Genomic DNA, 230,075 nt, shown 5'->3' with positions numbered 1-230,075 from the left:
CCCTGCCACGGCGAATGCGGCCGCCCCGGACACGGCGTGTACGACGCGTCGACCGATCCGCGCCGCATCCGCGAGCTCTTCACCGCCGCCCCCTGGGCCACCGGCTACGGCATCGCGTGCGGGCTGCCGCCGCACCGTCTGATCGGCATCGACCTGGACACCAAGTCCGGTACGGACGCTCCGGCGGCCCTGCGGGAACTGGCGCTGCGCCACCTGTTCACGATCCCGGCCACGGTTGTCGTGGCGACCCCGAGCGGCGGCCGCCACATCTGGCTCGCGGGTCCGCCCGATGCCGTCATCCCCAACTCGGCGGGCCGCCTCGCCCCCGGCATCGACATCCGGGGCGCGGGCGGCTATCTCGTCGGCCCCGGTTCGCGCACCGAGCACGGCGTCTACAGCGCCGTGGCCGGCACCGCGCACCTCCCTCCGGCGAACTGCCCGCCCGCCCTGCTGCGCCTGCTCACGCCGCCGCCCCGCATCCACCAGCCCGCGCTCCCGCATACGCCGGTCCCGGCGCCGGTCCAACGGGGCCAGGGCCTGGTCCAGTTCGTGCTCGCCGCGCACGAGGGCCAGCGCAACACCCGCCTGTTCTGGGCCGCTTGCCGCGCCTACGAGAACGGCATCGGCGAGTCCCTGACCGAGGACCTCACCGATGCCGCGCTCCGGGTCGGCCTGACGGAGCGCGAGGCGCGCTCGACGATCGCGTCGGCGGCACGGCTGACGGGACACGCGTAACGCGGACGCCCCTCAGCCCCTAGCCCCCTAACCCTCTAGCTCCTAGCTCCTAGCTCCTAGCCGAGCAGCGAACGCACCGCCGCACGGTCGATGTTCGTCAGCGCACGGACCAGCTTCGGGGTGAGGAAGACGATGGCGAGGCCGACCAGGGACGCCCCCGCGATCTGCACCGGCGACTCCAGGTAGAACGCGTGGCGCTCACCTCCGGAGGTGTAGTCGAACAGCCGGTAGCCGGGCCAGTCGACGTAGCGCGGGAACACCCAGGAGTACGCCGGCAGGAGCGCGACCACCCAGCCGGTGACCAGGAACGTCACGCCGAGAACGAAGGACACCACCCGCGACGGGAACATCACGAACTGGAAGAGCAGCGCACGCCAGCCCGCACCGTCCGAGAGCCGTGCCCGCATCCCCTCCCACGCACCCGCGTCCCGCGGCCTCTCCACGGCGGCGGGACCGGCGGCCTCAAGCCCCAGCTGCGTCCGCGCCCGCCCCCGCTCGGCCGCTCCGAGCCCTCGCGCCCCGGCCAACGCGGCCGCGAGGACCGGCAGTCCGAGCACGGTGACGAACAGGCTCACGCCGAGCGCGAACATCGTCACGGCGAAGGTGAAGCCCACGACGGCGATGGGCAGCGACGTCACCGTGTAGCCGATCTCCCGGTACGTGGAGGCGGCGAACGGCGCACGCCAGAAGCCCGGGGACTCCGGGACCCCCGCGGAGCTCACAGGCGAAGGAGCGGTGGGAGAGGAGGGGGCAGTGGGAGCGGTGGGAGCAGTGGGAGCGGCTGCGTACGGCAGTGCGCTGGTGCTCATGACGGGCCTCGAATCTTCGCGGTGGGGACGTTGCCGGGGAGTGCCGTGCTGACGTCCTCCACGTTCGCGAATCCGAGCGGCCCGCGACATACGGTGACCCGGCCTCTCGGGGGTGTCGCTGGCACCACCCCTCAGTGCCTCTCACACGGGAAAAGGGTGCCTCTCCATGAGAGACACCCTTTCGCTGCGGCAGAAACCGTCAGCCGTTGAAGCCGAAGCCGTGGAGCGTGGTTCCGTCCCGGTGGCCACCGTCCGCCTGACCGCCGGTGGTGATCCCGTAGGGGCCGCCCATGTTGGTGAAGGTCTGGCCTGCGTAGCGGCCCTCGCTGAAGGTGGTGCCCGGGTCGTCGGCGACGGCGGTGCCGGCCGCCAGGAACCCTGCGACGGTGGCCACGGCGAGGGCGGATGCGATGCGCTTCAACACGAGTGTCTCCTCTGAGTCGGATCCAGTGATCTCCGCGGAGAACGACACCGCACTCGGCCCGCACCTCCACCTAGGCTCGCCGGGCGGCGCCCACGTGGAGTAGCCCGGTTTCATCCAGCCGCAGGGACGCGAAAAGGGGAGAGCCTCCGACCGATGTTGCTGGTCAGAGGCTCTCAACCACTGCGGTGGGTGTGGGATTTGAACCCACGGTGACTCTCGCCACGACGGTTTTCAAGACCGTTCCCTTAGGCCGCTCGGGCAACCCACCCCGCACCGCCGATCAGGGCGGTGCGGGGACAAGAGTAGCGGGTCAGCTCTCGCCCTTGCGCTGGCCCAGGACCACGTCGACCTTGTGCTCCTTGCCGTCGCGCTTGTACGTGATCTCGACGGTGTCGCCCGGCTTGTGGGTCCAGATCTGGCCGATCAGGGTCGGACCGCTGTCGATCACCGTGTCGTCCAGCTTCGTGATGACGTCGCCGGGCTTCAGGCCCGCCTTGTCCGCGGGGCCGTTCGGGGTGACCGCCTCCGAGCCGCTCGCGCCTTCCGGGGAGATCGTGGCGCCGCCCGTGCTCTCCTCCAGGGAGACCGAGGCACCGATCACGGGGTAGACCGCCTGGCCGTTCTTGATCAGCTGCTGTGCGACGTTCTTGGCCTGGTTCACCGGGATCGCGAAGCCCAGGCCGATGGAGCCGGACTGACCGCCGCCGCCACCGAGGCCGCCGCCGCTCTCCGCGGGCTTGATCGCGGAGTTGATGCCGATGACCGCGCCACCGGCGTCGAGCAGCGGGCCGCCCGAGTTGCCGGGGTTGATGGAGGCGTCGGTCTGCAGGGCGCTCATGTACGAGCTCTTGCTGCTGGCGCCGTCGCTGGAGGTCACCGGGCGGTCCTTGGCGCTGACGATGCCGGTGGTGACCGTGTTCGAGAGGCCGAAGGGGGCGCCGATGGCGATCGTCGAGTCGCCGACGGCCACCTTGTCGGAGTTGCCGAGGGGAAGCGGCTTCAGGTTCGAGGGCTTCTCCTTGAGCTTGATGACCGCCACGTCATAGCCCTCGGCGCGGCCGACCACCTCGGCGTCGTACTTCTTGCCGTCCGAGAACGTCGCCGCGAGCTTCCCACCGTCGGCCGCGGAGGCCACGACGTGGTTGTTCGTGAGGATGTGGCCCTGCGTGTCGTAGACGAAGCCGGTGCCCGTGCCGCCCTCGCCGTTGCCGCCCTGAGCCTCGATGGTGACGACGCTGGGCAGCGCCTTGCCCGCGATGTCGGCGACCGTGCCGGGGTCGCGCTTGAGGTCGGCCGGGGTGTTCGACGCGGACACCGTGGTCGAGCCCGTGCTGTCGTCGTTCCGGTCGGCCGCCCAGAAGCCGATTCCGCCGCCGACACCGCCGGCGACGAGGGCGGCCACGAGCACCGCGGCGATCAGACCACCGCGCCTGCCCGCGGGCTTGGGCCCTTCCGGGTGCTGCGCCGCGTACGACGCACCCCACCCGGAGCCTGAACCTCCACCCTGGGCGTACGAAGGAACAGCGGGCGGCTGGGGAGGCGGCCACGCCCCGGCGCCGGAGGCCTGCGGGGGCGCGCCCGCGGTGCCACCGGCGTGCGCGGGAGGCTGGTGCGCCGCCGGTTCCTGGGCGAACGCCGCGGAAGACGGCTCCGCGGGGTCGGGGGTCGAAGCGGGCGCTACGGGCTCGGCGGAAGCAGCGGGAGTTTCCACCGGCACAGGAGGCGCTGACGGGGCCGGGGGTACCTCGTTGCCCTCGTTCTCGGTGCTCACAGCTCTACTCCTCGGTCCACGCTGTCGTTCTCGGTCACGGCCTGGCTGTGCCCAACTGTGCATGTGTCTGCAGTCAGCTTTTCCCATGGGCTGTCAGGGCACCATAAGCCGATCCTGTGGATCCGGCGCTGCGTGCGCCACACCGTGGGCACACCTGCGGGTACCCCGTGATGGCACCATGACGCGGTGACCCTCGCACGACAGCACCAGATCCAGGTCGTCGCCCACCGCGGAGCCTCCGAAGACGCCCCCGAGCACACGCTGGCCGCGTACAAGAAGGCGGTCGAGGACGGTGCCGACGCCCTCGAATGCGATGTACGCCTCACCGCGGACGGGCACCTCGTCTGCGTCCACGACCGCCGCGTGAACCGTACGTCGAACGGCCGAGGCGCCGTGTCGGCCCTGGAGCTCGCCGACCTCGCCACGCTCGACTTCGGCTCCTGGAAGAACAACCACGGTGAGGCTGACGAAGGCCCCGACTGGGAGGACACCTCCGTCCTCACCCTGGAGCGGCTCCTCGATCTTGTGGCCGAGAGCAACGCTTCGGGGCGCAACGTCCAGCTGGCCATCGAGACCAAGCACCCCACCCGCTGGGCGGGCCAGGTGGAGGAAAGGCTGCTTCTTCTACTGAAGCGCTTCGGTCTGGACGCCCCGCCCGCCGGCGGCCCCTCTCCCGTACGCGTCATGAGCTTCTCGGCGCGCTCCCTGCACCGGGTGCGGGCCGCGTCCCCGACCCTGCCGACGGTCTATCTGATGCAGTTCGTCTCGCCGCGCCACCGCGACGGCCGCCTTCCCCAAGGCGTGCGGATCGCGGGACCGGGCATGCGGATCGTCCGCAACCACCCCGCCTACGTGGCCAAGCTCAAGCGCGCGGGCCATCAGGTGCACGTGTGGACCGTGAACGAACCCGAGGACGTGGAGCTCTGCGCCGAACTCGGCGTCGACGCCATCATCACCAATCGCCCCAAGCAAGTGCTGTCCCAGCTGGGACGCCGCTAACCGTCATCACGGCGGTTACGGGGTGTGCACCGGCGCGTTCGGTCCGTATTCGATCGTTACGAGTGCGTCACCGCACAAGGATTGGCCGGTTTCCGGTCCAGTCCATTGGGGCATTCACACCGTGGCGTGGGGCGAAGGAGGTCTCGGGGGTGGCGTTGGTGGTGGCACGGGAGGTGCCCGCGTCGTCGAGCATGGCCGTACCCCATGGCCCGGCGGGCGTGGGAGAAGCAAGGCACCGTATGCGCGATCAACTGCGCGGGAACGGAGTGCCGGAATCGGTCGTCGACGATGCCGTACTGATCCTTTCGGAATTGCTCAGCAATGCCTGTCGGCACGGCAGGCCGCTGGGCGAAGGAATGGTGGGCGACGGTGATGTCCGGGCCGCCTGGCGCGTGGACGCGGCAGGACGGCTGACAGTCGAGGTGACGGACGGGGGCGGCCCGACCCGCCCCGTTCCGGCCACACCCTCGGTCACCGCGCACGGCGGCCGTGGACTCAACATCATCACGGCTCTCGCCGATGCGTGGGGCGTGCGTGACGACACCCATGGCGAGGTCACGGTGTGGGCCGCCGTACATGCCGGCCACCGTCATGAGGACTTCGCTACGCGCGTCGCGGCCCCCTCGGGTGCCGCGATAGCCGACTCCGCGTACGCGGACCCCTTCGACGACCTCGACTGAGTCAGGCCGACCGAGGCTGAATCCCGACGCCCTTTGGGTGAGCGGCTAGGCTCGCGCCCGTACGCCCAAGACGTACGAAGAGCCACGCTGGAAAGCCGCATCCGGGAGACACCCAAGATGGCCAAGAAGCGCCCTCAGACCAAGGGCAAGCAGCCGCAGCTGACGGACGGGCAGGTTCCTGTCGTCGGTGCCCGCGAACCCTGCCCCTGCGGTTCGGGCCGCCGTTACAAGGCCTGTCACGGCCGGGCCGCCGCGCACGCGGTGACCGAGCTGGTGCACCGCCCCTTCGAAGGCCTGCCCGGCGAGGGCGACTGGGTGGCTCTGCGCGAGCTCGTCCCGGCGGCGACCGTCGAACTGCCCCTCAAGGGCGGGCTGCCGGACGGCGTGCCCTCCGTCTCCCTGGCGACCGTCCTGCCGATGGCCTGGCCCGCGCTGCGCCGCGACGACGGCTCGGTCCTGCTCGGCCTGCAGAACGACACCGCGTCCGGCGACATCAGCCGCGACCTCGCCGACACCCTCCAGCGCGCCCTGACCGCCGAGCCCGGCTCTCCGGTCCAGGCACGCCGTGCCCCCGCCGACGGTCCGCGCCTTCAGGACGTCCTCGACGCCGACGGCGCATTCGAGCCGATCGTGCACGCCGGCTTCGAATTCTGGGTCCCGGATTCGGAGAACGCGTCCACGGAGGTCTCCGCCTCCCTGGAGCGGGCGAACGCCGCCGCGATCCCCACCGTGAAGCTCTCCGGCGTGGACTCCGCGTACTGGTGCGAGACCCCGGAGAAGAACCACCTGCGCTGGGTCATGCCGCACCCCGAGGAGCAGCTCCTCGACGCGCTCGCCCGGCTGCACGCGGCCGGTACGTCGAGTCTCGGCGAGGGGACCCGGCTGGTCGGCTCCTTCCGGGCGCACGGTCTGACGGTGCCGGTGTGGGACCTGCCGAGCGGAATGGGCGCCGAGGACATCGAGAAGCCCGCCGCCGAGTTCGCCGAGCGGCTCGCGGCGGCGCTCGCCGTCGATGCTCCGCTCACGCCGGAGGAGCGCCGGGCGCGCGGCGGTCTCACCAACCGCCAGGTGACGCTTAGCTGACCCACCAGTCAGTCGGGGAACGGGTGACTCCTGTCACAACTCCCCGTCGTCGCAGGTAAATCCCTGTCTGGATATCCGAGATCGAATTTGCCCAGAGCAGATCTCTTGTTACCGTTCAGGTAGCCCGGTTGCTGGTGCATCCCCCGTCGCCAGCAACCGGGCCCTTCCATGCCAGGCCCGGTGTCCGGTCTGACCTGCGTTCTCAACTGGCCTTCGGCCGCGCGGAGTTGCTCCCGGAGCGCAGGAGCAACGGCCCGCCACTCCCGTCGGCGAACTCCACCACCGCCGAATACGCATCGGCATCCCCCGTCGTACGCTCCCGCGGCGTCTCGCACGCCCCCGGCTCGTCGGCGGCGCCCACCGCGCAATGCATCTGGACGGTGCGTCCGCCCGGACCCATGACGGTCAGTACGGCGCTCAGCTCATCACCGGTCGTGTTGCGGTAGTACGTGCGCCCCCAGGTGTCGTGCCCCTGGGTCAGAACGCACGTCTGGGCCTCGATGCCCTTGGGGGATGTGAGTTCGGGGCCGCACTGGGCGGCGCTGTCGAGGCCGAGCCCTGTGAGGAGTGACGCGTCGTCCGAGGACCGGCCGTCCGAAGACCGGCCGTCCGAAGTCGCGCCCTCCGTAGAGGACCGCTTCGCATCCGGCTTCTCCGTGGAGGGCTGTTTCGCGTCGGGATCCGGTGCCGCCCCCGGTGCCGCGTCCGCCGACCGCTCCGACGGCTTGGCTTCGGCGTCACCGTCGCCCACGGGCCCCGCGGACGCGCCGGCGAACGGCAGGAGAACCGTAATGGCCACGACGCCCATGAGCGCGATCAGGCGGGGGTTCATGGTCCCTGACACTAACGACGATTGACGGGCGCCCGGCTCGCCGCGCGCCCATTTCCCCTACAACTCGGGCGCGCTCACACCCGTACGAGTGAGCGCGTCGACCACCGCGTCCACCACGGCCTCGACATCGGGCACCCACGGCGCCGCCGAGCCGGGCAGCGGAGCCCGCTCCCAGCGCACCGGTCCCTGGCCCGTACCGGAGGGCGGCAGCGCGAGATATCCGCCCTCTCCGTGGAAGCGCAGTGAGCCCGGCACGAAGTCCTTGGCGTACAGCAGTTCGCCCAACTGCTCCATGGAGTACGGCGCGACGAGCAGGAAGAGACGGGTGCGGGTCGCGACGACCGGGCCGAGCCTGATGCCCATCTGGTCGAGCGCGGCCAGGGCACGCGCGCCCGCGATCGCGGGCAGGCTGACGGCGCAGGGGGCGCTCGCGCCGGTCGCGAGCACGATGGGCGCGTCCGGGCGGTTGGTCCACCACCAGCGCACCATGCGCTCGTCGGTCGTCGCGGTCAGCAGACCGGGGTCGAGCGGATGAGCTCCTGGCACCGTGCAGTCGGGGTCGGGGCAGGCGCAGCGGGTGCCGTCTCGCCGGTCGAGTCCGACGCCGGGCACCACGGGCCACTTCCATGCCGTCGCAAAGGTCAGTGCCGCGCCGATCAGACCAGGACTCTGGTCAGACTTCCTGCCGGTGAGCCGGGACAGGAGCCTGCGTCGCCTTCCGAGGATCTCGCGCATGAGCGCTCGTTCCTTTCCGTTTACACGCCGAGGAACACGGCGGGCCACATCACACCATGTGTGGATCACTTCGCTGTGCGTAGAACTGGCGCATCACACCCCAGCCTGCGGCATGGGGAACCCCTAGGGGGCCGAGCGTTAGCGTGGCGTGGGGTGGCGGTGCCTGGCGTTTGCTGTCCCGCGTACTTATTCGCCGCCTCCCCCACGGGAGGATGGGGCACGGTCGTCGTGAGTTAAGACGCCCGGGTCCGTCACCAGGTTCCGGGCTGATCTCAACTGCCCCTGGTCATCACCGAGTACGTACCCATCACGGCCGCTGTGACGCGCCTCCCGTGCCTGAGGGCCCGGGAGTGCCCCTTGTTGAACAATCCCAGTCGATCGCAATAGGCCGTCGCCTCAGGCACTTTTGAGCCAAGTTACCAAGATCGCCTAAACGCCACAGAATTCCCACGGACACCAGGAATCCCGGCGGGACAATGCTGGACATCCCCTCATCAGTGCGTGTAGATGTGGAGAACATTGCTAGCGGCGCAGAATGACATGGGGGTTTGCGATGCTATTGAGCAATACGCACCGGCCGGAAAGCCGTCAGCCATGAACGCTCCGCACCTCCCGAAAGTGGCCGGAATCGATTCAACTGTTCCGCCACAAGACCACACTGTCGCGCCCGCCCCGCAGGCCCAAAGCGCACCGACCCTCATGATCCAGGACCGGCTCGCGGGCTGGGTCTCCGATCTCACCACCCTGCAGGAGCTCACCGAACGCCTGGCCCGCACGGCCACGCTCGACGAAGCCCTGCACGAACTGCTGCGCGCCGGAGCCGCCCTGGTCGGCGCCCGTCGCGGCCTGCTCGTCCTGGAGCCCGCCGACGGGCTCGGACCCGACACCACCATCGGCCTCGGCCTCGCCCGCGCCGACCTCGGCCACATCGAGACGGTGCCCCGCGCCGCCACCGCCTTCGGGCGGCTCCTCGACGCACCGCCCGCGCCGCCGGGCTCCGAGACCGAGATCGTCAACGCCGACCTGCTCGCCGACAGCACCCTCGACCCCCGCCACCGCGAGGTCGCCGCCCGGCTCGGCTACGCCGCGAGCTACGCGCTGCCCCTGTCCACCGAGGCGGCGGGCCGGATCGGCGCCGCCGTCTGGCTGTACGACGAGCCGGCGGAGCCCGGCGAGCGCCAGCGGCACCTCGTCGGCCTCTACGCACGCCAGGCCGCCGAGCATCTGGCGCGGCTGATCGAACTGGAACGCGCCCGCACGACGGAGGCCACCCTGCGCGAGGAGCTGCTGCCCTCGCGGCTGCCGCGGGTCGCCGGAGTGCAGCTCGCCGCCCGGCACCGCACCTCCGCGCGTGGAGGCGGCGACTGGTTCGACGCGCTGCCGCTGCCCGACGCCGCGCTCGGCCTCGCGGTCGGGTCCGTCACCGGGTCCGGGCCGAGCGCCGTCGCCGCGATGGGGCGCCTGCGGGCCTCCTTGCGGGCGTACGCCGTGATGGAGGGCGAGGACCCCGTCGCCGTACTGTCCGATCTGGAGCTGCTCCTTCGGCTCACCGAGCCCGCGCGGTCGGCGACGGCCCTCTTCGCGTACTGCGAACCGGCGCTGCGCAAGATCGTCCTTGCCGGGGCAGGGCACAGCCCGCCGCTCGTGATCGGCGAGCGGCGCACGGAGTTCGTGGAGACCTCGCTCTCGGCGCCGCTGGGGATGCTCGCCTGCTGGGAGGCGCCGAGCGTGGAGTTCCAGCCGGAGCCGGGAGAAACGGTGCTTCTCTATACGGACGGGCTGCTGCACCGCACCGGGGACGCCATGGACCGCGCCTTTGCGCGGCTGCACGCGGCGGCGGCGAGCGTGCCGAAGTCGGTGCGCGACGACCCGGACGCGCTCGTCGATCACGTCCTGCGGACGGTGCTGCCGGACGGCCTTGACGCGGCCGACAGCGACGAGGACGTGGTTCTCCTCGCGGCCCGTTTCGAGTGACCTCCGCAATACGGCATGTAATGGGCCTTCCGGCTCTGGGCCCCCTTCCGTACGCCCGTACGATGGAGGGGGCCCAGTGTCGTACATAGGAGGCAGATCGTGTCGGAGGAGCTCATTCCGGAGAACCCGGAGAACCCGGAAGACCTGGAGATCGAGTCCGAGGAAGAGCCGATCAAGCAGCGCAAGAACGGCCTGTACCCGGGCGTCTCCGACGAGCTCGCCGAGAACATGAAGTCCGGCTGGGCCGACACAGAGCTGCACGACCTGCAGCCGATCGCCCAGGCCGAGCACACCGCCGCCCGCCGTGCCGCGCTCTCCGCGCGCTTCCCGGGCGAGCGCCTCGTGATCCCCGCGGGCAATCTCAAGACCCGCTCGAACGACACGGAGTACGCCTTCCGCGCCTCCGTCGAGTACGCGTACCTGACCGGCAACCAGACCGAGGACGGCGTCCTCGTCCTGGAGCCGGCGGACTTCGCGGACGGCACGAGCGGCCACGAGGCCACCATCTACCTGCTGCCGCGCTCCGACCGCGAGAACGGCGAGTTCTGGCTGGACGGCCAGGGCGAGCTGTGGGTCGGCCGCAGGCACTCCCTCACCGAGGCCGAGACGCTGCACGGCATCCCGGCGTCCGACGTGCGCGAGCTCACCGGCCGGCTGCGCGAGGCGACCGGCTCCGTCCGGGTCGTCCGCGGTTACGACACCGGCATCGAGGCCGCGCTGACCGACAAGGTCACCGCCGAGCGCGACGAAGAACTGCGCGTCTTCCTCTCCGAGGCCCGTCTGGTCAAGGACGAGTTTGAAGTCGGCGAGCTGCAGAAGGCGTGCGACTCGACCGCCCGTGGCTTCGAGGACGTCGTACGCGTCCTGGACAAGGCCGAGGCGACCAGCGAGCGCTACATCGAGGGCACGTTCTTCCTGCGCGCCCGCGTCGACGGCAACGACATCGGCTACGGCTCGATCTGCGCCGCGGGCCCGCACGCCACGACGCTGCACTGGGTGCGCAACGACGGCGCCGTGCGCTCCGGGGAGCTGCTGCTGCTCGACGCCGGTGTGGAGACCCACACGTACTACACCGCCGACGTGACGCGGACGCTGCCGATCAACGGCCGCTTCAACGAGCTCCAGCGGAAGATCTACGACGCCGTGTACGAGGCCCAGGAGGCCGGCATCGCGGCGGTCAAGCCGGGCGCCAAGTACCGCGACTTCCACGACGCCGCGCAGCGCGTGCTCGCCGAGAAGCTCGTGGAGTGGGGCCTCGTCGAAGGCCCCGTCGAGCGCGTCCTCGAGCTGGGTCTCCAGCGCCGCTGGACCCTGCACGGCACCGGCCACATGCTCGGCATGGACGTCCACGACTGCGCCGCCGCGCGCCGTGAGACGTACGCCGACGGTGTCCTTGAGCCGGGCATGTGCCTGACCGTCGAGCCCGGTCTGTACTTCCAGGCGGACGACCTGACGGTGCCGGAGGAGTACCGCGGCATCGGCGTGCGGATCGAGGACGACATCCTCGTGACGGCCGACGGCAACAAGAACCTGTCGGCCGCGCTGCCGCGGCGTGCGGATGACGTCGAGACGTGGATGGCGGAGCTCAAGGGCTGAGCATCCTGTCGATCCTGTCGATCAAGAGCTGAACCGTGAACCGGGCCCCTTCTTTAAGAAGGGGCCCGGTTTAGCGTTTCTGGAGTTTCCGGAACCTAGCGCTCGTCCTCGCCCGCGATCTTGGCGGTGCTCAGGGCGATGCGGTTCCAGGTGTTGATGGTGAAGATCAGGGCCAGGACGTGGCCGAGCTCCGTCTCGTCGAATTGCGCGGCCGCGCGCGCGTAGACGTCGTCCGGTACGCCGCCCTGGTGGACGAGCGTGACGGCCTCGGTCAGGTCGAGGGCCGCCTGCTCCTTCTCCGTGAAGAAGTTCCTGGCCTCGCGCCAGACGCCGACCATGTGCAGGCGCGCCTCGTCCTCGCCGGCCTTGCGGGCGTCGGAGGTGTGCATGTGGAGGCAGTACGCGCAGCCGTTGAGCAGCGAGGCACGGATCTGGATCAGCTCGACCAGGGCCGGGTCGAGTCCGTCACGTGCGGCGGCGTCGAGCCCGATCACGGCCTTGAAGGCCTTGGGGGCGGCCTTGGCGAAGTTGAGGCGAGGGGTGTGCGTGTGCATCTGTGCGGCGTTCTCGTTGTTCGTCATGACCATGAATCTACGGGCGGAATAGACCTCGGCTAGGGTGCATTCCCATGGCGGAATCATGGGTCAATTTGGCCGAGCGCATCGGGAGTGACCTGCACCTGGAGCTCTCCGGGGCGGGCGGCCGCCGCGCCGTCCTCATCCGCGCGCTGCGCGACGCCGTGCGCGAGGGGCGGCTCGCTCCGGGGACGCGGCTTCCGCCCTACCGCTCCCTGGCCGCCGATCTGGGCATCGCCCGCAACACCGTCGCCGACGCCTACGCCGAGCTGGTCGCCGAGGGCTGGCTGACCGCGCGGCAGGGGTCCGGCACGCAGGTGGCCGACCGGGCGGCGCCTCCCGCGGGCACCCGTGTCCCCAAGCGGGCGCCCACCCGGCCCGCCGCGCCCGCCCCGCCCACGTACGACCTGCGGCAGGGTCAGCCGGACGCCGCCTCCTTCCCGCGCACCGCCTGGCTCGCCGCGGCCCGGCGCGCCCTCAACTCCGCGCCGAACGAGGCCTTCGGGCCGGGCGACCCGCAGGGGCGCATCGAGCTGCGCCGGGCGCTCGCCGGCTACCTGGGGCGCGCCCGCGGGGTGCGCACCGACCCGGAGCGGATCGTGGTGTGCTCCGGGTTCGCGCACGCCCTGCGGCTGCTGTTCGGGAGCGGGGGAGGCGGGATGCTGAAGGGGCCGCTGGCCGTGGAGTCGTACGGCCTCGGTTTCCATCGCTCGATCCTCTCGACCGCGGGCGTACGGACGGTCCCGCTCGGCCTCGACGAAAAGGGCGCCCGGATCGAGGAGTTGACCGGGAGTCAGCGGGTCAAGGGCGTCCTGCTCACGCCCGCACACCAGTTCCCGACCGGAGGCCCCCTGCACCCGGCCCGGCGCGCCGCGGTGATCGACTGGGCACGCACCAGCGGCGGCCTCGTCCTGGAGGACGACTACGACGGCGAGTTCCGTTACGACCGGGAGCCGGTGGGCGCCGTACAGGGCTTGGATTCCGAACGCGTCGTCTACATGGGCTCGGTCAGCAAGAGCCTCTCTCCGGGGGTGCGTCTCGGGTGGCTTGTTCTGCCCGAACACCTCATCGACGGGGTGCTCGCGGCGAAGGGCGAACGGGAGGCGTGGGCGAGTGTCGTCGACCAGCTCACGCTCGCCGACCTCATCGAGTCGGGCCACTACGACCGGCACGTCCGCCGGATGCGTCAGCGCTACCGCCACCGCCGCGATCAGCTCGTCGCCGCCCTCGCGACGCACGCCCCGCACATCAGCCCGACCGGAGTCGCCGCTGGCCTGCACGCCGTCCTGCGGCTGCCGCCCGGCACCGAGCAGTCCACGGCGAAGGCGGCCGCCTGGCAGGGCCTCGCACTGGAGGGTCTCGCCGATTTCCGCCACCCGGAGGCCACGATGCCCGCACCCGACGGTCTGGTCGTCGGCTATTCCACGCCGCCGGAGCACGCCTACGGAGCGGCGCTGGATGCCCTGTGCAGGGCGCTGCCTCCCGGCTAGCGGGCTCGCCGCCAACGGGGCCGGGAAGGGGCCGACAGGCGGCCGGAAGGGCTCTCAGGCCGTGACGAGCGGTGCGTCCTCGCGCCACTTGAGGATCTTGTCGAAGCTGATCACCGCGCCGCCCCTGCCGCCCGGCCTGTTGCCGAAGTGCACATGATCGGCGAGCTCCTGGATGAGATAGAGACCCCGTCCGTGCTCGGCGGTGTCGGAAACGGGCTGCGCGACGGGGACGAATCCCGGTCCTGAATCGGCCACTTCGATGCGGCACTTCTCGCCGTCGAGGTACGCCGTCACCCGATACGCCCCGGCCGCACCCTCGGGGACCGTCGCCCCGCCGTGCTCCACCGCGTTGGCACAGGCCTCGCTGAGGGCCACCGACAGGTCGTACGAGACGTCGGGATCCACCCCCGCGCTCTCCATCGTGCCGATGAGCAGCCGACGGGCCAGTGGGACGCTCGCAGCTTCGCGCCGCAAATGGAGAGACCACCACATGCTCATGCTCCAGCCTCCTGGCCGCGGCTCGACATACCGATACGTATTGCCGCAAGCGCCCGTGTATAAGCGCGCAGTTGACGTGATGCCGCCCATACGGCCGACGCGCGGACGGGTCGGGACGGTGTAGACACGTCCCCCACAAGCCACTTTCGAGCCCTCCTAAAGACACCCATTCGGTGCCCATCGGCATCGATGGGCACCGATCGGCATCCATGGGAGCTTGCGGACCTGCCGTATGCGGCGGGTAAGCCCAGTGCAATGATGTTCCGGCCATGACTGCCCCCCACCAGCGTGAAGCGCGCGCCGGAGTCGACCTCCGGCTGCTGAGAGCCTCGGTGTTCGCCGTGCTCTGCGTCGTGCTGTCCGCCGGGGGCCATGTGCTCGCTTCCTGCGCCGCCGTCCCGCTGTGGACGCTCGGCGTCGGATTCCTCGCCGTCCTGGCCGTCGCGGCACCGCTCGCCGGGCGTGAGCGCTCGCTGCCGGGCATCGCCGCGGCGCTGGCCGCCGGGCAGGTGGGCCTGCACGTTCTCTTCGGAGTCGGCCAGCACGGCGGCGGCACGGCGACGGCCGCCGACCCCTCCCTGGTGGAGCGGGCCGCGCGTCTGGTGTGCGGGGCGGGTGCCGCCAACATCAGCCCGGCCCAGGCCCATCGGATCCTGTCGACGGCAGGCATGGAGCCGGGCGGCGGTGCCGCGGGGCACGCCGTCCATCACAGTGCCCCGGCCACGGCGGCGGACTCCGCGATGGACTCGATGTCGCTGCTCCCGTCGCTTCCCATGCTCCTGGGGCACGTACTCGCCGCAGTCGCCGCCGGATGGCTGCTGCGCCGCGGCGACATCGCGCTGCTCCGGCTCGTGCGGCTCTCGGCGCACGGGGCGTATGGAGTCGCCGAGGGGGCGCTCGTGCGTTCCCTGCGCGGTGCGCTCGCTCTCGTACGCGCCCTGCGCGCCGGACTTCCCGGGGCGCCCGCCGCGGGTCTGCGCGCGCCCCGTACAGCGTTCTTCGGACCGCTGACGCCGCACACCACCGCGCTCCAGCACACGGTGATCAGGCGTGGCCCGCCGGCCACCGCCGCACTCGCACTCGCTGCCTGACGCGACGCACTCCTACCGCAGCACTACGGAGAGGTGTTTCACGCCCGGCGGCGTCCACGCGCGCGTGCCCGCTCGGTTCGTCGCCGCGCGCACTCTCCCCTGATCACCACTGCCGACCTTTCGGCACTGCTGATCATCACCGCTGAAAGTGGAGTGTTTCTGCCATGTCTGTTCTGTCTGCGCTGTCCACCGTGAAGGCCTCCCGCGTCTCCGTCGTCGGTGGCGTCGCCGCCTCCGCCGTCCTGCTGCTCTCCGTCCCCGCCTTCGCGCACGTCAGCGTCACCGCCGAGGGCGAGGCCGCCAAGGGCGGGTACGCCACGGTCAACTTCAAGGTGCCGAACGAGATGGACGACGCCTCGACCAACAAGCTCGAGGTGTCCTTCCCCGAGGACCACCCGCTCGCCTCCGTCATGACGCAGCCCGTCCCCGGCTGGACCGCGAAGGTCACCAAGACGAAGCTCGACAAGCCCCTTGAGATGCACGGCGAGAAGATCGACGAGGCCGTCTCCAAGGTCACCTGGACCGCCGACGGCAAGGGCGTCCAGCCGGGCACCTTCCAGAAGTTCCCGCTCTCCCTCGGCGCGCTGCCCGAGGACGCCGACGAGCTCGTCTTCAAGGCCGTCCAGACGTACGACAACAAGGAAGTCGTCCGCTGGATCGAGCCGCAGCAGAAGGGCCAGGAGGAGCCGGAGCACCCGGCGCCGGCCCTCGCGCTGACCGCCGCGTCCGAGGACGGCCACGGCGCCGCCGCCTCGCACGACGACGCCAAGGAAGACGCGAAGTCGGACGAGAAGAGCGAGACCGCCTCCTCCGACAGCAGCGACTCCACCGCCCGCGTCCTCGGCATCGTCGGCATCGTCGTCGGCGCGGCGGGCGTGGCGTTCGGCGTGCTCGCCGGCCGTCGTCGCGCCAACAGCTGAGCCACCCTTCGGGCCGCACCGGGGGCGTTTCACCTGCCCCCGGTGCACCCGGCCCCCTCACATCTGGGACATTTTCGTATGCGCAAGAAGAAGCTGCTCGCCGCCGCCATGCTGGCCGCGGCCACCCTCACCCTGTCCGCCTGCGGCGGCGGTGACGACAGCAAGAAGCCCGTCGCGGACGTCTCCGTCGAGTCCAACGGCGACAAGGCCGCGACCATCCTCGACAAGCCCTTCGAGAAGCCGGACCTCGTCCTCACGGACACGCACGGCAAGAAGTACGACCTGCGCGCGGAGACCAAGGGCAAGCCGACGCTCATCTACTTCGGCTACACCAACTGCCCGGACGTCTGCCCCCTGACGATGAGCAACATCGCCGTCGCCAAGAAGCAGCTGCCCAAGGCCGAACAGGACGAGCTCCAGGTCGTCTTCGTCACCACCGACCCGAAGCGCGACACCCCCGAAGCCCTCGGCAAGTGGCTCAAGGCCCAGGACACCGACTTCATCGGCCTGACCGGTGACTTCGACACCATCCAGGGCAGCGCCCGCACCCTCGGCATCAGCATCGAGCCCTCCAAGAAGGAGAAGGGCAAGGTCGTCTCGATGCACGGCACGCAGGTCATCGCGTTCTCGCCGAAGACCGACGCCGGGTACGTCCTGTACGGCGAGGACACCACCGTGGACGACTACACCAAGGACCTCCCCAAGCTCGTCAAGGGAGCGACCCCGTGAACCGCCGCACTCTCGTCACAGGGGCCATGGCGCTGACGGCGGGCCTCGCCCTCGCGGGCTGCTCGGACTCGTCCGGCGACAAGGACGCCGACAAGACATCCGACAAGCCCGAGCTCAAGGTCGCGGGCGCCTTCATGCCCGAACCCGCCATGGACTCCATGGCGTCCGGGTTCTTCACCGTCACAAACAAGGGCGCCGCCGACAAGCTCACCTCGGTGACCAGCTCCCTCGCGCAGAAGGTCACGTTGCACAGCACCAAGGGCAACGCGATGAAGGAGCAGAAGTCGTTCGACGTACCCGCGAACGGCGAGCTCGACTTCGCGCGGGGCGGCAACCACCTCATGTTCGAGGAGCTCGAGCACAAGCCGAAGCAGGGCGACAAGGTCGCGGTGACGCTGCACTTCGAGAAGTCGGACCCCATCGAGATTGAGGTTCCGGTGAAGGCCGCCACGTACAACCCCAAGCCCGGCAAGCACGCGTCGCACTGAGGGACTGATCGCTGATGCAGACCATCGCTCCCCGCTGTGGAGCTCGCTCCGGGGCCGCCGCCCGCTTCGGGATAACACCCGGCGTCGGACGGCTCCTGCTCGTCGTCGCCGTCTTCTTCGGCGCCCTGCTGGCCACGGCGGCCCCCGCCTCCGCCCATGCCGCGCTGACGGGCAGCGACCCCAAGCAGGGGGCGGTGGTCGACACGGCGCCCGCCCGCGTGTCGCTGACCTTCTCCGAGAAGGTCGCCATGTCCGACGGCTCCGTACGGGTGCTCGACCCGGCCGGCAAGCGCGTCGACACCGGCAAGACCAGTGACCTCGGGTCCAACACGTACGGCGTGAACCTGCACAAGGGGCTGCCCGACGGCACCTTCACCGTCGCCTACCAGGTCGTCTCCGCCGACAGCCACCCCATCTCCGGGGCCTACACCTTCTCCGTGGGCGCGCCGTCCGACACCAAGGTCGCGCTGCCCGACCAAGAAGTGGGCGGCGGATTCGTCGGCGGGCTCTACGGCTTCGCGCGCTACCTCTCGTACGCCGGATTCATCCTCGTCGTCGGCGGGGCGGCCTTCGTCCTCGGCTGCTGGCCGCGCGGCGCCGGGGTGCGGCCCGTGCAGCGCCTCGTGGTGTCCGGCTGGGTCACGCTCACCGCGTCCACGCTCGTCATGCTGCTGCTCCGCGCGCCGTACACCGGGTCGGGGAAGATCGCCGACGCCTTCGACATGGCCAAGCTCGGCGACGTGCTCCAGACGAAGACGGGAGCCGCGCTGGTCTCACGGCTGCTGCTGCTCGCCGCCGCCGCGCTCTTCATCGCGGTGCTCTTCGGTGCGTACGAGAAGCGGACCGACCCCAAGGAGCGCAAGGACCTCACCTTCGGGCTCGCGATCGGCGGAGGCGTCGTCGCCGTCGGACTCGGCGCGACCTGGGCCATGGCCGAGCACGCGTCGACCGGCATCCAGGCCGGGCTCGCGATGCCCGTGGACGTCGTGCACCTGCTCGCCGTCGCCGCCTGGCTCGGCGGGCTCGCGGCGCTCGTCGTCGCCCTCTACTTCGCGCCGTCGGTGGAGGCCGGGGCGGTGCGGCGCTTCTCGCGGGTCGCGTTCTGCAGCGTCGTCGCCCTCGCCGCGACCGGGCTCTACCAGTCGTGGCGGCAGGTCGGCTCATGGTCGGCGCTCACCGGTACGTGGTACGGACAGCTGCTGCTCATCAAGGTCGGCCTGGTGGTCGTCCTCGTCGGCATCGCCGGGATCTCGCGGCGCTGGACGGCGCGGATCGCGGGCCAGGCGGGCGACCTGGCCCCGGAGGCCGCGGCGGCGACCGTCGTCGAGAAGCGCGCGGAGAAGCGTGCCGCGGCCAAGCGCGTGGAGAAGAAGCCGGTGGCGGTGCCCGCAGGGGCCGCCGGAGGGGACTCCAAGCGCTCCGCCCAGCTCGCCCGCCAGCAGGCCGCCATGAGCACCGCCCGCGAGAAGCGGATCCGCGACGCCGACCCCGACCGGTCCGGCCTGCGCCGCTCCGTGCTCGCCGAGGCGGGCGTCGCCGTCGTCCTGCTCGCCGTCACCACGGTCCTCACCTCCACCGAGCCCGGACGCACGGAGGAGGAGGCGGCCGCTTCGAAGACGGCTGCCGCAGCCGCGCAGCGGTCGGGACCGCTCACCCTCAAGTTCCCCTTCGACACGGGCTCCGACGACGGCAAGGGCACCCTCCAGCTCGACCTGGACCCGGGCCGCACCGGCAGCAACGAGATGCACATCTTCGTGAAGCGGCCCAACGGCAGCGCCTTCGACATCCCCGAGGTGAAGGTCTCCTTCACCCTCAAGTCGAAGGATGTCGGCCCGCTGCCCGTCTCGCCCGACCACATCGCCACCGGACACTGGAGCTCCAGCGGGGTGCAGATCCCGATGGCCGGCAAGTGGAAGATCGCGGTGACCGTGCGCACCTCCGACATCGACCAAGTGACCGTGAACAAGAACGTGCAGATCGGCTGAACGGAACCACCATGGCGGACAACGGGATCTCGAGGCGGCGGCTGCTCGGCACCGCCGGCGCCACCGGCCTCGCGCTCGGCGCGGCGGGCGGTGCGGCCGGGTACGCCGCGGCGCCCTCGGACGCCTCTGAAGGAGCCGCATCCTCCCGTGCGGCGTCGCTGACATCCCTTGGCGCGGACACGGTCATGTTTCACGGGAAACATCAGCCGGGCATCACCACGCCCGTCCAGTCCCGCGGCCATCTGGTGGCCTTCGACCTCGCGCCGGGCGCGGGCCGCAAGGAGGCGGCGGCCCTGCTGCGCCGCTGGTCGGCGACGGCCGAGCGGCTGATGGCGGGCAAGGCCGCGGAGGGCGGGGACACGGATGTCGCCCGGGACGCGGGTCCGTCGTCCCTGACCGTCACCTTCGGTTTCGGCCACAGCTTCTTCGGGCGCACCGGCCTGGAGAAGCAGCGCCCGTCAGCGCTCGACCCGCTGCCGGACTTCTCCTCCGACCATCTCGACAAGGCGCGCAGCAACGGCGACCTGTGGGTGCAGATCGGCGCGAACGACCCGCTCGTCGCCTTCCACGCGCTGCGCGCCCTCCAGAAGGAGGCGGGGGACGCGGCACGGGTGCGCTGGCAGATGAACGGCTTCAACCGCTCGCCCGGCGCGACCGCGCACCCGATGACGACCCGCAACCTGATGGGCCAGATCGACGGCACGAACAACCCGAAGCCGTCGGAGGACGACTTCGACCGGCGGATCTACGTGCCCGCCACGGGGGACCCCTCCTGGATGGCGGGCGGCTCCTACGTCGTCGTACGCCGTATCCGGATGCTCCTGGACGACTGGGAGAAGCTCGGCCTGGGGGCCCAGGAGGCGGTCATCGGGCGCCACAAGTCGGACGGCTCACCCCTGACCGGCGGCACGGAGAACACCGAGCCGAAGCTGGAGAAGGCAGGCGCGGACGGCAAGTACGTCATCGCCCTCAACGCCCACGCCCGCATCACCCGGCCCGACCAGAACGGCGGCTCCGCGATGCTGCGCCGCCCGTTCTCGTACCACGACGGCTTCGACAAGGACGGGGAGCCGGACGCGGGCCTGCTCTTCGTGTGCTGGCAGGCCGACCCGCTCCGCGGCTTCGTGCCGGTGCAGCGCAAGCTCGACCGGGGGGACGCGCTGTCGGAGTTCATCCGGCACGAGGCGAGCGGCCTCTTCGCGGTGCCGGGCGGTGCGGCGAAGGGCGAGTACGTGGGGCAGCGGCTCCTGGAGGCGTAGGCGCCCGCGCCCCTTTCGTACGAGGCTGAGCACCCTTTTTTGCGCGCGGGCCGAGCGCCCCTTCGCGCGCGGGGCGGGCGCCCGTGGTGGTGCGCGGGAGCGGGCGCCGTCCGTTGACACATGCGCGTACCTGGGGCGGGTGCCGCTCCGTGAGACGCGTGAGCCATGCCACGTACGGGCCATTAGGGTGACGGTATGTCGGCGATGCGCTACACCTATCTCGGCCCCGAGGGCACCTTCACCGAAGCCGCCCTCCGTACGCTCCCGGAAGCGGCCACCAGGGAGCTCGTCCCGATGGTGTCCGTGCCGGCGGCGCTGGACGCGGTCCGCAACGGCGATGCGGCCGCGGCACTCGTGCCGATCGAGAACTCGGTCGAGGGCGGCGTGACGACCACCGTCGACGAGCTCGCCAAGGGCGAGCCCCTGATGATCTACCGCGAGGTCGTCCTGCCGATCGCCTTCGCGCTGCTCGTGCGGCCCGGCACGCAGCTCAAGGACATCAAGACGGTGACCGGCCACCCCGTGGCCCAGCCACAGGTCCGCAACTGGCTCGCCGCGAACCTGCCGGACGCCCTGTGGGAGTCGGCGGCCTCGAACGCGGACGGCGCGCGCCTCGTCCAGGAGGGACGCTTCGACGCGGCCTTCGCGGGCGAGTTCGCGGCGGCGACGTACGGCCTCGAACCGCTGGTCAGCGAGATCCACGACGCGGCGACCGCCGAGACCCGCTTCGTCCTGGTCGGCCGCCCGGCCCGCCCCGCGGCACCGACGGGCGCGGACAAGACGTCCGTGGTCATCTGGCTCGGCGACGACCACCCGGGCGCCCTGCTCGAACTGCTCCAGGAATTCGCGGTGCGCGGGGTCAACCTGATGCGGATCGAATCGCGGCCCACCGGCCAGCGCATCGGCAATTACTGCTTCTCGGTGGACGCCGAGGGCCACATCACCGACCGCCGCGTGGGCGAGGCGCTGATGGGCCTCAAGCGGATCTGCCCGCAGGTGCGCTTCCTCGGGTCGTACCCGCGGGCCGGGGTGACGACCGATGACGTCCGTCCGCTGCGGCCGGGGACGACCGATGGCGAGTTCCTTGCGGCGTCGGACTGGCTGACGCAGTGCCAGGACGGCCGGTTCTGAGCAGTCTTACCTGCTGATTTACGTTGTCCACAAAGTTATCCACAGGCACGCTTCTCGACCTGGGGACAAGTCGACAACGAAGCACGACATGGTCGACAAATCGGCCTACAACCCACAAGTCCGTCCACAGTCGCGCACGTCACCCCTCGTCCACCCTTTTCCATTGATCAACTCTTTGGAGCGAACCATTTCCACTCGAAAGTGGGTGTGAGGGTGGTTTGGGACGGGAATCCTTCGTCGCGCATGCGGCTTTCGGAACGATCTCTTCCGGTGTCCACAGATCTTTCGCACAGCCTGTGGATAACTTTTCCGAAGGGGATATTCCTGTGGACAACCGGGGCCTCAAGTCCCGCCCCCCACAAGGGGATCGGGTCAAGGGGGCGCGTCCCCTCTGCCCCATTTCGGGGAATGGGACCCTTTTCATTGACCCGGAACCTGCGAGTCCGGAACGACCGGCGGCCGCCACTCGGCGACTGCGTGACGGCTGCCCGATGACTGCTCAGTGGCTCAATTCCGTCGCGCCGCTTTCGGGAATTCCCATTCCGGCAAATCGGCCATAACGCCACAGAGTGGAATATCGAGTCGTGAGCCGGAACCGCTCGACGGTAGCCTGGTGGGGTGATTGACCTTCGCCTGCTCCGTGAGGACCCCGACCGTGTTCGCGCCTCCCAGCGCGCCCGTGGAGAGGACGTCGCACTAGTCGACCTCCTGCTCTCCGCCGACGAGCGGCGCAGGTCGTCCGGGCTGCGCTTCGACGAGCTCCGTTCCGAGCAGAAGGCGCTCGGCAAGCTCATCCCCAAGGCCTCGCGTGACGAGAAGGCCGAGCTCCTGAAGAAGGCCGGTGAGCTCTCCGCCGCAGTCAAGGCGGCCAACGCCGCCCAGGACGAGGCGGACGAGGAGACCAAGCGTCTCCTCGGCCAGCTGGGCAACCTCGTGCACCCGGACGTCCCGGTCGGCGGCGAGGAGGACTTCGTCGTCCTCGACACCATCGGCACCCCGCGCGACTTCGCGGCCGAGGGCTTCGAGCCCAAGGACCACCTGGAGCTCGGCGAGATGCTCGGCGCCATCGACGTCGAGCGCGGCGCGAAGGTCTCCGGATCGCGCTTCTACTACCTCACGGGTGTCGGCGCCCTGCTCGAACTGGCCCTGGTGAACGCGGCGATCGCGCAGGCGACGGAGGCCGGGTTCATCCCGATGCTGACGCCCGCCCTGGTCCGCCCGCGCGCCATGGAGGGCACGGGCTTCCTCGGCCAGGCCGCCGAGAACGTCTACCACCTGGAGAAGGACGACTACTACCTGGTCGGCACCTCCGAGGTCGCGCTCGCCGGTTACCACATGGACGAGATCATCGACGCCGACAAGCTGCCCCTGCGGTACGCGGGCTTCTCGCCCTGCTTCCGCCGTGAGGCCGGCACGTACGGCAAGGACACCCGCGGCATCTTCCGCGTGCACCAGTTCGACAAGGTCGAGATGTTCTCGTACGTCGACCCGGCGGACGCCGAGAACGAGCACCAGCGGCTCCTGGAATGGGAGAAGCAGTGGCTGACCGGCCTCGGCCTGCCGTTCCAGGTGATCGACGTGGCCACGGGCGACCTGGGCTCCTCGGCTTCGCGGAAGTTCGACTGCGAGGCGTGGATCCCGACGCAGGGCAAGTACCGCGAGCTGACCTCCGCGTCGAACTGCGACAGCTTCCAGTCCCGCCGCCTGTCGATCCGGATGCGCGACGAGAGCGACGGCAAGAAGGTGACGCAGCCGCTCGCGACGCTGAACGGCACGCTCTGCGCCGTCCCGCGCACGATCGTCGCCCTCCTGGAGAATCACCAGCAGGCCGACGGCTCCGTGTGGGTGCCCGAGGTACTGCGTCCGTACCTGGGGGGACGAGAGATCCTGGAGCCCATCAACAAGTGAGCCACCCTGCTCCTGCCACGCCGTCCTTCCCGTACAAGCTGGTCGCGACCGACCTCGACGGAACGCTCCTGCGCTCCGACGACACGGTCTCGGCGCGCACGCGCGACGCGCTCACCGCGGCCACCGCGGCGGGCGCAGCGCACATCATCGTCACCGGCCGTGCCGTGCCGTGGACCCGGCACATCCTCGACGACCTGGGCTATGACGGCCTGGCGGTGTGCGGGCAGGGCGCGCAGGTCTACCACGCGGGCGAGCACCGGCTGCTCACTTCGGTCACGCTCGACCGGCAGCTGGCGGGCCTCGCCCTGGCCAAGATAGAGGCCGAGATCGGCCCGCTGGCGCTGGCCGCGAGCCGTGACGGCCTCGACGGCGAGGTGATCGTGGGTCCTGGGTACGCGGTCCAGGACGGCCCGCTGCCCGCCGTCCCGTTCACCGATGTCGCCGAGCTGTGGTCGGCTCCGCTGAACAAGGTGTACGTCCAGCACCCGGGCCTGAGCGACGACGAGCTGGCCTCGGTGGCGCGTCAGGTGGCGGGCGGTCTGGTCGGCGTGACGATGGCCGGCGAGGGCATCGTCGAACTGCTTCCCCTCGGCCTCTCCAAGGCGACAGGGCTCTCCCTCGCGGCTCGCCGCCTGGGCGCGAAGGCCGCGGACACGATCGCCTTCGGGGACATGCCCAACGACATCCCGATGTTCGGCTGGGCGGCACATGGCGTGGCGATGGCCAACGCCCACGAGGAACTCAAGACGGTGGCGGACGAGGTGACGACGTCGAACGAGGACGACGGCATCGCGGCGGTGCTCGAGCGGTTCCTGGCCTGAGGAACGTGGCCGGCACGCCGGCCGTGGCCAACGCACTGACGTAACCAACGCACTGGAGCCGGGCACCGAGAGATTCGGTGCCCGGCTCCAGTGCGACGTTGGGTGGGCGGCCCGCGCAGCGAAGTGCGCGCTCGAAGCGGCCGCCCCGGGCGACTCTCCCGCGGGCGGGGCTCTACGGAGTGAGTAACTACTCCGAAGCCTGCCGCGGGCTGCCCTGCCGGGAACTCGACGGACTGGTGATGGACACGTCGGCTCCTCTCCCGGTAAGCGGGCGCCAGGCTCGTGGCGCGGTGACACAACTACTGTGCCCGCGCCCCGAATCGCCCGCCACTGAATTAATCACTCCTCCCCGGCCAGCGTCAGCGACCGCAGCTTCTGCCCGGCATACCACGTGGCGAGGACCGTGACGCCGACCAGGAGCACCGTGGCGACCGGGAGGCCTACGTCCGAGGTGACCAGGTCGCCGCCCGCGGTCTTCTGGGCGACGGCGAGCGACCACTGCTGGACGCTGAGCGTGCGCGCCCCGGCGACCAGCGATCCGAAGAGCGCCTCCCACACGAGGGCGTAGACGAGTCCGAAGACCACCGCGTGCCGGGTGATCGTGCCAAGGAGCAGGAAGAGCGCCGCGTACGCGATCGAGGCGACCAGGGCAGCGATGGTGTAGGCCACCGCGATCTGCTGGCCGTTGCCGTTCAGGATCATGCCCGCGATGAAGGTCGGGATCGCCGAGAAGGCCATGGTCACGGCGATGGCGACGGTGAGCTTGGTGATGATGATCGTGGGGCGCTTGACCGGCTTGGAGAGGAGGTAGACGACGGAGCCGTCGTCGATCTCGGGGCCGATGGCTCCGGTGCCCGCGATGACGCCGATGATCGGCACCATCGTGGCGAGCGCGAACCCGCCGAGGAGGTCGGAGGCGACCTGGTCGTCGGCGCCGCTGAATCCGCGGACCGCGGCGGAGATCACGATCAGCAGGACGGGCAGGGCGAAGAGGATCAGAGCCCGGCGGCGGCCGAGCAGGGCCCGGTAGGTGAGCCGGGCGACAGTGGGGTCGTACACGATGGCTCCCTTCAGGCCGCGACGAGATAGGAGAAGACCGACTCGAGGGACTCGTCCGAGGGCGAGACCGTCAGGAGCCGGATGTCGTGATCGCGGGCGATGCGTGGCAACAGGGCGGTGAAGCGCCCGAAGTCGATGGCTTGGATGCGCAGGGCGCCTTCCTTGAGGTCGACTTCGATTCCTGCCGTCGACGGGTCTGCGATCAGGGCGGCGGCCAGGGCGCGGTCGTCGCTGGAACGCACCAGGTAGCGGTGCGGGCGGTCGGTCATCAGGCGGCGGATCTTGCGGAAGTCGCCGCTGGCCGCGTGCCGGCCGGCCACGATCACCTCGATGTGCGAGGCCAGTTGCTCGACCTCTTCGAGGATGTGCGAGGAGAAAAGGACCGTGCGGCCCTCGTCTCCCATGCGCCGCAGCAGGTCCATGAGCTGCATGCGCTGGCGTGGGTCCATGCCGTTGAACGGTTCGTCGAGCAGGAGCACGGACGGCTCGTGGACGAGGGCGGACGCCATCTTCACGCGCTGGCGCATGCCCTTGCTGTACGTCGAGATCTTGCGGTCCTGCGCGTACTCCATCTCGACCGTGGCGAGGGCCTTGTGCGCCGCCCGCTCGTCCAGTCCGTGCAACTCGGCGTTGGCGACGACGAATTCGCGTCCGGTGAGGAAGTCGTACATCGCCTCGCGCTCGGGGACGATGCCGATGTCCTTGTAGATCTGTTCGTTGCGCCAGATCGGCTTGGCGTCGAGGGTGACGCTGCCGGTGGAGGGGGCGAGGAAGCCGCCCATCATGTTGATGAGGGTGGACTTTCCCGCGCCGTTCGGGCCGAGGAGACCGGTCACGCCGGGGCCGACGTTCATCGTGATGTCGTTGACCGCCACCACGTTGCCGAACCAGCGGGAGGTGTGGTCGATGTTGATGGTGCTCACAGCCCGACCTTTCGGTAGCGGCGCAGCAGTGCGCCGTAGCAGCCCGCGATGAGGGCGAGGACGACGATCACGTAGACCACGCCCGTGCCGGACGAGGGGCCTTCCCCTCCGGGGAAGGCGGAGGTCGCGCCGAGGAAGGCGGTCTGTACGCCGTCGATGAGCGTGATCGGCGAGAAGAGGCCGAGCCAGGCGATGGCGTCGGTGCTGCCCTGTTCGTAGGCGATGGCCTGGACCGTGGACACCGCTCCGTAGCTGATGGTCAGTACGGCGATGACGGCGGCGATACCGAAGCCGCGGCGGGGTGTGATCGCCGAGACGACGAGGGCGATGCCGGAGAAGAGGAGCGAGAGCAGCGCCACGGAGACGAGCCCCTGGGCGAAGCCCTTCGTCTGGTCCGCGAAGTCGAGCTTGGCGAGCAGCGCGCCCACGTAGAGGACGAGCAGCGGTGCGGCCGTGAGGACGAAGAGGGCCGAGGCCATCGCCGCGAACTTGGCGCGTACGTAGTCGCTGTGCTCGATGGGGCGGGAGAAGTAGAGGGGGACGGTCTTGAAGCGCAGGTCGCGGGAGACCGTCTGGGGGGCCTGGGCGGCGAGATAGAGACTGATCACTGCCTGCAGCACGATCGCGTAGCGGGTGTAGTCGAGGGGGAGGTCGTTCGCCTTCGTGGTCACGGCGACCGCCACCATGATCGCGGCGGGGACGCACATCACCGCGAAGAGGATCATGGGAAGGACCTTGGACTTGGCCGAGCGGCCGAGGCCGTACGCCCCGCGCAGGCTCTGTGAGAAGAGCGAGCGGCGGGCATAGGCGCGGCCCAGGCGCGCTCCGTCGTACTTGCGATAGCCGATGTTGTGGATCTGGGTCTGTTCGCCGGCGTGTGCCGGGGGCTGCTCAACCGCCATGGCGGACCGCCTCCTTCCGCGCTTCCTGGTCGGACTGCTTGGCCTGCTGGGACGGTTGAGACTGTCCGGACGGCTCGGGCTGCTCTGCCTGCTCGGACTGGAATACCTCTGCGATGTGGTGCCTGCGCTGTTCCATCCGGACCAGGCCGAGGCCGAGGTCCGCGACGAGATCGCGCACCAGGTCGTACGTCTCGTCGCCGACCGCTTCGAGCAGCACGGTGTGCCCGGCACCCGGCAGGCCGCTTCCCTCGTGGGTGGCGACCCCGCGGCCCTGCAGCGCCTCGCGGAACACCGCGGTGCCGTCGGGGTGTTCGTCGGTGTCCGTCACCTCGACGGCCAGCGTCGTGGTGGTCTGGGTGAAGTCGGTGGTGGAGCTGGACCGCAGGAGCTTGCCGCCGTCGATGACGACGACGTGGTCGCAGGTGCGCTCCAGCTCACCGAGCAGGTGCGAGGTGACCAGGACGGAGATGCCGAAGTCCGTGTGGACGCGGCGGATGAGGCCCAGCATCTCGTCACGGCCCACGGGGTCGAGGCCGTTGGTCGGCTCGTCCAGGAAGACCAGGTCGGGGTCGTGCACGAGGGCCTGCGCGAGTTTCACGCGCTGCTTCATCCCCGTCGAATAACCCCCGATGGGGCGATAGCGCTCCTCGTAGAGACCGACGTGCCGCAGGGTGTCCGCGGTGCGCTCGCGGGCCGCCGTGGGCGGCAGTCCCGACATGCGCGCCATGTGGACGACGAATTCGGTGGCCGACACATCGGGCGGCAGGCAGTCGTGCTCGGGCATATAGCCCACGCGCTCACGGATCTGGCCGCCACTGGTGGCGACGTCGAGGCCGAGCACAGCGGCGGTGCCCTCCGTGGCGGGGGACAGACCCAGCAGGATCTTGATCAGAGTGGACTTGCCGGCTCCATTGGCTCCGACGAGTCCGGTTACACCGGGCCCGATATCCATGGAGAGCCGGTCAAGCGCGGTCACCCTCGGGAACCGCTTGCTCAGGCTTTCGGTCGCGATCACAGTCACATTTCGAAGGTAGTGGCGCAGACCACATCGAGCGTCAGACCAGGGTGCTGTCCTCGCGTCACTCTCGGGTATTACGGGCCCGTAGGGGTCGTCCTGAGGTCGACCCCTGGGGGATACCCCTCGGTCTACCCCGGAGTCCGGCCCGGCTCGTGCACAGCTATTGACGTAGCCGCCGAGCATTGTCACATTCATCAGTGTCAAGTTACGAACGCGTACTGCGATGGACCGGACACGGACGGACGGTGGCATGACCTCAGCGGTGGCAGGCGAACTCTCCGCGGAACTGCGGGGGTTCAGGGAAGTGCAGACCCTCGCGTATGAATGCGCGGAGGCGGTCGCGGCGCAGCTCAAGCCGGGCGTGACCGAGCGCGAGGCGGCGCGGATGCAGCGCGAGTGGCTGCGGGAGCGGGGTGTGCGGGACTGGTTCCACCTGCCCTTCGCCTGGTTCGGGGACCGCACGGCGTTCGCGAACTTCCGGATACCGCTGCAGTTCTTCCCCACCAACCGCCGCCTTGAGCCGGGGATGCCTTTCATCCTCGACATGGCCCCCGTGTACAAGGGATATACGGCGGACATCGGCTACTCCGGCTGCCTGGGCCTGAACCCCCTGCACGACAAGCTGCTCTCCGACCTGGAGGCGCACCGCGAGCTGCTCCTGCGCGAAGTGCGTGAGCGCCGCACGCTGCGCGAGATCTATGAGGACGTGGACCGGCTCATGGTCCGCCAGGGCTATGCCAACCGCCATCGCGCGTATCCCTTCGGAGTCATCGCGCACAAGATCGACCGGGTCAAGGAGCGCCGCAGGTCGCCGCATGTCTTCGGCTTCGGCACGCAGTCCCTGAAGGGCCTGGCGAGCGATGCGATCCATGGCCACCGGGACGGCTGGTCGCCGCTGTGGTCGCCGTACAAATTCTCCGACCACCCGCCCCAGCCGGGGCTCTGGGCGGTCGAACCGCACCTCGGATTCAGGGGTACGGGCGCGAAGTTCGAGGAGATCCTGGTCGTCACCGACTCCAAGGACCCCGAACAGAGCGCGTTCTGGCTGGATGACGATCTGCCGCATGTGCGGCGCTGGGCTGAGGAGAGGGCCGCCGCATGAGCACGGAAGGAATCACCAAGGGGATCGAGGGCGCCCGCGAGCGCTGGGTGCGTACGGGCGGAGTGGAGCTGTGCGTCGCCGAGCTGGGCGACCCTACACAGCCCACGGTGCTGCTCGTCCACGGCTATCCCGACTCCAAGGAGGTGTGGTCACAGGTCGCCGAGCGCCTCGCCGACCGCTTCCACGTCGTGCTCTACGACGTGCGCGGCCACGGCAGGTCGACGGCCCCGCAGCCGCTGCGCGGCGGGTTCACGCTGGAGAAGCTGACCGATGACTTCGTGGCCGTCGCCGATGCGGTGAGCCCGGACAAGCCGGTGCATCTGGTCGGCCACGACTGGGGTTCGGTGCAGGCCTGGGAGTTCGTCACGGTCAAGCGCACCGAGGGGCGCATCGCGTCCTTCACCTCGATGTCGGGGCCCTCGCTCGACCACTTCGGGCACTGGATCAAGAAGCGGATGACCCGGCCCACACCGCGCAAGGTCGGCCAGCTCCTCGGCCAGGGCGCCAAGTCCTGGTACGTGTACATGCTGCACACGCCGGTGCTCCCCGAGCTCGCCTGGCGCGGCCCCCTCGGCAAGCAGTGGCCGAAGATCCTCCAGCGCATGGAGAAGGTGCCCGCGGGCGACTATCCGACGTCGTCGCTGCCCTCGGACGCCGCGCACGGAGCGTGGCTCTACCGCGACAACGTCCGCGCGCGGATGCGCAGGCCCCGCACCGACGCCTACGCCCACGCGCCCGTGCAGCTCATCACGCCCTCCGGCGACATCTTCCTGTCGGAGCGGCTCTACGACGAACTGGAGCTGTGGGCACCGGAATTGGTGCGCCGCAGCATCCCGGCCAAGCACTGGGTGCCCCGCACCCGGCCGGACCAACTGGCGGCATGGATCACCGACTTCGTCACCAGCAATGAGGACGGCGTGCCCGCGAACGACAGTGTGGCCACGGGCAAGCACGCCGACCGCTTCGGCGGCCAGCTGGTCCTGGTCACCGGCGCGGGCAGCGGCATCGGCCGGGCCACCGCCTTCGCGTTCGCCGAGGCGGGCGCGCGCGTGGTGGCCGTCGACCGGGACGCGGAGAGCGCGGCGCGCACGGCGGAGATGTCCCGTCTGGTCGGCGCCCCCGAAGCCTGGGGCGAGACGGTCGACGTGTCCGACGAGCAGGCCATGGAGAAGCTCGCCGAGAAGGTCGCCAGGGAGTACGGCGTCGTCGACGTCCTGGTGAACAACGCGGGCATCGGCCTCTCCGGGTCGTTCCTCGACACGACCTCCGAGGACTGGAAGAAGGTCCTCGACGTCAATCTGTGGGGCGTGATCCACGGCTGCCGGCTCTTCGGCAAGCAGATGGCCGAGCGCGGCCAGGGCGGCCACATCGTCAACACCGCCTCCGCGGCGGCGTATCAGCCCTCCAAGGCTCTGCCCGCCTACAGCACGTCCAAGGCGGCGGTCCTGATGCTGAGCGAGTGCCTGCGCGCGGAGCTGGCGGGCCAGGGCATCGGGGTCTCCGCGATATGCCCGGGCCTGGTGAACACGAACATCACGGCGACCAGCCACTTCGCCGGAGTCGACGCCGAGGAGGAGAAGCGCCGCCAGAAGAAGGCCTCCCGCCTGTACGGCCTGCGGAACTACCCACCGGAGAAGGTCGCCGACGCGATCCTGCGCGCGGTCGTCAAGAACCAGGCCGTGGTCCCGGTCACCCCGGAGGCCCGTGGCGCCCACCTCATGTCCCGCTTCACGCCCAAGGCCCTGCGTGCGATAGCCCGATTGGAGCCGCCGCTGTGAGCACGGAGAAAAGCACCGGCACGAACACCGAGGAGCACTACACGATCGTTCCGCGCAGGGTCTCGTTCGACTGGGAGCGGACCCCGCTGCACTGGATACCGGACGAGCCCACCGCCACCCACGTCATCAACGTGCTGCATCTGCTTCTCCCGGCGGGGGAGCGGTGGTTCGTGAAGGTCTTCAAGGAAGGCCTTCCCCTGGTCACCGATCCGGTGCTGCTCAAGGACGTCAAGGGGTTCATGGGGCAGGAGGCCACGCACAGCGTGCAGCACGCGCATGTGCTCGACCACCTGGCGGCGCAGCGGCTCGACACCGCCGCCTTCACCAAGTACGTCGACTTCCTCTTCGAGAAACTCCTGGGCGAGAACCCGCCGTTGGGCGCGCCGATACCGACGCAGGAGTGGCTGCGCTTCCGCCTCGCGGTCGTCGCGGCGATCGAGCAGTTCACGGCGGTCCTGGGGAACTGGGTGCTGCACGCCGAGGGCCTGGACCAGGCGGACGCCGACGAGGTCATGCTCGACCTGCTGCGCTGGCACGGCGCGGAGGAGGTCGAGCACCGCTCGGTCGCCTTCGACATGTACCAGCACTGCGGCGGCGAAGGCCTGTCCCGCTATGCCCGCCGCATCGCCGGCATGACGGTCACCGCGCCCGTGATGCTGTACCTGTGGGTCTGGGGCACCGCCTATCTGATGCGCCGGGACCCCCAGCTCGCGGGGCGTCTTCGCTACTCCCTGGGTGAGCACAACAAGGCGGTCCGAAAGGGCCTGCTGCCCACGTGGCGGGAGCTCGGCACGGCCATACCCCGCTATCTGCGGCGGTCGTACCATCCCTCGCAGGAAGGCTCGCTGCGCAAGGCCGTCGAATATCTGGCGGAGTCACCCGCGGCGCGGGCCGCGGCCGCTGCGGTCGGCCGCGCGGCCATCGCCTAGCACGAGGGTTTACGGAGGCGGGGAGCGTGGACGATCAGTCGGGCGCGGGACAGGCAGCGGGGCAGATGGCGGGGCAGATGGCGGTGGAACACCACGGCACGGACCACAGGCCGGTGGAGCACCACGGGGCCGATCCCAGGCCCGCGGAGCACCTTGGCACCGAGCCCAGGCCCGCGGAGCGCCACGGCACCGAGCCCAGGCCGGTGGAGTACCGCATCGAGGACCTGGCGCACCACAGCGGCGCCACGGTCCGTACGATCCGCGCCTACCAGGACCGCGGCCTGCTCCCCCGGCCCGAGCGGCGCGGCCGGGCCAATGTGTACGGCGACGCGCACCTGGCCCGGTTGCGACAGATCGCCGATCTGCTCGACCGGGGCTACACCCTGGCCTCCATCAAGGAGCTGCTCGAGGCCTGGGACGCGGGCCGGGGGCTCAGCGGCGTCCTGGGGCTCGCCGCCGAGGTCGAAGGCCCGTGGACGGACGAGAAGGCCGACCGGATGACCCGGGCGGAGCTGGACGCGGCGTTCGGCGGCGATCCGGACGAGGCGGCGGTGGCCGACGCGATCGCGCTCGGCGTGCTCGAGCCCATGCCGGGCCGGGACGACGAATTCCTGGTGCCGAGCCCTCAAGAGCTGGCAGTTGCCGTGGAGTTGCACGCTGCCGGTGTTCCGTTGTCCGCAATCTCCGGCCATCTCAGGGAGTTGAGGGGTCAGGTCGAGCACATAGCCGCCCGTTTCCTTGAGTTCACGACCGAGCACGTCTTCGCGCGCTATCTCGGGAATCACCCGCCGAGCGAGGCTGACGCCGCGGAGGCGGCCGCTCTGGTGCGGCGCCTGAGGCCGCTCGCCCAGCAGTCGGTCGATGCCGAACTGGCCCGCGCGATGCGCCTGTTCGCCACCCGCCACCTCCAGCACCACCTCGCGTCGGGTCAGCCCGCCCAGCGCACGAATGAGCCGCTTCCGGTGGCCCTGCCCGCTTCGACAATGCAGGCCGTCGAGGGGCTTGTTGGGCGGGAGAACGCTGCCGCGTTCATCTCCGCGGCTACTGAACGGGAAGTACAGGCCAGGACATTGGACTCATTGGCCGCAAGTCACAGCAATAGTGGATCTGTTGACCAAAAGGCCTGAATTGCCTGGTCGTTGTCCACAGAATCGCCAATTCCCCTGTGGATAACTGGACTTGGCTGTGGATCAAACCTGTGGACGAAAAGTGGTGGATGAAAAGTCGGTGGACGAAAATCAAGTGCGGGGAGAACGGTTCGGAGCGAGGCTGAACGGATGAATAGAGAACCCCCCTCGGACGCGCCTTCGGACGCACCTTCGGACGCGCCCTCCGACTTCCCCTTCGACGAAGCAGCCACCGAGCGGCGCACCGTGAAGGTGTCGAAATACCTTTCAAAGCATCTGCGTCACGAGCCCGGGAGAATCGGACTCACCCTCGACGAGAGCGGCTGGACGGAGATCGACGCCCTCATCGCCGCCGCGGCGGCGCACGGTTTCCGCTTCACCCGCGCCGAGCTGGAGCACGTGGTGGCCGTGAACGACAAAAAGCGCTTCGCCGTGGAAGGCGACCGGATCCGCGCCAGTCAGGGCCACTCCGTCGACGTCGACCTCAATCTGCCTCCGGCGACCCCGCCCGCGTATCTCTTCCACGGCACGGTGGCCCGCAGTATCTCCGCGATCCGCGCCGAAGGACTGCGGCCCATGAACCGCCATGCCGTGCATCTCTCGCCCGACCGCGAGACCGCCACCCGCGTGGGCGCCCGCCGCGGGCGCCCCGTCGTGCTCTCCGTCGACGCGGGCGCGATGCACCGCGACGGACATGTGTTCCAGGTCAGCGCCAATGGAGTCTGGCTCACCGCCGCCGTGCCTCCTGCCTATCTCCGCTTCCCGGACAAGCACTGACCAGGGACGAGCACTGACCGGGGGCAAGCACTGACCGGGCAGGATCAGGCAGGATCGACGGGCATGGAGCATCTGCACAGCACCGAGGCCGCGCTCGCCGCACTCCGTGAGATCGCCCAGGAGTACGAGCGGGAGATGGAGACCTCGCACGACATCGGCGCCGACCAGACCTCGCGCCGCAGCTCGGCGGGGATCGGCGTGACCACCGACCCCGACGGATCACTGCCCCACGAGGCCTTCGTGGAATTCGGCGGCTCGCCCCGTCTCTCGGTGCGGCTCTACCCCGACGACGACGCGCTGATCACCGTCGAGGGCGTCGAATGCGCCGACATCCCGCGCGACCACGTGCCCGCGTTCCTGCGATCGGTTCTCGGCGGTCTCGCCCATGTGAAAGGGCGGCGCTTCCCTCCCGGCTACCACCTGATCGTGCCGCTGCCGGGCGACCGGACGCACAAGGAGTACATCCCGATGGTCGTCCTCACCCCCTGGCTGAGCAGCAGGTACCGCGGCTGAGCAGCAGGTTCCGCCGAAAGCCGGACCGGCCCGCGGGGCATACGCTCTGATACATGAGTTTGCGTCTGAGCACCGTGATCCTGCCTGTCCGCCGCTGGCACGAGGGCGGCAAGGAGCGTTGGCGGCGGGCCGAGGAGCTGGGCTTCCACACCGCGTACACCTACGACCACCTCTCCTGGCGGACCTTCCGCGACGGGCCCTGGTTCGGCGCGGTGCCGACCCTGACCGCCGCCGCGGCCGCCACCGACCGGCTGCGCCTGGGCACCCTGGTCACCTCGCCGAACTTCCGGCACCCGGTGACCCTCGCCAAGGACCTGATCACGCTGGACGACGTCTCCGACGGCCGGATCACCCTCGGCATCGGCGCGGGCGGCAACGGCTTCGACGCGACCGCACTGCTCAGGTCGGGCGAGGAGCCCTGGACCCCGCGCGAGCGCGCCGACCACTTCGGCGAGTTCCTGCCCCTGCTCGACCGTCTTCTCACCGAAGACGTCGTCTCCTACGAGGGCGACTACTACTCGGCATCCGAGGTGCGGAACATCCCGGGCTGCGTCCAGCGCCCCCGGCTGCCCTTCGCGGTGGCCGCCACCGGGCCGCGCGGACTGAAGCTCGCCGCGCGCCACGGGCAGGCGTGGGTGACCACGGGCGACCCGAAGCTCTTCGAGAACGGCACCCCCGAGCAGTCACTTCAAGCCATCCGCGGCCAGGCCGAGAAACTGGCCACGGCCTGCGACGCGATCGGCCGCGATGTCGCCGAGCTCGACAAGATCCTGCTCACCGGCTTCACCCCGGACCGCCCCCTCGACTCCTTCGACGCGTTCGTGGACTTCGCCGGCAACCACGCTGAGCTGGGCTTCAACGAGATCGTTCTGCACTGGCCGCTGCCGGGGACGGATTTCGCGGCCGACGAGAAGGTCTTCGAGCGGATCGCGACGGAGGCCCTGGTCCAGCTGGGAGGCAGCACAGCAGGGGCGTAAAGGCACTCAGATGTGCGCCCCAGCGCACGCCCGTGCACGTATATGCGGGACAATCGGTGGCGTGACCTCAGCTACCCCACGGCCCAAGAACCCGGCCGCCTCCGTCCCCCACCGGCCCAAGGCCCGGCTGATCGCCACGGACCTGGACGGCACCCTGCTGCGTGACGACAAGTCCGTGTCCGACCGCACCGTCGCCGCACTCGCCGCCGCCGAGCGGGCCGGGATCGAGGTCTTCTTCGTCACCGGCCGGCCGGCCCGCTGGATGGACGTCGTCAGCTCGCACGTCCACGGCCACGGCCTCGCCATCTGCGGGAACGGCGCCGCCGTGGTCGACCTGCACGACGGCTCGGGCGGCCACCGCTTCGTGAAGGTGCGCGAGCTGCGGCGCGAGGACGCGCTCGACGTCGTCCGGCTCCTGCGCGCGGCGGCCCCCGGCACGTCCTTCGCGGTCGAGCGGACCGGCGGACTGCACCACGAACCGACGTACCCGCCCCTGCACCTGGAGCCCGGCGAGAGCATCGCACCCGCGGAGAAGCTCCTCGCCGAGGACTCCGACAACGCGACCCAGCCCATCCTGAAGGTCCTCGCCTTCCACCCCGAGCTCGCGCCCGACGACTTCCTCGTCATGGCCCGCGCTGCCGTGCGCGGCCAGGTAGAGATCACCCGTTCGAGCCCGAGCGCCCTGCTCGAGATCAGCGGCCCTGGCGTCTCCAAGGCCAGCACCCTGGAGCTGTGCTGCGCCGAGCGCGGCATCACGCCCGCGGAGGTCGTCGCCTTCGGGGACATGCCGAACGACATCGAGATGCTCACCTGGGCGCACACGTCGTACGCGATGGGCAACGCGCACCCGGACGTGCTCGCCGCCGCTTCGGGCCGCACGGTCGCCAACAACGAGGACGGCGTCGCGGTCGTCATCGAGCGGATCCTGAGCGAGCAGCAGGAGCAGTAGACGGCAGCCGGGGTGGAAACCGGGACGGGAGCCGGGACGGAGCCGGGGTGGAGCCGTGGCGGTCAGAGCTGCACTCCCCGCTCGTCCAGCCACTTCACCGGATCCACCCCGGACCCCAGATCCGGCGTCAGCCGCACCTCGAAGTGCAGATGCGGACCCGTCGAGTTGCCGGTCGTGCCCGCCTGCCCGAGCCACTGGCCGGGGCTCACCCGTTCCCCCTGGTCGACGGTGACGGCGGCCAGGTGCGCGTACTGCGTGTAGTAGCCGCCCTCGTGCGACACCACGACCTCGATGCCGAAGCCTCCCCCGCACGACACGGACTCCACCCGGCCCTCGCCGACCGCCCGGACCGGCGCCCCGATGCCGACCGCGAAGTCCTGCCCGGTGTGCCGATGCGACCAGCGCGCACCCGCACTGTCGAAGCCCGCCGACAGTTCGTACGTCTCCACGGGCGGAACCCACGCGCGCGTGGAGGGCGATTCCGGCTGATCGAGGCGTACGGCTCCCCTGCACTGCCCGGCGGCGACCGACCGGTCGGCCTCGCCCTGCAGCGTCCACTGTGCCGACTCCAGCTTGCTCTCGATCCCGCGCTTCAGCTTCGCGAGGCTCGCGTTGCGCCGGTCCAGGGTGCGTCTGGCCCGGTCCGCAGTCCGCTTGGCGTCCGCGAGCCTGGCGGCAGCCCGCTGGGTCTTGGTGACGGCGTTCGTGACGGCGAGATCCGCTTGCCACAGCAGCCGCTGACCGCGCATCAGCTCCTCGGGGCTGTCGGCGAGCAGGAGTTGGGCGGTCTGGGGGAGGTCACCGCCGCTGCGGTACTGGGCGCTGGCCATCCGGCCGAGGTCTGCGTGCAGCACATCGACCGCGTGCCGCTCCTTCGTGAGGAGCCGGTCCAGTTTCCGGACCTTCTTGTGCTGCACCTTGGCGGCACGCCGCCCCGCTTCGTAGCGCACGGTCGCCGCGGAGGCCTCTTCGTAGAGGCGCGCCACCTCGGCGCTCGTCCCCGGTCCTTCGGAGGCGCCGGCGGGCGTGGGGCACAGAAGCGCGCACAGCAGCACCGACACGGTGAAGAGCGGATGGTGGGCACCGCGGTGACTCAAGCGCATGTCAGGGATCGTTGCCCTGCCCCCGTCGCGGGGTCCTGCTCGACTCGTACACCCGGGGCACCCGGTGCCCCGAACGGACCACTGCCGTACGGCTGAACAGGGGCCCCGCCTCGCCCCTGCTCGTCCCCGCTCGCCCCTGCCCGTCGAGCGACTGACGGCCGGTGGCTAGTACGGCGCCTGCCACACCACCGTCGTGCCGCCGCCGTCCTCCCCGATGCCGCCCCCGTACCAACTGTCCCCGCCCAGCGACTCCGCCCGCCTCTTGAGGTTCTTCAGGCCGCTGCGCCGGCCGCCCTGCGCGATGCCCACCCCGTCGTCCGACACCGTCAGGCGAACGCCCTGCTGCCCGTCGGGGAGGGTCGCCGTCCCGTCGACGACGACGTCGATGCGGTCGGCGCCCGCGTGCCGGAAGGCGTTGGACAGCGCCTCCCGCAGCGCCGCGATGAGGTTCTTGCCGGTGAGTTCGCCCACCACCGTGTCGACGGGCCCCACGAAGTGGTGCGAGGGCTTGAAGCCGAGCGGCACCGCGGCCATGTTGATCTCGCGCAGGACACGCGTACGCAGCCCGGAGGGAGCCTCGGCCGGACCCTGCTGCAAGGCGAAGATCGCCGTACGGATCTCCTGGATCGTCACGTCCAGTTCGTCGACGGCCTTGCCCTCACCCGTCTGCACCTCGGGCACGACGGACCTGCGCTGGGCGCTCTCCAGCATCATCCCGGTGGCGAACAGGCGCTGGATGACGAGGTCGTGCAGGTCCCGCGCGATCCGGTCGCGGTCCTCGTACACCGCGAGCCGTTCCCGGTCGCGCTGTGCCTCGGCCATCATCAGCGCGAGCGCGGCCTGCGAGGCGAACTGGGTGGCGAGGGTCCGCTCGGTCTCGCTGAACTGCCGTGCGCCACGCGCGCGTGGCGTGACGAGCGTCCCCATGACGCGGCCGTCGCTCTGGAGCGGCAGCATCATGACGGGGCCGTAGTCGCGGGCGAGGTCGGTCATGACGCGCGGATCCGTGGCCGCGTCGTCGAGGAACACGGAGTCCCCGGCGAGCAGATCGGTGATGATCCGGGACTCCGGGGGGATGACCACGCCGAGCATCCCGGAGGGTTCGTCCGAGGAGACGGCGACGATCTCCATGCCGCCCTCGTCGTCGGGCAGGAGCACGATCCCGGCGGCCGAGTCGGCGAGATGGCGGGCCTGTTCGGCGACGACGGCGAGCGCCTCCTCCGCGTCGCTGCCCGAGAGCAGGGCCGTGGTGACCGCCACGGAGCCGTCGATCCAGCGTTCGCGCTGCATGGCGGCTTCATAGAGGCGTGCGTTGCCGATGGCGATGCCCGCCTCCGTCGCGAGCACGCGGACCATGTGCACGTCGTACTCGTTGAAGTCGGCGCCGCCCCGCTTCTCGGTCAGATAGAGGTTGCCGAAGATCTCGCCCTGGACACGGATGGGGACGCCGAGGAAGGTCCGCATCGGCGGGTGATGGGCGGGGAAGCCGCACGAGCGCGGGTCGGTGGACAGGTCCGCGAGGCGCAGGGTCTCCGGCTGGTGGATGAGCGCGCCGAGCAGCCCCTTGTGTCCGTCGGGCAGGCGCCCGATCCGGTCGGCGGTCTTCTCGTCGATGCCGAAGTAGACGAAGTCGGAGAGGCCCTTGCCGTCCTCGGAGACGACGCCGATCGCCGCGTAGTGGGCGTCCGCGAGCTCGGCCGCCGTCTCGCAGATGCGGTCCAGGGTGGTGTGCAGTTCGAGCCCGGCGCCGACGGAGCGCATCGCTTCGAGCAGCTGTGGCACGCGCGCGGTCAGCTCGGGGGAGAGCCCCTGGAGGCCGCGGGTCGCCTGCTTCGCCGCCTCGATCGGGTCCGATGTGCCGTCGGGTTGCGGAGAGGCGGCGGAGGCCGAGGGGGCTGACATGCCTTTGAGAGTAGTTAGTCCTATTTGGCGAGGAAAGTCGGGGCCGGTACCCGGCAGGCCCCGACCCCGCACGCCTACCCGGCGGCCGCTACCCGGCGGCCGTCACCAGAAGGTCCGCGGCCCGCTCCCGTTCCAGCATGCGCCGCAGCGGCCCCTCCACCAGCACGAGATCCGCGTACGCACCGCGCTGCACCACGCGACCCGCGTCCAGGACGATCACTTCGTCCACCGCGTCGAGCCCGGCGAGCCGGTGCGTGATGAGCAGGGTCGTACGCCCCGCGGTGGCTGCGAGGAGATCGTCGGTGAGGGCGTCGGCGGTCGGCAGGTCGAGGTGTTCGGCCGGCTCGTCGAGGACGAGGACGGGGAAGTCGGCGAGCAGCGCGCGGGCCAGCGCGATGCGCTGCCGCTGGCCGCCGGAGAGACGGGCCCCGTGCTCGCCGACCAGGGTGTCGAGCCCGTCGGGGAGCGAGTCCGTCCACTCCCTCAGCCGGGCCCGCGCGAGGGCGCCGCGCAGTTCGTCGTCGCTCGCGCCCTTCCGCGCGATGAGCAGGTTCTCGCGTACGGAGCTGTCGAAGATGTGCGCGTCCTGCGCGCAGAGCCCGACGAGTTCGCGCACGGTGTCGCCGTCCAGCGTGGCCGCGTCCGTGCCGCCCAGGCTGTACGTTCCCTCGCTCGTCCCCAGGAAGCGCAGCAGCACCTGGGCGAGCGTCGTCTTGCCGGACCCGGAGGGGCCGACCACCGCGATGCGCCGTCCGCGCTCCAGCGTCAGGCCGACGCCGGCGAGCGCGTCCCGGTCCTGCCCCTCGTACCGGGCGTGCAGCCCCTCGACACGGAGCGGGAAGGGCGTCTGCGGGCGCTCTGCGGGGACGGCGGGCTCGGGGACCGGCTCCGGGGCGTCGAGGACCTCGTAGACGCGCTCGGCGCTCTTCCTGACGCGCTGGCGGTACTGCACGGCGAGCGGAAGACCCAGGACCGCCTCGAAGGCGGCGAGCGGGGTCAGGACGACGACGGCGAGCGCGACGCCGCTGAGCCGCCCGTCGTGCACCGCCGGTACACCGACGAGAGCGGCGGCGGCCACGGTGAGACCGGTGGCGAGCGCGCCGAGCCCGTCGCCGAGCGCGGTGGCCGTGGCGGTGCGGGACGCGATCCGGGTCAGCTCGGCGTCGGCTTCCTTCGCCTTGGCCGTACGCCGGTCCAGTGCGCCGGCGACCGTCAACTCGGCGGTACCGGTGAGGAGATCGGCCACGCGGGTCGCGAGCACCCCGCGCGCGGGGGCCAGCTTCCGCTCCGCCCGGCGGGCGACGGCTCCGGAGAGCAGCGGTACGCCCACTCCGGCGAGGAGCAGACCGACGGCGAGCACCGCGCCCGCCTCGGGCAGCAGCCAGGCGGTGAAGCCGACGGCTCCGGCGCCCACGGCGGCGGCGGCCGACGCGGGCAGGAGCCAGCGCAGCCAGTAGTCCTGCAGGGCGTCCACGTCGGCGACCAGGCGGGAGAGCAGGTCCCCGCGGCGGGTCTTCCCGAGCCCGGCCGGGGCGAGGCGCTCCAGGCGCCGGTAGACGGCCACGCGGGTGTCGGCCAGCATCCGCAGGACGGCTTCGTGCGAGACGAGGCGCTCGGCGTAGCGGAAGACGGCGCGGCCCATCCCGAAGGCGCGGGTCGCCGTCACGGCGATCATCAGGTACATCACCGGGGGCTGCTCGGACGCCCGGCTGATCAGCCACCCGGAGACGGCCATCAGCCCGACGGAGCTGCCGATCGCAAGGGACCCCAGCAGGAGAGCGAGCGCGAGCTTGCCCTTGCGCTGCTGTGCCATTCCCCGCAGCCGGGCGAAGACCCCGCCCTTCGGGTGGGACCTCTCCCACCCGTCCACCGGAGCACCCGCCACCACGGCGTCGCCGAAGGGCTCGTCCGCCGCCCCGGAGGGCTCGTCCGCCGCCCCGAGGGGCTCGCCCGCCGCCCCGGAAGGAGCCGGGACGCTCCCGTTGCGCGCAAGCTCGCCGGACGCCGGAACCGACGGGCCAAGCCCCCGCTCCCCGGCGCCCACGCCATCCAGCCGCACCACCCGATCCGCAACCCCCAACAACGCGGGCCGGTGCACGACCAGCAGCACGGTCCGCCCCACGGCCAGCCGCCGGACCGCCTCGACGACCCCCGCCTCGGTCTCCCCGTCCAGAGCCGCGGTCGGCTCGTCGAGGAGCACCACGGGCCGGTCGGCCAGAAACGCCCGAGCCAGCGCGAGCCGCTGCCGCTGCCCGGCGGAGAGCCCGGCCCCGTCCTCGCCGAGCAGCGTCTCCACACCGCCCGGCAGCGCGGAGACGAACTCCCAGGCGCCCGCCGCCCGCAACGCGTCCCGCACGGAGGCGTCGTCCGCGTCCGGCCGCGCGAGCCGTACGTTCTCCGCGATGGAGCCCGCGTACAGGTGCGGCCGCTGCGGTACCCAGGCGATCCGCTCACGCCACCGCTCCGGCGCGACCTCGGCCAGGTCGACGCCCCCGACGCACACCCGCCCCTCGGCAGGCTCGACGAACCCGAGGATCACGTCCAGGAGCGTCGACTTGCCCACCCCGCTGGGCCCGACAAGGGCCACGGTCTCGCCGGACTCCACCGCGAACGACACCCCGGAGACCGCGTCCGACGCCCGCCCCGGATACCGGACCGTCACGCCCTCCACGCTCAACGTCCCCGAAGGCGCGGCCGCCTCCCCGGCGGCCCGCACCGGAGTCTGAAGGACCTCGAAGATCTCCTCGGCGGCGGAGAGCCCCTCCGCCGCCGCGTGGTACTGCGCACCGACCTGACGCAGCGGCAGATAGGCCTCGGGCGCGAGGATCAGGATCACCAGACCCACGTACAGATCCATGTCGCCATGGACGAGCCGCATCCCGATCGTCACCGCGACCAGCGCCACGGACAGCGTCGCGAGGAGTTCGAGCGCGAACGACGACAGGAAGGCGATGCGCAGCGTACGCATCGTCGCCTGCCGGTACTCGCCCGTGATCTGCCGGATCGACTCGGCCTGCGCCTTGGCGCGCCCGAACACCTTCAGGGTCGGCAGGCCCGCCACCACGTCCAGGAAGTGCCCCGACAGACGGGAGAGCAGCCGCCACTGACGGTCCATCCGGTTCTGGGTCGCCATGCCGATCAGGATCATGAAGACCGGGATCAGCGGCAGCGTCACGACGATGATCGCCGCCGACACCCAGTCCTCGGTGACGATCCTCGCGAGCACCGCCACCGGCACCACGACCGCGAGCCCCAACTGCGGCAGATAGCGCGAGAAGTAGTCGTCGAGCGCGTCCACGCCCCGCGTGGCCAGCGAGACCAGCGACCCCGTCCGCTGGCCGCTCAGCCAGCCCGGACCCAACTGCCCCGCACGGTCGAGCAGCCGCCCCCGCAGCTCCGACTTCACCGCCGCGCTCGCCCGGTGTGCGGCGAGCTCGGTCAGCCAGGCGACGAGAGCACGCCCCGCCGCGACCACCGCGAGCAGGACGAACGGCGTCCCCAGGTCACCGAGGGCGAGCCCCTTCTGGAAGGCCCCGACCACGATCTCGGCGATGAGCATCGCCTGGGCCACGACGAGGCCCGCCCCGGCGACGCCGAGAACCACCACCGCGATCAGGAAGAAGCGAGTGGCACGGGCGTACCGGAGCAGACGCGGGTCGATCGGTTTCACGTGAAACACACCCTCCGAGGGACCGGAAGAAGACTCGGGGACCTACCAACAGGAACGGACGAACTCAGTGCGCTGAATCCGCGATGTGCTGCGTCCCGATCCGCTTGCGGAACACCCAGTAGGTCCACGACTGGTAGAGCAGCACGATCGGCGTCGCGATGCCCGCGCACCAGGTCATGATCTTCAGGGTGTAGGGACTCGACGAGGCGTTGGTGACCGTGAGGTTCCACTCCTCGTTCAGCGACGACGGCATGACGTTCGGGAAGAGCGTCAGGAAGAGCATCGCGACAGCGGCCGCGATCGTGATGCCCGAGAGCGCGAACGACCAGCCCTCGCGCCCCATCTTGATCGCCCCGATGGCACCGACCAGCGCGACCACGGCCACGATCATCGCGACCAGGCTCTTGCCGTCGCCGTTGTCCGCCTGCGTCCAGATCAGGAACCCGAGCGCCAGGACAGCGGTCACCAGGCCGAGCCCGAGCGCCAGCTTCCGCGCCCGCACCCGGATGTCCCCCACCGTCTTGAGCGAGGCGAACACCGCGCCGTGGAAGGTGAACAGCGTCAGGGTGACCAGGCCGCCCAGGATCGCGTACGGGTTGAGCAGGTCCCAGAAGTCGCCCACGAACTCCTTGTGGGCGTCGATCTTCACGCCGCGCACGATGTTGGCGAAGGCCACGCCCCACATCACCGCCGGGATCAGCGAGGTCCAGAAGATGGCCTGCTCCCAGTTGCGCTGCCACTTCTCCTCGGGCCGCTTCGCCCGGTACTCGAAGGCGACACCCCGCACGATCAGGCAGAGCAGGATGATCAGAAGCGGCAGATAGAAGCCGGAGAAGAGCGTCGCGTACCACTCGGGGAAGGCGGCGAAGGTCGCACCGCCCGCCGTGAGCAGCCACACCTCGTTGCCGTCCCAGACGGGACCGATGGTGTTGATGAGGACCCGCTTCTCGACCCGGTCACGGGCGAGCAGCTTGGTGAGGATGCCGATCCCGAAGTCGAAGCCCTCCAGGAAGAAGTAGCCGATCCACAGGACGGCGATCAGCACGAACCAGACGTCGTGAAGTTCCATATCGATCAACTCCCTCAGTACGAGAAGGCCATGGGCCGGTCGGCGTCTTCGTCACTGTCCGAGCCCGATCCCGCTCCCGGCCCGCCGATCTTGGTGGGCGGGTTGAGGTCGGCTTCCGTGAGCTCGGGCGGCCCCTGCTTGATGTACTTGAGCAGCAGCTTCACCTCGATCACGGCGAGGATGGCGTAGATCGCGGTGAACACGACCAGCGAGGTGATCACCTCACCCTGCGAAACCCCCGGCGAGACCGCGTCCCTCGTCTTCAGGACGCCGTAGACCACCCAGGGCTGCCGCCCGGTCTCGGTGAAGATCCAGCCCCAGGCGGTGCCGATGAGGGGGAAGATCAGCGTCCACTGGGAGAGCCGCCACCACCAGTTGCCGAGCTTCGGCGTCAGCTCCTTGTTCTTGGTGAGCATGAGCTTCGGCACGTCGTCCTCACCGGTGCGGTGCTCCGGCGCCAGCCAGAACCTCCGCCGCGTGAGGTAGAGCCCGGCGGTGCACAGGGCCATGGAGACCCCGCCGAAGCCGATCATCCAGCGGTAGGACCAGTAGGCGGTGGGGATGTTGGGCCGGTAGTCGCCGGGCCCGAACTTCTCCTGCGCCTCCTTGTTGAGATCGTTGATGCCGGGGATCTCGGCGCTGAAGTTGTTCTTGGCGAGGAAGGACAGTATTCCGGGGATCTCGATCGCCACGTCGTTGTGCCCCTTGGACACATCGCCGTACGCGAAGAGCGAGAACGGCGCCGGCTTCTCCGACTCCCACAGGGCCTCGGCGGCCGACATCTTCATCGGCTGCTGCTCGTACATGACCTTGCCGAGGGTGTCGGCGCTGACCACGGTGAGCAGGGTGCCGACGAACGCGGTGACCAGGCCGAGCCGCATCGACATCCGCATGGTGCGGATGTGCTGCTTCTTGCGCAGGTGGAAGATCGCGATGCCGGTCATGAAGGCGCCTCCGACCAGGACGGCCGCCGAGATGACATGGGCGAAGTTGACGAGCGTCGTCTCCTGGAAGAGCACCTTCGAGAAGTCGGTGAGCTCCGCGCGCTTGGTGCCGTCCCGCTCCACGATCTTGTAGCCGACCGGGTGCTGCATAAAGGCGTTGGCGGCGATGATGAAGTACGCCGACGCGATGGTCCCGGCGGAGACGATCCAGATCGCGGCGCAGTGCAGCTTCTTCGGGAGCTTGTCCCAGCCGAAGATCCACAGGCCGATGAAGGTCGACTCGAAGAAGAACGCGATGAGCGCCTCGAAGGCCAGTGGCGCCCCGAAGATGTCACCGACGAAGCGCGAGTAGTCGGACCAGTTCATGCCGAACTGGAACTCCTGGACGATGCCGGTGACGACACCCATCGCGATGTTGATCAGGAACAGCTTTCCCCAGAACTTGGTCGCCCTGAGGTAGTGCTCCTTGCCCGTGCGCACCCAAGCGGTCTCCAGGATCGCCGTAAGGGCGGCCAGCGAGATCGTCAGAGGGACGAACAGGAAGTGGTAGACGGTGGTGATGCCGAACTGCCATCGCGCCAATGTCTCAGGCGCCAGAGCCAGATCCACGTCGACTTCTCCTTACGGCCGTGATCACATCGGCAGTTTGCCCCTTTAATCCCACTGAACTTCGGAGGAACCGGGACACGCTTGTGAACGCGTTCACATTCACAAGCATTATGTCGTACCGGTTCTGAGCATCGACAGGGGGTCCCCCTTACTGACGGGAACGTCACACAGCCGACGGGACCGCCACACGGACACACGGACACAGCGAAGGGGCCGAGGACAACGCCCTCGGCCCCTTCGCCCGTCACACCCTCGCCTACAGCTCCTTGCGGAACGCCTCGGCCGCCTGCAGGAAGATGTCGTTGGCCTCGGTCTCGCCGATCGTGGCGCGCATCCCCTCGCCCGCGAACGGCCGCACGACCACGCCGGCCTTCTCGCACGCCGCCGCGAAGTCGGCCGTACGCTCCCCGAGCCGCAGCCACACGAAGTTCGCCTGCGTCTCCGGCACCGTCCAGCCCTGCCCGCGCAGCGTCTCGACCACCCGCGTGCGCTCGGCGACCAACGAGCCGACGCGGCCCATCAGTTCGTCCTCGGCCCGCAGCGAGGCCACCGCCGCGTCCTGCGCCAGCTGACTCACGCCGAAGGGCACCGCCGTCTTGCGCAGGGCGGCCGCCACCGGCTCATGGGCGATCGCGAAGCCGACGCGCAGCCCCGCGAGGCCGTACGCCTTGGAGAACGTACGCAGCACGGCGACGTTGGGGCGGTCGCGGTAGAGCTCGACGCCGTCCGGCACCTCGGCGTCACGGATGAACTCGCGGTAGGCCTCGTCGAGGACGACGAGGACATCGCTCGGCACCCGGTCGAGGAACCGTTCCAGCTCGGCCCTGCGCACCACCGTGCCGGTCGGGTTGTTCGGGTTGCAGACGAAGATCAGCCGCGTCCGGTCGGTGATGGCGTCGGCCATCGCGTCCAGGTCGTGGACGTCCCCCGGCGTCAGCGGCACCTTCACCGACGTGGCACCGCTCACCTGCGTGATGATCGGGTACGCCTCGAAGGACCGCCAGGCGTAGATGACCTCGTCACCCGGGCCCGACGTGGCCTGGAGCAGCTGCTGCGCGACGCCGACGGAACCGGTGCCCGTCGCCACGTGCGACACCGGCACCCCGAAGCGGTCGGCGAGCTCGCTCATCAGGCCGGTGCACGCCATGTCCGGGTAGCGGTTGAACGTGCCCGCTGCGGTGAGCGCGCTCTCCATGACGCCCGGCAGAGGCGGGTAGGGGTTCTCGTTCGAGGACAGTTTGTAGGCCACCGGACCGGCGGCCGCGGCAGGCTTCCCCGGCTTGTAGGTGGGGATACCCTCCAGCTCGGCACGCAGCCTCGGGCTCGTCTCGCTCACCGCAGTCCTCCTCTTGAACACCTGCAACACCTGAACACCCTGACTTCAATACTCCTCACCTTATGAGGATTCAGCGCCGCTGCGAATGGGTCAGAGGGATCCGCTCCCGCCGGCCCTCGACAGAGCCCCGCCAGAGCCCCGGCAGGCGTGCGCCGAGGGGGGAGCGCTCCCCGCCCTGGCGCGCGCCGGTGGCTCACTCCGTGGCGCGCATCACCCGTGAAGGTGAGTTGAGACCTCTTCGAGACATCGCTCATTTGGCAGGCCCGTGCGCGACGACAAGGGACCGTCCACCCCTGAACCCGCCAACTCCCTTGCAATCAAAGGTCGTTGACCGGGTTTGGCCATGCAGAAACGTGCCTGTCAACGAGTGAATATGCGTCCGCACTACCCACCCCCATGAGCCCTACTATCGGCTCGCCATGACAGCAGCAGGGAACCACCAGGTGAGCCGAGCGGAGACCGCCCGCCGGGGCAACCGGCAGAGCCGAGCGGGCATCAGAGACGTCGCCGCCGCCGCCGGTGTCTCCATCACGACTGTCTCCGACGCTCTTAACGGCAAGGGCCGGCTCCCGGACGCCACCCGACGCCATGTCCGCGAGGTCGCCGAACGGCTGGGCTATCGCCCTTCCGCGGCGGCCCGAACCCTCCGTACCGGCAAGTCGGGCCTGATCGGCCTGACCGTGACGACATACGGGGATGAACCTTTCACCTTCACCGAATTCGCGTACTTCGCGGAGATGGCCAGAGCCGCGACCTCGGCCGCGCTGGCCCGCGGCTACGCCCTTGTCATCCTGCCCGCCACCTCCCGGCGCAGCCCGGTCGACGTGTGGTCGAACGTCGCGCTCGACGGCACCGTCGTCGTCGATCCGTCCGACCACGACCCCGTCGTCAGCGAACTGGTGCGCCAGGGCCTGCCCGTGGTGTCCGACGGCCGCCCGGCCGGGTCGCTGCCGGTCACCGCCTGGGTCGACAACGACCACGAGGCGGCGGTCCTGGAGATCCTCGACCACCTCGCGGCGGCCGGAGCCCGCCGGATCGGGCTGCTCACCGGGACCACCACGGACACGTACACCCACCTGTCCACGACCGCCTACCTGCGCTGGTGCGAGCGCGTCGGCCAGGACCCCGTCTACGAGTCCTACCCGGCCCACGACCCGTGTGCCGGCGCGGTCGCGGCCGACCGGCTGCTCGCCCGACCGGACCGGCCCGACGCCGTGTACGGCCTCTTCGACCCGAACGGCACCGATCTCCTCGCGGCCGCCCGCCGGTACGGACTGCGCGTCCCGGACGACCTGCTGCTCGTGTGCTGCAGCGAGTCCACCGTCTACGCCACCACCGAGCCGCCGATCACCACGCTCTCGCTCAAACCGCGGCGCATCGGCACAGCCGTCGTCCAGCTCCTGATCGACGCCATCGAAGGCCTGGACTCGGGCCGGCCCGTCGAGCAGGTGATACCGACGGAGCTGATCGTGCGCACCTCGTCCGAGCGACGTCCACCGCGTACGACGGTCAGCCCACCCCGCTCACCCGAGCCCGGTTGAGCGGGCCGCTCGGCGGGGAGAACCCCCGTCAACCGGCACTGCCCGGCACGGCCCGGCCGTGACTTGTGAGGAAACCCCTACCCAATTCGGGAGAAAACCTCGGTGAACTGGGGTTCAGCACTGATTCACCACCCCTGGTGCACCACACAGCGCGAGCCGCATTCCTATGATGGGCGGACGACACCGCGGGCCGCTGCGACCAGGCAGTCCGATCTCGGTGCAATGCGGCGCAATGGTGGTGGAGGGGTCGATGACTCAGGGGGCCGGTCAGGGACCCGATGTGCGGACGGCGACGTTGCGCGACTTCCGCGTTCCGGCGTACGTCCATGAGACCGGTCCGGTCCAGGGGGACCCGGCGGGCGGGGCGGCTCCGGGCGCCCCAGGGGTGATCCCCGGAGAGCTGGACGAGGGGTACACCCCCACCCAGCGCGACCTGCCGGTCATCAACCGCGGCGACACCGTGCAAGTGGAGGTGCAGGCCATGCCCGAGCCTCCGCAGGCACCGGCGTCCGAGGAGCACGGCCCGCTGTTCGTCGTGGGCGATGTGCACGGCTATCTGGACGAGCTGCTCGGCGCGCTCCGGGAGCAGGGCCTCATCGACGCCGACGGCGACTGGTCCGCGGGCAACGCGCGCCTGTGGTTCCTCGGCGACTTCACCGACCGCGGCCCGGACGGCATCGGCGTCATCGACCTCGTGATGCGCCTGTCCGCGCAGGCGGCGGCCGCGGGCGGCTACTGCAAGGCCCTGATGGGCAACCACGAGCTGCTCCTGCTCGGCGCGAAGCGGTTCGGCGACACCCCGGTCAACTCGGGCGCGGGCACGGCCACGTTCCAGGCCGCCTGGCTCCTGAACGGCGGCCAGAAGACCGACATGGAGCGCCTCGAGGACCACCATCTGCAGTGGATGGCCCGCCTCGACGCGATCGAGTCGGAGGACGGGCATCTCCTGATGCACTCCGACACGACCGCCTATCTGGATTACGGCGACTCGATCGAAGCCGTGAACGACACGGTCCGCGAGACCCTCACGCGCAACGACGCGGACGAGTGCTGGGACCTCTTCCGGAAGTTCACCAAGCGCTTCGCGTTCCGCGACGAGTCGGGCCCGGCTGCCGTACGCGAACTCCTCGACATGTACGGCGGCCACCGCATCGTGCATGGCCACAGCCCCATCCCGTATCTGCTCGGCGATGTCGGCTCCGAGGATGACTCGGACGGCGGCGGACCCGTCATCGAGGGACCGCACATCTACGCAGGCGGACTGGCCATCGCCATGGACGGCGGCGTGACCATGGCCGGAAAACTGCTGGTCTGCCAACTGCCCCTGGATAACTGAGCGTTCCTGGGGCAGGTGCACCCCTACACGATCACGCTGGCCAAGGGGCCTTTTTCTGGAAACCCCCTGTCACCGCGTGCCGTCACGGCTCTACCATCGGCTTATCCGTAGCAGGCTCCCCTCCGTTTCTGCCCGACGGCTCGTAGCCATGCGAGCCCCAAGCCCTACGGAGCATCGGGGGATGCACATGAACAGCGCTCCACACCTGCTCAATGAGGACCGCCCCGAGTACGAGCGGATCCTCGATGAGGCGCTGCGCACCGCACCGAATCGTCCTGATCTCGCCGCAGTGGGCGAACGGCTCAATCCCGAACAACTGCGCACCATGGCACTGAACGCCACTGCGCTGATCACTGCCGCCGCCACGACCGAGTACACGCACTATGTGAAGGTCCGCGAAGAACTGCGCGAAAGCGGATCTGCCGCACCATCGATCCGGGAGCGAAGTCCCGAGGGTCCGGCGGAAGCCGGCTCCGGCGGCCTCGGTCTCGCCACCACGATGGGGGAGGTCACCACCCAGGCTTCTGGGGCGGGGGCCATCGCCGTCGTCGCGGTGCTCGCACCCGTACTCGCCGGGGCGGCCGCCGCGATCTTCCTGCTCGTCGGCTACATCCTGAAGATGCTCAACCCCGAGCCCGCCTTCGCGGACACCCTGCTCACCGCGGGATGGCTGTTCGGCGCGCTCACCGCAGGGGGCATCCTGATCGCGGCGGTCGGCCTGCTCCTGACGGCCCTGCGCAACGGCTCCACCTCGCTCCTCGCCGGTTCGTACGGCGATCAGAACGAGGAGGTGGTCCGCGCCAGGGAAGCCTGGGGCGAGGCACTCCTGGAGCGCGGCCTCCTTCCGTTCCTGCGGGAGGCGCTCGCGGATCCAGGGGCGGCGCACGCAGCTCGTACGCCGTCGGCGGACCCGAGCAGCCGCATGCCCCAACTCGGCTATCACAGGCCGGGATTCAGCAGCCCGGAAGGCGGCCCGGCGGCGGGACCGCGCCCGAGCTTCTCGAGCCCGGACTTCTCGAGCCCGGACTTCGGCGGTCCCGACCACAAGCCGGAGTAGCGGGCCAGGCACGGCTCCGGGCGGACGGCGGCGACCGCCCGCCCGAAGAGCCATGCCGTGACGCAGGTCCGTCGCGATCAGTTGACGATCAGCCGGTGATCAATCGGCGATCAGTCGGCGATCAGTCGGCAATCGGGAGATACACGCGGTTTCCGGCTGCCGCGAACTCCTTGGACTTCTGGTCCATGCCCGCCGCGATCTCGTCCTGCGTACCGCCGTGCTCACGCCGGATGTCGTGCGAGATCTTCATGCTGCAGAACTTCGGCCCGCACATCGAGCAGAAGTGCGCCGTCTTCGCGGGCTCCGCCGGCAGTGTCTCGTCGTGGAACTCCCGTGCCGTGACCGGGTCGAGGGCCAGGTTGAACTGGTCCTCCCAGCGGAACTCGAAGCGCGCGTCCGAGAGCGCGTCGTCCCAGTCCTGCGCGCCCGGGTGACCCTTGGCGAGGTCCGCCGCGTGGGCCGCGATCTTGTACGTGATGACCCCGGTCTTCACGTCGTCGCGGTTGGGCAGGCCCAGGTGCTCCTTGGGCGTGACGTAGCAGAGCATCGCCGTGCCCCACCAGCCGATCATCGCGGCGCCGATGCCCGAGGTGATGTGGTCGTACGCGGGTGCGATGTCCGTGGTCAGCGGGCCGAGCGTGTAGAACGGCGCCTCCTCGCAGATCTCCTGCTGAAGGTCGATGTTCTCCTTGATCTTGTGCATCGGGACGTGTCCCGGGCCCTCGATCATCGTCTGTACGTTGTGCCGCTTGGCGATCGTGTTGAGTTCCCCGAGGGTGCGCAACTCGGCGAACTGCGCCTCGTCGTTGGCGTCCGCGATCGAGCCGGGGCGCAGACCGTCGCCGAGCGAGTACGTCACGTCGTACGACGCGAGGATCTCGCAGAGCTCCTCGAAGTTCTCGTAGAGGAAGCTCTCCTTGTGGTGCGCCAGACACCAGGCCGCCATGATCGAGCCGCCGCGCGAGACGATGCCGGTCTTGCGGTTGGCGGTCAGCGGGACGTACGGAAGGCGCACGCCCGCGTGCACCGTCATGTAGTCCACGCCCTGCTCGGCCTGCTCGATGACCGTGTCCTTGTAGATCTCCCAGGTCAGCGCCTCGGCCTGGCCGTCGACCTTCTCCAGTGCCTGGTAGAGCGGCACGGTCCCGATGGGGACGGGGGAGTTGCGCAGGACCCACTCGCGGGTGGTGTGGATGTTGCGCCCGGTGGACAGGTCCATGACCGTGTCGGCGCCCCACTTGGTCGCCCAGGTCATCTTGTCCACCTCCTCCTCGATGGAGGAGGTGACCGCGGAGTTGCCGATGTTGGCGTTCACCTTCACCAGGAACTTCTTGCCGATGATCATCGGCTCGATCTCCGGGTGGTTGACGTTGGCGGGGATGACCGCGCGGCCCGCGGCGACCTCCGCGCGCACGACCTCGGGATCGAGGTTCTCGCGGATCCCGATGAACTCCATCTCGGGCGTGATCTCGCCGCGGCGGGCGTACGCGAGCTGCGTCACCGCCTGGCCACCGCGGCCCCGGCGCGGCTGGCGCGGGCGGCCGGGGAAGACCGCGTCAAGGTTCTTCAGGCCTCCGCGCGGCGAGGTGTGCTTGATGCCGTCGTCCTCGGGGCGGGGCGGGCGGCCCACGTACTCCTCGGTGTCGCCGCGGGCGATGATCCAGTTCTCGCGCAGGGGCGCGAGACCCCTGCGGACGTCGGTGTCGATGGACTCGTCGGTGTACGGCCCCGAAGTGTCGTACAGGGTCACGGCCTTGCCGTTGGTGAGGTGCACCTGTCGGACCGGCACTCGCAGGTCGGGGCGCGAGCCCTCGACATACGCCTTGTGCCAGCCGATGGACTTCCCGGCCTCGTCGCTCTCGTTCTGCGTCGAGGCAGGCGTGCGTGCGTCCGCTGTGGTCATGAGACCTACTCCCTACGCCGGCATTACCCGGTAACAGGTTCGGCGGTCGACGCAGCGAATTCCGTACGGCTCGTGCACTGTTTGTGCCACTTCGTACGGAGGTCAGCGCCCTCTCAGCCCGGTGCTCCGAGCTCCCGCGATTGCAAAGGTGGCTCCACGCTAGCGTCATATCGGGCGCGCTGAACAGAGGGCCCCCTCCGTTCTTGCGATGATCGGGCAGTGACCACCACTGAGCCGCCGTCCCAGCCGCCCGTCCCGAACGCGCCTCCGGAGCCGCATGGGCACTCCCACAGCCATGGTCCGGCGGCGCCCGTCTCCAAGCATCTGCGCAAGGTCATCGCCGCCGTACTGATTCCGTTCGCCACGGCGGTCCTCGTGGGGCTCGCGGTGTTCTGGCCCGGTGGCGCACCGTCCCACGAGCGCACCGGAGTCGGCTTCGACCGGCAGACCCAGTCGGCCGACGTCACGAAGGTGCAGGAGCTCCCCTGCAAGGACGTGAACGCCTCGCAGACCCCGCCCAACGGCGACACCTCCACCGCCGAGGGCCAGTCCGCGCAGTCCCGCGCGAAGGGCGTCTGCAAGAAGGCGACGATCGAGGTGACCAGCGGCAAGGACAAGGGCCGCACCTTCACCGAGATCGTCCAGCCGGACTCACCGCGGCAGTTGCGCGAGGGCCAGCAGGTGGTGGTCGCCTATGAGCCCACGGCCCCCGAGGCGCTGCAGTACTCGGTCACCGACGTGAACCGGAAGTTCCCCATGGCGCTGCTCGCCGGGATCTTCGCGCTCGCCGTCGTCGTGGTGGGACGGATGCGCGGCCTCATGGCCCTGATCGCCCTGGCGTTGAGCTTCGTCGTCCTGACGTTCTTCATCCTGCCCGCGATCCTCCAGGGCTCGAACCCGCTGGTCGTGGCGGTGATCGGGGCCAGCGCCATCATGCTGATCGCGCTCTATCTGTGCCACGGCCTCACGGCGCGTACGTCCGTCGCCGTCCTGGGCACGCTGATCTCACTGCTCCTCATCGGACTGCTCGGCTCGCTCTTCATCGGCTGGGCCTCGCTGACCGGCAACACGGACGACAACACCGGCCTGATCCACGGGCTCTACCCCGGCATCGACATGAGCGGCCTGCTGCTGGCCGGCGTCATCATCGGCTCGCTCGGTGTGCTCGACGACGTGACCGTGACCCAGACGTCCGCCGTCTGGGAACTGCACCAGGCCAACCCCACGATGGGCTGGCGCGGTCTGTACGGCGCGGCCATCCGCATCGGCCGCGACCACATCGCCTCGGTCGTCAACACCCTGGTCCTGGCCTACGCGGGCGCCGCTCTGCCCCTGCTGCTGCTGTTCTCGATCGCACAGAGCAGCGTGGGCACGGTGGCCAACAGCGAGCTGGTGGCCGAGGAGATCGTGCGCACCCTGGTCGGCTCGATCGGCCTGGTCGCCTCGGTGCCGGTGACGACCGCGCTCGCGGCCCTGGTGGTCTCGGCCGACCGGTCGGCCCCCGCGGGTGCTGGTGCCGGTGCTGGTGCCGGTCGTATCGGCGCTGGTGCTGGTCGTATCGGCGCTGGTGCCGGCGCTGGTGCCACCCCGGTCGCCAAGCAGACCCGTGGCGGAAAGGGCCGACGCCGCAAGGCCTGAGCCGCCGATGCCACGAAATGCACCAATCTGCCGTACGGCCTCGCCCTGCGGCTCGCGAGAGGTCAACCCGCGCTCTGCTCCTCCGCGAGGATCCGGTCGAGCGCTTCGTCCAGGTGCGTCTCGAGGTCGGCGAGCGCCCGCTCCTGCCCCAGCGGAACCAGCTTGTCCGTACGGTCCAGGAAGGCGAGCAGCGGCGGGATCCCCACCCGGAACAGCGCCTGGTCCCCACCGACCTGGAGCCTGATGAGCGCCTCGTCGAGCAGTTCGGGATCGGTGGGCGCGATGTGCACGTCCCCGTCGCCGCACGCGCCGCCCACCCCGTCGACCAGCAACTCACGGCCGAAGGCCCAGGTCACAGGGGCGTCCCCGGGGAGGTGGAAGGTCAGCCGGACGGCGTAGGGATCGCCGCTCTCATAACGCAGCTCCACCGGGATGCGAAACGACAGCTCCTCGGAAACGAGGAAGCTCATCATGACCTCTGCCTGGACCGACTCGCGCATCGCCCGCCTACCCCGTCGCTAAAGCTCGACTGGCCAGGAACCAACTCCCTGACACTCATGGCATCTTGCTTAACGTACACATCAGATCACAAGGAGTGAGTTTTCAGATGCTGATAGAGAAGGCAAGTGTCCCTAGTAGCCTTCCGAGTTCATTCTGCAACCGTTCAGCTGCAGGAAGTAGCCGATCTGCTTGATAGGCGGGCACGGAAATCGCCATCGTGGCCGCCGTGTTGCCCGCGGTGATCGGAATCGCGGCGCAGACCGTCCCCAACGCGTACTCCTGCCGCTCCACCACGGGTTTCATCCGGCCCATCCCGTCCAGGCGGCGCATGAAACTACGGTCGTCACGGACCGAGTACCGAGTGATCGACTGCACCGGATAGCGGGAGAGGTGGTCCTGGCGCTGCTCGTCGTCGAGTTGGGCGAGCAGACACTGCCCGATCGCATGGGCGTGTCCCGTCTCGCGGAAGTCGGCCCACTCCTCGACCGCCGGATTCCCCGGCGTGTCCGCGACGGCCACGACCTCGATCTCGCCCTCGCGGTAGACGGCGAAGTACACCGGTACCCCGATGGAATCGCGCCAGTGCTCCAGGGCCTCGCCGATCATGCCGCGACGATTCTGCTGCGCCCCGCTCGCGCTCAGCCGCTCAGCCGCCTCGCCGAGCACGAACACGCCCTTCTCCCGGCAGAGATAGCCCTCGTGGGTCAGCGTGCGCAGCAGGTGATACGCCGTGGGCAGCGCCAGCCCGGCCTCCCGGGCCAACTGCTTGGCGGGCGCGCCCTCCTGATGTGCGGAGGCGGCTTCCAGCAACCGCATCGCCCGCTGCACCGAACCAATGAGAGTCGGTGCGGCGGCAGTTGACGCCGTGACGGTCGGCGATGCCCCGAACGGAGGGTCGTTGGACGAGATGTCGGCGGGTGTGGCGTCAACCGTGGCCAAGGTTCACTCCCGAAACGCGTGGGGGTTCCGCCCGTGCCCGGGATACACGGGTGGGAGCGCGGTGCGCCCGCGCGCGGGGCTCGCCCCGCGTCGGTTTTCGGACTCTAACCGTTGGCCGACGGGCTAAGGCGCCGCACCAGGAAACTTCCCCCACCCGAGCGAACTGTTGCGGGAAGTCACCAATCGCTGCGCGAAGAGGTGGAGCCGGATATGAACTTCCGTACGACGTAGATGAGTCCACCCACCAGCGCGACGAAAATCAGTGCCTTGAACAACAGGCCGACCACGAATCCCACGACGCTCGCTATCAAACCGCCGAACACGACCAGGGCGATGACCGGCACCGCGATCCACTTCACCCACCACGGCAATCCCGAGAAGATCTCCTGCGCTGCCATCGTCCTTACCTCTCTCCGCATCTGTCCTACTTCTTGCATTCGATGCTAGGGCGGCGGAGGGCCCGACGGGGGCCTCGCATCCCTTGTCCTCCCCTGATCCGCCCCCTAGGGAACCCCGAGGTCGGAGCCCTGAGAAGTCAGCCCTCCGGCGTAGAGGACTCAGCCTTCCCCCTCCGGCGTAGAGGACTCAGCCTTCCCCTTCCGGCGTGGAGGACTCAGCCTTCCGGTGGCGAGAAGACGACGAGCACGCGCAGGTCCTCGCTGATGTGGTGGAACTTGTGGGCGACCCCGGCCGGCACGTACACGACACTGCCGCGCGCGACTTGGGTGGTCTCCATGCCGACCGTGATCGACGCCCGGCCGCTGACGATCATGTACACCTCGTCCTGCTGATGCGGCTGCTGCGGATCCGACTCCCCGGCGTCGAGCGCGTACAGCCCGACCGACATGTTCCGCTCGCGCAGAAACTGCAGATACGCGCCGTCGTTCGCGGCGCGCTCCGTCTCCAGTTCATCCAGCCGGAATGCCTTCATCGTCCTCGTACGCCCCTTGCCCCAGGTCGCGAGCCGACCGCTCTGGCCGTCCGTCTGCAACGATCAGACACATGAAGAATTTCGTAGTCAAGACGATCGCCAACGCGGCGGCCCTGGCCGTAGCCGTGTGGCTCCTCGACAAGATCACCCTGACCGGCGACAGCACGGGCAAGAAGACGCTCACGCTGATCGTCGTCGCACTGCTCTTCGGCCTGGTGAACTTCCTGGTCAAGCCGATCGTGAAGGTGCTCACGTTCCCGCTGTTCATCCTGACGCTCGGCCTGATCACGCTCGTGGTCAACGCCCTGATGCTGCTGCTGACCTCGTGGCTGGCCGACAAGTTCGACCTGAGTTTCCACGTCGAGGGGTTCTGGACCGCCGTCCTGGGCGGCCTGATCATCTCGATCGTGTCCTGGGCGATGAACGTCGTCCTGCCCGACGACAAGGACTGAGCCCGCCCCATGGCCTTCTCCGTGTGCTTCGTCTGCACCGGCAACATCTGCCGGTCCCCCATGGCCGAGTCCGTCTTCCGCGCACGGGTCGACGAGGCCGGACTCGGTGGCCTGGTCGTGGTGGACAGTGCGGGCACCGACGGCTGGCACGAGGGGGACGGCGCCGATCCGCGCACCGTCTCCGTCCTGACGGCGGCCGGGTATGAGAGCGACCACGTGGCGCGCCGCTTCCAGGCCTCCTGGTTCTCCCGGCTCGACCTGGTGATCGCCCTGGACTCCGGCCACCACCGGGCCCTGCGCCGCCTCGCGCCCACACCGGCCGACGCGGACAAGGTGCGGCTGCTGCGCTCGTACGACCCCGTGGCCGCCGGCCTGGGCGACCTGGACGTCCCCGATCCGTACTACGGGGACGACGACGGGTTCGAGGCGTGCCTGAGAATGGTGGAGGCGGCGAGCGACGGCTTGCTCGACGCCGTACGCGAAGCAAGGGAAGGGCGGGCGGCATGACGGACTCCGCAGCGATATCCGCGGACGACGGCGCAGGCACCGGCGCGGGAGCGGGCACCGGGATGGGTGACGGCACGAGAGCGGTGCGGGCCGGCCTCCCCGAGCCCGTGAAGCACGAGCCGACCCTCCCGGGCCCGGTCTTCGCCGCCCACTTCCACCTGCCGGGCGACCCGACCGGGCCGTACACCTACGGACGCGACGACAACCCGACCTGGACCCTTCTCGAGCAGGCCATCGGCGAGCTCGAGGCTCCGGCCGAGGCGCCGGGTGAGGCCCCGGGCAAGGGGAGTGACGGGGCCGCAGGCACCGACGTCGAGACCCTGGTCTTCGCCTCCGGGATGGCCGCCATCTCCGCGGTGCTCTTCTCGCAGCTGCGCGCCGGTGACGCCGTGGTCCTGCCGGACGACGGCTATCAGGCGCTGCCCCTGGTCAGGGAGCAGCTCACCGCGTACGGCATCGAGGTGCGCACCGCCCCGACCGGCGGCGACGCCCAGCTCGACGTCCTGGACGGCGCCAAGCTGCTGTGGATCGAGACCCCGTCGAACCCGGGCCTCGACGTGTGCGACGTGCGGCGCCTCGCCGACGCGGCCCACGCGCGTGGAGCCCTGGTGGCGGTCGACAACACCCTGGCCACGCCGCTCGGCCAGCGCCCCCTCGAACTCGGCGCGGACTTCTCCGTGGCCAGCGGCACCAAGATGCTCACCGGCCACGGCGACATCCTCCTCGGGTACGTCGCCTGCCGCGATGCCGAGTTGACCGCTGCCGTGCGGCGCTGGCGCAAGATCGTCGGGGCGATCCCGGGGCCGATGGAGGCCTGGCTGGCGCATCGCTCGCTCGCCACGCTCCAGCTGCGCGCCGACCGCCAAAACGCCAATGCCCTGGCCCTGGCCGAGGCGCTGCGGGGCCGCGACGAAGTGACCGGGCTTCGCTACCCGGGGCTGCCGGACGACCCCTCGCACAAGATCGCCTCGCAGCAGATGCGGCGCTTCGGGTGCGTGGTCTCCTTCACGCTGCCCTCGCGCGAGCGTGCGGACCGGTTCCTCGACGCACTGCGTCTCGTGGACGACGCGACGAGCTTCGGCGGCGTGCGTTCCACCGCGGAGCGGCGTGGGCGCTGGGGCGGGGACGCCGTCGCGGAGGGCTTCATCCGCCTCTCCGCCGGGTCCGAGGACCCCGATGACCTGGTCGCGGACGTGCTGCGCGCACTGGACGAGTCCGCGGGCTGACGGCCCCCGAGTGCGCGCGGGCCGCTCCCGGCTAGTACCGGGCTACGCACAACGAACGGTCCGAGCCTCCCCCCTCGTGGCTCGGACCGTCCCGGTTCTGCGCGCGAAGAACCGCGCGCACAAGGCTAGTTGACTCTGTGTCAGTGTCCAATCACAGTAGCGACAGAGACCTATCGACATATTTATAGTTGGGCGCGGCCCGAGGGCCGGGAGGGGAGGGTGCCGCCGTGGATCTGGCCCTGCTGCGCACGTTTGTGACCGTGCACCGGGCCGGTTCCTTCACGCGCGCGGCCGCCCTGCTCGGTCTCTCGCAGCCCGCCGTGACGTCGCAGATACGCACCCTTGAGCGGCAGCTGGGCCGCCCCCTGTTCCTGCGCCAGGCGCGCGGCGTGACCCCCACGACCATCGGGGACGAGCTCGCCCACAAGGCCGCGCCGCATCTCGACGCCCTGGTGGAGATCGCCGAGACGGGCCTCGAAGAGGACTCCTCGGTACGCACCCTCCACCTCGCGGGGCCCTTGGAGTTCACCGCGGCCCGCGCGTTACCCGCTCTCACCACGCTGACCGGGCAGGACGGCCAGGGCTTCGCTCTGCGTGCCTCGTTCGGCAACGCGGAGGAGGTCATCGAAGGGCTCTCCGCCGGTCACCATGACCTGGCCATCACCACGGCCCGGCCACGCGGCCCGCTGGTCACCGCGACGCCTCTCTGCGACGAGGAGCACGTCCTGGTCGCGGGCCCGCCCTTGGCCGCCCGCATCGGCCCCGGCAAGCTGCGCCGCAAGGGCGCCTCCGTGCTCGAGAACCTGCCGGTGGTGGAGGTGCACGAGTCGCTGCCGCTGGTCGCCCGCTACTGGGCCGCCGTCTTCGACACCCGTCCGGCCGCATCGGGCGCCGTCATTGTGCCGGACCTCCGGGCGGTGCTCGCCTGCGTCGCCGCCGGGGCCGGGCTCGCCGTGCTGCCGCGCTATCTCTGTGCGCCCGCTCTGAAGAGTGGCGAGGTCGTGGCCCTGCTCGACCCCGCGGTGCCCCCGTTGCGCACGTATTTTCTCGCCGTACGCACCGGCACGCTCGCGATGCCGCACATCGCGCGGGCGCACGAGTGGCTGCTGCGTGCTGCCGTCGACTGGGCTTGAGCGGGACTCCGACTGGTTCACGATGTTTCACGTGGAACAGTCCGGGCCACATTTCTCCCATGACCGTCCGACCCGTGGTCAAGCGCACCGCACGCGCCATCCTGCTCGATGGCGATGACCTGATCCTGATCAAGCGGACCAAGCCCGGCGTCGATCCCTACTGGCTCACCCCCGGTGGCGGCGTGGAGCCGGAGGACGCCACCGTCGTCGACGCGCTCCATCGTGAGGTGCACGAGGAGCTCGGCGCCAAGATCTCCGACGTCGTGCCCTGCTTCGTGGACACCGTCGAGCACATCGGCGAGGACGGTGGCGCGACCGGCGTCAAGGTCCAGCACTTCTTCGTCTGCCGTCTTGAGTCCATGGACATCTCGCTGCGGCACGGCCCCGAGATGGAGGAGCCGTGCGGCGAGTACGAGATCGTCCACGTGCCCTTCACTCGGGTCGGGATCGCCTCGGTCCATCTCGTTCCGCTGTCGCTGCGGCACTATCTGGACGGCAACATCGAAGGCGTACGCGCGATGCACGCCCCTGATCTGGGCTGATCCGTTCCCGGGTTGACCTGCTCTCTGGCCGACCCTCAGTCGGCCGCCGCCACCAGTTCTTCCACGGAGTCATGGCGGATCCGGCCGGCCGGGATGCCGATGTCCCGCAGCGCGTCCACGCCGCTGCGGATCATGCCGGGCGGGCCCGAGAGGTAGGCGTCGTACTCGTTCCAGGGGCCGTACTCGCGCACGGCGTCCGGGAGCTGGGCGTGATCGTCGACGACCGGGCGGACCGAGAGCCACGGGTGGGTCTGCTGGAGGCGCAGCATCGTGTCGATGTCGTACAGGTCGTGGTCCGTACGGGCGCCGTAGAAGACCTCGACCGGGCGCCGTTCGCCGTGCTCGGCGACGTCCTCGACGAGCGCCTTGATGGGGGCGATACCGGTGCCGCCGCCCAGACAGAGCAAGCCGCTGTCGGTCGTGTGGTCGACGGTCATCGAGCCTGCTGGCGCGCCAAGACGCAGGACGTCACCGGGCCGCGCGTGGTGCACCAGGGCGTTGGAGACCCAGCCCGCGGGGACGGCCTTCACATGGAACGAGAGCAGCCCGTCGGAGCGCGGTGCCGACGCGAACGAGTAGTGCCGCCAGATCCGCGGCCACCAGGGCGTCTCCAGGCTCGTGTACTGGCCTGCGAGGAAGGGATAGGGCTGGTCGGGCCGGACGGTGACGACAGCGATGTCAGGCGTCCTGAGGTCGTGCGAGACGACCTCGGCGAACCACCAGGCGGGGGCGCGCAGTTCATCCGCGGCGGCCGCGTCGATCATGATCTGGGAGATCGTCGTGTACGTCCGGACCCACGCGGCCTCGGTCTCCTCGTCCCAGACCGCGCTCCCGTACCGGCTGAGCGAGCCGATCAGACACTCACCGACGGCCGGGTAGTGCTCGGGCCTGGTGCCGTACTTGCGGTGTCCGCGGCCCAGGTTCTTCAGGTACGCGGTGAGTACCTCGGTGTTGTCGATGTGCTCCGCCGCGGTCAGCAGCGCCTTGAGCAGCCGGTCGCGCTGGGTGTCCATCGCGGCGGGGAACAGCGGGCGCAGGTCGGGGTGGCGGGTGAAGAGCAGCGCGTAGAAGTACGAGGTCACCTTGTCGGCGACGGGGCCTATTTCGGCCATCGTGCGCTGGACGCGGATCGCGTCGGGGGAGCCCTGAGGGACGGGCGTCGGTTCGGGCCGCGACTGCGCCTGCGCCTGGGGGGCGGCCTGCCGCTGCGGGCTGCCGGGCTGTCCCTGCGGAGGCTGCTGCCGTGGCTCCGGTACGCGCTCGGGGCGCGGCTCGGGATGTGATGCCGGGGCGTGGGGAGCGCTCTGCGCCGCGGCCGGAGCGGACGCCGGTTCCGCCGCGTCCCGGGCGGCCGGTATTCGCTCGTCGGCAGCGCGCTCAGCTTCAGGTGCGGGCTGGGCCTGAGGAGCGGATGTGGACGCGGCGCCGGACCTGCCCAGCGGGCGTATGGCGGACACACGGCGGCCCTCGGCCGCCTCGGGCTCACTGCCCTCGGGCTGTGTCGGCTCGCCGCCCTCCGACGGCTTCGGCGCCTTGCGCGGTGTGAACCAGCCGCCTCCACCGCCGCTGTCGCCGGAAGTGCCGTTGCCCGCCGACGTGGTGGTCGGAGCGTCCATGCTGTGCCTCGCCTCGAACATCTCTCAGTCGGTCCGTGCACTTCCCTGTAGGAAGCCGCTTACGTTCCCCGCTCTGCCTCGGTAGCCAATGTGGCCACATTGAACCTCGGATTACCGGACCCTACGGACAAGTAGGCAGCAAATGTGACATTGCCCGCAGTCATCTCACCGCAGCGTCCCATCCCTCATCGTCACGCCGGTCGCATAACGGAAAGTTCAGGTCTTCGATCTCTTCGCCCCGTTAGGCTGCGTTGACCTCCGCCCGTGCCCCCCAGGGGTGCACTGAGATGCACCCGGCCCGAACCGGACTCGACCATACCGGCAGCCGCCCGGCGCACAAGTCCCGCCGTACTTCACCGGGAATTCAGCGGCCCGCGTCCGTCAATTGCTCCAATTACCAGGCGGCGCGCACCAATTCATACGCCTTACGCAGATCCCGCCCGACATAAGAGTGGGTGGCGAGCCCGACCAGCCGCTGATCCGCATTGACAGCGACCGAAACAGGCACCGCTCCGAACAGCTCCACGTCAGAGAGCGAGTCGCCATAAGCGACGCAATCGGACCGCCCCACCCCGAACTCTTCACAGAGCCGGTTCGCGATCTTCACCTTGGCCGCGGCGTTGAGAATGCCCGTCGGATTCACCGGCTCGGTGAACGGCACAGCGGGGAAAACCGATCCATACGCGGCATGTGCGCCCCAGCCGAGCAGCCGCTCCACGAAGAACGACGGCGACAGCGAGATCACCGCGCAGTAGTCGCCGCCCTCGCGGATCTCGGCCCAGGTCTCCCGGATCCCCATCAGCCACGGCGCTCCCTCAAAGGCGGCTGTGACCTGCGCGTCCGTGAGTTCCGCCCACAGGGCGTGCACACGCACCGCGTATTGGGGCGAGTCAATCTGCCGGGCCAGGAAATCCCGTTCCAGCTCCGCGATCTCAGTTTCGAGGCCGAGCTGGCGCGAGATCTCCACGGGCGCCGCCGTGCCGTGCAGCAGCGTTCCGTCCAGGTCGAAGAGGTGAAGGCGTGCCATGTACGCCGAGGCTAGTACCCGCGGTTACTCCCGCTGTCAGACGCCATCGGCCGCAGCTCCCGGCACCGTGTTTCACGTGAAACTAAGCCGCCCCGCTCGCCGGGCCACCCTCGTCGTCCATGTCACCGCCGCCGCCGGCTGGCTCGGGCTCACGCTCGGCCTGCTCGCGCTGGCCATCGCGGCCATCACCACGGATTCAGCCCCGGTCATCGAAGCCGCCGCGCGCTCCATGAAGCTCTTCGCGGACTGGCTGGTGCTCCCCCTCGCGCTGCTCACGCTCCTGAGCGGCCTGCTGCTGTCCCTCGGGACTCCCTGGGGCCTCGCCAGGCACCGCTGGGTCTACACGAAGTTCTGGCTGACCCTGGCCACCACCGCCGCATCGGCCTTCGCGCTGCGTCCGGGCATCAACGACACGGTCGCCACCGTGTCCGCGGGCTCCCCCGTGACGGATCCGACCGGCCTGATCGCCGGCCCCATCGTCTCCCTGAGCGCCTACCTCTTCATGACGGTCATCTCGGTCCTCAAGCCCTGGGGCCTGACCCGCCGTGGCCGGAAGCAACGTGGCCAGAACCGACGTGCTTCTGCCCACAAACCGGTGGACGCCAAGGACGTACGTCAGACAGCCTGAGCCGCGTGTCGACACCTACCCTCTCCGCACTGCCCATCCGCCGGCTGACCCTCCGTGATGTCACCGCCTGCGCCGACCTGTCGCAGGACCGCGGCTGGCCACGCGAGGACCACAAATGGGGGCTGCTGCTCTCCGCCGGCACGGGATACGGCATCGACGACCCCGACGGTGACGGCCTCATCGCCGCCTGCGTGGTGACCGAGTACGGACCACAGGAGCGCCCCGGCCTCGGAGCCATCGGCATGGTCCTCATCGCCGAGCGGTACGCCCGCAAGGGCCTCGGCCGTCGCCTGATGCGATACGTCGTCGAAGGCGCCGGCACCACCCCGCTCACCCTCCACGCGACGCCGAGCGGCCGCCCCCTCTACGAGCAGCTCGGATTCAAGACCATCGGCCGCGCCGAGATGGTCCGCGGCCGGATCACCCCCGGCGGCCCGCTGCCGGATGTCGCCACCCGGCCGGCGACCGCGGAGGACCTGCCCGCGATCGTCCGTCTCGACACCGAGGTCTTCGGCCTCGACCGCACCCACGTGCTCACCCGGCTTCCCGCCTTCGTCGACCAGCTGCGGGTCGCGGAGGCGGACGGCACGATCACCGGTTACGCGGGTGCCTGGCCGAACATGGAGACTCATGTCATCGGCCCTCTGATCGCCCGGGACACCGAGACGGCGAAGGCCCTGATCGCCACGCTAGCCGCGGGCTCGGACCGGCCGCTGCGCACCGACATCGACGTACGCCATGAAGAGCTGCTCGCCTGGGTGAAGGAGCGCGGCCTCGCGCCCATCGCCTTCAACACCGTGATGACGTACGGCGTCCCGGAGCTGCCCGGCGACTGGACCCGTCGTTTCGCGCCGCTGACCGTGGCGGCCGGCTGACCACACGCAGAGGCCCGCCCTCAAGTACCGGATGGTTCCGGGTGCTTGAGGGCGGGCCTTCGTCATGTCGTCACGCGGTGTCGCACCAGCGGTGTCGTACGGAGCGCGAGCGGTCTCGTACTACGCGAGCGCCTCCACGGCCGCCGTGGCGAACCCGTGGTCCTGCTCGGGCGCCCCGCCGCCGACCCCGATGGCGCCGATCAGACGGCCGTCACGGTGGACCGGGACGCCGCCGGCGATGAAGAGCAGCGGCCGGTCGAGAGCGGTGGGCAGGGTGTGGAAGGGCCCGTCGGGCTTGACCAGGTCGACGAGGTCGGCGGTCGGGGCGTTGAGCTGGAGCGCCGTGTACGCCTTGCGGGTGCTGGTCTCGCCGGAGATCAGCACGGCCCGGTCGTCGCGCCGGAAGGCGAGCAGATGGCCGCCCGCGTCGAGGACGGTGACGCTGACCGTGACATCGGCTGCTTCGGCGGCGCGGCGGGCCTCGGTGATGAGTACTTCGGCGTCCTGCGTGGTCAGCGGGGCGACGGCGGGGGTGGTGGTGCTCATGAGGTTTCTCCTGTGCGGTGGTGCTTATGGGGGGCTGGAAGGGGGTCAGTGGTGGACGGGTGTCGCCTGCTCGACGGGGGCCGCGCCCGCGACGACCAGGCTGGGAGCGGCCGAGCGGCGCTCCAGGGCGGCCGAGACGACGGCCAGGACGAGCGCGGAGCCCGCGAGGACGGCGCCCACCCAGTTCGGGGCGGTGTAGCCGAGCCCCGCGGAGATCACGAGGCCGCCGAGCCAGGCCGAGAGCGCGTTGCCGAGATTGAAGGCGCCGATGTTCATGGCCGAGGCGAGCGTGGGCGCGCCGGAGGCCTGGTCGAGCACCCGCTTCTGCAGCGGCGGCACGGTGGCGAAGCCCAGGGCACCGATCAGCGTGATGGTCACGGCTGCCGCGATCTTGTTGTGCGCGGTGAGGGTGAAGAGGGCGAGCACGACGGCCAGCGCGCTCAGCGAGATGTAGAGCAGCGGCATCAGGGCACGGTCCGCGAACTTTCCGCCGATCAGGTTGCCCGCGACCATGCCGAGGCCGAAGAGGACGAGAAGCCAGGTCACGGAGGAGTCCGCGTAACCGGCGACGTCCGTCATCATCGGCGCGAGGTACGTGACGGCCGCGAAGACACCGCCGAAGCCGAGGATCGTCATCGCCATGGCGAGCAGCACTTGGACATTGCGGAACGCGGCCAGCTCATGGCGCAGCCGTACGCCTTCGGGCTTGGGCAGGTCCGGCACGAGCTTGGCGATACCGGCCAGGCCGATGACGCCGAGGCCCGCGACGACGGCGAAGGTGATGCGCCAGCCGAGGGTCTGCCCGACGAGCGTGCCGAGCGGCACACCGACCACGTTGGCCACGGTCAGGCCCGTGAACATCATGGCGATGGCCCCGGCCTTCTTCTCGGGTGCGACCAGTTCGGCCGCGACGACCGAGCCGATGCCGAAGAAGGCACCGTGGGCGAGCGAGGCGACGACACGGCCCGCCAGCATGACGCCGAAGACCGGTGCCACCGCGGAGAGCAGGTTGCCCACGATGAACAGGCCCATGAGCAGCATCAGCATCCGCTTGCGCGAGATGCGGGTGCCGAGAACCGTCATCAGGGGAGCGCCGAGTACGACGCCGAGCGCGTAGCCGGTCACCAGAAGACCGGCGGTGGGGATGGAGACGCCGAAGTCACCCGCGACCTCAGGGAGCAGTCCCATGATCACGAACTCTGTGGTCCCGATTCCGAAGGCCCCGATCGCGAGGGCCAGTAGCGCGAGAGGCATGGTTCTACCTTCCAGACGGTTGCAGGTGCGCTTAGCTTGCGTCCACAATAGTTGCACACGCGGGTTACTTGCAACCGCCGGATATTGCAGTGGTGGACTATCCTGGTCTTCAGCCGCTCCGGGACGGAGGAAACAAGAGCCATGACAGCGACGGACCCCGCACTGACCGCCCTTGCGCAGGGCTGGTGCACGCTCTCCCTGCTGCACGGGAAGATCGAGACCCATATCGAGCGCGCCCTGCAGGCCAAGCACGGCCTGAGCGTGCGCGAGTACTCCCTGCTCGACGTCCTCAGCCGTCAGCACGACGGGGAGGGCGGCCATCTGCAGATGAAGCAGGTCGCCGACGCCGTCGTACTCAGCCAGAGCGCCACCACACGGCTGGTGACCCGGCTCGAGGACCGTGGGCTGCTCTCCCGCTACCTGTGCCCCACCGATCGCCGCGGCATCTACACGAACGTCAGCGAGTCAGGCATCGCGCTCCTCGACGAGGCACGCCCGACCAATGACGCCGCTCTGCGCGAGGCACTCGACGAGGCGGCATTGAACCCGGAGCTCACGCCCCTGGTCAGGGCCGTGGAAGCGGTGCGCGTACCGGCGTAGGCCGTCTGCAGGCACAGCGGCCTGCCGCAGAGGCAGGTGGCTGCATAGGCTGCGCCTCATGGGAGATCTTGAGATACGCCCGGCGGTCGCCGACGACATCCCCGCCATCGTGGAGATGCTCGCCGACGACCCCCTGGGCAGCGCGCGCGAGTCGCCGAACGACCTCACCCCGTACCTCGCGGCGTTCGAACGGCTCGCGGGAGACCCGAACCAGCACCTGGTCGTCGCCGTGCGCGAGGGACGCGTCGTCGGCACACTCCAGCTCACGATCGTTCCGGGCCTGTCCCGGAAGGGTGCGACGCGGTCGATCATCGAGGGCGTACGCATCCACGCCGACGAGCGCGGCGGCGGCCTCGGCACCCGATTCATCGAGTGGGCCGTCGAGGAATCCCGCCGCCAGAACTGCCAGTTGGTACAGCTGACCTCGGATGCCACCCGCACCGATGCCCGCCGCTTCTACGAGCGGCTCGGGTTCACGGCCTCGCATGTGGGCTTCAAGCTGGAGCTCTGAAGCTGCCGTTGACATGACGGGCCGGTGGTTCGTCTGACGCGTGACGTGCCGGTGGTTCGTCGTGTTTCACGTGAAACACGACGAACCACCGGCCTCTCACACACTTCTACTGGGGAAGCCCCCGCCAACCCTCCGGGTCCACCCCGCCCGGCACCGGAGTACCCGCGTCGTACGGCTCCCGTGTGAAGAAGAACGACCCCAGGTCGAGATGGCTCACCGACCCGTCGGGCCGCCGCACCGCCCGCAGAACCTCCCCGGCGAAGTAGCCGTCCAGGCCGGTCCAGGCACCGTCACCGTTCGGCCGGAACCGCGAGCCGCGGCCACCACCCGCGAGGGGCGACAGGTCGACCGCCCCGTCGGCCTGCGGCCGCAGCACGAAGGTGCTGGTCCCCCAGTACCAGGGCCCCGCAAGCTCCAGCAGAGCCTCATCCAGCTCGGGCAGGGGTCGCCACGCCTCCGGAATGCGCGGCTCGGCCTCGGCCACGATCCTCAGCAGGTCAACGGCCAGCGCGGTCACGGCAGGGCCGGAGGTGCAGTTGGTCAGCGTGACCGCCACCAGACCGTCCTCCTCGCTCGCCCACAGCCCGGCCATGAAGCCAGGCAGCGAGCCCCCGTGCCCGACCAGAGTGTGACCGTCCCCGCCGATCAGCTGCGTGCCCAGGCCGTACGTCACGTTCCAGTCCCCCGGCAGCGCGGGCGACGCCGGTACCCGCATCTCCCGTACCGAATCGGCGGACAGAACCCGGTCGTCGCCCTCCAGGAGGAAGGCGCCGAAGCGCGCCAGATCCGCCGTCGTGGACCACAGCTGCCCGGCCGGGGCCATGAGACCCAGGTCCTCGGACGGTTCGGGCATCATCACGTCCGCCCACGGATGGACGGCCCAGCCGCCCGCGTGCGGTGCCTGCGGCTGGGCGCTCGTGCGGTCAAGGCCCAGCGGCTCCAGGATCTCGCGACGCAGCACGGCTTCCCAGGAGTCGCCGCGCAGCGCCTCGATCAGCGAACCGAGCAACGTGTAACCGGGGTTGGAGTAGTGGAACCGGCGGCCGGTGGGGTGCTTGAAGGGCTTCTCGCCGAGTACGTCCTCAAGCTCGGGACGCTGCGACGCGGGCGTACGCTCCCACCACTCACCGGGGGTCTCGGCCGCCAACCCACTGGTGTGCGCGAGCAGTTCCGCGATGGTGGAGTCGCCTGCGGCCGTGCCCGGAAGGTGCTTCTCCAGAGGGTCGGAGAGATCAAGGACTCCCTCGTCGCGCAGCCGCATCACCAGCACTGCGGTGAAAGTCTTGGTGATCGAGCCGATGCGGTACTGAACATTCTCGTCCGGTGCGTGCCCCTCGACGCAGGTGCGCCCCTCGGTCCACACCAACTCACCGTCCCTGAGCACCGAGGCGACGAGCGAGGGCGCCCGTCCCTCCGCCTGGGCGGTGGCGACACGGTGCACAAGGGCTCGGCGGGTGGTGGGCAACAGCTCTTCACGGGGTGATGTCATGGCCCTAGTCCACCCGCGGAGAAGCCGTGCGTCGAGCGAATTCCGCCGACCGCGCTATGCGGATCGCGCGCCCGTGGCCTTGAAGAACGTGTAGTGGAAGGTCCCGTCGTCGTCCGCTGTCCTGCGCAGGTCGGCGATACCGCGGTCCCAGTCGGTCTCGGTGATGAGCGCGGCGGCCAGTGCGTCGTCCCTGACGGACTCGATCATGGCGATGAACGTGCTGCGGGTGAAGCCTTCGACCAGCTCGGGCCGGGTCCGGTCCGCGTAGACGGTGCGTGGCCGCACCCTGACGCCGTCGTATCCGGCCTGCGCGAGGAGCGGTTGCAACTGCCGCCCGACCAGGGCGTTTCCACCCCCATCGGCCTGGAGCCGAACCAGGCAGTCGATCGCCGCACGGGCATGGACGCTGTCGGGATGGAAGAACGCGGACCCGTGGTCCCCCTCGATGACGGTGATGGTCCCGCCGGGCCGCAGCAGCCGCCGCAGACCGGCGAGCGCATGCTGGGCCGCCGCCAGATGCTCCAGGACGAAGCACACGAAGATGTGGTCGAACTCGGCGTCCGGGAAGGGGAGGGCGAAGAGATCGGCGCGGCACCACCGCACGTGTGCGTCGGGCGCGTGCGCCGTGACGCGGGCGCGGGCCTTCGCCAGTGAGTCCGCCGACCGGTCGACGGCCACGAAGTGCGCACCTGGGCTGGAGTCGACCAGGTGGACGGTCTGGGCGCCGACCCCGCAGCCGACCTCCAGCACTCGGCTCCCCGGCGGATACGCCGTGCCGTCGTGCAGCAGCGCGGCGAGGGTGTCCGCCTGGTCTCCCAGCCGGCGGGCCTCGCGGTGCGAATATCCGTGGACGTAGTCAACTGCCAGGCGGGCGGCGGGATCCGGCGTCGGAAGAGCGGTGTCGGCGGTGGTGGCTGCTGCTGTCTGCATGACTTCACCCTGCTGCGACTATGGCCCGGTGAACAGGTCCAATGACTGCGCCACTGACCGGTCCAATGACCTCCCCGCCGGGCGAACAACACCGCACGGGACGGAAGCCGCAGGAGGCGAGGCAGGCTCCGGAACGTACGCGGAACCGGTCGGCACGGACTTCCTCCAGCTCACGATCGACGACGCCCCGGCGGGCGGACGAGCGGACTGGCTGGCCCGGCACCTTCGCAGCGCGATAGCCGACGGCCGCCTTCCGGTGGGCAGCAGACTCCCGGCGACCCGGGTCCTGGCAGGCGAACTCCGCGTATCCCGCGGCGTGGTCACCGAGGCCTACCAACGCCTGGGCGAGGACGGGCACGTCGCAGGGCGCGGGCGGAACGGCACCGTGGTGGTCGCCGCCCCGGCGAAAGCCCCGCCCACCGTGCCCACGGACCCGCCTGTGCCGCTTCCGGGCGCCCTGTTCGACGCCCCGCCCGGCACGGACATCTTCGACGCGCTGCGGGCCGCCCCGGCCCGGATCGATCTCTCGCCCGGAGTGCCCGATCTCGCCGCGTTCCCCCGCGCCGCGTGGCTGCGTGCCGAACGCGCCGTGCTCAGAGAGCTTTCGGCGTCCGCCTTCGGATACGGAGACCCGCGCGGTGCCCCCGCCCTGCGCATGGCCGTCGCCGACTGGCTGGCCCGCAACCGTGGCATCCGCGCCGACCCCGGCCATGTCGTCATCGCCGCGGGCACCGCCCAGACCCTCAGCCTGCTCGGCCAGGTGCTGCACGGCGACGGCATCCGCGCGGTGGCCGTGGAGGACCCCGGCTCGCTCGGCGCCCGCCAGCATCTGCGCAACTGCGGCCTGGGCACCCCGCCGGTCCCGGTCGACGCCGAGGGCATCCGCGTCGACGAACTGCGTGCCACGGACGCCTCCGCGGTTCTGCTGACTCCGGCACACCAGTTCCCGACCGGAGTGGTGCTCGGCGGCGAACGGCGGCGTGACCTGATGAGCTGGGCCGCCGAGCGCGATGGGCTGATCATCGAGGACGACTACGACGCCGAGCACCGCTACGACCGCGCCCCGGTCCCCGCACTGCGCTCCCTGCTCGCCGAACACGTCTGCTACGCCGGGAGCGTGTCCAAGCTGCTCGCTCCGGCGCTGCGCATCGGCTGGGTCCTCGCGCCGCCGAGGTACCGGGACGCCCTGGTCGCCGCCAAGCGCTTCGCCGACCTCGGCAACGCCGTACTGCCGCAGCTCGTCCTGGCCCAGCTGATGGAATCGGGCGCCCTGGAACGCCAGTTGCGCCTCCTGCGAGGACGTCATCGCCGCCGGCGTGACGCGATGATCGCCGCTGTCGGAACCCATCTGCCGCACGCCGTCGTGCACGGCGCCGCGGCGGGACTGCACCTGACGATCACCTTCGACGCGGGCTTCCGCGACACCGATCTCGCGGCGGCGGCCCTGGCCCGCGGTGTGAAGGTCCAGCCCCTGTCCTGGCACAGCCAACGACCGCACCGCCCCGGCCTGGTGCTCGGCTACGCCGCCCCCACCGCCACCGACATCGCCGAGGGCATGGCCACGCTCGGCGAGACCGTGCGGCACCTGTCCTGACGTGCCGCCGTCACTGCTACGTCTGCGCCATGTCCACGAAGCGCGAGTAGTGGCCCTGGAAGGCGACCGTGATCGTCGCCGTCGGGCCGTTACGGTGCTTGCCCACGATGATGTCCGCCTCGCCCGCGCGCGGTGATTCCTTCTCGTACGCGTCCTCGCGGTGCAGCAGGATCACCATGTCCGCGTCCTGCTCGATCGAGCCGGATTCACGCAGGTCGGACACCTGGGGCTTCTTGTCCGTGCGCTGCTCGGGGCCACGGTTCAGCTGCGAGAGCGCGATGACCGGGACCTCGAGCTCCTTGGCGAGCAGCTTCAGGTTTCGCGACATGTCCGAGACTTCCTGCTGGCGGCTCTCGGCACGCTTGGAACCACCTGACTGCATCAGCTGCAGATAGTCGATGATCACCATCTTGATGTCCGCGCGCTGCTTGAGGCGGCGGCACTTCGCGCGGATCTCCATCATCGACAGGTTCGGGGAGTCGTCGATGTAGAGCGGAGCGGCCGAGACCTCGGGCATCCGGCGCGCGAGCCGCGTCCAGTCCTCGTCCGTCATCGTGCCGGAGCGCATGTGGTGCAGCGCCACCCGAGCCTCCGCGGAGAGCAGGCGCATCGCGATCTCGTTGCGCCCCATTTCCAGGGAGAAGATGACGCTGGGCAGGTTGTGCTTGATGGACGCGGCGCGGGCGAAGTCGAGCGCGAGCGTGGACTTACCCATGGCGGGACGGGCCGCGATGACGATCATCTGGCCGGGGTGCAGGCCGTTCGTCAGCGAGTCGAAGTCGGTGAAGCCCGTCGGCACACCGGTCATCTCGCCACTGCGCGAACCGATCGCCTCGATCTCGTCGAGCGCGCCCTCCATGATGTCGCCGAGCGGCAGATAGTCCTCGCTGGTGCGCTGCTCGGTGACCGCGTAGATCTCGGCCTGGGCGCTGTTGACGATCTCGTCGACGTCGCCGTCCGCCGCGTATCCCATCTGCGTGATGCGCGTGCCCGCCTCGACGAGGCGGCGCAGGACCGCCCGCTCGTGGACGATCTCCGCGTAGTACTCGGCGTTCGCCGCCGTCGGCACCGTCTGCACCAGCGTGTGCAGATACGAGGCCCCGCCGACCTTGGTGATCTCGCCGCGCTTGGTGAGCTCTGCCGCCGCGGTGATCGGGTCGGCAGGCTCGCCCTTGGCGTACAGGTCGAGGATCGCCGTGTAGATCGTCTCGTGTGCGGGACGGTAGAAGTCGTGGCCCTTGAGCACCTCGACGACATCGGCGATGGCGTCCTTGGAGAGCAGCATGCCGCCGAGCACGGACTGCTCGGCGTCCAGGTCCTGCGGCGGTACGCGCTCGAAGGCGGTGCCTCCGCCGTCCCAGCCGCCGCCTTCACGGCCCCGGTCGTGCTGCTCGTCGCGGCCCCTGCCTCCGTCACGGCGCTGACGGGAGGCGGGCAGACGGTCACTGGGACCGCTGTCGGCCCAGGGGTCGTCCAAGGGCTCGGAAATACTCACCGGGCCACCTCCCTCACGTCCGCCGCGCGGACCTCGCCGTGCCCTTCTTTCTTACGGCACGACACTGACAAATGGGCGGCCCAACTCCGGTTCTGACGCGTCGGTTTTTCGAGCTTTCCGAGGTCGGATCACGAGGGGGGCGCCGCACCACGGTAGGCCCGTGGCCACCGTCAGCCAATCTGGTTATCCACAGGCGGTGTGGATGACGGGCGCGTTGCTGTGGAGAACCTCGCCAAACCTGTGCACGGCTCGGTGGACAGGCCTGTGAACAAGCACTCAGCCTTCCTGACAAACAAGCTCTGACCTGCAACTTTCCCGTCCACCGGCTGTGCAGAAGAAAAACTTCCCCAGTCGGACCAAGATCGTGCCAAACAGCGCTTCGAAGAGCGTCCAACTCGTGACCAGGTAAGGGTCTTTCTAGCATTGCATCTCTTACCTGTGGAAGATTAGATTGGTGTCCATGACACAGGCTCCCGCGGCGACCAAGACTGTTCGGCGACAGCACGACCGAGAGATCATCGCCCTCGCAGTTCCCGCCTTCGGCGCACTCGTCGCCGAGCCTCTCTTCGTGCTGGCCGACAGCGCCATCGTGGGCCACCTCGGCACCGCGCAACTGGCCGGCCTCGGCGTCGCCTCAGCGCTCCTCACCACCGCCGTGAGTGTCTTCGTCTTCCTCGCCTACGCGACCACGGCCGCTGTCGCCCGCCGGGTGGGCGCCGGAGATCTCCAGTCCGCCATCCGTCAGGGCATGGACGGCATCTGGCTCGCCCTCCTGCTCGGCGCCGCCGTCATCGCCGTCGTCCTTCCCACCGCACCCGCGCTCGTGGAACTCTTCGGCGCATCGGACACCGCGGCTCCGTACGCGATCACATACCTCCGCATCTCCTCGCTCGGCATCCCGGCCATGCTCGTCGTGCTCGCCTCCACCGGTGTCCTGCGCGGACTACAGGACACAAAGACCCCGCTGTACGTGGCCCTCGGCGGCTTCATCGCCAACGGCGTCCTCAACGTGGCTCTCGTCTACGGCGCCGACCTGGGCATCGCCGGCTCCGCCTGGGGCACCGTCATCGCCCAGTGCGCGATGGCCGCCGTGTACCTCTTCGTCGTCGTACGCGGAGCCAGGCGCCACGGAGCCTCCCTGCGCCCCGACGCCGCCGGCATCAGGGCCTGTGCCCAGGCGGGCGCACCGCTTCTCGTCCGTACGCTCTCACTGCGCGCGATCCTGATGATCGCGACCGCGGTGGCCGCCCGCCTCGGCGACGCCGATGTGGCCGCCCACCAGATCATCCTGTCCCTGTGGAGCCTGCTGGCCTTCGCGCTCGACGCCATCGCCATCGCCGGTCAGGCGATCATCGGCCGCTATCTGGGGGCGAACGATGCCCAGGGCGCGCGCGACGTCTGCCGCCGCATGGTGCAGTGGGGCATCGCCTCGGGAGTCGTGCTCGGCGGACTTGTCGTCCTCGCCCGGCCGCTGTTCATCCCGCTCTTCTCCAGCGACTCCGTCGTCCAGGACGCCGCCCTGCCCGCACTCGTGGTGGTGGCCGTCTCCCAGCCGATCTGCGGCATCGTCTACGTGCTCGACGGCGTACTGATGGGAGCGGGGGACGGCCCGTATCTGGCCTGGGCGATGCTGGCCACGCTGGCGGTCTTCGCTCCGGTGGCGCTCCTCGTGCCGGTCTTCGGCGGCGGACTGACTGCCGTCTGGGCAGCGATGACGCTGATGATGACGGTTCGCATGGTGACCCTGTGGCTGCGGACGCGCTCCGGACACTGGATCGTCACCGGCGCCACGCGCTGATCCCGGGAGGGATCACGCCTGCTGATCGCCGCACGCTGTTTCACGTGAAACAGCGCATCCCGTGAAACACGGCGCCCCTAGGGCAACGGGTACCTGAGACACGTTGGGCCGCACCCCTGAGGGTGCGGCCCAACGGTTGCTTCAGCTCTGCCAAGCGCAGTGCTTAGGCAGAGACGACCTCGATGTTGACCTTGGCGGCAACCTCGGGGTGCAGACGCACGGACGTCGCGTGGGCGCCCAGCGTCTTGATCGGCGCGCCCAGCTCGACACGACGCTTGTCGATCTTCGGACCACCAGCGGCCTCGATCGCCGAAGCGACGTCAGCCGGGGTGACGGAACCGAAGAGACGACCGGCGTCGCCGGAGCGGACGGCCAGACGGACCTTGACGCCCTCGAGCTGGGCCTTGACCTCGTTGGCCTGCTCGATGGTCGCGATCTCGTGGATCTTGCGAGCACGACGGATCTGCTCGACGTCCTTTTCGCCACCCTTGGTCCAGCGGATCGCAAAGTTCCGCGGGATCAGGTAGTTGCGGGCGTAGCCGTCCTTGACGTCTACGACCTCGCCGGCGGCACCGAGGCCGGAGACCTCGTGGGTGAGGATGATCTTCATTAGTCGGTCACCCTTCCCTTATCGCGCGGTGGACGTGTAGGGCAGCAGCGCCATCTCACGGCTGTTCTTCACGGCCGTGGCGACGTCACGCTGGTGCTGCGTGCAGTTGCCGGTCACGCGGCGGGCACGGATCTTGCCGCGGTCGGAAATGAACTTCCGCAGCATGTTCGTGTCCTTGTAGTCCACGTACGTGACCTTGTCCTTGCAGAATGCGCAGACCTTCTTCTTAGGCTTGCGCACAGGCGGCTTCGCCATGTGTTCTCTCCTGTTTGATCAAGAAGTGTGGGAACGGCCCACCCCTGGCCCTGAGGCCTAGAAGGGGGGCTCGTCCGAGTAGCCGCCGCCAGAGCCGCCAGAGCCGCCGGAGCCGCCGGAGCTTCCGCCCCAGCCACCGCCGCCGCCCTGCTGCTGGCCGCCGCCGGCCGGCGCACCGGTCGCCCAGGGGTCGTCGGCGGGAGCACCGCCGCCGCCCTGCTGCTGACCGCCACCGGAGCCGCCGCCCCAGTTGCCGCCGCCCTGCTGGCCGCCGCCACCGCCGCCGCCGAATCCGCCGCCCTGGCCGCCTCGACCGGTGGTCTTGGTGACCTTGGCCGTGGCGTTCTTCAAGCTGGCGCCGACTTCCTCGACGTCGAGCTCGTAGACCGTGCGCTTGACGCCCTCACGGTCTTCGTAGGACCGCTGCTTCAACCGGCCCTGCACGACGACGCGCATGCCTCGCTGAAGCGACTCCGCGACGTTCTCCGCCGCCTGACGCCAGACCGAGCAGGTGAGGAAGAGGCTTTCGCCGTCCTTCCACTCATTGGTCTGACGGTCGAAGGTGCGGGGAGTGGACGCGACACGGAACTTCGCGACCGCCGCACCGGACGGGGTGAAGCGCAGCTCGGGGTCGTCGACAAGATTGCCGACGACCGTGATGACGGTCTCGCCTGCCATGGGGGAACCTCTCGGCGGGTTTGCTGCTGGCTGCTTTTGCTGCTGCTACTCGGATCCCGAGTACCGCTGAGCTAGGAAGCTCAGTGGGTCTCGGGACGGAGGACCTTGGTCCGGAGGACCGACTCGTTCAGGTTCATCTGGCGGTCGAGCTCCTTGACGACCGCAGGCTCGGCCTGCAGGTCGATGACCGAGTAGATGCCCTCGGGCTTCTTCTTGATCTCGTACGAGAGACGACGACGGCCCCAGGTGTCGACCTTTTCGACCTTTCCGTTGCCCTCACGGACGACGGAGAGGAAGTTCTCGATCAACGGGGAGACAGCGCGCTCCTCGAGATCGGGGTCGAGGATGACCATCACTTCGTAGTGACGCATGTGGAACCCACCTCCTTTGGACTCAGCGGCCACGGTCGTTCCGTGGCAGGAGGGTCGTGATGCGTACGCAACGGTATCGGCAGCCACTGACAATCGGGCTCCCCGATCAGTAGGCCGATCGGGAGTCCCTGCCATGGCATGGGCAGACACCGGTGCAGACGGTACAGAGTACCCGCACCTGGGCTTCCGGTTGAAATCCGGCGACCGAGGGGCAGAATCTGTACACATCGGGTGTGTATGGCGCTACAGTGCGCCGCCTTACGCAGGAGGTGCCTCATGGCACAGACATTGCGACCGAATACCGCCGGCTCCCTCTTCGCCACGGACGGCAAGGCCCATCCCATGCAGGACACGCTGCTCGGCGTGACCCTGATCCTGGGGGCCATCGCCTTCGTCTCGGCGATGTTCCACAACCTCCACCTGCTCAGCTCATGGGCCGGCCTGGTGGGGATCGCCACGGGTGCGTGGGGACAGTTCATCTCCGAGACGACCCGCGAGCGCTTCGGTCTGATCCTCGGCCTCGGTGCCTCGGCGGTCGGATTCTTCCTGGGCATGGCACATGGCGGACTCTTCGGCGGGCTCTGGTAGCCGCCTGCACACCGCTCCTCGACGCCCCTTCCGCGCATAGGCCAGGGGCCAAGGTTCCGTACGCCCAGACGGGGCGCTCTCGGGGCACAGTAGGCTTCGGCGCGAGAGCCGGAGCCCCTGTACCCATGGGGACACACCAGCCGAGGAGCGCCCCGCATGAGTCTGACCCTGAGGACCATCAGTCGCGAGCAGCATCTGGCGTATATCCAGAGTCTGCCGTCGGCAAGTCATTGCCAGGTCCCGGCATGGGCGGATGTGAAGAGTGAATGGCGTTCGGAGAACCTGGGCTGGTTCGACGACCGGACCGGCGAACTCGTCGGTGCGGGCCTGGTGCTCTACCGGCAACTGCCGAAGGTCAAGCGCTATCTCGCCTACCTTCCCGAGGGCCCGGTCATCAACTGGTACGCCCCGAACCTGGACGACTGGCTGCAGCCGATGCTCGCGCATCTGAAGCGGCAGGGCGCCTTCTCCGTGAAGATGGGCCCGCCGGTCGTCATCCGGCGCTGGGACGCTCCCGCGATCAAGTCGGGCATCCAGAACCCGGATGTGAAGCGGCTGCGGGACGTCGAGGCCTCGCACATCGAGCCGCGTGCCTTCGAAGTCTCCGACAGGCTGCGCAAGATGGGCTGGCAGCAGGGCGAGGACGGCGGCGCCGGCTTCGGTGACGTCCAGCCGCGCTACGTCTTCCAAGTGCCGCTGGCCAACCGCTCCTTGGACGAGGTCCTCAAGGGCTTCAACCAGCTGTGGCGACGCAACATCAAGAAGGCCGAGAAGGCCGGCGTCGAGGTCGTCCAGGGCGGTTACGAAGACCTGGCCGAATGGCAGCGCCTCTACGAGATCACGGCGATCCGCGACAAGTTCCGGCCGCGGCCGCTCGGTTACTTCCAGCAGATGTGGCGGACCCTCAACTCCGAGGACCCCAACCGCATGCGGCTGTACTTCGCGCGGCACAACGGCGTGAACCTGTCCGCGGCGACGATGCTCGTCGTCGGCGGGCACGTCTGGTACTCCTACGGCGCTTCGGACAACATCGGCCGTGAGGTCAGGCCCTCGAACGCGATGCAGTGGCGGATGCTCCGGGACGCCTACGCGCTCGGCGCCACCGTCTATGACTTGCGGGGCATCTCCGACTCTCTGGACGAGACGGACCACCTGTTCGGACTGATTCAGTTCAAGGTGGGCACGGGTGGAGAGGCTGTCGAGTACATCGGCGAGTGGGACTTCCCGCTCAACAAGCTGCTCCACAAGGCGCTCGACATCTACATGTCGCGCCGCTGACCGCACCGACCCGGCACACTTCACACAGCCACAAATACTCTTCATACCTCTGATACACCGCAGCCACGAGAAAGGTTCCGGGATCCGGCCATGGCGCTCACGCTCTATGTCGACACCGCGCGCTGGCGGGCACACCACAAGCACGTGCTGGAGCAGTTCCCGGGAATCGTCCCGGTCTGCAAGGGCAACGGCTACGGCTTCGGTCATGAGCGCCTCGCGGAAGAAGCGACCCGCTTCGGCTCCGACGTCCTCGCCGTCGGCACCACGTACGAAGCCGCCCGGATCAAGGACTGGTTCAGCGGCGACCTGCTGGTCCTGACCCCGTTCCGGCGGGGCGAGGAGCCCGTGCCGCTGCCCGACCGCGTCATCCGCTCCGTATCGTCCCTGGACGGCGTACACGGCCTCGTGGGCGCCCGCGTCGTCATCGAGGTCATGTCCTCGATGAAGCGGCACGGCGTGAGCGAGCAGGAGCTCTCACAGCTGCACGCGGCCATCGAGGACGTACGGCTCGAGGGCTTCGCGATCCACCTGCCGCTGGACCGCACCGACGGCTCGGACGCCGTCGAGGAGGTCATCGGCTGGATGGACCGGCTGCGTGCCGCCCGTCTTCCGCTGCACACGATGTTCGTCAGCCACCTCAAGGCCAACGAACTCGCCCGCCTGCAGCAGCAGTTCCCGCAGACACGCTTCCGCGCGCGCATCGGGACGCATCTGTGGCTGGGTGACCACGAGGCCACCGAGTACCGCGGCGCCGTCCTGGACGTCACGCAGGTGACCAAGGGCGACCGCTTCGGCTACCGCCAGCAGAAGGTCGCCTCCGACGGCTGGCTGGTCGTCGTCGCGGGCGGCACGTCGCACGGCGTCGGCCTGGAGGCCCCGAAGGCACTGCACGGCATGGTGCCGCGCGCGAAGGGTGTGGCCCGCGCGGGCCTCGCGACCGTCAACCGCAACCTGTCGCCGTTCGTCTGGGGCGGCAAGCAGCGCTGGTTCGCGGAGCCGCCGCACATGCAGGTCTCCATCCTCTTCGTGCCCTCGGACGCGCCCGAGCCGAAGGTGGGCGAGGAGCTGGTGGCCCATCTGCGGCACACCACCACGCAGTTCGACCGCATCGTCGACCGCTGATCACCGCGGGACGGAGCACAGACTGAAGGGCCGGGAGCGACGGTTGTCACTCCCGGCCCTTCAGTCATTCCCGGCCACCTCGGCGGCCTGTTCGCTCAGGGTGAAACGGCTCAGGGTGAGATATCCGTCGGCGTCGATCCCCACCGCACGTAGGTCCCCTCGGTGGAGTGCGCCGCGTGCCGCGGTGGGTGGGCCGCCTGCCCGAGGACAAAGACGTCCTGCGCACCGTCCAGGACGCCTCCGGAGGGGTCGTCGTCACCGGACCGCCGGACCGGGTCTCTCTCCGGCATCAGGATGTCGCGTACGACCACGGCACACAGGTACAGCGTCCCCAGCAGGTGGACCACGATGGCGAGTTGGTAGCCCTCGGTCGGCAGGCCCTTGTGGGCCTCGCCGCTTGTCGTGTACGCGAGGTACAGCCAGATCCCCAGGAAATACGCGACCTCGCACGCCTGCCAGATCAGGAAGTCACGCCAGCGCGGCCGGGCCAGGGCGGCGAGGGGGATCAGCCACAGTACGTACTGCGGCGAGTAGACCTTGTTGGTGAGGATGAACGCGGCGACCACCAGGAACGCGAGCTGCGCGAAGCGCGGGCGGCGCGGCGCGGTCAGACCCAGCGCGCCGACCCCGAGGCAGGCCAGGAGCATCAGCGCCGTCGCCAGGGTGTTGACCGTGTCCGTGGACAGCGGGTCGTCCATGCGCTGCGAGAGGATCAGCCAGAACGAACCGAAGTCGACGCCCCGTTCCTGGCTGAAGGTGTAGAACTTCGCCCAGCCCTCGCGGATGTGGAAGCCCGTCGCGTCGTGCGTGATCATCACGGGCAGGTTCACCACGAGCCAGGCACCCACCGCCGCTCCGGCCGTCATGCAGAAGGCCCGCCAGCGCCCCGCCCGCCAGCACAGGATGAGCAGCGGGCCCAGGAGCAGCGCCGGGTAGAGCTTCGCGGCGGTCGCCAGGCCGAGCAAGATGCCCGCGGAGAGCGTCCCCCCGCGTGCCCACATCAGCATCGCAGCGGCTGTGAGAGCGACCGCGAACAGGTCCCAGTTGATGGTGGCCGTCAACGCGAAGGCAGGCGCCAGGGCGACCATCAGGCCGTCCCAGGGGCGCCGCCGGTGAGTGCGGGCGACACAGACGGCGATGACCGCCGTACAGGCCATCAGCATCCCAGCATTGACCATCCAGTAGAACTTCTCCTGGTGCTGGATGCTGCCGCTGCCCGGTGTCAGCCAGGAGGCGACCTCCATGAACACACCGGTCAGCACCGGGTATTCGAGGTACTCCATGTCGCCGGGCAGCTTGTCGAAGTAGGGCACGAGCCCGTCGGCGAACCCACGCCCTTGGTAGAGGTGCGGGATGTCGGAGTAGCAGGCGTGCGTGTACTGCGAGCTCGCCCCCTGGAACCAGGCGCCGTCGTAGCACGGCAGCTTCTGCACCATGCCGAGCGCGAACATCCCGATCGCGATGAGCGCAATGACGCGTACGGGGGTCCACCATGTCGCCGCGTAGAGCACTCTGCGTCCGATGGGTCCACCGATCAGCTCGCTGCCGGCCGCGGCGACCTCATCCTCCTTGGTCGGCCGTACGGGCTCCGGCTGTTGTGCACTAGTGGTCTTGTGCACGCTCGTGCGCGTCGTCTCTGCACTGGGCATGCCGCACATCCTGCCGTACGCACCTGAGAACACGGAGAGGGCCGCCACACCGGTGCGGTGTGACGGCCCTCGTCAACGCTCAGCGGCGCATGTTTCACGTGAAACCGTGCGTTTCACGTGAAACACACGCACGGGGACCTCGGTCAGCCTGAGGGTCCGCCGAACCAGCCTCCGTTGCCGTTCCCGTTGTTCGCTCCGCCGCCTGTCGGTTCGTCCGTGGCCGGCGGCGACTCCCCGCCGGTGCTGCCGTCGGTGGTCCCTCCGTCCGACGTACCGCCGTTGTTGTTGCACTGCAAGTCCCAGTCGGCACAGGTCTCACCGGGATCGGGGCTTCCTGAGGGGGTCGGGGACGGCCCGGTGTCCGATGGGGTCGGCGAGGGGGACTTCTCCGGCTCCTCGGTCTCCGACGGGGTCGGGGTCGGGGTCGGCGGCGGCGTCTCACCGACGACCTGGCCGATCGGCTCCGGGACCGGGAAGTTCTTCACAGGAGCGCCCTTGAGGGCCTGCTCCATGTAGTCCTTCCAGATCTGCGCGGGGAACGAGGCACCGTGGATCTTCTCTTCGCCACCCGTGCCGAACATCTCCAGGAACTCGCGCTTCTTGTTCCCTTCGTTGTCGTCGAGCCGGTACATGCTGATCGCGGTCGACAGCTGCGGGGTGTACCCGACGAACCAGGCCGACTTGTTGCCGTCGGTCGTACCGGTCTTGCCCGCGACTTGGCGGCCGCTGAGCTGGGCCGAGGTGCCCGTGCCCTTCTCGACGACGGTCCTGAGCACGTCGGTGACGTTGTCGGCGACCGACGTGTCGAAGGCCCGCTTGGTCTGCACATCGTGCTGGAAGACGGTGTTGCCCTTGTGCTCGACCTTCTTGACCGAGTACGGCTCGTTCTGCTCACCGCTGGACGCGAAGGTGGAGTAGGCGCCGGCCATCCGGATCGCGCTCGGAGAGGACGTACCGAGTGAGAAGGACGGGTAATTGGCGCTGGCCAGGCTGTTCGCCTTGAGACCGGAGTCGACAGCCGCAGCCTTCACCTTGTCCAGGCCGACATCCATGCCGAGCTGTACATAGGCCGAGTTGACGGACTCACGCATCGCCTCACGGAGGTCGATCTGGTAGGTCGGCGCGTTGTAGGAGGCGTCACCGTCGTTGGTCTGCAGCCACTCCTTGCCTTCCTTGTCCGTCCAGACGCTGCCGTCGTAGTTCTGGATCTTGAGCTTGTTCTTGCCGCTGTACAGGCTCTTGGGGTTGACGATGGTGCGCTGGTCCTCGCCCTGCTCCGCCACCCCGTCCGGGTCGCGCGTTCCGTCCTTGAAGGCCGCTGCCAGCACGAAGGGCTTGAACGTCGAGCCGACCTGCGCACCGGTCTGGTCCGCGTTGTTGGTGAAGTGCTTGGTCGCGTCCTCACCGCCGTAGATGGCCTCGATCGCGCCGTCCTCCGGGTTCACGGAGGCCCCACCGAACTGGACGTGGGTGTCCTTGTCCTTGCGCAACTTGGGTTTGATCTTCGCCTTGCGGACCTTCTCCACGGACTTCTCGAGTTCCTTGACCTTCGTTCTGTCGAAGGTCGTGTGGATCTCGTAGCCACCCTGCTGAAGGTCGTTGGCCGTGATCTGGCCCTCGCTGTTGTTGATCACGTACGCCTTGGCGAGGTCGACCAGATAGCCGACCTGCCCGCCCAGCAGAGCGTTGGAGCGCGGGTTCTCCAGCTTCGGGAACTTCGTGTACTTGTTGCGGACCTCGGCGGTCAGGTGGCCGTCCTTGACCTCCTCGTCGAGGATCCACTTCCAGCGCTTCATGGCCCGCTCGGTGTTGGCCTGCTGCGTGGCCGCGGGGTCGACCGCGGCGGATCCAGCGGGGTCGTAGTACGTGGCGCCCTTGAGCACCGTCGCCAGGAGCGCGCACTCGCTGGGGTCCAGGTCGCTGGCGTCCTCGCCGAAGTAGGCGCGGGCGGCGGCCTGGATGCCATAGGCCCCACGGCCGTAGTAGGCGGTGTTGAGGTACCCCGCCATGATCTGTTCCTTGGAGACCGTCCGGCCGACCTTTATGGAGATGAAGAGCTCTTTGAACTTACGCGTGAACGTCTGGGACTGGTCACCGAGGCGCGCGTTCTTCACGTACTGCTGGGTGATGGTCGAGCCACCCTGGGTCTCGCCGCCCTTGGCCATGTTGACCAGAGCGCGAGTGATGCCCATCGGGTCGACGCCCTTGTCGTCCTCGAACGTCTTGTTCTCGGCCGAGATGACGGCGGTCCGCATCTCCTTGGGGATCTTGTCGTAGTCGATGATCTGGCGGTTCGTCTCACCACCGGTCGCGACCATCTGCTTGCCGTCGGCCCAGTAATAGACGTTGTTCTGCGCCGTGGCCGCTTCGTCGACCTTCGGGACCTGCACCAAGGCGTACGCGATGCCCGTTACCGCCATCAGGCTGCCGAGGAACCCGACGAACAGGCCGGTGACCAGACGCCAGGACGGAACCCAGCGCCGCAGACCGTCCTTCTCCGCACGCGGGTAGTCGATCAGGCGCTTCTTGCGGGGCTCATGACCGCCACGGCCTCGGCCGCGGCCCGGTCCGTTCGGGCCTCCGCCACCGCGACGGCCTCCGCCACCGGCGCCTGAGCGCCCGGCGCCGGATCCGTCGGCCGCTCTGCGTCGGCCTCCGCCGGCACCGACAGCGCCGCTGCGCTGCGCAGCACGACGGGCCTCTGCGCGGCCGCCGTAGGAACGGTCCCCGTCGTCAGGGGCTCCTGTCCCGTGCGAGCCGGTTGAGGAAGTGGGCGATCCAGTGGCGCCACGCGGTGCCGCGCGGCGGCCCGACGACGCGCCTGGGACGCCGCGTCTGGCCGCGGCGCGTCCGCCGCCCTGCGGCTGCGGCGGTTTGCGACGGTGCTCGCTCATCGAACGATTACTCCTCGGGCAGGCGCAGGTATCCGCGCCTGGAAACGGCGGCTGGTTTCCGGTCCCCCCGAAGTACGGATGCGCCCGTCCCGGCACTCATCCGCACTACACCAGGGTCAACGACGCCCTCAGGTGTCACTTGGTTCCCGGCGGTCTGCATGGCGCACAGACTACGCACCGTCAAAACCCTCTTAGGGCAGAAGTTCACCCCAAATCAGGCAAGTTGCTTCCTACGAATCGGTGATGTGACGCCGTTCACCGTTTCCCCTCTTGTCTCAGCTGGTGGGCCGTTCTATCGTCTCGATGTATCGAGTCGATACATCAGCTCGGCATAAAGACCGTGTCGACAGACGCTGGCAGACGGGAGGCGAAGATGAGCAGACGCTCCGGCATCCTCGAGTTCGCCGTGCTCGGCCTGCTGCGCGAGTCCCCGATGCACGGCTATGAGCTGCGCAAACGGCTCAATACATCGCTGGGAGTGTTCCGCGCCTTCAGCTACGGGACGCTCTACCCCTGCCTCAAGACGCTGGTCGCGAGCGGCTGGTTGATCGAGGAATCGGGTGGCGCCTCCGAGGAGGCCCTCGCGGCCCCCCTCTCCGGGCGCCGCGCCAAGATCGTCTATCGGTTGACGGCGGAAGGTAAGGAGCACTTCGAGGACCTGCTCTCACAGACCGGCCCCGACGCGTACGAGGACGAACACTTCGCCGCCCGCTTCGCCTTTTTCGGCCAGACATCGCGGGACGTACGCATGCGGGTGCTCGAGGGGCGTCGCAGCCGCCTCGAGGAGCGTCTGGAGAAGATGAGCGCCTCCCTGGCCCGTACCCGGGAGCGCCTGGACGACTACACGCTTGAGCTGCAGCGGCACGGAATGGAGTCCGTGGAGCGCGAAGTGCGCTGGCTGAACGAGCTCATCGAGAGCGAGCGAGCGGGACGGGACCAGCAACGGTCCGCCCCGGACAGCTCCGCTCAGCACGACAGCACATCTGGGGAGTCGGGCGGCCTGCCCCGGCGGCGGGAGACCAACCCGCCGCCGGATCCGTCCGATGACACCGCCAAGTGAGGCCCCGCGGTCCGCAGGGTCTCATCCGGAATACACGAATCACACAGGGAGCAACCGGAATGGGTTCGGTTCGCGTAGCCATCGTCGGCGTGGGCAACTGCGCCGCCTCGCTGGTCCAGGGCGTCGAGTACTACAAGGACGCAGACCCGGACGCCAAGGTCCCGGGCCTGATGCACGTCCAGTTCGGCGAGTACCACGTCGGTGATGTCGAGTTCGTCGCCGCCTTTGACGTGGACGCCAAGAAGGTCGGCCTCGACCTCACGGACGCCATCGGCGCCAGCGAGAACAACACCATCAAGATCTGCGACGTGCCGAGCAAGGGCGTCACCGTCCAGCGCGGCCACACCCTCGACGGCCTGGGCAAGTACTACCGCGAGACCATCGAGGAGTCCGACGAGACCCCGGTCGACGTCGTCCAGGTCCTCAAGGACAAGCAGGTCGACGTCCTCGTCTGCTACCTGCCCGTCGGTTCCGAGGACGCCGCGAAGTTCTACGCGCAGTGCGCCATCGACGCCAAGGTCGCCTTCGTCAACGCCCTGCCGGTCTTCATCGCCGGCACCAAGGAGTGGGCTGACAAGTTCACCGAGGCGGGCGTCCCGATCGTCGGCGACGACATCAAGTCGCAGGTCGGCGCCACCATCACGCACCGTGTGATGGCGAAGCTGTTCGAGGACCGCGGTGTCCGTCTCGAGCGCACGATGCAGCTCAACGTCGGCGGCAACATGGACTTCAAGAACATGTTGGAGCGCGACCGCCTCGAGTCCAAGAAGATCTCGAAGACGCAGTCCGTCACCTCGCAGATCCGCGACCGTGACATGGGCGCCGACAACGTCCACATCGGTCCGTCCGACTACGTCGCGTGGCTCGACGACCGCAAGTGGGCGTACGTCCGCCTCGAGGGCCGCGCCTTCGGCGACGTCCCGCTGAACCTCGAGTACAAGCTCGAGGTCTGGGACTCCCCGAACTCGGCCGGTGTCATCATCGACGCCCTGCGCGCCGCGAAGATCGCCAAGGACCGGGGCATCGGCGGCCCGATCCTCTCCGCGTCCTCGTACTTCATGAAGTCCCCGCCGGTGCAGTACTTCGACGACGAGGCCTACGAGAACGTCGAGAAGTTCATCAAGGGCGAGGTCGAGCGCTAAAGCTCTCCCCTTGAACGGCTGTTGAGGGTCCCCGGGCAATGCGCCCGGGGACCCTCCTCGTATGTGAGGCTGTGCCCCATGGCTGTCGTCGGTGACCTGCGCGTACTGCTGCGCCTGCGGGACTTCCGGCGTCTGCTCGCCGTGCGGCTGATCTCCCAGGGCGCGGACGGCGTCTATCAGGTGGCCCTCGCCACGTACGTCGTGTTCTCGCCGGAGAAGCAGACCTCACCGGCCGCGATCGCCTCCGCGATGGCGGTGCTGCTCCTGCCGTACTCACTGATCGGCCCCTTCGCCGGCGTGCTCCTCGACCGCTGGCCACGCCGACAGGTTTTTCTGTACGGCAATCTGCTGCGGGCCTCTCTTGCCTCGGTGACCGCGGTGCTGATGCTGAGCGGCGTGCCCGACTGGCTCTTCTTCGCCTCCGCGCTCTGCGTCACCGCCGTCAACCGTTTCGTCCTCGCCGGACTCTCGGCGGCGCTGCCACGGGTGGTCGACACGGAGCGCCTGGTGATGGCCAACTCCCTGTCACCGACCGCGGGGACGCTGGCCGCCACCGTGGGCGGCGGCCTCGCCTTCGTCGTACGCCTGGCGGGCTCCGACTCCGACGCGGTGGTGGTGCTCCTCGGGGCGGCCCTGTACCTGTGCGCGGCGCTCGCCTCGCTGCGGATGGCGCGTGAACTCCTCGGTCCGGACCCTGAGCTGATGCGGCCACGGCTCGGCGCGGCCCTTGCCGGTACGGCGCGGGACCTGGTGGCAGGGGTGCGGCACCTGTCGCAGCGGCGCCCTGCCGCCCGCGCGCTCCTCGCGATGACGCTCATGCGGTTCTGCTACGGCGCCCTGTCGGTCATGGTCCTGATGCTCTGCCGGTACGCCTGGTCGTCCTCGGAGTCCGACGGGCTCGCCCTGCTCGGGCTCGCCGTGGGGGTCTCGGGGGCGGGCTTCTTCGCGGCGGCCGTGGTGACGCCCTGGGCGGTGAACCGGCTGACGGCCGGCGGCTGGATCGTCGTCTGCGCGGGGGCGGCGGCGATCCTGGAACCGGCGCTCGCCCTGCCCTTCTCACCCGTCCCGCTGCTGATCGCTGCGTTCCTCCTTGGCCTGACGACCCAGGGCGCGAAGATCGCCACGGACACGGTGGTGCAGTCCACGGTGGACGACAGCTTCCGTGGCCGGATCTTCTCCGTCTACGACGTCCTGTTCAACGTCGCCTTCGTCGGCGCGGCCGGAGTTGCCGCCCTGATGCTGCCGCCTGACGGGCGATCGGTCCCGCTGGTGGTCACGGTCGCCGTTATCTACGCAGCGATTGCTGCCGCTATGGCCAGATTTGACGCACAGTAAGTGTCACATCAATGCCACAGAGCCACTCTGGGCTTCAGAGATGTCACTGCATCCCTATAACTTACGGACGTCGTATCCGCGCCATCGCGCTTCCGTTCGAGGGGGACCCCCAAGTGACTACTCCGCCCCAGGGCCAGAATCCGTACGGCCAGGGCGTGCAGCCGCACCCCGGCCAGCCGGCACAGCCCGGCCAGCCCGGCGTTCCGCAGCAGCCCTACCCGCCCTACAACCAGGGCGCCCCGGTTCCGCCTCCGGCCGCGCCGAGCGGTGGCCGACGCGTGAGCAAGGTGGTCCTGCGGATCGGTGCCGTCATCGTCATCGGCATCATCATCGCTGTCGTCAAGTGGCAGCTGGGCAAGAGCGACGCCGAGACCACTGCCGTCGGTGACTGCCTGCACAACAAGGGCACGCAGTCGCAGCCGGACCTCAAGAACGCTGACTGCTCCTCCAGCGACGCCGAGTTCGAGGTCATCGAGAAGTTCGACAACACGAGCAGCGTCAGCAAGTGCGAAACGGTCAAGGGGACCGAGGTCTCCTACTACCAGACCGGCGGCAGCCACGATGTGGTGCTCTGCCTGAAGACCAAGTAGCGGCATAAGCGAAGGGGCACTGTTTCACGTGAAACAGTGCCCCTTCGCATGTCCGGATCCGGTGCGATGTTTCACGTGAAACATCGCACCGAGTCCCCTCTCACTCCTGTGCGGCCCACCACTCCTTGAGCGCCGCGATCGCCTCGTCCCGCTCCATCGGCCCGTTCTCCAGCCGCAGCTCCAGCAGGAACTTGTAGGCCTGACCGATCACCGGGCCCGGCCGTACGTCCAGGACCTGCATGATCTCGTTGCCGTCCAGGTCCGGACGGATCGAGTCGAGCTCCTCCTGCTCCTGAAGCCGCGCGATGCGCTCCTCCAGGCCGTCGTACGCACGCGACAGCGCATTGGCCTTGCGCTTGTTGCGCGTCGTGCAGTCGGACCGGGTCAGCTTGTGCAGCCGGCTGAGGAGAGGGCCCGCGTCGCGTACGTAGCGGCGCACGGCCGAGTCCGTCCACTCGCCTGTTCCGTAGCCGTGGAAGCGCAGGTGCAGCTCCACCAGACGCGAGACGTCCTTCACGAGCTCGTTCGAGTACTTGAGCTCCGTCATCCGCTTCTTGGTCATCTTGGCCCCCACCACCTCGTGGTGGTGGAAGGAGACCCGGCCGTCGTCCTCGAAGCGCCGCGTCCGCGGCTTCCCGATGTCGTGCAGCAGTGCCGCGAGCCGCAGCGTCAGATCCGGGCCGTCCTCCTCCAGCGCCATCGCCTGCTCAAGGACGATCAGCGAGTGGTCGTAGACGTCCTTGTGACGGTGGTGCTCGTCACTCTCCAGCCGCAGCGCCGGAAGCTCGGGCAGTACGCGGTCAGCGATGCCCGTGTCGACAAGTAGAGCAAGTCCCTTCGCCGGGTTCGGCGAGAGGAGCAGCTTGTTCAGTTCGTCACGGACGCGCTCCGCGGAGACGATGTCGATGCGCTCGGCCATCGCCTTCATCGCGGCGACGACGTCCGGAGCCACCTCGAAGTCCAGCTGTGCCGCGAACCGCGCGGCCCGCATCATCCGCAGCGGGTCGTCCGAGAAGGAGTCCTCCGGGGTGCCAGGGGTGCGCAGGACACGCCCCGCCAGGTCCTCGAGACCGCCGTGCGGGTCGACGAACTCCTTCTCGGGGAGAGCGACGGCCATCGCGTTGACGGTGAAATCACGGCGTACGAGGTCTTCCTCGATGGAGTCGCCGTACGACACCTCGGGCTTGCGCGAGGTCCTGTCGTAGGCCTCGGAGCGGTACGTCGTGACTTCGATCTGGTAGCCGTCCTTCTGGCTCCCCACGGTGCCGAAGGCGATCCCGACCTCCCACACCGAGTCCGCCCACGGCCTGACGATCTTCAGTACGTCCTCGGGGCGGGCATCGGTCGTGAAGTCCAGGTCATTGCCGAGCCGGCCAAGGAGCGCGTCTCTGACCGACCCGCCGACCAGGGCAAGGGAGAACCCGGCCTCCTGAAAACGGCGGGCAAGGTCGTCCGCGACAGGGGACACACGCAGCAGTTCGCTGACCGCGCGGCGCTGCACCTGACTCAGTGCGCTGGGATTTTCTTCATTGGCGTTCGGCACAACAGAAAAGGGTACGTGCCCCGGACGCCCCCAGCCGCCCGGTTTTCGGCGGGACCTCCTGGGCCGCGCGCCCCTCTCCGGCCAGGTCTTCCGATCATGTGGAGCAGTCCGCGGCACTTCGCCACAGCGCACCTCGTTACCATGCGTGGACGCACAACCGACGACCACTGACGACGACGAGGACGGGCAACGCGTGGCCGAGGCGGCAGACTTCCCGGGGACCAGTCCCTCACCTGCCCGCCGGTGGCTGCGGCGTACGGCAGCGTTGCTGGCTGGGGCCCCATTGCTGACCGGCATGCTGCAGCTGTCGGCGGAGCCGACCGCGCACGCCGCGGCGCCGAGCGCGGACGCGGGCGCGGCGGCAGACGCCACCGGTTCGAACACCGTCGACGTCTCGCTGAACAAACTCACACCCACCGCTCCGTCGGACGGGGACACGGTCACCGTCTCCGGCACGGTCACCAACGAGGGCAAGCAGGCGGTCACGGGAGCCGAGGTCGGGCTGCGCCTGGGGCCGGTCCTGAACGGCCGGGGCCAGATCGACTCCGCCGCCAAGCGCACCGGCTACCAGGCCGGAGCCGACGGCACGGAAGTCGGCGGCAAGTACGTCAAGAAGTTCTCCAAGCTGGCCCCCGGCATCCGTCAGGACTTCAGCATCTCCGTGCCGGTCAAGGCGCTGGATCTCGGCGCCGACGGCGTCTACCAGCTCGGTGTCTCGCTCACGGGCCGGACCGCCGCCCAGCCGTGGTCCCAGGTGCTCGGCTTCGAGCGGACCTTCCTGCCGTGGCAGTCGGGCGCCGCTGACACGAAGACCAAGACGACCTATCTGTGGCCGCTCATCTCCACCGCACACCTCACGGCGGAGACCGGCTCGGACGAGCAGCAGACGCCCGTCTTCACGGACGACGACCTGGCCAAGGAGCTCGCCCCCGGCGGTCGCCTGGAGCAGATGCTGTCCCTGGGCAGCGAGCTCGATGTCACCTGGGTCATCGATCCCGATCTGCTGGCCTCGGTCGACGCGATGACGCGGAACTACCGGGTGCAGACCGCCGACGGCAAGAGCACCACGGCGGGCAAGGGCCAGGCAGTCGCCAAGGAGTGGCTCAACAAGCTCGAGCAGACCGTGAAGGACGAGAAGGTCGTCGCGCTGCCCTTCGCCGACCCCGACCTGGCCTCGCTCGCTCACAACGGCAAGACCGTCACCGGCTCCCTGGGTCAGCTCAAGGACGCCACCGTTTCGGGAGCGCTGGCCGTGGACTCCATCCTCCACGTCAAGCCGCAGTCGGACTTCGCGTGGCCCGTGGACGGCGCCCTCGATCCGTCGATCGTCGACGTCTCCACCTCGGCGGGCGCCCACACGGTGATCGCCCGGAGCGACAGCCTGCGTGAGCGCAACGCGCTGCCGTACACACCCAACGCCGCCCGGCCCATCGGCGGCGGCACGACGGCCGTGGTGGCCGACGCACGCCTCTCCACGGCCTTCCAGGGCGACATGACGGGGGCAGAGAGCTCCACGCTCGCCGTGCAGGAGTTCCTCGCCCAGAGCCTGATGGTCACCCTGCAGGACCCGGACAAGCAGCGGAGCATCGTCGTCGCCCCGCAGCGCATGCCGTCCGCCAGCCAGGCCCAGGCGATGGCGAAGGCGCTGACCACCCTCTCCGACGACCGCTGGTCGCAGCCGCAGGACCTGTCGGCGGCGGCGAAGGCGAAGCCGGACCCGGCGGCCACGACCCAGGTGCCTTCGGCCAGCGCCTATCCGGCGGCGCTGCGCAAGCAGGAGCTGCCGAAGTCGGCCTTCAAGTCCATTCAGAACACCCAGAACAAGCTCAACCGCTTCCAGACGATCCTCAGCGAGCCCGACCGCGTCATCACGCCCTTCGGGCGGGCCATAGACCGCGAGATGTCGACGTCCTGGCGGGGCAGGGCCGCCGAGGCGGCGACCTTCCGCCAGGGCGTGGAGAGCTACCTGACCACGCTCATCGACCAGGTGGCGTTGATCAAGAAGTCCGACGCGAAGCTCTCGGGGCGCAGCGCGACGATCCCGGTGACGGTGCAGAACAACCTGGTCCAGGGCGTCGACCACATGGTTCTGCGTCTGACGTCGGAGAACCCCACGCGTCTGAAGATCGGCGACAGGGCCTACTACGAACAGCCGGTGAAGGTCGCGGGCGGACACGCCCAGTCGGTGAAGTTCACCACCACGGCCAACGCCAACGGCCCGGTTCCGGTCTACGCCCAGCTCTACACCGAAGACGGCCAGCCGTACGGCGAGGCGGTCCGCTTCGACGTGAACGTCACCGAGATCACCCTCACCGTGATGCTGGTCATCGCGGGCGGCGTGCTGCTTCTCGTGCTCGCCGGCTTCCGGATGTACACCCAGCGCAAGCGGGCCGCCCGGCAGCAGGCCGAGGAGAGCCCCGAGGACGGCCCGGACGGCGAGTCCGGCACGGAGTCGGGGGAGGACGACCCCGAGCAGCCGAGTGACCCGACACCGGACACCGCTCCGGAAAGCACCGACCCGTCGGACACGGGTGAGAGAGTGGACCGTTGAGCGATGTCGTGGCCGGTGGGCCCGGGGACGATGAGGTGGGGTAATCCATGAACGCGCCGTACGACGGTGACCGTGGCCAGGGCGCGGGCGGTTCCGGTCCTCCTGAGGACGGGCAGGTGCCTCCCCAGCCTGCCCCGGATGTGTACCTCCAGGATGCCTACGACCAGGACCCCTACCGAGCACAGGATCTCGCCGCCCAGGACCCGGTGACCGAGGCGCTGTACGACCGCGCCGCGCACCCCCCGCCGCCTCCCGGTTACTACCAGGACCCTCAGCCGCTCTACGCTCAGCCGCCCTCCCCGCAGCACGCCCCGGACCCCCGCGTGTGGGCCCAGACCCCGGCCCCCGAACCCGAAGGCCCGACCCGGCACCTCCCGTACGGCGACGACGCCCGTACGACGCAGTTCGTGGGCGTCGACGACCTGGTCACCCACTCCGGCGAGGAGCACCACGAGCCGGACGCCTTCGCCCACCTCTTCCGGGACCAGCAGCCGGGCGGCTACCGCGAGCAGCAGGCCGCCGCCTATCAGCAGGGCGGCGGCTATCCCCAGGACGGCTACCCCCAAGGCAACGGCTATCCCCCAGGGAACGGCTACCCCCAGGGCAACGGCTACCAGCAGCAGGGCGGCTACCAGCCCCCCGAGCCCCCGATGGTCCCGGCTCCGGCAGCTCCCCCGACTCCCGCACCTGCCCCGAAGTCCGGCGGCGGCGGACGGGCGTCAAGCCTGCTGAAGTCGAGCGCAGTGATGGCCGCGGGCACGATGGTCTCCCGGCTCACCGGTTTCGTCCGCACCATGGTGATCACCGCGGCCCTCGGCGCCGCGACCCTCGGTGACGCCTGGACCGTCGCGTACACGCTGCCGACGATGATCTACATCCTGACCGTCGGCGGTGGCCTCAACTCGGTCTTCGTGCCGCAGCTGGTGCGCGCCATGAAGGACGACAAGGACGGCGGCGAGGCCTACGCCAACCGCCTGCTGACCCTCGTCATGGTCGCGCTCGGCCTCATCGTCGCCCTGGCCGTCTTCGCGGCGCCGCTGCTGATCAAGCTGATGTCGACCCCCATCGCGAACAACCCGCCGGCCAACAACGTCGCGGTCACCTTCGCCCGCTACTGCCTGCCCACCATCTTCTTCATGGGCGTGCACGTGGTGATGGGCCAGATCCTCAACGCCCGCGGGAAGTTCGGCGCGATGATGTGGACCCCGGTCCTCAACAACATCGTCATGATCTTCACCTTCGGGCTGTTCATCTGGGTCTACGGAACGTCCGGCGACTCGGGCATGAGGGTCGAGTCGATCCCTGCGGACGGTGTCCGTCTCCTGGGTATCGGCACCCTGCTCGGTCTGGTCGTCCAGGCCCTGGCGATGATCCCGTATCTGCGCGAGACGGGCTTCCGGTTCCGGCCACGCTTCGACTGGAAGGGCCACGGCCTCGGCAAGGCGGTCAAGCTCGCCAAGTGGACGGTGCTCTTCGTCCTCGCCAACCAGGCCGGCGTGCTCGTGGTCACCCAGCTGGCCACCGCCGCGGGCAAGGCCTCCGGCAAGGACGGCACGGGCATCATGGCCTACTCCAACGCCCAGCTGATCTGGGGCATGCCACAGGCCATCATCACCGTCTCCGTCATGGCGGCCATGCTTCCCCGCATCTCGCGGGCGGCCCACGACAACGACCCCGGCGCGGTCCGCGACGACATCTCACAGGGGCTGCGCACCTCCGCGGTGGCGATCGTCCCGGTCGCCTTCGCGTTCGTCGCCCTCGGCGTCCCGATGTGCACCCTGCTGTTCGCCTCCAGCGGCAGCGAGGCAGCCCAGTCCATGGGCTTCGTCCTGATGGCGTTCGGCCTGGGCCTGATCCCGTACTCGGTGCAGTACGTCGTCCTGCGCGGCTTCTACGCCTACGAGGACACCCGGACGCCCTTCTACAACACGGTCATCGTGGCCGCCGTCAATGCGGCGGCGAGCTGCCTCGCCTATGTCCTCCTGCCCGCCCAGTGGGCTGTGATCGGCATGGCCGCCTCGTACGGCCTCGCCTACGCGGTCGGCGTCGGTGTCGCCTGGCGCAGGCTGCGCAACCGCCTCGGCGGCGATCTGGACGGAACCCACGTCCTGCGTACCTACGCCCGGCTCGCCATGGCGTGCATCCCGGCGGCGATCCTCGGCGGCGCGGTCGGCTTCGGGATCCTCAAGGCTCTGGGCGACGGCGCCGGTGGTTCCCTCATCGCTTTGGTCGCCGGCGGAATCGTCCTCGGAGGCGTCTTCTTCGTGGCTGCCCGAAAGATGCGGATTGCGGAACTCAATTCGATGGTCGGGATGGTCCGCGGCCGTCTCGGACGGTGAGATCCAGGGGTTCGCACAACCATCACCGGCCACCGCGTGTCGTGCATAGCGCCGGACTGTGGGCACAATTGGCTTTGGCGTCTGACGAAGCGCGATGGATGGGGAGGCAGGAACGACGGTGGCGGAACGGAGCACGGCTGCCGTCGACGTGGCAGACAACAGCGGCGATGAGCCGCTGACCGCGAAAGCGGACGAGGCCACGGCCGACGGGGTGGCCCAGACCCGGGAGCGGGAAACGGCAGAAGAAGGCGCAGCAGAAACCGGTGAGCCCACAAGCCCGGGGGCGGCATCACCCCCCGAGCTGCACAGCGGTCACAAGCTCGCCAGACGCTACCGACTCGAAGAGTGCGTCACCCGTCTGGACGGTTTCAGCAGCTGGCGTGCGGTGGACGAGAAGCTCCGCCGGGCCGTCGGCGTGCATCTGCTGCCCGCCGACCATCCACGGGCACGATCAGTACTCGCCGCGGCCCGCTCGTCGGCGCTGCTCGGCGACCCCCGCTTCGTGCACGTCCTGGACGCGGTCGAGGAGAACGACCTCGTCTACGTGGTGCACGAGTGGCTGCCCGACGCCACGGAACTCACCGCGCTGCTCGCCGCGGGCCCTCTTGAGGCGCACGACGCGTACCAGCTCGTCAGTCAGGTCGCCCAGGCCATGGCGGCCGCTCACCGCGAGGGGCTCGCCCATCTGCGGCTCACCCCGAGCGCGGTGCTGCGGACGTCCTCCGGTCAGTACCGCATCCGCGGCCTCGCCGTGAACGCGGCACTCCGCGGCATCAGCTCCGACACCCCGCAGCGCACGGACACCGAAGCCGTCGGCGCGCTGCTGTACGCCTCGCTGACCCAGCGCTGGCCGTACGAGGACGACGCGTATGGCCTCTCCGGGCTGCCCAAGGGCGTCGGCCTGATCGCCCCCGACCAGGTGCGCGCAGGCGTGCACAGGGGCCTCTCCGAGCTCGCCATGCGCGCGCTCGTGAACGAGGGCGCGACCGCCTCCCGCCAGGAGCCGCCGTGCACGACGCCGGAGGAGCTGGTGAAGGCGATCGGCGAGATGCCCCGCATCCGCCCGCCGGAGCCCGCCTTCACCGCACCGCCCGAGTACCAGCGCACGACCTACCAGCAGGGCACGTACGGCCGCACCGCTCCCCGTCCGGGAGCCACCCAGCCGGTGCCGACCCCGCCGCCCCCGCTGCAGAGCCGTACCGGCAAGGCCCTCAAGTGGGCCGTGTCCGCGCTGCTGATCGCGGCGTTGGGTCTCGGCAGCTGGCAGCTCGCGGACGCGCTCCTGGACCGGGGGAACTCCGATGACCCCGGCAGCTCGGACACCTCCGACGAGGGCGACAAGAACAAGCCGAAGCCCACGCATCCGATCAAGATCGCGAGCGGCGAGGAGTACGTCCTCGAGGGCGGCCCCCAGGATCTTCAGGGCGTCCCCAACACGTACGACGGCGACGACTCGACGTACTGGCGGTCCAAGAGCTTCATAGAGGGCCCCAAGCTGGCCCCGTACAAGCCCGGCGTCGGAATCGTCTACGACCTCGGCAAGGAAGAGGACGTGTCGACGGCATCGCTCGGGCTCCGCTACGGCGGCGACCACACGACGGTCGAGCTGTACGCCGCGGACTCGATGTCCTCGTCGACGCCGCCGAGCGCGATGAAGAAGATCGGGACCGTCACGACCACGGGCAAGAGCGCCAAGATCAAGGCGAAGAAGCCGGTCAAGACGCAGTACGTGCTCGTCTGGCTCACCGATGTACCGCAGTCGCCCCGTGATGAGTACAGCAGCGCGGGGTACAAGCAGGCCATCACGGACGTGAAGTTCGCGGGCTGAGGGCCGAGGCTCATCCGGGGGAGGGGGTTCGACGGTGGACGACACCACGTACGGCGAGATGAACGACCAGGACCTCCTGGCCAGCCATGTGGAAGGGGACAAGGACGCCTTCGGCGAGCTTGTCCGGCGCCATCGCGACCGCCTGTGGGCCGTGGCCCTGCGCACGCTGGGCGACCGCGAGGAGGCCGCTGACGCCGTCCAGGACGCCCTGGTCTCCGCCTACCGTGCCGCGCACACCTTCCGCGGGCAGTCGGCCGTCACGACGTGGCTGCACCGGATCACCGTGAACGCCTGCCTCGACCGGGCACGCAAGGCGGCGTCCCGGAAGACCTCTCCCATCGACGACACCGAACGGCTCGAGCAACTCCTCGAGCCGCACGAGTCGGCTGCCGCCCCCGTCGAGCGCGGCGACCTGCACCGCGAGCTCGTCGAGGCACTGGGCACCCTGCCGCACGACCAACGCGCCGCCCTCGTCCTGGTGGACATGCAGGGCTATCCGGTGGCCGAAGCAGCCCAGGTGCTCGAGGTGCCCACTGGCACCGTGAAGAGCCGCTGCGCACGCGGCAGAGCCAGACTGCTGCCGCTGCTCACCCACCTGCGTACGGAGCCTCGTACGCAGCGCGGAGACAGCGGCGACGACAAGGACGGCAAGAAGTCGGGCCCGGGAAGGAACCGGACGCAGGGGACATCCGTCCCACCTGCAGCGGGACCACGGGATGCGGGACCAAGCGATTCAGCTGCTGCGAAGGGCGGAGGTGGGCGAGCGTGACAACCACGACCGACTCGGCCGGGCACCCAGAAGTCGCTGAGATCTCCGACCTCACGGAGGGGCTGCTCACCCCCTCTCGGACCGTCGATGTCCGACGGCACCTGGACGACTGCACGCTCTGCGCCGATGTCTACGACTCCCTGGAGGAGATCCGGGGCATGCTCGGCACGCTGCCGGGACCGCCGCGGATGCCGGCAGACATCGCCGGGCGTATCGACGCGGCACTGGCGGCGGAAGCTCTGCTGGACTCCATCGCACCCGGCTCCGTCGAGCCGATCGAGCCGGACCCGATGGTGCAGCCCTCGGCCGCCGTGCGTGTTTCACGTGAAACAACGCCCGCCGCAGGTGAACCCTCCAAGCCGTCTGAGTCTTCTCGCACCCCCGCCTCCGGCCCGCCCGCGGACCGGCCCGCGGGGCACCCCCGCGCCGCCACGGGGCCTGGACGCGGAAGCAAGTTCCGGACCGGCCGTCGGCGCAACGTAGTGCTCGGTGCCGTCTTCACGGCGGCCGCCATCGGTCTCGGTTCCTTGTTGATACAGAACGTGGGCGACGACTCGGGCGGCAAGAGCGACACGGCGTCGGGCCACTCCGACTCCGCGCACGCCTTCTCCGAGGGCAAGCTCAAGGGCCAAGTGACCGACCTGCTCGCCAAGGCACCCACCACGGGACCAGATTCCGGCAGCGACGAGCCGTCCTTCGGCGTGCGGTCCAGCCCGGAGTCCCCCAAGGACAAGAACGCCCCGATGCGCGAGTCCACCGTCACCGTCCCGCAGTGCATCCAACTCGGCATCGGCGAGAGGACACCGCTCGCCGCCGAGAAGGGCACGTACAAGGGGAAGGACGCCTACCTCGTCGTGGCGTCCCATGAATCCGACAACACCAAGGTCTCCGCGTACGTCATCGACGCGACGTGCGTGGACAAGCCGTCGTCGGCCACCGCTGCGGGCAAGGTACTGCTGACCAACTCCTACGCGCGGCCCTGACTCTCTCGCCGTCGCGGCGGGAGAGTCGGCCCAGCGTGGCATCCTGACGTCCCTGACGTGCTTCCGTGCGCTCGGACACGTCGGGAATGCATGCCCCGTAGGATCCGTTGGGTGGGGTGAGAGACCTGAGACAGGCACCCACCAGCAGTACGCAGCAGTCTCCAGAGACGAGGAATCAAGCCGTGACCGACGTCCGTAACGTGATCATCATCGGCTCCGGGCCCGCCGGCTACACGGCGGCGCTCTACACCGCGCGAGCGTCGCTGAAGCCCCTGGTGTTCGAGGGCGCCGTCACCGCAGGCGGTGCGCTGATGAACACCACCGAGGTGGAGAACTTCCCCGGCTTCCAGGACGGCGTCATGGGCCCCGAGCTCATGGACAACATGCGGGCCCAGGCCGAGCGCTTCGGCGCCGAGCTGGTGCCGGACGATGTGATCTCCGTCGACCTCAGCGGCGAGATCAAGACCGTGACGGACACGGCGGGCACCGTGCACCGCGCGAAGTCCGTGATCGTGACCACGGGCTCCCAGCACCGCAAGCTCGGCCTGCCGAACGAGGACGCCCTCTCCGGCCGCGGAGTCTCCTGGTGCGCGACCTGCGACGGATTCTTCTTCAAGGACCAGGACATCGCCGTGATCGGCGGCGGCGACACCGCGATGGAGGAGGCAACCTTCCTCTCCCGCTTCGCCAAGTCCGTGACGATCGTGCACCGCCGCGACAGCCTGCGCGCCTCCAAGGCGATGCAGGACCGCGCCCTCGCCGACCCGAAGATCAAGTTCATCTGGGACAGCGAGGTCGCCGAGATCAAGGGCGAGCAGAAGCTCTCCGGTCTGACGCTGCGCAACCTGAAGACGGGCGAGACCGCCGAGCTGCCCGTGACCGGCCTGTTCATCGCGATCGGCCACGACCCGCGCACCGAGCTCTTCAAGGGCCAGCTCGACCTGGACGACGAGGGCTACCTGAAGGTCGAGGCCCCCTCGACCCGGACGAACCAGACCGGCGTCTTCGCCGCCGGTGACGTCGTCGACCACACGTACCGCCAGGCGATCACGGCGGCCGGCACCGGCTGCTCCGCCGCCCTCGACTCCGAGCGGTTCCTCGCTGCCCTCGCGGACAGCGAGACGGCCGCCGCCGCCGTCTGACATCCCATCCTCCCCACCGCACCACCAAGTTAAGGAGCCCGCCGTGGCCGGCACTTTGAAGAGCGTGACCGATGCCTCTTTCGAGGAAGACGTCCTGAAGAACGACAAGCCCGTCCTGGTGGACTTCTGGGCCGCCTGGTGCGGTCCGTGCCGCCAGATCGCCCCGTCCCTTGAGGCGATCGCGGCCGAGCACGGCGACAAGATCGAGATCGTCAAGCTCAACATCGACGAGAACCCGGGCATCGCCGCCAAGTACGGCGTCATGTCCATCCCGACCCTGAACGTGTACCAGGGCGGCGAGGTGGCCAAGACGATCGTCGGCGCCAAGCCGAAGGCCGCTCTGGAGCGCGACCTCGCGGACTTCATCGCCGAGTAGCGAGCCGCGTCGCAACGAGCGACGCGATGTTTCACGTGAAACACGAATGGGCCAACCCTCCGGGTTGGCCCATTCGCATGAGAGGCATGGGGTGCGTCAGAGCGGTCGGAGCACGGGCTCCTTCTGCACCGCCCCGAGCAGTCGGTCGAGCGCCAACTCGACGTCCTCCTTCCAGGAGAGCGTCGTACGCAGCTCAAGCCTCAGACGTGGATACGAAGGATGCGGACGGACCGTCTTGAAGCCCACCGCCAGTAGATGATCGGCGGGCAGCACACAGGCGGGCTTCTCCCACCGAGCATCGCCGAAGGCTTCGATCGCCTTGAACCCGCGCCGCAGCAGATCCTTCGCGACCGTCTGGACGATCACTCGGCCGATCCCCTGGCCCTGATAGCCCGGCATGATCCAGGCAGTCATCAGCTGCACGGCATCGGGGGACACGGGGCTCGTCGGGAAGGCGGTGGCGCGCGGCACGTACGCCGGCGGGGCGTACAGCACGAAGCCCACCGGAACATCGTCGACGTAGACGACTCGGCCGCAAGATCCCCACTCCAGCAGGACGGCGGAGATCCACGCCTCCTTCTCGAGCTCCGGCGTACCGGCCTTTACTGCGGCTTGGCCGCTGACCGGGTCCAGCTCCCAGAAGACACACGTCCGGCAACGCTGGGGAAGGTCCGGAAGGTTGTCCAGCGTGAGCGGTACGAGCCGACGCCCCATGAAGGCTGTTCCTCACTTCCTTCGCCCGCCGCATCACGGGCGGCAGTCAGAGCGCTCCGTTCCTTCAGCAGGCTGCCGACGAATCCGCCGACGGCTCCCAGCCCAAGGCCCGCAGTCATCAATCCGGTGCGGCTCACCGATCGCATGGCCCTCCCCTCCCCAATGAGGTGCTGCCAGCTGGATGCGCCATACCCAATCGCATCGTATCCACGATGCGATTGCACCGATACCGTAAGAAAGCAAAGAGCGGGCCGTGTTCCGGTACACACCGGACACGGCCCGCTCTTGCGGACTGGCTGATGAGGCTCAGGCCTCTTCGACCTCGGATGCCTCGTCCTCGGCGGAGTCCTCGGCCAGTCCGTTCTTCAGGACCGGACCCTCGCCCGGGGCGAGGGTCGTGAGGATGCGCTCCAGGTCTTCCAGCGAGGCAAAGTCGACGACGATCTTGCCCTTCTTCTGCCCCAGGTCCACCCTCACGCGGGTCTCGAACCGGTCGGAGAGACGAGTGGCGAGGCTGGTCAGCGACGGCGACACCCGACCGCCCGCACGCGGCCCCTTGGCGCGCGGGGCACTCTGCGGCCGCGAACCCATGAGGGTCACGATCTCCTCGACAGCACGCACCGAGAGCCCCTCGGCCACGATCCGGTGCGCCAGGCGGTCCTGCTCCTCCGAGTCCTCGACGGACAGCAGAGCACGAGCATGGCCCGCGGAGAGCACTCCGGCAGCGACCCTGCGCTGAACTGCCGGGGACAGCTTCAGCAGCCGCAGCGTGTTCGAGACCTGCGGGCGGGAACGGCCGATCCGGTCCGCCAGCTGATCGTGTGTGCAGTTGAAGTCCCTGAGCAGCTGGTCGTAGGCGGCAGCCTCTTCCAGCGGGTTCAGCTGCGCACGGTGCAGGTTCTCAAGGAGCGCGTCCAGGAGCAGCTTCTCGTCGTCCGTCGCACGGACGATCGACGGGATGCGCTCAAGCCCTGCCTCACGGCAAGCCCGCCAGCGCCGCTCGCCCATGATGAGCTCGTAGCGCGAGGGCCCTACCTGCCGTACAACGACAGGCTGGAGAAGCCCGACTTCCTTGATGGAGGTCACCAGCTCGGCGAGGGCATCCTCGTCGAAGACCTCACGGGGCTGCCTCGGGTTGGGCGTGATGAAGTCGAGAGGCAGCTCGGCGAAGTGCGCACCAACGGGACTCTCGTCGGCCTCCACCGCTGCGTTCGGCGGCTGCTCCGTTTCATGTGAAACGGGGCTCTGCGGGAGCGCCGCCACCTTCGCGGCCGCCACGCCCCGCTCGGCGGTGAGTACCGGTACGGCACTGGGCGAAGCCGAAGCTCCACTCATGGCCTGGGCGGTCGACTTCTCCGTCGGGGCCGCAGGGATCAGGGCGCCGAGGCCACGGCCCAGCCCTCTCCGTCGCTCGCTCACTGCATCCCCTCCGTCGTGCTGTGCTGATCATTCTGGGCGCCCGTGTGGGCGTGCTGTACGTCGTAGCGAATACCGACGCCGCGTAGCGCGATCTCCCGTGCCGCCTCGAAGTACGAGAGGGCACCGCTCGATCCCGGATCGTAGGTGAGCACGGTCTGGCCGTAGCTCGGCGCCTCGGAGATGCGGACCGAGCGGGGAATGCTCGTCCGCAGGACCTCCTCGCCGAAGTGGGTGCGCACCTCGTCCGCCACCTGTGAGGCGAGCCGGGTGCGGCCGTCGTACATGGTGAGCAGGATCGTCGAGACGTGCAGATGGGGGTTGAGGTGCCCCCGCACCAGATCGACGTTGCGCAGGAGCTGGCCGAGGCCTTCCAGTGCGTAGTACTCGCACTGGATGGGGATCAGCACCTCCGCGCCGGCAACCAGGGCGTTGACCGTCAGCAGGCCGAGCGACGGAGGGCAGTCGATGAGGATGTAGTCCAGCGGCTGCTCGTACGCCTGGATCGCCCGCTGCAGTCGGCTCTCCCGCGCCACCAGTGACACCAGCTCGATCTCCGCACCGGCGAGATCGATGGTGGCCGGGGCACAGAACAGTCCCTCGACATCAGGGACCGGCTGCACGACTTCGGAGAGCGGCTTGCTGTCGATCAACACGTCGTAGATGGACGGCACTTCCGCGTGGTGGTCGATACCCAGAGCCGTGGAGGCGTTGCCCTGCGGGTCGAGGTCGATGACCAAGACGCGCGCGCCGTGCAGAGCGAGTGAAGCGGCGAGGTTGACGGTTGTCGTCGTCTTGCCCACTCCACCCTTCTGGTTGGCAACCACCATGACTCGGGTCTGCTCGGGTCGTGGCAGGCCCTCGCCTGCACGGCCCAGGGCTTCCACCGCCAGTTGGGCAGCACGACCGATGGGGGTGTCGTCCATCGGGGGCGGTGTTTCACGTGAAACATCCTCCCCCGCCGACTCGGTACGGGGACCGGGGACCGGATCGGTCATCGGTCCCGCGATGTTGGCGTCGGACCGCAAGGATTCACTCTCCTCGACTTCAGGCTCGCAATGAACAGAGCCTCCCATGCTTTGAGGGTCGTGAACCAGCGAGGCCCGGTCTTCTGTGGACGAATCCACCTCTGTGGACAACTCCGTTCCCTTGTCGAGGGAACCGAGTGGCCGCCGGTCGCGGGGTTCCGCAGCGCGGCCGCGACTGATGATGCCATGCAGCAGTGAGCGACGTTTCACGTGAAACACGATGCACGGCAGCCGGGGTGCCGCTTGCGCGACACCCCGGTATGCGTACGTTTGGCAGCTTTTGTGGAGTACGGCTCGTCGTCAGGACGGATGAACGACGAGGGTGGAATCGCTCAGCGACGACGCCGAGTCCGCCCCGTTCGGGCAGCCTTCGCGCGCTTGGCTGCGAAGCGCACACCGCCGGGGCTCTCCCCGACCTCCACCCGCACGACCGTGGACAGCGGGTCCACCACACCCTCGCCGACGTGCAGCACCGAGGTGGTCACCGCGCCGAGCTTGCCCAGAGCGGCCCCCGCGGCCTTGACCTCTTCCTCGGCCGTATCGCCCTTGAGCAACAGCATCTCCCCATAGGGGCGCAGGAGAGGCACTCCCCAGGCCGCGAGACGGTCCAGTGGCGCAACGGCCCGCGCGGTCACCACGTGGACGGGAGGCAGCTTGCCAAGGACCTCCTCGGCGCGCCCACGCACGACCGTCACGTGGTCGAGTCCGAGCAGCTCGACCACTTCGGTGAGGAAGGTCGTCCGGCGCAGCAGCGGTTCAAGCAGCGTGATCTTGAGGTCCGGCCGGACGAGAGCCAGCGGAATGCCCGGCAGGCCCGCCCCTGAGCCGACATCGCACACCATCACGTTCTCGGGCACGACCTCGGAGAGAACCGCGCAGTTCAGCAGATGCCGCTCCCACAGCCGGGGCACTTCGCGGGGACCGATCAGGCCGCGCTGCACTCCCGCATCGGCCAGCAACTCCGCGTACCGGACCGCGTCCGAGAAGCGCTCACCGAATACCGCCCGGGCCTGCTCGGGCGCCGAGGGGAGCTCCGCTGCCTCCGTCACGGGGACCGTCCTTCCGTACCGCACTGGGGGTGGCTGACTGTCAGGCTGAAAAGACCGGCCCCGCCTGTGAACAGACGGGGCCGGGAAAACGACGTGCGATCAGGCGGGAAGCACGACGACGAAGCGCTGCGGCTCCTCGCCCTCCGACTCGCTGCGCAGACCGGCGGCCTTGACCGCATCATGCACGACCTTGCGCTCGAAGGGCGTCATCGGCTTGAGGTTGACCGGCTCACCGGAGCTCTTCACCTCAGCCGCGGCCTTGGCACCCAGCTCGGAGAGCTCCTCGCGCTTCTTGGCGCGGTAGCCCGCGATGTCCAGCATCAGGCGGCTGCGGTCACCGGTCTCACGGTGCACCGCGAGGCGCGTCAGCTCCTGGAGCGCCTCCAGGACCTCACCGTCACGGCCGACGAGCTTCTGCAGATCGCGGCTGTTCGAGTCGCTGATGATCGAGACAGCGGCGCGGTCGGCCTCGACGTCCATGTCGATGTCGCCGTCGAGATCGGCGATGTCCAGCAGACCCTCGAGGTAGTCCGCCGCGATCTCGCCCTCCTGCTCAAGGCGGGTGAGAGTGTCGCCGGCCTCGACCTCGGCCTCGACCTCGGCGGGGGCGGTGGTGCCTTCCGTCACGGGATGGACTCCTTCTACTTCTTGGACGGGTGCTTGGGGCGCTGCTGGCCCTTGCGCTGCCCGGACTTGGCTTGGCTGCGTGCGTTCCCTGACCCGGTCTTGCCGCCCGCGGCCTTGCCCTTGGGAGCGGCGTCCTCAGGCTCGTCCGGAGTCTTCTCCAGCGACGTCTTCGCATCCGAAGGCGTCTCCGTGTCACCCTCCGCCTTGCCGTGTGCGGCGGCGGACTGGCGCTGCGACTTGCTCTGACGCTTGGGCTGCTGCCGCTTCGGGGCACCGGCGGCCGGAGTGCCGTCCTCGCTCTCCGTGGCGACGGCGGACTCGCTCGGCGCGACGGAACCGTCGGCCTGGGCCACCAGGCCTTCCTTGCTCAGACCGTTGATGAACTTGCGCTCGAACTCGTTGCGGTCACGGCCCTTGGCGACGATCGCCTTGATGACGTTCGTGTTGCCACGGCCCCGCACCTTCTTGGTGTGCGTGAGCTGCTTCTGCAGGCGCTCAAGGAACGCGGCCTGGGCCTTGGAGCCCGGAGTCGGGTTCCGGCGGATCACGAACATCTGCTGGCCCATGGTCCACACGTTGGTGGTCAGCCAGTAGACGAGAACACCGACGGGGAAGTTGATGCCGAACACGGCGAACATGATCGGGAACACGTACATCAGCATCTTCTGCTGCTGCATGAACGGCGTCTTGACCGTCGTGTCCACGTTCTTCGTCATCAGCTGGCGCTGCGTGTAGAACTGCGAGAACGACATCAGGACGATCATGATCGCGGTCACGACGCGGACGTCGGTCAGCGAGGCGTGCAGCGCCGCGACCTTTTCCTCGCTGTCCATGAACTTCGCGGCCAGCGGGGCGCCGAAGATGTGCGCCTTCTGCGCGCTCTCGAGCAGCGGCTTGTCGATGACGCCGATGGTGTCGTTCGACGCGATGCCGGAGAGCACGTGGTACAGCGCGAAGAAGAACGGCGACTGCGCCAGGATGGGAAGGCACGAGGAGAGCGGGTTGGTGCCCGACTCCTTGTACAGCTTCATCATCTCTTCGGACTGACGCTGCTTGTCGCTCTTGTAGCGTTCCTGGATCTTCTTCATCTCGGGCTGCAGCGTCTGCATCGCCCGGGTGGCCTTGATCTGCTTCACGAAGAGCGGGATCAGGCAGATACGGATCAGGATCACCAGGGACACGATGGACAAGCCCCAGGCCCAGCCCGTGTCAGGGCCGAAGATCGCCCCGTACAGAGAGTGGAACTGGACGATGACCCAGGAAACGGGTGTCGTGATGAAGCTGAACAGACTGGCAATCGTGTCCACTAATCAGGCTCCTTGAGCATGGGACGGGGTCTCGGCGGCCGGGCTCGGGTTATCCGGGGAGGTCTCTCCGGACGGCACGCCAGCGGCGGAGGGCCCGCCCTTGCGTTCCTGCCACGTGGCACGCAGCATCTCGTGCCAGCGCGGGCGCTTGCGCGGCGGGACATGGTCGACACCACCGAGCGACCACGGATTGCACCGCAGGATGCGCCAGGCCGTAAGCGCCGTTCCCTTGATGGCACCGTGCCGGTCGATGGCCAGGTAGCCGTAGCGGGAGCACGACGGGTAGTACTTGCACACCGGACCAAGCAACGGACTGATCGTCCACTGATACAGCTTGATCAGAGCCAGCAGTGGGTACTTCATCGAGCGCCCCCTCCCAGCAGCCGCTGAAGAGCGGCGTCCAGGTCTTGGGCCAGCTGTGCATGGGCGGCGTCACCCGCACCGGGCAACGCTCGTACGACTACCAGGCTACCGGGGGGCAGCTGGGCCACCCGGTCACGCATCAGATGGCGAAGCCTGCGCTTCACCTTGTTGCGTACGACGGCTCCGCCAACGGCCTTGCTCACGACGAAACCCGCACGCGTCTGGGGAACGCTCTCCCCAGGCGCGTGCGGGTCCGTTGCACCGCTACGTAGATGGACGACGAGAAGCGGGCGTCCGGCCCGTCGTCCTCGGCGTACCGCGGTCGCGAAGTCTTCGCGCCGCCTCAGCCGATGCTCGGTAGGCAGCACGACGTCATGACCTAATGCGATTAAGCGGAAAGGCTGGCGCGACCCTTGCCACGACGGTTCGCGAGAATCGCGCGGCCGGCACGGGTGCGCATCCGCAGGCGGAAGCCGTGGGTCTTGGCGCGGCGACGGTTGTTCGGCTGGAAGGTGCGCTTGCTCACTCGGGGGCTCCAGAAATGATTGTGTGGTGGCGGGACATCGCCTGGCTGTCACCGTGCGCCCACGAGAAGCTCGCGAATACGCACCGAGTGCACCGCTTCACAATCACAGATCGTGATCTTTGCCCATCGGAGGCAGGCGGCAGCAGCCATCGACAACTCGACCTGGTCACGGTACGCGGGGCTACGCCATCCGGTCAAACCGACCGTCAGGGAGAGACACTGTGCACAGCCTGTGGACAACAACTTGAACCGCAGCCGTTGCCCTGACTACCTTGGCCAAACTCCGATTCATTCCCTTCTCCCTCCCCATCCCGATTTCCGTCCCAAGAACCACACCTTCGTGGGACCCCGTGAGAGAGCGTGCCTTGTGGCTGACGTACCTGCCGATCTTGCCGCAGTGTGGCCACGAGTTCTGGAGCAGCTGCTGGGTGAGGGGCGGGGGCACGGGGTCGACGCGAAGGACGAGCGCTGGATCAAGCGCTGCCAGCCGTTGGCGCTGGTGGCCGACACCGCGCTGCTCGCCGTACCGAACGAGTTCGCCAAGGGCGTGCTCGAGGGACGGCTCGCCCCCATCGTCAGTGAGTCGCTGAGCCGCGAGTGCGGTCGCCCCATCCGGATCGCCATCACGGTGGACGACTCGGTCGGCGACCCCATGGACCGGCCCACTCCGCCGGCGCCGCCCCTCCAGCAGCAGCCCGGCCAGCAACAGCAGCAGCGCTACGACGAGCCCGAGCAGCACCCCGGCCCCGGCCCCGGCCCCGGTCAGGGACATGACTCGTACGACGGCTACGGCCGCCGCACCTCGGACGAGCACTCCTCGGGCCGCGGGCCCGACCAGCTGCCGACCGCCCGTCCCGCGTACCCCGACTACCAGCGCCCCGGGCCCGGCGCCTGGCCGCAGCAGCAGCCCCAGCAGCAGGACGACTACGGCTGGCAGCAGCCACGGCTCGGCTTCCCCGAGCGGGATCCGTACGCGAGCCCCCAGCAGCCCCAGCACGACTACCGTTCGCAGCCGCCGCAGGGCCGCTCCCCGTATGAACAGCACCGCCAGGAACGGCAGGACCAGCAGGACCGCCACGACCGGCGTGAGCGGCACGAGCAGTCGCCCGGTTCCGGAGGCCACGACCCCCGGGGCGGCGGCCACGGCAACGGACACGGCGTCCACGGCCACGGCGCCCCCGGCCCGCTGGCCGCACAGCCGGCCCCCGCGTCGGCCCCGGGCGAGCCCACCGCGCGCCTGAACCCGAAGTACCTCTTCGACACCTTCGTGATCGGCGCCTCGAACCGGTTCGCGCACGCGGCGGCCGTCGCCGTCGCCGAAGCGCCCGCCAAGGCGTACAACCCCCTCTTCATCTACGGAGAGTCCGGGCTCGGCAAAACGCATCTCCTGCACGCGATCGGGCACTACGCCCGCAGCCTCTATCCCGGCACGCGCGTGCGCTACGTGAGCTCGGAGGAGTTCACGAACGAGTTCATCAACTCCATCCGCGACGGCAAGGGCGACACCTTCCGCAAGCGGTACCGCGAGATGGACATCCTGCTCGTCGACGACATCCAGTTCCTGGCGAGCAAGGAGTCGACGCAGGAGGAGTTCTTCCACACCTTCAACACGCTCCACAACGCGAACAAGCAGATCGTGCTCTCCAGTGACCGGCCGCCCAAGCAGCTGGTGACGCTGGAGGACCGGCTGCGCAACCGCTTCGAGTGGGGACTGATCACCGACGTCCAGCCGCCGGAGCTCGAGACGCGTATCGCCATCCTTCGTAAGAAGGCAGTGCAGGAGCAGCTCAACGCCCCGCCGGAAGTCCTGGAGTTCATCGCGTCCCGCATCTCACGCAACATCCGTGAGCTCGAGGGCGCGCTGATCCGGGTCACGGCCTTCGCCTCGCTCAATCGGCAGCCGGTGGACCTGGGCCTGACGGAGATCGTCCTCAAGGACCTGATCCCGGGGGGCGAGGACGCCTCTCCGGAGATCACGGCTCCGGCCATCATGGCCGCGACGGCGGACTACTTCGGCCTGACGGTGGACGACCTCTGCGGATCCTCGCGCAGCCGCGTCCTGGTGACGGCCCGCCAGATCGCGATGTACCTCTGCCGCGAGCTGACGGACCTCTCGCTGCCCAAGATCGGCGCGCAGTTCGGCGGCCGCGACCACACGACCGTCATGCACGCGGACCGCAAGATCCGCGCGCTGATGGCCGAGCGGCGCTCGATCTACAACCAGGTCACCGAGCTCACCAACCGCATCAAGAACGGCTGACACACGCGCTGACAGGAGCGCTGACAGCAGCTCGCAAAGGGCGCCCCGGGACAACTTCCGGGGCGCCCTTTGCCGTTGTGCACGCGCGTGTGGACCCCGTCCGCACCCCTCCACTGTTCGATTTCCGCAGCTGAGAGGCCTGTTCTCCACAGATCTGTGCTCTTTTTTCCTTCCACACCCTGGGGACCGGGAAGTTGTCCAGATGATGTCCACAGGGGACCCTGCTGAAGGATCATCAATCCAGGTCAGGTGGTTGTGGATTCGTGGACGACGGCCCTCCACAGGCTGTGGATGAAAATCTCGTCCACAGGGTGTGCATGAACTTGTCCACCGGCAACCCACAGGCTCGAGTCGGTTGTCCCCAGCTTTCCCCAGCTTCTCCACACGGCTGTCCACTGTTCGGCAACGCAACGCGCCCCGTCACCGTGCCGAGTGAAAGGCGTCACACCAATGTGGTCGGTTGGCCTGTGGGGAAGGTGGGTAAAGCTGGGGACAGCGCTGGGGAGAAGTACCCCTTGCCTGTGCACCGGGTGTGCAGAACTTTCCCCCGTCCACAGAAACCACCGGTTGTCCACCGCCTCCGCCCACAGGCGCGGTGGACAAAAAACCGGCACTGACCTGCGAAAACACGGTTATCCACGGTTTCCACAGGCCCTACTACTACTCCCACTTAGAGTCACCGGGGAATTAGCTTGGAAGGGGGGCCTGTGCACAACTCGCTCTCCGGCTCTCCGACGCCGCTCGTCACGACTTGACCCCGACGGGCACCCACTGTCAGTGCTGTGCGTCAGACTGGTCCCCAGTGCCAGCAACAGCAGGAGGGCGGCTAAGTGAAGATCCGGGTGGAACGCGACGTACTCGCAGAGGCGGTGGCGTGGGCGGCGCGCAGTCTCCCGGCCCGGCCTCCGGCACCTGTCCTGGCGGGCCTGCTGCTGAAGGCCGAGGAAGGCGCTCTGAGCCTGTCGAGCTTCGACTACGAGGTCTCGGCGCGTGTCTCCGTCGACGCGGAGATCGACGACGAGGGCACGGTCCTCGTCTCCGGTCGCCTGCTCGCCGACATCTGCCGCGCCCTGCCCAACCGTCCGGTGGAGATCTCCACAGACGGTGTGCGGGCCACGGTGGTCTGCGGCTCCTCGCGATTCACACTCCACACACTTCCTGTGGAGGAGTACCCCGCGCTGCCGCAGATGCCCACCGCGACCGGCACGGTCCCCGGTGAGGTCTTCGCATCGGCCGCCGCCCAGGTGGCCATCGCCGCGGGCCGCGACGACACGCTGCCCGTCCTGACCGGCGTACGCATCGAGATCGAGGGCGACACGGTCACCCTGGCCTCCACCGACCGCTACCGCTTCGCGGTCCGCGAGTTCCTGTGGAAGCCGGAGAACCCCGAGGCCTCCGCGGTCGCCCTGGTCCCCGCCAAGACGCTCCTGGACACCGCCAAGGCGCTCACGAGCGGCGACACGGTCACCCTGGCGCTGTCCGGCTCCGGTGCCGGTGAGGGCCTGATCGGCTTCGAGGGCGCCGGTCGGCGTACGACCACGCGTCTCCTCGAGGGCGACCTGCCGAAGTACAAGACGCTCTTCCCCACGGAGTTCAACTCGATCGCGGTCATCGAGACCGCCCCGTTCGTCGAGGCCGTGAAGCGCGTGGCCCTGGTGGCCGAGCGGAACACTCCGGTGCGGCTCAGCTTCGAGCAGGGCGTGCTGATCCTGGAGGCAGGCTCCAGCGACGACGCACAGGCTGTGGAAAGGGTCGACGCCCAGCTCGATGGCGACGACGTCTCGATCGCCTTCAACCCGACGTTCCTGCTCGACGGCCTGAGCGCGATCGACTCCCCGGTCGCCCAGCTGTCGTTCACGACGTCGACGAAGCCCGCGCTCCTGAGCGGTAAGCCGGCCCTGGATGCCGAGGCCGACGAGGCGTACAAGTACCTGATCATGCCTGTACGTCTGAGCGGCTGAGCCCACAGGTGTGAGCGTGCGTCCGGGCGTAGGCTCGGACGCGGGTACGAAGGTGCCTCCACGCCACATCGCTACTTAAGGAACCACTGATGGAGCTCGGTCTCGTCGGCCTCGGCAAGATGGGCGGCAACATGCGCGAGCGCATCCGCCGCGCAGGCCACACCGTCATCGGATACGACCGCAACCCGGACGTCGCGGACGTCCACAGCCTCGAAGAGCTTGTGGGCAAGCTCAAGGGCCCGCGTGTCGTATGGGTGATGGTTCCGGCCGGAGCCGCGACCCAGTCCACCGTCGACGAGCTCGCCGAGCTGCTCCAGCCCGGTGACGTCGTCGTGGACGGCGGAAACTCCCGCTGGACGGACGACGAGAAGCACGCCGAGGAGCTCGCGGCCAAGGGCATCGGCTTCGTCGACTGCGGCGTCTCCGGCGGCGTCTGGGGCCTGAAGAACGGCTACGCGCTGATGTACGGCGGCGACGCCGAGAACATCGCGAAGGTCCAGCCGATCTTCGACGCCCTCAAGCCCGAGGGCGACTTCGGTTCCGTGCACGCCGGCAAGGTCGGCGCGGGCCACTTCTCGAAGATGGTTCACAACGGCATCGAGTACGCCATGATGCAGGCCTACGCCGAGGGCTGGGAGCTCCTGGAGAAGGTCGACTCCGTCACGGACGTGCGCGAGGTCTTCCGCTCCTGGCAGGAGGGCACGGTCATCCGTTCCTGGCTGCTCGACCTCGCGGTCAACGCCCTGGACGACGACGAGCACCTGGCGAAGCTGCGCGGCTTCGCGCAGGACTCCGGAGAGGGCCGCTGGACGGTGGAAGCCGCCATCGACAACGCCGTGCCGCTGCCCGCGATCACGGCCTCGCTCTTCGCCCGCTTCGCCTCGCGGCAGGACGACTCCCCGCAGATGAAGATGATCGCGGCGCTGCGCAACCAGTTCGGCGGTCACGCGGTCGAGTCCAAGAGCGAGCACTGATCCACAGCCTGTGCGCAATCCACGTGGTTACGCACAGGCCGCTCAGCAAGTGAAGTAGCCGGGGGAGGTCGGCGCACACCATGCATGTCACGCATCTGTCGCTGGCCGACTTCCGCTCGTACGCCCGGGTCGAGGTCCCTCTCGATCCGGGCGTCACCGCGTTCGTGGGCCCCAACGGCCAGGGCAAGACGAACCTCGTGGAGGCCGTCGGCTATCTCGCCACGCTCGGCAGCCACCGGGTCTCCTCGGACGCCCCGCTGGTGCGCATGGGCGCCGAGCGCGCCGTCGTCCGGGCCGCGGTCCGGCAGGGCGAGCGCCAGCAGCTGATCGAGCTCGAGCTCAATCCGGGCAAGGCCAATCGCGCCCGTATCAACAGGTCTTCGCAGGTCAGGCCCCGTGATGTGCTCGGCATCGTGCGCACGGTGCTGTTCGCGCCCGAGGACCTCGCGCTGATCAAGGGCGACCCCGGTGAGCGCCGGCGCTTCCTCGACGAGCTGATCACGGCGCGCTCCCCGCGCATGGCCGGCGTGCGGTCCGACTACGACCGCGTGCTGAAGCAGCGCAACACCCTCCTGAAGTCGGCGGCCCTGGCGCGGCGGCACGGCGGGCGTTCCATGGACCTGTCCACGCTCGACGTCTGGGACCAGCACCTCGCGGCCGCGGGCGCCGAACTGCTCACGCAGCGGCTCGACCTGATCGCCGCCCTGCAGCCGCTCGCCGACAAGGCGTACGAGCAGCTGGCACCCGGCGGCGGACCCGTCGCGCTGGAGTACAAGCCGTCGGCGCCGGGCGAGGGCCATACGCGTGAGGCTCTGTACGAGCAGTTGATCGCCGCCCTCGAAGAGGCGCGCAAGCAGGAGATCGAGCGGGGCGTGACGCTGGTCGGGCCGCACCGCGACGACCTGCTCCTGAAACTGGGCCAGCTCCCCGCGAAGGGGTACGCGAGCCATGGCGAGTCCTGGTCGTACGCCCTGGCGCTGCGCCTGGCCTCGTACGACCTCCTGCGCGCCGAGGGGAACGAACCGGTGCTCGTCCTGGACGACGTGTTCGCGGAGCTCGACGCGCGCCGCAGGGAGCGCCTCGCGGAGCTGGTGGCGCCGGGCGAGCAGGTCCTGGTGACGGCCGCGGTGGACGACGACGTGCCGGGCGTGCTCGCAGGGGCGCGGTTCGCGGTGGCGGACGGCGCGGTGGAACGCGTATGAGCGCCGAAGAGCCCGCCAAGGACACCTCGCAAGGCCCTCAGGACGCTCCCAAGGACACGCCGAAGACGCCCGAGCCCTCCGGCATCGACCTCGCCCGGGTCGCCCTGCGTGCCGCCAAGGAGCAGGCACGCGCGCGTGGCGATGCCGCTCAGCAGAAGAAGCAGGCCCGCAGGGGCGGTCTCCGTTCGGGCGCACGCGCCGACGGGCGTGACCCGCAGCCGCTCGGCTCCGCGATCAACCGCTTGATCACCGAGCGCGGCTGGGAGACGCCGGCCGCGGTCGGCGGGGTGATGGGCCGCTGGCCGCAGATCGTCGGCGACGATCTGGCCAAGCACTGCGTCCCGCAGAAGTACGACGAGAACGAGCGGACCCTGACCGTGCAGTGCGACTCCACGGCGTGGGCGACGCAGCTGCGTCTCATGGCCCCCCAGCTGGTCGCGCGCCTCAACGAAGACCTGGGCCACGGCACCGTGCGCCTCATCAAAGTCCTCGGTCCCGGCGGCCCTCCGCGCCGCTTCGGCCCCTTGCGCGCGCCGGGCAGCACGGGCCCCGGCGACACCTACGGCTGAGGCCGTACCGGGTGGTAGCTCGGGGTTGACACTCCGAAGCGCTGAGTGCCGCTGTGAGCCTCCTAGGGCCCCGGGCCGTATATGGGGAGTCGGGCGACGCCGGTTCAGGACGGCACATGCGGACTCAGGTACCGGCAAACCCCCATCACTGTCGGCGCTACCGGTAGACTGGAAGCTAATCCCGCCCCACTTGTGGGACGCATAGAACAACGCTGACTATCGCTGAACGACGCAGCCGCTCCGGCCACCGCCGGGTGCTTGGCTTGTGCTGTGCCAGAAAGGGCGCTTCGTGGCCGATTCCGGCAACCCCAACGAGAACATCCCGTCTACCGTCGCTGGCGAGAACGGCGAGGTCACAGCCTTGTACGACGCCAGCGCGATCACCGTCCTCGAGGGTCTGGACGCGGTCCGCAAGCGGCCTGGCATGTACATCGGGTCGACCGGTGAGCGTGGCCTGCACCACCTCGTGCAAGAGGTCGTCGACAACTCCGTCGACGAGGCCCTCGCCGGGCACGCGGACACCATCGACGTCACGATCCTCCCCGACGGCGGCGTACGCGTCATCGACAACGGCCGAGGCATCCCGGTGGGCATCCACCCCGTCGAGAAGAAGCCGGCCGTCGAGGTCGTGCTCACCGTGCTGCACGCGGGCGGCAAGTTCGGCGGCGGCGGATACGCGGTCTCCGGTGGTCTGCACGGCGTCGGTGTCTCCGTCGTGAACGCACTGTCGACGAAGCTCGCCGTCGACATCAAGACCGACGGCTACCGCTGGACCCAGGACTACAAGCTGGGTGTGCCGACGGCCCCGCTCGCCAAGCACGAGGCGACCAAGGACACGGGCACCACGGTCACCTTCTGGGCCGACCCGGACGTCTTCGAGACGACCGAGTACTCCTTCGAGACGCTGGCACGGCGCTTCCAGGAGATGGCGTTCCTCAACAAGGGTTTGACCATCAAACTCACTGATGAGCGCGACTCGGCGAAGGCGACGGCGGGTGCGGACTCGGCCGAGGCCACCGACGACGAGGCCGCCGAGGCCCGCACGGTGACGTACTACTACGAAGGCGGCATCGTCGACTTCGTGAAGTACCTCAACTCCCGCAAGGGAGAGATGATCCACCCGACCGTCATCGACGTCGAGGCCGAGGACAAGGAGCGCATGCTCTCGGCCGAGATCGCCATGCAGTGGAACTCGCAGTACACCGAAGGTGTCTACTCCTTCGCGAACACGATCCACACGCATGAGGGCGGTACGCACGAGGAGGGCTTCAGGGCCGCGCTGACGGGCCTGGTCAACCGGTACGCGCGCGAGAAGAAGCTGCTGCGCGAGAAGGACGACAACCTCACGGGTGAGGACATCCGCGAGGGCCTGACAGCCATCATCTCGGTGAAGCTGGGCGAGCCGCAGTTCGAGGGCCAGACCAAGACCAAGCTGGGCAACACGGAGGCGAAGACCTTCGTACAGAAGGTCGTGCACGAGCACCTCACGGACTGGTTCGACCGCAATCCGAACGAGGCCGCGGACATCATCCGCAAGGGCATCCAGGCCGCCACGGCCCGTGTCGCCGCCCGCAAGGCGCGCGACCTGACCCGTCGCAAGGGCCTGCTTGAATCGGCTTCCCTGCCCGGCAAGCTGAGCGACTGCCAGTCGAACGACCCGACGAAGTGCGAGATCTTCATCGTCGAGGGTGACTCCGCCGGTGGTTCGGCGAAGTCCGGCCGCAACCCGATGTACCAGGCGATCCTGCCCATCCGAGGCAAGATCCTGAACGTCGAGAAGGCGCGGATCGACAAGATCCTGCAGAACCAGGAAGTCCAGGCCCTGATCTCGGCCTTCGGCACGGGCGTGCACGAGGACTTCGACATCGAGAAGCTCCGCTATCACAAGATCATCTTGATGGCGGACGCCGACGTCGACGGCCAGCACATCAACACCCTGCTCCTGACCTTCCTGTTCCGCTTCATGCGGCCGCTCGTCGAGTCCGGGCACGTGTACCTCTCGCGCCCGCCGCTCTACAAGATCAAGTGGAGCCGGGACGACTTCCAGTACGCGTACTCCGACCGCGAGCGCGACGCGCTGGTCGAGCTCGGCCGCCAGGCGGGCAAGCGCATCAGGGACGACTCGGTCCAGCGCTTCAAGGGTCTCGGTGAGATGAACGCCGAGGAACTGCGCATCACGACGATGGACCAGGACCACCGCGTTCTCGGCCAGGTCACCCTGGACGACGCGGCGCAGGCCGACGACCTCTTCTCGGTGCTGATGGGAGAGGACGTCGAGGCACGGCGCTCGTTCATTCAGCGCAATGCCAAGGACGTTCGTTTCCTCGACATCTGAGTCGGCCGTACGAGCCGCACCTCGAAAGGACTTTGACCAGCAATGGCCGACGAGAACACCCCTGTGATGCCCGAAGAGGAGCCCGCCGTTCCCGGCGTGGGCCTGCGTGTCGAGCCCGTCGGGCTCGAGACGGAGATGCAGCGCTCGTACCTCGACTACGCGATGTCCGTCATCGTGTCGCGTGCGCTGCCCGACGTGCGGGACGGTCTCAAGCCCGTACACCGCCGCGTCCTCTACGCGATGTACGACGGCGGATACCGCCCCGAGAAGGGCTTCTACAAGTGCGCCCGCGTCGTCGGCGACGTCATGGGCACCTACCACCCGCACGGCGACTCCTCCATCTACGACGCCCTGGTCCGCCTGGCCCAGCCGTGGTCGATGCGGATGCCCCTGGTGGACTCCAACGGCAACTTCGGCTCTCCGGGCAACGACCCGGCGGCCGCCATGCGGTACACCGAGTGCAAGATGGCGCCGCTGGCCATGGAGATGGTCCGTGACATCGACGAGGAGACCGTCGACTTCACGGACAACTACGACGGCCGCAACCAGGAGCCGACGGTCCTGCCGGCGCGCTTCCCGAACCTGCTGATCAACGGCTCGGCGGGCATCGCGGTCGGCATGGCCACCAACATCCCGCCGCACAACCTCCGCGAGGTCGCGGCGGGCGCGCAGTGGGCGCTCGAGCACCCGGAGGCCTCGCACGAGGAGCTGCTCGACGCGCTGATCGAGCGCATCAAGGGCCCCGATTTCCCCACCGGCGCACTAGTAGTGGGCCGCAAGGGCATCGAGGAGGCCTACCGCACGGGCCGTGGCTCCATCACGATGCGCGCGGTCGTCGCGGTCGAGGAGATCCAGAACCGCCAGTGCCTGGTGGTCACCGAGCTCCCCTACCAGACCAACCCCGACAACCTCGCGCAGAAGATCGCCGACCTGGTCAAGGACGGCAAGGTCGGCGGCATCGCCGATGTCCGCGACGAGACCTCGTCGCGCACGGGCCAGCGCCTCGTCGTCGTCCTGAAGCGCGACGCGGTCGCCAAGGTCGTCCTGAACAACCTCTACAAGCACACCGACCTCCAGTCGAACTTCAGCGCCAACATGCTGGCCCTGGTCGACGGTGTGCCGCGCACCCTCTCCCTGGACGCGTTCATCCGCCACTGGGTGACGCACCAGGTCGAGGTCATCGTCCGGCGTACGAAGTACAGGCTGCGCAAGGCCGAGGAGCGGGCCCACATCCTGCGCGGCCTGCTGAAGGCCCTGGACGCGATCGACGAGGTCATCGCGCTCATCCGCGCCAGCCAGACGGTCGACGTCGCGCGTGAGGGCCTGATGGGCCTGCTCTCGATCGACGAGATCCAGGCCAACGCCATCCTCGAGATGCAGCTGCGCCGCCTGGCCGCCCTGGAGCGCCAGAAGATCGTCGCCGAGCACGACGAACTGCAGGCGAAGATCAACGAGTACAACGCGATCCTGGCCTCGCCCGAGCGGCAGCGTCAGATCATCAGCGAGGAGCTCGCGGCGATCGTCGACAAGTTCGGCGAGGACCGTCGCTCGGCGCTCGTGCCCTTCGACGGCGACATGTCCATGGAGGACCTGATCGCCGAGGACGACATCGTCGTCACGATCACGCGCGGCGGTTACGTCAAGCGTACGAAGACGGTTGATTACCGCTCGCAGAAGCGCGGCGGCAAGGGCGTCCGCGGCACGAAGCTCAAGGAAGACGACATCGTCGACCACTTCTTCGTGTCGACGACCCACCACTGGCTGCTGTTCTTCACCAACAAGGGCCGGGTCTACCGCGCGAAGGCGTACGAACTCCCCGACGCCGGACGCGACGCCCGCGGTCAGCACGTCGCGAACCTGCTCGCCTTCCAGCCGGACGAGAAGATCGCCGAGATCCTCGCGATCCGTGACTACGAAGCGGTGCCCTACCTGGTGCTCGCCACCAAGGGCGGCCTGGTCAAGAAGACCCCGCTCAAGGACTACGACTCGCCTCGCGCCGGTGGCGTCATCGCCATCAACCTCCGCGAGACGGACGACGGTTCGGACGACGAGCTGATCGGCGCCGAGCTCGTGTCGTCCGAGGACGATCTGCTGCTGATCAGCAAGAAGGCGCAGTCGATCAGGTTCACCGCAACGGACGATGCGCTGCGTCCCATGGGCCGCGCGACATCGGGTGTGAAGGGAATGAGTTTCCGCGGTGGCGACGAACTGCTCTCGATGAATGTCGTCAGGCCGGGTACTTTCGTCTTCACCGCAACCGACGGTGGGTACGCGAAGCGGACCAACGTCGACGAGTACCGCGTCCAGGGTCGTGGTGGCCTCGGCATCAAGGCCGCCAAGATCGTGGAGGACCGCGGCGAACTCGTGGGCGCGCTGGTGACGGAGGAGACCGACGAGATCCTCGCCATCACCCTGGGTGGCGGTGTGATTCGTACGCGAGTCAACGAGGTCAGGGAGACGGGCCGTGACACCATGGGCGTCCAACTGATCAACCTGGGCAAGCGCGATGCCGTGGTCGGTATCGCTCGTAACGCCGAGGCCGGGCGCGAGGCGGAGGAAGTCGACGGCGACATCGTCGTCGACGAAACCGCTGACGGCGAGCCGGCCGTCGGTACGGACGAGGGCACGGAGTCCACGGCCGAGTAGCGCGAGGAGAGAGTCATCGTGAGTGGAGCCACGGGCGCCGGAGCAAGTGGAACCGGCCCAGCCGGTACAGACGGTGTCCGTGGCTCCGCCACTGATTCTCCCGACTCGCATGAGTCTCGTGGATCCCAGGGGGGAACCGTGACCGACACCCGAGGGCCGCAGCCGGCTCAGTCAGCGCAGTACGACGGGTCCTACGCGGCCGGTGCTCAAGGGACCCAGGGGTCCCAAGGGGCCCAGGGCGCCTCAGGTGCGCTGCCCGGGGAGCGTCAGCCTCAGCAGGGCCAGCAGGGGGGTCAGATGTACCACCCGCCGCAGGCTTACCAGCAGGACTCCCAGACGGGTTCCGTGCGCAGGCCGCGGACCGGGGCGCGCACGACGCCTCGTACGCGCAAGGCGCGGCTGAGGGTGGCCAAGGCCGATCCGTGGTCGGTGATGAAGGTCAGCTTCCTGCTCTCCATCGCGCTCGGCATCTGCACGATCATCGCGGCCGCCGTGCTGTGGATGGTCATGGACGCCATGGGCGTCTTCTCGACGGTGGGCGGCACGATCTCGGAGGCGACGGGCTCGAACGAGTCCAACGGCTTCGACCTGCAGTCCTTCCTGTCGCTGCCGCGTGTCCTGATGTTCACGACCATCATCGCGGTCATCGACGTGGTCCTCGCCACGGCGCTCGCGACGCTCGGCGCGTTCATCTACAACCTCTCCGCTGGCTTCGTGGGCGGCGTCGAGCTGACGCTGGCCGAGGACGAATAGTCCTGCCGCTGCGCCGGTCCGGCACCCGCGGAGGTATCGATTTTGGGACTGGCCCGCACGTGCGCTAATCTTCAGAGGTCAGCGCGCGGGACACACCGCAGCGCGGCGGGGCTATAGCTCAGTTGGTTAGAGCGCATCCCTGATAAGGATGAGGCCACAGGTTCAAATCCTGTTAGCCCCACCAGACAAAAGACCCCCAGCCAGTCGTGGCTGGGGGTCTTTGGCATCCATGGGTGACATCAGTCGATGAGCGGACTCGCGGGTACGACCAGGACGGCACTCGTCGCTCCCGTGCGGGAGGCGGAGGCGGTGGTGGGGCCCTTTCGGGATGCCCTGGATCACACGGCGTCCTGGCCCGTTCCGGCACACCTCACGGTCCTCTATCCGTTCCTCACGCCTGAGCGCATCACCAAGACGGTGATCGACGACGTGCGGGCGTGCTTGGCGGCGGTGCCTGCCTTCGCCTGCACGTTCTCTCGGGTCGCATGGTTCGGACAGGACGTCATGTGGCTTGCGCCGGATCCCGATGCCCCGTTCCGTGCGCTCACCGCAGCCGCGGTGCGCCGGTTTCCCGAGTGCCCGCCCTACCGGGGCGCGCATCCAGACCCGACGCCGCACTTGACCGTCGGGAGCACGCACCTGGCGGATCTGACCGGCATGCGGCAGGCAGCCGGGGAGTTGGAGGCGATGTTGCCGATCACGGCTCGAATCGACTGCGTCCGGTTGATCGCCGGGAATGACGCACCAGGGTCGTGGCGCACGGTGGGTGAGTTCACTTTGCCGACCGTGTAGCCGCGCTCCTGACGCAGAAGACCCCCGAGCCCGTATCGGCTGGGGGTCTTCGTTGTGTCTGTGGTCGCCCCTGGGGCAACGGCCGGGCCGGCCGGGGGCGTGATTACGGTTCTGCGGCGAGCCCGCCCGGATGGGCCTCGGCCTCAACGGCCGTCTCCGTGTCGTCCGTGGGGAGATGGCGGCAGCTGGGGGATGATCCGTGTGCCTCGGCGCGGATGCGCTGCTTCATCGTGGGCGGCAAGGACCGTTCGTACGCTGCTGCCCAGTAGGCCGCGAGTGGTGCCGTCATGGTCGGCGCGCTCTTGCACGTTTCCGTGGCCTGCTGTACCGGCGTGGCCGCCGTTGCCGTCGTCGTGAATCCCAGTGTGGCGAAGAGTGCGAGGAAGGCGGTGATGAGCGTGGTCCACAGCTTCATGGCCTTGGTGCCGGTCATGGCGTCTCACTTTCGGGTTGGGCGATTTGCGTACTTTCCTCATGATGTGTATGCGGAGCCGAGAGTGGGGGACCGACGCTCATGGCGCGTCGATGTTCAGATGAACACCACCCGGATGGCCGTAAAGGGCCCTTGAGGGGCCTGGGAGGGGTCCGGGCGAGGTTGAGAGCGGCGAACGTCACGTCGGGCCGTGAGGCGCCAAGGAGCGGCGGAACCCGATTCGACTGCTGTGTTCGGGGCGGGAGTTGGGGTGGATCCAGGTCACCGATCGGTATCGGTCGGTGTGTATAGTCGGGCTTCAGAGGTCCCTTACGTCAAGAAAGACGAGGTCGCGCGGTGAAGAAGCTTCTCCTGGTCGCACTGGCCGCCATCGGCGGACTCCTCGTGTACCGCCAGATCCAGGCGGATCGCGCCGAGCAGGATCTGTGGACGGAGGCGACTGACTCCGTGCCCACGGGTTCGTGAGTACCGACAACAGTCTCTTTACAAGGCCCCGGTCGCTTCTGCGGCCGGGGCCTTGTGCTGTCCGGATCTCTCCGGCCGCCCACCTTTGCTCACGCAAGCCATCGCCTTGCGTGAGCAAAGGTTGTCGCGCCTCCGTGCGGGCATGTCTGGCCGGGACGGCTGGGCACTCGGGGAGGGGTGGCACGTGATGGGGCGGCTGCGCAGAGGCGGGGTGACACGCAGAGGGCGGGTGACGCTGGCGGCGGGAGCGGCGCTGTGCGTGGTGACGACGCTGCCGGGACAGGCCGCGGCGGGCACGCCGAGCCCGTACGTCTTCGCCGGCCGGGCCGTGCCGGTCGAGGGCGCGAAGAACAGCATGGGCAGTGCGAAACTCACGCCCGGGTCGACGTACAAGAGCTCTCTCGCACGCGGGGGAAAGCTCTACTACCAGGTGCAGCTCGACGCCAGAGAGACCGTGTACGTCTCGGCCACCGCCGTTCCCGGACTCGACGCCAAGGTCGTCTACGGGGACGGCGTCGAGGTGTCCTTGCAGGACGCGAACGGCAACAACTGCAACTCCGGCGACGCGCGATTCGGTACGGCGCAGAGCCCGCGGCCCATCACCGCCTGGGCGGTACGGGAGGTCGGCCCCGCCGATAACCGGTGCAAGGTGGCCGGCACGTACTACGTAGTCGTCGAGCGGAACAGCGATCCCGGCTCCAGCACGGAGACCTGGGACACGGAGTTGCGCGTCGTCTCGGAGCCCGCAGTGGCGAAGAGCGTCCCCACGACGCCGCCCGAGTCGTGGAACTCCGCCTCGCCCACTCCTCCCACCGATGCGCGCAAGGAACGCAGGGGCGGCACGGGCTTCAACGACGCACGGGCGCTGCGGCCAGGCGTCTGGGGCGACCGGATCGAGCCCGGCCAGACACTCTTCTACCGCGTGCCGGTCGACTGGGGGCAGCAGATCTCCGCCAGTGCCGAGCTGGGCAGCGCGAGCGGGGGCAGGGACGAGTACGTCACGTCGGCGCTCGTCATGTCGCTGTCCAACCCGGTACGCGCACGCATCGACGACGCCGAGACGGCATACGACGGCCAGCAGAAGTCGACCACGCTGGAGCCACTGGCCCCCGTTGCGTACGAGAACCGCTACTCCCCGGTCGACGGAGTGGCCGGGACGCGGTTCGCCGGGTGGTACTACCTCTCGGTCCACCTCAATCCGAAGGTCGCCCGGCAGTTCGGCAAGGAGCCGCTGGGTCTGACGCTGCGGGTGAACGTCGACGGAGCCGCGAAGGCGGGGCCCGCGTACGTCGGGACGGCGCGCCCCGCGGACGAGTTCAGCGTCACCGGTCAGGACAAGGACGCCGCGGTGCGCGGCGATACGGCTGCCGGGGGTGAGAGCGGGGGCGGTGGCGGTGAGGGGAGCGGCAACGCGGACGGCATGCGGCTGATCGCCGCCGGGGGGTTCGGCGCGGGGACCTTGCTGCTGATGGTCCTGGGGGTGTGGACGCTGATCGGGCGGAGGCGTGCGGCGGCTTCGGGATCGGGGTCGGGTTCAGCTTCAGGTTCGGGGTCGGGTTCGCCGTACGGGCCGCCACCGGTTTGGTAGCGGCTCAGGTCTGGGTCTCAGGTCTGGGTCAGGGCCCAGATGCCCACCGCGAAGCACGCCAGCGCGGCCAGCAGCATCGGGATCGCCACCTTCGGGGGCGGTCCCGGTCGTTTCTGCCGGTGGCGCGGCGGAACTGGTCGGCTTTGGAGTGGAACCTGCGGGGCGTGAGCGGTGTATGGATAAGTAGGGGCGGCTACGTGATGCGCCGACGGAGTCACGGACTGTGATGGTTCGTGGGGTGTGAGGTGCATGGGGGCCTGGGCTTGGGCTTGGGCCGGGCCTTGCACGGGGACCGGGAGCGGGACCGGTACAGCTCCCGGTACAGCTCCCGGTACGGGCACCTGAGCCGACGCCGCCTGGAACGGCACTTGGTGGGGGGAGGGGACATGCGGGGACTGAGCGGGTGGCGGGGGTGGAGTGGCCTGCTGCGGGGGCGCCGGCTGCGGCGTGGCCTGTGGTGGCTGGGCCAGGGGGAAGCTCCCCGTCTGCGGCGCGGAGAGGGGCGGGGGTGGAACGGACGGCGGCGGAACCGGAACAGAGGGGGGAGCGAAGTCCGGCGGTGGTGGGGTCGTGAGGGGCCCGTCCGGGCCGAACCCTCGCGGGAGCGGGCCCAGTTGGTCGAAGATCTCGACGATCTCGTCGTCGGGCCCCGGCTCGGGCAGCAGCTCCGCGGCCGAGTTCAGCGCCTTGCGCGCGCCCGTGGCGGTGCGGAACCGCGCGAGTGGGTCCGGCTGGAGAAGCGTGGCGACGACCTGCCACAGCGGATCCGGCACGCCCTTCGGCGCCCCAGGAGTGCCGTGCGCGGCGAAGTGCTCGATCAGGGCCTTGGCGTCCGGCTTGGCGCCCTGCAGCAGATAGAGGGTCACCAGGCCGACGGCGAAGAGGTCGGCGGTGAAGTCCGGCTCGGCGCCCATCATTTGCTCTGGCGCGAAGTAACCGGGCGTCCCCACCACATAGTTGGTCTCGGTCAGCCGCGGCTCGCCCATCCGCATCGAGATGCCGAAGTCGGAGAGCCGCAGATGCGGACGCGCGGTGCCGGTGGCCTCCAGCAAGATGTTGGCGGGCTTGATGTCACGGTGCACGACCCCCTCGGCATGCACCGCCGCGAGACCGGAGAGCAGCTGGTCCAGGAGCGTGCAGACCAGGCGGGGCGGCAGCGCGCCGTAGTCACCGATCACATGGGCCAGCGAGCCGCCGGCGACCAAGGCCATGGTGAAGAGGACCTTGTCGTCGTCGGCGGCCCAGCTGGCGGGCGCGAGCACATGGGGGTGGTCGATCCGGAGCGCCTGCTCCCGCACGAAGCGCAACAGCGCGTGCGCGTCGCTCTGTTGCAGGACCTTGGCGGCCACATAGCGGCGCCGCCGGTGGTCCCAGGCGCGCCAGACCGCTCCGACTCCCCCGCGTCCGACCGGGTCGACCAGTTCGTAGCGGCCGGCGAAGACCTCACCCATGGTCGCGCATTGCTCCCCCTCCGGGCCGCCCGGTGGCCCGGCCGACGGCTCAGTTCTGGTGCGCCTCGTAGTGGGCGACCGCGTCCGCGGTGCGTCCGGCGCCGTATACCCGGAGGAACTCTGCCAGTTCCGGGTGGGTCGGTGCGAGGGAGTCCGCGGCATCGATGATGTCGCCCGCCGCGGCGACGGAGCGCAGCAGTGACTGGATCTCGCGCACCACACGCTTCACTGTGGGCGCACCCGAACTCGTCGTCGACTGCGAGGTGTTGGTCAGGACGGAGCCGCCCTGGGACTTCTTGATCTCGTCCATGCGGTCGGTGGCCTCGGCGGCGCTCACGCTGCCGTCGGCGACCTGGCCCGCCAGCTCCTGGAGGAGCTGGACTCGCTGGACGACCGCGGGGTTGCCGATCTTGGCGCGCTGCCCGCTCATCAGCTGGGACAGCATGGGCGCGGACAGACCGAGGACGCCGGCGAGGCGTGCCTGGTTGAGGCCCAGATCATCGATGAGACGGCGGAAGAGCGCCCCCAGCGGCTCTCCGTACCAGTTCCGCTGGAGCTCTCGTGCTCTCGCGGTCGTCTCTTGCTGTGCGGCGTCCATTGCGTCTCCCCATCGCTTCCCCAAAAAACCGTGGTTCGCTGCCGCGAACCACGCCGAGCATCTTACGGAGCGTGGTCGTTCACCGGGACCCCCAATCCTTTTGCGAGATCTGGGGGGTGACCCGGTACTCTGGTCTGCGTTGCCCACCGGAGCGGGGTTCTTCCGGCTGGGTGCGCCGTTTTCGGGGCCTTAGCTCAGTTGGTAGAGCGCTGCCTTTGCAAGGCAGATGTCAGGAGTTCGAATCTCCTAGGCTCCACAGAGAAACGCCGTAGGGCGGGGTCACCTCAGCTGAGGTGACCCCGCCCTACGGCGTTGTCAGTGCTTCCGGGACAGGGTCCCGGACGGTGCTTCCGGGTCAGCGCAGGTCGTCCTGGTCCGCGGCTTCCGACTCGGCCTGCTTGGCCTGGACCTCGGGGTCGAGGGAGGCCTGACCGCTGCCGTCGACCGAGGTCAGCGGCGTGCTGTCGGGGACCTCCGTCGCGGCCGGCGGCTCGACGAGCCAGTCCGGGTTGGCCTGCTTGTCCCACCACTTCCAGGCAGCGACCGCACCACCGGCCAGGATGCCCAGGACGATGAGCCCCTTGGCCGCGCGTCCTGCGCGGGCCCGGCGGTTGTGCTTGCGGGTCAGGCGCTGGATCTCCTTGGGGGAGACCTCACCGCGCAGTGCGGCGAGCGCCGCGGCCCCGCGGGACGCCGCCTCGTCACGGACGGGCTGAGCCACGGCCACGGCGTGCTCGATCCGCGGCTTCGAATAGTCGGCGGCCTGCTGGGCGGCCTTGCGGGTCTGCTTGGCCGCCTTGCGGGTGCGGACGGCTGCTTCGTGCGCGGCCTGGTCGACCTTCGGCGGCACGTGCGTACGGGCCTGCTCGATGCGCGGGCCGACGTGAGCGCCGTACTGGACACGGGCTTGCTCGGCGGCTTGCGAGACCTTGGGCGCGAGCCGTACGCGGGTTTCGTGCGCGTAATGGACGGCCTGGTCCTTGGCCGTGCCGGCGTAGGGGGCCACCGCCTCCGCGGCATGCCGCACGCTGTCCCTCGCCGAACCGGTCGCGGCGCGCACGCTGTCGATGCGGGTCACGGGATCCTCCTCCTCGGTGGCTTATAGGTATGTCACCTTTCCACCCTTTCAAGGATCATGCCTTTTGGATGGCTCCGAGGCATGAGAGGGCGGGCATCCGGGTGTGATCAATTTGATCAAATCGGTACAAGGAGAGTTTCTTCGCCGACAATGCCACGGATCGTCGCGGCGCGCTCCCACTCGGTGGCTACTCGTCGCAATCCGGTCCGTGGGAGGATCGGGGCGTCACAGAAGACAACAGAAGACAACGGAAGGCAGACCGTGGCCGAGCAGCTTTACGCCACCCTCAAGACCAACCGCGGCGACATCGAGGTGCTGCTGCACCCCAACCACACGCCCAAGACGGTCAAGAACTTCGTCGAGCTCGCCCAGGGCGAGCGCGAGTGGGTCAACCCGACGACCGGCAAGAAGACGACGGGACGGCTCTACGACGGCACGGTCTTCCACCGCGTCATCAGCGGCTTCATGATCCAGGGCGGCGACCCGCTGGGCAACGGCACGGGCGGCCCCGGCTACGAGTTCGAGGACGAGTTCCACCCCGACCTCGCCTTCGACAAGCCCTACCTGCTCGCCATGGCCAACGCCGGGCCGGGCACCAACGGCTCCCAGTTCTTCGTGACGGTCTCCCCGACCGCCTGGCTCACGCGCAAGCACACGATCTTCGGCGAGGTCACGGACCCGGCGAGCCAGAAGGTCGTCGACGAGATCGCGGCCACGCAGACCAACCCGCGCACCGACCGTCCGGTGAACGACGTGATCATCGAGTCCGTCGTCATCGAGACCCGCACCGCCTGACACCGGCGCACCCCGCGAGGGAACCAAACCGCCCCGCCCATCCGTATGGAAGGGCGGGGCGGTGCGTTCGCCGCGCGCGCGTAGCTGCGCCTTCGTACGGACATTGAGGGGACCCCATGGACCAGGCACCAGGCAGCCCGCAGGGGCCTAAGGACGCACAGGAGCTGCCGGGCTGTTACCGGCATCCGGACCGCACGACCGGCATCAGCTGCACGCGCTGCGAGCGCCCCATCTGTCCGGAGTGCATGATCAGCGCCTCGGTCGGCTTCCAGTGCCCCGAGTGCGTGCGCGAGGGCTCGGGCACCGGCCACGCACCCACGGCGAACCAGCCGCGCACCCTCGCGGGCGGCTCGATCGCCGACGACCCGCGCCTGATCACCAAGATCCTGCTCGGCCTGAACGTCGCGGTGTTCATCGCCGTCCTCGCCATGGGCGACCGCCTGGTCAACGAACTGGTCCTGGTCGGAGCCTGGCCGCCCGAGCCCTTCGTGCCGACCGAGGGCGTCGCCGAGGGCCAGTGGTACCGCCTGGTGACGTCGATGTTCACGCACCAGGAGATCTGGCACATCGCGTTCAACATGCTCGGCCTGTGGTGGCTCGGCGCCCCCCTGGAAGCAGCGCTCGGCCGCGCCCGCTATCTCTCGCTCTACCTGCTGTCCGGCCTGGCGGGCGGCGCGCTGACGTACGTCGTCGCGGATCCGAGCCAGGCCTCGCTCGGGGCATCCGGAGCGATCTTCGGCCTCCTCGGCGCGACCGCGGTCCTGATGCGGCGCCTGAACTACGACATGCGCCCCGTCATCGCACTGCTCGCGCTGAACCTGCTCTTCACCTTCACCTGGAGCGGGATCGCCTGGGAGGCGCACGTCGGCGGTCTGGTCGCCGGCGTCGCGATCGCGTACGGGATGGTGCACGCGCCCCGCGAGCGGCGGACGCTCGTGCAGTGGGGGACCTGTGCGGTGGTGCTCGTCGTGGTCCTCGCGACGGTGGTCATCAGGACCGCGCAGCTCGTCTGAAGCTCACTGATGTCGTCCGATGGCCAAGGTTGTCCACAGCGTGTGCCCACGCTTGTGCATTCTGTGGGGAACAACAGTGCCCCTTGTCGCTGACCTGGGTTTCCCCAGGAGAGACAAGGGGCCTGCGAGGGCTTGCATGGCGATCAGCCAGTCATACCGGCGTCAACACCGAGTGGGTTATCCACAGATCGTCTTTCTTTTCCCCAGCCGAGGCCGGGATGTGGATAGCGCTGTGGATAACTCAGGGCAAGGCTTGCGCACAGCCCTGCGAGGGTCCCGCTACTTCCACTGAGTGGAGACGCCGAACCCCGCAGCGATGAAGCCGAAGCCGACCACGATGTTCCAGTTGCCCAGCGGGTCGATCGGCAGCTTGCCGTCGGTGACATAGAAGACGACGATCCAGGCGAGCCCGATGAGGAACATCGCGAGCATCACCGGAGCCACCCAGCTACGGCTGGTCAGCTTGATGTTCGTCGCCTTCTTGGCGGGCGGCGTGTAATCGTCGGCCTTCTTGCGGATCCGTGACTTCGGCACGAGGGTCTCTCCTGTCGATACGGGGAGCTGAGCCCTCCCCCGGGCGTCCGTTAGCGTAGTGCTTCCGCGGCGCTGAAGGAGATAAGGGTACGTTGAGCAATTCCGCCGACTCCCCCACAGGTCCCGCTCGTCGTTCTCGCTGGCGGCCGGTCCGGTTGCTCACGGCCGCCGTTTTCGCGCTCGCGGGCCTCATCTTCTTCACCAGCTTCAACACGGCCAAGGGCACGAACATCCGCACCGACGCCTCTCTCCTGAAGCTCTCCGACCTGATCGAGGAGCGCAGCCACAAGAACGGCAAGCTCGACGAGTCCAACGGCTCGCTGCGCGACGACGTCGAGTCCCTGGCCGAGCGCGACAACGGCGGCACGAAGGCCGACGACGCCCGGCTCAAGGCCCTGGAGAAGAACGCGGGCACCAAGAAGCTCAGCGGTGAGGCCGTCTCCGTCACCCTCGCCGACGCCCCGCCGAACGCCACCGCCAAGCTCCCCGGCTACCCCGAGCCCCAGCCGAACGACCTGGTCATCCACCAGCAGGACCTCCAGGCCGTGGTCAACGCGCTCTGGCAGGGCGGTGCCGAGGGCATCAAGGTCATGGACCAGCGGCTCATCTCCACCAGCGCCGTCCGCTGCGTGGGCAACACCCTGATCCTCCAGGGCCGCGTCTACTCGCCGCCGTACAAGGTGACGGCCGTCGGCGACCCGGAGAAGCTCAAGACGGCGCTCGCCGCGTCCCCGGAGATCCAGAACTACATGCTGTACGTCAACGCGTACGGCCTCGGCTGGAAAGTCGATGACGACGGGGCGATGACTCTTCCCGGCTACTCGGGCACAGTGGATCTCCACTACGCGAAGCCCGTGGAGTAAGCCGCTGGGGGAGCCTGTGTCGGTGCGAGTGCTCGTCAGGACGTTCAGCGAACTGTGCATCACGATGGGCACGTTGATTGTTCTCTTTGTGGTGTACGTCCTCTTCTGGACCGGCGTGAAGGCCGACAACGCCATGGACAGCCAGATCGACAAGCTCCAGGACCAGTGGTCGCAGGGCTCGGTGTCCACGGGTACGGACGACAAGCCCACCGAGACCGAGACGTCCCCCAAGAAGCCCGGCCCCTATGAGGACGGCAAGCCCTTCGCCGTCATGTACATCCCGCGGCTTGGTTTCACGTGGAACAAGCCGGTGCTCCAGGGCACCGGGACCGACATCCTCAAGAAGGGGCTCGGTCACTACGGGGACACCGCGCAGCTCGGCCAGAAGGGCAACTTCTCCGTGGCGGGGCATCGCCGCACGTACGGGGACCCGTTCAAGGACTTCCCGAAGCTGCGGCCGGACGACGCCGTGGTCCTGACCGACGGCACCACGTGGTTCACGTACCGCATCGACAACAAGCCCTACAAGACACTGCCCGGCGACATCGGGGTCATCGATGCGGTTCCGCGCAAGTCCGGATTCGAGGGGCCGGGACGTTACCTCACCCTTACAACGTGTGAGCCAGAGTGGGGCCACAGCCACCGGTTGATCGTCTGGGCGCACCTCGACGCGACCCAGCCCGTCGAGGCCGGGAAACCGGAGGCACTGCGCCGTTAGTCTGGTGCCGTACGGCTACGGAAGGGACGGCATGTACGGCTGGATCTGGCGGCATCTGCCGGGAAACGCATGGGTAAGGGCACTGCTTTCGCTGGTGCTCGTCTTCGCTGTGGTCTACGTGCTCTTCCAGTACGTCTTCCCCTGGGCCGAGCCGCTGCTGCCCTTCAACGATGTGACGGTGGACGGCCAGTGAGCGCCCGCATTCTCGTCGTCGACAACTACGACAGCTTCGTCTTCAACCTCGTCCAGTACCTCTACCAGCTGGGTGCCGAGTGCGAGGTCCTGCGCAACGACGAGGTCGAGCTGCGCCACGCGCAGGACGGCTTCGACGGCGTCCTGCTGTCGCCGGGACCCGGCACGCCCGAGCAGGCGGGTGTCTGCGTGGACATGGTGCGGCACTGCGCCGACACCGGTGTGCCCGTGTTCGGCGTCTGCCTCGGCATGCAGTCGATGGCCGTGGCGTACGGCGGAGTGGTGGACCGTGCGCCGGAGTTGCTGCACGGCAAGACCTCCGCGGTGGTGCACGAGGGCAAGGGTGTCTTCGCCGGGCTGCCGTCGCCGTTCATCGCCACGCGCTATCACTCGCTGGCCGCCGAGCCGGCCACGGTTCCGGCCGAGCTCGAGGTGACCGCGCGGACGGAGGACGGCATCATCATGGGCCTGCGCCACCGTGAACTGCCGGTCGAGGGCGTGCAGTTCCACCCCGAGTCGGTCCTCACCGAGCACGGCCACCGCATGCTCGCCAACTGGCTCGTGGAGTGCGGCGACACGGGGGCGATCGGTCGGTCGAGCGGTCTTGCCCCGGTGGTGGGCAGGGCCACGGCGTGACCGCGTTGCGCCCCGAGCGCGATTCCTCCGGAGTTCCGTACGGCGACGATCAGTACGCGTCGTACGGGGATCCAGGGGCATTCGAGCAGCCCGGGGCGTTCGAGGCGGCCGTCGACCACCTCGCCGATCCGCTGACGGACCCGCTGCCGGGTCATCATCCGTCGCCGTGGTTCCGCAGCGGGCCCGCGGAGCCGGAGCCGGAGCCGCTGCCTCAGCCGGAGCCGGAGCAGCCTCAGGAGCAGGAGTGGTACGACCCCGAGGGGTACGCCCGCGACTGGTACGGGGTGCGGGAGCCGACGTACAAGGAGCTGTACGGCGCGTACGCCCCTCCGATACCCGAGGTCCCCCAACCGCCGGTCGACGACGAGACGGTGGGCCTGCGGACAGCGGACACGCGCCGAATAGCCGAACCGGAGCCCGAGCCGGAGCCCAAGCAGGCTCCTGAGGCGCCGCTGGAAGGCGGAGGCAGGGCAGCCCGCCGCAAGGCCGCCAAGAAGGGCGCCTCCAGCGCTTCGAGCGCCCCCCGCGCCGGGACGGCGTCCGCGGCCCCCCTCTCCCGCGTGGAGGCCCGTCGCGCCGAGCGTGCCCGTAAGCCCTCCGCGGGCACGGTGATCAGCCGAGGGCTCGGCGAGGTGTTCATCACCGTCGGCGTCCTGATGCTTCTCTTCGTGACGTACCAGCTGTGGTGGACGAACATCCGCGCCCACCAGCAGGCCAACGGCGCCGCAAGCGACCTCCAGGAGCGGTGGGCGAACGGCAAGGGCAAGCCGGGCGCCTTCGAGCCGGGCCAGGGCTTCGCGCTCCTGCACATCCCCCGCCTCGACGTGGTCGTGCCGATCGCCGAGGGCATCGACAAGTCGAAGGTCCTGGACCGCGGCATGGTCGGCCACTACAACGAGGGCAGCACCAAGACGCCCATGCCGGACGCCAAGAAGGGCAACTTCGCGGTCGCGGGCCACCGCAACACCCACGGCGAACCGTTCCGGTACATCAATCAGCTAGAACCGGGCGACCCCATCGTCGTGGAGACGCAGGACAAGTACTTCGTCTACAAGATGGCGAGCATCCTGCCGCAGACCCAGCCCAGCAACACCTCGGTGATCGGACCGGTCCCGCCGGGGTCGGGCTTCACCGAAGCGGGCCGGTACATCACACTGACCACCTGTACCCCGGAATTCACGAGTAAGTATCGAATGATCGTCTGGGGCAAGATGGTCGAGGAGCGCCCGCGCAGCAAGGGCAAGCCGAGCGCGCTCGTCCAATAGAACGGTGAGAACGGGGCACATCGAGTGGCAGCCACGACCGACCACGACGAGGACAAGGCCGAGGCGCCCGCGCCTGCGCGCGCACCGAGGCCACGGGGACGCGGACCGATCGCCACGGCGGTCAGTGTCTTCGGCGAACTCCTCATCACCGCGGGCCTGGTGCTCGGTCTCTTCGTCGTCTACTCCCTGTGGTGGACCAACGTCGTCGCGGACCGCGAGGCGCACAAGCAGGGCGACCAGGTGCGTGACCGCTGGGCGGGCGGCCCGGGGAACCTGAACACCAAGGACGGCATCGGCTTCCTCCACGTCCCCGCGATGGGCGGCGGCGAGGTCCTGGTCAGGAAGGGCACCAGCAGCAAGGTGCTCAACCACGGGGTCGCGGGCTACTACGAGGACCCGATCAAGTCGGCGCTCCCGCAGGACAAGGAAGGCAACTTCACGCTGGCCGCGCACCGCGACGGGCACGGCGCGAAGTTCCACAAGATCGACAAGATCAAGAAGGGCGACGCGATCGTCTTCGAGTCCCGGGACAAGTGGTACGTGTACAAGGTGTACTCGACGCTGCCCGAGACGTCGAAGTACAACGTGAAGGCCCTGGACCCGGTCCCGAAGGAATCGGGCGCGAAGAAGCCGGGCCGCTACATCACGCTGACGACGTGCACGCCGGTCTACACCTCCAACTACCGCTACGTGGTGTGGGGCGAGCTGGAGCGGGTCGAGAAGGTCGACAACAAGCGGACGCCGCCGGCGGAGCTGGACTGAGTCCGGCACCTCACGCTGAATCCGGGCACCCCACACCGAAAGAGCCCCGGACACCGCCTGCTGGGCGGTGTCCGGGGCTCTTCTCGTTGTACTGCGGTGTACTGCGTTGTACCGCGGTGAGGGCTAGTCCTCGTTGTTTCGGGAGGAGAAGCCGGCGTTGCCTCCGATGAAGCCGCCGCCGCCTCCGTCTTCCCCACCGTTGTCGCCGCCGTTGCCGCCTGCCGTGGTCAGGTTGATCGCGGTGTCGGGTGCGACCTGCTGGTTGGCGGGCGGGTCGGAGAGGACGACGAGGGCGTCGTCGTCCTGCGGACCCTGGATGGTGCCGACCGTCAGACCGGCGTCCTCGATGGCCTTGCGGGCGTCCTTGAGCTTCTGGCCGGTGAGGGCCGGAACGGTGGCCTGCTCTGCCTTCTTGGCGACCTTCAGCGTGACCGTGGAGTTGGGGTCGGCCTCGGTCTGCGGGGCGAGGCTCTGCGAGATGACCTTGCCGACCTCGACGGTGTCGCTTTCTTCTTCCTCGCACGTACCGACGAGGTTGTTGCTCTGCAGCTGGGCCTTGGCCTCTTCGCAGGTCTTGCCGGTGACGTCGGGGACCACGGACTTGGCCGCCTTCTTGGCGACATCAAGGGTGATGACGCTGCCCTTTTCCACTTCGGTACCGAAGGTGGGGTCCTGGTCGAGTACTTCGTCAGGCGTGCCGGTGGACTCCACAGGCTTGGTCTTGACGTCGAACTGGTACTTGTCGCTCTCCAGCTTCTCCGTGGCGGCGTCGACGTCCAGGCCGATGACCTTCGGCACCGCGACCTTCCGCGCTCCGGTAGAAACCGTCACGTTGATCGTGTCGCCCTTCTTGACCGTGGCGTTCGCGCCCGGGTCCTGGGAGCAGATCTGGCCCTTCGGGTACTTTTCACACGGCTTGCGCTCGGAGTCGTCGAGTACGAGGTCCACGTTCTTGGCCGACTTCTTGGCGTCGGCGAGCTTCTCGCCGACGAAGTTGGGTGCCTTGAGCGTGTCGTCGCCACCGCCCCCGGTGAACGCCCACTTCCCGATCAGGATCGCGCCCACCAGGACCAGCAAGCCAGCCAGCACGAGCAGCACCGTAGACGTGTTGCTCTTCTTCTGGCGGCGGCGTGAGTGGTCGTCGTAGCCGTCGTCCGGGCCGACCGGCGGCATCATCGATGTCTGGCCGCCGCCGTTCTGCGGGCGCAGCATCGCCGTCTGCTGGTCGTCCGGGTGGCCGCCGTAGCCGACCGCGCCCATGGCGGCGGTCGCCTGGACGGGCTGGCCGTCGAGGCAGGCCTCGATGTCGGCGCGCATCTCGTCGGCCGACTGGTAGCGGTAGTCCGGGTCCTTGGTGAGGGCCTTCAGGACGATGGCGTCCATCTCCGGCGTGATCTCGCCGTCGAAGACGCTCGGGGCCTGGGGCTCCTCACGGACGTGCTGGTAGGCCACCGCGACCGGGGAGTCGCCCACGAAGGGCGGGCGGACCGTGAGCAGCTCGTAGAGCAGGCAGCCCGTCGAGTAGAGGTCGCTTCGCGCGTCCACCTGCTCGCCCTTGGCCTGCTCCGGCGAGAGGTACTGCGCGGTGCCGATGACCGCCGCCGTCTGCGTCATCGTCATCCCGGAGTCGCCCATGGCGCGGGCGATGCCGAAGTCCATGACCTTGACCTGGCCGTTGCGCGTCAGCATGACGTTCGCGGGCTTGATGTCGCGGTGGACGATGCCGTTGCGGTGGGAGTACTCAAGGGCCTGGAGGATGCCGATGGTCATCTCCATGGCGCGCTCGGGCAGCAGCTTGCGCCCGGAGTGCAGCAGCTCACGCAGCGTGGAACCGTCGACGTACTCCATCACGATGTACGGGATGGAGATGTTGTCGACGTAGTCCTCGCCGGTGTCGTAGACCGCGACGATCGCAGGATGGTTGAGCGAAGCGGCCGACTGGGCCTCACGGCGGAACCGGGCCTGGAACGACGGATCACGCGCGAGATCGACCCGCAGCGTCTTCACCGCCACAGTGCGTCCGAGGCGGGTGTCGTGCGCGAGGTAAACCTCCGCCATCCCGCCTCGGCCGAGCACCTGGCCCAGCTCATACCGCCCGCCGAGGCGACGCGGCTCTTCCATAGCTAATCCAGCCCTCTCCGTCAGTCCCGACCGCACCCTTGTGTGGTCCGGCGGTGTGCTGTCCGGGCATACCGTACCCGGCTCGCCTTACGTGACCCGGCCGCGACCGTCACCCGATGCAGGACCGGTATCGCAACGTGCACTGATGTGAAGAGGCCGTGACAGGGGTCACTTCTTGCTGTCGAGCACCGCCTGCATCACGTCCTTGGCGATGGGCGCGGCCAGACCACCACCGGAGATGTCGTCGCGGCCGGCCTTGCTGTCCTCGACGACCACGGCGACGGCCACCGGCGAACCAGAGTCGGTCTTGGCGTAGCTGATGAACCAGGCGTAGGGGTTCTCGCTGTTGTCGATGCCGTGCTGGGCGGTGCCGGTCTTGCCGCCGACGGTGACGCCCGGGATCTTGGCGTTCGTACCGGTGCCGTCGTTCACGACCGTCTGCATCATGTCCTGGAGCTTCTGCGCGTTCTCCTCGGAGAGCGGCTGGCTCATCTCCTTGGGGGCGTGCTTCTCGATCACGTCCAGGTTCGGCGCCTGCAGCTCGCTGACCATGTACGGCTCCATCAGCTTGCCGTCGTTGGCGATGGCCGAGGAGACCATGGCCATCTGCAGCGGCGTCGCGGCCGTCTCGAACTGGCCGATGGAGGAGAGCGCGGTCTGCGGCCTGTCCATCTTCTTGGGGAAGACGGAGGCGTTCGAGCGGACCGGCACGAACTGCTCTTCGTTGAAGCCGAACTTCTCGGCCGTCTCGAGCATCTTGTCCTTGCCGAGGTCCGAGCCGATCTTGCCGAACACGGTGTTGCAGGACACCCGCAGCGCCTCACGCAGCGTGGCGTTCTTGCAGGGGATGTTGCCCTCGTTCGGCAGCGGCGTCTGGGTGTCGGGCATCGTCCAGGGCAGCGGGGACTTGGTGGGCGAGTCGATGTCGTCGTACAGACCGTGCTCCAGGGCCGCCGCGGCGGTGACCGCCTTGAAGGTGGATCCTGGCGGGTACGTCTCGCGCAGGGCGCGGTTGAGCATCGGCTGGTCTTTGTTCTTGTCCAGCTTCTGGAAGAGCTTGCCTTCCTTGTCCGTGATGCCCGCGAAGTCCGACGGGTCGTACGAAGGCGCGGAGGCCAGGGCCAGGATCGCGCCCGTGGAGGGGTCGATCGCGGCGACGGCGCCCTTGCCACGGCCCTTCAGACCGTCGTACGCGGCCTTCTGCGCGGCCGCGTTGAGGGTCGTGACGGCGTTGCCGCCCTCCTTCTTCTTGCCCGTGATCATGTCCAGGCTGCGGGTGAAGAAGAGCCGGTCGTCGTTGCCGGTGAGGATGCCGTCCTCGATGGACTCGATCTGCGTGGCGCCGATGCGCTGTGAGGCGTAGCCGGTGACGGGGGACCACATGGGCCCGTTCTTGTACGTCCTCTTGTACTTGAAGTCGTCGCCGTTGGTCGCCTTGGAGCCGGTGATGGCCTTGCCGTCGACGATGATGTCGCCGCGCGGCTGGGCATACCGCTCGATGGGGACGCGGCGGTTCTTCTCGTGCTCGGCGAGGGTGTCGGCCTGCACGTACTGGAGCCAGTTGTCCCGCGCGAGCAGGGCGAGGATGAGGAGCCCGCAGAAGATCGCGATCCGGCGCAGGGGCTTGTTCACGGTCGGACCACCTGGGTCATCTCGGCGTCGGGGTTCGGGGCGGGGGCCGGCGCCGGGCGGCGCGCGGTGTCGCTGATGCGGATCAGGATGCCGATCAGCGCCCAGTTGGCGATCACCGAGGAACCACCGTTCGCGAGGAACGGCATGGTCATACCGGTCAGCGGGATCAGGCCCATGACGCCGCCGGAGACGACGAAGACCTGGATGGCGAAGGCGCCCGAGAGGCCGATGGCCAGGAGCTTGCCGAAGGGGTCGCGGGCGGCGAGTGCCGTGCGCACGCCGCGCTCGACGATCAGCCCGTAGAGGAGCAGGATCGCCATGACGCCTGCGAGGCCGAGCTCCTCGCCGAAGGTGGCGAGGATGAAGTCGGAGTTGGCGGCGAAGCCGATCAGGTCCGAGTGGCCCTGGCCGAGGCCGGTGCCGAGCACGCCGCCGGAGCCGAACGCCATCAGGGACTGGGCGATCTGGTCGCTCTGCGCCAGGACGGTGTCGGAGAACGGGTTCAGCCAGCCGTCGACGCGCTGCTTGACGTGCGGCTCGAACGTGGCGACACCCACGGCGCCGACCGAGGACATCACGAGACCGAACACGATCCAGCTGGTGCGCTCCGTGGCGACGTACAGCATCACGACGAACATGCCGAAGAACAGCAGCGACGTACCGAGGTCGGTCTCGAAGATCAGGATCAGGATCGACATGGCCCAGACCACGACGATCGGACCGAGGTCACGGCCGCGCGGGAGGTACAGGCCCATGAAGCGGCGGCTCGCCAGGGCGAGCGCGTCGCGCTTCACCATCAGATAGCCGGCGAAGAAGATCGCGATGACGATCTTCGCGAACTCACCGGGCTGGATGGAGAATCCGCCGACGCTGATCCAGATCTTGGCGCCGAAGACGTTCATGCCGAGGCCCGGCACGAGCGGCAGGAGCAGCAGGACCAGCGACGCCACCATGGAGATGTACGTGTAGCGCTGCAGGACGCGGTGGTCCTTCAGCACGAGCAGCACGGCCACCAGGAGCGCGATGCCGATCGCGGAGTACATCAGCTGCTTGGGCGCGGAGGGGCTGAAGGAGCCGGTCGCCGCCTTGGCGAGGCCCTGCAGCTTCTCCGACTGGTCCAGGCGCCAGATGACCACCAGACCGAGGCCGTTGAGCAGCGTGGCCAGCGGCAGCAGCAGCGGGTCGGCGTAGGGCGCGTACCTGCGCACCACGATGTGACCGACGGATGCCAGGAGTCCGAGCCCGCAGCCGTAGCCGAGCATGCCGGAGGGCAGCCTGCCGTCGATCGCGAGGCCCACGTTGATGTAGGCGAACAGCGGGATGACGACGGCGAACGCGAGGAGCGCGAGCTCGGTGTTGCGCCTGCTCGGCGCTCCGATCGCGCCGATGGTCGACGTGTGTGTAGTGCTACTGCTCATGGCGTGCAAAGGCCCCCAACGGCTGCTTACTGCTTACCGCACAGCGGGACCAGCTTCTCCTCTTCCTGGGAGAGGCTGGGGCCGGGTGTGGGAGTCGGTGCGGTCTTGGACTTGTTCTTGTCGGTGGTGCTGTTCTTGTCGTTCTTGTCGTTCTTGTCCGCCGGGTCGGTCGGATCGTCCGTGGGGGCCTTGGCGGCCAGACCGGTCGTGCCGCCCGCCTCGCCCTCGCCGGGCTTGGCGTTCTCGCGCTCCGCCTCGCGGCGCTTGGCGTCCTTCTCGCAGGCGGATGCCTGCAGGCCAAGCTCCTCGATCTTGCTCCTGGCGTCGTCGAGATTGCCCTCGGGGATGGTCCCCTCGACCTGCTTGCGCTGGTACGGCGGCAGGTACTTGAGTTCGATCTTGGGGTAGTCCTCTTCGACCTTCGACAGGCTGACCCACGCCAGGTCCTGGTCGATGCCGCGGTACAGGGCGACGTTCTCGTCGTTCGTGCCCACGTAGTACTGGGTCTGGGTCCAGCGGTAGCCGCCGTACAGGCCGCCGCCGATGACCGCCAGGGCGAGCACCGTGTAGAGCGATCTCTTGAGCCACTTGCGGCCGCCGCGCGGCTTCACGAAGTCCTCGTCGCTGTACGCGCCGAAGCTCCCCTCGGGGGCGTAGTTCGCCGTGTCACCGCTTCCGGGCGGCCCGAAGCCGCCTCCGGAGGGCTGCGGGGGCACGGGACGGCCGAGGCCCGACGCACGGCCCGCGGGGGTCTGCATGGCGCCGTCGTCGTCCTGCGCCTGGAGCTGGTTCTCGGCGACCGCGCCGACGACCACGGGGGTGTCGGAGAGCTGGCCGGCCAGGGTGTCGCCGCTGTCGATGTCCAGGACGTCGGCGACGATCACCGTGATGTTGTCGGGGCCGCCGCCGCGCAGCGCGAGCTGGATGAGCTCCTGCACGGTCTCCTGCGGGCCCTGGTAGCTCGCGAGGGTGTCTTCCATCGTCTGGTGGGAGACGACGCCGGACAGGCCGTCGGAGCAGATCAGATAGCGGTCGCCGGCGCGGACCTCACGGATGGAGAGGTCCGGTTCGACGTGCTCACCACTGCCCAGCGCGCGCATCAGCAAGGAGCGCTGCGGGTGGGTGGTGGCTTCCTCCTCGGTGATCCGGCCCTCGTCGACCAGGCGCTGCACCCAGGTGTGGTCCTGGGTGATCTGCGTGAGGACGCCGTCCCGAAGGAGATAGGCGCGTGAGTCGCCGACGTGTACGAGGCCAAGGCGCTGGCCCGTCCACAGCAGGGCGGTCAGCGTCGTCCCCATGCCCTCGAGCTGGGGGTCCTCCTCGACCATCAGGCGCAGTTGGTCGTTGGCGCGCTGCACGGCGGTGCCGAGCGACGTGAGGATGTCCGATCCCGGTACGTCGTCGTCGAGGGTGACGAGCGTCGAGATCACCTCGGAGCTCGCCACCTCACCCGCGGCCTGGCCCCCCATGCCGTCGGCGATCGCGAGGAGACGCGGACCGGCGTAACCGGAGTCCTCGTTCCCCTCCCGGATCATGCCTTTGTGCGATCCGGCGGCGAAGCGCAAAGACAGACTCATGCGCACCTCGCCCGTCGGCTCCGGGTACATCCGCACGGTGCCCACCCTCCGGTCGGGAGCGCGCTGGCGTCCAGTGTGTGGACCGCGTCGGCTCGCTCGCTCCGCTCGCTCATTGTCGTACTACTTCCGCAGCTCGATGACGGTCTTGCCGATGCGGATCGGCGCGCCCAGCGGAACGGGCGTCGGGGTGGTGAGTCGGGTCCGGTCCAGATACGTGCCGTTGGTGGACCCGAGATCCTCGACGATCCACTGGCCGTCACGGTCCGGGTAGATCCTGGCATGCCTGCTGGACGCGTAGTCGTCGTCCAGCACGATCGTCGAATCGTGCGCTCGGCCCAGCGAGATCGTCTGACCCTGCAGGGCGACCGTCGTGCCCGCGAGGATCCCTTCGGATACGACCAGCTTGCTGGGGGCGCCACGGCGCTGCCGCCCGCCGCCCTGCTGCTGGCGCTGGGGAGGTGGTGCGGCCGCCTGCTGTTGCTGGCGGGCGGCCTGCTGCGGACGCGCGTTCTCACGGCGCGAGCCGCGCTGTGTGACGCGTGTTCCGAACAGGTCGCTACGGATGACCTGGACGGCCACGATCACGAACAGCCACAGAACGGCTAGGAAACCCAGCCGCATGACCGTCAGGGTCAGCTCTGACATTGCCCCCGCTTCACCCTTCGGCTTGCCGGTAAACGATGGTGGTTTGGCCCACGACGATCCGCGAGCCGTCGCGGAGCGTAGCGCGGGTGGTGTGCTGCCCGTCTACCACGATGCCGTTGGTAGACCCGAGATCCTGGATCGTCGAGGGCGTTCCGGTCCGGATCTCACAGTGCCGGCGCGATACGCCGGGGTCGTCGATCCGCACATCGGCGTCGGTGCTGCGACCCAGCACCAGCGTCGGGCGGGAGATCTGATGGCGATTGCCGTTGATCTCGATCCAGCGCCGTACCTGCGCACCCGGAAGCGGCCCGGCGCCGGGCCCCTGGGGGCGGCTCGGTGCCGGAGCGGCCCCGCCGGGGCGACCGCCTGGGGGCGGCGCGGCGGGCATGGGGGGAGCGCTGGAGGGCTGAGGGGGCTGCGGGTAGCCGTAGCCACCCCCTGCACCGCCCGCGGGCGGCCTTGCGGGGCTGTGGCCGGCGTTCGTGGGGCCCCCGGAGGGGCCGGCAGGGGCGCGCTCGGGGCTCTGCGAGGTGCTGGACGCGAGCGTGCGGCTGCGCACTCGGTACAGACCCGTGTCGAGGTCCTCGGCCTTCTCCAGGTGGACCTTGATGGGGCCCATGAAGCTGTACCGCTGCTGCTTGGCGTACTCGCGCACCATCCCGGACAGCTCGTCGCCGAGCTGTCCCGAGTAGGGGCTCAGGCGCTCGAAGTCGGGCGCGCTGAGCTCCACGATGAAGTCATTGGGGACGACGGTCCGCTCGCGGTTCCAGATCGTCGCGTTGTTGTCGCACTCGCGCTGCAGGGCGCCGGCGATCTCGACGGGCTGGACCTCGGACTTGAACACCTTGGCGAAGGTGCCGTTGACGAGACCTTCGAGTCGCTGCTCGAACTTCTTCATGACTCCCATGGGGCACCTCCTCCGTCGTAGTCATCCTGGTACTGCTTACTGATCGTATCCACGCGCAGGGAAATCGGCTGGTTCCCCCTGTCCGCCCAGTCGATGAGTGTCGCCTCTCACAAGGCATGCCCGCACCAGGGTTCCGGGATCCTTCCGGTTCCTCTCAGGCTCCTCTACCAGGGATCGTAGAGGGGGCCTCAAACCAGTGTCCCGCACCCGGCCCCGGAGCATCGCCGGGTACGGCTCAACTCGGTCGGCCGTGCCCTGATCCCTTCGGATTCATCAGGGCAGGTGCCCCCGAATACGGATGTGAATCCACCCCCGGCACCGTGCTAATCTTCTGGATGTCGGAAGGCGCTCGCACCAAGCAGTGAGAGACCCAAGACAACACCCATGCGCGGGTGGCGGAATAGGCAGACGCGCTGGATTCAGGTTCCAGTGCCCGAAAGGGCGTGGGGGTTCAACTCCCCCCTCGCGCACCATGTGGAGCGGGCCTCCACCAGGATGAAAGTCCTGGTGGAGGCCCGTTTCTCGTTTCCTGGGCGGGCTGTGGCCCGAGGGCGGCGCGGGTGGTGATCTTGCGGTGAGCTATCTCACTTGCCGGGATCCCGTTCTGTGAGCTCGTGAGTGTCATGAGCACGCCATGTGAGTCGGGGGCGTGACGGGCGTGGAGCCGGGCACCGGCATTCCCGTGCTCCCCCGAACGATCTAATTGGCTGACTGATCATCACTTATGCGGTGTGGCCCGTCTTGTGTGATCAACGCACCCCCTTAGCGTCCCGAGTGATCACTGACGACTCACTCGAAGGCGAACCCGCGGAGCACCCCCGCGGTGAGCCGTCGACGGCTCAGACGAGGACTGGTTCATGCGCAGATGTCGGCCACCGCTCGCCCGACTCGTCGTGGGGATCGCGACCGCGCTCAGCCTGCTCTTCGCCCCGCAGGCGGCCGCGGTGCCGCTCGCGGCGGCCCCCGACGACCCGCAGAGCTCGGTCGGGATCACCAAGACCAACGACACCGGCGGTGATCCGCTGGAACCGGGGGACGAGTTCATCTACACGCTCAACGGCCAGTGCTCGGGGCTGACGGTCGACTGTGTGGACTTCACCGTCACGGACACGCTCCCGGCAGGACTGGAGGTGACCAGCCTGCCGCAGAGCACCACCACGCGGGACGTCACCTACGACGAGTCCACGCGGAAGCTGACGATCGTCTACAAGCAGACCCTGCAGAACCCGGCGGGCGAGACCGGCCTGCGGGCGGGCCAGGCCGGCACCGTGGAGGTCGGGATGCGGCTGCCCGCCGACACCCGGCTCGACGACGGCGCCACCGTCACCAACACCGCCAGGGTGTCCGCCGACAACGCCGACCCGAAGAAGGACGACACCGACGTCACCGTCTCCATCCCCCGGGTGGTCAAACCGGTGGCGACCAAGACCTGGGAGGACGGCTCGGCGGTCGCCGGCAGCGGCGAGAAGTCCACCGTCACCCTCGGGGTGCGCAACAACTCCTCCTCGTCGGCCGAGGTCACCGAGCTCTCGGTGTCCGACACCGGCGAGGAGACCTTCGAGTACTTCGACTTCGACTCCGCCTCCGTGACCCGCTTCCCGGAGGGTGCCGACGAGGCGCACCTGGTGGTCACCCTGGCGGACGGCTCCACGCGCACCGGCCGGAACATCTCCTCGCCCGGCGAACTGCCGTTGCCTGTAGGGGTGGACGCGCAGGACGTGGTCGGGTTCGAGGTCGTCTTCAGCGACAGCGGCGGCGATCCGCTGCCCTACGACGCGACCGGCGGCACCGTCGAGGTCGGCCTGGAGCTGCGTGACACCAAGCGTTCGGACGGTTCGCCGCTGCGGCCCACGGACAAGATCACCGTCGACAACTGCGCCACCCCGTCCGCCGACGAGAAGACGGACGGCACGGTGAACGGGGCGCAGGCGTGCGACACGTACGACATCCTGCCGGACATCCTGGTGCTCAACGGGACCAAGAAATTCTTCCCGGACACCGACGGCGACTTCAGCCAGGAGACCGGTGAGCACGCCGTGGCCGGGGAGAACTCGCCGGTCAGCACGGTGGTCGACGTCAAGAACAACTCGCCGTTCCCGGTGAAGTCGATCACGATCACCGAGCCGGACGCGAACGCGACCAACGAGTTCGACAAGATCGACGTCGACAAGGTGCGACTGCGCTTCCCCGAAGGGGCGACCGAGGCGAAGCTGACCGTCACCTACGCCGACGGGACCAGCACCACGAAGACGTACACGGAGAACACGACCGTCGACGTCGCCAAGGACGGAACCACCGTCACCAAGATCCAGGTGACGTACACCGGCGTGGACGCGGACGGTGATCCCACCATCGAGGAGGGCGCCGACGCGGGCCTCGACCTGCACGGCACCCTCACCGATGACGTCACCGAGGAGGATCTGCCGTCGGGGTCCAGCCCCGGCGTCTCCAACTGCGCAGGTTTCAAGGGCGACGCGGGCCGTACGGACGGCAGCGGCACCGCTTCCGGCACCGCCTGCATGGATCTGCCCGTCGAATCGCCCCACACCTCGGGCTCGGGCGAGAAGACCGTCGACCAGACGAACGTGCCGCCCGGCCAGCCCATCCCCATGCACCTCAAGGTCACCAACAACGGCAACAAGCCGCTGATCGACCCGGTCCTCACCGACCCGCCCGCCGGACCGGACGGCAAGCCGACCGGCGAGAGCCCCTTCGACGTGCTGCAGATCGACTCCGTGTCCGTGTCGCCGTCCTCCGCGCCGGTCACCATCGAGCTGTGGGACCCGGCCGCGGACGGCGGCGACGGCGCCTGGGTCGCCTACGACGCGTCCGACACCGCCCTGCTGCTCCGCGCCAAGGGCGTGCGCGCCTCCTACGACGGCAGTCTGCCGCCCCAGTCCAGCTTCACCGTCGATGTCGTCACCGAGCGGCGCGAGGGCGTCGAGAACGGCGAGACCTTCAGCAACTGCTACTCGATCTCGGCGGGCGGCGACTACGAAGCGGGCGACAACGTCTGCTCCCCCGGCATGACGACGGGCCCCGCCGACGACTCGGCGTCCCTGAACAAGTCGATCAGCCCCGGAGAGCTGCCCGAGTACGTGCCCGGCCTGCCCCGGCAGCAGGCGGACGCCACCCTCACGGTGCGCAACACCGGCAACATGTCGGCCAAATACCTCCAGATGACCGACCGGGACAGCGACTTCTTCGACGCCGTCGACCTGGTGTCCATCAAGTCCAACCAGATGCCGAAGGGCGCCGACCGCGTACGCATCGACGCCTACGTGGACGGGGCCTGGGTGAACGGCACGCCCTCCGCCTCCGCGGCGCTGCCCTCGGGCGTGGACGCCGGCGACGTCACGGGCCTGCGCGTCACCTACTCCTCCACGAGCAGCTTCAACGACGGCTACACGATCACCCCGTGCACCGCTTCGGGCTGCGACGGCGTGCTGGTCTTCACCGTCAGTCCCCGTCCGGCCCTGCGCAGCAACGGCGAACCCGTGCCGAGCCACCTGGAGGACACGGCGAGCGGCCGGTTCCTCACCAAGGTGGAGGACGAGGACAAGCCCAAGGACATCGACCCCGTCGACGCCACCCTCGACCTGGTCAAGGGCGACCCGGTGCTCTCGGTGGGCAAGACGCCGAACACCGTGCTCGCGCCGGGTGAGGACGCGCCCTTCTACCTGAAGGTCACCAACACCGGCACCGCGAACATCCCGGACCTGGTCGTCAAGGACGCGCTGCCACCGGGCATCGCCTTCGTCGACACCTTCGACGGGGACGGCGGGCAGCCGTACAGGATCATCGACACGAAGGTGCCCGCAGGCACCCCGGCCGTGCCCGCTCCCGCCTTCGACGAGACCACGAGCGGGGGCCGCGTATCCGGCCTCACCTGGGACTTCTCCAAGGGCGACGACGGCAAGGCGTGGGTCCTGGCGCCCGGTGCCACCCTGACCATCGAGATCCATGTGCGCCTGGAGGCGGGCATCGACGCAGGTGACGTCGTCACCAACACCATGGGCGCCACCTCCTCCGACCCCGACATGACCTGCGACGGCACCGCACAGGACGACGGCGGCTTCGGCGAAGGCCGGTACTGCGTGGCCGACGCGACGCTGACCGCCAAATCCGGTGCCGCGTTCACCGCCCGCAAGTGGGTGTCCGGCAACGACAGCCTCGGCTGGTACAACACCCGCACCCGCAAGGTCGTCGACGTCGGCGACGACTCGTGCCTGTCCACCACCGACGCCACCGGCCGCCAGTACACGGCCAACCCGTGCATCGCCCTGGTCAACCCCGGTGACCGCTACCACTACCTGATGCGCATCCAGAACTCCGGCACCGAGGCCGGAACCAACATGCGCATCGACGACCGCTTCCCCGTCCAGGGCGACAAGGGAGTCATCCTCGACCAGAGCCGCGGCACCGCCTGGGACAAGCGCCCCACCCTCGCCTCGCGGCCTCAGCTGACCGGGCCGGGCACGATGGCCGTCAGCTACGAGAACGACGAACCGCTGTGCACCGACGACCTGGACATGGGCGGCGCGGGCTCCACCGCGTCCCAGTGCCCGGCGAGCACCTGGGACGACGCGTACAGCGCGCGGGCCGTGGGCGCCCGGATGGATCTCGCCTTCCCGACGCCGCTCGCACCGGGCGGCACCGTCAACATCACGTACGCCATGGACACCCCCCTCGACGTCACCGAGAACGGTGACCCGACCATCGCCTGGAACTCCTACGCCCACAACGAGACCACCGACCGCGCGGGCTCCCCGCGCGTGCTCCAGGCCAACGAGCCGATCCAGGTCGGTGTCGCCCTCGCCTACGGCGACCTGAAGCTGGTGAAGCGGATCGGCGAGCACCCCGACCAGCTGGACGGGGCCCTGAAGAAGGTGCCGTTCACCTATCACGTCACCTGTGTCATCCACCCGCAGGGACGGCCGCAGCGCACCGTCCTCGACAAGGACTACAAGGTCTCCGCGGACAAGCCCGTGACCATCGAGGGGCTGCCCGCGGGTGCGGAGTGCGAGGTGTGGGAGACCTCGGCCCGGGGCGGCAGTTCCGACCACCCCGCCGGTGATCCGGTCGAGGTCACCATCGAGCCGGGCATGGGGAAGACCTCCGTGCAGAGCGCCCGGATCACCAACACCTTCCGGTTCGGCGCCCTGAAGTTGATCAAGACGCTCGACGGGGACGCCGCGTCCTACGCGGACGGCCGCACCTTCGAGGTCGAGGTCTCCTGCGCCCTGCCGAACGCCTCGGGCGGCGCGAGCGACCTCGTGCTCCACAAGACGTACGAGGTCGGCGCCGACGAACCGGTCACCATCAAGCCGCTGCCCGTGAACACCCGGTGCTGGGCCCAGGAGGTCGACACCGGCGGCGCCGCGGAGGCGGCCGTCGACCACGGCTCGGCCGACGACCCGGCCGTGATCACGGCCGACGGCAGCGGTGCAGGCGACGGTGACGGCGCGGTCATCACCGTCACGAACACCTTCCCCGCCGGCGTCGTGAAGGTCACCAAGCATGTGGAGAACGGCGGTGCGGGCCCCTACGAGTTCGCCCTCGCCTGCACCACAGAGCAGGGCGACGTACCGCTCGCACCCGAGGACAGCGCCTTCGCGCTCGAAGACGGCGAGAGCCGCGAGATCAGCGTTCCGGACGGCGCCGAGTGCACCGTGACGGAGACGGACGTGCCGGGCGGTGGCACGGTCACGTACGAGGCCTCCGACGGGGGTGACGACGGCGAGGTCGTCGTCGACGGGTCGGCGTCGGTCGACGTCACCAACACCTTCGACGAGACGCCGGATCCCGACCCGACTCCGAGCCCGGACCCCGACGACGGGCACCTGGCCGACACCGGAAGCACGGACTGGACGGTCATCGGCAGTCTGCTCGCCGCGCTGGCCCTCGCCGGTGGCCTGCTCGCCAGGATGGTCGCGCGGCGGCGCACCGGCTGAGCCGGACCGACCGCACCGAACGTGCCGCGGCCCCGGAGGAGTCACCTCTCCCGGGGCCGCGGCACGTGTGCTGCCGAGCGGTCGGCAGGCGTCACCCGCATGGGCCGCTCTCACGTGCCGCGGCGGTCCGCTTCCCCGATCGTCGGAGCATCACGAACGCGCCGCACGTCAGGGGGACGCCGTCATGGATCATCCGGGGACGCTGATCCTCATCATGGCCGTCGCGGTACTCGCGCCCCTGCTGGCGCACGGTCTCGCGCGCCGGGTCCGTGTTCCCCTGGTCATCTTCGAGATCGTGCTCGGCATCCTCATCGGCCCCGACGTGCTGGGCTGGGCCCACTCGGACGAGGTCATCGACGTCCTGTCCGACCTCGGCCTGTCCATGCTCATCTTCCTCGCGGGCTACGAGATCCAGTTCGCCGCGATCCGCGGCGACACCCTGCGCCGTTCCGTCTGGGCCTGGGTGATCTCGCTGGTGGCGGGGCTCGCGATCGCGCTGGCCCTGACCGGCCTCGACTTCCCCCGCAGCGTGATCATCGGCACCGCCCTCACCAGTACGGCGCTGGGCACGGTGCTGCCCATCCTGCGCGACAGCGGCGACCTTCAGGGCCGGTTCGGCACGGTGATGATGGCGTTCGGCGCGGTCGGTGAGTTCGGGCCCATCATCGCCATCTCCGTCCTGCTCAGCGGCCGTGATCCAGGGGTGTCGACGGTCGTCCTCGCCGTCTTCGCCGCCATCACCGCCGGGGCCGTGTACTGGGCGATGCGCCCGCGTCCGCCCTGGTTCAGCCGGATCATCCGGACCACGCTGCACACGAGCGGCCAGTTCGCGGTCCGTTTCGTCATGCTGCTGCTGGTCGCGATGCTGGCCCTGTCGGAGGCGTTCGGGCTCGACGTGCTCCTGGGCGCCTTCGCCGCCGGACTGCTCACCCGGCTCGTGCTGCAGGGCACGGAGCCGGAGGTCGGCGATGAGGTGCTGGGCAAGATCGAGGCGATGGGCTTCGGTTTCCTCGTACCGCTGTTCTTCATCGTGACCGGCATCGAGTTCGACCTCGCCTCGCTCCTCGACGGCGGGCGTCCCCTCGTGCTGCTGCCGGTGTTCCTGCTCCTGTTCCTCGTCGTGCGGGGACTGCCCGCGTACGCGCTCGCGCCACGCGACCTCTCCCCGCTCAGCCGCAGGGCGCTGACCGTGTACTCCGCCACGTGCCTGCCCCTGGTCGTCGCCATCACCACGATCGGGCTCGACGAAGAAGTACTCGGGAAGGGCGAGGCCGCCGCGCTGGTCGGGGCCGCCATGGTCTCCGTGCTCGTCTTTCCGCTGCTCGGTCTGCGGATGCGGGCCAAGGAGGGAGGGGCGGGGCCTCAGCGGCGGGATGCCGCCGAGACGGAGACGTGGTGACGTGGTGACGTGGTGACGTGATCAGGGGGAGCTGCGGGGCAGGTCCCAGACCACTCTCTTCTCGCGCGGGCCGCGTACGAGCCCCTGGGTCTGGGCGGAGATCGCGGCGAGGGCGTTGATCGTCCAGTAGGCCAGGGGGTAGAGCGGGAGCAGCAGGCACGCGTAGGGGAGCTTCGGGTCGAGCCGGAGTTCGACCGCTGTGGCGACGGCGATCTGCAGCATGGCGATGACCGCGATGCCCACACCCCAGGCCAGCATCCACTGGAACTTGGTGTCCCCCGGGAAGCGGATCCAGTGGACGACGCCGTACACGGTGGCGATCAGCATCGTCAGCACCCACACGTAGGACAGCAGGGCTTCCAGGGCGATCGGCCACAGGGCCATGTGCCGGGGGCTGAAGACCCGGCGGCCGTGGGTGCGCAGGACCTCGCCCTGCCCGCGTGCCCAGCGGGTGCGCTGTGCCCAGATGCCGCGGACGGTCTGCGGGACCTCCATCCCGACGAGGGCGTCGGGCTCGAAGCCGGTGAGGTGTCCGGCCTCCAGGAGCCGCCAGGTGAGTTCGATGTCCTCGGTGGCCATCTGAGCGTCGTAGCCGCCGACGGCCAGGACGGCGTCACGGCGGAAGAGGCCGAGCACGCCCGCGACGGTGCCCACCCGTCCCGCCAGCGCGTGGGTGCGCCGCATGAGACCGATCAGCGAGGCCGTCTCCAGCATCTGCATCGTGGTGATCACGCTGCCCCGGTTGGTCACGCGCGGGCTGCCGGCGATGGCCGCGTAGCGCGGGGAGCGCGTCATGCGGGCGACGAGGTACCGCACCGCCTCGGGGTGCAGATGGGTGTCCGCGTCGGTGACGAGGACCAGTTCGTGGCGGGCGCGGCGCATGCCGTCGTTGAGCCGGTCCGCCTTGCCGAGGTTGACGCCGTCGTCGAGCACGGTGAAGCGGGCGTCGTCACCCGCGGCCGCGCGGGCCGCGGCGACGGTCCCGTCCTTGGACCCGTCGTTGAGGATCAGGATTTCCAGCTCCGGGTAGTCCACCTGCCGCAGCGCCTCGACGCAGCGGGAGATCACTTGCTCCTCGTTGTAGGCCGGTACGAGGACGGTCACCCCCGGCCAGCCGCCGGGCGGGGTCACGAGGCGGGGCCGCTCTTCCAGGACCCGGAAGAGGACTCCGCCCACCATCCACGCGGCGCCCGTCACCACGGGATAGAACGCGAGGAAGACGAGGAGGAGGTCAAGGGCGTGCACGGCGCTCCTCTCGGTGCCTCAGTGCGATGCCGCAGGCCAGGGCGGCCCCGAAGACGACCCAGGAGATCACTGTGACGAGCAGGAGGCGGCGCAGGATGTAGGTGTGGCCGAGGAGTACGACCCCGATCACGGCCGCCGCGATCCAGACGAGGGCGCCCAGGAGAAAGGCGACCGCCCTGCGTGCTCCGGAGGCGGGGCGGGTGGGCTCGAAACTGACGGCGGGGCGATCCCGTCGTGCATCCGTGCCGTCGTCCATGGGCGCACCTCCAGGCGCCACCTTATGCTCGTAATTGTCTTGTTTGCCCCTTGTGGGAGCTCCTGGGGTTCCTGGGGTTCCTGGGAGTTCCTGGAAGATCGTGGAAGGTGGACCCTGTGCGCAATGGCCTCGATGTCGACCTCAATGCCGAGTCGGTCGGTCCGGTGGACGTCGCCGTGGTCGCCTTCGAAGGCAACCGGTTCAACGGCGAGATCGTGCCCGCCCTGCAAGCGCTGCAGAAGGACGGGACCGTACGCATCCTCGACATGACCTTCGTGAGGAAGGCGGGCGACGGCACGGTGGACCTCGTCGAACTCGCCGACCCGGAGGTGGCGCAGGCGTTCCAGGCGGTCGCCGACATCCAGTTCGACCTGCTCAGTGACGAGGATCTGCGAGCCGTCGCCGAAGGCCTCGCCCCGGAGTCGTCGGCCGTGGTCGTGGCCTGGGAGAACACCTGGGCCGCCCGGCTCGCAGGCGCGGTCAGGGAATCGCGGGGCGAGATCCTGCTGTTCGAGCGCATCCCCAGAGAAGCCGTCGTCGAGGCCGTAGCCGCGCTCGACAACTGACGACCCATCTCACGAGCAGGAAGGACGGCACTCATGCCGCAACGATTCGGACGGCCCGGCCTGCTGGGCACCATCGCGCGCACCGCGGTGATCTCGGGCACCGCATCCGCGGTCTCCAACCGCGTGAACCGCGGCATGGCCGAGCGGGACATGCACCGGCAGATGGACGCTCAGGCCCAGCAGCAGGTGCCGCCGTCGCCCGCCCCCGCGCCGGTGGCGCCCCAGGCTCCGGCCACGGATCGCGTCTCCCAGCTCACCGCACTCGCCGATCTCAAGGCCCAAGGGCTCCTGACGGACGAGGAGTTCGCCGCGGAGAAGGCGCGGGTCCTCAACTCCTGAGGGGGCGGTTCCTGAGGGGGTTGCTGAGGAGATTCCTGAGGGGGGGCGGTCTTGCGGCGATTGGGCAATGGGGCGATCGGCTGGAGGCGACCGATCGTGGCGTGAAGCTCTGAATAGTGGTTCACTTCTTATATGGCCTACCGCAAGACCCCTGCCGAAATGCGCCGGCTCGAAGCCGCCCGGGAGCGCCTCGTCGCCTGCGCCACCGTCGTCGTAGCCGAAGTGGGCTGGTCACAGGCGTCCGTGACCGCGGTGGCCGACTCGGCAGGCATCGCGGCAGGCTCGGTCTACCAGCACTTCCCGTCCAAGGCGGCGCTCGCGGTCGAGGTGTTCCGGCGGGCCGCCGGACGCGAGGTGGACGTACTCGGCGAAGTGCTGCACGGGCCGGGCGACCCCGTCGAACGCCTCAGCCAGGGCGTGGAGGTCTTCGCCCGCCGAGCCCTGGAGAACCGCGGCCTCGCCTACGCCCTGCTCGCCGCCCCCGCCGAACCCGCGGTCGGCGCCGAGCGCCTCGACTTCCGCCGCCGCTACCGCGCGCTGTTCGCCGAAGTGGTGCACGAGGGCATGGCGGCGGGGCTGCTGCCCGCCCAGAACGGCGAGATCACCGCGGCCGCGCTCACCGGAGCGATCGGCGAGGTCCTGGTCGACCCGCTGGGCACCCCCGACGAGAACGCCACCGGCGAACTCCTCGCCGAACTCACCGCCACGGCGCTGCGCTGCGCGGGCGCCGCCCCCGCCGACTGACGGGGCATCCCGGCACCTGCCCCCGGCCGACTCCCGACCCGGCACCCCGACCCGGCACCCCGACCCCGCTCTCCCGCAGGAGGCACCATGTCCACGCCGATAAGCCACCCCACCTCCGTGACCCACGAAGTGACCAACCAGGCACCGCCGTTGACCGGTCACGACGCCGCCGACGACGCGGTTCTCATCGAGGGCGTACGCCGGGAGGGTGCCGCGTGGCACCTCGACGACCTGCACCGCTTCGGACGCGTCGTCGGCAGCGAGGAAGCGCGCACCTGGGCGGACCAGGCCAACCGCCACGAGCCCGAGCTGCGTACCCATGACCGTTACGGCAACCGCGTCGACGAGGTCGACTTCCACCCCGCGTACCACTCGCTGATGGACGCCACCGTCGGCGCGGGCGCCGCCGGTGCCGCCTGGGCGGACCAGCGTCCCGGCGCCCATGTCGCGCGCGCCGCGACCTTCATGGTGGCGACCATGATGGAACAGGGCCACATGTGCCCGGTCTCCATGACGTACGCCGTCGTCCCCGCCCTGCGGCGGGCACCCGACCTCGCCAAGGTGTACGAGCCGCTGCTCACCAGCAAGGTCTACGACCCCGGCCTGCGCACCCCGACCGGCAAGCGAGGCCTGCTCGCCGGGATGGGCATGACGGAGAAGCAGGGCGGCACGGACGTCCGGGCGAACACGACGGCCGCCGTCGAACAGGCCGACGGGACCTGGCGGTTGCGCGGGCACAAGTGGTTCACCAGCGCGCCGATGAACGACCTGTTCCTCGTGCTCGCGCAGGCCCCCGGCGGCCTGTCCTGCTTCCTGGTCCCGCGCGTCCTGCCCGACGGCAGCCGCAACACCTTCCGCATCCAGCGGCTCAAGGACAAGCTCGGCAACCGCTCCAACGCCAGCAGCGAACCCGAGTTCGACGACACGGTCGCCTGGATCGTCGGCGACGAGGGCAAGGGCGTACGCACCATCATCGACATGGTGACGATGACGCGCCTGGACTGCGTGCTCGGCTCCGCAGGACACATCCGCGAATCCCTCGCACAGGCCGCGCACCACACCCGCCACCGCTCGGTGTTCGGCGCCAAGCTCATCGACCAGCCGCTCATGCGCAACGTCCTCGCCGACCTCGGCCTGGAGTCCGAGGCCGCCACCACCCTCGGTCTGCGCCTCGCGGGCGCCGCCGACCGGGCCCAGCGCGGCGACACCCAGGAGCGCGCGTTCCTGCGCCTGGCCACCGCCGTATCGAAGTACTGGGTGTGCAAGCGGCAGCCCGCCTTCGTCGCCGAAGCCCTCGAATGCCTCGGCGGCAACGGCTATGACGAGGCGTCAGGCATGCCGCGCCTGTACCGCGAGGCCCCGCTCAACGGCATCTGGGAGGGCTCGGGCAACGTCAACGCCCTCGACCTGCTGCGCGCCCTGGCCCGCGAGCCCGAGTCCCTCGAAGCCTTCCGCACGGAGATCGAGGCGGCGGCCGGAGCCGACCGGCGACTGGACGCGGCCTGGCGTGAACTGCAGGGCGAACTCGTCCTCACCGAGGACGCTCCGCTGCGCGCCCGCCGCGTCATCGAGCGGGCCGCGCTCGTCCTCCAGGGCTCGCTCCTCGTCCGCCACGCACCGGCCGCCGTCGCCGACACGTTCTGCGCGTCGCGGCTCGCGGGCGACCAGGGCTTCGCCTTCGGGACGCTGCCGCCGGGTACGGACTTCGCGGCGCTGCTGGAGCGGTTGCCTGCGTGAGGGCGGGCGGGAGTCCCTGTCCTAGCCCGGCTGCTGTGGTTCGTGCCGTGGTTCGTGCTGCTGTTCGTGCTGTTGCTCTCCGGCCAGGAACTCCGTGACCGCAAGCAGGAAGAGCAGGCACAGGGCGAGTCCGACGACGACCCAGCCCGTCGGGTACGACCACAGCAGGTAGGTGAGGAGCGCGGCGGCCACCAGTACCCAGGTGATCCAGGTGCGATAGCGGCGTACGAAGGGACCGACCGGGCCAAGACGCATCCCGGCGCGTTCCGCGGTGCCCCGCACGGCCCCGATGCCGGAGGTCCACAGGCCGCGCACCAGGCCCGCCCGGCGGCCGCCTCCGGTGAGCCAGGCGGCCAGGGCGACGACGACGCCGAGCGCCACGACCATGCGGACCGTGGTGAAGAGGAAGTGGGTCATGGTGTCGTACACCGCCGCGGCCGCGTCCTGCGAGACGTTCGCCGGCAGCCGGTCGAGGTAGAGCACGCGGAAGACGCGCAGCCCGATCCCGAGGAGCCCGGTGGCCACGGCGACGGCCAGGGCCGCGGTGACCAGGGTCCTTCTCTTGCGTACGGAGAGCAGGACGCCGGCGGCGACCAGGACCAGGGCGATGACGGGGAGCCAGTTGCCTGCCAGTTGCAGCAGCCGCACATACGTCTTGGCCTTGCCGATGTCGTCCGACCTGACGAGCGTGAAGTCGGTGTGGACCTCGGGGATCTTGCCCGCGACCGTCATGCCCTCGTCGACCAGGCGTTGTTTGACGCGGTCGACGAGGGGCGCCAGATCGAGGGTGACCGTGTCTCCCTCCAGCTTCACGGAGCCACCGCCGCTGCCGGTCAGTGCCTTGTCGAGCGAGCTGTGGATCTGCCGGTTGGCCTGCTTCCAGATGGTCTCGAAGGCGTCCGACCCGGCCACGGCACGTGCCTTGTCGTGGACGAAGCTGCGGACGGCGCCCTCCAGGGAGTCGCCGAGCTTGCCGAGGGCCTTCTCCAGGCGGGGCCGGTCGGCGGCGGGGGCGTCGGAGAGGAGAGTCGCCAGGTCGATGCGGCTCATCAGGGCATCCGTGGCCCGGTCGGCGACGGCTTCCTGCACATCGGGGTCGGAGGCGAGCGGGCCGATCGTGGCGACGTAGCGGTCCGTGTCGCCGACCTGGTCGGCCGCCCAGGAGGCGACGACGGCGAGCGGCGCGAGCACGCATCCGATCACGATGAGCACCGCGGCCAGGAACGACCGGCCGCGGTGCCGGCGACCGCCGCGGCCTTGGGCGTGCTCGGACTCCAGGGCCGCCAGTCGGCTGCGTAGGTTCTTTAGCTCGGCCTGGTCGGCTTGGTGGGTCTGGTGGGTCTGGTGGGTCTGGTCGGCCTGGTGGGTCTGGTGGGCCTGGTGGGCTTGGTCGGTCGGGTCGGCTTGGTTGGTCGGGTCTTCTGGGCTCGCGGGTGTCTTGTCGTCCGTCACCGGTGCCTCCCCTGCCTCCTCGTCGGTGCCAGCGCCTGACTGCCAGGGGACCTGCTGCGATGCCGTCCGGCGCGGTGGGTGGGCCGTCCGGGGGAATGCGCGGGCCGGGTGTGACGGGTGCGAGGGGTGTGAGGGGGTGCCGGGGGTGCGCCGGGGGGTCGGCGTTTTCCACAGGTCTCGGGTTGTCCACAGGCTCTGACGCCGATCGGGTGCCCGGCGGTACCTTCATGCCAGGTGAGGCCCATGGGGGGCCGCCCGGACGTGGGGGATGCGGGGCGAGGGCAGTGGGCATGGCGGAGAACGACGGTGCGCGATTCGGTGGTGCGGGGCTTCCTCAGGTGAAGGGGTTCGCGGAGTGGCCCTCTCGGGGCTCGGTGGGCTTGGTGGGCTTGGTGGGTGCCGCGGGCTCGGGGGGTTCCGCGGGCTCGGCGGAGGCGAGGCTTTCGCCGAAGCCGGATTCTCCGAAGAAAGAGGGGAAGGCGCTGCGGGCGCGCGTCAGCCGCGCGTCGCACGAGTGGTTCGCCGAGGACGACGGACGCCCCGATCCGATCGAGGCCGTGGAGGAGTCCAACCGCAGCAGGCTCCCCGAGCTCACGCCGATCCGGATGGGCAGGATGGCCACGTCGCCCTTCGCCTTCCTGCGCGGGGCCGCCGGTCTGATGGCGTACGACCTCGCGCGGACCCCGGTGACGGGGATAGGCGCCCAGATATGCGGCGACGCGCACGCGGCGAACTTCGGTCTGTACGCGGACGCGCGGGGCGGGCTTGTCATCGACCTGAACGACTTCGACGAGACGGCGCACGGCCCCTGGGAGTGGGACGTGAAGCGGCTCGCGGCCTCCCTCGTGCTCGCGGGGCGTGAGGCGGGGGCGGGCGAGGACGTCTGCAGGGAAGCGGCGTTCGACGCGGTGGGGGCGTATCGCCGCACGATGCGGCTGCTCGCGAAGCTTCCGGCGCTCGACGCGTGGAACGCCATCGCGGACGAGGAGCTGGTCTCGCACACGGACGCCCGGGATCTGCTCGGAACCCTGGAGAGCGTCTCCGAGAAGGCCCGGCAGAACACGAGCGCCCGGTTCGCCGCCAAGTCGACCGAGCGGGTCGAGGGTGAGGGCGGCCTCGTGGGGCGGCGTTTCGTCGACGCCCCACCGGTGCTCCGGCGAATACCGGACGCGGAAGCGGCCAAGGTCGCCTCCGCGCTCGGGGAGTACGTGGACACGCTGTCCGAGGACCGACTGCCGCTGCTCGCGCGGTACGCGATCCAGGACGTGGCGTTCCGCGTCGTGGGCACGGGCAGCGTGGGCCTGCGGTCGTATGTCGTGCTGCTGCTCGACCACCGGGGCGAGCCGCTGGTGCTCCAGGTCAAGGAGGCACGTCCCTCCGCGCTGCTCCCGCATCTGCCCACGGTGGGCTTCGCGGTGCCGGAGGTCGCGCACGAGGGGCACAGGGTGGTGCTCGGGCAGAAGCGGATGCAGGTGGTCAGCGACTTCCTGCTGGGGTGGACGACGGTCGCCGGGAGGGCCTTCCAGGTACGGCAGTTCAGGAACCGCAAGGGCAGCGTGGACCCGGCGGCGCTGGCCGCCGACCAGATCGACGACTACGGCCGGATGACCGGAGCCCTGTTGGCCCGCGCGCACGCGCACAGCGCCGACCCGCGGCTCATCGCGGGATACGTCGGCAAGAACGACGAGCTGGACACGGCGATGGCGTCGTTCGCGGTGGCGTACGCGAACCGCACGGAGGCGGACCACACGGAGCTGGTGCGCGCGGTCAAGGAGGGGCGGGTGGCTGCGGAGGCGGGGGTGTGAGGGGAGAGGGGGCGAGGGGAGGGAGGGGGAGGGAGGGGGAGGGCCCCCACCCGAGGTGTACGGCGAGGCCCCGCTGCGGCACCCCGTCCCGGCACCCCGCCCGCAGCCACACCGGCCCCCCGACGCTCGAACAGCGCGGTGTCGTGGTGGCCTAGGCTGGACGGGTGACAACCCCGGAAGCCGAGCCGACGCAGCCCCAGACGCCTGATCTCGAACCCGATCTCGATCCTGAACCGGACCCCGAGCCCGTGGCCGCCGGCCGCGAAGCTTCAGATGGGACTCCCGGCGGGGCTCCCGAGGGGGCGGCGGGTCAGGGCGGTGCCGCGCGGCCCGAAGACCGGCTGGAGAAGGCGGTCCGGGCGGCCGAGCAGGCGCTGATCGAGTACGAGATCGCCGTCGAGACGTTCCGGGTCGAGGTCGAGAACTTCTCCCGGCTCCACCACCAGAAGCTCGGCCCGATGTACGCCCGCCTCGACGAGCTGGACGCCGAGATCGCCGAGGCCCTCGCGGCCCGCAGCGGTGATCCGGAGGACCGGCGCAAGGCGGACGAGGCGCGGGCGCGGGTCATGCCGATGCCGGGTGTCGAGGAGCTGTTCCACGGCTGGATGGACGGCGAGGGTCTCTATCCGGAGGCCGCCGCGATGCTGACCGATCAGTCGGTGCGTCCCCCGCAGCGGGTGCGGCCCAGCGACGAGGCCCGCAAGCTCTACCGCGAGCTCGTCCGCAAGTCCCACCCCGACCTGGCCCAGGACGACGGCGAGCGCAGCCGCCGCGAGGAGTTCATCACGCGGGTGAACGCCGCGTACGCCCGTGGGGACGAGCCCCTGCTGCGGGAGCTGTCCGCGGAGTGGGCCGCCGGTCCGGTGGCTGAGCAGCAGTGGCCGAACAAGAGCGAAGAGCTCTACGCACGCCTCGAGTGGCTCGCCCAGCGCAAGGAGCTGCTCACCGTGGTCGCCCGGGAGCTGGAGGAGGGTGCGATCGGCGCGATGCTGCGGATGGCGCCGGACGATCCGGACCAGCTCCTCGACGAGATCGCCGAGCAGTTGCTCGCGCAGGTCACCGAGCGCGAGGCCGAACTCGCGCGACTGACCGCCTAGCCGGTCGGGTAGCGTCGGGGGCATGGCTTTCGGATCACACGTGCCCACGGTCGGCGTCAACGACCTCGCGAGCGGCGACTTTCTCCTTGACGTCCGTGAGGACGAGGAATGGCAGGCGGGTCACGCCGCGGGTGCGCTGCACATCCCGATGAGCGAGTTCGTCTCCCGCTACGGCGAGCTGACCGAGGCCGCCCCGCAGGACGGCAAGGTCAATGTCATCTGCCGGGTCGGCGGACGCTCTGCGCAGGTGGCCATGTACCTCCTCCAGCAGGGCATCGACGCGGTGAACGTCGACGGCGGCATGCAGAGCTGGGAGGCCGCGGGCCGGCCCGTCGTCGACGACAAGGGCCAGCCGGGCACCGTGGTCTAGCCTCCGGGCGCCTTTGCCCGCGGTCCCTCGTCCACCGCTTCAGCAGCTTCCGCCGCATCCACCGCTTCAGCCGAGCGGGTGGGCGGCGAGCAGGTCGCCCAGTGCCTCCTCGTGCGCCGCGGCCGGGCCCAGGGACAGCTCCAGCTGCTTGGCCCACGCGTGGTACCGGTGCAGGGGGTAGTCGGTGTCGGATCCGAAGCCGCCGTGCAGATGCTGGGCCGTCTGCACCACCCTGCGTACGCCGTCCGACGCCCAGATCTTGGCGACGGCCACATCCCCCGTGGCGGGCAGGGCGCCGCTCGCGCCGGTGCTGATGCGCCAGGCGGCCTGCCAGAGGGTGACCTCCATGGCGCGCAGGTCGATGTAGCGGTCGGCGGCCTGCACGGCCACGGCCTGGAAGGTGGCGACGGGGAAGCCGAACTGCTCGCGCTTGCCGGTGTATTCGCTGGTCATGCTCAGTACGCCCTCGCCGAGGCCGAGCGCGAGCGCACAGGTCCCGGTGGCGAGCAGATCGCGCAGCCAGTCCCAGGCCCCGTCGACCTCGATGACGTCGGCGCCGCCGATCCGTACGGAATTAAGGCCGAGTTCGCCGAGGCGCTCACCGCTCGTGGACACCTGATCGGCGAGCGTGAGGCCTGGGTGCTCGCGGGGGATCAGGGCGAGGACGGTGCGCCCGGCGGATGTGTGGGCGGGCACCACGATGATGTCGGCGTTCTGCGCCCAGGGCACGGCTGTCTGTGTGCCGTCGAGCAGCCAGTCGTCGCCGTCCTGCCGTGCGGTGACGGAGAGTTCCGCGGGGTCGTGGCCGCTGCGGCCGTTCGCGGCGACGGTCAGGACGATTTCTCCGCGGGCGGCCTTCGGCAGGATCCGCTGCTTCAACTCCTCGCTGCCGTAGGTCTGTACGGCGTAGGCGGCCGCGCTGCTCTCCAGGAGCGGGACCCGGGCGAGCCTCTTCGCCGACTCGCGCAGAACCAGGCAGAGGGCGATGGCGTCCAGGCCCGCACCGCCGTGCTCGGGGTCGAGGAGCAGGCTGAGCAGGTCGGATCCGGCGAGCTTGGCCCACAGGGCGCGGTCGAAGTCCTCGGCGACGGCGCCCGGTACGAGGGCGGGGCTCGGCACGCCGTCGGGTGCGACGGAGGCGAAGAGCGCCTTCGCCGCCTCGACGGCCGCCTGCTGTTCCTCGGTGAAGGTGAAGTCCACTGCTTGTCCTCCCGTGCACCGGCCCGACGGCTCTGTCTCTGCTTCTGCCTACGCCCGCTGTTTCTGACGGGTCGTCAAGATAGAACAGGTTCTACGGGAAGGGAACAGCGAAGGGAACAGCAAAGGGGGCAGGGAAGGAGACAGTGAAGGGGGCAGGGAAGCAGAGCGCGAAGGGGACAGCGAAGGTCTCAGCGGTCGAAGTCCAACTCCACCGTGTCCGTGGCCGGATGCGACTGGCACGCCAGCACATACCCCGCCTCCGTCTCCTCCGGCTCCAGCGCGAAGTTGCGGTTCATCCGCACCTCGCCCGAGACCCGGAAGGCCCGGCAGGTCCCGCACACCCCGCCCTTGCAGGCGTACGGCGCGTCCGCGCGGTTGCGCAGGACGGTGTCGAGGAGGGACTCCCCGTCCTGGACGGGCCAGGTGCCCGAGCGCCCGTCGAGCGTCACCGTCACGGTGCTGTGCGCGGGGGCGGCCGTGGTGGCGGGCGCCGGGGAGGTGAGGCCGTCGTCCACGTGGAATATCTCCTCGTGGATGCGCTGACGCGTCACGCCGAGGCCGCGCAGTGTCTTCTCCGCGCCCTGCACCAGTCCGAACGGACCGCACAGGAACCAGCCCGCCACGTCCTCGACGGACAGCAGCGCCGGCAGCAGTGTGGCGAGCCGCTCCTCGTCGAGCCGTCCGGAGTCGAGCCCGGACTGCTGCTCTTCCCGGGAGAGCACCGTGACCAGCTGGAACCGGTCCGGCCAGCGGTCCTTGAGGTCGGCGACCTCCTCGAGGAACATCGTCGACGCGGCGGTGCGGTCGCTCCGGATGAGACAGAACGTGGCGTGCGGTTCGCGCTCCAGGAGCGTCGTGACGATGGAGAGCACCGGCGTGATCCCGCTGCCGCCGACCACGGCCGCATAGCGCCCGGGTGCCGGTTCCAGGGTGAAGCGTCCGGCCGGGGTCATCACCTCCAGCTCATCGCCGACGGCGACTTCCTTGAGGGCGTACGTCGAGAAGGCGCCGCCTTCGACGAAGCGCACCCCGACTCGCAGGGTCCGCGGCTCCGAAGGGCGTTCGGGGTGGGGTGCGGGCGCGCAGATCGAGTACGTACGCCGGATCTCGGTGCCGTCGACGAAGCGCCGGATGGCGAGGTGCTGGCCCGGTGCGTAGCGATACTCCTCGCGCAGGGCGGGCGGCACCTCGAAGGTCAGCGTCACGGAGTCTTCGGTGAGCTGCTCGACCGCCGCTATCCGGAGCTGGTGGAAGCGTGCCATCACAACTCCTTGAAGTGGTCGAACGGTTCACGGCAGGCGACGCATCGGCGCAGGGCCTTGCAGGCCGTCGACGAGAAGCGGCTGAGCAGTTCGGTGTCGGTCGAGCCGCAGTGCGGGCAGCGGACGGAGAGAGTGAGGGGTATCGGTCCGCTGCCGGGCCCGTCGGTGCTGTGCGGGCGCGGGGGTGCGATGCCGAACTCCGCCAGTTTGCGGCGGCCTTCGGCGCTGATGTCGTCCGTCGACCAGGCGGGGGAGAGCACCGTGTGCACGGAGACCTCCGACATGCCGCGCTCGTGCAGCACCTGCTCGATGTCGGCGGTCATGGCCTCGATGGCCGGGCAGCCGGTGTACGTGGGGGTCAGCTCGACGTCGACCTTGCCGATGCCGCGGACACGCACTCCGCGCAGGACCCCGAGCTCGGCCAGCGTGATGACCGGCAGCTCCGGGTCGGGCACGGAGCCCGCGAGGGCCAGCAGCTCTTCCTCGAGGGCGGTGGTCACCATGACGCCCCCGGGTGGCTGCGGTGCAGGTGCTGCATCTCGGCGAGCATCCGCCCGAAGGACTCGGTGTGCAGACCCTGGCGTCCCGCGCCCGCCGCCCAGGCCCCTTCCTGAGGGCCAGAGGGCACGGTCAGGGTCGCCTTCTCGATGACGGCGGTCACCGAGGCGGTCCAACTCTCGCGCAGTGCCTGCCAGTCGATGCCTTCGGAGCCGTCCGTGCCGTCGAGGCCTTCCACCGGCTGGAACATCTCGCCGGTGAACCGCCAGAGCGCGTCGATCCCGCGCTCCATCCGCTCATGGCTCTCCGCCGTCCCGTCCCCGAGCCGCAGCGTCCACTGCTCCGCGTGGTCCTGGTGGTAGGCGACTTCCTTGACCGCCTTCGCCGCCAGCGGGGCGAAGGTGCTGGCCGTGTTCGCCAACTGGCCGTACAGCAGGGTTTGGTAGGTGGAGAAGTAGAGCTGGCGGGCGATGGTGTGGGCGAAGTCGCCGTTCGGCTGCTCGACCAGCTGGAGGTTGCGGAAGGCGCGTTCCTCGCGCAGATAGGCCAGTTCGTCCTCGTCCCCGGCCAGGGAGAGCAGGACGCGTGCCTGGCCGAGCAGGTCGAGGGCGATGTTCGCGAGGGCGACCTCTTCTTCGAGGACGGGTGCGTGGCCCGCCCACTCCCCCAGCCGGTGCGAGAGCACCAGCGCGTCGTCGCCCAGGGCGAGGGCCGAGGCGGTGGCCGTCGGGGTCAGTGGCGCGGTCACAGGTGCTTCACCCCGTCCGGGATGTCGTAGAAGGTGGGGTGGCGGTAGGGCTTGTCGCCCGCCGGTTCGAAGAAGGAGTCCTTCTCGTCGGGCGAGGACGCGGTGATCTGGGTGGACGGCACGACCCAGATGGAGACGCCTTCGCTGCGGCGGGTGTACAGATCGCGGGCGTTGCGCAGGGCCATCTCCGCGTCCGGTGCGTGCAGGCTGCCGGCGTGGGTGTGGGAGAGCCCGCGGCGGGAGCGCACGAACACCTCCCACAGCGGCCAGTCGGTCGAGCTGCTCATGCCTTCGCCTCCCCGTGCTTGGCGGCGAACGCCGCTGCTGCCTCGCGCACCCACGCGCCTTCGTCGTGCGCGCTCTTGCGCTGGGTGATCCGCTGTTCGTTGCAGGGGCCGTTGCCCTTGAGGACCGCCCAGAACTCGGTCCAGTCGATGGCGCCGAAGTCGTGCTGCCCACGCTCCTCGTTCCACACGAGGTCCGGGTCGGGGAGCGTGAGGCCGAGGGACTCGGCCTGGGGGACGCAGATGTCCACGAAGCGCTGGCGCAGCTCGTCGTTCGAGTGGCGCTTGATCTTCCAGGTCATCGACTGCTCCGAGTGCGACGACTCGTCGTCCGGCGGGCCGAACATCATCAGGGACGGCCACCACCAGCGGTCCACCGCGTCCTGCGCCATCGCGTGCTGGGCCTCGGTGCCCCGGCTGAGGGCGAGCAGCGATTCATACCCCTGGCGCTGGTGGAACGACTCCTCCTTGCAGACGCGGACCATCGCGCGGGCATAGGGGCCGTACGAACAGCGGCAGAGCGGGACTTGGTTCGTGATCGCGGCGCCGTCCACCAGCCAGCCGATCGCGCCGACGTCGGCCCAGGTCAGCGTGGGGTAGTTGAAGATCGATGAGTACTTCTGGCGGCCCGAGTGGAGCTTGTCGAGGAGCTCGTCGCGGCTGGTGCCGAGGGTCTCGGCCGCGCTGTACAGATACAGGCCGTGACCGGCCTCGTCCTGCACCTTGGCCATCAGGATCGCCTTGCGCCGCAGGGACGGGGCGCGCGTGATCCAGTTGGCCTCCGGCTGCATGCCGATGATCTCGGAGTGGGCGTGCTGCGCTATCTGCCTGACGAGCGAGGCGCGATAGGCGTCCGGCATCCAGTCGCGTGGCTCGATGCGCTCGTCGGCCGCGACGGCGGCGTCGAAAGCGGATTCCTGCGCCGCTGTGCGTGCGGCGTCGGCCGCTGCCTGGTCCGGTCCGGACCGGGCCGTCTGGTGCTCGGCTGCTGTCGCCATCGCGGTCCCCCTCGACCTTTAGCTAGCTACCGACCGATCGTTCGGTTCGTGGAATTCAATGGTGCGGCTCAGCGCCATAAGGTGTCAACCCTGTGGATAACTTCACGGAAGCTGTGCCTGGCGCGCAGGCATGAGTACCGTTCCGGTGCGAAGCGGGCGGTAGAGAGCCGTGTGACGGGCGGGCCGACGGGCGCACACCACCGTGCGGGATCGGGAATCGGGGCGGAATGGACGCGAACGACAACAACGCGAACGAGCCGCCGCTCCCATCCTTCAACGCCGTCCCCTCACCCGCCGACGGCGTCGCGGCCACCCCGCCCTCCGACGGCGTCCCGGCCACCCCGCCGCCCACCGGCATCCCGGCCGCGCCCCCGCCCCGGCCGCCCCGCGCAGGCATCGCCGCCCTCTCTCCGCGCTACCAGGTCGCCGCCGCGCTGGCGCTGGCCCTCATCACCGTCACGGCCTGCGTCCACGTCGGGATGCTCTTCCTCCACGTCGCCCCCGCGAACACCATGACCAAGCAGCACGGGCAGGCCGTCGACGACTGGATCTATCCCGAGTTCGAGCAGAACTGGAAGCTCTTCGCGCCCAACCCGATGCAGCAGAACATCGCGGTGCAGGCCCGCGCCGAGATCCGTACGGGCGACGGAAGCACCCGGACCACCGGCTGGTACGACCTCTCCGCGCGCGACGGCGCCGACATCGACGGCAATCTGCTGCCCAGCCACACGCAGCAGAACGAACTGCGCAGGGCCTGGGACTTCTACGTCGCCGCGCACGACGCGCAGAATCGTCCCCGCGGCCTGCGCGGACAGCTCTCGGAGCGCTACGTCCGCCGCATCGTCGTGATGCGTGTCGAGCGCGAGGAGCCCATGGGCCGGGGTGCCACCGTCGAGCGCGTCCAGGTCCGCTCCAAGACCACGAACGTGCCCGCCCCCGAGTGGAGCGACGAGAAGGTCACCGCCAAACCGGTGCTCCGCCAGTTGCCGTGGTGGCCGGTGACACCCGACGACATGCCGCTGGGCAGGGCCCAGGAGTCCGAGGGGGACGCCCGATGAAGCGCTTCGGCTCCGTGCTCGGCCACGGCATCGAACGGATCACCGCATCCGCCCTCGGTCCCTACCAGACCGCCGTGGTCCGCATCGGGTTCGCCGCCACCTGGCTGCTCTTCCTGCTGCGCGAACTCCCCAACCGCCACGAGCTGTACGGGCCCGACAGCCCGTGGAGCTGGGACATGGCCCAGCAGCTCATCGCGGAGAACCACGCCTTCACGGCCCTGATGTGGTCCGACGGGCGCGTCTGGTTCGAGGCCCTCTACGCGCTTGCCGTCCTCAGCAGCGTCCTGCTGATGCTCGGCTGGCGCACCCGCACGATGTCCGTGATCTTCATGATCGGTGTGCTCTCGCTGCAGAACCGCTCGATCTTCATGGGTGACGGCGGCGACAACGTCATCCACCTGATGGCCACCTACCTGGTGTTCACGCGCTGCGGCCAGGTCTGGTCGCTCGACGCCCGGCGCGCCGCACGCGCGCGTACGGCGCCGGTCGGCCGGCCCGCAGATCTGGAGGAGGCGGCGCCCGTCGACCGGGTCGGGCCCGTGCTGTGGTGGGTCCTTGGGCTCGGCCTGTCCGTGGTGACGTTCATGGGGGAGCTCAGCGGCGGCTGGCTGCTGGTCTTCTGGGGGCTGTGGCTGTCGCACGGCCTGTGGTGGGCCGTCGGACGGCGCGCGCCCGACGGCGAGGGGCACAGGCTCCTCGACGTCGTCGTGAAGCTCGCGCACAACGCCGCACTGCTGGTGATCATGGTCGAGGCGTGTCTGATCTACGCGACGGCCGGCTGGTACAAGATCCAGGGCAGCCGCTGGCAGGACGGCACGGCGATCTACTACCCGCTGCGCCTCGACTACTTCTCCCCCTGGCCCGCGCTCTCCGACCTGCTCGCCTCGCACGGCCTCATGGTGATGCTGGTGACGTACGGGACGGTCGCCGTGCAGGTCGCCTTCCCCTTCACCCTCTTCAACAGGCGGGTCAAGAACGTCCTGCTCGCCGCCATGATCTGCGAGCACGCGGTCATCGCGGTCATCCTCGGCCTGCCGTTCTTCTCGCTCGCGATGATCGCGGCCGACGCGGTGTTCCTGCCGACGTCGTTCCTGCGACGCGTAGGCGGCTGGACGGCACGCGCGCGTGGAGCGCTGTTCGCGCGGTTGCCACGCGGTCGTACGGTGCCGGTGCAGCGGGGGGCCGACGAGGAACCGGCCAGGGAATCCACCGAGCACGCGCGCGTAGGCTTCCCTTCATGAACGGGACGTACGCGGGATGAACGGGACGCACCAGCCTGATCCGGACGACGCCCTGCGTGCCTGGCGCGAGGTCGCCGACACCTCCGTGCTCCTCGACGGCTTCCACGCCATCAAGCACGCGCTGCGCTTCGGAGCGCCGATCCCCTCGGCGCTGGCCGGGGACAAGGCCTCGGTCCTCGCCCTCGCCGACGACCTCGCGCCCGATGTGAAGGACGCCCTCGACGCGCTCCTCGTCCAGGTCCCCGAGGGCACCCTGCGCGCCCTTGTGCCGCGTCTGCATCCCACGGGGGTGGCCGCCCTGGCGGTACGTCCGTCCCGTGCCGCCCACCTCGACGCGCTGGCCCGCATGCCGAGGACCACGCCGGTCGTCGTCCTCGACGACCCCCGCAATCTGGGCAACGCCGGGGCCGTGATCCGGCTCGCCGCGGGATTCGGGGCGACGGGAGTCGTCACGACCGGCACGCTCGACCCCTGGCATCCCACGGTCGTGCGCGGTGGCGCGGGCCTGCACTTCGCCACGGCCGTCGAGCGGATGGACGTTTCCGAGCTGCCGCCGGGGCCGGTGTTCGCGCTCGACGCGGAGGGCGAGGACATCCGTGGCCTCAAGCTCCCGGACGACGCCGTGCTGGCCTTCGGGTCCGAGCGCAGTGGTCTGTCCGCGCCTCTGCGGGAGCGCGCCGACCACTTGGTGTCGCTGCCGATGCGGCCCCAGGTCTCCAGCTACAACCTGGCCACCAGCGTCGGGATGACCCTCTTCCACTGGTCGGCGGGCAGGCCCCCGGGCACGGAGGCCTGAACCCGCCGCCGGGCGTCAGGCGTCCCTGCGGATCTCCACCACACGGAAGCGGTTGGCCACGAAGGCGCCGTCGCACAGGGCGGCGTTCGCCGCCGGGTTGCCGCCCGAGCCGTGGAAGTCCGAGAACGCCGCCGTCTGGTTCACATAGACGCCGCCCGTGAGGTTCAAGGAGAGCTGGGCGCACTCCTCCAGGCAGGTCTCCTCCACGGCGCCGGACACCTCGTCCGACGTCGTGTACGCGCCGACCGTCATCGCGCCCTTGTCGCGCACCGTGCGGCGCAGCAACTCCACGGCGTCCGCCGAGGAGTCGACCGCGACGGCGAAGGAGACGGGGCCGAAGCACTCGTTCAGATAGACCGCCTCGGCGTCCGGCTTCGCGCCGTCCAGCTTGACGATGACCGGGGTGCGGACCACGGCGTCCGGGAACTCGGGGTTGCTGATCTCCCGTGAGGGGAGAGCCACTTCGCCGAGACCGGTCGCTGCCTCCAGGCGGGCCTTCACGTCCGGGTTGACCAGGGCGCCCAGGATGCCGTTCGCGCGGGCGTCGTCACCGAGCAGGCCGTTCACCGACGCGGCGAGGTCGGACACCACGTCGTCGTACGACTTCGCTCCGGCGTCCGTCGCGATGCCGTCCCGGGGGATCAGGAGGTTCTGCGGGGTCGTGCACATCTGGCCGCTGTACAGCGACAAGGAGAAGGCCAGGTTGGACAGCATCCCCTTGTAGTTGTCCGTCGAGTCGACGACGACCGTGTTCACGCCGGCCTTCTCCGTGTAGACCTGCGCCTGGCGGGCGTTGGCCTCCAGCCAGTCACCGAAGGCCGTCGAGCCCGTGTAGTCGATGATCTTGATCTCGGGGCGAACGGCGAGGGTCTTGGCGATGCCCTCGCCCGGCCGCTCGGCGGCCAGGCACACCAGGTTCGGGTCGAAGCCCGCGTCGGCGAGGACCTCGCGCGCGATGCGCACCGTCAGCGCGAGCGGCAGCACCGCGCGCGGGTGGGGCTTGACCAGAACGGGGTTGCCGGTCGCCAGGGAGGCGAACAGGCCGGGGTAGCCGTTCCACGTCGGGAACGTGTTGCAGCCGATCAGGAGCGCGATGCCGCGGGCCACGGGCGTGAAGCGCTTGTCCAGGGCGATCGGGTCGCGCTTGCCCTGGGGCTTGGACCACTCCGCGTTGTCAGGGGTGCGGGCCTGCTCGACGTACGCATACGCCACCGCTTCCAGGCCGCGGTCCTGGGCGTGCGGTCCGCCCGCCTGGAAGGCCATCATGAAGGCCTGGCCGCTGGTGTGCATGACCGCGTGCGCCAGCTCGTGCGTGCGCGCGCTGATGCGCGACAGGATCTCCAGACAGACCATCGCGCGCACTTCCGCGCCCGCGTCGCGCCAGGCACGCATTCCGGCGCGCATGGCGGGCAGCAGTGTGTCGATGTCCGGGTGGGGGTACGTGATGCCCAACTCGGGCCCGTACGGAGAGACTTCCGCTCCGGTCCAGTCGTCCGTGCCCGGTTGGTCGAGGTCGAAGCGGTTGCCCAGGAGGGCGTCGAAGGCGGCTTTGCCCTCGGGCAGGCTCAGGCTGCCGTTCTCTCCATAGGCCTTGGGGTGCTCGGGGTGCGGCGACCAGTACGCGCGCGTGCGGATCGTCTCCAGCGCCTGGTCGAGTGTGGGCCGGTGCGTGGCGATCAGCTGGTGCGCGGTGAGTTCGGCGGCCATATCGGACCAACTCCTCGTCGAGCCGGCTCTTCGTCGAGCCGGCGAGCTGGGCAGGGCAGTGGGCAGGAACGGACGGACAGAGCTAGAGTAACCGAACGATCGGTCGGGACAAGGGGGTCCGCCGAACCTGTGGACAACTTCTCGCCGGGCACCCCGCACCCTCCGGCGGGCACCTCGTGCGGGAGGATCGCGAGCATGACAGCACTCGAGCTCAGCAGCCCCGTTGCCGTGGTCGGCACCGGCACCATGGGGCAGGGCATCGCCCAGGTCGCTCTGCTGGCGGGCCACCCCGTGCGGCTGTACGACGCCGTGGAGGGCCAGGCGAGGACCGCCGCCGCGGCGATCGGCGCACGCCTGGACCGGCTCGTCGAGAAGGGCAGGCTCACGGCCGGCGACCGCGCCGCCGCGGGGGACCGGCTCGTCCCGGTCGACAGCCTCGCCGGGCTGGCCGGGTGCGGACTGGTCATCGAGGCGATCGTGGAACAACTGCCTGTCAAACAGCGCCTCTTCGAAGAGCTGGAAGAGATCGTCGCCGAGGACTGTCTCCTCGCCACCAACACGTCCTCGCTCTCCGTCACCGCCGTCGCGGGCACGCTCAAGAAGCCCGGCCGCTTCGTCGGCCTGCACTTCTTCAACCCCGCGCCGCTCCTCCCCCTCGTCGAGGTCGTCAGCGGCTTCGCGAGCGACGAAACGGCGGCCACGCGCGCGTACGAGACAGCGCGGGCCTGGGGCAAGACGCCGGTGCGCAGCGCGGACACCCCCGGCTTCATCGTCAACCGCATCGCCCGCCCCTTCTACGCCGAGGCGCTGCGCCTCTATGAGGAGCGGGCCGCCGACCCGGCCACCATCGACGCCGTCCTGCGCGAATCGGGCGGCTTCAAGATGGGCCCCTTCGAGCTCACCGACCTCATCGGCCAGGACGTGAACGAAGCCGTCACCCGCTCCGTGTGGGAGTCCTTCTTCCAGGACCCCAAGTTCACGCCGTCGCTCGCCCAGCGCCGTCTCGTCGAGTCGCGCCGCCTGGGCCGCAAGTCCGGCCAGGGCTGGTACGCGTACGGGGACGACGCCTCGCGCGCGGAGCCCCACACGGCGGCGCCCGCACCGGCCCCGGCGTCCGTCGCGGTGCATGGGGACCAGTTCCAGGCGCACGACGTCGTCAAGCTGATCGACGAGGCCGGGATCGACATCGTGCTCAAGGAGCCCTACGACCCCGACCGCCCCGGGTGGATGGAACTGCCCAGCGGCGTAAGGATGTATCTGGCTGACGGATGCGCCGCGGACGACGCCGAGACGGCGGTGATCCAGTTCGATCTCGCGCTGGACTACCGTTCCGCGACCAGGATCGCCCTGGCGCCCTCCGTGGCGGTGAGCGAGGAGCAGCTCCAGGAGGCCGTGGGCCTCTTCCAGGCGCTGGGCAAGCAGGTCAGCGTCATCGCCGATGTCCCGGGGATGATCGTGGCCCGTACCGTCGCCATGCTCGTCGACTTCGCCCAGGACGCCGTCGCGCGCGGTGTCGCCAGCAGGGAGGACGTCGACACGGCGATGCTCCTGGGCGTCAACTACCCGCGTGGACCGCTCGAATGGGGCGAGGCGCTCAACCTGCACTGGGCCATCGACATCCTGGAATGCCTGCACCAGGAGTACCCCACCGGCCGCTACGCACCGTCCCAGGCGCTTCGCCGAGCGGCAGCGCGAGAGGACCTCTACTCATGAACACCACCAGGCGCGACACATACACCCCGGAGAGCCTTCTGACGGTGGCCGTCCGGATCTTCAACGAGCGCGGCTACGACGGCACGTCCATGGAGCACCTCTCCAAGGCGGCCGGAATCTCCAAGTCCTCGATCTACCACCACGTATCGGGCAAGGAAGAGCTGCTGCGCCGCGCGGTCAGCCGGGCGCTCGACGGGCTCTTCGGGATCCTCGCCGAGGAGCACGCGCGCGTGGGCACCGCCGTGCAGCGCCTGGAGCACGTCACGCGCCGCACCGTCGAGGTGCTGATCGCCGAACTGCCCTATGTGACGCTGCTGCTGCGCGTGCGCGGCAACACGGACACCGAGCGGTGGGCCATGGAGCGGCGCAGGGAGTTCGACCAGCAGGTCGCCGATCTGCTCAAGGAAGCCGTCGCCGACGGCGACCTGCGCTCGGACGTCGAGATGCGCCTGGCCACCCGGCTGCTCTTCGGAATGATCAACTCCATCGCGGAGTGGTACCGGCCGGACGCCCGCGGTGCCTCGTCGGGACAGCAGGTCGCCGACGCCGTCGTCCAGATGGCCTTCGCGGGGCTGCGCAGCGGCGGCTGACGGACCAGCTCTCCGGCCGGCAGGCCCACTTCTCCGGCCGGCAGATCAGTTCTCCGCCTCCAGGTCGTCCTCCTCGAAGACCAGCAGCGTTCGCGTGCTGAGCACTTCGGGGATGGACTGAAGCCGGGTGAGGACCAGCTCGCGCAGCGCGCGGTTGTCCGGCGTGTGCACCAGGAGCAGTACGTCGAAGTCGCCGCTGACCAGCGCGATGTGCGAGGCGCCCGGCAGCGTCCGCAGGTGCTCGCGGACCGTGCGCCAGGTGTTCTGGACGATCTTGAGCGTGATGTAGGCGGACGCGCCCTGGCCTGCCCGTTCGTGGTTGATCCGGGCGCCGAAGCCGCGGATCACCCCGTCGTCGATGAGCCGGTTGATGCGCGCGTACGCGTTGGCCCGCGACACATGGACCCGCTCGGCCACGGCGCGTATCGACGCGCGACCGTCCGTGTGCAGGATGTGCAGGATGTCGCGGTCGATGGAGTCCAGGGGGCGGGGCAGGCCCTCCTGGCGGTCGCCTGACCGGGTTTCCGGACGATCACCGTCGCGCCCGTCGGCCATTCGTTCAGATGCCATGTCCCCCCGCCTCCCTACCATGGACGTACTGCATCCATCCCAGGCTGTGCAGAACCGTTTGTCCACAGCCTGGAGGTGCCTGTAGCCAAAATGTGCCGACGACCGAACAATCGGTAGGTGAGGCGCCTCACATTGCCGCGCCTCTTTTGCCGCTCCCACGAGGAGACCGCTTCCACATGGAGGTGCCGACATGACGGTCATGGAGCAGCGGGGCGTCTACCGGCCCACCCCGCCACCCGCATGGCAGCTCAGGACCGATCCCGCGCCGCTGCTGCCCGACGCGGAGCCGTATCGCGTCCTGGGCACGGAGGCCGCCGGCAAGGCCGACGAGGAGCTCCTGGGCCGCCTGTACGCACAGCTGGTGCTCGGACGGCGGTACAACACGCAGGCGACGGCCCTGACCAAGCAGGGCAGGCTCGCCGTCTACCCCTCCAGCACCGGCCAGGAGGCGTGCGAGGTGGCCGCCGCGCTGGTTCTCCAGGAGCGGGACTGGCTCTTCCCCAGCTATCGCGACACGCTCGCCGCGGTCGCCCGTGGCCTCGACCCCGTCCAGGCGCTGACCCTGCTGCGCGGCGACTGGCACACCGGGTACGACCCGCGCGAGCACCGCATAGCGCCCCTGTGCACCCCTCTGGCGACGCAGCTCCCGCATGCCGTGGGTCTCGCACACGCCGCCCGCCTGAAGGGCGACGACGTGGTCGCGCTCGCCATGGTCGGCGACGGCGGCACGAGCGAGGGCGACTTCCACGAGGCGCTGAACTTCGCGGCCGTCTGGCAGGCGCCCGTCGTCTTCCTGGTGCAGAACAACGGCTTCGCGATCTCCGTGCCCCTCGACAAGCAGACGGCCGCCCCGTCCCTGGCCCACAAGGCCGTCGGGTACGGAATGCCGGGACGCCTGGTGGACGGCAATGACGCGGCGGCGGTGCACGAGGTGCTGAGCGACGCGGTGTCCCGCGCACGCGCGGGCGGCGGCCCCACGCTCGTCGAAGCGGTGACGTACCGCATGGAAGCCCACACGAACGCCGACGACGCCACGCGCTACCGCGGGGACACCGAGGTCGAGGCCTGGCGCGCGCACGACCCGATCCTGCTCCTGGAGCGGGAGTTGACCGAGCGCGGACTCCTCGACGAGGACCGCAGGCGGGCGGCCCGCGACGACGCCGAGGCGATGGCGGCCGACCTGCGTGAGCGCATGAACCAGGACGCAGAGCTGAACCCCATGGACCTCTTCAGCCATGTGTACGCCGAGCAGACCACCCAACTGCGCGAGCAGGCGGCGCAGTTGCGGGCCGAGCTCGAGGCCTCGGACGCAGACGACGCAGACGACGCGGACGGCGAGGAGAACGCGCGATGAGTACGGTCGCGGCCGAACGGGCCACCAAGAAGGCAGCCAAACCGGCCACCATGGCGCAGGCGCTCGGGCGCGCGCTGCGTGACTCCCTGGCCGAGGACCCGGCCGTGCACGTCCTCGGAGAGGACGTCGGGGCGCTCGGCGGGGTCTTCCGCGTCACCGACGGACTCACCAAGGAGTTCGGTGAGGACCGCTGTACGGACACGCCGCTCGCCGAGGCCGGGATCCTGGGAACGGCCGTCGGCATGGCGATGTACGGGCTCCGGCCCGTCGTCGAGATGCAGTTCGACGCGTTCGCCTACCCCGCCTTCGAGCAGCTGATCTCCCACGTCGCGCGGATGCGGAACCGCACGAGGGGCGCGATGCCGATGCCCATCACGGTGCGCGTGCCCTACGGCGGCGGCATCGGCGGAGTCGAGCACCACAGCGACTCCTCCGAGGCGTACTACATGGCGACTCCGGGGCTCCATGTCGTCACGCCCGCCACGGTCGCCGACGCCTACGGCCTGCTGAGGGCCGCCATCGCCTCCGACGACCCCGTCGTCTTCCTGGAGCCGAAGCGCCTCTACTGGTCGAAGGCCGACTGGAACCCGGACGCGCCGCAGGCCGTTGAACCCATAGGCAAGGCAGTGGTGCGGCGCCCCGGCCGCAGCGCCACGCTCCTCACGTACGGGCCGTCCGTGCCCGTCTGTCTGGAGGCGGCCGAGGCGGCCGTCGCCGAGGGGTGGGACCTCGAAGTGGTCGATCTGCGCTCGCTCGTGCCCTTCGACGACGAGACGGTGGCCGCTTCCGTGCGGCGGACCGGGCGCGCGGTCGTCGTGCACGAGTCGGGCGGGTTCGGCGGCCCCGGCGGCGAGATCGCCGCTCGCGTCACGGAGCGGTGCTTCCACCACCTGGAGGCGCCGGTCCTGCGCGTCGCCGGATTCGACATTCCCTATCCGCCGCCCATGCTCGAACGGCATCATCTGCCGGGCGTGGACCGGATCCTGGACGCGGTCGCGCGACTGCAGTGGGAGGCGGACAGCTGATGGCGCCCGGTCTGAATGTGAACAGTCTCGAGTTCAAGCTGCCCGACCTCGGCGAGGGGCTCACGGAGGCGGGGATCACCCGCTGGCTCGTGCAGGTCGGCGATGTCGTCGCCGTGGACCAGCCCGTCGTCGAGGTGGAGACGGCCAAGGCGCTGGTGGAGGTGCCCTGCCCGTACGGAGGCGTGGTGACGGCCCGCTTCGGCGAGGAGGGGACGGAACTTCCGGTGGGCGCGCCGCTGCTGACGGTCGCCGTCGGCGCCCCGGCGGGGAGCCCTGCTTCGGCTCCGGAGGAGCCGGCGGAGCGGGCCCTGCAGACGGCTGCCGCCGAGGAGTCCTCCGGCAACGTGCTGGTCGGGTACGGCACGGCCGCGGCGCCCGCGCGGCGCAGGAGGGTGCGCTCGGCGGGTCCTGTCACGCGGCCCGCGCCGAAGCCTGCCGCCCAGCCCGTCCCGCAGGCTGTCCGGCAGGAGAAGCCGTCGTCCGAGGCCTCGGGGTCTTCGGGGGCGGGCACGTTCCCGCGCACGGACGGCCCGATACCGGTGATCTCCCCCCTCGTACGCAAGCTGGCGCGGGAGAACGACGTGGATCTCCGTGTCCTGATGGGCACGGGACCTGACGGGCTGATCACGAGGGCGGACGTGGAGAGCGCCATCGCGGCGGGGCGGGCGCCCGCACACGCGGCCACGCCTGCGTACGAGCCCACGCCCACGCACGAGGGCACGCCCACGCACACACCGGTGGGAGCGGTGAGCGAGGAGCCGCGCGTTGCCCCGACGGGGGCGGAGGTCCGCTATCCGCTGACCGGCATCCGGGGCCTCGTCGCGGACAAGATGTCCCGCAGCAGGCGCGAGATACCGGAAGCCACCTGCTGGGTCGACGCCGACGCGACGGAACTGCTCGCGGCGCGCGCCGCGATGAACGGAGCCGCGAAGGAGGGCGAGGGGCGGAAGATCTCCCTGCTCGCTCTGTTCGCCCGCATCAGCGTGGCCGCGCTGGCCCGCTATCCGATGCTCAACTCCACGGTGGACACGGAGGCGCGCGAGGTGGTCCGGCTCGCCGATGTCCACCTCGGCTTCGCCGCGCAGACCGACCGCGGCCTGGTCGTCCCCGTGGTCCGGAACGCGAACACGCGGACCACCGACTCCGTCAACGCCGAGCTGATCCGGCTCACGGAGGCCGCCCGGGACGGAAAGCTGACGCCGGCGGAGCTGACGGGCGGCACGTTCACGCTGAACAACTACGGGGTGTTCGGGGTCGACGGCTCCACGCCGATCATCAATCACCCCGAGGCGGCCATGCTCGGCGTGGGCCGGATCGTGCCCAAGCCGTGGGTGCACCAAGGGGAGTTGGCGGTGCGGCACGTCGTGCAGCTCTCGCTGACCTTCGATCACCGGGTGTGCGACGGCGGCACGGCGGGCGGGTTCCTGCGGTTCGTGGCGGACTGCGTGGAGCAGCCGGCGGTGCTGCTGCGGTCGGTGTGAGGAGGTTCGGGGCGGCGGTGTGAGTCCCGGCGCGGTGATGTGAGTCCCCGTACAGGGGGGTGGCATTGATCCTTCGTGCGCCCATACTCGGGGGATGACCGCGCAGAGGGTTCCGGGTGGCGCCGTATCCGCCGCCTCGAACGCCGCCCCGACCGATGCTCCGGACGCCGCCCTGAGCGATGCTCCGGACGCCGCTCCGGCCGATGCCTCGAAGGCCGCTCCGAGTGCTGCCCCGGATTCCACCCCGACCGATGGTCCCTACGACGATCCGTACGACGCCGTGATCCTCGCGGGCGGCGGCGCCAGACGGCTCGGCGGTGCGGACAAGCCGGGGCTGCGGGTGGGCGGCCGGGCGCTGCTCGACCGGGTGCTCGGCGCGTGTTCCGGCGCGGGGACGACCGTGGTCGTCGCCGGGCCCCGTCCGACCGCGCGCCCCGTGGTGTGGGCGCGCGAGGAACCCGCCGGTGCGGGGCCGCTCGCCGCGCTCGAAGCGGGGCTGCGGTGCACGGGGGCGGAGCAGGTCGTGGCGCTCTCCGCCGATCTGCCGTTCCTGGAGCAGCGGACGGTCCACAGCCTTCTTGCCGCGCTGCGGAAGAGCGGCGCGGACGGTGCGGTGCTGAGCGATCCCGGCGGCCGGGACCAGCCGCTGGTCGCGGCCTATCGCAGTGCGTCGCTGAAGCGTGAGATCGCACGGCTCGCCGCCGAGCACGACGGTCTGACAGGACTTCCGCTGCGGTCCCTCACCGCGCGGCTCGAACTCACCCGGGTCGCCGACCCCGTTGCGTCCTTCGACTGCGACACCTGGGACGACATCGCGGCCGCTCGGGCCCGTATCAGGGAGCATGGGCACGTGTTGGATGAATGGATTTCCGCAGTCAAGGACGAACTGGGCATCGAGCTCGACGTCGACACCGACTTGCTGCTCGACCTCGCGCGCGACGCCGCACACGGCGTGGCCAGGCCCGCGGCTCCGCTGACCACCTTCCTGGTGGGGTACGCGGCGGCGCGGGCCGCGGAGGGCGGCGGGCCCGAGGCCGTGGCCGAGGCCGCCCGCAAGGCGGCGGCGCTGGCCACGCGGTGGGCGGAGGAGAGCGGCTCCGAAGCGGGCGCAGCGCCTGACGCGACGCCTGGGGCAGCGCCTGACGCGACGCCGCCGGGTGCCGCCCCCGACCCGGGGCAGGACGCACGGGACGACATGCGGCCGGATGCCGGATGAGTGGGCAGCCCGCGCCGGACGCCGAGCTCGACGAGGCTCTCGCCCTGGTGAACGACGACCATGGCCGCAGGACCGGCAGGCGCGCCGACGGTGAGCCCGGCGGCGGCGATCTTCGGGGTGCGGGTACGTCGGCCGCCTCGGGCAACCTGGGCCACGAAGCCGTGCCCCAGCCGCCGCCCGCGCCCGGCACACCAGCCACTCCCATCACTCCCAGCACTCCCAGCGCTCCCGGCACGCCCGCCGCATCCGCGCCCCGCGAGCGGGGCGCGCCGCCGAACGGAGATCCCCAGGCGGCCAAGCATCGCGACCACCGCGACCACCGGGACATCACCCCCTGGCCTGTCGCCCGCACCCTCGCCGGTCGCGCCCCGCGGCCCGTGCCCTCCACCACGGCGCCTGTCGCCGTCCCCCTGGGGCAGGCGCTCGGCCTCGTCCTTGCCGCGCCCCTCGTCGCCCTCACGGATCTCCCCTCCTTCGACACCTCCGCGATGGACGGCTGGGTCGTCGCGGGACCCGGGCCCTGGGACGTGCGGGCCGACGGGATCCTCGCCGGGCACGGACGGCCGGACCCGCTCTCCGACGGCGAGGCCGTGCGGATCGCGACAGGGGCGCGGATTCCGCAGGAGGCCACCGCCGTCATCCGCAGCGAGCACGGCCTCACCGACGACAAGGGGCGGCTGCACCCCCGGCGTGACGTCGCGCACGGGCAGGACATCCGGCCGCGCGGCCAGGAGTGCCGCTCCGGCGATCAACTGCTGCCGCCCGGCGCCCTGGTGACCCTGGCGGTGCTCGGTCTCGCGGCAGCCGCGGGCTACGACGAACTGCCCGTGGTCCCCCGCCCCCGAGCCGAAGTGCTGATCCTGGGCGATGAGTTGCTGACCGAGGGGCTCCCCCACGAGGGCCTCATCCGCGACGCGCTCGGGCCCATGCTTCCGCCCTGGCTGCGCTCACTGGGCGCGGAAGTCATCGCCGTGCGCAGGCTCGGTGACGATGCCGAGGCGCTCCATCAGGCCATCACCAGCTCCGCCGCCGACCTCATCGTCACCACCGGTGGTACCGCCTCAGGACCGGTCGACCACGTCCATCCCATCCTGCGCCGCATCGGTGCCGAGCTCCTGGTGGACGGTGTCGCGGTACGCCCCGGGCACCCCATGCTCCTCGCCCGCATCCGCCCCGACCAGCACCTCGTCGGCCTGCCCGGCAATCCGCTCGCGGCCGTCTCCGGCCTGCTGACCCTGGCCGAGCCCCTGCTGCGTACGCTCTCGGGGCGCCCCGCCACGTCGGCGTACACCGCCGAGCTGCGCGAGGACGTGCACGGACATCCGCGCGACACCCGTCTCGTCCCCGTCACGCTCCGCGCCGACCACGCGGTGCCGCTGCACTACAACGGCCCGGCGATGCTGCGCGGTATCGCGGTGGCCGACGGGCTCGCCGTCGTCCCGCCGGGCGGCGGGCGACAGGGCCAGGAGCTGGAGGTCCTCGACCTCCCGTGGGCCCTCTCGGACGCGGCCACAACCACGAACCCAGCCATGACCACGAACCCAGTCACAGCCACAGCCACCACCGCCCCAGACACAGCCGGAGAGTGTTTCACGTGAAACTTCCCGGCCATGACGCCATCGCCCGGCACCCCGACGAACACCTCGTCACCCACCGGATCAAGCTGCCGCGCCGGGTGGTCGAGCGCCCCCTGCTGCAGGTCGGCAAGCGGCTGATGATGGCGCTCGCCGTGCTCGCCCTGACGACCTTCATCGTCTGGATCGACCGCAGCGGCTATCACGACAACTCGGACGACGGGCTCGACTTCCTCGACGCCGCCTATTACTCCACCGTCACGCTCTCCACCACCGGTTACGGCGACATCGTCCCGTACAGCGACAGCGCGCGGCTCTGCAACATTCTCCTGATCACGCCGCTGCGTGTGCTCTTCCTGATCATCCTGGTCGGTACCACCCTTGAAGTACTCACGGAACGTACGCGCGAGGAATGGCGTCTGAACCGCTGGAGGTCCAACTTGCGTGAACACACCGTCGTCGTCGGCTTCGGCACGAAGGGCCGCTCCGCGATCCAGACCGTCTGTGCGACCGGTCTGAAGCCCGAGCAGATCGTGGTGGTCGACCCGAGCGCGAAGGTCGTCGACGCCGCCACAGCCGAGGGGTACGCGGGCGTCATCGGCGATGCGACGCGCAGCGACGTGCTGCTCCGTGCCGAGGTGCAGCGCGCCCGCCAGATCATCATCGCGACCCAGCGCGACGACACCGCCGTCCTGGTCACGCTGACCGCCCGGCAGATGAACCGCGGGGCCAAGATCGTGGCCGCGGTGCGCGAGGAGGAGAACGCGCCGCTGCTGCGCCAGTCCGGCGCCGACGCGGTGATCACCAGTGCCAGCGCGGCGGGACGGCTGCTCGGCCTCTCCGTGCTCAGCCCGAGCGCGGGCATGGTCATGGAGGACCTGATCCAGCAGGGCAGCGGGCTCGATCTCGTCGAACGGCCGGTGATAAAGGCCGAAGTGGGGATGGGCGTCCGCGAGACGGACGACCTGGTGGTCAGTGTCGTACGCGGGCATCGGGTGCTCGGATACGACGATCCTGCCGTCGGGAAGCTCCAGTTGATGGACCGGCTGATCACCATCGTGCGGGCGACGCCGACGTCACCGATGGCGCCCGACGCCCGGTCGAATCCGCCGCGCGGCGGTCTGCGCACGTAGTCGGACCGGCCGGAATCCGCAGGGAGTAGCCTCGCCCGCATGCATGCGATCACGATCCCCGAAGCCGGTGGACCCGAAGCGCTCGTATGGGCCGAGGTCCCCGATCCCGTACCCGGCGAGGGTGAGGTGCTGGTCGACGTCGTGGCCAGCGCCGTGAACCGCGCCGATCTGCTCCAGCGCCAGGGCTTCTACAACCCGCCACCCGGTTCGTCCCCCTACCCGGGGCTCGAGTGCGCGGGCCGCGTCACCGACATCGGCCCCGGCGTCTCCGGCTGGGAGATCGGCGACGAGGTGTGCGCGCTGCTCGCCGGCGGCGGCTACGCCGAGCAGGTCGTCGTCCCCGCCGGGCAGTTGCTGCCCGTGCCCGAAGGCGTCGACCTCGTCACGGCGGCCGCGCTGCCCGAGGTGACCTCGACGGTCTGGTCCAACGTCTTCATGATTTCCCACCTCCGGCCCGGCGAGACGTTCCTCGTGCACGGCGGCTCCAGTGGCATCGGCACCATGGCGATCCAGCTGGCCAAGGCCGTCGGCGCCAAGGTGGCGGTCACGGCGGGCACCAAGGAGAAGCTCGACTTCTGCGGCGAGCTCGGCGCGGACATCCTCATCAACTACCGCGAGCAGGACTTCGTCGAGGAGATCAAGAAAGCCACGGACGGCGCGGGCGCGGACGTCATCCTCGACAACATGGGCGCCAAGTACCTGGACCGGAACGTGCAGTCCCTCGCGACCAACGGCCGTCTCGCGATCATCGGCATGCAGGGCGGCATCAAGGGCGAGCTGAACATCGCCACGCTCCTCGGCAAGCGCGCGGCCGTCACGGCGACCTCGCTGCGGGGCCGTCCCGCCGAGGAGAAGGCGGCGATCGTCGCGGCGGTGCGTGAGCACGTGTGGCCGCTGATCGCCGCGGGCCACGTACGCCCGATCGTCGACCGGACGGTGCCGATGAGTGACGCGGCGGCCGCCCATCGCGTGCTGGAGGAGAGCACGCACATCGGGAAGGTGCTGCTCGTCCGCTAGGTGCGCCGCTGGAGTCGCGCCCCTGGAGTGGGGTGATCGACCCGCGGGCCGGTGGGGGCTTGTCGCGCAGCTCCCCGCGCCCCTTACAGGGCGCTGCGCACCCGCCGCTGGGTCGCCAGGCCAGTCGAGATGCCGGAGTTGTGTCACTGTGTGACGCTTGATGCAGCTTCAGTGATCTCTTCTGATCTTGGCGACCCGGTAGCGGGAGGGGGTCAGCGCGATGACTCCATGGCTTCGCCCCTTGTTGGTCCTGACGTTGTTCCTGGCCTTCTCACCCATCTCTTTGTCGTACGCGGCTGACCCCTCCCCCGGCGAGACCCGCGCCGGAAGCGTGTCCGGCGACGGCCGGGCCCGGCCGGGGCGCGCGGATCCGGTGCCGCCTCCGCCTCTGCCCCCCTCGGTGTCGGTGCCGCCCCGAACGCCGGAGCCGGTCCCCGCGAAGAAGACCGCCGAGACCAAGCCCAGCGAGACCAGCGAGACCAGGACGACCGCGTCCGACGCCACCCGGCGGACCGCCACCGAACCCGCCCTGCCCGGCCTGCGCGTCCTGCCGCTCGGCAGCGGCCTGGTCCTCATCGGCCTCGGTCTCGGATTCTTCGCGGTGCGGCTGCGCCGCGGCTGACACGGTCAGCCCTCTCGTACACACGGTCAGCTCTCTCGGACACGATCGGCCCCTTCGTACACGACCGGCCCCCTCGTACACGGTGGATCAGCGGCAAATGGGGGCACCACCGATGTGTGATGTACGCGTGCGAGAGAATGGCGGCATGGAGATGCCGAGGAACGAACGGTCGCCGGAGAGCCCCCAGGTCCTGGTTGTCGGACAGGACGGAATGGCGCTCGGCGGCGGCGGAGACGACGAATCCCGCGAGGTCCCGGTGACGGACATGGTCGAACAGCCTGCGAAGGTCATGCGTATCGGCAGCATGATCAAGCAGCTGCTCGAAGAGGTGCGGGCGGCACCTCTCGACGAGGCGAGCCGGGTACGGCTCAAGGAGATCCACGCCAGTTCGGTCAAGGAGCTCGAGGACGGTCTCGCCCCCGAGCTCGTCGAGGAACTGGAACGCCTCTCCCTCCCCTTCACCGATGACGGAGTGCCCAGCGACGCCGAACTGCGCATCGCGCAGGCCCAGCTGGTGGGCTGGCTCGAAGGGCTCTTCCACGGGATCCAGACGGCCCTCTTCGCGCAGCAGATGGCGGCGCGGGCGCAGCTCGAATCGATGCGGCGCGCGTTGCCGCCCGGTGTGGGCGGCGGCGATGAGGAAGAGGACGGCGGCATCGCGGGGCGCACCGGAGGGCCTTACCTCTAGGCGACGCTCCAGACGCGACGCTCTGGATGTGACGTCTTAGGGCGGCAGCCGCACACGACAACGCGAAGGGCCCGGTCACGAGGTGACCGGGCCCTTCGTTTCAGTTGCTCGCAGGCTCAACTGCTGCGGCGGCGGCTCAGGCCGGGTTGCCCGTGGAGATGGTGACCTCGATGTCCACGTCGTCCGGGTCGATGTCGGAGCCCTCCTTGGGGGACTGCGACATGACGGTGTCCTCCCCGTAGGTGTTCTCGTCCACCGTGCGCTTGTCGTACTGCCAGCCCGCTGCCTGCAGGCACTTCTGCACGGACCGCCAGTCCCTGAACGTGAAGTCCGGGACCTTGATCTTGTTCTCGTCGTTGTACGCCGTGTCAGGGTCGGTGCACTCTTCGGACTCGATCGTCTTGGTCCTGTCCGGACCCCGGTGACCCGCCACCGGCGCGTTCGACTCCTTCTTCTTGGGGTCCTTGCCGCCGTCGTCACCGCTCAGCGAGACCGCCGCGATCACGCCGCCGATGGCGAGCAGCGCGACGACGATCGAGCCGACGACCACCGGCATGTTCCGCTTGCCGCCACCCGAGCCGGAACCGCCGCCCTGCACGGACGTCTGTGCCGGCTGCGGCGAGAGCGTGTACGGCGGCGGGGTCTGCGCGGCCTGCGGGGCGTACGCGTTCGTGGGCGCCGGGGTCGGGTAGCCACCCTGCTGCGGGTAGCCGTACCCCGGGGTCACGGGGGCCGGTGTGGCGGGACCGTACGTACCCGGGCCCGGCTGGTACGGCGTCTGGACGCCGCCCTGCTGCGGGAGCGAGGAGTCGACCGGCGGGAAGACCGAGGCGCCGACGCCCGCGCCGCTCGCCGTCTGGGCGCCCGGCACGATGCTCGGCGCGGCCGCCTGGAAGGACTGGGCGACGCGCAGGCACTCGTCGCGCATGGCCTCGGCGGTCGGAAAACGCTCGTTCGGGTTCTTCTTGAGCGCGCGGGCGACGATCGCGTCCACCGCAGGCGGCAGCGAGCGGTTGATCGAGGACGGAGCGACCGGCTCCTCCTGGACGTGCGCGTACGCGATGGCCAGCGGGGAGTCCGCCTCGAAGGGCAGCCGTCCGGTGGTCAGCTGGAAGAGCATGATGCCGACGGAGTAGAGGTCGGACCGGGCGTCCACGCCGCGGCCGAGCGCCTGCTCCGGCGAGAGGTACTGGGGGGTGCCGACGACCATGCCGGTCTGCGTCATGGAGGTGACGCCGGACTGCATGGCGCGGGCGATGCCGAAGTCCATGACCTTGACGACGTTGCGCTTCGTCATCATCACGTTGCCGGGCTTGATGTCGCGGTGGACCAGGCCCATCTCGTGGCTGATCTCGAGCGCGGCGAGCACATCGGCGGTGATCTTCAGGGCCTGGTCGCTCGGCATCGCGCCGAACTGGGCGACGGACGCGTCCAGGACGGAGCCGAGCGGCTTGCCCTCCACGTACTCCATGACGATGTACGGCATCGTCGCGCCGTCGAGCTCGTCCTCGCCGGTGTCGAAGACCGAGACGATGTTCGTGTGCGTGAGCTTGGCCACCGACTGGGCCTCGCGGCGGAAGCGCTCGCGGAAGGACTGCTCGCGTCCGAGCTCGCTGTGAAGCGTCTTGATCGCGACTTGACGATCGAGTACGGAGTCGTACGCGAGGTGAACGGAGGCCATGCCGCCTTCACCGAGAAGATCGCGCAGCTGGTACCGGCCACCGGCCAGCGAGCGCCCCGCATACCGTCCCTGTGCGCCGTCCTGGCTGCTCATGTCGTGCGTCCCCCATCGGCGCGGTGTGCCGGACGGCTCCGCGGTCGGTGATCGATTCCCGCTATTCCTGGCCAAGTCTGCCCGAGGGCAGTGCCACGTCAAGCTCGATGCCCGTTCCGTGACCGTACGCGCAAGAAGCGTCTCGGAAGCGTTACAAGTTTGCGTGCGAGGGTCCCCGGCGGGTTTGATGTCCGGTCCACCTCGAACCGCCGTGCCGCGCGAAGGCTGTAGCGTGGCCCGGCGGGGTTCCCCCAGTACCACCAAGCACCACGACCAGAAACGACGGCGAGGACTGATGGCACAGACGCAGCGCGCTCAGGGCCCGTCCGACCCCGAGGCGAGTGGCGGCGGTATGTCAGACGCGCCGGAGTTGTGGGGTAATGGCGGACTTGTCGGGGACGGCCGGTATCGGCTGACCCACAGACTCGGCCGGGGCGGCATGGCGGAGGTGTTCGCGGCCGAGGACGTACGTCTCGGTCGTACGGTCGCCGTCAAACTGCTCCGCTCCGACCTCGCGGAGGACCCGGTCTCCAAGGCCCGCTTCACGCGCGAGGCCCAGTCGGTGGCGGGGCTCAACCACCATGCGGTGGTGGCGGTCTACGACTCCGGCGAGGACGTCGTCGGGCCGAGCGTCGTCCCGTACATCGTCATGGAGATCGTCGAGGGCCGGACGATCCGCGATCTGCTGCTCAACGCGGAGGCGCCGGGCCCCGAGCAGGCCCTGATCATCGTCTCCGGGGTGCTCGAGGCGCTCGCGTACTCGCACCAGCACGGCATCGTGCACCGCGACATCAAGCCCGCGAACGTGATCATCACTGACACCGGCGCGGTGAAGGTGATGGACTTCGGTATCGCCCGTGCCCTGCACGGCGCGCAGTCGACGATGACCCAGACCGGCATGGTCATGGGCACGCCCCAGTACCTCTCCCCGGAGCAGGCGCTCGGCAAGGCCGTCGACCACCGTTCCGACCTGTACGCGACCGGCTGTCTGCTCTACGAACTTCTCGCCCTGCGGCCCCCGTTCACCGGTGAGACGCCGCTCTCCGTCGTCTACCAGCACGTCCAGGACATCCCCGTCCCGCCGTCCGAGACCTCCGACGGGTCGCCGCCGGAGCTGGACGGTCTGGTGATGCGCTCGCTCGCCAAGGACCCGGACGACCGGTTCCAGACGGCCGAGGAGATGCGCGGTCTGGTCCAGTACGGGCTCCAGATGCTGCACGAGCAGGGCAGCCACACCGGGACCTGGAACACCGGTCCCGTCGACGTGGCGGGCATGCACGACGGCGGCAGCACCCCGGCGATGGGCGTCGCGGGCACCACCGCGATGCAGCACCCGGGCGACTCCGGCACCGCGCAGATCCCGGGCGCCATGCTGCGTCCCCCGGGCGGCGACGACGGCGGCTTCGAGGGCGGTCACCGCGACGGGAACGGCCGGGGCGGCCGGGGCAAGATGTGGATCTTCGCGGTGCTCGCGGTCATCGCGATCGCCGTGGGTGTCGCGTACGCGCTGACGGCGGGCGACGGCAAGCAGAAGGAAAAGGAAGGCCCGACCAAGGCCCCGACGAGCCAGTCGGAGACGAAGAAGCCGAGCAAGAGCCCGGAAGAGGACACCTCGGACGAGGAGACGCTGCCGGGCGACGGCTCCGGCGGTCAGGGCGACTACACCCCGACGGCACCGCCCACCACCGACTACACGCCCTCGCCCAGCGAGAGCCAGCCGACGGATGACCCGACGGAGCCGACGGACGACCCGACCGAGCCGACGGACGAGCCGACGGACGATCCGACGGACGACCCCAGTACCCCGACCAGCGAGGACCCGCCGGTGACGAACGGCGGCACGCAGGGCGGGGATGTCGCCGGCGGCGAGGGCGACGGCTAGGAGTCGGCGGACAGCACTCCGACCAGACATACGCGCGCGCGTGGAGCCCGGAAGGGCGCCACGCGCGCGTGCGTCGTCAGTAGGTCACCGCATGCGCTGAAGCTGCCGCTGCCGCCCGCCGTGCAGGGTGTGCACCGTGGCCAGCTGCGGCTCTATGCGCATGTAGACCGGGTCGTAGAGCTCGCCGTCCACGTAGTGCGGGCCGGGGCCGAAGAGTTCCAGCTCGTCGTTGGTCGGCTCGATCGCCTCGCAGAGGCCGACGAACTGCACGGTCCACTGGCCCGTGCGCGCGGTCTCCGCGCTGAGGTTGTCCGCCCCGTAGGCGACGACACTGCCGACGCAGGCCTGGTGGTAGCCGTATCCCTTGTGCATCCGCAGCAGGATGCGCCCGTCCACGACGACGTGGCGGGCGGCGGCGAGGAAGGGCAGCGCGCGCATGCTGGTCGCGACCCGGCCGTAGTCGGTGCGGCCGAGCAGTTCGAAGGCGAGCCGTTCGTCCTGTTCCAGATCGTCGGAAGGCATGCGTCCACCCTCCGGCACCTGCGGGGGGCCGGGGAAGGGGATCCCGCCCCTAGGGGACGGGGACGTAAGTCCCGTTTCCGATCACAAACCGTGACGCACAGTGACGGATGCGTGTCAGTCGTTCTGCTCAGTGGTTCTGCCCAGTGGTTCTGCTCAGTGGTTCTGTTCCGCCTGCATGCGCGCCACGTACGCCGCCGCCTGCGAGCGCCGCTCCATGCCGAGCTTGGAGAGCAGGCTGGACACGTAATTCTTGATCGTCTTTTCGGCGAGGTGCAGTCGTTCGCCGATCACCCGGTTGGTCAGACCCTCGCCGATCAGGTCGAGGATCTTGCGCTCCTGGTCCGTGAGGTTCGACAGACGGTCGTCGCCCTTGGGGGTGTTTCCGTCGCGCAGGCGCTCCAGGACCCGGGCCGTGGCGACGGGGTCGAGCAGGGACTTTCCTGCCGCCACGTCACGTACGGCGGAGAGCAGTTCATTGCCGCGAATGGCCTTCAGGACATAGCCGGAAGCGCCCGCCATGATCGCGTCGAAGAGAGCCTCGTCGTCCGCGAACGAGGTGAGCATCAGGCATTTGATGTCCTCGTTCTGTGAACGGATCTCGCGGCAGACCTCGACGCCGCTGCCGTCCGGAAGACGCACGTCGAGCACGGCCACATCTGGTCGGGTCGCGGGGATCCTGACCAGGGCGTCCGCGGCCGTTCCGGCCTCGCCGACGACCTCGATGTCGGACTCCACGGAGAGCAGCTCATGGACTCCACGGCGGACCACTTCATGGTCGTCGAGGAGAAATACCGTAATTTTTCCGTCTTCGCGCACGGAGCCAGTCTCACACACGATCTCTCGCAGTGCCTGAGCTGAACTCTTCCCGTGCGCGGGGTGGCCGGGATAACGTGCCGGTGTTCCGGCCCCCTGCCAGGCTGTGATCAGTGCTGTGACCAGGAACTGTTCCCGACTTTCTGCATTTACTCGGAAATCCAAGCAGTCAGATACTTGGAAATCCAAGCAAATTCGCAGGTCAGATGGGGTTTCACAGAATTGGGAAGCACTGGGTAACGTGCATTGTGCAGGGCGCTCGCCGGGGCACCTGTCACGCCTGTTCCCGGCCGAGTCGCACCCACCCCGTGCGCGGGCACGGATCAGGCGAGCCGCACTGGCTTACCCGGTAATCCCGGGGGCCGGACCGACGGAGGAGCACACGTGACCGTGGAGAGCACCGCCGCGCGCACACCGCGCCGCAGCACTACCAGCGGCGGCAAGCGCGCAAGCGCCAAGAAGGCCGCGCCGAAGAAAAGCACGGAACCCCAGCTTGTCCAGCTGCTGACCCCCGAGGGCAAGCGGGTCAAGAACGCCGAGTACGACTCGTACGTCGCGGACATCACCGCCGACGACATGCGCGCCCTCTACCGCGACATGGTCCTCACCCGCCGCTTCGACGCCGAGGCCACCTCCCTGCAGCGCCAGGGCGAGCTGGGCCTGTGGGCGTCGCTGCTCGGCCAGGAGGCCGCCCAGATCGGCTCGGGCCGTGCCACGCGCGAGGACGACTACGTCTTCCCGACCTACCGCGAGCACGGCGTCGCCTGGTGCCGCGGGGTCGACCCGACCAATCTGCTCGGGATGTTCCGCGGTGTGAACCACGGCGGCTGGGACCCGAACACCAACAACTTCCACCTGTACACGATCGTCATCGGCTCGCAGACCCTGCACGCCACCGGTTACGCGATGGGCGTGGCCAAGGACGGCGCGGACTCGGCCGTGATCGCGTACTTCGGGGACGGCGCGTCCAGCCAGGGCGACGTCGCCGAGGCGTTCACCTTCTCCGCGGTCTACAACGCCCCGGTCGTGTTCTTCTGCCAGAACAACCAGTGGGCGATCTCCGAGCCCACCGAGAAGCAGACCCGGGTGCCGCTCTACCAGCGCGCGCAGGGCTTCGGCTTCCCGGGTGTGCGGGTGGACGGCAACGACGTGCTCGCCGTGCTCGCCGTCACCAAGTGGGCCCTTGAGCGGGCGCGTACGGGCGAGGGCCCGGCGCTCATCGAGGCGTTCACCTACCGCATGGGCGCGCACACCACGTCCGACGACCCGACCAAGTACCGCAGGGACGAGGAGCGCGAGGCCTGGGAGGCCAAGGACCCGATCCTGCGCCTGCGGACCTACCTCGAGGCCGAAGGTCACGCGGATGAGGGATTCTTCGCGGAACTCGAGGCGGAGAGTGAAGCGTTGGGAAAGCGAGTGCGAGAGGTGGTGCGGGCGATGCCGGATCCGGATCTGATGTCGATCTTCGAGAACGCGTATGCGGACGGGCATGCGCTGGTCGACGAGGAGCGCGCCCAGTTCGCCGCGTACCAGGCGTCGTTCGCGGACGAAGGCGGTAAGTGACCATGGGCGTACAGAAACTTCCCCTTGCCAAAGCGATCAACGAATCGCTGCGCACCGCGCTCGACACCGACCCCAAGGTCCTCATCATGGGCGAGGACGTCGGCAAGCTCGGCGGCGTCTTCCGTGTGACGGACGGGCTGCAGAAGGACTTCGGCGAGGAGCGTGTCATCGACACCCCGCTCGCCGAGTCCGGCATCGTCGGCACGGCCATCGGCCTGGCCCTGCGGGGCTACCGCCCGGTGGTGGAGATCCAGTTCGACGGCTTCGTCTTCCCGGCGTACGACCAGATCGTCACGCAGCTCGCGAAGATGCACGCCCGCGCGCTCGGCAAGATCAAGATGCCGGTCGTCATCCGCATTCCGTACGGCGGCGGCATCGGCGCCGTCGAGCACCACAGCGAGTCGCCCGAGGCGCTGTTCGCGCACGTGGCGGGCCTCAAGGTCGTCTCGCCCTCGAACTCGTCGGATGCCTACTGGATGATGCAGCAGGCCATCCAGAGCGACGACCCGGTGATCTTCTTCGAGCCGAAGCGTCGCTACTGGGACAAGAGCGAGGTCGACACGGACGCCATCCCGGCGCCGCTGCACAAGGCCCGGGTCGCCCGCGAGGGCACGGACCTGACGCTCGCCGCGTACGGCTCGATGGTGAAGGTCTGTCTGGAGGCAGCGGCGGCCGCCGCCGAAGAGGGCAAGTCCCTCGAGGTCGTGGACATGCGCTCCATGTCGCCGATGGACTTCGACACCGTGCAGGCCTCGGTCGAGAAGACGCGGCGGCTCGTCGTGGTCCACGAGGCCCCGGTCTTCCTGGGCACGGGCGCGGAGATCGCGGCCCGCATCACCGAGCGCTGCTTCTACCACCTCGAAGCTCCCGTGCTGCGGGTCGGCGGGTTCCACGCGCCGTATCCGCCGGCGCGGTTGGAAGAGGAGTACCTGCCGGGCCTCGACCGGGTGCTCGACACTGTCGACCGCTCGCTGGCGTACTGAGGGAGAGGGTCGTGACGACGATGACAGACGCTGCACTGTCCGAGTTCAAGATGCCCGACGTGGGCGAGGGGCTCACCGAGGCAGAGATCCTCAAGTGGTTCGTGGCGCCGGGCGACACGGTCACCGACGGGCAGGTGGTGTGCGAGGTCGAGACGGCCAAGGCCGCCGTCGAGCTGCCCATCCCGTTCAACGGTGTCGTACGTGAACTGCGCTTCCCCGAGGGCACCACGGTCGACGTCGGCCAGGTGATCATCGCGGTGGACGTGTCCGGCGGCAGTGCTCCGGCCCCCGCCGCGGAGGAAGCCGCAGCCCCGGCTCCCGTGCGGGAAAGTGCTCCGGAGCCCGCCGAGGAGGCTGCCGACGAGGCCGCTCCCACGGGCCGTCAGCCCGTGCTCGTGGGCTATGGGGTCGCCGAGTCCTCGACGAAGCGCCGCGCGCGCAAGGCGGCTTCGGAGCAGGCCGAGGCCGCGGGAACGTACTACGCGGCGGCGGTCCAGGCCGAACTGAACGGCTCCGGTACGGCTGCCGCGGCCCCGGCAGCTCCCGCCCCGGCAGCCCCCGCGGGTGAGCGTCCGCTGGCCAAGCCGCCGGTGCGCAAGCTCGCCAAGGACCTGGGAGTTGACCTCACGGCCATCGTCCCGTCCGGGCCCGACGGGATCATCACGCGCGAGGACGTGCACGCGGCGGTGGCCTCCGCCGCGACGCCCGCTCCCGCTGCCGCCCCCGTGTCCGCGCCGCAGCCGGTGGCCGCCGACGCGCCCGCCGCTGCCACCCCGGTGGTGGGCGGCGACGCCCGCGAGACGCGGATCCCCGTCAAGGGCGTCCGCAAGGCCATCGCCCAGGCGATGGTCGGCTCGGCCTTCACGGCGCCGCACGTCACGGAGTTCGTGACGGTGGACGTGACGCGGACGATGAAGCTGGTCGAGGAGCTGAAGCGAGACGCAGACAAGCACGGCTTCGCGGGCCTGCGGGTCAATCCGCTCCTGCTCATCTCCAAGGCGCTGCTCGTGGCGATCCGGCGCAACCCGGACGTCAACGCGGCCTGGGACGAGGCGAATCAGGAGATCGTCCAGAAGCACTACGTGAATCTGGGCATCGCCGCGGCGACGCCGCGCGGCCTGGTCGTCCCGAACATCAAGGACGCGCACGCCAAGACGCTGCCGGAACTGGCCGCGTCGCTCGGCGAGTTGGTGTCCACGGCCAAGGACGGCAAGACGACCCCGGCCGCGATGCAGGGCGGCACGGTCACCATCTCGAACGTCGGCGTCTTCGGCGTCGACACCGGTACGCCGATCCTGAACCCCGGCGAGTCCGCGATCCTCGCGGTCGGCGCGATCAAGCTCCAGCCCTGGGTCCACAAGGGCAAGGTCAAGCCGCGTCAGGTGACGACGCTCGCGCTCTCCTTCGACCACCGCCTGGTCGACGGCGAGCTCGGCTCCAAGGTGCTCGCCGATGTGGCGGCGATCCTGGAGCAGCCCAAGCGGCTCATCACCTGGGCGTAGCCCGTACGAAGAGAGGGCCCACCGCGTGCTGCGGTGGGCCCCCTCTTCGTCTCCCTGTCGGGAGCTGCCGTGTCAGGGCTACTTCTTGAAGCCGTAGTCCATCAGCTTCTTCGCGTCCTTCGTGCGGTTGGCCGAGGAGGTCGAGGTGAGGACCGTCCCGATGACCGTCTTGCCATTGCGGGTCGCGGCGAAGACCAGGCAGTACTTGGCCTGCGGGCCGGAGCCGGTCTTCACGCCGATCGTGCCGCTGTAGCTGCCGAGCAGGTTGTTCGTGTTCGACCACGACATGTAGCGGTAGCCACCGCTCTTCGTGGTGACCTTCTGCTTCGTCGACTTCGTCTTCACGACCGTACGGAACGTGGAGCTCTTCATCGCGCTGCTGGCGAGCTTCGTCAGGTCGCGGGGCGTGGAGTAGTTGCCCGCGCCGCCGATGCCGTCGAACGAGTCGAAGTGCGTGTTGCGCAGGCCGAGGGTCTTGGCCTGGGAGTTCATCTTGCCGATGAACGACTTCACGCGGGCTGAGCGGGTGGAGCCCTTGCCGAACTTGTCCGCGAGCGCGTACGCCGCGTCGCAGCCGGACGGCAGCATCAGGCCGTACAGGAGCTGGCGGACGGTGACCTTGTCGCCGACGATCAGGCGGGCGGACGAGGCGGTGTTCTTGACGATGTAGTCGCTGTAGGCCTTTTGGATCTTGACCTTGGAGTTGAGGTTCAGGTTCGGCTGCGAGAGCACCACCTTGGCCGTCATGATCTTGGTGGTGGAGCCGGTGGACCGGCGGGTGTCCGCGGCCTTGGTGAAGAGCGTCTTGCCCGTGCCGTTGTTCATCACGAACCCGCCCTTGGCGGCGATGGACGGCTTGGGCAGCGCGGCCGCATGGGCCGGGGTCGTGAGGGCTCCGCCCGCGAATACCGCACTCGCGGTGACGATAACGGCCGATGCGCGACGAATGCCCTTAATGGGGGTTTTCAAGGTTTGTGCTCCAAATGCCCCTGGAATGCGGCCACATGAGGGTGCCGCTCGATGGTGAGACGCACGAGAGGGGCGGATGGATGTGCTCCCAGGAGGGTGAAGTCCGAATCGTGGACTGGACGACCTCATGGGTACGTGTTGTATCTATGCTGTGCGCATGCCTGTCGCACCCGCCTCGCCCCCCGCTGGGGCCCTGAAGCCACCACCCGCCGCGGAGCGCGTGTACGCGCACGTCAAGCAGGGCGTGCTCGACCGCCGGTACGAGGGCGGCACGCTGCTCACCGAGGGCGAGCTCGCCGAGGCCGTCGGGGTGTCCCGCACTCCGGTGCGCGAGGCCCTCCTGAAGCTGGAGGTGGAGGGGCTCCTCCGCCTCTATCCGAAGAAGGGGGCGCTGGTCCTGCCGGTGTCCGTGCAGGAGATCGCCGACGTCGTCGAGACGCGGCTCCTGGTGGAGACGCACTCGGTGCGCAAGGCGGTGCCGGCGCCGGGCGGTCTCATCGCCCGCCTCGAAGAGCTGCTGGCCCGGCAGCGGGAGCAGGCCGCCGCGGGGGACCTCGCGGAAGCGGCCGTCACCGACCGCTGTTTCCACGCGGAGATCGTGCGCAGCGGGGGGAACGAGATCCTTGCCCGGCTCTACGACCAGCTCCGGGACCGGCAGTTGCGGATGGGGGTCGCGGTGATGCACTCGCATCCCGACCGGATCGCCAAGACGCTGTCCGAGCACGAGGAGATCCTTGACGCGCTGCGCGCCGGGGACGCGGACGGGGCGGTGGGTGTGGTCACCCGGCACGTCGGGTGGTTCCGGGATCTCGCGCGGGGCGAAGTCCGATGAGCTCAGCCTCCGCCCCCGTCTCCCTCCCCGGGGATCCCCCCGGCGGCAAGAAGGCCATGCTCGTCTGGGGCATCGGCGTCGCCGTCTACTTCGTCGCCGTCATCTTCCGGACCTCGCTCGGCGTCGCCGGGCTCGACGCAGCCGACCGCTTCCACGTCAACGCGTCCGCGCTCTCCACCTTCTCGATCCTCCAACTCCTCGTCTACGCGGGCATGCAGATACCCGTCGGCCTGATGGTCGACCGGCTCGGCACCAAGCGCGTGCTGACCATCGGAGTCGTGCTCTTCACGCTCGGGCAGCTCGGCTTCGCGTTCTCGCCCTCGTACGGGATGGCGCTCGCGTCCCGCGCGCTGCTCGGCTGCGGTGACGCGCTGACCTTCATCAGCGTGCTGCGCCTTGGCACCCGCTGGTTCCCGGCCCGGCGCGGCCCGCTGGTCGCCCAGCTCGCCGGGCTGGTCGGCATGGCGGGCAACCTCGTCTCCACCCTCGTCATCGCCCGGCTCCTGCACTCCGTCGGCTGGACCGCGGCCTTCGCCGGCAGCGCGCTCTGCGGCGTCGTCGTCCTCGTACTGATGACGCTGTTCCTCAAGGACCACCCCGAGGGCCACGAGCCGGCGCCCGTGCGGCACACCGGTGGGGCCTTCGTGCGCAAGCAGATCGCCCTCAGCTGGCGCGAGCCCGGCACCCGGCTCGGCCTGTGGGTGCACTTCACCACGCAGTTCCCGGCGATGGTGTTCCTGCTCCTGTGGGGCCTGCCGTTCCTCGTCGAGGCGCAGGGGCTCTCGCGCGCGACCGCCGGGGCGCTGCTCACCCTCGTCGTGCTGTCCAACATGGTGGTGGGCCTGGTCTACGGCCAGATCGTCGCCCGGCACCACGCGGCGCGCACCCCGCTGGCCATCGGCACCGTCGCGGCGACGGCCGTGATGTGGGCGGTCACGATCCACTACCCCGGCGACCACGCCCCGATGGGGCTGCTCGTCGCGCTCTGCGTCGTGCTCGGCTCCTGCGGGCCCGCGTCCATGATCGGCTTCGACTTCGCGCGGCCCGCCAACCCGCCGGAGCGGCAGGGCACCGCGTCCGGCATCGTGAACATGGGCGGCTTCGTCGCCTCCATGACGACGCTGCTCGCCATCGGCGTCCTCCTGGACGCGACCGGCGACAACTACCGCATCGCCTTCTCCGCCGTCTTCGTCCTCGAGGCGATCGGCCTCAGCCAGATCCTGCGGCTGCGGACGCGCGCGGTGCGCCGGGAGAGGGAGCGGCTTGTCGCCAGCCGCGTGGAGGCCGTGCACGTACCTGTCTGAGGCCCGCCCGCGTGCTCCGAGGGCTACGGCGTGACCGCGAACTCCCGCAGGATCGCCTCGCCCAGGCCGTGATCGCCCTCGACCTTGATCCGGTCGGCCACGGACGCGTACGTGATGCGGCCGCACGCCAGGCGGAAGTACGTCTCCCAGTCCAGGCTCAGCGTGGCGAGCGGGCCGAGCGAGGGGGCGCTGTCGACCGTGGCGTGGCCGTCGGCGTCGACGCGGACCGTGCGCAGGAACTCGACGGGGCCGCTCACATCGAAGACGACCGCCGAATTCGCCGGCGCGGCGGCCTTCTTGGCGACCACCTTGGGCAGGCCGTGCAGGAGGAGGTCGCGCGCCACGAGCGCGCCCTGGGAGTCCAGGTTGCCGGGCTTCCTCAGCGTCGTCCGCAGGTCCTGCTCATGCACCCAGACGTCGAACGCGCGCATCCGCGTGGCCAGTTCGAGGGTCTGCTCGGTGCCGAGCGGGCCGCGGATCTTGTGGGAGGGGTCGCGCGACTCGTTCCGCAGCTGCCGCGAGCGGCGGATGATCGTGTACTCGAGCTCGGAGGTCATCTCGGGCGCGGTGTGGTGGCGCCGGACGTCGACCTGTATCTCCATGTACCGCTGGCCCTCGGTCTGTACGTGGTACAGGTCGCGGGGCAGGGTGTGGATGGGGCGCGGGTCGCCCAGCATCTCGCAGTCCAGGCCTATGACGTGGGAGACGACATCCCGCACCGACCAGCCGGGGCAGGGGGTGGCCCAGTTCCACTCTCCCTCGGCGAGCGGTGACACCAGCTCGGATATGGCTGATACGGATTGGGTCCAGGCGTCGGCGTAGGTTTGCAGGCTGGGATGGAGACTCACGGGACCCCTCGACGGTCGTACGCGGGCGGTGGGTGTCTGAGACGTTAAGTTACGCTGCCCGCAGGCACCCCGGCAGTGCTTTCGTGTGACGATCGTAGGCCTGCATTGACGGCTCGAATGCCAGGACGGTGGTAGTGTGCGCGCCTCCCTCATCCAGATCGCCGTAGACGAGGGCGAATCGGTCAATTCCCGCCGCTCGCGGGTCTCTTCACTGGTACGTGAGGTAGCCGAGCGGGAGCGGCCGGATCTCGTCGTTCTTCCCGAACTGTGGACCACGGGCGCTTTCGCGTACGAGTCGTTCGCGAGCGAGGCCGAGCCGCTGGAGGGGCCCACGTACGAGGCGATGGCCAAGGCCGCGAGTGACGCGGGCGTCTGGCTGCACGCGGGGTCGATTCCGGAGCGGGACGCTGCTGGCGACCTCTACAACACCTCGCTCGTCTTCTCGCCCGAGGGCGAACTCGCCGCCTCGTACCGGAAGATCCACCGGTTCGGCTTCGACAAGGGCGAGGCCGTCCTGATGGGGGCGGGCAGCGAGCTGGTGACGGTGCGGACGCCGTCGGCGGCGATCGGGCTCGCCACGTGCTACGACCTCCGCTTTCCCGAGCTGTTCCGGGGGCTTGTCGACGCGGGCGCGGAGATGTTCGTCGTTCCCGCGGGGTGGCCTGCGCGGCGGCGGGAGCACTGGACGCTGTTCGCCCGGGCGCGGGCGGTCGAGGACCAGGTGTACGTCCTCGCCTGTGGCACCGGCGGCACGCATGCCGGGGTTCCCCAGGCCGGGCACAGCGTTGTCGTCGACCCCTGGGGCGAGGTGCTCGCCGAGGCGGGGGACGGTGAGGAGGTCCTCACCGTCGACCTCGACCCCGCGAAGGTCGCGGCCACGCGGGAGCAGTTCCCCGCGTTGAAGGACCGGCTGCTGGGAGTTGCCGCCCCTCGGCCGGGTGCCCCCGGCCATTAGTCGTCGTCGCCCCGTTCCTTCTCCGCCAGGCGGATCACGCAGACCGCGATGGCCAGGAGCAGGGCCGCGTCGGCGTCGTCCCTGGTGATGTGGAGTCCGTACGTCTCGCGGACCCGGAACCAGCGCCGCGAGATGTCGGCCAGGAGTTCGCCGTCGTACTCGATGGCGAACTCGCGGTCCAGGATCTTGCCGCTCACGTCGAGTTCGGTGCCGTCGACCAGGTCCACGCGGTAGTGGTTGCGCAGGAGCGAGAGGCGCTTGCGCTTGACCGTGGCCAGTGCGTCGCCGTCCCGTTCGATCACCATCGTGTCGCGCAGCGCCAGCATCTTGGCGCGGATGTCGATGAGGACGCGGCCCTGCATGTCCTTGAGCTCGAAGGTCTCGCGCAGGCGCATCGCCTTGCCGTCGACGAGGAAGACCTTCTGGCCCTGGTCGTCCTCGATCCAGTAGTCGTCACCGATGCCGAGCAGCCGGTCGCGTACGAGAAGTTTCATGGGGCCATGACTACCCCGTGGCGCGCATGGCACCAGGGCAAGCCGGGGGAGTTCACCGTGACGGGCCCGGCAGCCAGGGGGGTGGCTGCCGGGCCCGGCGGAGGTCAGTGGCCGTGGTGGAGTCAGTGGTGGTCGTCTTCCGTCCTGATCACCGTGGCGCCCGGCGGCACGACCGTCTTGCGGCGTGCGTTGGTGAACACGGCGACGCCGATGACGCCCACGGCCATCATGATCAGGCCGGTGACGGTGAGATTGATGCCGTCCATCTCCCAGTCGGTGGCGAACGCCAGTATGGCGCCGACGGCGATGAGAATGATGCATCCGCCCAGGCCCATGTGGACCGCCTCCCTATGTCGTGGCTGGCACCCGGGTACCCGGACCCGCCACGGCCACACGGAGAAGCGGAGATTGACGTTCAGCCGTCGGTCCCGATCCCTCAGCCCTGCAGGAACGCCACCAGCGCGTTGGCCAGCAGGTGCGGATCGTCCGCCCCGCACAGCTCGCGCACGCTGTGCATCGAGAGGATCGCGACGCCGATGTCGACGGTCTTGATGCCGTGCCGGGCCGCGGTGATCGGCCCGATCGTCGTGCCGCAGGGCATCGCGTTGTTCGAGACGAAGCTCTGGAAGGGCACGCCGGCCTTCTCGCACGCGGCGGCGAACACGGCACGTCCGGCGCCGTCGGTGGCGTACCGGTTGTTGACGTTGACCTTGAGGATCGGGCCGCCGTTGGCGCGCGGGTGGTGCGTCGGGTCGTGCCGCTCCGCGTAGTTGGGGTGCACGGCGTGGCCGGTGTCGGAGGAGAGGCAGACGGTGCCGGCGAAGGCGCGGGCCCGGTCCTCGTACGTGCCGCCGCGCGCGAAGACGGACCGCTCCAGGACGCTTCCGAGCAGCGGGCCGTCCGCGCCCGTGTCGGACTGCGAGCCGTTCTCCTCGTGGTCGAAGGCGGCGAGCACGGGGATGTACGGGAGGGAGTCGGCGCCGTCCGCCGTGGCGACGGCGGCGAGCGCGGCCGTACAGGCGTGCACGGAGAGGAGGTTGTCCATGCGGGGGCCCGCGATGAGGTCGTGGTCGCGGCCGAGGTAGGAGGGTGCCTCGATGGGGTGTGTCATCAGGTCCCAGCCGGTGACGTCGCCGGGGGTGAGCCCCGACTCCTCCTCCAGGAAGGTGATGAGGTCGCCCTCGTGCACGTCGTCGCCGAGCCCCCAGATGGGCTGCATGTGCTTCTGCTTGTCGAGCTTGAGGCCGTCGGCGATCACTCCGCGGTCCATGTGGATCGCCAGCTGCGGGACGCGCAGGAGCGCCCGGTCGATGTTCACCAGGCGCGTCGAGCCGTCCCGCAGCGAGAGGCGTCCCGCCAGGCCGAGGTCGCGGTCGAGCCAGGAGTTGAGCAGCGGGCCGCCGTAGATCTCGACCGCGACCTGCCGCCAGCCGTGCGCGCCGGCGTCCGGCTTCGGCTTGACGCGGAGGTTGGGGGAGTCGGTGTGGGCGCCGACGATGCGGTACGGGGTGTGCGCGGAGGCACCTTCGGGGACGTACCAGGCGACGATCGCGCCGCCGCGCTGCACATACTTGCCGCCGGTCGACCCGTCCCAGGCGTCGGTCTCCTCGACCTGCCGGAAACCGGCCTTCTCCAGCCGCTCCGCGGCGGTCGCCACTGCGTGGTACGGGGAGGGGCTTGCCGCCAGGAAGGTCATGAGGTCGTCGGAGTGGCCGCGGTCGAAGCGGGCAGGTGTGCTCATGGCTTCCAGCCTAGCTAGCGGACCCCACGGGGCGCGGGGGGCCTTTTCTGGGAGGTTCTGTACGTGAACTGCCCGTAACCGGAGAGCTTGTACCGCCGCTTCGCGGCGGATCTTCCCCGCCCACCCACCCGATTGCCCCGCAGGACCGAGTGCACCCCGCCTGGGTGAGAGCCGCGCAGCGGCCGAGAGGCACGTCATACCGCAGTGGCCCGCCCCCGGACCGGGAGCGGGCCACCTGAAGTGTCGCGGAGGCTAGAACGCCGCCTCGTCCAGCTCCATCAGGTCCAGCTCCACGCCCTCGGCGAGCTTCCGCTCGTATCCGACGCCCGGCAGGACATTCGCCGCGAAGAACTTGGCCGCCGCGATCTTGCCCTTGTAGAAGGCGACATCCTTGGCCGACGCCGTCTCCAGCTTCTCGGCGGCGACCGCCGCGCCCCGCAGCAGGAGGTAGCCGACGACCACGTCGCCGGAGACCATCAGGAGGCGGGTCGTGTTGAGGCCCACCTTGTAGATGGACTTCACGTCCTGCTCCGTGGCCGCGAGGTCCGTCAGCATGACGCCGACGATGGCCTCCAGCTCGACCGCGGCCTTGGCCAGCTCCTCGCGGGCCCCGGCCAGGCTCTCGCCGCCCGTGCCGACCGCGAGGAACTTCTTGATCTCCTCGGCGAGGCCGTTCAGCGCGGCACCCTGGTTGCGGACGATCTTCCGGAAGAAGTAGTCCTGCCCCTGGATGGCCGTCGTGCCCTCGTAGAGGGTGTCGATCTTGGCGTCACGGATGTACTGCTCGATCGGGTACTCCTGGAGGTACCCCGAGCCGCCGAACGTCTGGAGCGACTGCGCCAGCTGCTCGTACGACTTCTCCGAGCCGTAGCCCTTCACGATCGGCAGGAGGAGGTCGTTCAGGGCGATGAGCGCCGACGCGTCCTCGCCCTCCGCCTCCTTCACCGCGATGTCGTCCTGGACCGCCGCGGTGTGCAGGACCAGGGCGCGCATGCCTTCCGCGTACGCCTTCTGCGTCATCAGCGAGCGGCGTACGTCCGGGTGGTGCGTGATCGTGACCTTGGGCGCCGTCTTGTCCATGAACTGGGCCAGGTCCGGTCCCTGCACGCGCTCCTTGGCGTACTCCAGGGCGTTGAGGTAACCCGTCGAGAGCGTCGCGATGGCCTTCGTGCCGACCATCATGCGGGCGAACTCGATGATCATGAACATCTGGCGGATGCCGTCGTGCTTGTCGCCGATCAGCCAGCCCTTGGCGGGGTGCTGGTCGCCGAACGTCATCTCGCACGTGTTGGAGGCCTTCAGGCCCATCTTGTGCTCGACGTTCGTGGCGTACACGCCGTTGCGCTCGCCCAGCTCGCCGGTCTCCCAGTCGAACTCGTACTTCGGGACCAGGAAGAGCGAGAGGCCCTTCGTGCCGGGGCCGTGGCCCTCGGGGCGGGCGAGGACGTAGTGGAGGATGTTCTCCGACATGTCGTGCTCACCGGACGTGATGAAGCGCTTCACGCCCTCGATGTGCCAGGAGCCGTCCTCCTGCAGAGTCGCCTTCGTGCGGCCCGCGCCGACGTCCGAGCCCGCGTCGGGCTCGGTCAGGACCATCGTCGAGCCCCACTGCTTCTCGACGGCGATCGCGGCGACCTTCTTCTGCGCCTCGTTGCCCTCGTCGTGCAGGATGCCGGCGAACGCCGGACCGGACGAGTACATCCAGACGGCAGGGTTGGCGCCCAGGAGCAGCTCCGCGTAACCCCAGATCAGGGAGCGGGGGGCGGTCGTGCCGCCGATGCCCTCGGGCAGGCCGAGGCGCCAGTACTCGGAGTCCATGAAGGCCTGGTAGCTCTTCTTGAAGGACGCCGGGACCGGCGCGGTGTTGGTCGCCGGGTCGAACACCGGCGGGTTGCGGTCGGCGTCCGTGAAGGACTCCGCCAGCTCGTTCTCGGCGAGGCGGCGCAGCTCCTCGAGGATGCTCTTGGCGGTGTCGACGTCCATCTCCGCGAACGGGCCGGTGCCGTACAGCTTGTCGCGGCCGAGCACCTCGAAGAGGTTGAACTCGATGTCGCGGAGATTCGACTTGTAGTGCCCCATGGCGACGGCTCCGTAAGCAGAAAAGGGATCAACGGGATCAGTACCAGCTGGTAGCTACGATGATGCTACCCGCCAGTAATAAGAAGCAACCCCTAATAGGTCATCTGTGACTCAGTCCTCTCGCGGGCTCAGTACTCTTGCGGACATGTACGGCTACGACCAGAGCCCAGGCGCCCAGCAGCAGTACGCCCCTCCCGGGGCGCAGCCGCCGCCGCAGCAGATGCCGGGCGGCGCGGGCGGTTACGCCCAGCAGCCCCCGCTCTACCCCGAGCCGTCGCCCCCGTCCCTGGCGGACGCGGTGCGCGCCTTCACCACGGGCTCGATGTCCGCGGAGGACTTCCAGCAGGCCTTCGCCACCTCGAAGGTCTACTGCCCGCGCGGCGACAACCCCGGCTTCCTCGCCCTGCACAACACCCAGCAGCCCGTGATCCCGATGTTCACCTCGCTCAAGGAGCTGCGCCGGTACGCGGGCAAGGAGTCCAAGTACTTCGTGATCACGGGTGCCGAGGTCATCGACCTCCTCCCTACCGGGTACGGCTTCGTGCTCGACATGGAGGGCGAGCACCGCATGGTCTTCGACGCCAAGGCCGTCGAGCAGATGGTCGACTTCGCGATGCGCCGGATGTACGGCTGAGCCCTGAGCGGTCTCCGCTGCTCGGCCTCCGGCCTCGCCCCCTGGTCGTCTTCGCGTGCGGGGCCGTCGTGGCTGGTCGCGCAGTTCCCCGCGCCCCTTTGGGGCGCCTTCCTGAGCCCGGAGGAATTTCCTCCGGGCTCTCGCCGTTCCCGGTGGCAAGAAGTTCTACGTTCAACTAAACTGAGCGTACGAGAAGGAGGCACCGACATGCCCGCTGTGACCGTGGAGAACCCGCTGACCCTGCCCCGTGTGGCCGCGTCCGCCGACGCCGTGGCCCGCCCCGTGCTCGCCGTGACGACCGCGCCGAGCGGTTTCGAGGGCGAGGGCTTCCCGGTGCGCCGGGCGTTCGCGGGGATCAACTACAAGTACCTCGACCCGTTCATCATGATGGACCAGATGGGCGAGGTGGAGTACGGAGCCGGGGAGCCCAAGGGCACGCCCTGGCACCCGCACCGCGGCTTCGAGACGGTCACGTACCTGATCGACGGAACGTTCGTGCACCAGGACTCGAACGGTGGCGGCGGCACCATCCAGAACGGCGACACCCAGTGGATGACCGCCGGTTCGGGCCTCCTGCACATCGAGGCCCCGCCGGAGTCCCTCGTCCAGTCCGGCGGCCTCTTCCACGGCCTCCAGCTGTGGGTGAACCTGCCCGCGCGGGACAAGATGATGGACCCCCGCTACCAGGACATCCGCGGCGGCCAGGTGCAGCTCCTGACCACCCCCGACGGCGGCGCGCTCCTGCGCGTCATCGCCGGTGAGCTCGACGGGCACGACGGGCCCGGCATCACGCACACGCCGATCACGATGATCCACGCGACCGTGCGCCCCGGTGCCGAGGTCACGCTCCCCTGGCGCGAGGACTTCAACGGCCTCGCGTACGTGCTCGCCGGGCGCGGCACGGTAGGCGCCGAGCGCCGCCCGGTGCACATGGGCCAGACGGCCGTCTTCGGCGCGGGCTCCTCGCTGACCGTCCGCGCGGACGAGAAGCAGGACGGGAACACCCCCGACCTGGAGGTCGTGCTGCTCGGCGGGCAGCCGATCCGTGAGCCGATGGCGCACTACGGCCCGTTCGTGATGAACAGTCAGGCCGAGCTGCAGCAGGCCTTCGAGGACTTCCAGAAGGGTCTGCTCGGCACGGTCCATGCCGTGCACGGCATGTAGCCGTAGCCGTACATAAGGTGCGGGCCCACGCGGCCCATGCTCGGGTAGGAGGGTGAGCACCCTTCTGCCCGAGCCCGCACGGCGTACCGCCGCCTGGTGCGCCGTCCTCCTGCTCGTCACCGGCGTGGCCGCCGTGGCGATCTGGCTCGTCGTCATCTTCAAGACGGCCGTCACACCGGTGCTCCTTGCCCTGCTCGGCACGGCGCTCCTGGGGCCCGTCTACCGGTGGCTCCTGAAGATGAAGGTGCAGCGGTCACTCGCCGCGGGGCTCACCTGCGCGGCCGTCGTCGCGGTCGTCGGCGGCGCGATGTACATCGTGGTCAAGGCCCTGATCGACACCGGCGACCAGATCATCGCCTCCCTGAAGCAGGCCGCCGCCGACCTCTCCGAGCACTTCGGCGCCGCGGGGACGTCCCTGGACGACATGGCCTCCAACGCCAAGGACCTGCTCGGCAAGTTCGGCGGATCCGCCGCGTCCGGAGTGATCAGCGGGCTCAGCGTCGTCGGCGAGATGATCGCCATGGCCGTCCTCGCGCTGCTGCTCGTCTTCTTCTTCCTGCGCGACTCCGACCGGGCCATGGGATCCATGCGCTCGCTCGCCCCGCGCGGCACCGCCGACATCGTCGAGGCGATGGGCAGGCGCGCCTTCCAGGCCGTCGAGGGCTTCATGCGCGGCACCACGTTCATCGCGCTCATCGACGCCATCTGCATCACCGTCGGGCTGCTGATCCTGCGGGTGCCGGGGGCGTGGGGGCTCGGCGCGCTCGTCTTCATCGGCGCCTACATCCCGTATCTGGGCGCGTTCATCTCCGGTGCCGTCGCCGTCCTGGTCGCGCTCGCCGACCGCGGGGTGATCATCGCGCTGTGGGCGCTCGGCGTGGTCCTCGCCGTGCAGGTCCTGGAGGGGCACGTGCTCCAGCCGGTGATCCAGTCGCGGACCGTGCAGATGCACCCGGCGGTCGTCATGCTGGCGATCACCGCGGGGGCCTCCGTGGCCGGGATCCTGGGGATGCTCCTTGCGGTGCCGGTCACGGCGGCCGCGTTCGGGGTGATCTCGGAGTTGCGGGAGAGATCCGGGGCCGGGAAATCCAGCCCGTCCGGCGTCTGAGGACGAACTCGGCGGAGCCGGTGACAGACGGTGCCCACGGCTTGGGGGCGCCGGGGTCACTCGCCCGCGGCGCCCTCGTACAGCTCGAACCAGATGCTCTTGCCCTCGCCTCTGGGGTCCACCCCCCACTCGTCGGCGAGCAGCTCCATCAGGACCAACCCCCGCCCGGACGAGGCCAGTTCACCGGGGTGGCGCTTGTGCGGCAGGTCGTCGCTGCCGTCCGAGACCTCGGCCCGCAGCCGGCGCGAGCCCGGCTCCCCGATGACCTCGGCGACGAGCAGCGCGTCGCCGTCCGTGTGCACCAGTACGTTCGTGATCATCTCGGAGACCATCAGGACCGCCGAGTCGACCTGGTCGGCGTCCGCCCAGTCGTGCAGCAGCTCCCGCACATGGCGCCGCGCCCCCGCGATCCGCTCCGGCTCGGCCTGCGCGACCGTCAGGACGGTGCGCCGTGCGGGCGTGCGGTGGGCGGGGTGGGCGGCCCTGCGCAGGAGCAGGACCGCTATGTCGTCCTCGCGGCGGTCCACGAGGGACCCCGTGGTGTGGTGCGAGGAGGGCCCGTGCACGGCCTGTACGAGGGTGTCGGCGAGTTCCTCAAGACCGTCGTCGTCCCCGTCGCCCCCGTGCTCCTCCAGGATCGTGCGGATCCGCTTCCAGCCGCTGTCCAGGTCGTGGCCGCCGGTCTCGATGAGGCCGTCGGTGCAGACCAGCATCGTCTCGCCGGACTCCAGGACGAGGCGGGTCGTGGGGTAGTCCGCGTCCGGGTCGATGCCGAGCGGCAGGCCGCCCGCCGTGGGGCGCAGCAGGACCGTTCCGTCGCTCATCCGTATCGCGGGCTCGGGGTGGCCCGCGCGGGCGATCTCCAGGACGCCGGTGACCGGGTCCGCCTCCACGTAGAGGCAGGTCGCGAAGCGCGGGTCGGAGGGGTCGCCGCCCGCGTCGCCGTCCGAGCCGATGGCGATGCCGTCCGTGATCCCGGAGAGGAAGCGGGTGGCCCGGGAGAGCACGGCGTCCGGGCGGTGGCCCTCGGACGCGTACGCGCGCAGGGCGATCCGCAGCTGCCCCATGAGCCCGGCCGCGCGCACGTCATGCCCCTGGACGTCACCGATGACGAAGGCGATGCGGCCGTTGGGCAGCGGGATCATGTCGTACCAGTCGCCGCCCACCTGGAGCCCGCCGCCGGTCGGCACATACCGCGCGGCCACGCTCATCCCCGGGATGCGCGGCCCGAGCAGCGGCAGCATCGAGCGCTGAAGACCCTCCGTCAGCTCCCGCTCCGACTCGGCGACCCCGGCCCGCGACAGGGCCTGGGCCAGCATCCTGGCCACCGTCGTCAGGACGGAGCGCTCGTCCGGCGTGAACGAGACGGGGTAGGCGAAGGCGGCCAGCCAGGCGCCCATCGTGCGGCCCGCGACGGTCAGCGGCAGGAACGCCCACGACTGCCGCTCGAAGGGCCGGGCCAGCGGCCAGGTGGCGGGGTAGCGGCGGTGGTACTCCTCGGGCGAGGAGAGATAGACCGCGCGGCCCGTGCGGACCACCTCGGCGGCCGGATAGTCCGTGTCCAGGGGCATCGCCGAGAAGGGCAGGTCGTCCCCCGGCTGGTGCCCGTGATGCCCGATGACCTTGAGCCGGTCGCCCTCGACCCCGAAGACACCGAGTCCGTCCGGCGAGAACCCCGGCATGGAGAGCCCGCTCGCGACCCGGAGCACCTCCTCCGTCGACCGTGCCTCGGCGAGCGCGCGCCCGGCGTCCAGCAGGAACGCCTCGCGGGAGCGCCGCCAGTCGCCGGTGACCGGGCTGCGGGCGGCGGCGCCCGGCGGGGGCTCGGTGACCTCCTGGAGGGTGCCGATGAGTTCGTACGAGTGCGTGGCCTCGTCGACGATCGGCTTCGAGCGGCTGCGCACGATGCGCAGGACGCGGCGCCCCTGCTCGTCCATGATCCGCAGGCGGGCCTCGGCCAGGGTGCCCTCGGCGACGGCGAGCTGGACGATGCCGTCGATCTCGTTCCAGTCGACGGGGTGGAAGCGGGAGCGCACGCCTGCCTCGGTGAGCGTCTGGGCCCGAGCGGGAAGCCCGAGGAGCCGGGCCGCCTCGGCGTCGAGCGTGACGGTGCCGGCCGCGTTGTCCCAGCGCCACAGGCCGGTCGCGATGGCGGCGAGGACGTCCCGCACGGGAGGCAGGGGTTCGTCCCCCGCCTGTTGCAGGGGATCGTCGGTGCGCATTGACCCACTTTAGGAAGATCGATGGACAAGTCGCCACCGCCGGGGGTGGCCGGAGGCGCCCCGGGGGTGATCCGCGCGGTAATCCGGAAAGCGATCTCCGCCCGGACGGTAGCCTTGGGGACTGTCTGCTCTCTCCCCTATTCGCGAAGACTGGATGAACGAAGATGCATCGGTACAGGTCCCACACCTGCGGCGAGCTCCGCGCCTCTGACGTCGGCTCCGACGTCCGGCTGAGCGGCTGGCTGCACAATCGCCGAGACCTGGGTGGCATCCTCTTCATCGATCTGCGCGACCACTACGGAATCACGCAGCTGGTGGCCCGCCCCGGCACCAAGGCCGCCGAGGTCCTGGACAAGCTCTCCAAGGAGACGGTCGTCCGGGTCGACGGCAAGGCAGTCTCGCGCGGCGCGGAGAACGTGAACCCGGAGCTGCCCACCGGCGAGATCGAGATCGAGGCCGCCGAGGTCGAGGTGCTGGGCACCGCTGCCCCGCTGCCCTTCACGGTCAACGCGGACGACGGCGTGAACGAAGAGCGGCGCCTTGAGTACCGCTTCCTGGACCTGCGCCGCGAGCGCATGCACCGCAACATCATGCTGCGCTCGTCCGTCATCGCCTCGATCCGCTCGAAGATGGTGGCCCTCGGCTTCAACGAGATGGCGACGCCGATCCTGGCCGCGACGTCCCCCGAGGGCGCCCGCGACTTCGTCGTGCCCTCCCGCCTGAACCCGGGCAAGTTCTACGCCCTGCCGCAGGCCCCGCAGCAGTTCAAGCAGCTGCTCATGATCTCGGGCTTCGACCGCTACTTCCAGATCGCGCCGTGCTTCCGCGACGAGGACGCGCGCGCGGACCGCTCGCCGGGCGAGTTCTACCAGCTCGACGTCGAGATGAGCTTCGTGGAGCAGGAAGACGTCTTCCAGCCCATCGAGAAGCTGATGACGGAGATCTTCACGGAGTTCGGCAACGGCCGCGAGGTGACCTCGCCCTTCCCGCGCATCCCGTTCCGCGAGTCGATGCTGAAGTACGGCAACGACAAGCCGGACCTGCGCGCGAAGCTCGAACTGGCCGACATCACGGACATCTTCGCCGACTCCGAGTTCAAGGCGTTCGCGGGCAGGCACGTCCGCGCCCTGCCGGTGCCGGACACGGCCTCGCAGTCCCGCAAGTTCTTCGACGGCCTCGGTGACTACGCGGTCGAGCAGGGCGCGAAGGGCCTTGCCTGGGTGCGCGTGGCCGAGGACGGTTCGCTGACGGGCCCGATCGCGAAGTTCCTGACGGAGGCGAACGTCCAGGAGCTGACGAAGCGCCTCGGCCTGGAGGCGGGCCACGCGGTCTTCTTCGGCGCGGGCGAGTTCGAAGAGGTCTCCAAGATCATGTCGGCCGTCCGCGTGGAGGCGGCCAAGCGTGCGGGCCACTTCGAAGAGGGCGTGTTCCGCTTCTGCTGGATCGTCGACTTCCCGATGTACGAGAAGGACGAGGACACCGGCAAGATCGACTTCTCCCACAACCCCTTCTCGATGCCGCAGGGCGGCATGAAGGACCTGGAGGAGAAGGACCCGCTGGACATCCTCGCCTGGCAGTACGACATCGTCTGCAACGGCATCGAGCTGTCCTCCGGCGCCATCCGTAACCACGAGCCCGACGTCATGCTCAAGGCCTTCGAGATCGCGGGCTACGCACGCGAGACGGTCGAGCAGGAGTTCGCGGGCATGCTCCGCGCCTTCCGCCTCGGCGCCCCGCCGCACGGCGGCATCGCCCCCGGCGTCGACCGCATCGTCATGCTCCTCGCGGACGAGCCGAACATCCGCGAGACGATCTCGTTCCCGCTGAACGGCAACGCGCAGGACCTGATGATGGGCGCGCCCTCCGAGCTGGAGGAGTCGCGGCTGCGCGAGCTGAACATCTCGTTGCGCAAGCCGGTGGCGTCCGACAAGTAGGCGTACGCGGCGGTTTGCCGGACCCCTGGACCGTGTCGGTCCGGGGGCCCTTCGCATGTCCGGCGCATATCCGGCGCAGGTCCTGCCCGCGCCCTCCGGGGACCCTTCGCATGTTCTCCCCTTGTGCGGCCCGTGTCCGATATCCGGGCTCCGTGTCCGGTTCGCGTCCATCGGCCGTTTATCGGCGCGGCTTACGGTCACGACTCCCACTCGCGTATCCATGGTCGGGGGACGGCATGGCGCTGCGTATCCACTTCACGGCACAGGACTTGGCGCGCACGACGGTCGCCGCGCGCCCGGACATCATGTGGGAGCTGACGATCAGCCTCCACCGGCTCCAGGCGCCGCGCTCCACGGCCCGCTGCCGACCCTGGCTCGGGCACGTGCGGGAAAGGCTGCGTACGCGCGACCTGCGGGCGGTGCTTCATCCGCTGACGACGCTCGTGCCGCCGCGGGGCGACTTCCCCGACTTCCTCACGCCGCCCGGCCAGTTGGACTTCGCCGACGCGCTGGAGCTGATCTCCGGTGCCGGGCGCCGGATGTTCGCCGACGACCTGGCGACGGTGTTCCGTGCGCGTGAACGCCCCTTATGGATACGTCAGTTGGCCGAGGGCGACCGTCAGCGGCGCCGGGAGCTGGTGCGGGCGCTCGCCGTGTACCACCGCGAACTGCTGCGCCCCTGCCTGCCCGAGCTGGACGAGACGGTGGTCGCGGAGCGTGCGGTGTGCGGGCGGCGGGTCCTGGACGGCGGGGTCGGGAAGCTGCTCGGTGTCCTGTCGCCGTCGGTGCGGTGGGCGTGGCCGGTGCTCACCGTCGACTATCCGGTCGACCGGGACCTGCGCCTCGGCGGGCGCGGCATCACGCTGGTCCCGTCCTTCTTCTGCGCGACGCCGGTGACGCTGATCGACCCCGAACTGCCGCCGGTCCTGGTCTATCCGGTCAGCGGCGAGGGCCCGGCGCCGCACGGGGCCGACGGGGCGGACGGCCTCACTCCGGTGCTCGGCCGGACGCGCGCGCTGGCGATCCGCGCACTGCTCGATCCCGGCTCGCCCTGCTCGACCAGTGAACTGGCCCTGCGCATCGGGGTGTCGGTGGCGAGCGCGAGCAGGCAGGCGGCTGCGCTGCGGGACGCGGGGCTCGTCATCAGCGCGCGGCAGGGCGGCGAAGTACTGCATTCCGCCACGCGGCTCGGCAGGGAACTTGCCAGGCGCAGGCCGGAGTTGGCGCGCTCGGCCTGAGGCAAAGGGTCCGTTTGCGGCAGGCTGCAATCTCCTGGTCAGGGCGGGTGCACCGCCTCTCCAATAGTCATGGCCACACCAAGTGGCGCATCGCTACGGGGAGGGAAATCCGTGAAGAGACGTATGGCTGTGGTGCTGGGCGGAGCGTTGGCTGCTTGCGCGTTGAGCGTGCCGGCGGCCACGGCCGCGGAGCCGCCCATCGACTTCCAGCTGCCGTTCACCTGCGGGCAGGAGTGGCAGATCAACTCCTACGGCACGGACCACGCTCCGGCACTGGACATGGTGCGCGAGCCCGACCAGGTGGGCACCGAGGGGGCGCTGCTCACCGCACCGGCGGACGGCGTGGTCAACCAGTCCTACGAGCACGAGAACGCCGGGAACATGGTCCAGATCGACCACGGCGACGGCTACTTCACCACCTCCATCCACCTGCAGTCGCGCTCCGTCGAGGCGGGCGACACCGTCAAGCAGGGGCAGGAGATCGGCCGCGTAGGGAAGTCGGGGGAGACGTCGAACGGCCATCCCCACCTGCACTTCGAGATGGCCGTCGACGCCGACGGCGACGGCCGGGCCACCTGGGGCGAGGAAGGCAGCGAGCGGGTCGACGCCTGGTTCGACGGAGTCGACTACGGCGGCGTCGGCAAGACGTGGCGCAACGTCGCGAGCAAGAACTGCGACGGCGACCCGGGACCGGGCCCGGACCCCGAGCCGGAGGCCACCACCCTCGCCTACACCGGGGCCACCAGCGTCTCCAACGGCTCGGACGCACAGCTCTCCGCGGTCCTGAAGGCCAAGGAGTCCGACGAGCCGGTCGAGGGCCGCGAGGTCGCCTTCGAGCTCGGTGACGGCGACACCGCCCAGACCTGCGAGGGCGAGACGGACGAGAAGGGCGAGGCGACCTGCACCGTCGAAGTGGCGGACCAGGCCTTGACCGACGACGGCACCGTCCCGCTGACCGCGGCCTTCGCGGGCGACGACGCGTACACGAAGTCCGATGACACCGCGGACCTCAAGCTCCAGCACGTGGAGGGCCGTTCCTACGGCCTCGCGGCGAAGGTCCCGCTCCCGCTGCTCCCCGTGGGCATCGACCCGACCCCGGACACCGGGACCGTGCGGACGGCGGAGGCGGAGACCACGTCACCCGCGTGTGCGCAGGGCGTCAGCGCGATCGTCGTGAACGCGGACGCGCTCTGCGCCGAGGTCGTCACCAAGGCCGGGCCGAGCGGCGCCACGGCGACCGCCACCGTGGCCGACGCGTCCATCGGGCTCCCCGGACTTCCGGTGATCGGGATCTCCGGGCTCACCTCGAAGTCGACGAGCAGCTGCGATGCGGCGAAGGGCAGCGTCAGCCTCGAACTGACCGTCGCAGGAACCCCGGTCAGCATCCCGGACACCCCGGGGTACGAGGTCGACCTCGGCCTGGTGGGCAAGCTCGTGGTCAATGAGCAGCTGCCGGTCGAGGGCGCGGACCAGGGCCTGACGGTCAACGCGGTCCACCTGACGACGCTCGCGGGCGCGGACGTGGTGATCGGTTCGAGCACCACCAGCGCGCACGACTGCGCGTAACGAACGAAAGCGCGGCCCGGAGCCGACATCGGTTCCGGGCCCTTTGCTGTGCGTGACCACAGTCTGCGCACATGCTCCTGACAGGTGGGATCCCTAGCGTCCGTGGCCATGACGGAGAACAGTGAGACGCAGCCGGAGAAACCCCAAGGACCCGCACACAAAAGGGACGTGACGCGCCGTAAAGTCCTGCTCACGAGCGGGGCCGCGGTGGCGGCGGTCGGGGTCGGAGGAGCGGTGGCGGCGAGCGCGTCCGCCGAGGGGACGGACGCCCCGGCCACCGACGCCTCGGCCACCGACGCCTCGACCGCACAGACGTGCTACCGCCTGACCGGCGAGACGACCGAGGGTCCGTACTACATCGACGCGGACAAGATCCGGAAGGACATCACCGAGGACAGGGAGGGCATCCCCTTCACCCTGCGTCTCAAGGTGATCGACTCCGACACGTGCAGGCCCCTGAAGCGGGCGGCGGTGGACATCTGGCACTGCGACGCGCTGGGGATCTACTCCGGGTACGAGTCCATGAGCGGCGGCGGCGGAGGCACCCCGCCGACCGGAGCCCCCACCGGCACCCCGCCCTCCGGCGGTCCGGGCGGAGGGGGCGGAGGCGGCCACCAGGAGCCGACCGACGACGAGCGCTACCTCCGGGGCACGCAGCTCACCGACAAGCACGGCTACGTGGAGTTCCGGACGGTCTTCCCCGGCTGGTACCAGGGCCGGGCCGTGCACATCCACACCAAGGTCCATGTGGACGGCACGCTGACGGACTCCGGCTACGAGGGCGGCCACGCCTGCCACACGGGCCAGTTCTTCTTCGACGAGACATCGGTGCTCGCCTCCGCCGAGGTGGCCCCGTACTCCACGAGCACGACGGAACGCACGACGCTGGACGAGGACACGATCTACGGCGGGGGCGGCACCCAGGACGGCCTCCTCAAGCTGAAGTACCGCAAGGGGCACATCGAGAAGGGCGTCGTCGGGTCGATCACGATGGGCGTGGACCCGGACGAGACGCACGACGGTACGTCGTAGCGGCCCTGAGGCTGGACTGACAGCCGCCGTCAGCTCGCGGGCGCCCCCTTCTCCAGCAGCTCCACGATGCTGGAGAAGCTGTCCGCCGCGTGGCCCGCCTCCATCCCGCGCCGGAACAGGTCGGCCACCGCCGACGGCAGCGCGGCGTCCACGCCCGAGTCGGTGTGGGTGTCCACCACGTGCTCCATGCTGGCCAGGCCCATGGCCAGACGGTCCACGTCTCCTGCGTGGTTGCCCGCGTCGATGCGTGCCGCGTAGAAGGACAGGAACTCCGGCATCCCGGCCATGTTCTGTGAGGCGTACGGGAGGATGTCCGTCGCCGACAGGCCGTTGGCCTTCGCCAGGGCGACGGCGTACCAGTAGCTGGAGACGCTCGTCCAGAAGATGACCATGTTGAGCTGGTACATCAGCGCCGCGAGGCCCGCGTCCTCGCCCCGGTAGTCCGTCTCGCCCGTCAGCACCTCAAGAGTCGCCCGGTGCTTGTCGTACGCCGCGCGCGGGCCGCTGTAGAAGGTGGAGAACTCCGGCTTCCCGATGCCGTGGGGCGGGGCGAGCACGCCGCCCGTGAGGTGGGAGGCACCGTGCCCGGCGGCCCATTTCGCCGCCGCGCGGGCCTTTTCCGGGGTGTCCGAGCTGAGGTTGACGATCACTCGGCCCGAAAGGGCCGCTGCCGCCGGTTCGAGGACCGCGTACACCGCGTCGTAGTCCGTGAGGCTCAGGATCACCAACTCGTTGGCGGCGACGGCCTCCTCGGGAGTGGCGGCGAGGATCGCGCCGCGCTCCACCAGGTCGTCCGCGCGGGACGCGGTGCGGTTCCAGAGGGTGACCCGGTGGCCCTTGTCGAGCAGGGCCGTGGCCATCGCGCGGCCCATGGGGCCGAGGCCGATGAGGGTGACAGGGGTGGCGGTCATGCGAATCCTCCTGGGCTGAAACGGACTGGAACGGACCGGAACGGACCGGGGAACGGAGTGGACCGGACTGGACCGGAACGGACTAGAACGAGCGCTCTATCTAGAGCGTGGAGGAAACGTAGCACAGCTCTGGAACGAGCGCTCTAATTAGTCGCGGAGGTAGGGTGGCGCCATGGCCCAGACCCCCACCACCAGCGCCCCCGCCACCGCCGCCGCCCCCGTCGGCACCCGCGACCGCATCGTCATCGCCGCCGCACGGCTGCTCCAGCGCCAGGGGTACGTAGGCACCGGCATCAAGCAGATCGCGAAGGACGCGGAGGCCACGCTCGGCTCCGTCTACCACTTCTTCCCGGGCGGGAAGGAGGCCGTCGCGGTGGCCGCGATCACGTACAGCGGCGAGGAGTTCGCCGAGGTGCTGCGCGAGGGCCTTGCCACCGCCGATGACCCCGGCGCCGCGATCGAGGCGTGCGCCGCGGAACTGGCCGTGGGGCTGCGGGAGTCGGGCTGGATCGACGGCTGCCCCGTCACCGCCGCCGCCCTGGAGACGCTGGGCACGGAATCGGAGATCCAGCGGGTGTGCGCGGCCGCGCTGGGGAGTTGGGAGCGCCTGGTCGAGGAGAAGCTGCTCGGCTCCGGCTTCGGTGCGAGGGACGCGCGGGACGTGGCGACGACCGTGATCAGCGCCCTGGAGGGCGCCGAGGTGACCGCCCAGGTCAACCGCAGCGAGGAGCCGCTACGGGCCGCGGGGCGTCAGCTGGCGCGCCTGGTGGGGTCCTACGAGGCCTGAGCAGTTCACGCGGCGAACGAAAGCGTCGCGGTGCATGAGAGCGCCGCGGTTGTTGAATCGCGTTGCGGTCGGCTCAAACGGCCGGCGTGTGCGTGGCCGCCGCGGCTGTCGCCTCGGCCCACTCGGCCACGAGCTTCTCGTACTCCAGGTGTTGCTCGGGACGGAGATACCCGCCCGTACGCAGCCAGAGCGCACGTATCTCCTCGTTCACCTCGGCCGCTGGGCGCGGCCGGTCGGGGGTGTCGGGAGTCGTGGTCATACAGTGAAGCGTACGTACGAAGATGTGAAGACGGCGTGAGTTCTGGTCGAATGTGATCGGTATCGCTATTTGACCCGCATGAATCAGCCAAGTTGGGCAAGAAGAAGGGGCCCGCGAGTTCAATCGCGAGCCCCTTCAGCACAGTTCGAGACGGACGGTCCGACCGATCGGACGGACATTCCGACTGGTTACGACTGCTTTGTCTCCTCAAGGCGCGGGAACAGCACCGCGCCCTTCGTCACCGTCGCACCCACCGGCAGCTGACCCCACGTGCCCGCGTCCTGGACCTTCTGCTCGGCGAGCGCGCCCAGCGAGGGCTCGGCGCCGAGCGAGTCCCACAGCTTCTGCGAGGTCTCCGGCATGATCGAGTTCAGCAGGACGGCCACCGCGCGCAGCGATTCCGCCGCCGTGTAGAGGATCGTCGCCAGGCGGGCCTGGCCCTCCGGGGACTCGTCCTTGGCCACCTTCCACGGCTCCTGCTCCGTGATGTAGCCGTTGACCTGCTTGACGAAGGCGAACACCGCGAGGATCCCGGCCTGGAAGTCCAGCTCCTCGCCGATCTTCAGGTCGGCCGCGGCGACCGCCTTGGCCAGACCCTCCTGGACCGCCTGCTCCGCTGCACCGACCGCCGTCGCCTCGGGAAGCGCGCCGCCGAAGTACTTGCCGACCATGGCCGCCACGCGCGACGCGAGGTTTCCGTAGTCGTTCGCGAGTTCGCTCGTGTAGCGGGCGGTGAAGTCCTCCCACGAGAACGAGCCGTCCTGGCCGAAGGCGATGGCGCGCAGGAAGTACCAGCGGTACGCGTCGACGCCGAAGTGCGAGGTGAGGTCCTGCGGCTTGATGCCCGTCAGGTTCGACTTCGACATCTTCTCGCCGCCGACCATCAGCCAGCCGTTCGCCGCGATGCGGCCCGGCAGCGGCAGACCCTGCGCCATCAGCATCGCGGGCCAGATGACCGCGTGGAAGCGGAGGATGTCCTTGCCGACCAGGTGCACGTCGGCGGGGAAGGTTGTCTTGAACTTTTCCTCGTCCGCGCCGTAGCCGACGGCCGTCGCGTAGTTGAGGAGGGCGTCGACCCAGACGTAGATCACGTGCTTGTCGTCCCACGGGACCTTGACGCCCCAGTCGAACGTCGAGCGGGAGATCGACAGGTCCTGGAGGCCCTGCTTGACGAAGTTCACGACCTCGTTGCGCGCCGACTCGGGCTGGATGAAGTCCGGGTTCGCCGCGTAGTGCTCGAGGAGCCTCGGGCCGTACTCGCTCAGCTTGAAGAAGTAGTTCTCCTCCTTGAGGAGCTCCACCGGCTTCTTGTGGATGGGGCAGAGCTTCTGCCCCGCGAACTCGCCGCCGGCCTCGCCGTCGATCAGGTCGCCGGGGAGCTTGTACTCCTCGCAGCCCACGCAGTACGGGCCTTCGTAGCCGCCCTTGTAGATCTCGTCCTTCTCGTAGAGATCCTGGACGAACTCCTGGACGCGGTCCGTGTGGCGCTTCTCCGTCGTACGGATGAAGTCGTCGTGTCCGATGTTCAGGTGCTCCCAGAGAGGCCGCCAGGCCTCGTCCACGAGCTTGTCGCACCACGCCTGGGGCGTGACGTTGTTCGCCTCGGCAGTGCGCATGATCTTCTGACCGTGCTCGTCCGTGCCGGTGAGGTACCACACCTTCTCGCCGCGCTGACGGTGCCAGCGCGTGAGCACGTCCCCTGCAACGGTCGTGTAGGCGTGGCCCAGGTGAGGAGCGTCGTTGACGTAGTAAATGGGGGTCGACACGTAAAACGCCTTTGCGCCTTCGCTCGTCCCCTGCTTCTCGGATCCAGTGGCCGCCATGGTCGAAATCCTAACGGCCCCGGAGGGAGCGGTTCACCTCGATTCCAGGGGGTGGACCCCGAAGGGCCCACCCCTTGGGGTTACGGGCGCCAGGCCGCGAGCAGACCCTCGTACAGCTCCGCGTCCGTGAGCTCGCGGGGGGTGGGGCCCGCGTGGAAGAAGGCGGCGTTCTCCGCCTTCAGCTTGCGGAGGTAGTCGAAGCCCTTCGCCTCGTGCTCGCCGAATGCGACGAACTGGAAGAAGAGGGGGTGCTTGGCCGCGTCCGCGAGGGCCTGGTTGGCCGGGCCCTTGGCGTCCGGGGGGCCGTCCGTCTGGAAGACGACGAGGGCGGGGCTGCCCTTGTGCTCCGACTTCTCGTAGTGGGACACGACCTCTTCGATCGCGCGGTGGTAGCTGGTGCGGCCCATGCGGCCCGCTGCCGCGTGCAGCTCGTCGATGCGGCCCTCGTGCTCGGGGAGGGTGAGGGTGCCGGTGCCGTCGATGTCGGTGGAGAAGAAGACGACGTGGACGGTTGCCTCGGGGTCGGTGTGCGCGGCCAGGGCGAGGACCTGCTCGCCCAGGCTCTGGGCGGAGCCGTCCTTGTAGTACGAGCGCATGGATCCGGAGCGGTCGAGTACGAGGTAGACCGGGGCGCGGACTCCGGTGAGGTCCCTCTTCTGCAGGGCGGCTGCGGCTGCCTTGTACGCGGCAGCGAGGGCTGGCTGCGCCAGGGCTTCGGCGGACTCCTCTTCCTCCGAAGCTTCGGGCTCCGCGGGCTCCTCCGGGGCGTCTTCGGCACCCTGCGGCTCCGGCTCCGGCTCCGCCGAGGTCACGGGTACTTCCGCCGCTTCATCGGCACCCGGCGTCAAGGGCTGTGCCCACCCGTCCCGCCCAGCGGGACGATTGCCCACAGCGGCGGGCGACTCGTCCACCGGCTCGGCTTCGGGCGAGGCCACAGCGGTGGGCGACTCGTCTACCGGCTCGGCTTCGGGTGACGTCACAGCGGTGGGCGACTCGTCTGCCGGCTCGGCTTCGGGGGTGGTCGCAGCGGTGGCGGGCTCGTCCTTCGACTCGGTGGCGGGGGACTCGGCCTCGGCCTCAGGGGCGGGGGTGACTGCTTCGGTTTCCGCTGCCGGGGTCGGGGCTGTGGGGGCTTCCTGTTGTGGGCAATCGTCCCGCTCGGCGGGACGGGTGGGCACAACTGACGGGGACGATTCAGCGGCGTCGGCCGTAGCTTCCGGCTCCGCGGCGGCAGACGCAGGCTCCGGGGCGACGACGGTCTCAGCCGCGGCCTCGGGCTCCGGGGCAACAGTCTCAGCCTCCGGCTCCGGGGCCGCAGCCTCGGGCTCAGGAGCCAGCTCGGGCTCAGGAGCCAGCTCAGGTTCCGGCGAAGGCGAAGGCACCGCCACGCGGTCCCGGTCGAACGCCGCGGCGACGAGATCGTCCACCGCCGAAGGCGAAGGCTCGGACGAAGGCGCCGGAACCGTCACCTTCGGCTCAGCCGCCGGAGGCACCCGCTCGGACGAGGGCGCCGGAACCGTCGCAGAGGTGGCAGCCTCCCGGGTCTCCGGGGTCTCCGGGGCCTCCGGGGTCTCCGGAGTACCCGGGGTCTCCGGAGTCTCCGGGGTCACTGCCTCAGGCTCCGGAGCCTGCTCCCCCTTGCGTGACGACAGTCCGAACGCATTCCGCAGGACACTCAGAATGCCCATGGGTGCACCCCTTCGCGTGAGTTGATTCCCGATAACCCCTGGCCAGGGCGGACACGTAAGGTTAGCCGCCGTAATACGTGATCTTCGTGAGGGTCGCCCCACCGCCCCTCCACCATCACCCTTACCGCGCACACGCACCCCAACTGCCCTATGTGCGCCCCCGGTTCACCTCCCGTTCACTCTCAGGCCGTCGCCCTGCCGACCTCCGCGCCTAGCGTTCCGGCGGAATCAAGCCACGCCCTGACACACGAACACGTCCACACAACGGAGGAACCGTGCGCAAGCTGCTGCCGATCATCACCTCGCATCAGGGGAGCGGCGGCCGTTCCGCCATGACCTGCCGGTTCCGTTGTGGTGATGCCTGCTTCCACGAGGTGCCCAACACCAGCGACAACGAGTACGTCGGAGACGTCATAGCCGGAGCGCTCAGCCGCCGCTCCATGATGCGCGCCGCCGCGGTCGTGACCGTGGCGACCGCCGCGGGCAGCGCCGTCATCGCGGGCCCCGCCGCCCCGGAGGCGGAAGCCGCCGCAGTGGCCCAGAAACCCTCGTCGCACAAGGGCAAAAAGGGGGCGCGCGGTCTCCGCTTCACGCCCGTCGCGCCCAACACCACCGACTCGGTCACCATCCCGGACGGCTACGCCCAGAACGTCGTCATCCGCTGGGGCGAGCCCATCCTCCGCGGCGCCCCCGCCTTCGACGCGGACAAGCAGACCGCAAAGGCGCAGGCGGGCCAGTTCGGGTACAACAACGACTTCCTGAGCCTCCTGCCACTGCACCGCGAGCGCGGGCGTCAGGTCCTCGTGGCCAACCACGAGTACACCGACGAGATCCTGATGTTCAAGGGATACGACGCCGCGAACCCCACCCGCGAGCAGGTCGAGATCGCCTGGGCCGCCCACGGCCTCTCCGTCGTGGTCGTCGAGGAGGAGCGGAAGAGCGGAAAGCTGAGCGCCGTCAGCCGCCACCAGCTCAACCGCCGCCTCACCGTCACCAGCGAGTTCCGGCTGACCGGACCCGCCGCGGGCAGCGAGTACGTCCGTACGAAGGCCGACCCTCGCGGCACCAAGGTCTTCGGCACCCTCAACAACTGCGCGGGCGGCACCACCCCGTGGGGCACGACCCTGCACGGCGAGGAGAACTTCAACCAGTACTTCGCCAACGCGGAGAAGGTCACCGAGCCCACCGCCGCCGCGCGCCTCAAGCGCTACGGCGTCATCGGCGCCGCGTCCGAGCGGAAGTGGGAGCGGTTCGACGACCGTTTCGACCTCGCCAAGGAGCCCAACGAGGCCAACCGCTTCGGCTGGGTCGTCGAACTCGACCCGTACGACCCCGAATCGACCCCGCGCAAGCGCACCGCGCTCGGCCGCTTCAAGCACGAGGCCGCGCAGCCGCGCCTCACGCACGACGGCCGCCCCGTGGTCTACATGGGCGACGACGAGAAGTTCGACTACTTCTACAAGTTCGTCAGCAGCAAGCGCGTCGCCAAGGGCAACTCCCGCGCCGCGCACGAGCACAACCTCACGCTGCTCGACGAGGGCACCCTCTACGTCGCCAAGCTGACCGGCGACTCCCCGGCCGCCGAGATCGACGGCACCGGCAAGCTGCCCGCCGACGGCGAGTTCGACGGCAGCGGCGTCTGGATCCCGCTCGCCACCGCGGGCCCCAAGGGCCACGCCGTCTCGCACGTCGACGGCATGACCGCCGAGGAGGTGTACGTCTTCACGCGCCAGGCCGGTGACAAGGTCGGCGCCACGAAGATGGACCGCCCCGAGGACATCGAGCCCTCCCCGTACACCGGCAAGGTCTACGTCGCGCTTACGAACAACTCCGACCGCGGCAAGGCGGGCAAGGCCGGTGCCGACGAGGCCAACCCGCGCAACCTCAACAAGCACGGGCAGATCCTGGAGCTGACCGAGCGCCGTAACCGCCCGGAGTCGACGACCTTCGCCTGGTCGCTCTTCCTCGTCGCGGGCGACCCCGAGGACCCGGCCACGTACTTCGCGGGCTTCCCGAAGGACAAGGTCAGCCCGATCTCCTGCCCGGACAACGTCGCCTTCGACCCGCACGGCAACCTGTGGATCTCGACGGACGGCAACCAACTCGGCTCGCACGACGGCCTGTTCGGTGTCGCGACCAAGGGCGACCGGCGCGGTGAGCTCAAGCAGTTCCTGACCATGCCGAAGGGCGCGGAGACCTGCGGCCCGCTGGTCCAGGACCGCCGCGTGCTCGTCTCCGTGCAGCACCCGGGCGAGGTCGACGGCGCGTCCGTCGAGAAGCCCGCGAGCGCGTGGCCCGACGGACCCGGGAAGATCGTCCGCCCGTCGGTCGTCTCCGTCTGGCGCAAGGACGGCTGCGACATCGGCGTCTGAGGCATCGGCGTCTGAGACCCAGCCCTTTCAGTGCATACGACGATGGGGGCACCCCGCAGGCGCGGGGTGCCCCCATCGTCGTACCGCCGCTTCCGTGGCGGTCAGTTGTTCTGCTTGCGGCGGTACACCGCGAAGCCGAGGCCCGCCGCGCCCAGCGCCGCCATGCCGCCGCCCGCCGCTATCAGCGGGGTGCTCTCGCCGGCCGGGTGCACGTCCTCGGCGCCTGCCTTGACGCCGCCCTTGGGGACGACCGTGGAGCCGGTGCCGGTCTTGCCGTCGACCCAGGACTTGATGGTGCCGTCGGGGTGGAGGACGACGTGCAGACCGTTGTTCTCGCCGGTCGCGGACCTGCCGTTGGCGTCGAGGGTGTCGAGCTTGGCGCCCTTGGCGTAGATGTCGGCCTGGTAGTGGTTCTTGCCGAGCTTGTAGATCTTGGCCGTGGAGCCGTCGGCCAGCTTGGCGGTGCGGACGTAGACCCGCTTGTCGACGGGCTGCGGCTTGGGCTGGGGGGCCGCCTTCTTGGTGATGGTGCCGTCGGCGGAGAGCGTGAAGGTGCAGCCGTCGATCTTGGTGCTCGACGGGTTGATGTAGGCCTTCAGGGAGCCCTTGACGGACTTGTCGAGGTAGATCTCGGCCTTGGCGCTGCGCGCGGACGCGTTCACGTCGACCTTCGCGGACCAGCCGTGGCCGAGGTCGGTGACGCCCTTGGAGACCCAGCCGCCGGGGACGGGCTTGTCCTTCTCCTTCTGCTTCTCCTTGTCCTTGTCCTTGTTCACGAGCTTTGCGGTGACCGTGCCGTCGGGGGTCAGGGTGAAGGTGTTGCCGTCGATGGTGGTGCTCGCGGACTTCTCGTACGCGGTGAGTGAGCCCTTGGCGGCGCCGTCGAGGGAGATGGCGGCCTTGGCGGTGCGCGCGGACGCGTTCACGTCGACCTTCGCCGACCAGCCCTTGCCGAGGTCGGTCGTGCCCTTCGACTCCCAGCTGCCCGGCTTCGGCGTCTCGTCGTCCGTCTGCTTGTCCTGGCCCGTCTGGTCCTGACCGGTCTGGTCCTGGTCCGTGGTGCCGGTCTGGTCACCCGGGGCGACCTGGCCCTGCGGGTTCGACGGGGCGTCGGCGGCGAAGGCCGCCGTCGTCGGGACGGCGAGAGCGGCGATCGCTCCGGTGGCGATGGCGGCGGTGCGGAAGGTACGGCGGGTGGCGCGCATAGCGGATCCCTTGTGACTGGTCGGTCGAACTGTCCGTCTTTGTGCCTCTTTGCGGCGGCGACAGACATGAAGCTACGGGCGCTGTGTGTGCGTCATCCGTAGAGAACGTAACAACCGGCCGGATGCGGCGACCCAGTACCGTAAAGCAGGCAAAACCGCAGGTCAGATGCGGTGAGGTCAAAGGTCACCAGTTGTCGGGGACCTAGGTCACGCCAGGCGCCCCGAGCGCCGGATCACGCCGCCGTCGCCCGCCCCGCGAGCCACTCCCCATAGGCGGGCGCCTGGCGCGCCGCCTCCCAGTACGCGGCCTCGAGATCCCCGTACACCGCGTCCAGCTCCCCCTCCGTACGGGCCGCCACGAGCAGCCGCACGCCGAGCGGGTCGCCGTGCAGCGGCCGGACCGCCATGTCGGGTCTCGCGCGCGAGGTCGGCTGGCAGACGGTGACGACCTCGCCGGTGGCGACGAGGGAGGACGCGGTGAGGTAATCCCCGTGCAGGACACGGGGGTTGAGCCCGGCCGCGCGGAGCACCCGCAGCAGCCCGTCCCACTCGCCGTCCACCGTCGGGTCCACCATCCAGCGGTCGGCGGCGAGGTCGGTGAGGTGGACGACGGGCTGCGCGGCCGCCGGATGATCGGCAGGCAGGAAGACGAACTGAGGCTCACGCTCGACCAGGACGCGCCGCCGCAGCCCCTCCGGAAGCCGCAGCGGACTCCCCTCCACCTCGTGCACGAAGGCCACGTCGAGCTGGCCGCCCGCGACCATGCGCAGCAGCGCGTTCGCGGAGACGTCCATCTGGAGCGAGGTCTCGGTGCCGGGCAGGCGAAGCCGCAGCCGCCGCAGCCAGCCCGGTATGGCACGGCTGGCCGTGGATCCGATGCGCAGCTGCGGGCTCTCGGACACCCGGGCGGCCGCCGCCTTGGTCTCGTTGACCAGCGCGCGCATCTCGCTGACGAGGGGGCGGGCGCGGCTGAGGGCGAGACGGCCGAGCGGGGTCGGGCGGCAGCCGGTGCGTTCGCGGGCGAAGAGCTGGCCGCCGATCTCCAGCTCGATGCGGCGCAGCTGAGTCGTCAACGACGGCTGGCTCATGCCGAGTTGGCGCGCCGCCTTGTGCAGGCTGCCGGTGTCGGCGATGGCGCACAGCGCGCGGAGGTGCCTCACCTCGAGCTCCATGGCTGTGAGCGTAGAGCGGTGGGCGTCGGCGCACCAGACTCACAAACCCCACGGGAACCACCTGAGTTGGGCACAGGCACAGCCGCCCGGAAGGTTGGCGAAGGGCAGGCGATAGCTCGGTGCTATCGCCACTTGCCATCATCCCCAGACGCCCCTGGCTCCCCGACACTCCCGGTACCGAACCGTTCACCTTTCATGGAACGAGTAGGGAGCCCCCCACATGAACAAGCGTTACCTGTCAGTCGCGGCCGTCATCGGCCTCGCTGCCGCCGGTCTCGGCACGACATCGGCGACGGCCGCGACCCCCACCGCGCCGTCCGTCAACTCCGCGTACGCCAACTACGCGGGCTCCGGCGAGGAAGCCGCGGCCAACAAGGCGTTCTTCGAGGCCGTCCTGAAGTCGGTCGCCGAGAAGCGCGCCGCCAACCCCGGCGCGAAGCAGGTCACGGTGGTGTACGACGCCTCCGGTGCCCCGACCTTCGCCCAGCAGATAGCCAGCAGTACCTCCATCTGGAACAGCGCGGTGTCCAATGTGAAGCTCCAGGAGGGGAGTGGCGGTGCGAGTTTCGAGTACCGCGAGGGGAATGACCCGCGTGGCTCGTACGCCAGCACGGACGGCCACGGCAGCGGGTACATCTTCCTGGACTACGCGCAGAACCAGCAGTACGACTCGACGCGTGTGACCGCGCACGAGACGGGTCACGTCCTGGGCCTTCCCGACCACTACGAAGGCCCGTGCAGCGAGCTGATGTCCGGAGGCGGACCGGGCACTTCGTGCACCAACTCGCAGCCTGACGCGAACGAGCGTGCCCAGGTGGACCAGCTGTGGGCCAACGGTCTCGCGAAGGCGCTGGACAAGCTGGACAGACTGGAGAAGGTCGGCTGATCCGGCCACTCTTCACCCACTGTGCCCATCAGCGCGCTCGACGCTGATGGGCACAGCGGCGTTCAGGGCGAAGAGCGTTCAGGGCGAAGGCCGTTCGCTCACTCGCTCGTGTAGTAGCGGTAGAACATCAACGCGAACACGCCGCCCGTCACCGCCAGCGACATGAGCACGGACCGCAGGATGGTCGCGTCGGTCAGGCTGTACAGATAGCCGAAGGCGATTCCGGCGAAGCCCGCCCAGGCCGCCGCGCGCAGCTCGCGCGGCAGACGCGGCGCGGCCCTGCGAAGCCCCATGAAGACCGCGCCGACGACGACTCCCGCCACGACACCGAGCAGCACGTTCCCGGTGGTGATGGGGCCCGCGTCACGTGCGATGCCCGCCGCCCAGATGCCGTAGACGACGGCGAGGAGCGCGGCGGCCGTCGCGGCCCTGGAGGCCGCGGAACCGCCGAGCAGGCGCGGTGCCGTCGAAGTGGATGCCACGTGAGCCATGACGGTTCCTCCTGACACGGTCGCCCCCGGGGCGGTGCGTCACGCCCGCCCCACCCTCCAGGGCACACCCGCCCGCGCCGCCCGGCAACTCGGCGGCCTCAGTGGTAGCGGTTGTAGCCGCCCTGGCACGTGTCCCAGCACGGCTTGTACTCCTGGCACGGGTCGGCGGACGCGCAGCTCGGCACGTGCTGGCCGCCGACATCGACGTACGCGGCACTCGCCCAGCCCTGCACCCCGCCCAGCCAGTACCAGGACGTGTCGCCCCAGACGCTCGTACCCTGCGTCACGCACTCGACGCGGTCCTGGCTCTCTGCGGGCAGCTTCGCGACGATCGTGGCGCTGGTGGACGGCATGTCCCGGATCTTCAGGTCGACGGGGGCGACGATCGTCCCCCAGATCGCATGGTGGTTGTGCGTGGGTGGCGCGGCGGCGGATGCTGGAGAGGCACCTCCGAGGGACAGCGCACCTGCGGTCAGGAGCGCTGCGGCGAGAGTTCCCAGGGCGGCCGGAGTGGTCCTCAGGGCCGGAGTGGTCCGCATGATCGACCTCCTCTTTCCCCCTCTTTCCCCTCTTCCAGCAAACACCCGTTCGGGCTAGTGCTCCACTGGACGATGAGTTTGCGCCGCGGGGACGGTCTGCCCTCGTAACGGAAGACCACTGACGTGGAGAGGGCGTACGACATGAACAGCGTGGCCATCGAGACCGCGGGCCTGGTGAAGACCTTCGGCGACAACCGCGCGGTCGACGGCGTGGACCTCACCATCCCGTCCGGCACGGTCTACGGCCTGCTCGGGCCGAACGGCGCGGGCAAGACCACCACCGTGAAAATGCTCGCCACCCTGCTGCGCCCGGACGGCGGCGACGCCCACGTCTTCGGCCACGACGTCGTGCGGGAGGCCGACGCCGTACGCAGCAGGGTCAGCCTCACCGGGCAGTACGCCTCGGTCGACGAGGACCTGACCGGCACCGAGAACCTGGTGCTCCTGGCCCGCCTCACCGGCCACGGCAAGAAGGCCGCGTACAACAGGGCCGGGCAGCTTCTTGAGGCCTTCGGCCTGAGCGACGCGGCGGCCCGCCAGGTGAAGAACTACTCCGGCGGCATGCGCCGCCGCATCGACATCGCGGCGTCCATCCTCAACACCCCCGACCTGCTCTTCCTCGACGAGCCGACGACGGGCCTGGACCCGCGCAGCCGCAACCAGGTCTGGGACATCGTCCGCGCGGTCGTCGCGCACGGCACGACGGTCCTGCTGACCACGCAGTATCTGGACGAGGCCGACCACCTCGCGTCCCGCATCGCCGTCATCGACGACGGCAAGGTCATCGCCGAGGGCACCAAGGGCGAGCTGAAGGCGTCGGTCGGCGCGGGCTCGGTGCACGTACGGCTCCGGGACGCGGACCAGCGGGAGGACGCAGCGAACGCGCTGCGCGTCGCGCTCGACGCGGAGGTCCAGCTGGAACCCGACCCGGTCGCCCTCACCGCCCGCGTCGGCGACGGCGAGCGCAACGGCACGGACGCCGCCGAGAAGGCATCGCGCGCCCTGGCCGAACTGGCCCGCGCCGGGATCACCGTCGACAACTTCTCCCTCGGCCAGCCCAGCCTGGACGAGGTGTTCCTGGCCCTTACCGGCACCGCTCATCACGCAACGGACATGGCGGCGAAAGACATGGCGGAGAAAGAGGCAAAGGCATGAGCACCGCGACCACCACGACCGAGGCCCAGGACCTGGCGCCCGTCAGCACCGAGTCCCTGGCCGAACTGCTCATCGCCGGTGACCGTCCGCAGCGCCCCAGCGCGGTCTCCGCGTCCCTGACGTTCGGCTGGCGGGCCATGCTCAAGATCAAGCATGTGCCGGAGCAGCTCTTCGACGTGACGGCGTTCCCGATCATGATGGTGCTGATGTACACGTACCTCTTCGGGGGCGCGCTCGCCGGATCGCCGAGCGAGTACATCCAGTACCTGCTGCCCGGCATCCTCGTGATGTCCGTCGTCATGATCACGATGTACACGGGCGTCTCGGTGAACATCGACATCGAGAAGGGCGTCTTCGACCGCTTCCGTACGCTGCCGATCTGGCGCCCCTCGGTGATGGTCGGCTACCTGCTCGGCGACATGCTGCGTTACGCCATCGCGTCCCTGGTCATGCTGGCCGTAGGCATGATCATCGGCTTCCGCCCGGACGGCGGTGTCCTCGGCGTCCTGGCCGGAGTGCTCCTGCTCCTGGTCTTCTCGTTCGCCTTCTCGTGGGTGTGGACGATGTTCGGGCTCCTGCTGCGCACCGAGAAGTCGGTGATGGGCGTCAGCATGATGGTGCTGTTCCCGCTGACGTTCCTCAGCGACATCTTCGTGAAGCCCGAGACGATGCCGGGCTGGCTCCAGGCCTTCGTGAACAACAACCCCATCACCCATGTCGCCTCCGCGGTCCGCGATCTGATGGCGGGTACGTCACCGGGCTCGTCGCTGGTCTGGGCGCTGGGCTGGGCGGTGCTGCTCGTGGCGGTCTTCGGCCCGGTGACGATGCGCCTCTACAACCGGAAGTAACCGCAAGGAGGAGTTCTGGCCCCGTCCTTGCCCCGTATGCACTTGTCCCGGTCGCGCCCCGCGTGACCGGGACTTCTGCTGGGGGACGTGTTCAGACGCCCGCTGTCCGCCGTCCTGCTGGTCCTCGCCGTCCTCCTCGTGCCGCTCTCCACCTGGGCGAAGTACGAGATCGAGGACGCCGACGCGTACGTCGCCACGATGGCGCCGCTCGCCTCCGACCCCGATGTGCGGGACGCGGTGGCCGATGCGGTCACCGACTCGGTGATGAAGGAGATCGACGTGGGCCCGCTCCAGGGCACCGTCGATTCCTTCGTACGGGACGCGGTGCTGTCCTTCACCGAGACGAAGGCGTTCAAGACGGCCTGGAACGCGGCGAACCGCGCGGCGCACGACGCGGTGCAGGACGCGCTGAGCGACCGTTCGGACGGCGGCGCGGTCACCATCGACCTGGCGCCCATCACCGAGCAGGTCAAGAAGCAACTGACCGATGACGACGTGCCGTTCGCGGACAACATCCCGGTCACACACACCGAGGTGACGCTCATGGAGTCCTCGGACCTGGGCCCCTTCGGGAAGGGATTCCACATGCTCCAGATGGCGGGCCTCTGGCTCCCGGCCGCGGCGGTACTCCTCGCCGCGGCCGGAATCCTCCTCGCGGTGCACCGCCGCCGAGCCATCATCCGCACGGCCCTCGGCGCGGGCCTCGCGGGGGCGGTCCTCGCGGTGGCGGTCATGGTGGGCCGGGGCCTGACCCTGGACGACCTGCCGAAGGACGTCTCCCGCCCGGCCGCGGAGGCGGTCTACGACGCGTTGACGCACTCCCTGAGCGTGGCGGGGTGGGTGATTCTGGGAGTGGGGCTGGTGGTTGCCGTTGCCGCGTGGCTGCTGCGGCACCGCGGATCACCGGCTCCGCCGAGTTCGTCCTCAAACGCCGGACGGGCCGGAATGTCCGGCGGACCCGGCGTCTGAAGGGCGAGGAGCGCGGTGGGGGAAATGCAACCCTCCCGCACCCCTCACCGTCTCTAGGGGAAGATTCGGCACAGACCCCAGACGGAAAGGCTGCCCCTTGGACAGCGCGACGGCAGCGGCGACGGCCCCCACGGGGGACTGGCCCGAGCCGCAGGCGAAGCGGCGCCCCGGCCGGCGCCCCTCCGCCTGGCTGGCCGCTCTCCTCCTGGCCGCCGTCAGCACCATCCTCGGCTTCCGGATCGCCGACTCCGACGGCGTCACCCCCGTACCGCAGATCCTCGCCTTCCTGCCCCTCCTCCTCGCCCCGACGATCGCCGCTCTCCTGCTCGCGGCACTCGCCCGCTGGCGCGTCGGCCTCGTCTGGGGAGTCGTCGCGCTCGGCGGCATCGCCTGGTTCCTCGAGCCGTACGGCAAGACGGACGACCCGAAGGGACCGGCGGTCGCCGACGTCCGCGTCATGGCGTCGAACGTGGAGTTCGGCCAGGGGACCCAGGGCCTGATCAAGGCGGTCCGCAAGGAGAAGCCGGACCTCCTCTTCGTCCCGGAGTGCGACTACACCTGCTCGGACACCCTGCGCGACGAACTGCCCCGCTCCGACTACCCCTACCGCACCGCGAGCGAGGCAGGCGGCGCCGAGGGCTCGGTGATCGTCAGCAAGCTGCCGCTGAAGAAGGCGAGCGGCGTCGCGGGCACCCTTGGCATGCCCGGCGCCGTGGCCGAGCTGAAGGACGGCCACCAGGTCCGCGTCCAGCTCGCCCACCCCATGCCGCCGCTGCCCAAGCAGCTCGGCACCTGGCGCACCGAACTCGCCGAACTCCGCGACTACGCCGCCGAGGGCAGGCGCGCGAACCGCTCCACCATCATCGCGGGCGACTTCAACGCCACCCAGGACCACGCGGCCTTCCGCGACATCCTGGACACCGGCGGCGTACGCGACGCGGCGGCCCTCTCCGGCTCGGCCCGCACCCCCAGTTGGCCCGCCGACCTCATGTCGCCGCTCGGCACCCAGATCGACCACGTCCTTGCCACCCCGGACTTCTCGGCCAAGGACGCCCACTTCCTGGAGATCGGCGACACGGACCACCGGGCCCTGGTCGTGGACCTGACGCTGCACAGGCCGAACAGCTAGAACACCGGTCAGGCCGAACCGCTGGAACACCGGTCAGGCCGAACCGCTGCAACGCAGGTCAGGCAGGGCAAATCGGCAGCAAGGGCGGCAATAATGACCGCATGCCCCGCCGCGATTCACCCGCACCACCGGGCCCTCTGAGCGCCCTCGCCCCACCTCCCTGGCTGGTCAGGACGCTCAAACCGCAGGCGGCGCCGATCCCGTGGGCGGCCGTGGCGCGCGCGTCCGTCGCCATGTCACTGCCTCTCCTCATCGGCCTCGCGGCGGGCCAGCCCGAGTACGGCGCGCTCGCCTCCATGGGCGCACTCTCCGGCGTCATCGGCGACACCGCCGACGCGTACCGCATGCGGATCTTCAACATCGCGGTCCCGCAGCTCTTCGGGGCGCTCGGCGTCACCATCGGCTCGCTCGTCTTCGGGCACGGCTGGGTGGCGGTCGGCGTGGTCACCCTCGTGGCGCTGGTCTCCGGGATGATGTCCACGATCGGCGCCGTGGCGTCCGTGTCGGGTCTGCTCCTGCTGCTCAACTCCGTGGTGGGGGCGGGGCTTCCGATGCCGGGCGAGTGGTGGCTCGCCCCCGTCCTGATGACCGGCGGCGGCCTCCTGGTCCTGACCCTCGCCCTCCTTGCCTGGCCCTTCCGTTCCGGCGTCCCGGAGCGGGCCGCGGTCGCCGGGACCTACCGCAGCGTGGCGGCGCTCCTGGAGGCGGCGGGCACGGAACGGTACGAGGAAGCGCGCGCCGAGGTGACGACGTCCCTCAACAAGTCCTACGACCTGGTCCTCGCGCGCCGCACCCGCTCGCACGGCCGCAACCCCGATCTGGTGCGCCTGATCGCCCAGTTGAATGCGATCACGCCGGTCATCGAGGCCGCGCCCGCCGCGCACCAGTGCGGGGTTCCGATGCCGCCGGAGTTCCCCGCGGAGGTGCGGCGTCTGGCGGACGCGGTGGCGACGCCCCGGGACGCGGACATCCCGGCCCCCGAGCTGCCCGCACCGCCGGATCCATCGGCCGACGCGGTCGACCACGCCCTGCGGCACGTGGCGGAACTCCTCAACGACGCCGATCCGCACGGCATCGTGACGATCAAGGACGACACCGACGACCGCCTGGGCAGCCCGGCGGCCCTGCGCGTGCGGGCCCGCAGAGCGGCGCGCAACGTGATCCTGTCGAGCGCGTCATGGCGCTACGGCCTGCGCCTCGCCCTGTGCATCGGCATCGCGCAGTCGCTGGTGTCACTGATCGAGGTGCCGCGCTCGTACTGGGTGGCGCTCACCGTCACGTTCGTGCTGAAGCCGGACTTCGGCTCGGTCTTCTCGCGGGCGGTGCTGCGGGCGCTGGGCACGGCGGCGGGGCTCGTGGTGGCGGCGGCGGTCCTGTCGCAGGTCCCGAGGGGCTGGTGGGACGTGCCGGTGATACTGGTCCTGGCGTCCCTGATCCCGGCGTTCACGCCAAGGGGCTACGGCTACCAGACGGCCGCGATCACCCCGGTGATCCTGCTCCTGTCGGACGTCCTGAACCACCAGGGCTTCGGGCTCGTCGTGCCGCGCCTGGTCGACAGCCTGATCGGCTGCGCGATCTCGCTGGTGGCGGGGTACTTGCTGTGGCCGGAGAGCTGGCACACGCGGATCGGCGACCGCCTCGCGGACACGGTGGCCGACACGGCGTCGTACGTCGAGAGCGCGTTCGGCACGGCGGTGGACGCGGCGGCGCGGGCGCGGATGAGGCGCGGCCTGTACCGGGACCTCTCCGTCATCCGCACGGAATTCCAGCGAGCACTGACGGAGCCGCCTCCGATGGGGGCGAGGGCTGCGGCGTGGTGGCCGCTGGTGATCGCGGTCGAACGAATCGTGGACGCGACGACCGCTGCGGCGGTGCGGATCCGCCATGGGGCGGGGGAGCCGACGCTGACGGAGGTGGGGGAGGTCGCTCGCCAACTCCGGGAGTTGGCGGAGGGGTTGAGGGGCTCGGAGATTCTGGAGGAGGTACCGGCGGAGTTCACCGGGCCGCAGGAGAGTGTGCTGGAGCCACTCCGCCAGGAGGTGGTCGCTGCGCGTGCGATTGCCTCGCCGAGGGGGTGAGGGGGTGAAGGTCAGGGCGGTCCCTGCGGGGCTATCCCCAATCCCACCCCTTCCCGAAACTGGGGCTCCGCCCCAGACCCCGGTCCTCAAACGCCGGACGGGCTGAAAGATTTCCCCGGACCGGGGGTGAATCTCTCAGCCCGTCCGGCGTTTGAGGACGAACTCGGCGAAGCCGGTGACGACGGCTACCAAGGCCCCCGCGCCAGCGGGTTTTCGGGAAGGGGCGGGGTTGGGGACTAAAGCTTTTCGAGGTCCACCGCACGGGCCATCGCCCGATACCCCGCATCGTTCGGGTGCAGGTGGTCCCCACTGTCGTACTCAGGAGCAATCCGCTCCCCATCCGCCGGGTCAGCAAGCGCCCGGTCAAAGTCCACGTACGCGTCGTACTCCCCAGAATTCCGCACCCAAGAATTAAACGCATCGCTCACCTTCGCCGCCCGCTCCCCATAGTGATCAGACCCCCCGAGCGGCAACAACGTGGCCCCCACCACCCTGACCCCCTTCGCCTTCGCAGCCCGGATCAACTTCCGGTGCCCCGCGATGAGTTCCTCAGCACTCACCTTCGGCGCAGGCTTATACGTAGGCGTATCGCTCTCGCTGAACCCGATGTCGTTCAGGCCCTCAAGAACCACCACCGTCCCCACCCCCGGCAGGTCCAACGCGTCCCGCCCGAAGCGAGCCGTACCCCTCTCCCCGTACCAGGCCGAGTCGTTGAGCACGAGATTCCCGCCGATCCCGGCATTCAGCACGGGCCGAGGCGCTCCCGCCTTGGCCAGCCGCTCGGCGAGCGCATCGGACCAGCGCCGGTTGAGGTCGGTCGAGGAGGCGAACCCGTCGGTGGTGGAGTCACCGAACAGAACAACACCCCCACCCCGGCGCGCCTTCTTGCCGGCGACATCCACCCCCGACAGGAAGTACCAGGACTCCGTCGACTCGTCGAACGCCCCCGCACCCGTGTCCCCGACATGCTCCCCGTCCGCCCGATAACTCGTCGCGAACGACTGCGCGTGGAAGGTGGCGGGCCCGGTGGTGCGGGCCAGGTGAAGCGTGACCGTCACCGACTCGAACGGCTTCAGGTCGAGCCCCGCCTCATCACTCGACAGCTGCCCGTGCGCCGGTATCTCCACCGACCGCCTCCCCTCGAACGTCAGCCGCCGCACCGACCCCTCCTCGACCGACGCCCCCTTCTTCGTACGCGCGATGGTCGCCCCGGCGATGTGCAGCGGCGAGGTCCCGTACGCGTTGGAGAGGCGGATGCGA

203 protein-coding genes, 4 tRNA genes and 1 riboswitch (2 of these 208 running past the window's edge) are annotated in these 230,075 nt (G+C 69.6%); of the genes, 120 read left to right on the top strand and 87 right to left on the bottom strand.

What is annotated here, in order from left to right; genetic code table 11:
• Positions 1 to 735, top strand: partial view of a bifunctional DNA primase/polymerase gene (locus ABZ833_RS27385; RefSeq protein WP_361051486.1) — the 3' portion only. The gene continues 144 nt to the left of window position 1, outside the view; the window shows 735 of its 879 coding nt (coding positions 145–879); its start codon lies off the left edge, out of view; its stop codon occupies positions 733 to 735.
• Between the two features lie 56 nt (positions 736 to 791).
• On the opposite strand, the gene ABZ833_RS27380 is transcribed toward ABZ833_RS27385, so the two are convergent.
• The 4 genes from ABZ833_RS27380 to ABZ833_RS27365 all read right to left on the bottom strand — a co-directional run bounded on the left by ABZ833_RS27380 (position 792) and on the right by ABZ833_RS27365 (position 3,739).
• Entirely contained in the window at positions 792 to 1,457 is a 666-nt protein-coding gene (locus tag ABZ833_RS27380; RefSeq protein ID WP_361051483.1) for a sensor domain-containing protein, read from the bottom strand.
• Between the two features lie 286 nt (positions 1,458 to 1,743).
• Positions 1,744 to 1,968: a hypothetical protein gene (locus tag ABZ833_RS27375; protein ID WP_361051480.1), complete on the bottom strand. Its 225-nt coding sequence runs from the start codon at positions 1,966 to 1,968 to the stop codon at positions 1,744 to 1,746.
• Positions 1,969 to 2,151: 183 nt separating this feature from the next.
• Positions 2,152 to 2,236: transfer RNA gene (locus tag ABZ833_RS27370), tRNA-Ser, on the bottom strand.
• A gap of 42 nt (positions 2,237 to 2,278) precedes the next feature.
• Complete coding sequence (locus tag ABZ833_RS27365; RefSeq protein WP_361051477.1) at positions 2,279 to 3,739, bottom strand: trypsin-like peptidase domain-containing protein; 1,461 nt, start codon at positions 3,737 to 3,739, stop codon at positions 2,279 to 2,281.
• A gap of 186 nt (positions 3,740 to 3,925) precedes the next feature.
• Here ABZ833_RS27365 and ABZ833_RS27360 point away from each other — a divergent pair, with 186 nt between their 5' ends.
• From ABZ833_RS27360 to ABZ833_RS27350, 3 genes are all read left to right on the top strand, one after another.
• A complete protein-coding gene (locus ABZ833_RS27360) occupies positions 3,926 to 4,738 on the top strand; it encodes a glycerophosphodiester phosphodiesterase (protein WP_361051474.1) in 813 nt (270 codons plus the stop codon).
• Positions 4,739 to 4,800: 62 nt separating this feature from the next.
• Entirely contained in the window at positions 4,801 to 5,418 is a 618-nt protein-coding gene (locus tag ABZ833_RS27355) for an ATP-binding protein (RefSeq protein WP_361051471.1), read from the top strand.
• 117 nt (positions 5,419 to 5,535) lie between these two features.
• Complete coding sequence (locus ABZ833_RS27350) at positions 5,536 to 6,501, top strand: DUF5926 family protein (RefSeq protein WP_361051469.1); 966 nt, start codon at positions 5,536 to 5,538, stop codon at positions 6,499 to 6,501.
• 202 nt (positions 6,502 to 6,703) lie between these two features.
• Here the strand turns inward: ABZ833_RS27350 and ABZ833_RS27345 are convergent, their stop codons facing one another.
• Both ABZ833_RS27345 and ABZ833_RS27340 read right to left on the bottom strand, forming a co-directional pair.
• Positions 6,704 to 7,333, bottom strand: a complete 630-nt coding sequence (locus ABZ833_RS27345; RefSeq protein ID WP_361051466.1) for a hypothetical protein — start codon at positions 7,331 to 7,333, stop codon at positions 6,704 to 6,706.
• A gap of 57 nt (positions 7,334 to 7,390) precedes the next feature.
• Complete coding sequence (locus ABZ833_RS27340; RefSeq protein ID WP_249588968.1) at positions 7,391 to 8,068, bottom strand: bifunctional DNA primase/polymerase; 678 nt, start codon at positions 8,066 to 8,068, stop codon at positions 7,391 to 7,393.
• Positions 8,069 to 8,608: 540 nt separating this feature from the next.
• Between ABZ833_RS27340 and ABZ833_RS27335 the strand changes: the two genes are divergently transcribed.
• Entirely contained in the window at positions 8,609 to 10,042 is a 1,434-nt protein-coding gene (locus ABZ833_RS27335) for a GAF domain-containing SpoIIE family protein phosphatase (RefSeq protein ID WP_361051463.1), read from the top strand.
• 99 nt (positions 10,043 to 10,141) lie between these two features.
• Positions 10,142 to 11,638: an aminopeptidase P family protein gene (locus tag ABZ833_RS27330; protein ID WP_361051460.1), complete on the top strand. Its 1,497-nt coding sequence runs from the start codon at positions 10,142 to 10,144 to the stop codon at positions 11,636 to 11,638.
• 95 nt (positions 11,639 to 11,733) lie between these two features.
• Here ABZ833_RS27330 and ABZ833_RS27325 read toward each other — a convergent pair whose 3' ends face one another.
• Positions 11,734 to 12,219, bottom strand: coding sequence for a carboxymuconolactone decarboxylase family protein (locus tag ABZ833_RS27325; RefSeq protein ID WP_361051457.1), 486 nt, complete (start codon positions 12,217 to 12,219; stop codon positions 11,734 to 11,736).
• Positions 12,220 to 12,266: 47 nt separating this feature from the next.
• Between ABZ833_RS27325 and ABZ833_RS27320 the strand changes: the two genes are divergently transcribed.
• Positions 12,267 to 13,703, top strand: a complete 1,437-nt coding sequence (locus tag ABZ833_RS27320) for a PLP-dependent aminotransferase family protein (protein WP_361051454.1) — start codon at positions 12,267 to 12,269, stop codon at positions 13,701 to 13,703.
• 54 nt (positions 13,704 to 13,757) lie between these two features.
• Here ABZ833_RS27320 and ABZ833_RS27315 read toward each other — a convergent pair whose 3' ends face one another.
• Positions 13,758 to 14,201: an ATP-binding protein gene (locus ABZ833_RS27315; protein WP_249588963.1), complete on the bottom strand. Its 444-nt coding sequence runs from the start codon at positions 14,199 to 14,201 to the stop codon at positions 13,758 to 13,760.
• Between the two features lie 269 nt (positions 14,202 to 14,470).
• On the opposite strand from ABZ833_RS27315, the gene ABZ833_RS27310 reads away from it, so the two are divergent.
• From ABZ833_RS27310 to ABZ833_RS27270, 9 genes are all read left to right on the top strand, one after another.
• Positions 14,471 to 15,292, top strand: coding sequence for a hypothetical protein (locus ABZ833_RS27310; protein WP_361051451.1), 822 nt, complete (start codon positions 14,471 to 14,473; stop codon positions 15,290 to 15,292).
• 191 nt (positions 15,293 to 15,483) lie between these two features.
• Positions 15,484 to 16,212, top strand: a complete 729-nt coding sequence (locus ABZ833_RS27305; RefSeq protein ID WP_361051815.1) for a YcnI family protein — start codon at positions 15,484 to 15,486, stop codon at positions 16,210 to 16,212.
• 78 nt (positions 16,213 to 16,290) lie between these two features.
• Positions 16,291 to 16,941, top strand: a complete 651-nt coding sequence (locus ABZ833_RS27300) for an SCO family protein (protein ID WP_361051448.1) — start codon at positions 16,291 to 16,293, stop codon at positions 16,939 to 16,941.
• Positions 16,938 to 17,429 carry a copper chaperone PCu(A)C gene (locus ABZ833_RS27295; RefSeq protein ID WP_361051445.1) on the top strand — a complete coding sequence of 164 codons (492 nt, stop codon included), beginning with the start codon at positions 16,938 to 16,940 and terminating at the stop codon, positions 17,427 to 17,429. Before ABZ833_RS27300 ends, ABZ833_RS27295 begins: the two co-directional genes overlap by 4 nt.
• A gap of 14 nt (positions 17,430 to 17,443) precedes the next feature.
• On the top strand, positions 17,444 to 19,414 hold the full coding sequence (locus tag ABZ833_RS27290) for a copper resistance protein CopC (RefSeq protein WP_361051442.1): 1,971 nt from the start codon (positions 17,444 to 17,446) through the stop codon (positions 19,412 to 19,414).
• 11 nt (positions 19,415 to 19,425) lie between these two features.
• Positions 19,426 to 20,673, top strand: coding sequence for an iron uptake transporter deferrochelatase/peroxidase subunit (gene efeB / locus ABZ833_RS27285; RefSeq protein ID WP_361051439.1), 1,248 nt, complete (start codon positions 19,426 to 19,428; stop codon positions 20,671 to 20,673).
• Positions 20,674 to 20,868: 195 nt separating this feature from the next.
• Positions 20,869 to 21,804: a prephenate dehydratase gene (pheA, locus tag ABZ833_RS27280; RefSeq protein WP_249588957.1), complete on the top strand. Its 936-nt coding sequence runs from the start codon at positions 20,869 to 20,871 to the stop codon at positions 21,802 to 21,804.
• 618 nt (positions 21,805 to 22,422) lie between these two features.
• Positions 22,423 to 23,712: a serine--tRNA ligase gene (gene serS, locus ABZ833_RS27275; protein ID WP_361051436.1), complete on the top strand. Its 1,290-nt coding sequence runs from the start codon at positions 22,423 to 22,425 to the stop codon at positions 23,710 to 23,712.
• The gene (locus ABZ833_RS27270; RefSeq protein ID WP_361051433.1) at positions 23,709 to 24,533 is read left to right on the top strand and encodes an HAD family hydrolase; all 825 of its coding nucleotides are present in this window, start codon (positions 23,709 to 23,711) and stop codon (positions 24,531 to 24,533) included. Before serS ends, ABZ833_RS27270 begins: the two co-directional genes overlap by 4 nt.
• A 339-nt stretch (positions 24,534 to 24,872) precedes the next feature.
• Here the strand turns inward: ABZ833_RS27270 and ABZ833_RS27265 are convergent, their stop codons facing one another.
• The 4 genes from ABZ833_RS27265 to ABZ833_RS27250 are packed head-to-tail and all read right to left on the bottom strand — an operon-like array spanning position 24,873 to position 28,432.
• On the bottom strand, positions 24,873 to 25,592 hold the full coding sequence (locus ABZ833_RS27265; protein ID WP_361051430.1) for an ABC transporter permease subunit: 720 nt from the start codon (positions 25,590 to 25,592) through the stop codon (positions 24,873 to 24,875).
• Between the two features lie 11 nt (positions 25,593 to 25,603).
• Positions 25,604 to 26,515, bottom strand: coding sequence for an ABC transporter ATP-binding protein (locus ABZ833_RS27260; protein ID WP_249588953.1), 912 nt, complete (start codon positions 26,513 to 26,515; stop codon positions 25,604 to 25,606).
• On the bottom strand, positions 26,512 to 27,417 hold the full coding sequence (locus ABZ833_RS27255; RefSeq protein WP_249588952.1) for an ABC transporter permease: 906 nt from the start codon (positions 27,415 to 27,417) through the stop codon (positions 26,512 to 26,514). The genes ABZ833_RS27260 and ABZ833_RS27255 overlap by 4 nt, the downstream gene beginning before the upstream one ends.
• Positions 27,407 to 28,432, bottom strand: a complete 1,026-nt coding sequence (locus ABZ833_RS27250) for an ABC transporter ATP-binding protein (protein WP_361051812.1) — start codon at positions 28,430 to 28,432, stop codon at positions 27,407 to 27,409. The genes ABZ833_RS27255 and ABZ833_RS27250 overlap by 11 nt, the downstream gene beginning before the upstream one ends.
• Before the next feature lie 253 nt (positions 28,433 to 28,685).
• On the opposite strand from ABZ833_RS27250, the gene ABZ833_RS27245 reads away from it, so the two are divergent.
• The 8 genes from ABZ833_RS27245 to ABZ833_RS27210 all read left to right on the top strand — a co-directional run bounded on the left by ABZ833_RS27245 (position 28,686) and on the right by ABZ833_RS27210 (position 36,587).
• Positions 28,686 to 29,537: a M24 family metallopeptidase gene (locus ABZ833_RS27245; protein WP_249588951.1), complete on the top strand. Its 852-nt coding sequence runs from the start codon at positions 28,686 to 28,688 to the stop codon at positions 29,535 to 29,537.
• Positions 29,534 to 31,315: an SDR family oxidoreductase gene (locus ABZ833_RS27240; protein WP_361051425.1), complete on the top strand. Its 1,782-nt coding sequence runs from the start codon at positions 29,534 to 29,536 to the stop codon at positions 31,313 to 31,315. Before ABZ833_RS27245 ends, ABZ833_RS27240 begins: the two co-directional genes overlap by 4 nt.
• The gene (locus ABZ833_RS27235) at positions 31,312 to 32,244 is read left to right on the top strand and encodes a metal-dependent hydrolase (protein WP_361051422.1); all 933 of its coding nucleotides are present in this window, start codon (positions 31,312 to 31,314) and stop codon (positions 32,242 to 32,244) included. The genes ABZ833_RS27240 and ABZ833_RS27235 overlap by 4 nt, the downstream gene beginning before the upstream one ends.
• 26 nt (positions 32,245 to 32,270) lie before the next feature.
• Entirely contained in the window at positions 32,271 to 33,371 is a 1,101-nt protein-coding gene (locus tag ABZ833_RS27230) for a MerR family transcriptional regulator (protein ID WP_361051419.1), read from the top strand.
• A gap of 150 nt (positions 33,372 to 33,521) precedes the next feature.
• Positions 33,522 to 34,148, top strand: coding sequence for an RNA 2'-phosphotransferase (locus tag ABZ833_RS27225; protein WP_361051416.1), 627 nt, complete (start codon positions 33,522 to 33,524; stop codon positions 34,146 to 34,148).
• A 63-nt stretch (positions 34,149 to 34,211) separates the two neighbouring features.
• Positions 34,212 to 34,661, top strand: a complete 450-nt coding sequence (locus ABZ833_RS27220; RefSeq protein WP_361051413.1) for a hypothetical protein — start codon at positions 34,212 to 34,214, stop codon at positions 34,659 to 34,661.
• Positions 34,662 to 34,714: 53 nt separating this feature from the next.
• Positions 34,715 to 35,638: an LLM class flavin-dependent oxidoreductase gene (locus ABZ833_RS27215; protein WP_361051410.1), complete on the top strand. Its 924-nt coding sequence runs from the start codon at positions 34,715 to 34,717 to the stop codon at positions 35,636 to 35,638.
• 61 nt (positions 35,639 to 35,699) lie between these two features.
• Positions 35,700 to 36,587: a Cof-type HAD-IIB family hydrolase gene (locus ABZ833_RS27210; protein ID WP_361051408.1), complete on the top strand. Its 888-nt coding sequence runs from the start codon at positions 35,700 to 35,702 to the stop codon at positions 36,585 to 36,587.
• A gap of 62 nt (positions 36,588 to 36,649) precedes the next feature.
• On the opposite strand, the gene ABZ833_RS27205 is transcribed toward ABZ833_RS27210, so the two are convergent.
• From ABZ833_RS27205 to hisC, 6 genes are all read right to left on the bottom strand, one after another.
• Positions 36,650 to 37,690, bottom strand: coding sequence for a M23 family metallopeptidase (locus tag ABZ833_RS27205; protein ID WP_361051405.1), 1,041 nt, complete (start codon positions 37,688 to 37,690; stop codon positions 36,650 to 36,652).
• A gap of 165 nt (positions 37,691 to 37,855) precedes the next feature.
• On the bottom strand, positions 37,856 to 39,592 hold the full coding sequence (locus tag ABZ833_RS27200; protein ID WP_361051402.1) for a GAF domain-containing protein: 1,737 nt from the start codon (positions 39,590 to 39,592) through the stop codon (positions 37,856 to 37,858).
• A gap of 88 nt (positions 39,593 to 39,680) precedes the next feature.
• Positions 39,681 to 43,262, bottom strand: coding sequence for a thiol reductant ABC exporter subunit CydD (cydD, locus tag ABZ833_RS27195; RefSeq protein ID WP_361051399.1), 3,582 nt, complete (start codon positions 43,260 to 43,262; stop codon positions 39,681 to 39,683).
• A 64-nt stretch (positions 43,263 to 43,326) separates the two neighbouring features.
• Positions 43,327 to 44,331 (bottom strand): cytochrome d ubiquinol oxidase subunit II, encoded by a 1,005-nt coding sequence (cydB, locus tag ABZ833_RS27190; RefSeq protein WP_361051396.1) that lies wholly within the window; start codon positions 44,329 to 44,331, stop codon positions 43,327 to 43,329.
• Between the two features lie 14 nt (positions 44,332 to 44,345).
• Positions 44,346 to 45,884: a cytochrome ubiquinol oxidase subunit I gene (locus ABZ833_RS27185; RefSeq protein WP_361051393.1), complete on the bottom strand. Its 1,539-nt coding sequence runs from the start codon at positions 45,882 to 45,884 to the stop codon at positions 44,346 to 44,348.
• A gap of 256 nt (positions 45,885 to 46,140) precedes the next feature.
• Positions 46,141 to 47,220, bottom strand: coding sequence for a histidinol-phosphate transaminase (gene hisC / locus ABZ833_RS27180; protein ID WP_361051390.1), 1,080 nt, complete (start codon positions 47,218 to 47,220; stop codon positions 46,141 to 46,143).
• A 419-nt stretch (positions 47,221 to 47,639) separates the two neighbouring features.
• Between hisC and ABZ833_RS27175 the strand changes: the two genes are divergently transcribed.
• The 3 genes from ABZ833_RS27175 to ABZ833_RS27165 all read left to right on the top strand — a co-directional run bounded on the left by ABZ833_RS27175 (position 47,640) and on the right by ABZ833_RS27165 (position 51,154).
• A complete protein-coding gene (locus tag ABZ833_RS27175; protein ID WP_249588937.1) occupies positions 47,640 to 48,761 on the top strand; it encodes a LacI family DNA-binding transcriptional regulator in 1,122 nt (373 codons plus the stop codon).
• 250 nt (positions 48,762 to 49,011) lie between these two features.
• Positions 49,012 to 50,097, top strand: a complete 1,086-nt coding sequence (locus ABZ833_RS27170) for a metallophosphoesterase (protein WP_361051387.1) — start codon at positions 49,012 to 49,014, stop codon at positions 50,095 to 50,097.
• Between the two features lie 181 nt (positions 50,098 to 50,278).
• Entirely contained in the window at positions 50,279 to 51,154 is an 876-nt protein-coding gene (locus tag ABZ833_RS27165) for a hypothetical protein (protein ID WP_361051384.1), read from the top strand.
• Positions 51,155 to 51,275: 121 nt separating this feature from the next.
• On the opposite strand, the gene thiC is transcribed toward ABZ833_RS27165, so the two are convergent.
• Positions 51,276 to 53,057: a phosphomethylpyrimidine synthase ThiC gene (gene thiC, locus ABZ833_RS27160; RefSeq protein ID WP_361051381.1), complete on the bottom strand. Its 1,782-nt coding sequence runs from the start codon at positions 53,055 to 53,057 to the stop codon at positions 51,276 to 51,278.
• A riboswitch (TPP riboswitch) is annotated at positions 53,050 to 53,205 on the bottom strand. Its footprint overlaps the gene before it by 8 nt.
• 71 nt (positions 53,206 to 53,276) lie before the next feature.
• Here thiC and ABZ833_RS27155 point away from each other — a divergent pair.
• Complete coding sequence (locus ABZ833_RS27155) at positions 53,277 to 54,695, top strand: YibE/F family protein (RefSeq protein ID WP_361051378.1); 1,419 nt, start codon at positions 53,277 to 53,279, stop codon at positions 54,693 to 54,695.
• Between the two features lie 62 nt (positions 54,696 to 54,757).
• Here the strand turns inward: ABZ833_RS27155 and ABZ833_RS27150 are convergent, their stop codons facing one another.
• The 4 genes from ABZ833_RS27150 to ABZ833_RS27135 all read right to left on the bottom strand — a co-directional run bounded on the left by ABZ833_RS27150 (position 54,758) and on the right by ABZ833_RS27135 (position 57,066).
• The gene (locus ABZ833_RS27150; protein WP_249588933.1) at positions 54,758 to 55,195 is read right to left on the bottom strand and encodes an SsgA family sporulation/cell division regulator; all 438 of its coding nucleotides are present in this window, start codon (positions 55,193 to 55,195) and stop codon (positions 54,758 to 54,760) included.
• A 103-nt stretch (positions 55,196 to 55,298) separates the two neighbouring features.
• Complete coding sequence (locus tag ABZ833_RS27145; protein ID WP_361051809.1) at positions 55,299 to 56,024, bottom strand: IclR family transcriptional regulator C-terminal domain-containing protein; 726 nt, start codon at positions 56,022 to 56,024, stop codon at positions 55,299 to 55,301.
• A 287-nt stretch (positions 56,025 to 56,311) separates the two neighbouring features.
• Positions 56,312 to 56,533, bottom strand: coding sequence for a DUF5326 family protein (locus ABZ833_RS27140; protein WP_249588932.1), 222 nt, complete (start codon positions 56,531 to 56,533; stop codon positions 56,312 to 56,314).
• Between the two features lie 215 nt (positions 56,534 to 56,748).
• Positions 56,749 to 57,066 carry a cupin domain-containing protein gene (locus tag ABZ833_RS27135; protein ID WP_160506069.1) on the bottom strand — a complete coding sequence of 106 codons (318 nt, stop codon included), beginning with the start codon at positions 57,064 to 57,066 and terminating at the stop codon, positions 56,749 to 56,751.
• A gap of 71 nt (positions 57,067 to 57,137) precedes the next feature.
• On the opposite strand from ABZ833_RS27135, the gene ABZ833_RS27130 reads away from it, so the two are divergent.
• The 5 genes from ABZ833_RS27130 (at position 57,138) to ABZ833_RS27110 (ending at position 60,926) form a co-directional block, all read left to right on the top strand.
• Positions 57,138 to 57,518, top strand: a complete 381-nt coding sequence (locus ABZ833_RS27130; protein WP_361051373.1) for a phage holin family protein — start codon at positions 57,138 to 57,140, stop codon at positions 57,516 to 57,518.
• Positions 57,519 to 57,527: 9 nt separating this feature from the next.
• Complete coding sequence (locus ABZ833_RS27125; protein WP_361051370.1) at positions 57,528 to 58,025, top strand: low molecular weight protein-tyrosine-phosphatase; 498 nt, start codon at positions 57,528 to 57,530, stop codon at positions 58,023 to 58,025.
• Positions 58,022 to 59,251, top strand: coding sequence for a cystathionine gamma-lyase (locus tag ABZ833_RS27120; RefSeq protein ID WP_361051367.1), 1,230 nt, complete (start codon positions 58,022 to 58,024; stop codon positions 59,249 to 59,251). Before ABZ833_RS27125 ends, ABZ833_RS27120 begins: the two co-directional genes overlap by 4 nt.
• A gap of 227 nt (positions 59,252 to 59,478) precedes the next feature.
• Positions 59,479 to 60,384 carry a LysR family transcriptional regulator gene (locus tag ABZ833_RS27115; protein WP_361051364.1) on the top strand — a complete coding sequence of 302 codons (906 nt, stop codon included), beginning with the start codon at positions 59,479 to 59,481 and terminating at the stop codon, positions 60,382 to 60,384.
• A 59-nt stretch (positions 60,385 to 60,443) separates the two neighbouring features.
• Positions 60,444 to 60,926 carry an NUDIX hydrolase gene (locus ABZ833_RS27110; RefSeq protein ID WP_249588927.1) on the top strand — a complete coding sequence of 161 codons (483 nt, stop codon included), beginning with the start codon at positions 60,444 to 60,446 and terminating at the stop codon, positions 60,924 to 60,926.
• A 35-nt stretch (positions 60,927 to 60,961) separates the two neighbouring features.
• On the opposite strand, the gene ABZ833_RS27105 is transcribed toward ABZ833_RS27110, so the two are convergent.
• Positions 60,962 to 62,542, bottom strand: coding sequence for a globin domain-containing protein (locus ABZ833_RS27105; protein ID WP_361051360.1), 1,581 nt, complete (start codon positions 62,540 to 62,542; stop codon positions 60,962 to 60,964).
• A 394-nt stretch (positions 62,543 to 62,936) separates the two neighbouring features.
• Positions 62,937 to 63,569 carry an HAD-IB family phosphatase gene (locus ABZ833_RS27100; RefSeq protein WP_361051357.1) on the bottom strand — a complete coding sequence of 211 codons (633 nt, stop codon included), beginning with the start codon at positions 63,567 to 63,569 and terminating at the stop codon, positions 62,937 to 62,939.
• A gap of 76 nt (positions 63,570 to 63,645) precedes the next feature.
• Between ABZ833_RS27100 and ABZ833_RS27095 the strand changes: the two genes are divergently transcribed.
• Positions 63,646 to 64,197 carry a DUF2269 domain-containing protein gene (locus ABZ833_RS27095; RefSeq protein ID WP_361051354.1) on the top strand — a complete coding sequence of 184 codons (552 nt, stop codon included), beginning with the start codon at positions 63,646 to 63,648 and terminating at the stop codon, positions 64,195 to 64,197.
• A 5-nt stretch (positions 64,198 to 64,202) separates the two neighbouring features.
• Positions 64,203 to 65,072, top strand: coding sequence for a GNAT family N-acetyltransferase (locus ABZ833_RS27090; protein ID WP_361051351.1), 870 nt, complete (start codon positions 64,203 to 64,205; stop codon positions 65,070 to 65,072).
• A gap of 120 nt (positions 65,073 to 65,192) precedes the next feature.
• On the opposite strand, the gene ABZ833_RS27085 is transcribed toward ABZ833_RS27090, so the two are convergent.
• A complete protein-coding gene (locus ABZ833_RS27085; RefSeq protein ID WP_361051348.1) occupies positions 65,193 to 65,618 on the bottom strand; it encodes a heme-binding protein in 426 nt (141 codons plus the stop codon).
• Between the two features lie 45 nt (positions 65,619 to 65,663).
• On the bottom strand, positions 65,664 to 66,872 hold the full coding sequence (locus ABZ833_RS27080) for an MFS transporter (RefSeq protein WP_361051345.1): 1,209 nt from the start codon (positions 66,870 to 66,872) through the stop codon (positions 65,664 to 65,666).
• Between the two features lie 141 nt (positions 66,873 to 67,013).
• On the opposite strand from ABZ833_RS27080, the gene ABZ833_RS27075 reads away from it, so the two are divergent.
• A complete protein-coding gene (locus ABZ833_RS27075; RefSeq protein ID WP_361051342.1) occupies positions 67,014 to 67,472 on the top strand; it encodes a MarR family transcriptional regulator in 459 nt (152 codons plus the stop codon).
• A gap of 58 nt (positions 67,473 to 67,530) precedes the next feature.
• Positions 67,531 to 67,983 (top strand): GNAT family N-acetyltransferase, encoded by a 453-nt coding sequence (locus tag ABZ833_RS27070; protein ID WP_361051339.1) that lies wholly within the window; start codon positions 67,531 to 67,533, stop codon positions 67,981 to 67,983.
• A 106-nt stretch (positions 67,984 to 68,089) separates the two neighbouring features.
• Here the strand turns inward: ABZ833_RS27070 and ABZ833_RS27065 are convergent, their stop codons facing one another.
• Together ABZ833_RS27065 and ABZ833_RS27060 are read right to left on the bottom strand one after the other, a co-directional pair.
• Positions 68,090 to 69,472 carry a serine hydrolase domain-containing protein gene (locus ABZ833_RS27065; protein ID WP_361051336.1) on the bottom strand — a complete coding sequence of 461 codons (1,383 nt, stop codon included), beginning with the start codon at positions 69,470 to 69,472 and terminating at the stop codon, positions 68,090 to 68,092.
• 54 nt (positions 69,473 to 69,526) lie between these two features.
• On the bottom strand, positions 69,527 to 70,402 hold the full coding sequence (locus ABZ833_RS27060; RefSeq protein ID WP_361051333.1) for a methyltransferase domain-containing protein: 876 nt from the start codon (positions 70,400 to 70,402) through the stop codon (positions 69,527 to 69,529).
• 175 nt (positions 70,403 to 70,577) lie between these two features.
• Here ABZ833_RS27060 and ABZ833_RS27055 point away from each other — a divergent pair, with 175 nt between their 5' ends.
• The gene (locus ABZ833_RS27055; protein ID WP_361051806.1) at positions 70,578 to 71,996 is read left to right on the top strand and encodes a PLP-dependent aminotransferase family protein; all 1,419 of its coding nucleotides are present in this window, start codon (positions 70,578 to 70,580) and stop codon (positions 71,994 to 71,996) included.
• Positions 71,997 to 72,012: 16 nt separating this feature from the next.
• Here ABZ833_RS27055 and dnaB read toward each other — a convergent pair whose 3' ends face one another.
• The gene (gene dnaB / locus ABZ833_RS27050) at positions 72,013 to 73,491 is read right to left on the bottom strand and encodes a replicative DNA helicase (protein ID WP_344525039.1); all 1,479 of its coding nucleotides are present in this window, start codon (positions 73,489 to 73,491) and stop codon (positions 72,013 to 72,015) included.
• Positions 73,492 to 73,951: 460 nt separating this feature from the next.
• On the opposite strand from dnaB, the gene ABZ833_RS27045 reads away from it, so the two are divergent.
• Positions 73,952 to 75,289: an MATE family efflux transporter gene (locus tag ABZ833_RS27045; RefSeq protein WP_361051329.1), complete on the top strand. Its 1,338-nt coding sequence runs from the start codon at positions 73,952 to 73,954 to the stop codon at positions 75,287 to 75,289.
• Positions 75,290 to 75,452: 163 nt separating this feature from the next.
• On the opposite strand, the gene rplI is transcribed toward ABZ833_RS27045, so the two are convergent.
• The 4 genes from rplI to rpsF all read right to left on the bottom strand — a co-directional run bounded on the left by rplI (position 75,453) and on the right by rpsF (position 77,203).
• Entirely contained in the window at positions 75,453 to 75,899 is a 447-nt protein-coding gene (gene rplI / locus ABZ833_RS27040) for a 50S ribosomal protein L9 (RefSeq protein ID WP_249588914.1), read from the bottom strand.
• Positions 75,900 to 75,917: 18 nt separating this feature from the next.
• Positions 75,918 to 76,154: a 30S ribosomal protein S18 gene (rpsR, locus tag ABZ833_RS27035; protein ID WP_003949403.1), complete on the bottom strand. Its 237-nt coding sequence runs from the start codon at positions 76,152 to 76,154 to the stop codon at positions 75,918 to 75,920.
• A gap of 57 nt (positions 76,155 to 76,211) precedes the next feature.
• The gene (locus ABZ833_RS27030) at positions 76,212 to 76,832 is read right to left on the bottom strand and encodes a single-stranded DNA-binding protein (RefSeq protein ID WP_361051325.1); all 621 of its coding nucleotides are present in this window, start codon (positions 76,830 to 76,832) and stop codon (positions 76,212 to 76,214) included.
• Between the two features lie 80 nt (positions 76,833 to 76,912).
• Entirely contained in the window at positions 76,913 to 77,203 is a 291-nt protein-coding gene (gene rpsF / locus ABZ833_RS27025) for a 30S ribosomal protein S6 (RefSeq protein WP_006604399.1), read from the bottom strand.
• A gap of 276 nt (positions 77,204 to 77,479) precedes the next feature.
• Between rpsF and ABZ833_RS27020 the strand changes: the two genes are divergently transcribed.
• The 3 genes from ABZ833_RS27020 to ABZ833_RS27010 all read left to right on the top strand — a co-directional run bounded on the left by ABZ833_RS27020 (position 77,480) and on the right by ABZ833_RS27010 (position 80,191).
• Positions 77,480 to 77,791, top strand: coding sequence for a hypothetical protein (locus ABZ833_RS27020; protein WP_249588912.1), 312 nt, complete (start codon positions 77,480 to 77,482; stop codon positions 77,789 to 77,791).
• Positions 77,792 to 77,947: 156 nt separating this feature from the next.
• Complete coding sequence (locus ABZ833_RS27015) at positions 77,948 to 79,069, top strand: peptidoglycan bridge formation glycyltransferase FemA/FemB family protein (protein WP_249588911.1); 1,122 nt, start codon at positions 77,948 to 77,950, stop codon at positions 79,067 to 79,069.
• Between the two features lie 90 nt (positions 79,070 to 79,159).
• Positions 79,160 to 80,191: an alanine racemase gene (locus tag ABZ833_RS27010; protein WP_160506093.1), complete on the top strand. Its 1,032-nt coding sequence runs from the start codon at positions 79,160 to 79,162 to the stop codon at positions 80,189 to 80,191.
• Between the two features lie 110 nt (positions 80,192 to 80,301).
• On the opposite strand, the gene ABZ833_RS27005 is transcribed toward ABZ833_RS27010, so the two are convergent.
• Positions 80,302 to 81,849, bottom strand: coding sequence for a glycosyltransferase 87 family protein (locus tag ABZ833_RS27005; RefSeq protein ID WP_361051320.1), 1,548 nt, complete (start codon positions 81,847 to 81,849; stop codon positions 80,302 to 80,304).
• A gap of 134 nt (positions 81,850 to 81,983) precedes the next feature.
• A complete protein-coding gene (locus ABZ833_RS27000; RefSeq protein ID WP_361051317.1) occupies positions 81,984 to 84,734 on the bottom strand; it encodes a transglycosylase domain-containing protein in 2,751 nt (916 codons plus the stop codon).
• 373 nt (positions 84,735 to 85,107) lie between these two features.
• Here ABZ833_RS27000 and ABZ833_RS26995 point away from each other — a divergent pair, with 373 nt between their 5' ends.
• From ABZ833_RS26995 to ABZ833_RS26980, 4 genes are all read left to right on the top strand, one after another.
• The gene (locus ABZ833_RS26995) at positions 85,108 to 85,794 is read left to right on the top strand and encodes a PadR family transcriptional regulator (protein ID WP_249588909.1); all 687 of its coding nucleotides are present in this window, start codon (positions 85,108 to 85,110) and stop codon (positions 85,792 to 85,794) included.
• Between the two features lie 59 nt (positions 85,795 to 85,853).
• On the top strand, positions 85,854 to 86,936 hold the full coding sequence (locus tag ABZ833_RS26990; RefSeq protein ID WP_361051313.1) for an inositol-3-phosphate synthase: 1,083 nt from the start codon (positions 85,854 to 85,856) through the stop codon (positions 86,934 to 86,936).
• Positions 86,937 to 87,014: 78 nt separating this feature from the next.
• Positions 87,015 to 88,271: an MFS transporter gene (locus ABZ833_RS26985; protein WP_361051308.1), complete on the top strand. Its 1,257-nt coding sequence runs from the start codon at positions 87,015 to 87,017 to the stop codon at positions 88,269 to 88,271.
• 113 nt (positions 88,272 to 88,384) lie between these two features.
• Positions 88,385 to 88,861: a hypothetical protein gene (locus tag ABZ833_RS26980; RefSeq protein WP_361051305.1), complete on the top strand. Its 477-nt coding sequence runs from the start codon at positions 88,385 to 88,387 to the stop codon at positions 88,859 to 88,861.
• 100 nt (positions 88,862 to 88,961) lie between these two features.
• On the opposite strand, the gene ABZ833_RS26975 is transcribed toward ABZ833_RS26980, so the two are convergent.
• The gene (locus ABZ833_RS26975; protein ID WP_361051302.1) at positions 88,962 to 90,404 is read right to left on the bottom strand and encodes a CCA tRNA nucleotidyltransferase; all 1,443 of its coding nucleotides are present in this window, start codon (positions 90,402 to 90,404) and stop codon (positions 88,962 to 88,964) included.
• A 193-nt stretch (positions 90,405 to 90,597) separates the two neighbouring features.
• Between ABZ833_RS26975 and ABZ833_RS26970 the strand changes: the two genes are divergently transcribed.
• From ABZ833_RS26970 to trxA, 7 genes are all read left to right on the top strand, one after another.
• Positions 90,598 to 92,955, top strand: coding sequence for a DUF6049 family protein (locus ABZ833_RS26970; protein WP_361051803.1), 2,358 nt, complete (start codon positions 90,598 to 90,600; stop codon positions 92,953 to 92,955).
• A gap of 47 nt (positions 92,956 to 93,002) precedes the next feature.
• Positions 93,003 to 95,294, top strand: coding sequence for a murein biosynthesis integral membrane protein MurJ (gene murJ / locus ABZ833_RS26965; RefSeq protein ID WP_361051299.1), 2,292 nt, complete (start codon positions 93,003 to 93,005; stop codon positions 95,292 to 95,294).
• A 118-nt stretch (positions 95,295 to 95,412) separates the two neighbouring features.
• Positions 95,413 to 97,122, top strand: coding sequence for a protein kinase family protein (locus ABZ833_RS26960; RefSeq protein ID WP_361051296.1), 1,710 nt, complete (start codon positions 95,413 to 95,415; stop codon positions 97,120 to 97,122).
• 34 nt (positions 97,123 to 97,156) lie between these two features.
• Positions 97,157 to 97,891, top strand: a complete 735-nt coding sequence (gene sigM, locus ABZ833_RS26955) for an RNA polymerase sigma factor SigM (protein WP_283779103.1) — start codon at positions 97,157 to 97,159, stop codon at positions 97,889 to 97,891.
• Positions 97,888 to 98,874: a hypothetical protein gene (locus ABZ833_RS26950; RefSeq protein ID WP_361051292.1), complete on the top strand. Its 987-nt coding sequence runs from the start codon at positions 97,888 to 97,890 to the stop codon at positions 98,872 to 98,874. Before sigM ends, ABZ833_RS26950 begins: the two co-directional genes overlap by 4 nt.
• A gap of 182 nt (positions 98,875 to 99,056) precedes the next feature.
• Positions 99,057 to 100,016, top strand: a complete 960-nt coding sequence (gene trxB, locus ABZ833_RS26945; protein ID WP_249588901.1) for a thioredoxin-disulfide reductase — start codon at positions 99,057 to 99,059, stop codon at positions 100,014 to 100,016.
• 43 nt (positions 100,017 to 100,059) lie between these two features.
• Positions 100,060 to 100,392 carry a thioredoxin gene (gene trxA / locus ABZ833_RS26940; protein ID WP_361051289.1) on the top strand — a complete coding sequence of 111 codons (333 nt, stop codon included), beginning with the start codon at positions 100,060 to 100,062 and terminating at the stop codon, positions 100,390 to 100,392.
• Positions 100,393 to 100,488: 96 nt separating this feature from the next.
• On the opposite strand, the gene ABZ833_RS26935 is transcribed toward trxA, so the two are convergent.
• The 9 genes from ABZ833_RS26935 to rpmH form a co-directional block, all read right to left on the bottom strand.
• The gene (locus tag ABZ833_RS26935; protein WP_160506106.1) at positions 100,489 to 101,106 is read right to left on the bottom strand and encodes a GNAT family N-acetyltransferase; all 618 of its coding nucleotides are present in this window, start codon (positions 101,104 to 101,106) and stop codon (positions 100,489 to 100,491) included.
• 306 nt (positions 101,107 to 101,412) lie between these two features.
• On the bottom strand, positions 101,413 to 102,525 hold the full coding sequence (locus ABZ833_RS26930; protein WP_361051285.1) for a ParB/RepB/Spo0J family partition protein: 1,113 nt from the start codon (positions 102,523 to 102,525) through the stop codon (positions 101,413 to 101,415).
• Positions 102,522 to 103,598, bottom strand: coding sequence for a ParA family protein (locus ABZ833_RS26925; RefSeq protein ID WP_361051800.1), 1,077 nt, complete (start codon positions 103,596 to 103,598; stop codon positions 102,522 to 102,524). Before ABZ833_RS26925 ends, ABZ833_RS26930 begins: the two co-directional genes overlap by 4 nt.
• 284 nt (positions 103,599 to 103,882) lie before the next feature.
• Positions 103,883 to 104,599 (bottom strand): 16S rRNA (guanine(527)-N(7))-methyltransferase RsmG, encoded by a 717-nt coding sequence (rsmG, locus tag ABZ833_RS26920; RefSeq protein WP_249588898.1) that lies wholly within the window; start codon positions 104,597 to 104,599, stop codon positions 103,883 to 103,885.
• Between the two features lie 99 nt (positions 104,600 to 104,698).
• On the bottom strand, positions 104,699 to 105,226 hold the full coding sequence (locus tag ABZ833_RS26915; protein WP_361051282.1) for a R3H domain-containing nucleic acid-binding protein: 528 nt from the start codon (positions 105,224 to 105,226) through the stop codon (positions 104,699 to 104,701).
• Between the two features lie 14 nt (positions 105,227 to 105,240).
• Positions 105,241 to 106,533 carry a membrane protein insertase YidC gene (gene yidC / locus ABZ833_RS26910; protein WP_361051279.1) on the bottom strand — a complete coding sequence of 431 codons (1,293 nt, stop codon included), beginning with the start codon at positions 106,531 to 106,533 and terminating at the stop codon, positions 105,241 to 105,243.
• Between the two features lie 3 nt (positions 106,534 to 106,536).
• Positions 106,537 to 106,896, bottom strand: coding sequence for a membrane protein insertion efficiency factor YidD (gene yidD / locus ABZ833_RS26905; protein ID WP_249588896.1), 360 nt, complete (start codon positions 106,894 to 106,896; stop codon positions 106,537 to 106,539).
• Positions 106,893 to 107,264, bottom strand: a complete 372-nt coding sequence (rnpA, locus tag ABZ833_RS26900) for a ribonuclease P protein component (RefSeq protein WP_249588895.1) — start codon at positions 107,262 to 107,264, stop codon at positions 106,893 to 106,895. Before rnpA ends, yidD begins: the two co-directional genes overlap by 4 nt.
• A 20-nt stretch (positions 107,265 to 107,284) precedes the next feature.
• Positions 107,285 to 107,422, bottom strand: coding sequence for a 50S ribosomal protein L34 (gene rpmH, locus ABZ833_RS26895; protein ID WP_006381191.1), 138 nt, complete (start codon positions 107,420 to 107,422; stop codon positions 107,285 to 107,287).
• Positions 107,423 to 107,789: 367 nt separating this feature from the next.
• On the opposite strand from rpmH, the gene dnaA reads away from it, so the two are divergent.
• The 10 genes from dnaA (at position 107,790) to ABZ833_RS26845 (ending at position 120,914) form a co-directional block, all read left to right on the top strand.
• Complete coding sequence (dnaA, locus tag ABZ833_RS26890; RefSeq protein ID WP_361051274.1) at positions 107,790 to 109,682, top strand: chromosomal replication initiator protein DnaA; 1,893 nt, start codon at positions 107,790 to 107,792, stop codon at positions 109,680 to 109,682.
• Positions 109,683 to 110,512: 830 nt separating this feature from the next.
• A complete protein-coding gene (gene dnaN, locus ABZ833_RS26885) occupies positions 110,513 to 111,643 on the top strand; it encodes a DNA polymerase III subunit beta (RefSeq protein WP_249588894.1) in 1,131 nt (376 codons plus the stop codon).
• A gap of 89 nt (positions 111,644 to 111,732) precedes the next feature.
• Complete coding sequence (gene gnd, locus ABZ833_RS26880) at positions 111,733 to 112,617, top strand: phosphogluconate dehydrogenase (NAD(+)-dependent, decarboxylating) (RefSeq protein WP_249588893.1); 885 nt, start codon at positions 111,733 to 111,735, stop codon at positions 112,615 to 112,617.
• 80 nt (positions 112,618 to 112,697) lie between these two features.
• The gene (gene recF / locus ABZ833_RS26875; protein ID WP_361051269.1) at positions 112,698 to 113,819 is read left to right on the top strand and encodes a DNA replication/repair protein RecF; all 1,122 of its coding nucleotides are present in this window, start codon (positions 112,698 to 112,700) and stop codon (positions 113,817 to 113,819) included.
• A complete protein-coding gene (locus tag ABZ833_RS26870; RefSeq protein ID WP_361051266.1) occupies positions 113,816 to 114,388 on the top strand; it encodes a DciA family protein in 573 nt (190 codons plus the stop codon). Before recF ends, ABZ833_RS26870 begins: the two co-directional genes overlap by 4 nt.
• Before the next feature lie 265 nt (positions 114,389 to 114,653).
• A complete protein-coding gene (gene gyrB / locus ABZ833_RS26865; RefSeq protein ID WP_361051263.1) occupies positions 114,654 to 116,723 on the top strand; it encodes a DNA topoisomerase (ATP-hydrolyzing) subunit B in 2,070 nt (689 codons plus the stop codon).
• A 42-nt stretch (positions 116,724 to 116,765) separates the two neighbouring features.
• Positions 116,766 to 119,369, top strand: a complete 2,604-nt coding sequence (gyrA, locus tag ABZ833_RS26860; RefSeq protein WP_361051260.1) for a DNA gyrase subunit A — start codon at positions 116,766 to 116,768, stop codon at positions 119,367 to 119,369.
• An 18-nt stretch (positions 119,370 to 119,387) separates the two neighbouring features.
• On the top strand, positions 119,388 to 120,122 hold the full coding sequence (locus ABZ833_RS26855; protein WP_361051257.1) for a DUF3566 domain-containing protein: 735 nt from the start codon (positions 119,388 to 119,390) through the stop codon (positions 120,120 to 120,122).
• 107 nt (positions 120,123 to 120,229) lie between these two features.
• A tRNA-Ile gene (locus ABZ833_RS26850) sits at positions 120,230 to 120,306 on the top strand.
• Between the two features lie 107 nt (positions 120,307 to 120,413).
• A complete protein-coding gene (locus ABZ833_RS26845) occupies positions 120,414 to 120,914 on the top strand; it encodes a 2'-5' RNA ligase family protein (RefSeq protein WP_361051254.1) in 501 nt (166 codons plus the stop codon).
• A 103-nt stretch (positions 120,915 to 121,017) separates the two neighbouring features.
• On the opposite strand, the gene ABZ833_RS26840 is transcribed toward ABZ833_RS26845, so the two are convergent.
• Positions 121,018 to 121,347, bottom strand: coding sequence for a DUF6344 domain-containing protein (locus tag ABZ833_RS26840; protein WP_249588887.1), 330 nt, complete (start codon positions 121,345 to 121,347; stop codon positions 121,018 to 121,020).
• A 336-nt stretch (positions 121,348 to 121,683) separates the two neighbouring features.
• On the opposite strand from ABZ833_RS26840, the gene ABZ833_RS26835 reads away from it, so the two are divergent.
• Positions 121,684 to 121,812: a DLW-39 family protein gene (locus ABZ833_RS26835; protein ID WP_003999697.1), complete on the top strand. Its 129-nt coding sequence runs from the start codon at positions 121,684 to 121,686 to the stop codon at positions 121,810 to 121,812.
• 142 nt (positions 121,813 to 121,954) lie between these two features.
• Entirely contained in the window at positions 121,955 to 123,400 is a 1,446-nt protein-coding gene (locus tag ABZ833_RS26830; RefSeq protein WP_361051249.1) for a hypothetical protein, read from the top strand.
• A 17-nt stretch (positions 123,401 to 123,417) separates the two neighbouring features.
• Here the strand turns inward: ABZ833_RS26830 and ABZ833_RS26825 are convergent, their stop codons facing one another.
• A complete protein-coding gene (locus tag ABZ833_RS26825; protein ID WP_361051246.1) occupies positions 123,418 to 124,851 on the bottom strand; it encodes a serine/threonine-protein kinase in 1,434 nt (477 codons plus the stop codon).
• Positions 124,852 to 124,900: 49 nt separating this feature from the next.
• Positions 124,901 to 125,449, bottom strand: coding sequence for a DNA-binding protein (locus ABZ833_RS26820; RefSeq protein WP_160506124.1), 549 nt, complete (start codon positions 125,447 to 125,449; stop codon positions 124,901 to 124,903).
• Positions 125,450 to 125,632: 183 nt separating this feature from the next.
• Between ABZ833_RS26820 and ABZ833_RS26815 the strand changes: the two genes are divergently transcribed.
• Positions 125,633 to 125,705: transfer RNA gene (locus ABZ833_RS26815), tRNA-Ala, on the top strand.
• A 99-nt stretch (positions 125,706 to 125,804) separates the two neighbouring features.
• Here the strand turns inward: ABZ833_RS26815 and ABZ833_RS26810 are convergent.
• Positions 125,805 to 126,527, bottom strand: coding sequence for a DUF5324 family protein (locus ABZ833_RS26810; protein WP_361051243.1), 723 nt, complete (start codon positions 126,525 to 126,527; stop codon positions 125,805 to 125,807).
• A 261-nt stretch (positions 126,528 to 126,788) separates the two neighbouring features.
• Here ABZ833_RS26810 and ABZ833_RS26805 point away from each other — a divergent pair, with 261 nt between their 5' ends.
• Together ABZ833_RS26805 and ABZ833_RS26800 are read left to right on the top strand one after the other, a co-directional pair.
• Entirely contained in the window at positions 126,789 to 127,322 is a 534-nt protein-coding gene (locus tag ABZ833_RS26805; RefSeq protein WP_361051241.1) for a peptidylprolyl isomerase, read from the top strand.
• Positions 127,323 to 127,438: 116 nt separating this feature from the next.
• Positions 127,439 to 128,335 (top strand): rhomboid family intramembrane serine protease, encoded by an 897-nt coding sequence (locus tag ABZ833_RS26800; RefSeq protein ID WP_361051238.1) that lies wholly within the window; start codon positions 127,439 to 127,441, stop codon positions 128,333 to 128,335.
• 279 nt (positions 128,336 to 128,614) lie between these two features.
• On the opposite strand, the gene crgA is transcribed toward ABZ833_RS26800, so the two are convergent.
• The gene (crgA, locus tag ABZ833_RS26795) at positions 128,615 to 128,869 is read right to left on the bottom strand and encodes a cell division protein CrgA (protein WP_160506128.1); all 255 of its coding nucleotides are present in this window, start codon (positions 128,867 to 128,869) and stop codon (positions 128,615 to 128,617) included.
• 92 nt (positions 128,870 to 128,961) lie between these two features.
• On the opposite strand from crgA, the gene ABZ833_RS26790 reads away from it, so the two are divergent.
• Genes ABZ833_RS26790 through ABZ833_RS26765 form a run of 6 tightly spaced genes read left to right on the top strand, consistent with a single transcriptional unit; the run spans position 128,962 to position 133,305 of the window.
• Positions 128,962 to 129,732: a DUF881 domain-containing protein gene (locus ABZ833_RS26790; RefSeq protein WP_361051234.1), complete on the top strand. Its 771-nt coding sequence runs from the start codon at positions 128,962 to 128,964 to the stop codon at positions 129,730 to 129,732.
• A gap of 22 nt (positions 129,733 to 129,754) precedes the next feature.
• Positions 129,755 to 130,450 carry a class E sortase gene (locus tag ABZ833_RS26785; protein ID WP_361051231.1) on the top strand — a complete coding sequence of 232 codons (696 nt, stop codon included), beginning with the start codon at positions 129,755 to 129,757 and terminating at the stop codon, positions 130,448 to 130,450.
• 31 nt (positions 130,451 to 130,481) lie between these two features.
• Positions 130,482 to 130,643, top strand: a complete 162-nt coding sequence (locus ABZ833_RS26780) for a hypothetical protein (RefSeq protein WP_190083025.1) — start codon at positions 130,482 to 130,484, stop codon at positions 130,641 to 130,643.
• Complete coding sequence (locus ABZ833_RS26775; protein ID WP_361051228.1) at positions 130,640 to 131,278, top strand: aminodeoxychorismate/anthranilate synthase component II; 639 nt, start codon at positions 130,640 to 130,642, stop codon at positions 131,276 to 131,278. Before ABZ833_RS26780 ends, ABZ833_RS26775 begins: the two co-directional genes overlap by 4 nt.
• The gene (locus ABZ833_RS26770; RefSeq protein ID WP_361051225.1) at positions 131,275 to 132,543 is read left to right on the top strand and encodes a class E sortase; all 1,269 of its coding nucleotides are present in this window, start codon (positions 131,275 to 131,277) and stop codon (positions 132,541 to 132,543) included. The genes ABZ833_RS26775 and ABZ833_RS26770 overlap by 4 nt, the downstream gene beginning before the upstream one ends.
• A 24-nt stretch (positions 132,544 to 132,567) precedes the next feature.
• Positions 132,568 to 133,305 (top strand): class E sortase, encoded by a 738-nt coding sequence (locus ABZ833_RS26765; RefSeq protein ID WP_361051222.1) that lies wholly within the window; start codon positions 132,568 to 132,570, stop codon positions 133,303 to 133,305.
• Between the two features lie 123 nt (positions 133,306 to 133,428).
• Here the strand turns inward: ABZ833_RS26765 and pknB are convergent, their stop codons facing one another.
• The 6 genes from pknB to ABZ833_RS26735 all read right to left on the bottom strand — a co-directional run bounded on the left by pknB (position 133,429) and on the right by ABZ833_RS26735 (position 141,605).
• Positions 133,429 to 135,426, bottom strand: a complete 1,998-nt coding sequence (gene pknB / locus ABZ833_RS26760; protein ID WP_361051219.1) for a Stk1 family PASTA domain-containing Ser/Thr kinase — start codon at positions 135,424 to 135,426, stop codon at positions 133,429 to 133,431.
• A 168-nt stretch (positions 135,427 to 135,594) separates the two neighbouring features.
• A complete protein-coding gene (locus ABZ833_RS26755) occupies positions 135,595 to 137,058 on the bottom strand; it encodes a penicillin-binding protein 2 (protein WP_361051216.1) in 1,464 nt (487 codons plus the stop codon).
• Positions 137,055 to 138,476, bottom strand: coding sequence for an FtsW/RodA/SpoVE family cell cycle protein (locus ABZ833_RS26750; protein ID WP_361051213.1), 1,422 nt, complete (start codon positions 138,474 to 138,476; stop codon positions 137,055 to 137,057). The genes ABZ833_RS26755 and ABZ833_RS26750 overlap by 4 nt, the downstream gene beginning before the upstream one ends.
• Positions 138,477 to 138,502: 26 nt before the next feature.
• Positions 138,503 to 140,053: a Stp1/IreP family PP2C-type Ser/Thr phosphatase gene (locus ABZ833_RS26745; protein WP_361051210.1), complete on the bottom strand. Its 1,551-nt coding sequence runs from the start codon at positions 140,051 to 140,053 to the stop codon at positions 138,503 to 138,505.
• A 120-nt stretch (positions 140,054 to 140,173) separates the two neighbouring features.
• Positions 140,174 to 140,698, bottom strand: coding sequence for an FHA domain-containing protein (locus ABZ833_RS26740; protein ID WP_190083032.1), 525 nt, complete (start codon positions 140,696 to 140,698; stop codon positions 140,174 to 140,176).
• A gap of 10 nt (positions 140,699 to 140,708) precedes the next feature.
• Positions 140,709 to 141,605, bottom strand: coding sequence for a DUF3662 and FHA domain-containing protein (locus tag ABZ833_RS26735; RefSeq protein WP_361051207.1), 897 nt, complete (start codon positions 141,603 to 141,605; stop codon positions 140,709 to 140,711).
• A gap of 386 nt (positions 141,606 to 141,991) precedes the next feature.
• On the opposite strand from ABZ833_RS26735, the gene ABZ833_RS26730 reads away from it, so the two are divergent.
• The 3 genes from ABZ833_RS26730 (at position 141,992) to ABZ833_RS26720 (ending at position 148,958) form a co-directional block, all read left to right on the top strand.
• A tRNA-Leu gene (locus ABZ833_RS26730) sits at positions 141,992 to 142,078 on the top strand.
• Positions 142,079 to 142,462: 384 nt separating this feature from the next.
• Positions 142,463 to 147,559 (top strand): DUF5979 domain-containing protein, encoded by a 5,097-nt coding sequence (locus ABZ833_RS26725; protein ID WP_361051204.1) that lies wholly within the window; start codon positions 142,463 to 142,465, stop codon positions 147,557 to 147,559.
• A 184-nt stretch (positions 147,560 to 147,743) separates the two neighbouring features.
• Positions 147,744 to 148,958 (top strand): cation:proton antiporter, encoded by a 1,215-nt coding sequence (locus ABZ833_RS26720; RefSeq protein WP_361051201.1) that lies wholly within the window; start codon positions 147,744 to 147,746, stop codon positions 148,956 to 148,958.
• A gap of 21 nt (positions 148,959 to 148,979) precedes the next feature.
• Here the strand turns inward: ABZ833_RS26720 and ABZ833_RS26715 are convergent, their stop codons facing one another.
• Together ABZ833_RS26715 and ABZ833_RS26710 are read right to left on the bottom strand one after the other, a co-directional pair.
• Positions 148,980 to 150,203, bottom strand: coding sequence for a glycosyltransferase family 2 protein (locus ABZ833_RS26715; protein WP_361051198.1), 1,224 nt, complete (start codon positions 150,201 to 150,203; stop codon positions 148,980 to 148,982).
• Complete coding sequence (locus ABZ833_RS26710; RefSeq protein ID WP_249588862.1) at positions 150,190 to 150,459, bottom strand: hypothetical protein; 270 nt, start codon at positions 150,457 to 150,459, stop codon at positions 150,190 to 150,192. Before ABZ833_RS26710 ends, ABZ833_RS26715 begins: the two co-directional genes overlap by 14 nt.
• Before the next feature lie 116 nt (positions 150,460 to 150,575).
• Here ABZ833_RS26710 and ABZ833_RS26705 point away from each other — a divergent pair, with 116 nt between their 5' ends.
• The 4 genes from ABZ833_RS26705 to ABZ833_RS26690 all read left to right on the top strand — a co-directional run bounded on the left by ABZ833_RS26705 (position 150,576) and on the right by ABZ833_RS26690 (position 153,845).
• A complete protein-coding gene (locus tag ABZ833_RS26705; protein WP_361051194.1) occupies positions 150,576 to 151,025 on the top strand; it encodes a DUF6325 family protein in 450 nt (149 codons plus the stop codon).
• Between the two features lie 33 nt (positions 151,026 to 151,058).
• Positions 151,059 to 151,364, top strand: coding sequence for an SHOCT domain-containing protein (locus ABZ833_RS26700; RefSeq protein WP_361051191.1), 306 nt, complete (start codon positions 151,059 to 151,061; stop codon positions 151,362 to 151,364).
• 132 nt (positions 151,365 to 151,496) lie between these two features.
• On the top strand, positions 151,497 to 152,108 hold the full coding sequence (locus ABZ833_RS26695; RefSeq protein ID WP_361051188.1) for a TetR/AcrR family transcriptional regulator: 612 nt from the start codon (positions 151,497 to 151,499) through the stop codon (positions 152,106 to 152,108).
• 87 nt (positions 152,109 to 152,195) lie between these two features.
• On the top strand, positions 152,196 to 153,845 hold the full coding sequence (locus ABZ833_RS26690) for an acyl-CoA dehydrogenase family protein (RefSeq protein ID WP_361051185.1): 1,650 nt from the start codon (positions 152,196 to 152,198) through the stop codon (positions 153,843 to 153,845).
• A gap of 21 nt (positions 153,846 to 153,866) precedes the next feature.
• Here ABZ833_RS26690 and ABZ833_RS26685 read toward each other — a convergent pair whose 3' ends face one another.
• The gene (locus ABZ833_RS26685) at positions 153,867 to 155,132 is read right to left on the bottom strand and encodes a hypothetical protein (RefSeq protein ID WP_361051797.1); all 1,266 of its coding nucleotides are present in this window, start codon (positions 155,130 to 155,132) and stop codon (positions 153,867 to 153,869) included.
• A 455-nt stretch (positions 155,133 to 155,587) separates the two neighbouring features.
• On the opposite strand from ABZ833_RS26685, the gene ABZ833_RS26680 reads away from it, so the two are divergent.
• From ABZ833_RS26680 to ABZ833_RS26670, 3 genes are all read left to right on the top strand, one after another.
• Positions 155,588 to 157,102, top strand: a complete 1,515-nt coding sequence (locus tag ABZ833_RS26680) for a DUF2252 domain-containing protein (RefSeq protein WP_361051182.1) — start codon at positions 155,588 to 155,590, stop codon at positions 157,100 to 157,102.
• A gap of 164 nt (positions 157,103 to 157,266) precedes the next feature.
• Complete coding sequence (locus ABZ833_RS26675) at positions 157,267 to 158,199, top strand: hypothetical protein (RefSeq protein ID WP_361051179.1); 933 nt, start codon at positions 157,267 to 157,269, stop codon at positions 158,197 to 158,199.
• A 22-nt stretch (positions 158,200 to 158,221) separates the two neighbouring features.
• Positions 158,222 to 158,569, top strand: coding sequence for a rhodanese-like domain-containing protein (locus ABZ833_RS26670; RefSeq protein ID WP_249588856.1), 348 nt, complete (start codon positions 158,222 to 158,224; stop codon positions 158,567 to 158,569).
• 66 nt (positions 158,570 to 158,635) lie between these two features.
• On the opposite strand, the gene ABZ833_RS26665 is transcribed toward ABZ833_RS26670, so the two are convergent.
• The 6 genes from ABZ833_RS26665 to paaA all read right to left on the bottom strand — a co-directional run bounded on the left by ABZ833_RS26665 (position 158,636) and on the right by paaA (position 163,559).
• Positions 158,636 to 159,769 (bottom strand): acyl-CoA dehydrogenase family protein, encoded by a 1,134-nt coding sequence (locus tag ABZ833_RS26665; RefSeq protein WP_361051176.1) that lies wholly within the window; start codon positions 159,767 to 159,769, stop codon positions 158,636 to 158,638.
• 188 nt (positions 159,770 to 159,957) lie between these two features.
• Complete coding sequence (paaE, locus tag ABZ833_RS26660; RefSeq protein ID WP_361051173.1) at positions 159,958 to 161,031, bottom strand: 1,2-phenylacetyl-CoA epoxidase subunit PaaE; 1,074 nt, start codon at positions 161,029 to 161,031, stop codon at positions 159,958 to 159,960.
• Positions 161,031 to 161,534 (bottom strand): 1,2-phenylacetyl-CoA epoxidase subunit PaaD, encoded by a 504-nt coding sequence (gene paaD, locus ABZ833_RS26655; RefSeq protein ID WP_361051170.1) that lies wholly within the window; start codon positions 161,532 to 161,534, stop codon positions 161,031 to 161,033. The genes paaE and paaD overlap by 1 nt, the downstream gene beginning before the upstream one ends.
• Positions 161,528 to 162,277 (bottom strand): 1,2-phenylacetyl-CoA epoxidase subunit PaaC, encoded by a 750-nt coding sequence (gene paaC, locus ABZ833_RS26650; RefSeq protein WP_361051167.1) that lies wholly within the window; start codon positions 162,275 to 162,277, stop codon positions 161,528 to 161,530. The genes paaD and paaC overlap by 7 nt, the downstream gene beginning before the upstream one ends.
• On the bottom strand, positions 162,274 to 162,564 hold the full coding sequence (gene paaB, locus ABZ833_RS26645) for a 1,2-phenylacetyl-CoA epoxidase subunit PaaB (RefSeq protein ID WP_160506146.1): 291 nt from the start codon (positions 162,562 to 162,564) through the stop codon (positions 162,274 to 162,276). Before paaB ends, paaC begins: the two co-directional genes overlap by 4 nt.
• The gene (paaA, locus tag ABZ833_RS26640) at positions 162,561 to 163,559 is read right to left on the bottom strand and encodes a 1,2-phenylacetyl-CoA epoxidase subunit PaaA (RefSeq protein ID WP_361051164.1); all 999 of its coding nucleotides are present in this window, start codon (positions 163,557 to 163,559) and stop codon (positions 162,561 to 162,563) included. The genes paaB and paaA overlap by 4 nt, the downstream gene beginning before the upstream one ends.
• 227 nt (positions 163,560 to 163,786) lie before the next feature.
• Between paaA and ABZ833_RS26635 the strand changes: the two genes are divergently transcribed.
• The 3 genes from ABZ833_RS26635 to ABZ833_RS26625 are packed head-to-tail and all read left to right on the top strand — an operon-like array spanning position 163,787 to position 166,654.
• Positions 163,787 to 164,617, top strand: a complete 831-nt coding sequence (locus ABZ833_RS26635) for a DUF5819 family protein (RefSeq protein WP_361051161.1) — start codon at positions 163,787 to 163,789, stop codon at positions 164,615 to 164,617.
• The gene (locus ABZ833_RS26630; RefSeq protein WP_361051158.1) at positions 164,614 to 165,858 is read left to right on the top strand and encodes an HTTM domain-containing protein; all 1,245 of its coding nucleotides are present in this window, start codon (positions 164,614 to 164,616) and stop codon (positions 165,856 to 165,858) included. The genes ABZ833_RS26635 and ABZ833_RS26630 overlap by 4 nt, the downstream gene beginning before the upstream one ends.
• A 16-nt stretch (positions 165,859 to 165,874) precedes the next feature.
• A complete protein-coding gene (locus ABZ833_RS26625; RefSeq protein WP_361051155.1) occupies positions 165,875 to 166,654 on the top strand; it encodes an RNA methyltransferase in 780 nt (259 codons plus the stop codon).
• A 15-nt stretch (positions 166,655 to 166,669) separates the two neighbouring features.
• Here ABZ833_RS26625 and paaN read toward each other — a convergent pair whose 3' ends face one another.
• Positions 166,670 to 168,361 carry a phenylacetic acid degradation protein PaaN gene (paaN, locus tag ABZ833_RS26620; RefSeq protein ID WP_361051152.1) on the bottom strand — a complete coding sequence of 564 codons (1,692 nt, stop codon included), beginning with the start codon at positions 168,359 to 168,361 and terminating at the stop codon, positions 166,670 to 166,672.
• Between the two features lie 195 nt (positions 168,362 to 168,556).
• Between paaN and ABZ833_RS26615 the strand changes: the two genes are divergently transcribed.
• Both ABZ833_RS26615 and ABZ833_RS26610 read left to right on the top strand, forming a co-directional pair.
• Entirely contained in the window at positions 168,557 to 170,074 is a 1,518-nt protein-coding gene (locus ABZ833_RS26615; protein ID WP_361051149.1) for a 3-hydroxyacyl-CoA dehydrogenase, read from the top strand.
• Entirely contained in the window at positions 170,071 to 170,664 is a 594-nt protein-coding gene (locus ABZ833_RS26610; RefSeq protein WP_361051146.1) for a TetR/AcrR family transcriptional regulator, read from the top strand. The genes ABZ833_RS26615 and ABZ833_RS26610 overlap by 4 nt, the downstream gene beginning before the upstream one ends.
• 45 nt (positions 170,665 to 170,709) lie before the next feature.
• On the opposite strand, the gene ABZ833_RS26605 is transcribed toward ABZ833_RS26610, so the two are convergent.
• A complete protein-coding gene (locus tag ABZ833_RS26605; RefSeq protein WP_249588844.1) occupies positions 170,710 to 171,234 on the bottom strand; it encodes an Lrp/AsnC family transcriptional regulator in 525 nt (174 codons plus the stop codon).
• Positions 171,235 to 171,424: 190 nt separating this feature from the next.
• Between ABZ833_RS26605 and pdhA (ABZ833_RS26600) the strand changes: the two genes are divergently transcribed.
• The 9 genes from pdhA (ABZ833_RS26600) (at position 171,425) to ABZ833_RS26560 (ending at position 181,344) form a co-directional block, all read left to right on the top strand.
• The gene (gene pdhA / locus ABZ833_RS26600; RefSeq protein ID WP_361051143.1) at positions 171,425 to 172,588 is read left to right on the top strand and encodes a pyruvate dehydrogenase (acetyl-transferring) E1 component subunit alpha; all 1,164 of its coding nucleotides are present in this window, start codon (positions 171,425 to 171,427) and stop codon (positions 172,586 to 172,588) included.
• Entirely contained in the window at positions 172,585 to 173,613 is a 1,029-nt protein-coding gene (locus tag ABZ833_RS26595; protein ID WP_361051140.1) for an alpha-ketoacid dehydrogenase subunit beta, read from the top strand. Before pdhA (ABZ833_RS26600) ends, ABZ833_RS26595 begins: the two co-directional genes overlap by 4 nt.
• Positions 173,595 to 175,094, top strand: a complete 1,500-nt coding sequence (locus tag ABZ833_RS26590; protein ID WP_361051137.1) for a dihydrolipoamide acetyltransferase family protein — start codon at positions 173,595 to 173,597, stop codon at positions 175,092 to 175,094. The genes ABZ833_RS26595 and ABZ833_RS26590 overlap by 19 nt, the downstream gene beginning before the upstream one ends.
• Positions 175,095 to 175,188: 94 nt before the next feature.
• Entirely contained in the window at positions 175,189 to 176,310 is a 1,122-nt protein-coding gene (locus ABZ833_RS26585; RefSeq protein ID WP_361051134.1) for an NTP transferase domain-containing protein, read from the top strand.
• Positions 176,307 to 177,908: a molybdopterin molybdotransferase MoeA gene (locus ABZ833_RS26580; protein WP_361051131.1), complete on the top strand. Its 1,602-nt coding sequence runs from the start codon at positions 176,307 to 176,309 to the stop codon at positions 177,906 to 177,908. The genes ABZ833_RS26585 and ABZ833_RS26580 overlap by 4 nt, the downstream gene beginning before the upstream one ends.
• Entirely contained in the window at positions 177,905 to 179,017 is a 1,113-nt protein-coding gene (locus tag ABZ833_RS26575; protein WP_361051128.1) for a potassium channel family protein, read from the top strand. The genes ABZ833_RS26580 and ABZ833_RS26575 overlap by 4 nt, the downstream gene beginning before the upstream one ends.
• Positions 179,018 to 179,056: 39 nt before the next feature.
• Positions 179,057 to 180,034, top strand: a complete 978-nt coding sequence (locus tag ABZ833_RS26570) for an NAD(P)H-quinone oxidoreductase (RefSeq protein WP_361051125.1) — start codon at positions 179,057 to 179,059, stop codon at positions 180,032 to 180,034.
• 220 nt (positions 180,035 to 180,254) lie between these two features.
• Positions 180,255 to 180,656 (top strand): hypothetical protein, encoded by a 402-nt coding sequence (locus ABZ833_RS26565; protein WP_361051122.1) that lies wholly within the window; start codon positions 180,255 to 180,257, stop codon positions 180,654 to 180,656.
• 145 nt (positions 180,657 to 180,801) lie between these two features.
• On the top strand, positions 180,802 to 181,344 hold the full coding sequence (locus tag ABZ833_RS26560; protein ID WP_361051119.1) for a bacterial proteasome activator family protein: 543 nt from the start codon (positions 180,802 to 180,804) through the stop codon (positions 181,342 to 181,344).
• A gap of 136 nt (positions 181,345 to 181,480) precedes the next feature.
• Here the strand turns inward: ABZ833_RS26560 and ABZ833_RS26555 are convergent, their stop codons facing one another.
• Positions 181,481 to 183,118 (bottom strand): protein kinase, encoded by a 1,638-nt coding sequence (locus tag ABZ833_RS26555; protein WP_361051117.1) that lies wholly within the window; start codon positions 183,116 to 183,118, stop codon positions 181,481 to 181,483.
• Between the two features lie 295 nt (positions 183,119 to 183,413).
• On the opposite strand from ABZ833_RS26555, the gene ABZ833_RS26550 reads away from it, so the two are divergent.
• Positions 183,414 to 185,000, top strand: coding sequence for a protein kinase (locus ABZ833_RS26550; RefSeq protein WP_361051114.1), 1,587 nt, complete (start codon positions 183,414 to 183,416; stop codon positions 184,998 to 185,000).
• Between the two features lie 84 nt (positions 185,001 to 185,084).
• Here ABZ833_RS26550 and ABZ833_RS26545 read toward each other — a convergent pair whose 3' ends face one another.
• Together ABZ833_RS26545 and ABZ833_RS26540 are read right to left on the bottom strand one after the other, a co-directional pair.
• Positions 185,085 to 185,522: a pyridoxamine 5'-phosphate oxidase family protein gene (locus tag ABZ833_RS26545; protein WP_361051110.1), complete on the bottom strand. Its 438-nt coding sequence runs from the start codon at positions 185,520 to 185,522 to the stop codon at positions 185,085 to 185,087.
• A 153-nt stretch (positions 185,523 to 185,675) separates the two neighbouring features.
• On the bottom strand, positions 185,676 to 186,338 hold the full coding sequence (locus ABZ833_RS26540; protein ID WP_249588831.1) for a response regulator transcription factor: 663 nt from the start codon (positions 186,336 to 186,338) through the stop codon (positions 185,676 to 185,678).
• A 381-nt stretch (positions 186,339 to 186,719) separates the two neighbouring features.
• On the opposite strand from ABZ833_RS26540, the gene pdhA (ABZ833_RS26535) reads away from it, so the two are divergent.
• Genes pdhA (ABZ833_RS26535) through ABZ833_RS26525 form a run of 3 tightly spaced genes read left to right on the top strand, consistent with a single transcriptional unit; the run spans position 186,720 to position 190,383 of the window.
• Entirely contained in the window at positions 186,720 to 187,898 is a 1,179-nt protein-coding gene (gene pdhA / locus ABZ833_RS26535) for a pyruvate dehydrogenase (acetyl-transferring) E1 component subunit alpha (protein ID WP_361051106.1), read from the top strand.
• Between the two features lie 2 nt (positions 187,899 to 187,900).
• Positions 187,901 to 188,881, top strand: coding sequence for an alpha-ketoacid dehydrogenase subunit beta (locus ABZ833_RS26530; RefSeq protein WP_361051103.1), 981 nt, complete (start codon positions 187,901 to 187,903; stop codon positions 188,879 to 188,881).
• An 11-nt stretch (positions 188,882 to 188,892) separates the two neighbouring features.
• Entirely contained in the window at positions 188,893 to 190,383 is a 1,491-nt protein-coding gene (locus ABZ833_RS26525) for a dihydrolipoamide acetyltransferase family protein (protein ID WP_361051100.1), read from the top strand.
• 78 nt (positions 190,384 to 190,461) lie between these two features.
• On the opposite strand, the gene ABZ833_RS26520 is transcribed toward ABZ833_RS26525, so the two are convergent.
• Positions 190,462 to 191,352 carry a D-alanyl-D-alanine carboxypeptidase gene (locus ABZ833_RS26520; RefSeq protein ID WP_361051097.1) on the bottom strand — a complete coding sequence of 297 codons (891 nt, stop codon included), beginning with the start codon at positions 191,350 to 191,352 and terminating at the stop codon, positions 190,462 to 190,464.
• 157 nt (positions 191,353 to 191,509) lie between these two features.
• Between ABZ833_RS26520 and ABZ833_RS26515 the strand changes: the two genes are divergently transcribed.
• Positions 191,510 to 192,184: a GntR family transcriptional regulator gene (locus ABZ833_RS26515; RefSeq protein WP_361051094.1), complete on the top strand. Its 675-nt coding sequence runs from the start codon at positions 191,510 to 191,512 to the stop codon at positions 192,182 to 192,184.
• Positions 192,181 to 193,488: an MFS transporter gene (locus tag ABZ833_RS26510; RefSeq protein ID WP_361051091.1), complete on the top strand. Its 1,308-nt coding sequence runs from the start codon at positions 192,181 to 192,183 to the stop codon at positions 193,486 to 193,488. The genes ABZ833_RS26515 and ABZ833_RS26510 overlap by 4 nt, the downstream gene beginning before the upstream one ends.
• Positions 193,489 to 193,511: 23 nt before the next feature.
• On the opposite strand, the gene ABZ833_RS26505 is transcribed toward ABZ833_RS26510, so the two are convergent.
• A complete protein-coding gene (locus tag ABZ833_RS26505; RefSeq protein ID WP_361051088.1) occupies positions 193,512 to 194,336 on the bottom strand; it encodes a maleylpyruvate isomerase family mycothiol-dependent enzyme in 825 nt (274 codons plus the stop codon).
• Between the two features lie 136 nt (positions 194,337 to 194,472).
• Here ABZ833_RS26505 and ABZ833_RS26500 point away from each other — a divergent pair, with 136 nt between their 5' ends.
• Complete coding sequence (locus tag ABZ833_RS26500; protein ID WP_361051085.1) at positions 194,473 to 195,291, top strand: carbon-nitrogen family hydrolase; 819 nt, start codon at positions 194,473 to 194,475, stop codon at positions 195,289 to 195,291.
• Here the strand turns inward: ABZ833_RS26500 and ABZ833_RS26495 are convergent.
• From ABZ833_RS26495 to ABZ833_RS26480, 4 genes are all read right to left on the bottom strand, one after another.
• The gene (locus ABZ833_RS26495; protein ID WP_361051078.1) at positions 195,288 to 195,785 is read right to left on the bottom strand and encodes an LURP-one-related family protein; all 498 of its coding nucleotides are present in this window, start codon (positions 195,783 to 195,785) and stop codon (positions 195,288 to 195,290) included. The genes ABZ833_RS26500 and ABZ833_RS26495 overlap by 4 nt on opposite strands.
• A gap of 122 nt (positions 195,786 to 195,907) precedes the next feature.
• Positions 195,908 to 196,120, bottom strand: coding sequence for a DUF6458 family protein (locus ABZ833_RS26490; RefSeq protein ID WP_361051075.1), 213 nt, complete (start codon positions 196,118 to 196,120; stop codon positions 195,908 to 195,910).
• Positions 196,121 to 196,221: 101 nt separating this feature from the next.
• Entirely contained in the window at positions 196,222 to 197,526 is a 1,305-nt protein-coding gene (locus ABZ833_RS26485) for a M18 family aminopeptidase (RefSeq protein WP_361051073.1), read from the bottom strand.
• 252 nt (positions 197,527 to 197,778) lie between these two features.
• Positions 197,779 to 199,605, bottom strand: a complete 1,827-nt coding sequence (locus ABZ833_RS26480) for an acyl-CoA dehydrogenase (RefSeq protein WP_361051070.1) — start codon at positions 199,603 to 199,605, stop codon at positions 197,779 to 197,781.
• Between the two features lie 145 nt (positions 199,606 to 199,750).
• On the opposite strand from ABZ833_RS26480, the gene ABZ833_RS26475 reads away from it, so the two are divergent.
• From ABZ833_RS26475 to ABZ833_RS26465, 3 genes are all read left to right on the top strand, one after another.
• Positions 199,751 to 200,239 carry an SseB family protein gene (locus ABZ833_RS26475; protein WP_135331823.1) on the top strand — a complete coding sequence of 163 codons (489 nt, stop codon included), beginning with the start codon at positions 199,751 to 199,753 and terminating at the stop codon, positions 200,237 to 200,239.
• A gap of 207 nt (positions 200,240 to 200,446) precedes the next feature.
• On the top strand, positions 200,447 to 201,403 hold the full coding sequence (locus ABZ833_RS26470; protein WP_361051067.1) for a pirin family protein: 957 nt from the start codon (positions 200,447 to 200,449) through the stop codon (positions 201,401 to 201,403).
• Positions 201,404 to 201,455: 52 nt separating this feature from the next.
• Positions 201,456 to 202,511: an AI-2E family transporter gene (locus tag ABZ833_RS26465; protein WP_361051064.1), complete on the top strand. Its 1,056-nt coding sequence runs from the start codon at positions 201,456 to 201,458 to the stop codon at positions 202,509 to 202,511.
• A 56-nt stretch (positions 202,512 to 202,567) separates the two neighbouring features.
• On the opposite strand, the gene ABZ833_RS26460 is transcribed toward ABZ833_RS26465, so the two are convergent.
• Complete coding sequence (locus ABZ833_RS26460) at positions 202,568 to 204,733, bottom strand: SpoIIE family protein phosphatase (protein WP_361051060.1); 2,166 nt, start codon at positions 204,731 to 204,733, stop codon at positions 202,568 to 202,570.
• Positions 204,734 to 204,897: 164 nt separating this feature from the next.
• Between ABZ833_RS26460 and aspS the strand changes: the two genes are divergently transcribed.
• The 4 genes from aspS (at position 204,898) to ABZ833_RS26440 (ending at position 210,503) form a co-directional block, all read left to right on the top strand.
• The gene (gene aspS, locus ABZ833_RS26455) at positions 204,898 to 206,667 is read left to right on the top strand and encodes an aspartate--tRNA ligase (protein ID WP_361051057.1); all 1,770 of its coding nucleotides are present in this window, start codon (positions 204,898 to 204,900) and stop codon (positions 206,665 to 206,667) included.
• 236 nt (positions 206,668 to 206,903) lie between these two features.
• On the top strand, positions 206,904 to 207,905 hold the full coding sequence (locus ABZ833_RS26450; RefSeq protein ID WP_361051054.1) for an ArsR family transcriptional regulator: 1,002 nt from the start codon (positions 206,904 to 206,906) through the stop codon (positions 207,903 to 207,905).
• 111 nt (positions 207,906 to 208,016) lie between these two features.
• On the top strand, positions 208,017 to 209,471 hold the full coding sequence (locus ABZ833_RS26445) for a M23 family metallopeptidase (RefSeq protein ID WP_361051051.1): 1,455 nt from the start codon (positions 208,017 to 208,019) through the stop codon (positions 209,469 to 209,471).
• Between the two features lie 108 nt (positions 209,472 to 209,579).
• Positions 209,580 to 210,503 (top strand): intradiol ring-cleavage dioxygenase, encoded by a 924-nt coding sequence (locus tag ABZ833_RS26440; RefSeq protein ID WP_361051048.1) that lies wholly within the window; start codon positions 209,580 to 209,582, stop codon positions 210,501 to 210,503.
• 29 nt (positions 210,504 to 210,532) lie between these two features.
• On the opposite strand, the gene ABZ833_RS26435 is transcribed toward ABZ833_RS26440, so the two are convergent.
• Positions 210,533 to 211,414, bottom strand: coding sequence for an NAD(P)-binding domain-containing protein (locus ABZ833_RS26435; protein ID WP_361051045.1), 882 nt, complete (start codon positions 211,412 to 211,414; stop codon positions 210,533 to 210,535).
• Positions 211,415 to 211,586: 172 nt separating this feature from the next.
• On the opposite strand from ABZ833_RS26435, the gene ABZ833_RS26430 reads away from it, so the two are divergent.
• On the top strand, positions 211,587 to 212,201 hold the full coding sequence (locus tag ABZ833_RS26430; protein WP_361051042.1) for a TetR/AcrR family transcriptional regulator: 615 nt from the start codon (positions 211,587 to 211,589) through the stop codon (positions 212,199 to 212,201).
• Between the two features lie 73 nt (positions 212,202 to 212,274).
• Here ABZ833_RS26430 and ABZ833_RS26425 read toward each other — a convergent pair whose 3' ends face one another.
• The 3 genes from ABZ833_RS26425 to ABZ833_RS26415 all read right to left on the bottom strand — a co-directional run bounded on the left by ABZ833_RS26425 (position 212,275) and on the right by ABZ833_RS26415 (position 215,893).
• Positions 212,275 to 212,460 (bottom strand): hypothetical protein, encoded by a 186-nt coding sequence (locus tag ABZ833_RS26425; RefSeq protein WP_361051039.1) that lies wholly within the window; start codon positions 212,458 to 212,460, stop codon positions 212,275 to 212,277.
• A 188-nt stretch (positions 212,461 to 212,648) separates the two neighbouring features.
• A complete protein-coding gene (gene metG / locus ABZ833_RS26420) occupies positions 212,649 to 214,283 on the bottom strand; it encodes a methionine--tRNA ligase (protein ID WP_361051036.1) in 1,635 nt (544 codons plus the stop codon).
• Positions 214,284 to 214,363: 80 nt separating this feature from the next.
• Positions 214,364 to 215,893 carry a VWA domain-containing protein gene (locus ABZ833_RS26415; RefSeq protein ID WP_361051033.1) on the bottom strand — a complete coding sequence of 510 codons (1,530 nt, stop codon included), beginning with the start codon at positions 215,891 to 215,893 and terminating at the stop codon, positions 214,364 to 214,366.
• A gap of 353 nt (positions 215,894 to 216,246) precedes the next feature.
• On the opposite strand from ABZ833_RS26415, the gene ABZ833_RS26410 reads away from it, so the two are divergent.
• Positions 216,247 to 218,343 (top strand): PhoX family protein, encoded by a 2,097-nt coding sequence (locus ABZ833_RS26410; RefSeq protein ID WP_361051030.1) that lies wholly within the window; start codon positions 216,247 to 216,249, stop codon positions 218,341 to 218,343.
• 101 nt (positions 218,344 to 218,444) lie between these two features.
• Here the strand turns inward: ABZ833_RS26410 and ABZ833_RS26405 are convergent, their stop codons facing one another.
• Together ABZ833_RS26405 and ABZ833_RS26400 are read right to left on the bottom strand one after the other, a co-directional pair.
• Positions 218,445 to 219,548: a hypothetical protein gene (locus tag ABZ833_RS26405; protein WP_361051027.1), complete on the bottom strand. Its 1,104-nt coding sequence runs from the start codon at positions 219,546 to 219,548 to the stop codon at positions 218,445 to 218,447.
• A 233-nt stretch (positions 219,549 to 219,781) separates the two neighbouring features.
• Positions 219,782 to 220,720, bottom strand: coding sequence for a LysR family transcriptional regulator (locus ABZ833_RS26400; RefSeq protein WP_361051025.1), 939 nt, complete (start codon positions 220,718 to 220,720; stop codon positions 219,782 to 219,784).
• A gap of 220 nt (positions 220,721 to 220,940) precedes the next feature.
• Between ABZ833_RS26400 and snpA the strand changes: the two genes are divergently transcribed.
• Positions 220,941 to 221,606, top strand: coding sequence for a snapalysin (gene snpA, locus ABZ833_RS26395; protein WP_249588804.1), 666 nt, complete (start codon positions 220,941 to 220,943; stop codon positions 221,604 to 221,606).
• Positions 221,607 to 221,704: 98 nt separating this feature from the next.
• Here snpA and ABZ833_RS26390 read toward each other — a convergent pair whose 3' ends face one another.
• Together ABZ833_RS26390 and ABZ833_RS26385 are read right to left on the bottom strand one after the other, a co-directional pair.
• Complete coding sequence (locus ABZ833_RS26390; protein ID WP_361051021.1) at positions 221,705 to 222,097, bottom strand: hypothetical protein; 393 nt, start codon at positions 222,095 to 222,097, stop codon at positions 221,705 to 221,707.
• Positions 222,098 to 222,195: 98 nt separating this feature from the next.
• Positions 222,196 to 222,636, bottom strand: coding sequence for an SH3 domain-containing protein (locus ABZ833_RS26385; RefSeq protein WP_361051018.1), 441 nt, complete (start codon positions 222,634 to 222,636; stop codon positions 222,196 to 222,198).
• A gap of 141 nt (positions 222,637 to 222,777) precedes the next feature.
• Here ABZ833_RS26385 and ABZ833_RS26380 point away from each other — a divergent pair, with 141 nt between their 5' ends.
• The 5 genes from ABZ833_RS26380 (at position 222,778) to ABZ833_RS26360 (ending at position 228,815) form a co-directional block, all read left to right on the top strand.
• A complete protein-coding gene (locus ABZ833_RS26380; protein WP_361051015.1) occupies positions 222,778 to 223,791 on the top strand; it encodes an ATP-binding cassette domain-containing protein in 1,014 nt (337 codons plus the stop codon).
• Positions 223,788 to 224,639, top strand: coding sequence for an ABC transporter permease (locus ABZ833_RS26375; RefSeq protein ID WP_361051012.1), 852 nt, complete (start codon positions 223,788 to 223,790; stop codon positions 224,637 to 224,639). The genes ABZ833_RS26380 and ABZ833_RS26375 overlap by 4 nt, the downstream gene beginning before the upstream one ends.
• A gap of 87 nt (positions 224,640 to 224,726) precedes the next feature.
• Complete coding sequence (locus ABZ833_RS26370; protein WP_361051009.1) at positions 224,727 to 225,608, top strand: hypothetical protein; 882 nt, start codon at positions 224,727 to 224,729, stop codon at positions 225,606 to 225,608.
• A gap of 97 nt (positions 225,609 to 225,705) precedes the next feature.
• On the top strand, positions 225,706 to 226,737 hold the full coding sequence (locus ABZ833_RS26365) for an endonuclease/exonuclease/phosphatase family protein (RefSeq protein ID WP_361051007.1): 1,032 nt from the start codon (positions 225,706 to 225,708) through the stop codon (positions 226,735 to 226,737).
• A 101-nt stretch (positions 226,738 to 226,838) separates the two neighbouring features.
• Positions 226,839 to 228,815 carry an FUSC family protein gene (locus ABZ833_RS26360; RefSeq protein WP_361051004.1) on the top strand — a complete coding sequence of 659 codons (1,977 nt, stop codon included), beginning with the start codon at positions 226,839 to 226,841 and terminating at the stop codon, positions 228,813 to 228,815.
• A 236-nt stretch (positions 228,816 to 229,051) separates the two neighbouring features.
• Here the strand turns inward: ABZ833_RS26360 and ABZ833_RS26355 are convergent, their stop codons facing one another.
• Positions 229,052 to 230,075 carry the 3' portion of an SGNH/GDSL hydrolase family protein gene (locus tag ABZ833_RS26355; protein ID WP_361051001.1) on the bottom strand. The gene runs 260 nt beyond the window's last position, so the window shows 1,024 of its 1,284 coding nt (coding positions 261–1,284); the start codon falls outside the window, past its right edge; it ends in the stop codon at positions 229,052 to 229,054.

Source organism: Streptomyces sp. NPDC047525, assembly GCF_040643025.1.
Taxonomy (GTDB): domain Bacteria; phylum Actinomycetota; class Actinomycetes; order Streptomycetales; family Streptomycetaceae; genus Streptomyces; species Streptomyces durmitorensis.
Note: the sequence above shows the minus strand (reverse complement) of the source record. Positions and strands in the feature narration are given on the sequence as shown.

Bases quoted from the DNA above. Each gene is read 5' to 3' on its own strand.
- paaE (WP_361051173.1), bottom strand. From the start codon at position 161,031: ATGGCACGCTTCCACCAGCTCCGGATAGCGGCGGTCGAGCAGCTCACC.
- ABZ833_RS26545 (WP_361051110.1), bottom strand. From the start codon at position 185,522: ATGCCTTCCGACGATCTGGAACAGGACGAACGGCTCGCCTTCGAACTG.
- ABZ833_RS26750 (WP_361051213.1), bottom strand. From the start codon at position 138,476: ATGAGCAGTAGCACTACACACACGTCGACCATCGGCGCGATCGGAGCG.
- ABZ833_RS27045 (WP_361051329.1), top strand. From the start codon at position 73,952: ATGACACAGGCTCCCGCGGCGACCAAGACTGTTCGGCGACAGCACGAC.
- ABZ833_RS27200 (WP_361051402.1), bottom strand. From the start codon at position 39,592: ATGTCAGCCCCCTCGGCCTCCGCCGCCTCTCCGCAACCCGACGGCACA.
- ABZ833_RS26695 (WP_361051188.1), top strand. From the start codon at position 151,497: ATGGCCTACCGCAAGACCCCTGCCGAAATGCGCCGGCTCGAAGCCGCC.
- ABZ833_RS27255 (WP_249588952.1), bottom strand. From the start codon at position 27,417: ATGGCGGTTGAGCAGCCCCCGGCACACGCCGGCGAACAGACCCAGATC.
- ABZ833_RS26450 (WP_361051054.1), top strand. From the start codon at position 206,904: ATGGCGCTGCGTATCCACTTCACGGCACAGGACTTGGCGCGCACGACG.
- ABZ833_RS26935 (WP_160506106.1), bottom strand. From the start codon at position 101,106: ATGGGGCGTCGGCTCGTACCGCTCACGCTGGACAACCTTCCGGACCTT.
- gnd (WP_249588893.1), top strand. From the start codon at position 111,733: ATGGAGCTCGGTCTCGTCGGCCTCGGCAAGATGGGCGGCAACATGCGC.
- ABZ833_RS27140 (WP_249588932.1), bottom strand. From the start codon at position 56,533: ATGGCAGCGCAGGAGATCTTCTCGGGATTGCCGTGGTGGGTGAAGTGG.
- pdhA (WP_361051143.1), top strand. From the start codon at position 171,425: ATGACGGTCATGGAGCAGCGGGGCGTCTACCGGCCCACCCCGCCACCC.
- rpsF (WP_006604399.1), bottom strand. From the start codon at position 77,203: ATGCGTCACTACGAAGTGATGGTCATCCTCGACCCCGATCTCGAGGAG.
- ABZ833_RS27310 (WP_361051451.1), top strand. From the start codon at position 14,471: ATGACTGCCCCCCACCAGCGTGAAGCGCGCGCCGGAGTCGACCTCCGG.
- ABZ833_RS27135 (WP_160506069.1), bottom strand. From the start codon at position 57,066: ATGAAGGCATTCCGGCTGGATGAACTGGAGACGGAGCGCGCCGCGAAC.
- ABZ833_RS27350 (WP_361051469.1), top strand. From the start codon at position 5,536: ATGGCCAAGAAGCGCCCTCAGACCAAGGGCAAGCAGCCGCAGCTGACG.
- ABZ833_RS26800 (WP_361051238.1), top strand. From the start codon at position 127,439: ATGGACCAGGCACCAGGCAGCCCGCAGGGGCCTAAGGACGCACAGGAG.
- ABZ833_RS27225 (WP_361051416.1), top strand. From the start codon at position 33,522: ATGAATAGAGAACCCCCCTCGGACGCGCCTTCGGACGCACCTTCGGAC.
- ABZ833_RS27100 (WP_361051357.1), bottom strand. From the start codon at position 63,569: ATGGCACGCCTTCACCTCTTCGACCTGGACGGAACGCTGCTGCACGGC.
- ABZ833_RS27015 (WP_249588911.1), top strand. From the start codon at position 77,948: ATGAGTCTGACCCTGAGGACCATCAGTCGCGAGCAGCATCTGGCGTAT.
- ABZ833_RS27010 (WP_160506093.1), top strand. From the start codon at position 79,160: ATGGCGCTCACGCTCTATGTCGACACCGCGCGCTGGCGGGCACACCAC.
- pknB (WP_361051219.1), bottom strand. From the start codon at position 135,426: ATGGAAGAGCCGCGTCGCCTCGGCGGGCGGTATGAGCTGGGCCAGGTG.
- ABZ833_RS26680 (WP_361051182.1), top strand. From the start codon at position 155,588: ATGGCGGAGAACGACGGTGCGCGATTCGGTGGTGCGGGGCTTCCTCAG.
- ABZ833_RS26610 (WP_361051146.1), top strand. From the start codon at position 170,071: ATGAACACCACCAGGCGCGACACATACACCCCGGAGAGCCTTCTGACG.
- ABZ833_RS26990 (WP_361051313.1), top strand. From the start codon at position 85,854: ATGGGTTCGGTTCGCGTAGCCATCGTCGGCGTGGGCAACTGCGCCGCC.
- efeB (WP_361051439.1), top strand. From the start codon at position 19,426: ATGGCGGACAACGGGATCTCGAGGCGGCGGCTGCTCGGCACCGCCGGC.
- ABZ833_RS26670 (WP_249588856.1), top strand. From the start codon at position 158,222: ATGGCTTTCGGATCACACGTGCCCACGGTCGGCGTCAACGACCTCGCG.
- ABZ833_RS26740 (WP_190083032.1), bottom strand. From the start codon at position 140,698: ATGTCAGAGCTGACCCTGACGGTCATGCGGCTGGGTTTCCTAGCCGTT.
- ABZ833_RS27000 (WP_361051317.1), bottom strand. From the start codon at position 84,734: ATGAGCGAGCACCGTCGCAAACCGCCGCAGCCGCAGGGCGGCGGACGC.
- ABZ833_RS27030 (WP_361051325.1), bottom strand. From the start codon at position 76,832: ATGGCAGGCGAGACCGTCATCACGGTCGTCGGCAATCTTGTCGACGAC.
- ABZ833_RS26625 (WP_361051155.1), top strand. From the start codon at position 165,875: ATGAACGGGACGCACCAGCCTGATCCGGACGACGCCCTGCGTGCCTGG.
- ABZ833_RS26375 (WP_361051012.1), top strand. From the start codon at position 223,788: ATGAGCACCGCGACCACCACGACCGAGGCCCAGGACCTGGCGCCCGTC.
- ABZ833_RS26490 (WP_361051075.1), bottom strand. From the start codon at position 196,120: ATGGGCCTGGGCGGATGCATCATTCTCATCGCCGTCGGCGCCATACTG.
- ABZ833_RS27345 (WP_361051466.1), bottom strand. From the start codon at position 7,333: ATGAACCCCCGCCTGATCGCGCTCATGGGCGTCGTGGCCATTACGGTT.
- ABZ833_RS26925 (WP_361051800.1), bottom strand. From the start codon at position 103,598: ATGGGAGGCTCTGTTCATTGCGAGCCTGAAGTCGAGGAGAGTGAATCC.
- recF (WP_361051269.1), top strand. From the start codon at position 112,698: ATGCATGTCACGCATCTGTCGCTGGCCGACTTCCGCTCGTACGCCCGG.
- rpsR (WP_003949403.1), bottom strand. From the start codon at position 76,154: ATGGCGAAGCCGCCTGTGCGCAAGCCTAAGAAGAAGGTCTGCGCATTC.
- yidD (WP_249588896.1), bottom strand. From the start codon at position 106,896: ATGAAGTACCCACTGCTGGCTCTGATCAAGCTGTATCAGTGGACGATC.
- thiC (WP_361051381.1), bottom strand. From the start codon at position 53,057: ATGACCACAGCGGACGCACGCACGCCTGCCTCGACGCAGAACGAGAGC.
- ABZ833_RS26630 (WP_361051158.1), top strand. From the start codon at position 164,614: ATGAAGCGCTTCGGCTCCGTGCTCGGCCACGGCATCGAACGGATCACC.
- ABZ833_RS27205 (WP_361051405.1), bottom strand. From the start codon at position 37,690: ATGCGCTTGAGTCACCGCGGTGCCCACCATCCGCTCTTCACCGTGTCG.
- ABZ833_RS26700 (WP_361051191.1), top strand. From the start codon at position 151,059: ATGCCGCAACGATTCGGACGGCCCGGCCTGCTGGGCACCATCGCGCGC.
- ABZ833_RS26360 (WP_361051004.1), top strand. From the start codon at position 226,839: ATGCCCCGCCGCGATTCACCCGCACCACCGGGCCCTCTGAGCGCCCTC.
- ABZ833_RS26605 (WP_249588844.1), bottom strand. From the start codon at position 171,234: ATGGCATCTGAACGAATGGCCGACGGGCGCGACGGTGATCGTCCGGAA.
- ABZ833_RS27165 (WP_361051384.1), top strand. From the start codon at position 50,279: ATGCACATGAACAGCGCTCCACACCTGCTCAATGAGGACCGCCCCGAG.
- ABZ833_RS26550 (WP_361051114.1), top strand. From the start codon at position 183,414: ATGGCACAGACGCAGCGCGCTCAGGGCCCGTCCGACCCCGAGGCGAGT.
- ABZ833_RS26565 (WP_361051122.1), top strand. From the start codon at position 180,255: ATGACTCCATGGCTTCGCCCCTTGTTGGTCCTGACGTTGTTCCTGGCC.
- rplI (WP_249588914.1), bottom strand. From the start codon at position 75,899: ATGAAGATCATCCTCACCCACGAGGTCTCCGGCCTCGGTGCCGCCGGC.
- paaB (WP_160506146.1), bottom strand. From the start codon at position 162,564: ATGAGCAGCTCGACCGACTGGCCGCTGTGGGAGGTGTTCGTGCGCTCC.
- ABZ833_RS27215 (WP_361051410.1), top strand. From the start codon at position 34,715: ATGAGTTTGCGTCTGAGCACCGTGATCCTGCCTGTCCGCCGCTGGCAC.
- ABZ833_RS26735 (WP_361051207.1), bottom strand. From the start codon at position 141,605: ATGGGAGTCATGAAGAAGTTCGAGCAGCGACTCGAAGGTCTCGTCAAC.
- metG (WP_361051036.1), bottom strand. From the start codon at position 214,283: ATGGCGGCCACTGGATCCGAGAAGCAGGGGACGAGCGAAGGCGCAAAG.
- paaD (WP_361051170.1), bottom strand. From the start codon at position 161,534: ATGGTGACCACCGCCCTCGAGGAAGAGCTGCTGGCCCTCGCGGGCTCC.
- ABZ833_RS27290 (WP_361051442.1), top strand. From the start codon at position 17,444: ATGCAGACCATCGCTCCCCGCTGTGGAGCTCGCTCCGGGGCCGCCGCC.
- ABZ833_RS26745 (WP_361051210.1), bottom strand. From the start codon at position 140,053: ATGAGTCTGTCTTTGCGCTTCGCCGCCGGATCGCACAAAGGCATGATC.
- snpA (WP_249588804.1), top strand. From the start codon at position 220,941: ATGAACAAGCGTTACCTGTCAGTCGCGGCCGTCATCGGCCTCGCTGCC.
- ABZ833_RS26405 (WP_361051027.1), bottom strand. From the start codon at position 219,548: ATGCGCGCCACCCGCCGTACCTTCCGCACCGCCGCCATCGCCACCGGA.
- ABZ833_RS27130 (WP_361051373.1), top strand. From the start codon at position 57,138: ATGAAGAATTTCGTAGTCAAGACGATCGCCAACGCGGCGGCCCTGGCC.
- ABZ833_RS27220 (WP_361051413.1), top strand. From the start codon at position 34,212: ATGGAGCATCTGCACAGCACCGAGGCCGCGCTCGCCGCACTCCGTGAG.
- ABZ833_RS26425 (WP_361051039.1), bottom strand. From the start codon at position 212,460: ATGACCACGACTCCCGACACCCCCGACCGGCCGCGCCCAGCGGCCGAG.
- ABZ833_RS26495 (WP_361051078.1), bottom strand. From the start codon at position 195,785: ATGAAACTTCTCGTACGCGACCGGCTGCTCGGCATCGGTGACGACTAC.
- ABZ833_RS26830 (WP_361051249.1), top strand. From the start codon at position 121,955: ATGTCTGGCCGGGACGGCTGGGCACTCGGGGAGGGGTGGCACGTGATG.
- murJ (WP_361051299.1), top strand. From the start codon at position 93,003: ATGAACGCGCCGTACGACGGTGACCGTGGCCAGGGCGCGGGCGGTTCC.
- ABZ833_RS27125 (WP_361051370.1), top strand. From the start codon at position 57,528: ATGGCCTTCTCCGTGTGCTTCGTCTGCACCGGCAACATCTGCCGGTCC.
- ABZ833_RS27335 (WP_361051463.1), top strand. From the start codon at position 8,609: ATGGGGGTTTGCGATGCTATTGAGCAATACGCACCGGCCGGAAAGCCG.
- ABZ833_RS26725 (WP_361051204.1), top strand. From the start codon at position 142,463: ATGCGCAGATGTCGGCCACCGCTCGCCCGACTCGTCGTGGGGATCGCG.
- ABZ833_RS26585 (WP_361051134.1), top strand. From the start codon at position 175,189: ATGACCGCGCAGAGGGTTCCGGGTGGCGCCGTATCCGCCGCCTCGAAC.
- ABZ833_RS26480 (WP_361051070.1), bottom strand. From the start codon at position 199,605: ATGGGGCACTACAAGTCGAATCTCCGCGACATCGAGTTCAACCTCTTC.
- gyrA (WP_361051260.1), top strand. From the start codon at position 116,766: ATGGCCGACGAGAACACCCCTGTGATGCCCGAAGAGGAGCCCGCCGTT.
- ABZ833_RS26825 (WP_361051246.1), bottom strand. From the start codon at position 124,851: ATGGGTGAGGTCTTCGCCGGCCGCTACGAACTGGTCGACCCGGTCGGA.
- ABZ833_RS26570 (WP_361051125.1), top strand. From the start codon at position 179,057: ATGCATGCGATCACGATCCCCGAAGCCGGTGGACCCGAAGCGCTCGTA.
- ABZ833_RS26560 (WP_361051119.1), top strand. From the start codon at position 180,802: ATGGAGATGCCGAGGAACGAACGGTCGCCGGAGAGCCCCCAGGTCCTG.
- ABZ833_RS26400 (WP_361051025.1), bottom strand. From the start codon at position 220,720: ATGGAGCTCGAGGTGAGGCACCTCCGCGCGCTGTGCGCCATCGCCGAC.
- ABZ833_RS26460 (WP_361051060.1), bottom strand. From the start codon at position 204,733: ATGCGCACCGACGATCCCCTGCAACAGGCGGGGGACGAACCCCTGCCT.
- ABZ833_RS27085 (WP_361051348.1), bottom strand. From the start codon at position 65,618: ATGAGCACCACCACCCCCGCCGTCGCCCCGCTGACCACGCAGGACGCC.
- ABZ833_RS27240 (WP_361051425.1), top strand. From the start codon at position 29,534: ATGAGCACGGAAGGAATCACCAAGGGGATCGAGGGCGCCCGCGAGCGC.
- ABZ833_RS26710 (WP_249588862.1), bottom strand. From the start codon at position 150,459: ATGGACGACGGCACGGATGCACGACGGGATCGCCCCGCCGTCAGTTTC.
- ABZ833_RS26470 (WP_361051067.1), top strand. From the start codon at position 200,447: ATGCCCGCTGTGACCGTGGAGAACCCGCTGACCCTGCCCCGTGTGGCC.
- ABZ833_RS26820 (WP_160506124.1), bottom strand. From the start codon at position 125,449: ATGGACGCCGCACAGCAAGAGACGACCGCGAGAGCACGAGAGCTCCAG.
- ABZ833_RS27320 (WP_361051454.1), top strand. From the start codon at position 12,267: ATGGCGGAATCATGGGTCAATTTGGCCGAGCGCATCGGGAGTGACCTG.
- ABZ833_RS27060 (WP_361051333.1), bottom strand. From the start codon at position 70,402: ATGCAGACAGCAGCAGCCACCACCGCCGACACCGCTCTTCCGACGCCG.
- ABZ833_RS26390 (WP_361051021.1), bottom strand. From the start codon at position 222,097: ATGGCTCACGTGGCATCCACTTCGACGGCACCGCGCCTGCTCGGCGGT.
- ABZ833_RS27020 (WP_249588912.1), top strand. From the start codon at position 77,480: ATGGCACAGACATTGCGACCGAATACCGCCGGCTCCCTCTTCGCCACG.
- ABZ833_RS26615 (WP_361051149.1), top strand. From the start codon at position 168,557: ATGACAGCACTCGAGCTCAGCAGCCCCGTTGCCGTGGTCGGCACCGGC.
- ABZ833_RS27175 (WP_249588937.1), top strand. From the start codon at position 47,640: ATGACAGCAGCAGGGAACCACCAGGTGAGCCGAGCGGAGACCGCCCGC.
- ABZ833_RS27340 (WP_249588968.1), bottom strand. From the start codon at position 8,068: ATGCGCGAGATCCTCGGAAGGCGACGCAGGCTCCTGTCCCGGCTCACC.
- cydB (WP_361051396.1), bottom strand. From the start codon at position 44,331: ATGGAACTTCACGACGTCTGGTTCGTGCTGATCGCCGTCCTGTGGATC.
- ABZ833_RS26515 (WP_361051094.1), top strand. From the start codon at position 191,510: ATGCCTGTCGCACCCGCCTCGCCCCCCGCTGGGGCCCTGAAGCCACCA.
- ABZ833_RS27150 (WP_249588933.1), bottom strand. From the start codon at position 55,195: ATGCGCGAGTCGGTCCAGGCAGAGGTCATGATGAGCTTCCTCGTTTCC.
- ABZ833_RS27120 (WP_361051367.1), top strand. From the start codon at position 58,022: ATGACGGACTCCGCAGCGATATCCGCGGACGACGGCGCAGGCACCGGC.
- ABZ833_RS26510 (WP_361051091.1), top strand. From the start codon at position 192,181: ATGAGCTCAGCCTCCGCCCCCGTCTCCCTCCCCGGGGATCCCCCCGGC.
- ABZ833_RS26475 (WP_135331823.1), top strand. From the start codon at position 199,751: ATGTACGGCTACGACCAGAGCCCAGGCGCCCAGCAGCAGTACGCCCCT.
- ABZ833_RS27110 (WP_249588927.1), top strand. From the start codon at position 60,444: ATGACCGTCCGACCCGTGGTCAAGCGCACCGCACGCGCCATCCTGCTC.
- ABZ833_RS27325 (WP_361051457.1), bottom strand. From the start codon at position 12,219: ATGACGAACAACGAGAACGCCGCACAGATGCACACGCACACCCCTCGC.
- ABZ833_RS26840 (WP_249588887.1), bottom strand. From the start codon at position 121,347: ATGACCGGCACCAAGGCCATGAAGCTGTGGACCACGCTCATCACCGCC.
- ABZ833_RS26870 (WP_361051266.1), top strand. From the start codon at position 113,816: ATGAGCGCCGAAGAGCCCGCCAAGGACACCTCGCAAGGCCCTCAGGAC.
- ABZ833_RS26440 (WP_361051048.1), top strand. From the start codon at position 209,580: ATGACGGAGAACAGTGAGACGCAGCCGGAGAAACCCCAAGGACCCGCA.
- ABZ833_RS26690 (WP_361051185.1), top strand. From the start codon at position 152,196: ATGTCCACGCCGATAAGCCACCCCACCTCCGTGACCCACGAAGTGACC.
- ABZ833_RS27070 (WP_361051339.1), top strand. From the start codon at position 67,531: ATGGGAGATCTTGAGATACGCCCGGCGGTCGCCGACGACATCCCCGCC.
- pheA (WP_249588957.1), top strand. From the start codon at position 20,869: ATGTCGGCGATGCGCTACACCTATCTCGGCCCCGAGGGCACCTTCACC.
- ABZ833_RS27065 (WP_361051336.1), bottom strand. From the start codon at position 69,472: ATGACATCACCCCGTGAAGAGCTGTTGCCCACCACCCGCCGAGCCCTT.
- ABZ833_RS27075 (WP_361051342.1), top strand. From the start codon at position 67,014: ATGACAGCGACGGACCCCGCACTGACCGCCCTTGCGCAGGGCTGGTGC.
- ABZ833_RS26580 (WP_361051131.1), top strand. From the start codon at position 176,307: ATGAGTGGGCAGCCCGCGCCGGACGCCGAGCTCGACGAGGCTCTCGCC.
- ABZ833_RS26780 (WP_190083025.1), top strand. From the start codon at position 130,482: ATGTACGGCTGGATCTGGCGGCATCTGCCGGGAAACGCATGGGTAAGG.
- ABZ833_RS27170 (WP_361051387.1), top strand. From the start codon at position 49,012: ATGACTCAGGGGGCCGGTCAGGGACCCGATGTGCGGACGGCGACGTTG.
- ABZ833_RS26485 (WP_361051073.1), bottom strand. From the start codon at position 197,526: ATGAGCACACCTGCCCGCTTCGACCGCGGCCACTCCGACGACCTCATG.
- ABZ833_RS27300 (WP_361051448.1), top strand. From the start codon at position 16,291: ATGCGCAAGAAGAAGCTGCTCGCCGCCGCCATGCTGGCCGCGGCCACC.
- ABZ833_RS26530 (WP_361051103.1), top strand. From the start codon at position 187,901: ATGGGCGTACAGAAACTTCCCCTTGCCAAAGCGATCAACGAATCGCTG.
- paaN (WP_361051152.1), bottom strand. From the start codon at position 168,361: ATGGCCGCCGAACTCACCGCGCACCAGCTGATCGCCACGCACCGGCCC.
- ABZ833_RS27315 (WP_249588963.1), bottom strand. From the start codon at position 14,201: ATGAGCATGTGGTGGTCTCTCCATTTGCGGCGCGAAGCTGCGAGCGTC.
- ABZ833_RS26380 (WP_361051015.1), top strand. From the start codon at position 222,778: ATGAACAGCGTGGCCATCGAGACCGCGGGCCTGGTGAAGACCTTCGGC.
- ABZ833_RS26385 (WP_361051018.1), bottom strand. From the start codon at position 222,636: ATGCGGACCACTCCGGCCCTGAGGACCACTCCGGCCGCCCTGGGAACT.
- ABZ833_RS27105 (WP_361051360.1), bottom strand. From the start codon at position 62,542: ATGGACGCTCCGACCACCACGTCGGCGGGCAACGGCACTTCCGGCGAC.
- ABZ833_RS26720 (WP_361051201.1), top strand. From the start codon at position 147,744: ATGGATCATCCGGGGACGCTGATCCTCATCATGGCCGTCGCGGTACTC.
- ABZ833_RS26430 (WP_361051042.1), top strand. From the start codon at position 211,587: ATGGCCCAGACCCCCACCACCAGCGCCCCCGCCACCGCCGCCGCCCCC.
- ABZ833_RS27005 (WP_361051320.1), bottom strand. From the start codon at position 81,849: ATGTGCGGCATGCCCAGTGCAGAGACGACGCGCACGAGCGTGCACAAG.
- ABZ833_RS27080 (WP_361051345.1), bottom strand. From the start codon at position 66,872: ATGCCTCTCGCGCTACTGGCCCTCGCGATCGGGGCCTTCGGAATCGGG.
- ABZ833_RS26435 (WP_361051045.1), bottom strand. From the start codon at position 211,414: ATGACCGCCACCCCTGTCACCCTCATCGGCCTCGGCCCCATGGGCCGC.
- ABZ833_RS26995 (WP_249588909.1), top strand. From the start codon at position 85,108: ATGAGCAGACGCTCCGGCATCCTCGAGTTCGCCGTGCTCGGCCTGCTG.
- paaA (WP_361051164.1), bottom strand. From the start codon at position 163,559: ATGGCGACAGCAGCCGAGCACCAGACGGCCCGGTCCGGACCGGACCAG.
- ABZ833_RS26985 (WP_361051308.1), top strand. From the start codon at position 87,015: ATGGCTGTCGTCGGTGACCTGCGCGTACTGCTGCGCCTGCGGGACTTC.
- ABZ833_RS26555 (WP_361051117.1), bottom strand. From the start codon at position 183,118: ATGAGCAGCCAGGACGGCGCACAGGGACGGTATGCGGGGCGCTCGCTG.
- ABZ833_RS26595 (WP_361051140.1), top strand. From the start codon at position 172,585: ATGAGTACGGTCGCGGCCGAACGGGCCACCAAGAAGGCAGCCAAACCG.
- aspS (WP_361051057.1), top strand. From the start codon at position 204,898: ATGCATCGGTACAGGTCCCACACCTGCGGCGAGCTCCGCGCCTCTGAC.
- ABZ833_RS26635 (WP_361051161.1), top strand. From the start codon at position 163,787: ATGGACGCGAACGACAACAACGCGAACGAGCCGCCGCTCCCATCCTTC.
- ABZ833_RS27245 (WP_249588951.1), top strand. From the start codon at position 28,686: ATGACCTCAGCGGTGGCAGGCGAACTCTCCGCGGAACTGCGGGGGTTC.